Source organism: Trichormus variabilis 0441 (genome assembly GCF_009856605.1).
Taxonomy (GTDB): domain Bacteria; phylum Cyanobacteriota; class Cyanobacteriia; order Cyanobacteriales; family Nostocaceae; genus Trichormus; species Trichormus variabilis.
On sequence record NZ_CP047242.1, the window covers coordinates 1,408,085 to 1,638,770 of the forward strand.

Annotated in this window: 185 protein-coding genes, 1 tRNA gene, 1 pseudogene and 2 riboswitches (2 of these 189 cut by a window edge); of the genes and pseudogenes, 96 read left to right on the plus strand and 91 right to left on the minus strand. The window is 41.8% G+C overall.

Annotated elements, in window-relative coordinates; all coding sequences use genetic code 11:
- Positions 1–643 carry the 3' portion of a phosphate/phosphite/phosphonate ABC transporter substrate-binding protein gene (locus GSQ19_RS05555; protein WP_308800720.1) on the plus strand. Its footprint begins 89 nt before the window's first position, so only the last 643 of its 732 coding nucleotides appear in the window; its start codon lies off the left edge, out of view; the stop codon is at positions 641–643.
- A gap of 110 nt (positions 644–753) precedes the next feature.
- Here the strand turns inward: GSQ19_RS05555 and GSQ19_RS05560 are convergent, their stop codons facing one another.
- Complete coding sequence (locus tag GSQ19_RS05560; RefSeq protein ID WP_011316984.1) at positions 754–1,182, minus strand: nucleotide exchange factor GrpE; 429 nt, start codon at positions 1,180–1,182, stop codon at positions 754–756.
- A 51-nt stretch (positions 1,183–1,233) separates the two neighbouring features.
- The gene (locus tag GSQ19_RS05565) at positions 1,234–2,103 is read right to left on the minus strand and encodes a zinc metalloprotease HtpX (RefSeq protein ID WP_011316985.1); all 870 of its coding nucleotides are present in this window, start codon (positions 2,101–2,103) and stop codon (positions 1,234–1,236) included.
- Positions 2,104–2,871: 768 nt separating this feature from the next.
- Positions 2,872–2,953, plus strand: a riboswitch (Fluoride riboswitch).
- Between the two features lie 95 nt (positions 2,954–3,048).
- On the opposite strand from GSQ19_RS05565, the gene GSQ19_RS05570 reads away from it, so the two are divergent.
- The 3 genes from GSQ19_RS05570 (at position 3,049) to GSQ19_RS05580 (ending at position 8,576) form a co-directional block, all read left to right on the plus strand.
- On the plus strand, positions 3,049–4,680 hold the full coding sequence (locus tag GSQ19_RS05570) for a cation:proton antiporter (protein ID WP_011316986.1): 1,632 nt from the start codon (positions 3,049–3,051) through the stop codon (positions 4,678–4,680).
- A gap of 106 nt (positions 4,681–4,786) precedes the next feature.
- Positions 4,787–5,923 carry a glycosyltransferase family 4 protein gene (locus GSQ19_RS05575; RefSeq protein ID WP_011316987.1) on the plus strand — a complete coding sequence of 379 codons (1,137 nt, stop codon included), beginning with the start codon at positions 4,787–4,789 and terminating at the stop codon, positions 5,921–5,923.
- A gap of 73 nt (positions 5,924–5,996) precedes the next feature.
- Positions 5,997–8,576 (plus strand): GAF domain-containing protein, encoded by a 2,580-nt coding sequence (locus tag GSQ19_RS05580; RefSeq protein WP_011316988.1) that lies wholly within the window; start codon positions 5,997–5,999, stop codon positions 8,574–8,576.
- A gap of 32 nt (positions 8,577–8,608) precedes the next feature.
- On the opposite strand, the gene GSQ19_RS05585 is transcribed toward GSQ19_RS05580, so the two are convergent.
- Together GSQ19_RS05585 and GSQ19_RS05590 are read right to left on the minus strand one after the other, a co-directional pair.
- Positions 8,609–8,809, minus strand: coding sequence for a hypothetical protein (locus GSQ19_RS05585; RefSeq protein WP_158647763.1), 201 nt, complete (start codon positions 8,807–8,809; stop codon positions 8,609–8,611).
- Positions 8,781–9,050, minus strand: a complete 270-nt coding sequence (locus GSQ19_RS05590) for a DUF7219 family protein (protein ID WP_041455892.1) — start codon at positions 9,048–9,050, stop codon at positions 8,781–8,783. The genes GSQ19_RS05585 and GSQ19_RS05590 overlap by 29 nt, the downstream gene beginning before the upstream one ends.
- Before the next feature lie 866 nt (positions 9,051–9,916).
- Here GSQ19_RS05590 and purC point away from each other — a divergent pair.
- The 6 genes from purC (at position 9,917) to lpxB (ending at position 17,369) form a co-directional block, all read left to right on the plus strand.
- Entirely contained in the window at positions 9,917–10,654 is a 738-nt protein-coding gene (gene purC / locus GSQ19_RS05595; protein WP_011316990.1) for a phosphoribosylaminoimidazolesuccinocarboxamide synthase, read from the plus strand.
- A 279-nt stretch (positions 10,655–10,933) separates the two neighbouring features.
- The gene (locus tag GSQ19_RS05600; RefSeq protein WP_011316991.1) at positions 10,934–13,450 is read left to right on the plus strand and encodes a BamA/TamA family outer membrane protein; all 2,517 of its coding nucleotides are present in this window, start codon (positions 10,934–10,936) and stop codon (positions 13,448–13,450) included.
- 133 nt (positions 13,451–13,583) lie between these two features.
- Complete coding sequence (gene lpxC / locus GSQ19_RS05605; protein ID WP_011316992.1) at positions 13,584–14,426, plus strand: UDP-3-O-acyl-N-acetylglucosamine deacetylase; 843 nt, start codon at positions 13,584–13,586, stop codon at positions 14,424–14,426.
- 76 nt (positions 14,427–14,502) lie between these two features.
- Complete coding sequence (gene fabZ, locus GSQ19_RS05610) at positions 14,503–15,018, plus strand: 3-hydroxyacyl-ACP dehydratase FabZ (protein WP_011316993.1); 516 nt, start codon at positions 14,503–14,505, stop codon at positions 15,016–15,018.
- A gap of 248 nt (positions 15,019–15,266) precedes the next feature.
- Complete coding sequence (gene lpxA, locus GSQ19_RS05615; RefSeq protein WP_011316994.1) at positions 15,267–16,085, plus strand: acyl-ACP--UDP-N-acetylglucosamine O-acyltransferase; 819 nt, start codon at positions 15,267–15,269, stop codon at positions 16,083–16,085.
- Between the two features lie 129 nt (positions 16,086–16,214).
- Positions 16,215–17,369 carry a lipid-A-disaccharide synthase gene (lpxB, locus tag GSQ19_RS05620; RefSeq protein WP_011316995.1) on the plus strand — a complete coding sequence of 385 codons (1,155 nt, stop codon included), beginning with the start codon at positions 16,215–16,217 and terminating at the stop codon, positions 17,367–17,369.
- A gap of 266 nt (positions 17,370–17,635) precedes the next feature.
- On the opposite strand, the gene GSQ19_RS05630 is transcribed toward lpxB, so the two are convergent.
- Together GSQ19_RS05630 and GSQ19_RS05635 are read right to left on the minus strand one after the other, a co-directional pair.
- Positions 17,636–17,860, minus strand: a complete 225-nt coding sequence (locus tag GSQ19_RS05630; protein WP_011316996.1) for a type II toxin-antitoxin system HicB family antitoxin — start codon at positions 17,858–17,860, stop codon at positions 17,636–17,638.
- A gap of 116 nt (positions 17,861–17,976) precedes the next feature.
- On the minus strand, positions 17,977–18,561 hold the full coding sequence (locus tag GSQ19_RS05635) for a Uma2 family endonuclease (protein ID WP_011316997.1): 585 nt from the start codon (positions 18,559–18,561) through the stop codon (positions 17,977–17,979).
- A gap of 235 nt (positions 18,562–18,796) precedes the next feature.
- On the opposite strand from GSQ19_RS05635, the gene GSQ19_RS05640 reads away from it, so the two are divergent.
- On the plus strand, positions 18,797–20,092 hold the full coding sequence (locus GSQ19_RS05640) for a DNA cytosine methyltransferase (protein WP_011316998.1): 1,296 nt from the start codon (positions 18,797–18,799) through the stop codon (positions 20,090–20,092).
- A gap of 129 nt (positions 20,093–20,221) precedes the next feature.
- On the opposite strand, the gene GSQ19_RS05645 is transcribed toward GSQ19_RS05640, so the two are convergent.
- The 5 genes from GSQ19_RS05645 to GSQ19_RS05670 all read right to left on the minus strand — a co-directional run bounded on the left by GSQ19_RS05645 (position 20,222) and on the right by GSQ19_RS05670 (position 26,956).
- Positions 20,222–21,082 (minus strand): CmcJ/NvfI family oxidoreductase, encoded by an 861-nt coding sequence (locus tag GSQ19_RS05645; RefSeq protein WP_011316999.1) that lies wholly within the window; start codon positions 21,080–21,082, stop codon positions 20,222–20,224.
- Between the two features lie 39 nt (positions 21,083–21,121).
- Entirely contained in the window at positions 21,122–22,564 is a 1,443-nt protein-coding gene (locus GSQ19_RS05650) for an NAD(P)-binding domain-containing protein (RefSeq protein WP_011317000.1), read from the minus strand.
- Between the two features lie 467 nt (positions 22,565–23,031).
- Positions 23,032–24,270, minus strand: coding sequence for an acyl-CoA dehydrogenase family protein (locus GSQ19_RS05655; RefSeq protein ID WP_011317001.1), 1,239 nt, complete (start codon positions 24,268–24,270; stop codon positions 23,032–23,034).
- A gap of 72 nt (positions 24,271–24,342) precedes the next feature.
- On the minus strand, positions 24,343–25,689 hold the full coding sequence (locus GSQ19_RS05660; protein WP_011317002.1) for an LLM class flavin-dependent oxidoreductase: 1,347 nt from the start codon (positions 25,687–25,689) through the stop codon (positions 24,343–24,345).
- A gap of 178 nt (positions 25,690–25,867) precedes the next feature.
- A complete protein-coding gene (locus GSQ19_RS05670) occupies positions 25,868–26,956 on the minus strand; it encodes an LLM class flavin-dependent oxidoreductase (protein WP_011317003.1) in 1,089 nt (362 codons plus the stop codon).
- Between the two features lie 497 nt (positions 26,957–27,453).
- Between GSQ19_RS05670 and GSQ19_RS05675 the strand changes: the two genes are divergently transcribed.
- Positions 27,454–28,725, plus strand: coding sequence for an MFS transporter (locus tag GSQ19_RS05675; RefSeq protein ID WP_011317004.1), 1,272 nt, complete (start codon positions 27,454–27,456; stop codon positions 28,723–28,725).
- A 251-nt stretch (positions 28,726–28,976) separates the two neighbouring features.
- Entirely contained in the window at positions 28,977–29,981 is a 1,005-nt protein-coding gene (locus GSQ19_RS05680; protein ID WP_011317005.1) for an aldo/keto reductase, read from the plus strand.
- A 98-nt stretch (positions 29,982–30,079) separates the two neighbouring features.
- Here GSQ19_RS05680 and GSQ19_RS05685 read toward each other — a convergent pair whose 3' ends face one another.
- The 8 genes from GSQ19_RS05685 to ruvC all read right to left on the minus strand — a co-directional run bounded on the left by GSQ19_RS05685 (position 30,080) and on the right by ruvC (position 38,950).
- Positions 30,080–30,751: an HAD family hydrolase gene (locus GSQ19_RS05685; RefSeq protein WP_011317006.1), complete on the minus strand. Its 672-nt coding sequence runs from the start codon at positions 30,749–30,751 to the stop codon at positions 30,080–30,082.
- A gap of 187 nt (positions 30,752–30,938) precedes the next feature.
- Positions 30,939–31,817, minus strand: a complete 879-nt coding sequence (locus GSQ19_RS05690; protein WP_011317007.1) for a bile acid:sodium symporter family protein — start codon at positions 31,815–31,817, stop codon at positions 30,939–30,941.
- A 242-nt stretch (positions 31,818–32,059) separates the two neighbouring features.
- Positions 32,060–34,420: an arylsulfatase gene (locus tag GSQ19_RS05695; RefSeq protein WP_011317008.1), complete on the minus strand. Its 2,361-nt coding sequence runs from the start codon at positions 34,418–34,420 to the stop codon at positions 32,060–32,062.
- Positions 34,421–34,517: 97 nt separating this feature from the next.
- Complete coding sequence (locus tag GSQ19_RS05700; protein WP_011317009.1) at positions 34,518–35,513, minus strand: formylglycine-generating enzyme family protein; 996 nt, start codon at positions 35,511–35,513, stop codon at positions 34,518–34,520.
- Positions 35,514–35,931: 418 nt separating this feature from the next.
- Positions 35,932–36,579, minus strand: coding sequence for an HAD-IA family hydrolase (locus GSQ19_RS05705; protein WP_011317010.1), 648 nt, complete (start codon positions 36,577–36,579; stop codon positions 35,932–35,934).
- Between the two features lie 310 nt (positions 36,580–36,889).
- Positions 36,890–37,801, minus strand: a complete 912-nt coding sequence (locus GSQ19_RS05715; protein WP_011317011.1) for an exosortase-dependent surface protein XDP2 — start codon at positions 37,799–37,801, stop codon at positions 36,890–36,892.
- Positions 37,802–38,202: 401 nt separating this feature from the next.
- Positions 38,203–38,379 (minus strand): hypothetical protein, encoded by a 177-nt coding sequence (locus GSQ19_RS05720; protein WP_104009869.1) that lies wholly within the window; start codon positions 38,377–38,379, stop codon positions 38,203–38,205.
- A gap of 79 nt (positions 38,380–38,458) precedes the next feature.
- Positions 38,459–38,950: a crossover junction endodeoxyribonuclease RuvC gene (gene ruvC, locus GSQ19_RS05725; RefSeq protein ID WP_011317012.1), complete on the minus strand. Its 492-nt coding sequence runs from the start codon at positions 38,948–38,950 to the stop codon at positions 38,459–38,461.
- 171 nt (positions 38,951–39,121) lie between these two features.
- On the opposite strand from ruvC, the gene GSQ19_RS05730 reads away from it, so the two are divergent.
- Positions 39,122–40,492, plus strand: a complete 1,371-nt coding sequence (locus GSQ19_RS05730) for a gluconeogenesis factor YvcK family protein (protein WP_011317013.1) — start codon at positions 39,122–39,124, stop codon at positions 40,490–40,492.
- Positions 40,493–40,833: 341 nt separating this feature from the next.
- Here GSQ19_RS05730 and GSQ19_RS05735 read toward each other — a convergent pair whose 3' ends face one another.
- Entirely contained in the window at positions 40,834–41,058 is a 225-nt protein-coding gene (locus GSQ19_RS05735; protein ID WP_010996456.1) for a hypothetical protein, read from the minus strand.
- Positions 41,059–41,285: 227 nt separating this feature from the next.
- Between GSQ19_RS05735 and tsaE the strand changes: the two genes are divergently transcribed.
- Positions 41,286–41,744, plus strand: coding sequence for a tRNA (adenosine(37)-N6)-threonylcarbamoyltransferase complex ATPase subunit type 1 TsaE (gene tsaE / locus GSQ19_RS05740; protein ID WP_011317014.1), 459 nt, complete (start codon positions 41,286–41,288; stop codon positions 41,742–41,744).
- A gap of 211 nt (positions 41,745–41,955) precedes the next feature.
- Here tsaE and patS read toward each other — a convergent pair whose 3' ends face one another.
- The 3 genes from patS to GSQ19_RS05750 all read right to left on the minus strand — a co-directional run bounded on the left by patS (position 41,956) and on the right by GSQ19_RS05750 (position 45,531).
- On the minus strand, positions 41,956–42,009 hold the full coding sequence (gene patS, locus GSQ19_RS30510; RefSeq protein ID WP_395939658.1) for a heterocyst-inhibiting signaling peptide PatS: 54 nt from the start codon (positions 42,007–42,009) through the stop codon (positions 41,956–41,958).
- 923 nt (positions 42,010–42,932) lie between these two features.
- Positions 42,933–44,105 carry a patatin-like phospholipase family protein gene (locus GSQ19_RS05745; RefSeq protein WP_011317015.1) on the minus strand — a complete coding sequence of 391 codons (1,173 nt, stop codon included), beginning with the start codon at positions 44,103–44,105 and terminating at the stop codon, positions 42,933–42,935.
- A gap of 106 nt (positions 44,106–44,211) precedes the next feature.
- On the minus strand, positions 44,212–45,531 hold the full coding sequence (locus GSQ19_RS05750) for a dihydroorotase (protein ID WP_011317016.1): 1,320 nt from the start codon (positions 45,529–45,531) through the stop codon (positions 44,212–44,214).
- A 290-nt stretch (positions 45,532–45,821) separates the two neighbouring features.
- On the opposite strand from GSQ19_RS05750, the gene lepB reads away from it, so the two are divergent.
- The 9 genes from lepB (at position 45,822) to rbp (ending at position 56,739) form a co-directional block, all read left to right on the plus strand.
- Complete coding sequence (lepB, locus tag GSQ19_RS05755; protein ID WP_011317017.1) at positions 45,822–46,469, plus strand: signal peptidase I; 648 nt, start codon at positions 45,822–45,824, stop codon at positions 46,467–46,469.
- 107 nt (positions 46,470–46,576) lie between these two features.
- On the plus strand, positions 46,577–47,365 hold the full coding sequence (locus GSQ19_RS05760) for an MOSC domain-containing protein (protein WP_011317018.1): 789 nt from the start codon (positions 46,577–46,579) through the stop codon (positions 47,363–47,365).
- A 640-nt stretch (positions 47,366–48,005) separates the two neighbouring features.
- Positions 48,006–48,161 (plus strand): hypothetical protein, encoded by a 156-nt coding sequence (locus GSQ19_RS05765; protein WP_153228449.1) that lies wholly within the window; start codon positions 48,006–48,008, stop codon positions 48,159–48,161.
- Positions 48,162–48,206: 45 nt separating this feature from the next.
- Positions 48,207–50,042, plus strand: a complete 1,836-nt coding sequence (locus GSQ19_RS05770) for a GGDEF/EAL domain-containing response regulator (protein WP_011317019.1) — start codon at positions 48,207–48,209, stop codon at positions 50,040–50,042.
- Positions 50,043–50,430: 388 nt separating this feature from the next.
- Entirely contained in the window at positions 50,431–51,843 is a 1,413-nt protein-coding gene (locus GSQ19_RS05775; protein WP_011317020.1) for a hybrid sensor histidine kinase/response regulator, read from the plus strand.
- Between the two features lie 102 nt (positions 51,844–51,945).
- Positions 51,946–53,097 carry a circadian clock protein LdpA gene (gene ldpA / locus GSQ19_RS05780; RefSeq protein ID WP_011317021.1) on the plus strand — a complete coding sequence of 384 codons (1,152 nt, stop codon included), beginning with the start codon at positions 51,946–51,948 and terminating at the stop codon, positions 53,095–53,097.
- A gap of 39 nt (positions 53,098–53,136) precedes the next feature.
- The gene (locus tag GSQ19_RS05785; RefSeq protein WP_011317022.1) at positions 53,137–54,876 is read left to right on the plus strand and encodes a R3H domain-containing nucleic acid-binding protein; all 1,740 of its coding nucleotides are present in this window, start codon (positions 53,137–53,139) and stop codon (positions 54,874–54,876) included.
- A gap of 91 nt (positions 54,877–54,967) precedes the next feature.
- A complete protein-coding gene (speB, locus tag GSQ19_RS05790) occupies positions 54,968–56,008 on the plus strand; it encodes an agmatinase SpeB (protein WP_011317023.1) in 1,041 nt (346 codons plus the stop codon).
- Positions 56,009–56,427: 419 nt separating this feature from the next.
- Complete coding sequence (gene rbp, locus GSQ19_RS05795) at positions 56,428–56,739, plus strand: RNA-binding regulator (RefSeq protein WP_011317024.1); 312 nt, start codon at positions 56,428–56,430, stop codon at positions 56,737–56,739.
- 150 nt (positions 56,740–56,889) lie between these two features.
- Here rbp and GSQ19_RS05800 read toward each other — a convergent pair.
- Positions 56,890–57,777: pseudogene (locus GSQ19_RS05800) on the minus strand (IS630-like element ISAva6 family transposase); the annotation flags it as partial.
- A 160-nt stretch (positions 57,778–57,937) separates the two neighbouring features.
- Here GSQ19_RS05800 and GSQ19_RS05805 point away from each other — a divergent pair.
- Together GSQ19_RS05805 and GSQ19_RS05810 are read left to right on the plus strand one after the other, a co-directional pair.
- Positions 57,938–59,524, plus strand: coding sequence for a M48 family metallopeptidase (locus GSQ19_RS05805; RefSeq protein WP_011317025.1), 1,587 nt, complete (start codon positions 57,938–57,940; stop codon positions 59,522–59,524).
- Between the two features lie 232 nt (positions 59,525–59,756).
- Complete coding sequence (locus GSQ19_RS05810) at positions 59,757–60,536, plus strand: COP23 domain-containing protein (protein WP_011317026.1); 780 nt, start codon at positions 59,757–59,759, stop codon at positions 60,534–60,536.
- Between the two features lie 293 nt (positions 60,537–60,829).
- On the opposite strand, the gene GSQ19_RS05815 is transcribed toward GSQ19_RS05810, so the two are convergent.
- The 7 genes from GSQ19_RS05815 to GSQ19_RS05845 all read right to left on the minus strand — a co-directional run bounded on the left by GSQ19_RS05815 (position 60,830) and on the right by GSQ19_RS05845 (position 66,906).
- Positions 60,830–61,639, minus strand: coding sequence for an EndoU domain-containing protein (locus tag GSQ19_RS05815; RefSeq protein ID WP_011317027.1), 810 nt, complete (start codon positions 61,637–61,639; stop codon positions 60,830–60,832).
- A 103-nt stretch (positions 61,640–61,742) separates the two neighbouring features.
- Positions 61,743–62,738: a ketol-acid reductoisomerase gene (gene ilvC / locus GSQ19_RS05820; protein ID WP_011317028.1), complete on the minus strand. Its 996-nt coding sequence runs from the start codon at positions 62,736–62,738 to the stop codon at positions 61,743–61,745.
- Positions 62,739–62,998: 260 nt separating this feature from the next.
- Positions 62,999–63,853 carry an aldo/keto reductase gene (locus GSQ19_RS05825; protein WP_011317029.1) on the minus strand — a complete coding sequence of 285 codons (855 nt, stop codon included), beginning with the start codon at positions 63,851–63,853 and terminating at the stop codon, positions 62,999–63,001.
- A gap of 270 nt (positions 63,854–64,123) precedes the next feature.
- Positions 64,124–64,552, minus strand: a complete 429-nt coding sequence (locus tag GSQ19_RS05830; RefSeq protein ID WP_011317030.1) for a thermonuclease family protein — start codon at positions 64,550–64,552, stop codon at positions 64,124–64,126.
- A 64-nt stretch (positions 64,553–64,616) separates the two neighbouring features.
- Entirely contained in the window at positions 64,617–65,411 is a 795-nt protein-coding gene (locus tag GSQ19_RS05835) for a Tab2/Atab2 family RNA-binding protein (RefSeq protein ID WP_011317031.1), read from the minus strand.
- A 171-nt stretch (positions 65,412–65,582) separates the two neighbouring features.
- Complete coding sequence (locus tag GSQ19_RS05840; protein WP_010996475.1) at positions 65,583–65,921, minus strand: P-II family nitrogen regulator; 339 nt, start codon at positions 65,919–65,921, stop codon at positions 65,583–65,585.
- Positions 65,922–66,312: 391 nt separating this feature from the next.
- Positions 66,313–66,906 carry a hypothetical protein gene (locus tag GSQ19_RS05845; RefSeq protein WP_011317032.1) on the minus strand — a complete coding sequence of 198 codons (594 nt, stop codon included), beginning with the start codon at positions 66,904–66,906 and terminating at the stop codon, positions 66,313–66,315.
- A gap of 281 nt (positions 66,907–67,187) precedes the next feature.
- Here GSQ19_RS05845 and gloA point away from each other — a divergent pair, with 281 nt between their 5' ends.
- From gloA to GSQ19_RS05880, 7 genes are all read left to right on the plus strand, one after another.
- Entirely contained in the window at positions 67,188–67,625 is a 438-nt protein-coding gene (gene gloA, locus GSQ19_RS05850; protein WP_011317033.1) for a lactoylglutathione lyase, read from the plus strand.
- Between the two features lie 586 nt (positions 67,626–68,211).
- Positions 68,212–70,842: an ATP-dependent chaperone ClpB gene (gene clpB / locus GSQ19_RS05855; protein WP_011317034.1), complete on the plus strand. Its 2,631-nt coding sequence runs from the start codon at positions 68,212–68,214 to the stop codon at positions 70,840–70,842.
- 326 nt (positions 70,843–71,168) lie between these two features.
- The gene (gene htpG / locus GSQ19_RS05860) at positions 71,169–73,145 is read left to right on the plus strand and encodes a molecular chaperone HtpG (RefSeq protein WP_011317035.1); all 1,977 of its coding nucleotides are present in this window, start codon (positions 71,169–71,171) and stop codon (positions 73,143–73,145) included.
- Between the two features lie 278 nt (positions 73,146–73,423).
- Positions 73,424–73,660 (plus strand): 50S ribosomal protein L28, encoded by a 237-nt coding sequence (gene rpmB, locus GSQ19_RS05865; protein WP_011317036.1) that lies wholly within the window; start codon positions 73,424–73,426, stop codon positions 73,658–73,660.
- Between the two features lie 1,226 nt (positions 73,661–74,886).
- Positions 74,887–76,080, plus strand: coding sequence for a hypothetical protein (locus tag GSQ19_RS05870; RefSeq protein WP_011317037.1), 1,194 nt, complete (start codon positions 74,887–74,889; stop codon positions 76,078–76,080).
- Positions 76,081–76,546: 466 nt separating this feature from the next.
- Positions 76,547–77,230, plus strand: a complete 684-nt coding sequence (locus tag GSQ19_RS05875; protein WP_011317038.1) for a Crp/Fnr family transcriptional regulator — start codon at positions 76,547–76,549, stop codon at positions 77,228–77,230.
- 568 nt (positions 77,231–77,798) lie between these two features.
- The gene (locus tag GSQ19_RS05880) at positions 77,799–79,583 is read left to right on the plus strand and encodes a M61 family metallopeptidase (protein ID WP_011317039.1); all 1,785 of its coding nucleotides are present in this window, start codon (positions 77,799–77,801) and stop codon (positions 79,581–79,583) included.
- 494 nt (positions 79,584–80,077) lie between these two features.
- On the opposite strand, the gene apcB is transcribed toward GSQ19_RS05880, so the two are convergent.
- On the minus strand, positions 80,078–80,587 hold the full coding sequence (gene apcB, locus GSQ19_RS05885) for an allophycocyanin subunit beta (RefSeq protein ID WP_011317040.1): 510 nt from the start codon (positions 80,585–80,587) through the stop codon (positions 80,078–80,080).
- A gap of 359 nt (positions 80,588–80,946) precedes the next feature.
- Between apcB and glnA the strand changes: the two genes are divergently transcribed.
- The gene (gene glnA, locus GSQ19_RS05890) at positions 80,947–82,371 is read left to right on the plus strand and encodes a type I glutamate--ammonia ligase (protein WP_011317041.1); all 1,425 of its coding nucleotides are present in this window, start codon (positions 80,947–80,949) and stop codon (positions 82,369–82,371) included.
- A gap of 162 nt (positions 82,372–82,533) precedes the next feature.
- On the opposite strand, the gene gifA is transcribed toward glnA, so the two are convergent.
- Positions 82,534–82,737, minus strand: coding sequence for a glutamine synthetase inactivation factor IF7A (gene gifA, locus GSQ19_RS05895; protein ID WP_010996485.1), 204 nt, complete (start codon positions 82,735–82,737; stop codon positions 82,534–82,536).
- A gap of 255 nt (positions 82,738–82,992) precedes the next feature.
- Here gifA and GSQ19_RS05900 point away from each other — a divergent pair, with 255 nt between their 5' ends.
- Positions 82,993–84,048, plus strand: a complete 1,056-nt coding sequence (locus tag GSQ19_RS05900) for a class I SAM-dependent methyltransferase (RefSeq protein WP_011317042.1) — start codon at positions 82,993–82,995, stop codon at positions 84,046–84,048.
- A gap of 426 nt (positions 84,049–84,474) precedes the next feature.
- Here GSQ19_RS05900 and patX read toward each other — a convergent pair whose 3' ends face one another.
- The gene (gene patX, locus GSQ19_RS05905) at positions 84,475–84,708 is read right to left on the minus strand and encodes a heterocyst-inhibiting protein PatX (RefSeq protein ID WP_011317043.1); all 234 of its coding nucleotides are present in this window, start codon (positions 84,706–84,708) and stop codon (positions 84,475–84,477) included.
- A gap of 85 nt (positions 84,709–84,793) precedes the next feature.
- Positions 84,794–86,581 carry an FAD-dependent oxidoreductase gene (locus tag GSQ19_RS05910; RefSeq protein WP_011317044.1) on the minus strand — a complete coding sequence of 596 codons (1,788 nt, stop codon included), beginning with the start codon at positions 86,579–86,581 and terminating at the stop codon, positions 84,794–84,796.
- Between the two features lie 437 nt (positions 86,582–87,018).
- Between GSQ19_RS05910 and GSQ19_RS05915 the strand changes: the two genes are divergently transcribed.
- Positions 87,019–87,819, plus strand: coding sequence for a zinc metalloprotease (locus tag GSQ19_RS05915; RefSeq protein WP_224311994.1), 801 nt, complete (start codon positions 87,019–87,021; stop codon positions 87,817–87,819).
- A 9-nt stretch (positions 87,820–87,828) separates the two neighbouring features.
- On the opposite strand, the gene GSQ19_RS05920 is transcribed toward GSQ19_RS05915, so the two are convergent.
- Positions 87,829–89,286, minus strand: coding sequence for a serine/threonine-protein kinase (locus GSQ19_RS05920; RefSeq protein ID WP_011317046.1), 1,458 nt, complete (start codon positions 89,284–89,286; stop codon positions 87,829–87,831).
- 227 nt (positions 89,287–89,513) lie between these two features.
- Here GSQ19_RS05920 and GSQ19_RS05925 point away from each other — a divergent pair, with 227 nt between their 5' ends.
- Both GSQ19_RS05925 and GSQ19_RS05930 read left to right on the plus strand, forming a co-directional pair.
- Positions 89,514–90,572, plus strand: coding sequence for a zinc-dependent dehydrogenase (locus GSQ19_RS05925; RefSeq protein WP_041455898.1), 1,059 nt, complete (start codon positions 89,514–89,516; stop codon positions 90,570–90,572).
- Between the two features lie 69 nt (positions 90,573–90,641).
- Complete coding sequence (locus GSQ19_RS05930; RefSeq protein WP_011317048.1) at positions 90,642–92,027, plus strand: inorganic phosphate transporter; 1,386 nt, start codon at positions 90,642–90,644, stop codon at positions 92,025–92,027.
- A 200-nt stretch (positions 92,028–92,227) separates the two neighbouring features.
- Here the strand turns inward: GSQ19_RS05930 and GSQ19_RS05935 are convergent, their stop codons facing one another.
- On the minus strand, positions 92,228–92,443 hold the full coding sequence (locus GSQ19_RS05935) for a hypothetical protein (protein ID WP_011317049.1): 216 nt from the start codon (positions 92,441–92,443) through the stop codon (positions 92,228–92,230).
- A 305-nt stretch (positions 92,444–92,748) separates the two neighbouring features.
- Here GSQ19_RS05935 and sepJ point away from each other — a divergent pair, with 305 nt between their 5' ends.
- Together sepJ and hetR are read left to right on the plus strand one after the other, a co-directional pair.
- Positions 92,749–95,004, plus strand: coding sequence for a septal junction formation protein SepJ (sepJ, locus tag GSQ19_RS05940; RefSeq protein WP_011317050.1), 2,256 nt, complete (start codon positions 92,749–92,751; stop codon positions 95,002–95,004).
- Positions 95,005–95,953: 949 nt separating this feature from the next.
- Complete coding sequence (hetR, locus tag GSQ19_RS05945; RefSeq protein ID WP_010996495.1) at positions 95,954–96,853, plus strand: heterocyst differentiation master regulator HetR; 900 nt, start codon at positions 95,954–95,956, stop codon at positions 96,851–96,853.
- Positions 96,854–97,133: 280 nt separating this feature from the next.
- Here the strand turns inward: hetR and GSQ19_RS05950 are convergent, their stop codons facing one another.
- From GSQ19_RS05950 to GSQ19_RS05970, 5 genes are all read right to left on the minus strand, one after another.
- The gene (locus GSQ19_RS05950) at positions 97,134–98,357 is read right to left on the minus strand and encodes an LL-diaminopimelate aminotransferase (protein ID WP_011317051.1); all 1,224 of its coding nucleotides are present in this window, start codon (positions 98,355–98,357) and stop codon (positions 97,134–97,136) included.
- 73 nt (positions 98,358–98,430) lie between these two features.
- Positions 98,431–98,766, minus strand: coding sequence for a thioredoxin family protein (locus GSQ19_RS05955; RefSeq protein WP_011317052.1), 336 nt, complete (start codon positions 98,764–98,766; stop codon positions 98,431–98,433).
- Positions 98,767–98,942: 176 nt separating this feature from the next.
- Positions 98,943–99,719 (minus strand): PspA/IM30 family protein, encoded by a 777-nt coding sequence (locus tag GSQ19_RS05960; RefSeq protein WP_011317053.1) that lies wholly within the window; start codon positions 99,717–99,719, stop codon positions 98,943–98,945.
- A 162-nt stretch (positions 99,720–99,881) separates the two neighbouring features.
- The gene (locus GSQ19_RS05965; RefSeq protein ID WP_041456563.1) at positions 99,882–100,589 is read right to left on the minus strand and encodes a PspA/IM30 family protein; all 708 of its coding nucleotides are present in this window, start codon (positions 100,587–100,589) and stop codon (positions 99,882–99,884) included.
- A 237-nt stretch (positions 100,590–100,826) separates the two neighbouring features.
- Positions 100,827–102,146: a hypothetical protein gene (locus tag GSQ19_RS05970; protein WP_011317055.1), complete on the minus strand. Its 1,320-nt coding sequence runs from the start codon at positions 102,144–102,146 to the stop codon at positions 100,827–100,829.
- A 393-nt stretch (positions 102,147–102,539) separates the two neighbouring features.
- Between GSQ19_RS05970 and GSQ19_RS05975 the strand changes: the two genes are divergently transcribed.
- On the plus strand, positions 102,540–103,097 hold the full coding sequence (locus GSQ19_RS05975; RefSeq protein WP_011317056.1) for a DciA family protein: 558 nt from the start codon (positions 102,540–102,542) through the stop codon (positions 103,095–103,097).
- 372 nt (positions 103,098–103,469) lie between these two features.
- Positions 103,470–103,784 (plus strand): hypothetical protein, encoded by a 315-nt coding sequence (locus GSQ19_RS05980; RefSeq protein ID WP_041455900.1) that lies wholly within the window; start codon positions 103,470–103,472, stop codon positions 103,782–103,784.
- A 150-nt stretch (positions 103,785–103,934) separates the two neighbouring features.
- On the opposite strand, the gene menB is transcribed toward GSQ19_RS05980, so the two are convergent.
- On the minus strand, positions 103,935–104,768 hold the full coding sequence (gene menB, locus GSQ19_RS05985) for a 1,4-dihydroxy-2-naphthoyl-CoA synthase (protein ID WP_011317058.1): 834 nt from the start codon (positions 104,766–104,768) through the stop codon (positions 103,935–103,937).
- A 94-nt stretch (positions 104,769–104,862) separates the two neighbouring features.
- On the opposite strand from menB, the gene GSQ19_RS05990 reads away from it, so the two are divergent.
- Entirely contained in the window at positions 104,863–105,735 is an 873-nt protein-coding gene (locus tag GSQ19_RS05990; RefSeq protein ID WP_011317059.1) for an Rpn family recombination-promoting nuclease/putative transposase, read from the plus strand.
- Positions 105,736–105,749: 14 nt separating this feature from the next.
- Here GSQ19_RS05990 and GSQ19_RS05995 read toward each other — a convergent pair whose 3' ends face one another.
- Positions 105,750–107,351, minus strand: coding sequence for a peptide ligase PGM1-related protein (locus GSQ19_RS05995; RefSeq protein ID WP_041456565.1), 1,602 nt, complete (start codon positions 107,349–107,351; stop codon positions 105,750–105,752).
- A 574-nt stretch (positions 107,352–107,925) separates the two neighbouring features.
- Between GSQ19_RS05995 and GSQ19_RS06000 the strand changes: the two genes are divergently transcribed.
- The 4 genes from GSQ19_RS06000 to radC all read left to right on the plus strand — a co-directional run bounded on the left by GSQ19_RS06000 (position 107,926) and on the right by radC (position 111,462).
- Complete coding sequence (locus GSQ19_RS06000) at positions 107,926–108,864, plus strand: phosphoribulokinase (RefSeq protein ID WP_041455902.1); 939 nt, start codon at positions 107,926–107,928, stop codon at positions 108,862–108,864.
- Positions 108,865–108,944: 80 nt separating this feature from the next.
- On the plus strand, positions 108,945–109,733 hold the full coding sequence (locus tag GSQ19_RS06005; protein WP_011317061.1) for a DUF5131 family protein: 789 nt from the start codon (positions 108,945–108,947) through the stop codon (positions 109,731–109,733).
- A gap of 13 nt (positions 109,734–109,746) precedes the next feature.
- On the plus strand, positions 109,747–110,619 hold the full coding sequence (locus GSQ19_RS06010) for a three-Cys-motif partner protein TcmP (protein ID WP_011317062.1): 873 nt from the start codon (positions 109,747–109,749) through the stop codon (positions 110,617–110,619).
- A gap of 111 nt (positions 110,620–110,730) precedes the next feature.
- On the plus strand, positions 110,731–111,462 hold the full coding sequence (gene radC / locus GSQ19_RS06015) for a RadC family protein (RefSeq protein WP_011317063.1): 732 nt from the start codon (positions 110,731–110,733) through the stop codon (positions 111,460–111,462).
- 49 nt (positions 111,463–111,511) lie between these two features.
- Here the strand turns inward: radC and GSQ19_RS06020 are convergent, their stop codons facing one another.
- The 3 genes from GSQ19_RS06020 to GSQ19_RS06030 form a co-directional block, all read right to left on the minus strand.
- The gene (locus GSQ19_RS06020; RefSeq protein ID WP_011317064.1) at positions 111,512–112,552 is read right to left on the minus strand and encodes a WD40 repeat domain-containing protein; all 1,041 of its coding nucleotides are present in this window, start codon (positions 112,550–112,552) and stop codon (positions 111,512–111,514) included.
- Between the two features lie 113 nt (positions 112,553–112,665).
- Positions 112,666–112,962: a hypothetical protein gene (locus GSQ19_RS06025; RefSeq protein WP_010996509.1), complete on the minus strand. Its 297-nt coding sequence runs from the start codon at positions 112,960–112,962 to the stop codon at positions 112,666–112,668.
- Positions 112,963–113,628: 666 nt separating this feature from the next.
- Positions 113,629–113,799, minus strand: a complete 171-nt coding sequence (locus tag GSQ19_RS06030) for a chlorophyll a/b-binding protein (protein ID WP_010996510.1) — start codon at positions 113,797–113,799, stop codon at positions 113,629–113,631.
- A 308-nt stretch (positions 113,800–114,107) separates the two neighbouring features.
- Between GSQ19_RS06030 and ald the strand changes: the two genes are divergently transcribed.
- Positions 114,108–115,196, plus strand: a complete 1,089-nt coding sequence (ald, locus tag GSQ19_RS06035; RefSeq protein ID WP_011317065.1) for an alanine dehydrogenase — start codon at positions 114,108–114,110, stop codon at positions 115,194–115,196.
- A 292-nt stretch (positions 115,197–115,488) separates the two neighbouring features.
- Here the strand turns inward: ald and phnE are convergent, their stop codons facing one another.
- From phnE to GSQ19_RS06050, 3 genes are all read right to left on the minus strand, one after another.
- On the minus strand, positions 115,489–116,283 hold the full coding sequence (gene phnE / locus GSQ19_RS06040; RefSeq protein WP_011317066.1) for a phosphonate ABC transporter, permease protein PhnE: 795 nt from the start codon (positions 116,281–116,283) through the stop codon (positions 115,489–115,491).
- 143 nt (positions 116,284–116,426) lie between these two features.
- Positions 116,427–117,161: a phosphonate ABC transporter ATP-binding protein gene (locus GSQ19_RS06045; protein ID WP_011317067.1), complete on the minus strand. Its 735-nt coding sequence runs from the start codon at positions 117,159–117,161 to the stop codon at positions 116,427–116,429.
- 131 nt (positions 117,162–117,292) lie between these two features.
- Positions 117,293–118,267 (minus strand): phosphate/phosphite/phosphonate ABC transporter substrate-binding protein, encoded by a 975-nt coding sequence (locus GSQ19_RS06050; RefSeq protein WP_011317068.1) that lies wholly within the window; start codon positions 118,265–118,267, stop codon positions 117,293–117,295.
- Between the two features lie 428 nt (positions 118,268–118,695).
- Between GSQ19_RS06050 and GSQ19_RS06055 the strand changes: the two genes are divergently transcribed.
- The gene (locus GSQ19_RS06055; protein WP_011317069.1) at positions 118,696–119,103 is read left to right on the plus strand and encodes a hypothetical protein; all 408 of its coding nucleotides are present in this window, start codon (positions 118,696–118,698) and stop codon (positions 119,101–119,103) included.
- A 206-nt stretch (positions 119,104–119,309) separates the two neighbouring features.
- Here the strand turns inward: GSQ19_RS06055 and GSQ19_RS06060 are convergent, their stop codons facing one another.
- On the minus strand, positions 119,310–119,501 hold the full coding sequence (locus GSQ19_RS06060; RefSeq protein ID WP_011317070.1) for a hypothetical protein: 192 nt from the start codon (positions 119,499–119,501) through the stop codon (positions 119,310–119,312).
- A gap of 585 nt (positions 119,502–120,086) precedes the next feature.
- Between GSQ19_RS06060 and GSQ19_RS06065 the strand changes: the two genes are divergently transcribed.
- Positions 120,087–122,615 carry a mannose-1-phosphate guanyltransferase gene (locus tag GSQ19_RS06065; RefSeq protein ID WP_011317071.1) on the plus strand — a complete coding sequence of 843 codons (2,529 nt, stop codon included), beginning with the start codon at positions 120,087–120,089 and terminating at the stop codon, positions 122,613–122,615.
- Positions 122,616–122,744: 129 nt separating this feature from the next.
- On the opposite strand, the gene GSQ19_RS06070 is transcribed toward GSQ19_RS06065, so the two are convergent.
- Both GSQ19_RS06070 and GSQ19_RS06075 read right to left on the minus strand, forming a co-directional pair.
- Positions 122,745–122,817 (minus strand) — tRNA-Arg (locus GSQ19_RS06070).
- A 40-nt stretch (positions 122,818–122,857) separates the two neighbouring features.
- Entirely contained in the window at positions 122,858–124,060 is a 1,203-nt protein-coding gene (locus tag GSQ19_RS06075; protein ID WP_011317072.1) for a murein hydrolase activator EnvC family protein, read from the minus strand.
- Between the two features lie 281 nt (positions 124,061–124,341).
- Between GSQ19_RS06075 and GSQ19_RS06080 the strand changes: the two genes are divergently transcribed.
- The gene (locus GSQ19_RS06080; protein WP_011317073.1) at positions 124,342–125,754 is read left to right on the plus strand and encodes an MFS transporter; all 1,413 of its coding nucleotides are present in this window, start codon (positions 124,342–124,344) and stop codon (positions 125,752–125,754) included.
- Between the two features lie 81 nt (positions 125,755–125,835).
- Here GSQ19_RS06080 and accD read toward each other — a convergent pair whose 3' ends face one another.
- The gene (gene accD / locus GSQ19_RS06085) at positions 125,836–126,786 is read right to left on the minus strand and encodes an acetyl-CoA carboxylase, carboxyltransferase subunit beta (protein WP_011317074.1); all 951 of its coding nucleotides are present in this window, start codon (positions 126,784–126,786) and stop codon (positions 125,836–125,838) included.
- Between the two features lie 928 nt (positions 126,787–127,714).
- Between accD and GSQ19_RS06090 the strand changes: the two genes are divergently transcribed.
- Positions 127,715–128,005: a hypothetical protein gene (locus GSQ19_RS06090; protein ID WP_041456566.1), complete on the plus strand. Its 291-nt coding sequence runs from the start codon at positions 127,715–127,717 to the stop codon at positions 128,003–128,005.
- A gap of 234 nt (positions 128,006–128,239) precedes the next feature.
- Here the strand turns inward: GSQ19_RS06090 and trxA are convergent, their stop codons facing one another.
- Both trxA and infC read right to left on the minus strand, forming a co-directional pair.
- Positions 128,240–128,566 (minus strand): thioredoxin, encoded by a 327-nt coding sequence (trxA, locus tag GSQ19_RS06095; protein ID WP_011317076.1) that lies wholly within the window; start codon positions 128,564–128,566, stop codon positions 128,240–128,242.
- 425 nt (positions 128,567–128,991) lie between these two features.
- On the minus strand, positions 128,992–129,426 hold the full coding sequence (infC, locus tag GSQ19_RS06100) for a translation initiation factor IF-3 (protein ID WP_011317077.1): 435 nt from the start codon (positions 129,424–129,426) through the stop codon (positions 128,992–128,994).
- A 299-nt stretch (positions 129,427–129,725) separates the two neighbouring features.
- On the opposite strand from infC, the gene GSQ19_RS06105 reads away from it, so the two are divergent.
- Positions 129,726–129,989, plus strand: a complete 264-nt coding sequence (locus GSQ19_RS06105; protein WP_011317078.1) for a hypothetical protein — start codon at positions 129,726–129,728, stop codon at positions 129,987–129,989.
- Positions 129,990–130,052: 63 nt separating this feature from the next.
- Here GSQ19_RS06105 and GSQ19_RS06110 read toward each other — a convergent pair whose 3' ends face one another.
- On the minus strand, positions 130,053–130,466 hold the full coding sequence (locus GSQ19_RS06110; RefSeq protein WP_011317079.1) for a hypothetical protein: 414 nt from the start codon (positions 130,464–130,466) through the stop codon (positions 130,053–130,055).
- A 479-nt stretch (positions 130,467–130,945) separates the two neighbouring features.
- Here GSQ19_RS06110 and GSQ19_RS30515 point away from each other — a divergent pair, with 479 nt between their 5' ends.
- From GSQ19_RS30515 to GSQ19_RS06125, 4 genes are all read left to right on the plus strand, one after another.
- Complete coding sequence (locus GSQ19_RS30515; RefSeq protein WP_430382015.1) at positions 130,946–131,005, plus strand: hypothetical protein; 60 nt, start codon at positions 130,946–130,948, stop codon at positions 131,003–131,005.
- A gap of 135 nt (positions 131,006–131,140) precedes the next feature.
- Positions 131,141–132,160, plus strand: a complete 1,020-nt coding sequence (locus GSQ19_RS06115; RefSeq protein WP_011317080.1) for a daunorubicin resistance protein DrrA family ABC transporter ATP-binding protein — start codon at positions 131,141–131,143, stop codon at positions 132,158–132,160.
- Between the two features lie 41 nt (positions 132,161–132,201).
- Positions 132,202–133,089 (plus strand): ABC transporter permease, encoded by an 888-nt coding sequence (locus GSQ19_RS06120; RefSeq protein WP_011317081.1) that lies wholly within the window; start codon positions 132,202–132,204, stop codon positions 133,087–133,089.
- 44 nt (positions 133,090–133,133) lie between these two features.
- On the plus strand, positions 133,134–133,523 hold the full coding sequence (locus tag GSQ19_RS06125; RefSeq protein WP_011317082.1) for a hypothetical protein: 390 nt from the start codon (positions 133,134–133,136) through the stop codon (positions 133,521–133,523).
- A gap of 67 nt (positions 133,524–133,590) precedes the next feature.
- Here GSQ19_RS06125 and GSQ19_RS06130 read toward each other — a convergent pair whose 3' ends face one another.
- Positions 133,591–134,028, minus strand: coding sequence for a peroxiredoxin (locus GSQ19_RS06130; RefSeq protein WP_011317083.1), 438 nt, complete (start codon positions 134,026–134,028; stop codon positions 133,591–133,593).
- 167 nt (positions 134,029–134,195) lie between these two features.
- On the opposite strand from GSQ19_RS06130, the gene GSQ19_RS06135 reads away from it, so the two are divergent.
- The 3 genes from GSQ19_RS06135 to GSQ19_RS06145 all read left to right on the plus strand — a co-directional run bounded on the left by GSQ19_RS06135 (position 134,196) and on the right by GSQ19_RS06145 (position 136,682).
- Positions 134,196–134,600 (plus strand): Npun_F0494 family protein, encoded by a 405-nt coding sequence (locus GSQ19_RS06135; RefSeq protein WP_041456569.1) that lies wholly within the window; start codon positions 134,196–134,198, stop codon positions 134,598–134,600.
- 351 nt (positions 134,601–134,951) lie between these two features.
- Positions 134,952–136,427 (plus strand): cobyric acid synthase CobQ, encoded by a 1,476-nt coding sequence (gene cobQ / locus GSQ19_RS06140; RefSeq protein ID WP_011317085.1) that lies wholly within the window; start codon positions 134,952–134,954, stop codon positions 136,425–136,427.
- Between the two features lie 15 nt (positions 136,428–136,442).
- Complete coding sequence (locus tag GSQ19_RS06145; protein ID WP_011317086.1) at positions 136,443–136,682, plus strand: 2Fe-2S iron-sulfur cluster-binding protein; 240 nt, start codon at positions 136,443–136,445, stop codon at positions 136,680–136,682.
- Positions 136,683–136,967: 285 nt separating this feature from the next.
- Here the strand turns inward: GSQ19_RS06145 and GSQ19_RS06150 are convergent, their stop codons facing one another.
- The 5 genes from GSQ19_RS06150 to GSQ19_RS06170 all read right to left on the minus strand — a co-directional run bounded on the left by GSQ19_RS06150 (position 136,968) and on the right by GSQ19_RS06170 (position 147,769).
- Complete coding sequence (locus tag GSQ19_RS06150) at positions 136,968–141,002, minus strand: PAS domain S-box protein (RefSeq protein WP_011317087.1); 4,035 nt, start codon at positions 141,000–141,002, stop codon at positions 136,968–136,970.
- Between the two features lie 785 nt (positions 141,003–141,787).
- Positions 141,788–142,243 (minus strand): SRPBCC family protein, encoded by a 456-nt coding sequence (locus GSQ19_RS06155; RefSeq protein ID WP_011317088.1) that lies wholly within the window; start codon positions 142,241–142,243, stop codon positions 141,788–141,790.
- Between the two features lie 43 nt (positions 142,244–142,286).
- Positions 142,287–143,726: a 9,9'-di-cis-zeta-carotene desaturase gene (zds, locus tag GSQ19_RS06160; RefSeq protein ID WP_011317089.1), complete on the minus strand. Its 1,440-nt coding sequence runs from the start codon at positions 143,724–143,726 to the stop codon at positions 142,287–142,289.
- Between the two features lie 294 nt (positions 143,727–144,020).
- The gene (locus GSQ19_RS06165; RefSeq protein WP_011317090.1) at positions 144,021–144,197 is read right to left on the minus strand and encodes a ribbon-helix-helix protein, CopG family; all 177 of its coding nucleotides are present in this window, start codon (positions 144,195–144,197) and stop codon (positions 144,021–144,023) included.
- A 1,931-nt stretch (positions 144,198–146,128) separates the two neighbouring features.
- Entirely contained in the window at positions 146,129–147,769 is a 1,641-nt protein-coding gene (locus GSQ19_RS06170; protein ID WP_011317091.1) for a DUF6930 domain-containing protein, read from the minus strand.
- Positions 147,770–148,071: 302 nt separating this feature from the next.
- Here GSQ19_RS06170 and GSQ19_RS06175 point away from each other — a divergent pair, with 302 nt between their 5' ends.
- From GSQ19_RS06175 to GSQ19_RS06185, 3 genes are all read left to right on the plus strand, one after another.
- Positions 148,072–148,428 carry an iron-sulfur cluster assembly accessory protein gene (locus tag GSQ19_RS06175; RefSeq protein WP_011317092.1) on the plus strand — a complete coding sequence of 119 codons (357 nt, stop codon included), beginning with the start codon at positions 148,072–148,074 and terminating at the stop codon, positions 148,426–148,428.
- A gap of 78 nt (positions 148,429–148,506) precedes the next feature.
- On the plus strand, positions 148,507–148,929 hold the full coding sequence (locus GSQ19_RS06180; RefSeq protein ID WP_010996542.1) for a tetratricopeptide repeat protein: 423 nt from the start codon (positions 148,507–148,509) through the stop codon (positions 148,927–148,929).
- Positions 148,930–149,173: 244 nt separating this feature from the next.
- The gene (locus tag GSQ19_RS06185) at positions 149,174–149,431 is read left to right on the plus strand and encodes a hypothetical protein (RefSeq protein ID WP_011317093.1); all 258 of its coding nucleotides are present in this window, start codon (positions 149,174–149,176) and stop codon (positions 149,429–149,431) included.
- A 16-nt stretch (positions 149,432–149,447) separates the two neighbouring features.
- On the opposite strand, the gene thyD is transcribed toward GSQ19_RS06185, so the two are convergent.
- Complete coding sequence (gene thyD, locus GSQ19_RS06190) at positions 149,448–150,368, minus strand: thylakoid membrane protein ThyD (protein WP_011317094.1); 921 nt, start codon at positions 150,366–150,368, stop codon at positions 149,448–149,450.
- 149 nt (positions 150,369–150,517) lie between these two features.
- On the minus strand, positions 150,518–151,654 hold the full coding sequence (locus GSQ19_RS06195) for a cob(I)yrinic acid a,c-diamide adenosyltransferase (protein ID WP_011317095.1): 1,137 nt from the start codon (positions 151,652–151,654) through the stop codon (positions 150,518–150,520).
- Positions 151,655–152,067: 413 nt separating this feature from the next.
- Here GSQ19_RS06195 and fraC point away from each other — a divergent pair, with 413 nt between their 5' ends.
- Genes fraC through GSQ19_RS06210 form a run of 3 tightly spaced genes read left to right on the plus strand, consistent with a single transcriptional unit; the run spans position 152,068 to position 154,495 of the window.
- Positions 152,068–152,607, plus strand: coding sequence for a filament integrity protein FraC (fraC, locus tag GSQ19_RS06200; protein ID WP_011317096.1), 540 nt, complete (start codon positions 152,068–152,070; stop codon positions 152,605–152,607).
- Positions 152,608–152,655: 48 nt separating this feature from the next.
- Entirely contained in the window at positions 152,656–153,687 is a 1,032-nt protein-coding gene (gene fraD / locus GSQ19_RS06205) for a filament integrity protein FraD (protein ID WP_011317097.1), read from the plus strand.
- A 34-nt stretch (positions 153,688–153,721) separates the two neighbouring features.
- Positions 153,722–154,495, plus strand: a complete 774-nt coding sequence (locus GSQ19_RS06210) for an ABC transporter permease (RefSeq protein ID WP_011317098.1) — start codon at positions 153,722–153,724, stop codon at positions 154,493–154,495.
- Between the two features lies 1 nt (position 154,496).
- Here GSQ19_RS06210 and GSQ19_RS06215 read toward each other — a convergent pair whose 3' ends face one another.
- The 3 genes from GSQ19_RS06215 to GSQ19_RS06225 all read right to left on the minus strand — a co-directional run bounded on the left by GSQ19_RS06215 (position 154,497) and on the right by GSQ19_RS06225 (position 157,341).
- The gene (locus GSQ19_RS06215) at positions 154,497–155,156 is read right to left on the minus strand and encodes a pentapeptide repeat-containing protein (protein ID WP_011317099.1); all 660 of its coding nucleotides are present in this window, start codon (positions 155,154–155,156) and stop codon (positions 154,497–154,499) included.
- A gap of 504 nt (positions 155,157–155,660) precedes the next feature.
- A complete protein-coding gene (locus tag GSQ19_RS06220; protein WP_011317100.1) occupies positions 155,661–157,025 on the minus strand; it encodes a hypothetical protein in 1,365 nt (454 codons plus the stop codon).
- Positions 157,026–157,200: 175 nt separating this feature from the next.
- Positions 157,201–157,341 carry a hypothetical protein gene (locus GSQ19_RS06225; protein WP_158647764.1) on the minus strand — a complete coding sequence of 47 codons (141 nt, stop codon included), beginning with the start codon at positions 157,339–157,341 and terminating at the stop codon, positions 157,201–157,203.
- Between the two features lie 77 nt (positions 157,342–157,418).
- Between GSQ19_RS06225 and GSQ19_RS06230 the strand changes: the two genes are divergently transcribed.
- Positions 157,419–158,714: an acetyl ornithine aminotransferase family protein gene (locus tag GSQ19_RS06230; RefSeq protein ID WP_011317102.1), complete on the plus strand. Its 1,296-nt coding sequence runs from the start codon at positions 157,419–157,421 to the stop codon at positions 158,712–158,714.
- Positions 158,715–158,742: 28 nt separating this feature from the next.
- Here GSQ19_RS06230 and GSQ19_RS06235 read toward each other — a convergent pair whose 3' ends face one another.
- On the minus strand, positions 158,743–159,522 hold the full coding sequence (locus GSQ19_RS06235; protein ID WP_011317103.1) for a Uma2 family endonuclease: 780 nt from the start codon (positions 159,520–159,522) through the stop codon (positions 158,743–158,745).
- 186 nt (positions 159,523–159,708) lie between these two features.
- Between GSQ19_RS06235 and GSQ19_RS06240 the strand changes: the two genes are divergently transcribed.
- Positions 159,709–160,650, plus strand: coding sequence for a DUF1338 domain-containing protein (locus tag GSQ19_RS06240; RefSeq protein WP_011317104.1), 942 nt, complete (start codon positions 159,709–159,711; stop codon positions 160,648–160,650).
- Between the two features lie 244 nt (positions 160,651–160,894).
- On the opposite strand, the gene GSQ19_RS06245 is transcribed toward GSQ19_RS06240, so the two are convergent.
- Positions 160,895–162,412 carry a phenylacetate--CoA ligase family protein gene (locus GSQ19_RS06245; RefSeq protein ID WP_011317106.1) on the minus strand — a complete coding sequence of 506 codons (1,518 nt, stop codon included), beginning with the start codon at positions 162,410–162,412 and terminating at the stop codon, positions 160,895–160,897.
- Positions 162,413–162,540: 128 nt separating this feature from the next.
- On the opposite strand from GSQ19_RS06245, the gene GSQ19_RS06250 reads away from it, so the two are divergent.
- Positions 162,541–164,232, plus strand: coding sequence for a serine/threonine-protein kinase (locus GSQ19_RS06250; protein ID WP_011317107.1), 1,692 nt, complete (start codon positions 162,541–162,543; stop codon positions 164,230–164,232).
- Between the two features lie 64 nt (positions 164,233–164,296).
- Positions 164,297–166,405 carry a serine/threonine-protein kinase gene (locus GSQ19_RS06255; protein WP_011317108.1) on the plus strand — a complete coding sequence of 703 codons (2,109 nt, stop codon included), beginning with the start codon at positions 164,297–164,299 and terminating at the stop codon, positions 166,403–166,405.
- Positions 166,406–166,692: 287 nt separating this feature from the next.
- Here the strand turns inward: GSQ19_RS06255 and GSQ19_RS06260 are convergent, their stop codons facing one another.
- Positions 166,693–167,895, minus strand: a complete 1,203-nt coding sequence (locus GSQ19_RS06260; RefSeq protein ID WP_011317109.1) for a DUF4336 domain-containing protein — start codon at positions 167,893–167,895, stop codon at positions 166,693–166,695.
- 182 nt (positions 167,896–168,077) lie between these two features.
- Between GSQ19_RS06260 and GSQ19_RS06265 the strand changes: the two genes are divergently transcribed.
- Positions 168,078–168,773: a hypothetical protein gene (locus tag GSQ19_RS06265; RefSeq protein WP_011317110.1), complete on the plus strand. Its 696-nt coding sequence runs from the start codon at positions 168,078–168,080 to the stop codon at positions 168,771–168,773.
- Positions 168,774–168,811: 38 nt separating this feature from the next.
- Here the strand turns inward: GSQ19_RS06265 and GSQ19_RS06270 are convergent, their stop codons facing one another.
- The 3 genes from GSQ19_RS06270 to GSQ19_RS06280 form a co-directional block, all read right to left on the minus strand.
- On the minus strand, positions 168,812–169,573 hold the full coding sequence (locus GSQ19_RS06270) for a hypothetical protein (protein ID WP_041455908.1): 762 nt from the start codon (positions 169,571–169,573) through the stop codon (positions 168,812–168,814).
- A gap of 752 nt (positions 169,574–170,325) precedes the next feature.
- Complete coding sequence (locus tag GSQ19_RS06275; RefSeq protein WP_011317112.1) at positions 170,326–171,324, minus strand: GGDEF domain-containing protein; 999 nt, start codon at positions 171,322–171,324, stop codon at positions 170,326–170,328.
- 786 nt (positions 171,325–172,110) lie between these two features.
- Positions 172,111–172,314, minus strand: coding sequence for a heavy-metal-associated domain-containing protein (locus GSQ19_RS06280; protein ID WP_011317113.1), 204 nt, complete (start codon positions 172,312–172,314; stop codon positions 172,111–172,113).
- A 444-nt stretch (positions 172,315–172,758) separates the two neighbouring features.
- On the opposite strand from GSQ19_RS06280, the gene alaS reads away from it, so the two are divergent.
- Entirely contained in the window at positions 172,759–175,401 is a 2,643-nt protein-coding gene (gene alaS / locus GSQ19_RS06285) for an alanine--tRNA ligase (protein ID WP_011317114.1), read from the plus strand.
- A 315-nt stretch (positions 175,402–175,716) separates the two neighbouring features.
- Here the strand turns inward: alaS and GSQ19_RS06290 are convergent, their stop codons facing one another.
- The 6 genes from GSQ19_RS06290 to GSQ19_RS06315 form a co-directional block, all read right to left on the minus strand.
- Complete coding sequence (locus tag GSQ19_RS06290) at positions 175,717–176,166, minus strand: HNH endonuclease (RefSeq protein WP_011317115.1); 450 nt, start codon at positions 176,164–176,166, stop codon at positions 175,717–175,719.
- A gap of 15 nt (positions 176,167–176,181) precedes the next feature.
- Entirely contained in the window at positions 176,182–176,448 is a 267-nt protein-coding gene (locus tag GSQ19_RS06295; RefSeq protein ID WP_011317116.1) for a hypothetical protein, read from the minus strand.
- A 46-nt stretch (positions 176,449–176,494) separates the two neighbouring features.
- Positions 176,495–178,564: a tetratricopeptide repeat protein gene (locus GSQ19_RS06300; RefSeq protein WP_011317117.1), complete on the minus strand. Its 2,070-nt coding sequence runs from the start codon at positions 178,562–178,564 to the stop codon at positions 176,495–176,497.
- A gap of 104 nt (positions 178,565–178,668) precedes the next feature.
- Positions 178,669–179,100 (minus strand): hypothetical protein, encoded by a 432-nt coding sequence (locus tag GSQ19_RS06305; RefSeq protein WP_011317118.1) that lies wholly within the window; start codon positions 179,098–179,100, stop codon positions 178,669–178,671.
- Between the two features lie 143 nt (positions 179,101–179,243).
- Positions 179,244–180,086, minus strand: a complete 843-nt coding sequence (locus GSQ19_RS06310) for an IS630 family transposase (RefSeq protein WP_011317119.1) — start codon at positions 180,084–180,086, stop codon at positions 179,244–179,246.
- A 34-nt stretch (positions 180,087–180,120) separates the two neighbouring features.
- Positions 180,121–180,405 (minus strand): helix-turn-helix domain-containing protein, encoded by a 285-nt coding sequence (locus GSQ19_RS06315; RefSeq protein WP_011317120.1) that lies wholly within the window; start codon positions 180,403–180,405, stop codon positions 180,121–180,123.
- A gap of 198 nt (positions 180,406–180,603) precedes the next feature.
- Between GSQ19_RS06315 and GSQ19_RS06320 the strand changes: the two genes are divergently transcribed.
- Positions 180,604–182,259, plus strand: a complete 1,656-nt coding sequence (locus GSQ19_RS06320; protein WP_041455935.1) for an IS5-like element ISAva5 family transposase — start codon at positions 180,604–180,606, stop codon at positions 182,257–182,259.
- Positions 182,260–182,545: 286 nt separating this feature from the next.
- Here GSQ19_RS06320 and GSQ19_RS06325 read toward each other — a convergent pair whose 3' ends face one another.
- Complete coding sequence (locus GSQ19_RS06325; protein WP_224311956.1) at positions 182,546–183,412, minus strand: D-Ala-D-Ala carboxypeptidase family metallohydrolase; 867 nt, start codon at positions 183,410–183,412, stop codon at positions 182,546–182,548.
- A 461-nt stretch (positions 183,413–183,873) separates the two neighbouring features.
- Here GSQ19_RS06325 and GSQ19_RS06330 point away from each other — a divergent pair, with 461 nt between their 5' ends.
- The 4 genes from GSQ19_RS06330 to GSQ19_RS06345 all read left to right on the plus strand — a co-directional run bounded on the left by GSQ19_RS06330 (position 183,874) and on the right by GSQ19_RS06345 (position 190,202).
- Positions 183,874–184,362: a hypothetical protein gene (locus GSQ19_RS06330; protein ID WP_011317124.1), complete on the plus strand. Its 489-nt coding sequence runs from the start codon at positions 183,874–183,876 to the stop codon at positions 184,360–184,362.
- 38 nt (positions 184,363–184,400) lie between these two features.
- Positions 184,401–184,637 carry a DUF6737 family protein gene (locus GSQ19_RS06335; RefSeq protein ID WP_011317125.1) on the plus strand — a complete coding sequence of 79 codons (237 nt, stop codon included), beginning with the start codon at positions 184,401–184,403 and terminating at the stop codon, positions 184,635–184,637.
- A 224-nt stretch (positions 184,638–184,861) separates the two neighbouring features.
- The gene (locus GSQ19_RS06340) at positions 184,862–189,751 is read left to right on the plus strand and encodes a response regulator (protein WP_011317126.1); all 4,890 of its coding nucleotides are present in this window, start codon (positions 184,862–184,864) and stop codon (positions 189,749–189,751) included.
- 67 nt (positions 189,752–189,818) lie between these two features.
- On the plus strand, positions 189,819–190,202 hold the full coding sequence (locus tag GSQ19_RS06345; protein WP_041455909.1) for a response regulator: 384 nt from the start codon (positions 189,819–189,821) through the stop codon (positions 190,200–190,202).
- A 48-nt stretch (positions 190,203–190,250) separates the two neighbouring features.
- Here the strand turns inward: GSQ19_RS06345 and GSQ19_RS06350 are convergent, their stop codons facing one another.
- Positions 190,251–196,400: a translocation/assembly module TamB domain-containing protein gene (locus GSQ19_RS06350; RefSeq protein ID WP_011317128.1), complete on the minus strand. Its 6,150-nt coding sequence runs from the start codon at positions 196,398–196,400 to the stop codon at positions 190,251–190,253.
- A gap of 336 nt (positions 196,401–196,736) precedes the next feature.
- Between GSQ19_RS06350 and GSQ19_RS06355 the strand changes: the two genes are divergently transcribed.
- From GSQ19_RS06355 to GSQ19_RS06370, 4 genes are all read left to right on the plus strand, one after another.
- Positions 196,737–197,171, plus strand: coding sequence for a DUF3110 domain-containing protein (locus tag GSQ19_RS06355; RefSeq protein ID WP_011317129.1), 435 nt, complete (start codon positions 196,737–196,739; stop codon positions 197,169–197,171).
- A 91-nt stretch (positions 197,172–197,262) separates the two neighbouring features.
- Entirely contained in the window at positions 197,263–198,186 is a 924-nt protein-coding gene (gene murQ / locus GSQ19_RS06360) for an N-acetylmuramic acid 6-phosphate etherase (protein ID WP_011317130.1), read from the plus strand.
- A 419-nt stretch (positions 198,187–198,605) separates the two neighbouring features.
- Positions 198,606–200,411, plus strand: a complete 1,806-nt coding sequence (modB, locus tag GSQ19_RS06365) for a molybdate ABC transporter permease subunit (protein WP_011317131.1) — start codon at positions 198,606–198,608, stop codon at positions 200,409–200,411.
- A gap of 97 nt (positions 200,412–200,508) precedes the next feature.
- Entirely contained in the window at positions 200,509–201,702 is a 1,194-nt protein-coding gene (locus GSQ19_RS06370; RefSeq protein WP_011317132.1) for an MFS transporter, read from the plus strand.
- A 64-nt stretch (positions 201,703–201,766) separates the two neighbouring features.
- Here GSQ19_RS06370 and GSQ19_RS06375 read toward each other — a convergent pair whose 3' ends face one another.
- From GSQ19_RS06375 to GSQ19_RS06405, 7 genes are all read right to left on the minus strand, one after another.
- A complete protein-coding gene (locus tag GSQ19_RS06375) occupies positions 201,767–202,030 on the minus strand; it encodes a ParE family toxin-like protein (RefSeq protein ID WP_011317133.1) in 264 nt (87 codons plus the stop codon).
- Positions 202,027–202,257 (minus strand): hypothetical protein, encoded by a 231-nt coding sequence (locus GSQ19_RS06380; RefSeq protein ID WP_011317134.1) that lies wholly within the window; start codon positions 202,255–202,257, stop codon positions 202,027–202,029. Before GSQ19_RS06380 ends, GSQ19_RS06375 begins: the two co-directional genes overlap by 4 nt.
- A 99-nt stretch (positions 202,258–202,356) precedes the next feature.
- Positions 202,357–204,144 (minus strand): aspartate--tRNA ligase, encoded by a 1,788-nt coding sequence (gene aspS / locus GSQ19_RS06385; protein ID WP_041455911.1) that lies wholly within the window; start codon positions 204,142–204,144, stop codon positions 202,357–202,359.
- Positions 204,145–204,305: 161 nt separating this feature from the next.
- Positions 204,306–204,500: a type II toxin-antitoxin system HicB family antitoxin gene (locus GSQ19_RS06390; RefSeq protein ID WP_011317136.1), complete on the minus strand. Its 195-nt coding sequence runs from the start codon at positions 204,498–204,500 to the stop codon at positions 204,306–204,308.
- A gap of 50 nt (positions 204,501–204,550) precedes the next feature.
- The gene (locus GSQ19_RS06395; RefSeq protein ID WP_011317137.1) at positions 204,551–204,781 is read right to left on the minus strand and encodes a type II toxin-antitoxin system HicB family antitoxin; all 231 of its coding nucleotides are present in this window, start codon (positions 204,779–204,781) and stop codon (positions 204,551–204,553) included.
- Positions 204,778–205,017, minus strand: a complete 240-nt coding sequence (locus GSQ19_RS06400; RefSeq protein ID WP_011317138.1) for a type II toxin-antitoxin system HicA family toxin — start codon at positions 205,015–205,017, stop codon at positions 204,778–204,780. The genes GSQ19_RS06395 and GSQ19_RS06400 overlap by 4 nt, the downstream gene beginning before the upstream one ends.
- Before the next feature lie 519 nt (positions 205,018–205,536).
- The gene (locus GSQ19_RS06405) at positions 205,537–207,996 is read right to left on the minus strand and encodes a dynamin-like GTPase family protein (protein ID WP_011317139.1); all 2,460 of its coding nucleotides are present in this window, start codon (positions 207,994–207,996) and stop codon (positions 205,537–205,539) included.
- Positions 207,997–208,203: 207 nt separating this feature from the next.
- Between GSQ19_RS06405 and rbsK the strand changes: the two genes are divergently transcribed.
- From rbsK to GSQ19_RS06430, 5 genes are all read left to right on the plus strand, one after another.
- Positions 208,204–209,127, plus strand: coding sequence for a ribokinase (gene rbsK, locus GSQ19_RS06410; RefSeq protein WP_011317140.1), 924 nt, complete (start codon positions 208,204–208,206; stop codon positions 209,125–209,127).
- Positions 209,128–209,225: 98 nt separating this feature from the next.
- A complete protein-coding gene (locus GSQ19_RS06415) occupies positions 209,226–209,831 on the plus strand; it encodes a DUF4360 domain-containing protein (protein WP_011317141.1) in 606 nt (201 codons plus the stop codon).
- A gap of 169 nt (positions 209,832–210,000) precedes the next feature.
- Positions 210,001–211,848 (plus strand): vWA domain-containing protein, encoded by a 1,848-nt coding sequence (locus GSQ19_RS06420; protein ID WP_011317142.1) that lies wholly within the window; start codon positions 210,001–210,003, stop codon positions 211,846–211,848.
- 198 nt (positions 211,849–212,046) lie between these two features.
- A riboswitch (cobalamin riboswitch) is annotated at positions 212,047–212,222 on the plus strand.
- Between the two features lie 18 nt (positions 212,223–212,240).
- Positions 212,241–212,633 carry a DUF1636 domain-containing protein gene (locus GSQ19_RS06425; RefSeq protein WP_011317143.1) on the plus strand — a complete coding sequence of 131 codons (393 nt, stop codon included), beginning with the start codon at positions 212,241–212,243 and terminating at the stop codon, positions 212,631–212,633.
- A gap of 2 nt (positions 212,634–212,635) precedes the next feature.
- On the plus strand, positions 212,636–213,373 hold the full coding sequence (locus GSQ19_RS06430; RefSeq protein WP_011317144.1) for a cobalt-precorrin-6A reductase: 738 nt from the start codon (positions 212,636–212,638) through the stop codon (positions 213,371–213,373).
- Positions 213,374–213,410: 37 nt separating this feature from the next.
- Here the strand turns inward: GSQ19_RS06430 and GSQ19_RS06435 are convergent, their stop codons facing one another.
- A complete protein-coding gene (locus tag GSQ19_RS06435) occupies positions 213,411–214,412 on the minus strand; it encodes a cyanophycin synthetase (RefSeq protein ID WP_011317145.1) in 1,002 nt (333 codons plus the stop codon).
- Positions 214,413–215,054: 642 nt separating this feature from the next.
- Here GSQ19_RS06435 and GSQ19_RS06440 point away from each other — a divergent pair.
- Positions 215,055–215,291 (plus strand): hypothetical protein, encoded by a 237-nt coding sequence (locus GSQ19_RS06440; protein WP_011317146.1) that lies wholly within the window; start codon positions 215,055–215,057, stop codon positions 215,289–215,291.
- A 276-nt stretch (positions 215,292–215,567) separates the two neighbouring features.
- Positions 215,568–217,577 carry a glycoside hydrolase family 10-like protein gene (locus GSQ19_RS06445; protein ID WP_011317147.1) on the plus strand — a complete coding sequence of 670 codons (2,010 nt, stop codon included), beginning with the start codon at positions 215,568–215,570 and terminating at the stop codon, positions 217,575–217,577.
- A gap of 108 nt (positions 217,578–217,685) precedes the next feature.
- On the opposite strand, the gene GSQ19_RS06450 is transcribed toward GSQ19_RS06445, so the two are convergent.
- Positions 217,686–217,952 (minus strand): hypothetical protein, encoded by a 267-nt coding sequence (locus tag GSQ19_RS06450; RefSeq protein WP_011317148.1) that lies wholly within the window; start codon positions 217,950–217,952, stop codon positions 217,686–217,688.
- 680 nt (positions 217,953–218,632) lie between these two features.
- On the opposite strand from GSQ19_RS06450, the gene GSQ19_RS06455 reads away from it, so the two are divergent.
- The 8 genes from GSQ19_RS06455 to hpsE all read left to right on the plus strand — a co-directional run.
- A complete protein-coding gene (locus tag GSQ19_RS06455; RefSeq protein ID WP_011317149.1) occupies positions 218,633–219,655 on the plus strand; it encodes an IS4-like element ISAva3 family transposase in 1,023 nt (340 codons plus the stop codon).
- Positions 219,656–219,960: 305 nt separating this feature from the next.
- On the plus strand, positions 219,961–221,199 hold the full coding sequence (xseA, locus tag GSQ19_RS06460) for an exodeoxyribonuclease VII large subunit (protein ID WP_041455917.1): 1,239 nt from the start codon (positions 219,961–219,963) through the stop codon (positions 221,197–221,199).
- Positions 221,200–221,213: 14 nt separating this feature from the next.
- Entirely contained in the window at positions 221,214–221,498 is a 285-nt protein-coding gene (xseB, locus tag GSQ19_RS06465) for an exodeoxyribonuclease VII small subunit (protein ID WP_011317151.1), read from the plus strand.
- Positions 221,499–221,960: 462 nt separating this feature from the next.
- Positions 221,961–227,000 (plus strand): hormogonium polysaccharide biosynthesis protein HpsA, encoded by a 5,040-nt coding sequence (gene hpsA / locus GSQ19_RS06470; RefSeq protein ID WP_011317152.1) that lies wholly within the window; start codon positions 221,961–221,963, stop codon positions 226,998–227,000.
- Positions 227,001–227,163: 163 nt separating this feature from the next.
- Positions 227,164–227,850, plus strand: coding sequence for a hormogonium polysaccharide secretion pseudopilin HpsB (gene hpsB, locus GSQ19_RS06475; protein ID WP_011317153.1), 687 nt, complete (start codon positions 227,164–227,166; stop codon positions 227,848–227,850).
- Between the two features lie 43 nt (positions 227,851–227,893).
- On the plus strand, positions 227,894–228,874 hold the full coding sequence (hpsC, locus tag GSQ19_RS06480; protein ID WP_011317154.1) for a hormogonium polysaccharide secretion pseudopilin HpsC: 981 nt from the start codon (positions 227,894–227,896) through the stop codon (positions 228,872–228,874).
- A 98-nt stretch (positions 228,875–228,972) separates the two neighbouring features.
- Positions 228,973–229,590 carry a prepilin-type N-terminal cleavage/methylation domain-containing protein gene (locus tag GSQ19_RS06485; RefSeq protein ID WP_041456576.1) on the plus strand — a complete coding sequence of 206 codons (618 nt, stop codon included), beginning with the start codon at positions 228,973–228,975 and terminating at the stop codon, positions 229,588–229,590.
- A gap of 386 nt (positions 229,591–229,976) precedes the next feature.
- Positions 229,977–230,686: the 5' portion of a hormogonium polysaccharide biosynthesis glycosyltransferase HpsE gene (gene hpsE / locus GSQ19_RS06490; protein ID WP_011317156.1), read on the plus strand. Its footprint extends 262 nt past the window's final position; the window shows 710 of its 972 coding nt (coding positions 1–710); it begins with the start codon at positions 229,977–229,979; the stop codon falls past the right edge of the window.

A 230,686-nucleotide genomic window follows, 5' to 3' on the forward strand; every position in this document is an offset into this window, starting at 1 on the left:
GATTGAGCGCCTAGAATCTCGTGCCTGGTCATTAGTATTTGCTCCACCAGGCATAGCAGCTATAGCGATTTCCCGCTATCAATATATTCCTCTATTTCCTTTAATTGGTGTAAATAATTTGCGTTGCGTTTTCATTACCCGCGAGGACAGCAACATCCGTGATTTACAAGATTTACAGCGTAAAACAGTAGCTTTAGGACAATTAGGGTCAGCGACAGGATATTATTTACCTCTTTATAATCTATATGGTCTAACGCTGGCGGAAATTTTGTCTGCACCTACACCAAGAACTATTATGGAATGGGTAGCTGAAGGAAAAGTAGCAGCTGGTGCTGTTTCTATGGCAGAATTTAATCTTTATAGATCAAAATTCCCAGGAACTAAATTTCGCGTCCTCTACACAGATCCACACTATGTTCCACCTGGTGTTGTGTTGATGGAATCAACGATAGAAAGCAAACGCCAAGAATTCATTCGCAAAGTTATGAGTGAGTTTCCTTCAACTTCGGCTCAAGAGATTGGCTATATACCCAATGCACAAATCCCAAATTACAAATACATGATTAGTGTGGTGGAACGAGTACAACCAATTGCTTCTCAATTGCAAAGTAAGCCAGTGCAGTTATTTAATAAAACAATTTAAATTTCTGTTAGCGAGAGTTTAGCACAGTATTGACAGCATCACTGCTAAAAACCCTACCTCGTTTTAGCTGATAGCAAAATAAGGTAGGGTTTTGTGGTAATTTAATATGTCTAACCTTGATGGCGAGGGGCATTGAAGGCTTCCCAGGCGGCTTTGGCGGCATTCTGTAGACGGACACTAAAATCTACAAAATCTTTCATCATTAAGTGCCAGTTTTTTTCGGTTTCGTCCTTCAAAACAGCCCAAAAGTATTCTAAGCGATCGCTGCGATCCATAATTCTTTCCCTATCAAGATTTTCTCGTATCTTCCGAACAGCGTTTAAGTAAGTTTCGCGGGTGAAAGTTCCTGCTGATTCAGCTTCAGCTTGCGCGCGTCTTCTGAGTGCTTCAATCAGCGCTTTAGTTTCGCGCTTTACTTCGTCACTTTCGCCAGCCATTTCCGCTTCCACTATTTCATCAGTTTGAGGACTAATTTCTACCACCACGGTAGATTCAACAATTTCGACAGATTCGATAATTTCGATGTTGTCAGCATTCATAGTTGAAATATCCTTGGAGTCATGAGTTAACAGTCGATAGTTATCTACTACCTAAGCTATTGTCGGCAGTTGTTTTTCTAACTTCAGCAGTGCTTGAACTCTTGCTTCGGTGGATGGATGGCTGGAAAATAAGTTACCTAAAAACTGCCCAGAAATGGAGTTGATAATTAATAGCGGCTCAAAAGCTGGGTTAGCATTTAAAGGTATTTGTCGCGCTGCGGCTTCTAGTCTTTGTAATGCGCGGGCTAGGGCGCGGGGATTACCTGTTAATCTGGCAGAACCAGCATCAGCAGAAAATTCTCTAGTGCGGGATATAGCTAGCTGAATGATAGTAGCTGCTATAGGTGCAAGCACAACAGTTAACAAAACACCTAAAGGATTTCCGCCTCTTTCGTTATCTCGTCCACCTATTCCGCCGAACCATAAGCTATAACTCACCATTTGCGCCAAGAAAGAGATAGCACCGGCAACAGTAGCGGCTACAGCTTGTGTTAACGTGTCGCGGTTAATAATATGTGTAAGTTCGTGGGCAATGACCGCTTCTAATTCATCTTCTGGCAATATATTTAAAATACCTTCGGTGACAGCCACCGCCGCGTGTTCTGGATCTCTTCCTGTCGCAAAAGCATTAGCAGTTTGACCTGGAACAATATACACTCCTGGCATGGGAATATTAGCACGTTGTGATAATCTTTGCACCATACGATAAAGTCTTGGCGCTTGACTTTCACTCACAGGTTGGGCGCGGTAAACTGCCAAGGCAATCTTATCTGATTGATACCATGACAGCAGGTTTGTCACTGCCGCCAAGCCAATGCCAATAATCAAGCCGCTACTACCGCCAATTACCCAATAACTGATAGCAATTAGTAAGCCACTGAGGGCAGCAAGCAAAGCAAGCGTTTTAAATTGATTTCCCATATTTGCGCTCTCCTGCTAATGCTGTATTGATTTTTTTAATCTTTATCTAGACAACAAGATTACTTTAGTTGCACTTTGATTGTATCTATCTAAACAGGGATTTATCAGGTAGAAATTGCGCTCCAACATGAGTACGGTTTTCCGTCTCAAGTGGCAATAATATCGTGTTAACTATTCAATATCATTTTGGGATTACTGTATTGCTGAATACTATTTTAGAATTAATTAATAGTTATTTAAACGCATACCGCCAAGGTGGAAATTTCAGGTTAGAAGCGCAGAGATTTAGGGAATATTTTGTGTTTTAAAACGTGAAATTTTCTCTAAATGAGGGATAATTTTAGGGTATTGAGGAATTAGTTTGACTCGTTTGAGATTTAACGCCATCACCTACCCTGAGGCGTAGGTTGCAGGTGTTCATCTCCCCAACTTTTTTAAAAAAGTCGGGGAGCTATAGGACTCATACTTGATTTTTGAAATATACGTAGGGTGGGCATTGCCCACCAAAACCATGAGCCGGTGGGCAATGCCCACCCTACTTGAATTTTGCGGAAAGTTCTGTAGGCGGTGAATCCAGTGCTGTAGGAGGGTTTCCCTCCGCAGGCAACTGGTGAACCCGGAGGGGTTTCCCGCCGTAGGAACGCCACTTGCTACAAGCCGGGGAACCCGTCCAACGCAGTGGCTCAACTTTTCAAGACGAATTTTGAATTTTGAATTGGAGCGAAGCGACTGGACCGTAACAAATAATCAAAAGGTGATATCGTAAGAGTTACTAATGGCGATGGAGTTCGCCCAAACCGCTATTCTAGTCAAAAAATAAATCTAGAAGGCTGATGACTCCTACTACTCTTGCTTGCTGCGGGAGGGTAGGAGTTTGTTGTATACATTACCTAGCTTCCTTGTAGTAAGTTTTGATCTACAAACCGCAACACTGGCAGTCAAGGTATGTTATTCAGCATATTGTGGATTTTAATCATGGGCTTTTTTGCGGGACAACTTGCCCGCCGCTTAACAGCACCCCCTTTAATTGGGATGATTTTAGTTGGGATTATTCTTGGCCCTCAAGTCCGTAACCTCATCAGTCAAGATGTGCTTGGTGCTGCGGATGAATTGAGAACGGTGGCGGTGACAATTATCCTGATGAAAGCTGGACTGGGATTGGACAGGGAAAAACTGGCTCAACAGGGAAGTGTGGCATTGCGCTTGGGATTTCTACCTGCAACAACCGAAGCGATCGCCATTGCTATTGCTTCTATAATTATTTTTAAATTCGATTTTCCTACTGGTTTACTTTTAGGCTGTGTCATCGGTGCTGAGTCGCCGGCTGTAATTGTGCCAGGGATGTTGAGGCTGAAAAGTCTAGGCTTGGGAGTCACAAAAGGAATTCCCGATGCCATCTTGACTGGTAGTGCCTTATCTGATGTCTTGCTATTACTTGTCTTTAGTTTATTGTTGAATTTCTTAAGTGATGGTGGTGTTGAGCAAATCACTCTTATAGGAGGATTTACATTAAATGCAGTGTATTTACTCCCCATCCAAATACTCATGCAAATCGTCTTGGGGTTGTTCTTGGGGTATTTAGCTGCTCGGTTATTAGTTTTGCTATTAACAAAACAAAACTGGACTCAAAATGCCGTTCAAGATACCGTAATTGCCGCTAGTTTAGCTTTATTTTTAGTAATTATTGCTAATACTCTACCTTACTTCTCCGGCTATTTAGCAACAATGGCGATGGGATTTTTCTTAATTGAATTAGATGCTCCCTTAGCGAGAAGATTACGCGGCGGATTTGATAGTTTATGGGTAGTAGCGGAGATTTTTTTGTTTGTCTTGTTGGGGGCAACAATTCAACTACAAGTTTTAGAAAACATCTTGCTACCAGGAATATTAATCCTGTCCATTGGTTTATTTATTGGTCGAATGATTGGTTGGTATCTTTCAACTTTGGGGAGTAATTGGAACTGGCACGAAAGACTGTTTCTGCTACCAGGAAACTCAGCTAAAGCCACAGTGCAAGCCGCCATTGGGGCAATTCCCCTAGCCCAAGGTATTGCGGGAGGAGAGATAATTTTAGCGATCGCTGTCCTTTCAATTCTCATTACTGCACCCTTGGGCGCTTGGGCAACAACTGTCTTTGCACCCAAATTGTTAAGGAGAGGAGAAGTTGACCCTACAAAAGTGACAATAGCTACACGTACTTTATTGCTAGCAGCAGTAGATACATCAAGTTTAGCCATAGAGGTTTTAACCAAAGTTGCAGATTTAGCACGACGCAGTAACGGTGAGGCGATCGTGTTACACGTAGTCAATACCTCGAATCAGCAAGATGTTGAACAAATACAAGCACAAGCAAAACAGCTATTATCCGATATTAGATATAAATTCCTCACTATTACTGGTGCTGTTCCCGAAGAAATTCTTCGCATTGCCGAGACATATAATGCAACGGCAATTGTGATGGGAAAACGAGGGCATCAACCTTGGGAGAAAGTACTCATCGGCTCAGTCTCCCAAGCAGTCATCGAAAATAGTTCCATTCCCGTCATCTTGCTGGACACCCGGCCGAAAAAAAATTAAATCTGGCTGCACAGAATTGATTAGACTACGGAAGACAGTTTACTCTGTTGTAGATATCGAAATTCAACAGAAGTTGGGACTATCTCCCGTTACTGCATAGTTTTGTATGAGAATTGCCTTATTCACCGAAACTTTTTTGCCTAAGGTTGACGGTATTGTGACACGCTTGCGCCACACCGTTGATCATCTACAACGTCTGGGAAATGAAGTTTTAGTGATTGCCCCTGATGGGGGAGTTACTGAACACAAAGGAGCGAAAGTTTACGGCGTTAGCGGCTTTCCCTTGCCTCTGTATCCAGAGTTAAAAATGGCACTTCCTCGCCCAGCTATTGGTTACGCCTTAGAAGAGTTTCAACCAGATATTATTCATGTTGTGAATCCGGCGGTCTTAGGTTTGTCAGGAATTTTTTACAGTAAAGTCCAAAAAATTCCCTTAGTAGCTTCTTACCATACTCATCTACCCAAATATCTCCAACATTATGGTTTAGGAATGCTGGAAGGGTTGCTGTGGGAACTGCTAAAAGGAGCGCACAATCAAGCCACCTTAAATCTTTGTACTTCCACCGCGATGGTGGCAGAACTATCAGGACACGGTATCGAACGAGTGGATTTATGGCAAAGAGGAGTAGACACAGAATTATTTCACCCTGATTTAGCCAGCTTAGAGATGCGATCGCACCTCTCACAAAACCACCCAGAAAACCCCCTATTATTATATGTAGGTCGTCTTTCTGCCGAAAAAGAAATTGAGCGCATCAAACCCATCCTAGAAGCAATTCCCCAAGCGAGATTAGCCCTGGTGGGAGATGGCCCCCACCGCCAAGCATTAGAAAAACATTTCTCCGGTACAAATACTCATTTCGTCGGCTATCTCACAGGACGTGAATTAGGTGCGGCTTTCGCCAGCGCCGATGCCTTTATCTTTCCCTCTCGCACAGAAACCCTCGGTTTAGTATTACTAGAAGCAATGGCGGCTGGCTGTCCAGTAGTCGCAGCCCGTTCCGGCGGTATTCCTGATATAGTCACAGATGGGGTAAATGGTTATCTTTTCAACCCAAAAGCCGATATTCAAGATGCCATTAATGCAACCGTTCGCCTTTTAGAAAACGCTCAAGAACGTGATACCATCCGTCAAAATGCTCGTCGAGAAGCTGAAAGGTGGGGATGGGCAGCTGCTACACGTCAGCTACAAGATTATTACCAAAAAGTGTTGATTACAGAAAACTTAGCAAAAGTAAGTTGAAGAAAGCAGAGGAAAAGAAAACTATTAGCAACGGACAACGGACAACGGACAACGGACACCTGACCAATAACTAATGACTCTTCCCAATCCCGGTAGCGTTTTGGCTTCGTTAACAGAACTGACTCAAGTTAATCGTACCCACGCTTTATTGCGTCGGGTCAAAGACCTTTCTGTTAACGAATTTGTTTGCCTGCTAGACTTTATCACTGCCGAATTTCAACAGTTTCTCAGAGCAATTGAACTCATTAACAATGAAGCTCTGGAGAATATGCTGGAAAAAGTGTTAGAAGCAATTACACTGAAAATCGGTCAAATTCTGCAAGCAGAACACACAGCTATTTTTTTAGTTGATTATGATAAATGTCAACTGTGGTCAAAAGTTCCTCAAGATAATGGGCAAAAATTTTTAGAAATTCGTACTCCCATTACCGTGGGAATTCCTGGTCATGTTGCTAGCACAGGTCAATATTTAAATATCTCTGAAACTTCTACCCATCCTTTGTTTAGCCCAGAATTAGAGAAACAAATGGGCTATAAAATTAATAATATTTTATGTATGCCTGTCCTTAGCAGTAAAGATCAAATTGTCGCAGTAGTACAATTAGCAAATAAGACAGGAAATATACCCTTCAATCGAGATGATGAAGAATCTTTCCGTGATTTTGCTGCTTCTATTGGGATTATTTTAGAAACCTGTCAATCTTTTTATGTTGCAGCTCGCAATCAACGGGGAGTCACAGCACTTTTACGCGCTACTCAAACACTAGGGCAAAGTTTAGATTTAGAAGCTACTTTGCAAATAGTGATGGAACAAGCCAGAATTTTGATGCAGGCAGACCGCAGCACATTATTTCTGTATCGCAAAGAAATGGGTGAACTCTGGACTAAAGTAGCAGTAGCAGCAGATACCACACAGTTAATAGAAATTCGGATTCCCTCTAACCGTGGTATTGCTGGTTATGTAGCATCTACAGGGGATGCGCTGAATATTGCTGATGCTTATAAAGACCCCCGTTTTGATCCCACAACAGACAGAAAAACAGGTTATTTGACCAGAAATATTTTGTGTTTGCCAGTCTTTAATTCAGCCAATGAGTTGATAGGAGTAACACAGTTAATTAATAAGCAACAAGGAAGTTTTACTGCTTCTGATGAAGAGTTTATGCGGGCTTTTAATATTCAAGCCGGAGTTGCTTTAGAAAATGCTCGTTTATTTGAAAATGTATTACTAGAAAAACAATATCAAAAAGACATTTTACAAAGCTTGTCAGATGCTGTAATTTCTACAGATATGGCTGGGAGAATTGTCACAATTAATGATGCAGCCTTGGAATTACTGGGCTGTCCTTTAGCTGATGCTCATCATAAAAGTAATAAGCTGCTGTGGGAACAAAATTTAATTGGTCGCGTAGTTTGGGAAATTGTGCCAATTGAAAATTTGCAGATGCGCTTAGAAGATAGTTTAAAAAGTGGTGCTAAACATTATGTGCCAGAACAAAGTTTGACGGTGGGAATTTATCAATTACAAATGTCTGAAAGTCGGGTTTTGCATGAAACTCAAGACTACTCTATTTTGACAGTACGCGATCGCACCAACCCAGATATTTTTCTTCCCTGGAATTTACCCCAAACCCCCCAGTCGCAGTTTATCACCCCGGAAAAGTTACAAATCCTCGAACGCAGCATTAATCTCACCGTTAATCCCTTAACGAACCCAGAAGGCGGCGTTCGTGGCGGTTTGGTGGTTTTGGAAGATATTAGTCAAGAGAAGCGCCTCAAAACTACTATGTATCGCTACCTTACACCCCATGTCGCTGAACAAGTAATGGCTTTAGGGGAAGATGCTTTAATGGTCGGTGAACGCAAGGAGGTGACTGTTTTGTTTTCAGATATCCGAGGCTACACCACACTTACCGAAAATCTAGGTGCGGCTGAGGTGGTATCACTCCTGAACCAATATTTTGAAACAATGGTTGAAGCAGTTTTCAACTATGAAGGCACACTGGATAAATTTATTGGCGATGCTTTAATGGCTGTTTTTGGCGCGCCATTACCACTCACAGAGAATCATGCTTGGCAAGCCGTACAGTCAGCCTTAGATATGCGCCAACGCCTGAAGGAATTCAACCAACGACGCATCATTCAAGCACAACCACAAATCAAAATTGGTATTGGTATTAGTTCTGGAGAAGTAGTTTCAGGTAATATCGGTTCTCACAAACGCATGGATTACACTGTCATTGGTGATGGTGTAAATTTAAGTTCCCGCTTGGAAGCTGTTACCAAAGAGTATGGTTGTGATATTATCCTCAGCGAGTTTACTTACCAATTATGCAGCGATCGCATTTGGGTACGTCAGTTAGATAAAATTCGAGTCAAAGGGAAACACCAAGCTGTAAATATCTACGAATTAATTAGCGATCGCAGTACTCCCTTAGATGACAACACCCAAGAGTTCCTCTTTCACTATCATAATGGTCGGACTGCCTACTTATCCCGCGATTTTACACAGGCGATCGCTTGTTTTAACTTAGCTAAACATATTCGACCCACAGACCAAGCCGTCAATATTCACCTAGAACGCGCCTACAATTATCAACACACTCCACCACCTCCTCAATGGGACGGTGTATGGACAATTTTCACAAAGTAGGATTTAGTAAGTGTTGAGTGATAAACAGGGAGTTAATTTTGAATTTTGTAGGCTTGCCTTTCCTGCGGAATGCTACCCTGTTCTCCATGAGTACCTGTAGGGAATTTTGAATTTTGTTGGCGTACCCCTCCGGGGAAGCAAGCTACGCGGTAGCGTCTCTTAGAGAAGCCTTCCTGTAGGGTATTTTGAATTGATTCCCCTCTCTCATTGTCCAGCACGTTCAGAGTCATCATCTCCATTCTGGAATGGATTTTCGCCGATTTGTAGTTGTTTTCTGGTGCGTTTTAAGTGTTTCCACAAAGCTTTTATTTGGTCGTAAGCTTCGTCTGGCGACAACTTCCCTCCTGTCTCCAAGTTGCAAATATAACTTACTTTCTGAGCAAATTCCTGTAAATTAGCGTTGAAAACTAAATTTTCTGGCTTTACTTGCCCGTAATAACGGCCACGAGGATAGAGAAAATTGTCTTTGCTCATTATGCTTTTCCCCATTTTATTTAACTCCTTTATGTTTAACATCTAAAGATAAATCTCTAGTAGCCCTCTCCACTGTAATTCCGTAGAAATACAGTACGACGACCAATAGTTAGTTAATTTATTTCATCTTCTCCAATAAATAATATTTGCCTATTTAAAATACTTTTGAGATTTTTATGTGTTGCTGGTTACATTTTTACGAAATTCGAGCTAGTTAGCTATTTTTGCAACGAGTTTAAAACCTCGGATAATAGAAGGCTTTATTTCATTTATCTTATTTACATCTCAGTTAAGAGTATCAATGTATACTTGCAGCTAAATACAAAAATTTAATAGTTACAAAAATTATTCTTGGTGTCGGTCTAATCTTAACATTGATGTAAAAAAGTACACACTAAGCTATGCTGCCTTTAATTTGCACAGTCCATTATGAGGTCTGTCAACAGTCAACAGCCCTGATTAGTAGTTATGCAATTTAGGTGTGCGTTAGCTTACTCTCGAAAGATATCGCCAATCAAGAAGTATTGCTTCTGCTTGAGGTAAGAATTCAGTTCATCATAGTGATGTGGCAATCCCTAACTTAAGTGAGAATCGCCATATCAGGGGATAGATAGAGCAAATAGGACATCACACCCATCTAACATGAAGATTTCTCTTCATTTTGCCATATTTCTCAGGTTGAAGGTCTTAAGTTATCATCAGCTATTTTGCCCCGTTGTCAGGTGCAGCATAGATTTTCTGCCATATTCCCCACCCAAAATTGCCTCACTGACTACAGACGAATAGCTAATCGTGAATAACTAAAGATAAAATGGTGAAGCCCGAAAGGACAAAAGCTGCTCATCGCTCAAACTTTACCTCCCACCATGTCTGTTCATTCCAAGCTATACGAAGGCAAAGCTAAAATTCTCTATACTACCGACGAGCCAGAAGTCTTGCTGGCTGATTTTAAAGATGATGCCACTGCCTTCAACGCACAAAAGCGCGGCAGTATCCTTGGCAAAGGAAGAATAAACTGTAGTATTTCCAGCCAGCTTTTTCAGCAGTTGGAAGCATCTGGGATCAAGACGCATTTTATTGATAGCCCTAGCCCCAACCAAATGCGGGTAAAAGCCGTCAAAATTATACCGATAGAAGTAGTAATACGTAATATCGCTGCTGGTAGTTTATCTCAGCAAACAGGTATAGAGCTAGGTACAGTCTTAAAACAGCCCCTAGTAGAGTTTTATTATAAAAACGATCAGTTAGGAGATCCACTATTAACACGCGATCGCCTGCTGTTAATGGAACTAGCCACGGCGGAACAAGTAGAGGAAATTACTCATCTAGCATTGCAGATTAACGATTTCCTCAAAAACTTCTGGCAGAATTGCGGTATCACCCTAGTAGACTTCAAACTAGAATTCGGTTTGGACTCACAACAGCAAATACTCTTAGCTGATGAAATTAGCCCTGATACTTGCCGTTTGTGGAATACAACAGAAGCCGACCCTAATCGCCGGGTTATGGATAAAGACCGTTTCCGGCGCGACTTGGGAAATGTAGAAGATGCTTATCAGGAGGTTTTACAAAGAGTACTAACAGCAGTAGAAATTAAAAATTAGATGTATCAGAAATAATTTTTGATTATTGCAAAACAAACAAGTATATTTTGGGGCTTACGCATGAAAACGAAAAATCGAGGGTTTGGACAAGGATGTAGGAGTATAGGCAAGGGTATAAATCTTCGGAACCCTTGCACCTCCATACCCTTAAACCCTTACACCCGTTTTCAACAGACAACCTGGGTGCGTAAGTCCTGATATTTGTTATTTTACCTTTGGCATAAGCAATTGCCTGGTATTGGTGTGTGGATGTGAAGAGGAAGAAAGGAATTAAAGACGATGCGTTTATCTCCTGTATTGGTGGCGGCTGTAGCAATCACAGCACCTTTAAGTAGTTCTTTAACTGCAAATGCCCAAACTCCTACAAATTCAGAACAGACATTAGAGGCGATCGCCCCAGCGACAAATCAGCAGTCAGAACAAAATGTGAGTTTAGAATCCCCAGAGGATTTCACAACTGTCAAGGCGCTGGCAGATATGCAATCCCCATCAGGGGAATTATCGACAGATAAGTCAACTAAATCCGCAGCAACGACGAAAAAAGATGTGATTGTACCCACTGTAGAGACATTAGTGGCTACAAATCCACCCATGCAAGAGAGCAACTCCGCCAGTAAGATAGCGCCTGTAGAAATTGGCAAACCAACATCGAGCGCGGTTTTTAGGAGTCAGTATCAGACAATAAATTATGGTAATTATGGGCGATCGCTGACATCAGGTGTTAGCTCATCACCATCACCACAGAAAAAAGCCAATTTACCCTCCCCAGTTCCTAACCCCCTAGACACCGGAGCGACAACAGCCAAGCAACTTGTACAAGCCCCAGAACAACCTGCACCCCAACCAGAAGTAGCCCCCCCAAGCACCGAGGAACCAGCCCCAGCCCCAGAAACTACTCCAGGGACAGAAAATTTCAACACTCCTAACGCCACACCTGAAACCACAGAACCCCGTGTATTAGTTTCAGAAGTCCTCGTGAGACCGCAATCAGGACAACTAACTCCCGAATTAGAAGCCCAAGTTTACAACGTAATTCGCACTCAACCAGGACGGACAACCACCCGTTCCCAGTTACAAGAAGATATTAATGCCATCTTTGGCACAGGCTTTTTCTCCAACGTCCAAGCATCACCAGAAGACACACCATTAGGGGTGCGAGTCAGCTTTATCGTCCAGCCCAACCCCGTCTTAAGCAAAGTAGAAATTCAAGCCAATCCTGGTACTAACGTTCCCTCAGTACTGCCCCAGGCTACTGCTGATGAAATTTTCCGCCCCCAGTATGGCAAAATTCTCAACTTGCGGGATTTACAAGAAGGGATTAAAGAATTAACCAAACGTTATCAAGACCAAGGTTATGTTCTCGCCAATGTTGTAGGCGCGCCCCAAGTTTCCGAAAATGGAGTTGTCACCCTGCAAGTAGCTGAAGGAGTTGTTGAGAATATTAGCGTCCGCTTTCGCAACAAAGAAGGACAGGATGTCAACGAACAAGGACAACCAATTCGGGGACGGACACAGGACTATATCATCACGCGAGAAGTGGAATTGAAACCAGGACAGGTATTCAACCGCAACACCGTCCAGAAAGACCTACAACGGGTATTCGGGACAGGATTGTTTGAAGATGTCAACGTTTCCCTTGACCCCGGTACAGACCCCACCAAGGTGAATGTGGTGGTAAATGTGGTAGAACGTAGCAGTGGTTCAATTGCTGCTGGTGCTGGTATCAGTTCTTCTAGTGGGTTGTTTGGTACAGTCAGCTATCAACAGCAAAACCTTAACGGCAGAAACCAAAAACTAGGCGCAGAAGTACAACTTGGCGAACGAGAATTGTTGTTTGACCTCCGGTTCACAGACCCTTGGATTGGTGGTGATCCTTACCGTACCTCTTACACAGCGAATATTTTCCGCCGTCGTTCCATCTCCTTGATTTTCGACGGGAAGGACGAAGATATTAGAACATTTGACCCTGGTAATCCTAATGATACAAACGAGCAAGACCGTCCTCGTGTCACTCGTCTAGGTGGTGGTGTTACCTTCACCCGCCCTCTATCAGCTAATCCCTTTGAAAGAGCAGAATGGACAGCCTCAGCAGGCTTGCAGTATCAGCGAGTTAGTACCCGTGATGCTGATGGCAACTTGAGAAAAGAAGGTGCTGTATTCGACGATAATGGCAACCGTACCAGTGAACTCGTTCCCCTCAGCTTTTCTGGGACGGGAGAAGATGACTTATTATTAGTGCAACTAGGCGCACAGCGTGACCTCCGCAACAATCCCTTGCAGCCCACTAGCGGTTCTTTCTTACGTTTCGGCGTAGATCAATCAGTACCAGTAGGCTCAGGTAATATTTTCCTCACTCGGTTCCGGGGTAGCTATAGTCAATATCTCCCCGTTAAATTTACAGGTTTTAGTAAGGGGCCGGAAACTATAGCCTTTAACATCCAAGGCGGCACAGTCCTTGGTGATTTGCCCCCCTATGAAGCTTTTACCCTTGGTGGTAGTAACTCAGTACGTGGTTATGAAGAAGGTGCTTTAGGTAGCGGACGCAGCTTTGTGCAAGCATCTGTTGAGTATCGTTTTCCTGTTTTCTCTGTAGTTAGTGGCGCTTTATTTTTTGACGTTGGTAGCGACTTGGGAACCAGTACCAGAACTGCTGAAGTGCTGAATAAAAGCGGTAGCGGCTACGGTTATGGTCTTGGTGTGCGCGTGCAATCACCATTGGGGCCAATTCGTATTGACTATGGTATCAACGATGACGGTGATAGCCGCATCAATTTCGGTATTGGCGAAAGGTTTTAGGGTGGTCAATAGTCAATAGTCAATAGTCAATGGTCAAGACTTAAAGACTAGGGATTATGGACTGTGGAATTTCAGGGTGTTTACCAAAGATGAATATGAATCACAAAAATCTCTATATACTGACTGTATTCCTATGAAACAGCACACTCTAGCAGAGGCGATCGCTCACACTGGAGTAGGGCTGCATAGTGGTGTCAGTACCCATGTACGCATACTACCTGCTGATGCGGGTAGTGGTCGTTACTTCGTGCGGGTGGATTTGCCAGACTCCCCAATCATTCCCGCCCAAGTGGCGGCGGTGAGTCAAACCGTCCTCTCCACTCAGTTGGGGAAAGGTGAAGCAGGTGTCCGTACAGTCGAGCATTTATTAGCAGCCCTGGCGGGGATGGGTGTAGATAACGCCCGTATTGAAATTGATGGTTCAGAAGTCCCGCTTTTAGATGGTTCAGCCCAGGAATGGGTAAAAAGCATTGCTGAAGTTGGCTTAGTAACCCAAGCAGTTACAGATAACACAGTTTCCTGGGATATTCCAGAACCAATTTGGATTCATCAAGACGATGCTTTTGTAGCTGCTATCCCGGCATCCGAAACCCGCTTTAGCTATGGCATTGACTTTGACTTACCAGCCATTGGTAATCAATGGTACAGTTGGCCACTAACTACTGAGTCAGATACTAGCTTTGCCAAGGAAGTCGCCCCTGCTCGCACTTTTGGTTTACTGCATCAAATCGAATATTTACAAAAATCTGGGTTAATCAAAGGTGGTAGTTTGGATAATGCCCTTGTTTGCGGCCCCGATGGCTGGGTAAATCCACCATTAAGATTTGCAAATGAGCCAGTACGTCATAAAATCTTGGATCTAGTAGGAGATTTAAGTTTACTGGGATATTTTCCCCGCGCTCATTTCCTAGCGTATAAAGCCAGCCATAATTTACACATTCAACTGGCACAGCGAATTTTAGCCTTGAGTAACTAAATTTCGGCTTAGAGCTAAAATTCCTTGTTAGACGTACCTACATTCATGCCAAGATTACAAATTAACCACCTTGCCCATGTCAACCCTCTCTGAAGTGAAAGCACCCACATCTACAGAACAACCCGCCACTAATGAGGCGACGACACCACCCGAAATTAAAACGACTTTTACATCTGAAGAAATTCAGAAATTATTACCCCACCGCTACCCATTCTTGCTGGTAGACAAAATTATTGACTACACACCAGGAAAACAGGCAGTAGGTATTAAAAATGTCACTATTAACGAGCCACATTTCACTGGCCATTTCCCAGATAGACCACTGATGCCAGGGGTGCTAATAGTTGAAGCAATGGCCCAAGTAGGTGGTATTGTGATGACGCAACTACCAAACTTGGAAGGTGGTTTATTTGTATTCGCGGGTATCGATAAAGTCCGCTTCCGCCGTCAAGTCGTACCAGGAGACCAACTGGTAATGACAGTGGAACTGTTATGGATTAAACAACGTCGTTTCGGTAAAATGCAAGCCCGTGCCGAAGTTGACGGTCAACTAGCAGCTGAAGGCGAATTAATGTTTTCGCTGATCAACTAACAACTAGCTTTCGTGGTGTAGGTACAACCGTGAAGTACCTTTGCTCAATCCTGAAACAGGATATCAGTAAAAAAAAATTGCCACAAGAGCATCTTATAATTTCTTGATTTTCGCCGCTCACACACTCAACTTGCTTCGCCCGACACTTTTGGTCACTGACCATTTACATACTCAGCAACGCCAGAGGCTGAAACTTTGATAACCAAAGCAAAGCACTGGCTCCTCAAGACAGTTCTGGAGATTCACCCTTGAAGACGCTTATTCATCCAACTGCTGTAATTCATCCAAATTCGGAACTGCACCCAACAGTGCAAGTCGGTGCTTATGCTGTGATTGGAGCGCACGTCAAAGTCGGCCCGGAAACAATTATTGGCGCTCATGCTGTGATAGAAGGGCCTTGTGAGATTGGCGCGCGAAATCAGATTTTTACAGGTGCAGCTATCGGCATGGAACCCCAGGATCTCAAGTTTGTGGGAGAACCAACCTGGGTCAAAATTGGCGATAATAACTTAATTCGGGAGTATGTCACCATTAACCGTGCGACTGGGGCAGGAGAAGCCACAATTATTGGCAATAATAATTTGCTAATGGCTTACACCCATGTAGCTCATAACTGTGTGATTGAAGACTCCGTAGTTATAGCCAACTCCGTCGCTTTGGCTGGTCATGTCCACATCGAATCACGCGCTAGATTAAGCGGGGTTTTAGGTGTCCACCAATTCGTACATATTGGTAGACAAGCAATGGTAGGTGGAATGGCACGAATTGACCGTGATGTACCGCCATATATGTTGGTAGAAGGCAACCCAGGCAGAATTAGAACTCTGAATCTGGTGGGACTCAAGCGCTCTGGTATGGAAGCCAGCGACTTGCAACTGCTCAAAAAAGCCTTCCGTATCCTTTACCGTTCTAATTTGCTGTTTAAAGAAGCATTAGAAGAATTAGAAACCTTAGGTGATACAGAATACTTACAACACCTGCGCCGCTTCCTATTACTGTCGCAAATGCCAGGCAGAAGGGGCTTAATTCCCGGCAGAGGAAAATCTGGTGGGAGTGATGAATCATAGGCAGGAGGTAGGAGGCAGGGGGAGCAGGGGGGCAGGGGGCAGGGAGCATGGGAGAGAAGTTACTCAGCCATTTTTCCCTTCCCCCAGTCCCTAACCCCCAATCCCTAATCCCTAATCCCTAATATTAAAATGCGTATATTTATTAGCACTGGCGAAGTTTCTGGCGATTTGCAAGGGGCGCTGTTGATTGCTGCCTTGAAGCGTCAGGCTGTGGCTATGGGGATGGAGTTAGAGATTGTAGCCTTAGGTGGCGACAAAATGGCGGCGGCTGGGGCAACTATTTTGGGCAATACCAGTGGTATTGGTTCAATGGGGATTTTTGAGTCTCTGCCCTATGTTTTGCCTACTTTGATAGTACAGCGACGAGCGATCGCCTATTTAAAACAAAATCCCCCAGACTTAGTAGTCCTGATTGATTACATGGGGCCTAATCTCGGTGTCGGCACTTATATGCAGAACCATTTACCTAATGTGCCTGTGGTGTATTATATAGCACCACAAGAGTGGGTTTGGTCGATGAGTTTGCGGAATACATCCCGAATTGTTGGTTTTACAGATAAGTTATTAGCTATTTTCCCGGAAGAAGCTCGTTATTTTAGTAACAACGGTGCAAATGTTACCTGGGTGGGACATCCTTTACTTGATAGGATGCAGGATGTTCCTAGCAGAGAAGAGGCTCGCGCTAATTTAGGCATTACACCAGAACAAAAAGCGATCGCTCTTTTGCCAGCTTCCCGTCGGCAAGAGTTAAAATATCTACTACCGATAATTTTCCAATCTGCCCAAACTATTCAAGCTAAATTACCAGAAGCTCATTTTTGGATTCCCCTGTCGTTGGAAGTATACAGACAACCAATTGAAGCAGCCATCAAGGCTTATGGTTTACAGGCTACAGTAGTATCAGGTCAACAAAAAGAAGTATTTGCGGCGGCTGATATCGCCATTACCAAATCTGGTACGGTTAATTTAGAACTGGCATTGTTAAACGTGCCGCAAGTTGTAGTTTACCGCTTGCATCCCGTCACTGTGTGGATTGCGCGGAAAATCCTCAAAGGTTCCATTCCCTTCGCTTCCCCACCTAATTTAGTGGTGATGAAACCAATTGTCCCGGAGTTGTTACAAGAACAAGCAACCCCAGAGAATATCACTCAAGCAGCGATGGAATTATTGCTCAATTGCGAGCGTCGTCAGCAAACCTTGGCAGACTATCACGAAATGCGCCAATGTTTGGGAGAATTAGGAGTATGCGATCGCGCAGCTCAAGAAATTTTGCAGATGCTTTAGAGCGTGCTGGGTCAAGTCGCTTCTCTACAAGATGTTGCGCGTTAATGGCGCAGGCGTAACGCTCCAAATTCAAAATTCAAAAAAGGTCAATGGCTTGTATAACCTGTTTCACTATTTTTGGGTGCAATATTTTCCCTGAATGAAAAGGAATCACTACTCTCACTTCTTATCGAAAATAAATCCTGTGACTTCCTTTACCTCTAATTTGAATAAAACCTGCATCTAATAAAAGTTTTTCAGCTTCTGTTGCAGTCAAACGCGGCAGCTTAGGCAACTTTTACCTCCAAGGTTATTGTGAAGATTTCCTTGTTCTGAAGCGCCTGTTTTTCTGAATTTGACAAGGTTTCTATATAAAGTTCAACTGCTTCTTGAATATTTACCTGTACTTCTTCTAGGGAATCACCTTGAGATTGACAACCGGGAAGTTCAGGACAATAAGCATAATATCCATATTCATCTTTTTCAATAACAATGCTAACTTTATACGACATATAAAAGTTACCTTTACTAGTTCAATAACTATTATCACCTCTCATTCCCCTCTTGTTAGGAAGGGTCAATATAGTATGAATACTGGGTTTCTCAAATTTATACCAGACATAGCCTATTACGAATTGTCATAACTAGGTAGACTCAACTTAAATCCTGGCAAGACATTTTCACCCGATAATTCTGTGGGTAGATTTTGCATTTCTACGTTTTGGCTTTGACGATATATTTCTACTTGCTGCTGTTGGGGATTAATTAACCATCCTAGCCGCACCCCTGCATCTATATATTCCCGCATTTTTTGGCGCAGCTTGTCTAAATCGTCTGTTGCTGACCTTAATTCAATGACGAAATCGGGTGCAATGGGGGGAAATTTACGTCTTTGTTCTGGAGTGAGTGCTTCCCAGCGTTCCCGACGAATCCACGCTGCATCAGGAGAACGGTCTGCGCCATTGGGTAATTTAAAGATAGTGGAGGAACTGAAAGTATAACCGAGTCCCGTTTGACGATTCCAGATACCCAGGTCAATCATTAAATCTGCTTCTCGATTACCGCTTTCTCCGCCAACAGGGGGCATAATTATCAATTCCCCCGTAGGAGTGCGTTCAAATTTCAATTCACTGTTATTTTGACATAGTTCATAAAACTGTTCGTCTGTGAGGTGGACGGTGTCTAGGTTTAATGTCAAAGGACTAATAACCATAGAGATAGTTAAAATAGCGTCGCGTAATACTATGCTAATTCTTCTGGAATTACCAAAACAGTCCTGAAATCTTGACTCAAAAGTACTGAGTCACAACAGTTACGGATTAACCATGATGATTTACATATTCATCTTGTTATAGAATATACTAATTTCAATTTTCCTAAGAATACTTTAATTAATCGCTGGTTCAACAATTCTTCTTACTGTTCATCGGTCAACGTCTGCATCATCAATGAGTTCCAGCACCCAGGAATTAAAACGCAACTCTAAGCAACGACGACCCATCGCCGTAGATTTGTTTGCAGGTGCAGGGGGGATGACTCTTGGTTTTGAACAGGCTGGTTTTGATGTGTTGGCGGCGGTGGAAATTGACCCCATTCATTGTGCAGTACATGAGTATAACTTTCCTTTTTGCTCAGTTTTGTGCAAAAGTGTAGAGGAGACAACAGGAAAAGAGATACGCGATCGCTCCAAAATTAATAACCAGGACATTGATGTTATTATTTGCGGTTCGCCCTGCCAAGGTTTTTCCCTCATGGGTAAGCGAATTTTTGATGACCCCCGTAACTCCTTGGTATTTCACTTTCATCGGTTAGTACTGGAGTTACAACCGAAATTTTTTGTGATGGAAAATGTGCGGGGGATAACCCTTGGTGAACATAAACAAATCCTCCAAGCCTTGATTCATGAGTTTAAAAGCCACGGTTATCAAGTGGAAGAGAATTATCAAGTTCTCAATGCTGCTCATTATGGAGTACCGCAAGCGCGGGAAAGATTATTTCTCATTGGTGCCAGGGAAGATGTAAAGTTACCAAAATACCCCAAACCAATTACCAAACCAGCGAAATCAAATAACTCAAAAGCCAAGAATTTATCTCGTTTGCCACTTTGTCCCACTGTTTGGGAGGCCATTGGCGATTTACCGGAGGTAGAACAATACCCGGAATTGTTAACAAGAGATTGGATAATTGCCGAGTATGGCAAACCCAGTAATTACGCTGCCGTACTTCGCGGTATTAGTACTTTAGCAGATGATTATTCATGCGATCGCCTATTTGATTCTCGTCTTCTTTCTTCCAGCCTCAGAACCAAACATTCACAGACAACTATAGAACGTTTTGCCGCTACAATCCCAGGTGAAAGAGAACCAATCAGCCGATTCCATAAACTGCATCCATCTGGTGTCTGCAATACATTAAGAGCAGGAACAGATAAATATAAAGGTTCTTTCACCTCTCCGAGACCAATTCATCCATTCACACCCCGATGTATTACAGTCCGAGAAGCCGCACGCTTGCATTCTTATCCAGACTGGTTTAGATTTCATATCACCAAATGGCATGGTTTTCGCCAAGTCGGTAACTCTGTACCGCCATTACTAGCAAAAGCAGTTGCCAGCGAGATTATTCGCAGATTGAATATATCACCTGTTAAACCCAGTATTCATTACCCATTGGGGCAAGAAAAGCTACTACAATTCAATATCTCCCAAGCTGCACAGCATTATTCTAGCTTGAAAGGGGTGTAAGGGTGTCTGACAGGTGTAGGTTTTTTACACTACACCCCAAAACACGGGTTTAGGGTGTAGGGGTATAGGGGTATAAGGATTGATGAAACTATTATTCTTGTGTTAGTGCGAGAGTTATCACTCATCACTTTAATAAAAAACAAATGTCCGCAACTCTATACTCTCTCTAGGCGGTGCATCTATAGGACTGCTGGGATCTTCAAAGGCTGTGTGAGCAGCAAAGCGTGCGCGTCCGTCTTCCGCAGAGTCGAAACATTTGATAAATAGAACCTCGTCCCTTCGCATTTGCGGAAAGTAGAACCATTGGTGTTCTGGATTATAGGTGACTGCGTAGGTTTCACCAATGCGATCTCGATACACCAAGTCTCCAGCTACAAGGTCTGATGGTGCAATGCTTTGAGCATCACAAACTGCTAAGGGTGACTCTTGAATTGTGTTAGCGATGCCTCGCCAAACATTGATAATGGCAAACCGTTGTTGTAATAGCCTATCAATGTCTTCTATACCTCGTGCAGCTAACTCCAAACGCGCCCGTGTATAGCCAGATTTAGCGGTAAAGTCGTTATGTACACGCTTCGCCGGCTCTTTAATGTTGTTCTGACCTGGCTTTGATTGCGCCGCATTACGCAGGGTGTGATCAAATATCACAACTTGAGAAGCACCGGTGAGTTCCTTCAGTAGTTGCTCTGCTTCTGGATAGTAAACTTGGCGCATTTCTTCCTCGTCATAAAAGTCGCGGACGCTGGTGTTGTAAGTAGTAAATGCAAAACCCTGTTCATCTAGAGAGATTTTCTCTGATATAGAACGAGCATTATAAATTGGCAGTTTATAAGTCTGAAAAGTTCCGTTAGTGCGAGGAACTCCTGGTGGCGGTTCATAGGTGTAGTTGACGGGTTTTTCTGCCATCGGTATCAAATAGCTGAGGTTAGCCTCTAACGATGGCAAGCCGTAGGAAAGCGGTTTATCTAGAACTTGGTTATTTAAGCTCATAGGTTATACCTGTTTGAGAATTATAAAATCTACGCAGATTTAGCTGACTCCCACCTTAGCTGCCTCTTTCCATACTGCATCTGCGTACAGTGATGGCTCGAAGTCTGGTGCCACGTTATCACTAGTAATCCGGGCTTCGTGTAATGACCAGTCCGCAAAGAATAAGTCGTGGCTGATACGTGATACTATTGCTGGCACATCACGCCTGATGCTAGGTACATCGCCAATGGGCAGACCGAAACTGACGAAGCCAGCAGGATTGAAAACATGAATATCCTTTAAGTAAGGCGCACTACCAAGGACTTTTTCTTGGTATTCATGGGCGTTACCAAGATAAGGGTAAGTACTAAGTTGTTCGTTGCGCTGATCGGCTGGTGGCTCGTAGCGATCGCGCCAAAGGGCAATATGATGGGCAAAATCAGCAAGTTCTGGCCGCTTGGTCGGGTCAACAAAATAGCCAGTCCCAGCGATCGCAAAATCGAACTCAAAAACATCATCATTCACCTGAGCCACAATGCGATCGCCCTGGTTATGAGCCTCTCTCCAAGGTGCAGATAAGTGCAGATGAAAGTTAGAAAATGCAGTTACTCGTTCAATTGCATCTGGCGGTGGTGTAGAGCCAGCCTGATTAAATCGCCAAGCTTGGAACCAACGAGCCGCATCAGGTAGTTGTGCATAGTTATAGTAAGCACCAGGATAACCCCGCACACGAATCACAGGTAAAGATGCGATTTCAGACCGTCGTGCAAACAGGTGTACTTCTTTCGCACCTGATTCCAGTGCTACTCCTGCGGCATCGAAAGCTGAAGCCGCCGCACCCAGAACAGCTACAGTCTTGCCGCGTAACTCATGGAAATCAATTTCATCAGAGGTATGTGCATATAACTTGCGCGGCAGAGATGCCAGTACAGGCGGTATGTTTGGGCCACCAGTACCAGCTACACCATTGGCGAAGATAATCTTACGTGTCGTTTCTATCTGCGAAACACCACTCACTTCCAGGTGTAGACGAAAGAAACCTGCTACTGGCTCAATTCGCACCAACTTCGTCTGATACCTAACTGGAATATTCAAGAAATGCCGATACCAACTGAGATACTCAGCCCATAATACTCGTGGAATCCGGTCAATAGCTGCGTATGCCTCAACACCGTGCCGTGCCTCATACCAAGCCTGAAAAGACAGCGCGGGAACGCCTAGTTCTGGCCCTGGCAGATTTTTTGGTGTGCGTAGCTTTTTCATCCGCGCTCGCGTCAGCCATACACCTGCATGGCCTTCGTCAAGAGCCGCGTCGATAACTGTTACGCGACCAATACCAGCACGTCGTAGAGCAAATGCGAAAGTACTACCACTGCCACTACCACCTACTATCGTCACATTGTGGTCAATGTCTGGGCGATCGCTCACCCAGTTTTCGGGATCGGGGCCAAGTAAGCGCAAAGCCTCGCGTGCGGCAAAATCGAGGTCAGTCGTTGTTGTCATATCGGTCTTTCAAGATGAAACAAGATTTTACGAAGATTAGTGCTGAGAGAACCAGAATTTTTAGTCTCCTGCAAAGAGTACAGGTAGATTAAACTGCCTCTAATATGATGAAATACTCTCCAGCTACCAAACTTGCTTGTAGACTCTGACTAATTGCTATACAAGGGATGAAAAGAGATGCTGTTTAGTGAGAGATTTACCACAAAGTTATGTAGCGATCTTACTCACCAAATATAACTTACACACATTGATACAAAAAATCTGTACTGAAGAGCACAATTACATGATAGACTAACAATTAGTCAAACTAATATTAAGTGTTGCAAACAAATAATTACTGGGTCAATTAGATAAATTTTCCGGCGTTGCATAAATGCGGGATGAATTGAGGGTTAACATCACAGTGAATCAATGTGAAGCCAGATGAATTGAAAGTTCGTTCAATCATCTTGCCTGGATGGTACGCCTTAAAAAAATCCTCTCTGTGGCAAAGGCTTACCATTGATCTCGTAATCGCCAATTGCACGCGCCTTAAAGTGATTGGGGTTATGTGAGGATAAAGTACGGGCATTGCGCCAATGACGGTCAAAGTTAGAGCTTTTCTTGGTTGTCGAAGCCCCGCCAACTTCAAATAGTAAGGTGGCTGAACGTAACGCTAAATCATCAACAATTAGTTTGGCTTTAGCTGCATTCAAAGAAGTTTCTAACGCTACAGCCGTTTCTGCTTCTTCACTTTGAGCTTTAGCCGCAGAAAGGCGATCGAGTCCATCGGCTGCGGCTAAAACGATCGCTTCCGCCGCAAAGGCATGAGCAGAAATTTGTCCGACGGTTTGCTGCAAGATGGGGTCATCTGCTGCTTGCTCAGATACCGCATGGTAGAAAGTCCGAGATCGATTATGAACGAGGGTTGTGGCATCACGCAGAACGCTACGAATAATACCAGCGTTAATTGCTGTCAAGAATAATTGTGGGACGATATTGTATGGCAGATAATCTTTATCTGTATCTGTCTCAAAAATTACTTCTTCTGCCTCTACGCGCACATTAGTGAAGTTAGTCGTTCCTGTGCCTGTAAGCCTTTGCCCAAATCCATCCCAGTCATCTACAAGCTCAATTCCCTCACGGTTAGTAGGAATGAGGATAAACGCTGTAGTGCCGTCGGGTACTAGTACACGTACAAAAATCAAGTCTGCATAAAGGCTGCCGGTGCTGTAATACTTCGTCCCATTCAGACGATAGCCGTCGCCATCGGGCGTTAATTTTGTATTCACGACTTGACCGCCGCCAGCCCGTTTAACTTCCAATTCGGTAGAAGCAAGTCCAATAATTGCCCCATCGGCAACAGCTTTTAACCAGCGACGATTTCTTTCGGTGCGTTGAGAACGCAAAATTCGCTCTGTGACAGAAAAATGATTCCGCACAATGTGAGCCACGTTCGGGTCAGCATCGCCTAACTTAATCACCACCTCGAATAATTCCCGCGCCGTGCTACCACCACCACCTTCAGTGACGGGGATTCGCAATGCACCCAACCGGGAACGCCGGATTAAATCAACCACATCAAAAGGTAGGATGCGATCGCGATCGCGTTCACTAGCTCCCAGAGCAATGAAATCAAACAAAGCTTGTAGTTCAGGAGATTTAGGCGTAACCGGAGATGAAAATTTGAAGGTGGAATCTATAACTTTTTCTTCAATTTGAGTCATTGTTTTTCTCTCTATTTTTAGAACATTGGAGTATTAGGAAGAGATTTTGATGTTCAATTCAATCAAACGTATTTAGCTAGTCAATGCGGCTGTAGGTTGAAAGAAGCGGTTAGCGGGGCGAGCGAGTCCGAGATTTTCCCGCAAGGTCTTTCCCTCATACTCTTTGCGAAAGATGCCACGCCGTTGGAGTTCTGGGATTACCTCGTCTACAAAATCATTCAGCCCTTCAGGAAGAAACGGAAACATGATGTTGAATCCGTCAGAACCTTCTTCGTTCAGCCATTGTTCCATCTCATCGGCGATAGTTTGGGGCGTACCAACAAACGCTAATCCGCCATAACTGCCAATACGTTGAGCTAACTGACGGATAGTCAAGTTCTCGCGTTGCGCCAGTGCCACTACCCGCTCACGGGAACTGCGTCCGGCGTTAGTCTGGGGAATTTCTGGTAAGGGGCTATCTGGATCAAAGCCGGAAACGTCGTAGCCCAGCGCACTATTGAGGCTAGCAATGCCACTTTCATAATGTACTAGGCTGTCCAAATGTTCACGTTTGGCACGCGCCTCTGCCACAGTTTCACCCACGATGACCAACGCACCTGGAAGAATTTTGATGCTGTCTGGGTCACGTCCGATCGCTTGCGCTCGTCCCTTAATGTCTGCAAATAAAGCTTTGCCAGCCTCTAGATTACCAGCAGGTGCAAACACAACTTCGGCAGTTTCTGCTGCCAATTGCCTTCCGGCTTCGGATGCACCCGCTTGAACAATTACCGGCCAGCCCTGAATAGGTCTAGCGATGTTCAATGGCCCCCGCACAGAGAGATATTTTCCTTGATGATTCAAAACGTGCAGCTTGTCGGGGTCAAAATAAATCCCTGCTTCCACGTCCCGAATAAACGCATCGTCAGCAAAGGAATCCCAAAGACCTGTAACGACATCATAGAATTCTCTTGCTCGTCGGTAACGTTCGTCATGTTCCATTTCTTCTTCTAAGCCAAAGTTGAGTGCTGCGTCTGGATTGGCTGTGGTGACAATATTCCAGCCAGCACGACCACCACTGATATGGTCAAGAGAGGCAAAACGGCGAGCAATGTGAAAAGGTGCGTCATAAGTTGTAGAAGCAGTAGCTACTAGTCCGATGTGTTCGGTGACGCTGGCAAGGGCAGACAGCAAAGTAAAAGGCTCGAAAGAGGTGACAGTATGGCTACGTTTTAGTGCGTTAATTGGCATATTCAGCACTGCTAAGTGATCAGCCATGAAAAATGCGTCGAACTTTCCCTGCTCTAGTTTCTGGATGAATTTTTTGAGTGCTGGGAAATTGAAATTAGCATCGGGCAAAGCTCCTGGATAACGCCAAGCACCTGTATGTATACTTACCGGACGCATGAATGCACCCAATTTTAATTGCTTTGATTTACTCATTAGCTCTCCGCATATTTAATTAATGAATAGTATTTTTTGTTACTGTTAATTTTTGTAATTGAGAAGATGCAATTTAATCTCAATGTTCTTCCCAATCCCCAGTTACCATTTCAATGCACCTCTACTTCAAACGCTGCTTCATGTAAATATTTCAAAGCTTGAGTAATCTTTTGACCAGCTAATTCCACATGAAACTGACCAACATGGCGATCGCTGCACTTCCTACTGTTAACGCTCGCACTCTTGGTATAATCTCCCCAGCAAAACGCTCCATTTCTTTGACAAAAGGCTGGAATTGCAGCATGAAAGTATCAATTCCTACTTTGTTAAATTCAGCAATCCGATGAGCTACGGTGTCATAGCTTCCAACTAAGCCAGCCGCAGTTCCGCCATTGCTCCCCACACCAGGATATTTAGCCATATTTTTAAACATGACTACTTCCGAATCCACTCCTTTAAGTAGTTCTGAGCGATCGTCTTGTGCTAGTACCATTGCTCTCAGGGTTTGATATTCTGTTTCTGCTTCTGCGTCTGTTGGTCGAGCAATCACAAAAGCTGACATTGCAAAACCTAAAGGTTGAGAACGAGAGCTAGCTTTTTGATGAACCTGAGCGATGGTTTCGCGGATAACTTCAATTGGACGACCGTTGAGGAAAAATGTATGTGCTTGTTTTGCTGCTAGTTCTTGTGCTGGTTCTGACTCTCCACCCACATAGACGCGCGGATGTGGTTTGGCTATGGATGATGGGCTAAACCTTAAGTCTTTGATCTGAAAATAATTTCCCTGAAAATTAACTTCTTCTCCACTCCACAGAGCTTTGACAACACTAATCCATTCATCTGAATAGCGATAACGCTCATCATGTTTCAAAAAGTTGATTCCTGGTTTTTCCATTTCTGGCCTAAACCAAGCACTAACTAAGTTAATCGCAAAACGACCTCGACTGATTGCATCAATCCCTAAAGCCATCTTTGCTAAGACAGCTGGATGGAATAGTAGTGGTTTAACAGCTGCAATAATCTCAATAGAAGTTGTCGCTTCTGCAAGTGCAGATGCTGCTGTCCAGGTTTCTAGTTGGTCAAGTTCTTGGTTTCTGGGATTGATGATATGTTGTGCTATTAAAGTTGTGGTGAATCCGCACCTTTGGGCCAACTGAATTAAATTTTTGGCTCGTAAGTAACTAGCATCACGAGGTTCAAGAGGATGGTTCATCACGCCGCAGTTGCCGTAAACAGGTATCCAAATCCCGTAGCGTGGCTCAGTCATAGCTTCCCAGAACCCTTCTCAATAGGTGCTAAAAGTTGGTTTTGCATTTAGTTTGAGTTATACGGCAAGCCAGTAGATTTACCGTAGTATATATGAGATTTGCATATATGAGCCTAAAAAACAAGGGGGTCTTTGGATTCTGTGGCAGGGATTGGGAAGCAGAGGAAGCAAGAGAAGAATCTATATTAAACATTCAAATTCAAGATTTGAGCCTTTGACCCCTATCCTGGGATTTATATGTAGTTATCAGATAGCTTTCGGCAGGCGGGTACGCCATCCCACAACCTAAAACTAGATAACGAAACCAAGTACTAGGGGGATACAACGCCGCAATTTCCTATGTTTTTGCAGATATATTATCTGCTATGGCGATCGCATATCAATATACAAAAGTGTTAGCGCAGACAGATCGGCAATGGCTGTGGCGGTAAACTAAATGATTATTGCCTTATTATTAGCTAAGCTAACTATTCGTATACCATGATGAAATTTGCCTCATGAAAATTTGGCATAGAAAATTCGGGGAAAGCATCGGTAATATCACGTACCACCATTTACCTGCTTTACGCTGGCGTAACTTTCGCCTGTTTTTTGGCGGACAGTTACTATCAATGTCTGGGACATTTATGACCCAGCAGTTAACTATTCCTTGGTTAGTATATGATTTGACTAAATCTGCTTGGCTATTGGGAGTTGCAGGGTTTGTACAATTTTTACCTACCTTATTATTGATTCCCTTTTCGGGCATATTATCCGATCGCTGGAGTCGTCGTGACTTGTTAATGTTGGTGCAGATATTGGGAATTAGCGTTTCCTTGGCGTTAACGATTCTCACCTTTACCAATTGGATTACCTTTCCTATCCTATTGGTGCTAAGTGCGCTCAATGGTTTGCTTAAGGGATTAGATATGCCTGTGCGCCATACAATCGTCACCGAAACCGTAGACGATCGCGCTGATTGGAGTAATGCGATCGCTTTGAATTCAGTGATGTTAAGTTCCTCTCTAGTATTGGGGCCTGCTATGGGCGGAATTTTGATTGCTACGCTAGGGGTAAAATATTGTTTTCTCTACGACACCCTCAGCTATATCCCTGCAATCTTTACTCTACTAGCTATGCAGTTGCCTGTCAGACCGATGCAATCCCTGTCAGGAATTAGCAATACTTTACAGAAATTGGGGGAAGGTTTTGAATATGTCTCCAAATTCCAGCCGATTAGAGCCATTTTATTAATGCTAGCGTTACATGGTTTAGTTGGGATGTCTCATATCGCACTCATGCCAGTAGTCGCGGCTAAAATTTTAAATGGGGATGCAACTACAATGGCTCACCTTAGCACTTCAGCCCCGATTGGTTCTTTGCTCGCTTGTTTATATCTAAGTATCAGGCGAGGGATTGCAGGTTTAGAGCGTTTGATTGTAGCTGCTCAAATCTCGATTGGCATAAGTCTGATCTGCTTCTCTCTATCGCGTCAAATTGAACTATCCATCATCATACTGGTATTTATCGGCTGCTTTGCCATTCTACAGATTACGAGTAGCAATATGATTATCCAAACCTTAGTTGCTGAGGATAAGCGCGGACGGGTAATGAGTTTTTATGCCTTAGCAATGGTGGGTACAATGCCCTTCGGGAATTTGTTCGCTGGAACTTTGGCAGATAATTTTGGTGCGACTAATGCCTTGATTGTCTGTGGTAGTCTGAGTATTTCAGGTGCGCTCTGGTTCTCTTCACAATTGCCAGCTGTAAGCCGTTGGATTGCTCGATGAAAAATCGCCGATCTTTGTAACACAATGCAAGTTTCTGTGAAACAAACATCTCCCGCTACACCGTGAGGTTAGCGGGGAAGCGTAATCAAAATATCAACCATCTATAATTCTTAATATTTTAATCATTAATTACGGTAAACCGATTGGTTTATAGTATTTATGAACTGGCTTTTGCAAAGCAATGCTCATAGCTATCCAATACTCTAGGCGAATCCATATTAAGCGTCCCAACAAAAGGTAGAGCAGACAGTATGATCAAATATGTAAATCTTGGCAAAACTGGACTCAAAGTATCGCGTATTACTCTAGGTACGATGACTTATGGCTCGCGTAAATTGCGCGAATGGGTATTAGAAGAAGAAGAGAGTCGTCCATTTATCAAACTGGCTTTGGAATTGGGGATTAACTTCTTTGATACCGCCGATGTTTATTCCTTGGGTGCTAGTGAAGAAATCGTCGGGCGAGCGCTAAAAGACTTTGCCAAAAGAGATCAGGTTGTGATTGCTACTAAAGTACATGGTAAAGTCGGCGATGGCCCCAACGACCGAGGGCTATCTCGCAAACATATTTTTGATAGCATTGATGCTTCTTTGCGACGGCTACAGACCGATTATGTAGACTTGTACCAAATTCACCGTTGGGATCATGAAACACCAATTGAAGAAACCCTAGAAGCACTGCATGATATTGTCAAAGCAGGTAAAGTCCGTTATCTAGGAATTTCTAGTGTTTACGCATGGCAATTTGCCAAAGCCCTTTATACCGCAGATATCCACGGTTGGACTCGTTTTGTCTCCATTCAAAATCACTACAATCTAGTCTATCGGGAAGAAGAAAGAGAAGTGATACCCTTAGCCCTAGATCAAGGGATTGGTATTATTCCTTGGAGTCCCTTGGCACGGGGATTTTTAGCAGGAAATCGCAGTAAGTCAGACTATGGGCAAACACTACGGGCAAAAACTGACGAATTCGCTCACAATCTCTACTATCAAGATTCAGATTTTCAAGTAGTCGATCGCGTAGTAGAATTAGCCGCAACACGAGGTGTTAAACCCACACAAATCGCCCTAGCTTGGCTATTACATCAACCAGGTGTAACATCTCCCATCATTGGCGCTAGTAAGATAGAACATCTGAAAGAGGCTGTCGAGGCGGTGGATTTAGAGCTTTCTGATGAAGAGCGTAAATACCTGGAAGAACCTTACACACCCCATCCCATCTTAGGGCATCAGTACCCTTTGGGAAATCGTCCGTAGAAGGAACCCAAAATCGCTGGGTAAAAGTAAGCAGAGGATGCAGAGGAAGAAATCAAAAAAGTCTATACTTCCGTCTGCATTCTTTAGTTATTGGGTAACTAAAGAAGTTGAGATAGCTGCCGCATATCGTTAAACACTATCTTTGCTCCAGCTTCAAAAAGAGCAGTGCATCTACGCACAACGGCTTGTTGTGAAACATCGCTGTGATAAGCATAGCCAAAAACAGTCATTCCTGCTGCGGATGCTGCTTGTACACCCGGTACAGAGTCTTCAATTACAGCACAATATTCTGGATTAGTATTCATTTGCTCGGCTGCATAAAGATACACGTCGGGAAAAGGTTTGGGGCGCAAAACATCATTAGCGCTATATATTTTGCCATCAAATTTATCCAGAAGCCCCGTTAATTTCAATACCATTTGAATATGACGGTGGCTATTATTGGATGCCACACATTTTGGTAATGTAATTTGCTCCAATACTTCGCTAATGCCTGGAACTGGTTTTATTTCTTTCTCCAAAGGAGCCATTTCTCGCTCTTTACAAAGTTCCATAAAGTTTTTGGGCAATGGTTTGTTATAAGATGTCTCGATAATCTCTAAACAGGTTTTTAAGGACTTGCCAATAAATTTTTGAGTTACTTCTGCATAGGTGATAGGAAAACCAGCTTCAGTGAGCGTTTCTGCAAAAATGCGATTAATAATTGGTTCGCTATCAACCAAAACTCCATCACAATCAAAAATTACAAGCTCGAATTGATTTTGACCCATGTTTTTACCTCAAATTTAGGATTTTCTCATAAGATTGATAATTATTTATCCTTGATTTTTGAGGATAAATTCTCAAGGATTTTTCTAAAAAAACACCATTTTTGTTGATTGATCATATTAAAAATTTATTTTCAAAGTAGAATTTTATTTGCATATTCTTGATTTTTATCTAGTAAATGAGATGCGTTTACCCTGATATCTCTAACTGTTTAATGTCTCCATCTTTTGGCTGGTCTAATTCTATAAACTTTGGCCCCACAATCAGAACTGTTATCATCATTAATATACTTGTCACCATGATGATGCTCACAACGTTGGGATCGTCAAAATTACTTGAGCCTACTAATAATGCTGCGGCAAAATTTCGCTGTGCTGTTCCGACTCCTAGAACTCTTTGAGTGTCGATACCAGGCCCGCCTAAAAGATAACCAACGCTAAAGGAAAAGATAATAAATACTGCACAAATAAAGATTGCACCTGTTTTTAACAAACCAATAATATCATTGGTATGAATTATTAATCTGACTACTAATCCTAAAAATAGTCCAGTACTAGATAATTTGAATAAAATAGGCTGGATAACAGGAGCGATCGCCGCAAATTTGGCTTTAATAAATAGTCCAATTACTAACGGGCTAATCATCATCAATAACAAAGGTTTGCCAATGTCCCAAGAATTGATTTGCACACCTTGCACGACTAAAGGTAGTACTAATGGCATATAAAAAATCGTGCCAAGCATCAGCAACATCATTAATCCCACAGAAAAGGCTATATTGCCCTTAACTATTTGAGCCAGTTTAGGCAAAGCTGGCGGGCCTGATGCTAATGCCATGATGAGTAAACCATCTTTTAATGCTTCACTCAGAGGTACTATTTGTACTAGCAGATAAACAAAACTTGGCACCAATATAAAATTTGTCAGCAAGGACAATATGACAAGTCTAGGGCTGCGTAGTGGTTCCCAAATTTGTTTGATAGTGAGACCTAAACCTGCACCTAACATAGTAAACACAATGAATGTGAATAGTGCAAGTTTGTCGATTATTACTAATATTTCATTCATGATTTATAGTGGGGTTGGGCATGGGGCATGGGGCATGAAGCTTTGTTATTTCTCCTCTGCTTCCTCACTTCCATGCCCCATTCTTGATCTGACTTTTCACGGGATCTGGAAAACCCCTCTCCAAACCTCTCCCCTGCAAGGAGAGAGGCTTTGATTTCTCCCCCTTCCCTACTAGGGAAGGGGGCTGGGGGGTTAGGTCTGGCGTTAGCTTTTCCACATGACGTGAAAAGTCAGAATCTTGATTACTTCAAATCCAGGCTGACTTGTTGTAAGTTACCCGTGAAATTAAAGGGTACTTGGTAAGTGTCAACTACAGGAGTACCTGTATCTCTGCCTACATCAAAGGTTTCGTCTAGGGCTAAACGGTAAGCGATGGTTTTATCTACTCGACCTTCAGCTACCTGTTGATCGTTAATGAATAATTTGCCGATGCCACCTGCACCTACACCACCGTCATAATCAAAGTTGAACCGGATTGTAGATTTACCGGAGGGTAATTTTTCTGGTGATTGAATGGTATAGCGGGCAGTATTGGCATAGTTGTAAACATAAGTAGGCTTGTTATCCTCTAGGAAAAAACTCCAACCTGCAAAACGACCGCCTTGGGTTAAAATTACACCTTCTGCCCCTTTTTCTGGAACTTCTACATTAGCTGTAATAGTAAAGGAGCGATTTTTCAAATTTGGTGCGCTACCTTCGGGAATGCCGACTGTACCTGGATAGTAGGTGAATGTTGTGCGTCCTCTGGTGAGGCTGGGACGAATTTTAACATCAAATCTTTCCGCAATGCGATCGTCTAGGGGTAAGACGTTATGCTTCTTGGCTTCTTTTAAAAACAACTTTTGCAGTTTTTCTAGCTTCTGGGGGTTTTTCTTAGCTAGATTATTCGCCTCGCTGAAATCTTCGGCAATGTTGTACAGTTCCCACTCATCTGTATCAAAGCTACCTTTAACAGTTCGTTCCCAAGGTAAGCGACCATGACGCGCCGCAGCTACCCAACCTTCATCGTAAATGGCTCGGTTACCCAGCATCTCAAAATACTGAGTTTCCCGATGAGAAGGCGCATTAGGATTATTAAACGTATATGCGAGGCTAGTACCTTCTATTGGTCGTTGCTTCACACCATTCACTTCTTTCGGTACAGTAATTCCCGCTACTTCTAAAATTGTGGGTGTAATATCAATTACATGATGGAATTGGCTGCGAATGCCACCTTGGTCTTTAATATTTGCGCCCCAGGAGATTACTAAGGGGTTGCGAGTACCACCAAAATGAGAGGCTATTTGCTTTGTCCATTGGAAGGGAGTGTTAACTGCCCATGCCCAAGCAGCCGGAAAATGGTTGAATGTTTTGGGGCTACCTAAATCATCATAAGCAGCTAGCAGTTGTTGGAGATTTTCGGGTACAGCGTTGAAAACTTGCAGTTCGTTGACGCTACCTGTTAAACCGCCTTCGGCACTAGCACCGTTATCTCCCACCACATATATGACTAAGGTGTTATCCAGTTCACCGAGTTGGTCAACGGCATTAATTAACCTGCCGACTTCATAATCTGTATGGGCTAAAAATCCCGCAAATACTTCAGCCATGTGGGCATAGAGTTTTTGCTGTTCTGCTGAGAGGGAATCCCAAGCTGGGAGTTCTGGGGGGCGGGGAGTGAGTTGGGCATTGGCTGGAATTACACCTAGTTGCTTTTGTCGGGCAAAGGTTTCTTCGCGTAATTTATCCCAGCCTTGGTCAAATTTGCCTTGATATTTGTCAATCCACTCTTTGGGGGCGTGGTGGGGTGCGTGGGTAGCGCCGGTGGCGAGATAGGCGAAAAAGGGTTTTTCTGGAGCGATGGACTGTTGGTTGCGAATCCAGGCGATCGCATGGTCTACTAAGTCTGGTGTTAGGTGATAATCTGGCTTGTTGGGTTTATCTACACGCTTAGTGTTTTCCACTAAAGCCGGACTCCACTGATTAGTATCACCACCAAGGAAGCCGTAAAAATACTCAAATCCTAACCCTGTAGGCCAGCGATCAAAAGGCCCGACAGCACTGGTTTCAAAGTCTGGTGTATTATGCCATTTACCAAAAGCGGCTGTGTTATAACCATTTTGTCGCAGGATTTCGGCAACAGTGGCAGCACTTTTAGGCAAAACTGTTGTGTAGCCAGGATAACCTGTGGCTAATTCCTCAACTACCCCTGTATTCACTGAATGATGATTGCGTCCAGTTAATAAAGCTGCCCTGGTAGGCGAACACAGGGCAGTGGTGTGAAATTGGTTGTAGCGTAATCCTGTTTCGGCTAGGTGCGTTAAGTTGGGAGTATCCACAGGGCCGCCAAAGGTACTGGCTTGTCCAAAGCCCACATCATCTAATATGACTAGCAAGACGTTGGGGGCGTTGGCTGGGGCGGTGATGGGTTGGGGAAAGTCTGGTTGTGATTCTTTATAGGTGAGGCCAATTTTCCCCTTAAACGCTGGTAAGGGCAGGGGTAATACCTCAGATGTAGCTGCTAGGGCGGGGCCATTGACCATCAATAAGGTGATGAGCAAAGATAAAGCGATCGCCTTTGCTATTCTATAAAACAAATTCCCATTCTTGGATTTAAACTTCATTCTTCATCCTTTCTGTTTCTTTTTCAGAAATAAATTTAGAGAGAACTTGGAGCGCAGGCTTTCTTTGCTCCAAACTTCCGAGGGCTTGATACCCCTTTTAAGCAGGAGATATATTTTTCTCCTCCCCTGCTTCTCTTCTTCCCCTGCCTCCCCTGCTCTCTTGTGTTAGGTTCTTTACTAAGCGAAATCCGATATGAGTTGTTCCCGTATCCGGCGCTTGAGATTCTCGCGCTGCGGGACGGAAACGGCTGCAATAGTTAGGCGCACACAGATAAGAACCACCTTTAATTACGTGTAGGGCTTGTTCGCTGGGTTTATTGGGGTCAAAACTTTGTTCCGGGCCTGTAGGATTAACACTGTGGGTTTTGTGGTTATGTCCTGGCATAAACCAATCGGATGTTAATTCCCAGACGTTACCAGTCATGTCATAAAGTCCATAACCATTTGGTGGAAAGGAACCAACAGGGGCAATACTTGCGTAACCATCTTTTTTGGTATTGAACAAGGGAAATATTCCTTGCCAAGTGTTGGCTTTTTTCTCCGAGTATTGGTCACCCCAAGCATAAGTTGCAGCATCTAACCCACCACGGGCAGCGTATTCCCACTGAGCTTCTGTAGGTAGCGATTTTCCTGCCCATTGGGCGTAAGCTACAGCGTCTTCGTAAGCAATATGAACAACTGGATAGTTATCTTGATGTACAATTGCGCTTTCTTTGCCAAAGGGATGTCGCCAATTTGCCCCAGTCTGCCAATGCCACCAATTCAGTACTTTTGCTTCTGGCTGTACTATTGCAAACACTAAAGAACCCGGTAATCTCTGCTCATCTGGCAAGTCGGGAAACTGTTCCTTTGATAAAGGACGCTCTGCAACTGTGACGTAGCCCGTCGCTTTGACAAACTCTGCAAATTGGGAATTTGTGACCTCGTATTTATCTATACAAAAAGAACTAACTCTTACCTCTTGTGCTGAGAGTTCTTCTATATAACCGGAATTATCCGATCCCATCGTAAATGTCCCGCCGGGAATCATTACCATTTCTGGAGGACAGGGATTAGCGGTAGCAGCAAAAGCGGGAAGAATCGCCGTAGACATTGCTACTCCTATAACCAATAACAGCGCTAAAAAACTTTTCCTTAACACAGTGGTGTTGACTATTAACAAGAAGACATCAAAATGACTCAATATTGCTGATAAATATTTATCAGTCTATAAATATGCAAAAAATCAGCAATTTTTCATTTATCGAAAATTGCCATGAATTTGCACTAATTTAAAAACCTTATATTGTTTTAAATTTACATCATACTTTATACTGATAGATTTACCGTACTTAAAGCAATATTGATAACCTACCTCTTAAGCAAAAATAAGTCAAGAACTTTGTTTGCTGGCATTAATATAGCCTGTCAAATCCTAGACTATCGCAATAGAAGGATTCGTAATTCAGGCAACGGTTCTCGATATGTCCTGTCACCAAAAGTTATTAACTTATTACATATCCTGGGGTATTTTATGAGCGATCGCATTTTATCGCGTAAATATTATCAAGCCGTTTTTTAAGAAATTTCATATTAGAAAATACATTAGTTCTTTCCTCTGCTTCTTCCTCTGTTGAATATTTCAAAGCATAGATTCCGGCTGAATGTGCGGCTTGAATTCCGACATCGCTATCTTCAATTACAACACAAAATTCAGGAGGGAAGCCCATTTTATTAGCTGCGTATAAAAATAAACCTGGGTCGGGTTTCCATGAGCCTACATCATAAGAGCTAAACAAGCTATCGCCAAAATAATGCGATATATTTGTGACATTTAGAGCCGTGCGAATTTTTGCCATTGGCGCGCTTGAAGCCACGCAAATAGGATATTCCAGAGTTTCGAGCATCTCTGGAACGCCTGGGATTGGTTGCAAGTAAAATTCAAATAATTCATTCACTTTTTGACGATATATTACCTCAAAATCAACAGGTAACTTTACGCCATATCTTATTTCTATATCCGCTAAAATTAAAGCTAATTTTCTACCACGATATCGATAAATCAGACTATCGATTGATTCGTTGATAAAAAGTAGCAAATCGATAAATGCTTGGTTACAAAGTCTCTCGCTATCAACTAACGTTCCATCTAAATCAAAAATGATACAAAGATTCTTCATTTATGAACAATGACAAAAGAAATTATTCCGTTTCAAATCGTTGACGGTTAACAGTCAACCGTCAACAGCCAACTAACTTTGATAAGGGCGCGGTAGTTGATGCAATTTATGAGCAGAGTCTAATTCACTATTATTTTTTCTGCCATATCCCCAACCTACAATGCGACGATATTCACCCATAATCCCACTGTCAATTAACTCATCCTCGTTGACTGCAACATTGGTATGAGATTGGGGTGCATTGGTAGGGCAAACCTAAACGCAGACATTGCAATTAATGCAGAGTTGATGGCTGACAAGCTCGATTAAATCAGCCTCTAACTTGTGTCCGACGTTTGAAGAGGATTCCGACACTAGTAACAGCTAGTAAACTTACAAAAGTAGCAGGTTCAGGAACAGTTTCAATATTAGCTGCCACAATTTTAAAGTCTGGGCCGTTATCTCCAGGAACGTTAGAATTCGCCCTGTTATTATTAGCACTGGTTAATCTTAATGTTTTTGTGCCAGTTCCATTCAAAGTAATACCGATAGAACCGATATTGAAAGGCCCATTATTCAGGATTGGCTCAACTACTGTACTAATGTTATAGTCAGCTTTGGTATAGTTTTGTCTCAAGATTTTGTAACTAGCGATAACAGCATCGTTATCATCCAAAGCTTCTACCAATAAATCGCTATCTCCAGCAATATTTGAGCCTGCTGCTCCACCACGTTCCCAAAAGAAGAAGGTATTCACTGGATTAGCAAACGAAACTTCGATAATAGCTTTATCTGCATTTTCTCTTGTGACTAAAATACTATTTAAATTTAAGTTCCCTAAAGTACTGACAATATCTTGAGCAGTTGGATTTGGTTTTGAAGGCCCTTCTGGGACTAAGTTATCATTAGCAGTATTTGGCCCTCGTCCTGAATGGAGTACACCGAAAATATCACCATCAGGCAAAGTGTAAGTATCATTTTGAAGAATCGTGGCTTCTGTAACAACTTCAAAGTTAGAAATTTTTCTACTATTGAATTCGACTGAATCTAGCCGGATATCTCTAGTTGGGTCGTTGAGTAGTTGGCCTGTAGGATCATTAATCGCAGTGGCAGTAACATTGGTTTTAAACGAAAATGCACTGAATGTTGCGGCTTGAGCAGGTAGTGTCACCAAAAAACAACCCATTGATATAGAAGCAACACTTGTCAAGAGCTTAATTGTTTTTACCAACACAATTTTCATTCGTATTACACCTGAGTAGACATTACAAAAATTTGCATCAGTGAATCAAATAGACTATTCAGCAGAATAAATTAGGACACAAAATCAAAATCATGTGACCAAATTTCTGCGTTTATAAAAGTCTCAAATCTTTTCACAACGCTATTGATTAGTCCTTTTGTCTGGGGAAGATTTCAATAAAGAACTTATTAACTACTAAAACTCGACTAAGTTACCGTAGATAAAAGAAATATCTCATAGCTTTTTGCCTGTGTCAATCATCAGTACTTTTGATCTGGAGTTAGGCAGATTTTAAGCAGCAAATACCCTAATTTTTAATTATTGGCTTGGCTTAAGGCTACTCTACGAGAACGCTTATCGGCGAACCCGTAAGTATTGCCAAAAGCAGCGAATTATTATGGTCAAGGTAAAATAATTGTCACGACTGGACATTGAGCTTTACTAACAATGGCATCAACTCGGTGACCAAAAAAAGCCCTGTCTGTAACCATACGGTTATTGCTAAACAAAATAATTAAGTGTACCGTATGAATTTGGGCATAGGTGAGGATTTCTCTTTCTGAGTTGCCGTGGAAAATATCAGTTTTGACTACAAATGTGCCAGGTAGTTTCCGACTTTATTCTCCAGTTTCCAACTATATTCTCTTTTGAGAAAAATCACATTTGATACCAAGCTGTCAAAGCTACAGCCAAAGCATCAGCAGCATCATCAGGCTGAGGAATTTCGGCTAAATCTAACTCTCGTGCTACCGCCTCTTGCACTTCAGATTTATCAGCGTTGCCATATCCCGTTAAAGCTAGCTTAACCTGTGCTGGTGTAAATTCGACATAAGGCAAATGGTGCTGTGCTAAGGCTAACATTACTACACCTCTAGCTTGTGCCACAACAATTGTACTTGACATACGATAGAAGAACAGTTTTTCAATTGCGACTACATCAGGTTGTAAATTATCAATCACTGTGTGCAAATCATCGAACAAGGTACACAAGCGTTGCCCAATCTCGATATCTGCTGAGGTTTTGATGACTCCAAAGTCCAAGATATTGACTTTTGTACTTTGTAGTTGGGTTAAGCCTGGTGTACAAGTAATTGCCCCAAATCCTAAAATTGCCAGTCCTGGGTCTAATCCTAAAATTCGCTTTTCCATTAAATTATCTTTTACCAAGTTATGGTTTGATGGACATACTGGCAGCCTTGATGACTTGCTTTTAGTTTAAGTGGAACTAAAAAAAGGTTTCATAATTTCATACTTGGTGTTAAAACCATTTAGTGTGCATTTTCTGTTAGTTATTGTTTGTACCACGGCTCCGAATCAGGTATGTCAATCGGTTTTCTCAGACAAGCCCTCAACGCATTGCAACAGCAGTCACGCAGTCGAACTTCCCATCGGGTGAACCAGTGGTTCAAATGGTTGTCCCCTGGATTATCGATAAAACGCTGGTTGCTAATCAGTGTTGGGGGTGTATTGCTAGCGATTCTAGGGTTAGCTATTTGGGTGAAGCTGACTCCCATTTTTTGGCTGTTGGAGTTAGTTAGGGGTTTTTTGGGAGCTGTCGCTAACATTTTACCCAACTATATCAGTGGCCCTGTGGTTATTTTGGGTGGTTTGTTATTGTTGCTTTGGGGACAAACGCGCACTGTCGGCTCGATTACTCAGGTTTTAAGACCGGATGCGGAAGAAGAACTCATTGATGTACTGTTAGCCCATCGGCGCTTGTACCGGGGGCCGAAAATAGTAGTCATTGGTGGTGGTACGGGGCTATCTACTTTGCTTAGAGGATTAAAAACCTATAGTGCTAATATTACGGCTATTGTGACTGTCGCTGATGACGGTGGCTCTTCTGGGAGGTTACGTCAAGAATTCGGTGTTTTACCACCGGGAGATATTCGCAACTGTTTAGCAGCCTTAGCAGATGAAGAAAAATTATTGACTGAGTTATTTCAATATCGTTTTCGGGCCGGGGATGGCTTAACTGGTCATAGTTTTGGCAATTTGTTCTTAACCGCGATGAGTGATATCACTGGTGATTTGGAACGGGCTGTAGCTGCTAGTTCCAAAGTCTTAGCTGTGAGAGGACAAGTTTTGCCTGCTACTCTCAGCGATGTTCGCCTCTGGGCAGAATTAGCCGATGGTCGCCGCATTGAGGGCGAGTCTAGCATTCCCAAAGCTAACGGTAAAATTGTCAAGATTGGTTGCATTCCGGCTAATCCTCCGGCTTTGCCAGCAGCTATTAAGGCCATCAAAGAAGCCGACTATATTATTATTGGCCCCGGTAGCCTCTATACCAGTTTAATTCCTAACTTATTAGTATCAGACATTGCTGATGCGATCGCCCAATCCCAAGCCCCTCGGATTTATGTCTGCAATGTGATGACCCAACCGGGGGAAACTCAAGGATATACCGTTGCTGACCACATTCGCGCCATTGATGCGGCTTGTGGACAAAGACAACTGTTTGATGCTGTGCTAGTACATAAAAAATCCCCTTCAGCCCAATCACTCATCCGTTATGCTCAACAAGATTCCCATCCTGTGTTCTTAGACAGAGAAGCTGTCTCTCAACTAGGGAGAAGAATTGTCTTAGCTAACGTTTTGTATGAGGACGAAACAGGATTTGTGCGTCACAATCCCCAAAAGTTAGCCAAAGTCCTATTGAAGTGGTATGGTGGAGCGCATCATGGAAAGTGAAGAGAATCGCTCATAATGGGAGATAGTGTAACTGCCCAAGGTAGAGGATTGCACTGATGTACTTTGTCTAGAATCTAAATAATAGTGTGTTTCCGTCCTTTGCTGTCTAGACAAGTGATATTCAATCTGAAATCAATTTAAGAATTAAGTCCAGTTAACATTCCCTTTGATGAAAGTAATACCAATTTGAAAAAAGAATGCGACAAATAAACCATCTGTAGAAACGAGATTCATGAGCCAGCGCGTTGCGGGGGTTCCCTCCGTTGTAGCGACTGGCGTCGCGTCCTCACCCAAAGATGTGTTGCAATCATTAATTGAATTGGTATAAAATTCAGTTTTATTTAAGAATTAGACGGTTTATCCTGCTTGACTTTTTTGATTAATTCCATATACACATTAATCTCACTAACTTCTACATCATGCTCAACTCTGGTTACTTTCCATCTCTCTTTTTGTAGATAAACTTCCTCACCGACTCTGGGAGTGAATTGTAAATCATAGAACTTTTTTATAAAATCCTTTTGATTTTCTTCCCATAAAATGACTTTAACTGCTTCTCTACTCATTGATCAGTCCTAATTTTTGACCAGACTAAACTCAGTAATCTGATGACATACACATGGAAATTTTATATTACTAATTCAATCGAATAGCGTATTTAAAACCACATTTTCCATATATGACAGGAGGCAGGAGTTAGGACGCAGTGGGGAAAAGAAAATCATTAGCAACTAATAACTGTACAGACGCGATTAATCGCGTCTCTGACAACTGACAACTGACTATTTACCAAATGACTAAAATTTTTCTTGCAGATAAAGAGTCAACACTCAACTTAGGTATTCTCTTAGGAGAAACTTTAACTGCTGGTAGCGTGATTTTACTGGAAGGTGATTTAGGTGCTGGTAAAACTACTTTGGTACAGGGCTTGGGTAAAGGTTTAAGTATTACTGAACCCATTGTCAGTCCTACTTTCACTCTGATTAATGAGTATATAGAAGGACGTATACCCCTTTACCATCTGGATTTATACCGCTTAGAGCCACAAGAAGTATTAAGTTTAAATTTAGAAATTTATTGGGAAGGGATTGAGGTAATTCCGGGTATTGTAGCGATTGAGTGGTCGGAACGAATGCCCTACAAGCCAAGTACCTACATTAACGTACTTTTGACTTATGGCGATGAGGGCAGTCGTCAAGCCGAAATTACACCATTCAATTGCACCATCAGCGACTTAATTGCTACCAAGTGAATGATTTTATTTCCGAATTGGGTAAAAACGCTGCCTAGTACTGTTGTAATATTAGGGCTATTTGCCACTGAGTAGAAACAGTAAAAAAGTTACCCCAAATTACATTAGTTTTATCCTAAATTTACCAGCACATCAACGCCATACCCAATCAATCTCTACATGATAACGACAAAATTTTTACTGATAGTCGAGGCAGAATTTCACACTCGTTCTATCTACCACTACCGCGCTCATCACAGAAATTCACTAACATAATTGCCTTCATAATCTTAAAATCGGTGAATTACTTTTCAACAGAACATTTGGTTACTTTCTCCATCTACTGAGATTAGCTACGGTTGCATCTTCTCATCATCAGTCTTGTTGTAGATGGTTAAAAAAATCAAATCTAAGTGTCTTCAAGAACTTTATGCAGGTGATATCTAGGAATTTGGAAGATGTTTTTAATACCTGCTCTTTCGGAAAATTAGATTGATATTAAAAATGACATAAACTTGTCCTCTGGTAGATCGTATAGCTGATAAGGCTTACAGCAGACTTTTATTAAATCAGTCAATACTGGTAAAGTCTTTTTATTTTTTGCACCATTGTTATTCTTATTGACCTATTCCTTGGATTATCTCTGTAAAATTTGTTCTAAATTGTGCAAGAACAAATACTGATTTATATTCTCTTGCTAGGTTTTGCTCAGTAATGTTAGTATCCTCAGCAATCCCATGCCCAGAAGGATTAAAGAGTCAGAGATGTAAGAAATAGGTTTTTAGAACGTACAAATCAGGTGCAGATAAAATTTTTATATGTATAAAACATTGTTTTCACGAAAATTTGCCCGTTTACTTAACCCTATTTTTCTCTACAGTTATTTGGTAAAAAATCCGGATAGTTAAATGCAAAAAGCTAATGGGGAGAAGTAAAAGGCTTACTACTTTCCGTACTAGCTGCCAATCTATCCGCATACTTAAGTGTTCCCAAAACAGATTCAGGATATATACCCGTAAAGTTACTAATTATTAACTTATTAATTAAATTAATCAAACAAAAACTTTATAAAAAAAATTCTTATATTAACAATCGGTTGGCCAAGTTAAAGCTATTTCTAACGTGCTGGACGAGACGGACTACGCCAATATAACTGATCACTGAAACAATACTGACCCTAGTAGGGATAGAACTTTTTACGTAAATATGCTAATTAGCTTGAATAAAAGATGCGATCGCATCTTTTACTTGAGGCCCACAGTCATTTCTGGTATAGAAAGTACAACCTTTATCAATAAACTTGGATGTGGCATCGATGAGATATCTCAAAATATCGTCCCTAGTGTCATCCATCTCTTCCGTAATTGGAGTTTGGGTAAATCTGTTAACTCTTTGTCCTGGCTTGAGGACTTGACGAGTATCTTTGTAAGATTCCACTTTGTTAGGTTGAAATCTTTCATTTAAATCAAACTGAAGACGTAAATATCTTTGAGAATTAAATCCACCCATAATTTGCCGGCAGATTGTACTACTAACTTCCGATGTCGGCTCCATAAATATATCAATAATATGTTGCGCCCAATCTATGCCTCGCCAATTTTGCACCTGATCAAATGAATATGGTTCGCCAGTTTGACCTGTACCAATAGAAAGGATAGCAATATCATCTAAATTGATCCCATCTAAATTATGTTGTTGTTTGATTGCAGAGGAGACTGAAGATTGAGACAACCTCATTACCAAACTGAGTGCGGCTAGTGCTGGGTTATTGGCAGCGATTCCTCCATCAATGTGAGGGAATACCCAATTTCCATATTTTTCTTTATTTACAGGCTCTAATTTATATGGGGGAAAAAAGGTAGGAGCTGCGGCTGAAGCGGTACAAATTTCCCATAAGTAACAGTCATCATACCATCTATCGCCCAAGTCGGGATGGCAATTAGTAAAAAATGTTGTGTTGCGATAAAGAGTATCATAAGCGAGAATCAAAATTATCGGGCCTTCCACATCCTTAATTCTTGTGTCACCCAAAACATTTTTCAGGACATTAATTAGCCCTTGATGAGAATATTTAGGTAGTGAAAAAGCTTCAATCAATGGTTGCAGGAAACTGGGAATTTTTTTGTAGCGTTCTTTTCTTTCGATAGGAAATATTTGCTGACCTTGTTCCTGATACATTTGAACTAGCTCACTGCTATTTTTTTTCGCGGCAATTCCCGCCGTTAATATAGAACCTGTGGAAGTGCCAGCGATTAAATCAAAGTATTCGTGTAAAGACTTCCCTTGCTGCTGTTGAATTTGTCGCTCCACTTCTTGGAGGATGCGTGCTGTAATCACGCCGCGTATACCACCACCATCCAGACTCAATATTTTGAAGGACATTTTAATTCTCCTTGGTAGATTAGGGGCTGGGGATCAGGGAAGAATGATTTCTTTCACCTAAATCTGTTTTACAGTTGTAATCTACGTAATAGGAGAATATTATTTGCTACACGAAACTTAAAGCTTGACCGCGCGCTTCGGTGTTTAACTTGCCTTTGTGGTAGACAATCTGACCACCAACTATGGTTGTGTCGGCCCATCCCGTGAGGTTCCAGCCTTCAAAGGGACTCCAGCGACATTTAGTTAAGAGTTCTTCGCGGAGGACGGGGCGGTATGTATTCAAATCAACAAGTACTAAATCAGCATCGTAACCAGGAGCGATCGCTCCCTTATTGGGGATACCATAAGCTACAGCTACAGCTTTGGACATCCAGTTGGCTACTTGGGCAATGGTACATTTCCCCTCCATCGCCGCCGTCAACATCACAGCCAAGGATGTTTCTACCCCAGGCATCCCAGAAGGACTGTTGGGATAGGGTTGGGCTTTTTCTTCTAAGGTGTGGGGGGCGTGGTCTGTGGCGATAAAATCAATCACACCATCCCGCAACGCTTGCCACAAAACTTCGTTATCGTGGGGCGATCGCAAGGGCGGATTCATCTGTGCTAATGTACCAATACGCTCATAATCACCAGTATTCAAGACTAAATGTTGTGGTGTGACCTCTGCTGTTACCCAAATAGGCTTGTCTTGGCGTAGTAATTCAGCTTCGTCGGCTGTGGACATATGCAGAATATGTAACCGACGCTGATATTTTTTAGAAAGTTTTAATGCCAACTGTGTTGCTAACAGTGCCGCTTGATTATCTTGAATTTGGGAGTGAATTGCCGGGTCTTGAATCCCCGCAAATTCTTGACGGCGCTGGTTAATTCTGGCTTGGTCTTCGGCATGAACAGCAATGAGGCGTTGACCTTGAGCAAATATCGACTCCAGTACAGCATCTTGATCAACTAACAACTGACCGTGCATTGAACCCATGAAAATCTTAATGCCTGGTGTTGGGTTGGCGGCTAATAATTCTGGTGTGTTCTCCCCAGTTGCCCCAATAAAAAACCCATAATTTACCAAACACTTACTAGCAGCCCGTTGTAACTTATCATCTAACGCTTGCTGGCTAGTTGTCAGGGGGCGCGTGTTGGGCATTTCTAAAAAAGAAGTCACCCCACCTTTGGCACAGGCGCAGCTGGCTGTAAACAAATCTTCCTTATGTTCTAGCCCCGGTTCGCGGAAATGCACCTGGGGGTCTATGACTCCTGGCAACAAAGTCAAACCTTTCGCGTCAATCTCTGTAGCTGGTGTAGTGTTGACTATTTCTGTCCCTACTTCAATGATATGGCGATCGCGTATCAACACATCTCCCAGCAAAAATTCACCATTCGGTAAAAGGATGCGAGCGCCGCGAATTAGCAAACTTTGTGGAGAGGACATAAAACTAACAATTTTCAACCAGGAGCTATAGACTATAGAAAACTATGCTTTTAGGTCAATCTCAACAGCACTTTTTGTAATATTTTTTTGCAGTTATTTACAAAAAAGATTATTTTGATCTTATGAGTCAGACCACTTGCTAGGGTCAACAGTCCAGAGTCAGAAGCCATAACTAATGACCAACTACAAATAACTGATGACCACCTAATCTGCTTTCTCCCGTTAAGATTAACAAATATAGTCTCCCTCAGCGAGTTAATTACTTACACTTTTCTTACTTCAGTAATTTCATGCAAAATCAAGTGTCTGACAACAATTCTAGTAAACAACCTGATAATTCTTGGATCGCAGAGCTAGGTAGAACAGTTGTATTAAGTATTGTTCTCGCCTTGGGCATTCGTACCTTTGTGGCTGAAGCACGCTGGATTCCTTCTGGCTCGATGGAACCCACTCTCCACGGAACCCCCAACCAGTGGGAAGCCGACAAAATTATTGTTGATAAGTTGAAGTATAGATTTTCTCAACCACAGAGGGGAGACATTGTAGTTTTTTCCCCTACAGAAGAGTTACAAAGGGAGCAATACCAAGATGCCTTTATCAAACGGGTGATTGGCTTACCTGGGGAAACCGTAGAACTCAGAAACGGCAGAGTATATATCAATAAAAAACCCCTGAATGAAGGGACATATCTCGACTCCAAACAAGCCACAGTCATTGATGTCTGTACATCAGGTCAGCAACCAGCTTTCTTAACGAAACCCCAGACTATACCTGCTGACTCCTATTTAGTACTAGGAGATAATCGTAATAGTAGCTATGACAGTCGTTGTTGGGGTGTTGTCCCGCGTCAAAATATTATTGGTCGTGCAGTTCTTCGTTTTTGGCCGCTCAACAATGTGGGAGAAATCGATAAATCGCCTCTATACTCTCCAAAGTAAAAAACTATATATAAAACAAAGGCATAGTCAACAGTCCACCGTCTGGGATTTTTGTTTCACAAGCCATAAACCAATGACTGTTGACTATTTGCGCAGAAATTTTTAAGATGCCTTACCTAGCTAAAATCTTAATCTACCCAATTAAATCACTAGACGGGGTGGAAATCCAACAAGGACGAATAATCAACGGTGGTGCGCTAGAGCATGACCGTGAATTTGCTATATTTGACGAACATTCGAGAGTGGTGAATGGCAAACGAAATCCCTCTATTCATCAATTACGTTCCTATTTTCGCATCTCCCATCGAGAAATATCGCTTCAATTTCCTGGAAAAGATTCAGAATATGTCTTTCATCTAGACGAAGAAAGACAAACACTAGCAGCTATCTTGAGTGATTTTTTTGGCTTTGCCGTTACCCTAGCGCAAAACTCCCAAGGAGGATTCCCTGATGATTTACAATCACCAGGGCCAACAGTAATTAGTACCGCAACCTTGGCAGAAGTAGCTTCTTGGTTTCCTGGTGTAACTATCGATGAAATGCGCCGTCGAATGCGTGCTAATCTGGAAATTGATGGCGTTCCGGCATTTTGGGAAGATCAATTATTTAGCGAATCAGGTGAAGTTCTTTCTTTCCAAGTTGGAGACGTGCAATTTTTTGGTGTTAACCCTTGCCAGCGTTGTGTAGTTCCCACAAGAGACTCTTTTTCAGGTGTCGCTTATCCAAGTTTTCAAAAAATATTTGTTCAAAAGCGTCAAGCTACATTGCCGGAATGGTCTGCTACATCTCGTTTTAATCATTTTTATCGTTTAAGCGTAAATACAAAATTACCCAGTTCGGAAGCAGGGAAATTCATTAGTGTGGGCGAAGAAATTAAAATTATCTATAAAAATTGAGATTTTTTAAAACAAAATAAACATACTCATTCAGGATAAATCTAACTACTAAGTAGTAAATACTTGCCCCTTGCATCTTTATGTGTAAATTTTTACCAATCATTTTGTCTTCAATTGGTAAAAATAGCGACATTTTTCTAGTACAAAATTTTTTGGTTAAACAGTGTAAATATATCTGGCAACTCATTGAATAATACATATTCATGTATTGTCAGGTGCAATAGAACAAATTATGGTGTTATAACAAAGTTTAAGCCTTGATATCAGAAAGAAGCACCCCAGTAGACCGAATATGCCTAAAGATATTTTAGTATCCTTTGACATAAGTATCAGCTACTTGCTTGATGATATTTGCTATTGTAGACAGTACTAACCCTTAAGCTCAAAGTAGCTGATATATCGTACATTCCCTGGGGTTAACATTGAGAAAATTTTTTACAAATGATGTTAGTCAAACTTCAGTCCGTCAACTCCTGTTACTGCTCAATTGGCAAAAAATTTACTAAAAAGTCCCTCAGATTATTCCTCATTGTGCCTTTTGTCCTGCAAACGTATTTGGCGGTGGAAACAGTGAGGCATCTAGCGTTGCACAATGGGCAGGGAATATTAGATTATTACCACACAAGGAGAATATCGCATCTTGGTAGTAGATGATGTGGCTGACAGTCGGTTGTTGGTGAAACTCCTGTCATCTATTGCTTTTGTGTTGTATGAAGCCATACGCTTCATTCGCTCTTCTGAAACAGTTACTCCAGAAAAATCAACTTTATCATTTTCTGAAGGATTTACTAAATAACTATCAGGTTGAAAAAACTATGGCACTAACTAAAACAAATATAGAATGAATTATAAACAGTTAGACCCATATAAAAAGGATATTTTGATTATTGATGACATGGCAGACAATCTGCGCGTCTTGTCATCAATTCTTGCTAGGGAAGGATATAACGTTCGTAAAGCCTTAAACTGGCAAATGGCTTGTACAGCTTGTCAAACATTATTACCTGATTTGATTTTGCTTGATATTATGATGCCAGAGGTAGATGGTTATGAAGTTTGTCAAAGATTTAAAGCTTGGGAACTGACATCTGATATTCCAGTAATTTTTATTAGTGCTTTAGATGATGTTTTTGACAAAGTTAAGGCTTTCAAAGTTGGTGGGGTAGATTATATTACTAAACCTTTTGAATTAGAAGAAGTCTTAGTACGTGTAAAAAATCAAATAGAATTGCGAACGGCAAGAATAGAAATCTTAACGCTGAATGCTGAATTAGAACAAAGAGTGAAGCAGCGTACTTGGGAGTTAGAAAAGGCTTTGCAAAAACTCCAAATAGAAGTTAGTGCGCGTCAAAAGTTACAAGGCAAATTGCTGGATATGGCGCTCCATGACGCTCTTACTGGTTTACCAAACAGAATTTTGTTTATCAGGAGATTAGGAAAAGCTTTAAATCGCGCTAAAGAAGAATCTAATTATCAATTTGCAGTACTATTTTTAGACTGCGATCGCTTCAAAGTTGTCAATGATTCTTTAGGGCATTTAGTAGGGGATGAATTACTTATTTCTATCGCTAATAGACTCCAATCTTGTCTCACAACAGACTCTACTCTAGCAAGACTAGGTGGTGATGAATTTGGCATTTTGTTAGAGGATATAAAAGATATCCGCATGGCAATTCAAATAGCCGATTACATTCTGCAACAACTATCTATGTCTTTTAAACTGTCTAGATACGAAGTTTTTATGAATGTCAGCATTGGCATTAATTGGGGTCATCAAGGATATGATCAACCAGAATATTTGCTACGAGATGCTGATACAGCCATGTATCGTGCTAAAGATTCAGGAAGGGCTAGATATCATGTTTTTGACCCAGCAATGCACGAGGAAGTGATCAAAGCCTTAGAAAAGGAAAATGACTTACGTAGGTCAGTGGAAAAACAAGAGTTTGTTATTTATTACCAGCCAATTATTTCTCTGACTACAGGCAAAATCTCTGGATTTGAAGCACTTGTTCGTTGGCAGCATCCAACTCACGGTTTGATTGCTCCGACAGAATTTATTCCAGTAGCCGAAGAAACTGGTCTAATTAATATTATCAATATGTGGGTGTTGCAGTCAGCTTGTCAGCAACTACGCATCTGGCAATCTCATCCAATGACCCCTAAAAATCTCAGTATTAGTGTTAATTTAAGCGCGAAATTATTTTTGCAGACTAATTTCATAACACAAGTAGATCAAATTATCAAAGATACTCAAATAGATCCATCTAATTTAGAGCTAGAAATCACAGAAACCGTGATTATGGAAAATAATAATGAAATTAAAGTAATTCTCCAACAATTAAAGGAGCGTAAAATTAAACTGATAATGGATGACTTCGGCACAGGTTATTCGTCCCTGAGCTATTTACATATATTTCCTTTTAATGCCCTAAAAATCGATAAATCATTTGTTAATCGGATGTTGGATAATCAGGAAAATATGGGATTAGTACCTGCGATGATTAGCATTGCTGCATCTATGGGTATGTCGGCGATCGCAGAAGGAGTTGAAACCCAAGAACAATTGGAACAACTGAAGAGTTTAAAATGTGATTTTGCACAAGGATATCTATTTTCTCGACCCATAGCTCAGAACATGGTAATGGATTTTATCGCCTCAGCAACCAAATGGTAATTTGGTTTGCTACTTCTGATTTATATTTTCTCAATTCATATCTATATAACTTTATTTTTTAGCAATTTGATGCTATCAATCTCATCAAAATATTTGTTTAGTTTAGGAAATTTTCATCAAACGGAATTCAAAAGTCAGGAGCCAGATTCAGCATGAATTCTGTGCGAGTGGTGGATGAATATTGGTTTAAAACCGAGTGGAATTGTGAGCGAAAAAAGCTAAAACTTTTTCCTTATTCAAACTCCACCCATAAAGGGATGGAGTATTCTGAATTCTGTAGCTTGCTTCCCTGAAAGGGTATTCTGTCTTCTGACTCTTTTTTATACAAGTCCTTCCAAACAGCATTTAATATATTTATGAGGGTATAAATAATAAATTTTAATTCGTAATGAATTTAAATAATAACAATAAATATAAAGGCAATATTTTGGTAGTAGATGATACACCAGATAATCTGCGGCTGTTATCAGCGATGTTAACTGCACAAGGTTTTGAAGTCCGCAAAGCTTTGAATGGTAAAATGGCGCTAACTGCGTGTCAGATGCTTTTACCTGATGTCATTTTGCTGGATGTTAATATGCCGGAGATGGATGGTTATCAAGTTTGTCAGCAACTGAAAGACGATGAACACACATCTGACATACCAGTGATATTTATTAGCGCGCTGGATGATGTTCTAGATAAAGTAAAAGCTTTTGACGTTGGTGGTGTAGACTATATTACTAAACCCTTTCATGGTGCAGAAGTAATCTTAAGAATTGAAAATCAAATAAATTTACGGTTGTTGCAACTTCAATTACAAGAAAGAAATCTCTTATTGCAAGATGCCCTGAATAATTTAAAAGCCTCACAGGTTCAACAAATTCAAAATGAGAAAATGGTGGCACTGGGGCAATTAGTAGCAGGTATTGCCCATGAAGTTAATAACCCCATTAGTTTTATCTATGGCAACCTGCAATATGCCAATGAGTATATCCAAGATTTAGTGAAGATCATTGAAGTTTATCAACAGGAGTATCCAAATCCCACACCCAAAATTCAACAACTCATTCAAAAGACAGACTTGAATTTTGTCATGCAAGACCTGCAAAACTTAATGGGTGCTATGTACAGAGGATCTGATCGGATTCGGGAAATTGTGCTGGCGCTGCAAAACTTTTCCCGCCATGACGAAGCGGAAATGAAACTGGTAGATATTCATCAGGGAATAGACAGCACCTTGGTGATGTTACAGCATCGACTCAATGCCACGTCAAATCGTCCAGCAATTGATGTAGTTAAAGATTATAGTAACTTACCTTTGATTACTTGTTATCCAAGCGAATTAAACCAAGTATTTATGCACATCTTAAATAATGCCATAGATGCTTTGGAGGTGAGGGAGGAAACTGATTCTGGCGTAATACCAATGACTCCCAGACTGCGCTTACAAAGTAGCCAAGTCAATCCTCTGTGGGTAAGCGTTCGTCAAGGAACATCTCATCTACAGTCATTGGGAATCACCAAAATTAAGGAAGAACTCCCAAACCAAAATCCTCAAATTCGCATTAGCACAGAATTACTCGACTCACACACTGTGAGGATTGCGATCGCCGATAATGGTGTAGGTATAGATCAATCTTGGCAATCTCATCTGTTTGACCCATTTTTCACCACAAAAACCGTAGGTAAAGGTAGTGGCTTGGGATTATCTATCAGCTATCAGATTGTAGTGCAGAAACACCAAGGGCAAATCACCTGTGCTTCTGCATTAGGCGAAGGAGCAGAGTTTGTCATTACAATTCCCATTACCCCAGCCTGAGTAGAAAGGGCTGAGTCAAATAATAAACACTACAAAAAATAAATTAGGATTTTTATTCAACACCAGCTACTATTTTCATTCACATAAAAGCATAATAGAAGTGTGACTGATCTGTTAGCCCCTTTACAATCATTAAACCAAGGTCACTGGTTCAAGCTCATCTGTGGAGCTAGTTTCCAGCACCTACCTGCTGTGAGAAGTTTAACATTGGCCTACACCTTAGCTGGTGCTGACTGCATAGATGTGGCTGCTGACCCAGCCGTGATTAGAGATGCCAAAGAAGCAATACAAGTAGCTAGAAATTTGGTGAAAGCAGCTCAAGCAAGAGGATTGGATTACCAAGGTCATGCACCTTTATTGATGGTGAGCTTAAATGACGGCGAAGACCCTCATTTCCGCAAAGCCGAGTTCAATCCCCACCATTGTCCTGCTGATTGTCCCAGACCTTGCGAGAAAATCTGTCCTGCTCAGGCAATTGTATTTAATCATCAAAAAGATAATTTTTCTGGAGTTGAATCTCAGAAATGCTACGGTTGCGGCCGTTGTCTGCCAGTTTGTCCTTATGATATAATTTATACAAATTCCTATATGTCAACGCCAGAGGCGATCGCGCCAATGGTCATGTCAGCAGGAATAGATGCCGTAGAAATCCATACAAAAGTGGGACGTTTGGCAGAGTTTAAGCAATTATGGCAAGTAATTTCACCGTGGGCAGACCAACTAAAGGTATTGGCTATCAGCTGTCCCGATGGCAAGCATCTAGTTGAATATCTCCAATCAATCTATGAACTAATTTCTCCACTTCCTACCACCTTAATCTGGCAAACCGACGGTCGCCCCATGAGTGGCGATATTGGAGATGGTACTACTTTAGCAGCAGTGAAACTAGGGCAAAAAGTCCTAGCAGCTAAATTGCCAGGATATATACAGCTAGCAGGTGGCACTAACAGCTACACAGTTGCTAAGTTAAAGGCAATGGGACTACTGAAAAAAGCCAGGGAGCAGGGAGCAGACAGTAGGGGGGAAATATCTCCTCTGACCCCTCACCCCTCCGTCTCCATCGCTGGAGTTGCTTACGGTAGCTACGCCCGTGTAATGCTGTCACCGATTATTGAGCAGTTAGAAAAGAAGGAGGTGAGTAATAGCAGTGTTAAGGCCACAGTACGCCTTGAAGAAGAACCAGAATTGCTTTGGCAAGCCGTAGAGCTTGCCCGTTCCCTCGTTTCCCAGCTCAAGTCACAGCAGGAGAGCTAATTGCTCTTCGTTATCTCTCAAAACGTCACAATAGAAAGCATGACGACTACAGACGATCTCCAAAAGTTGTTAGACATTTTGCCCCAAGACCTGCGACAAGTACTAGAGAACCATCCCAAACGAGATAGTTTAGTAGAAGTGGTCTTGGATTTGGGTCGTCGCCCAGAGGCTAGATTTCCTAATCAAGCCGAGTACCTGAGCGAAACACCCGTTACTCAAGCACAGATAGATGATTGCGTTCAGCGCGTAGGAAACTTTGGTGGAGATAATCGGGCAGGAATTGAGCAAACTTTGCATCGGATCAGTGCTATCCGCAACCGCAGTGGTAAGATAATTGGTCTGACCTGTCGTGTTGGTCGAGCTGTATTCGGTACGATAGGCATGATCCGCGATTTGGTGGAAACTGGTAAATCGATTCTCATGCTAGGACGGCCTGGTGTAGGTAAAACTACAGCTTTACGAGAAATTGCCCGTGTTTTAGCAGATGAATTGCATAAACGTGTGGTTATCATTGACACCTCCAACGAAATTGCTGGGGATGGCGATGTTGCTCACCCAGCCATTGGTCGTGCTAGGCGGATGCAGGTAGCTCATCCAGAACTGCAACATCAGGTAATGATTGAGGCAGTAGAAAATCATATGCCAGAAGTCATTGTCATTGATGAAATTGGTACAGAACTGGAAGCTTTAGCAGCCCGTACCATTGCCGAAAGAGGTGTACAGTTGGTAGGTACTGCCCACGGAAACCAGATAGAAAACCTGATCAAAAACCCCACACTGTCTGACTTAGTTGGGGGTATTCAAGCTGTGACACTGGGAGACGATGAAGCGAGACGCAGGGGTAGTCAAAAAACTGTTTTAGAACGGAAAGCCCCGCCTACCTTTGAGATTGCCGTGGAAATGTTAGAACGGCAACGTTGGGTAGTACACGAAAGTGTTGCGGATACGGTGGATACGCTTCTCCGAGGCCGTCAGCCTAGTCCACAAACGAGAACAGTGGATGACCAAGGCAAAGTCGCCATCACACGACAATTATCTGTTGTTAATGGTCGTGGCGGACAGTTGGCAACTCCTGAAGAATCTTTTTCACCAGCTAGAGCATCTAATGGTTGGCGTGCATCAGGACAAATGCTAGCCATCCCATCATTACCCCTAGAGCGAGAAAGAATTTCTGGACAAAGTGAATTTGACCGCTTGCTAGATGAATCGTTTAACTACCCAGAAGCTATCGATTTCGGCAGTAGTGCTAGACAACCAGGCCCCAACGGTGAAGATTTGCCACTGCACATTTACCCTTATGGTGTGAGTAGACATCAGCTAGAACAGGTGATTAGTGTTTTAACTTTGCCTGTGGTATTGACAAAAGATATAGATAATGCTGATGCAATTCTGGCATTGCGATCGCACGTCAAAAACCACGCTAAATTAAGGCAGATGGCTAAAGCCCGTCATGTACCTATCCATGTGATTAAGTCGAGTACCATTCCTCAAATTACCCGTGGACTGCGGCGCTTACTTAACTTGGATGATCCAGAAATAGCGGATGACCGAGAACTACAATTGTTTCTGCACAACGGTAGCGACGACGAAATGGACGCTTTAGAAGAAGCAAGACTAGCCGTCGAGCAAATCGTCATTCCCAAAGGACAACCCGTGGAGTTATTACCCCGTTCTCCGCAAGTCCGCAAAATGCAGCATGAGCTAGTAGAACACTATCGGCTCAAGTCCCATAGTTTTGGGGAAGAACCAAACCGTCGTTTACGGATTTATCCAGCGTAAACTGACTGAGTTTGTCAAGTAAATCCAGCGATCGCTCTCCAGTATTTTAGGGCGATCGCTTTTAGTTGGTAAAATTAATATCCAAAAATCTATGATTAATCAACTCCAAGACTATAACCCTAGCGGCGTAGGCGAAATCAATGGCAATCTCTTAGGTTTGCCCTGCGATTACGATTCTGCAAATTTAATTGTTTTTGCAGTCCCTTGGGAAGTTACGGTTTCCTATGGCGCAGGTACAGCCAATGGGCCACAAAGAATTCTGGATGCTTCAGTGCAACTAGATTTATTTGACTTTGATCATCCTGATGGCTGGAAACAAGGAATTTTCTTAGTGGAAATTCCCCAAGAAATTATCGAGAAAAATAATTATTATCGAGATTTAGCAGCACAAATTATTGAACGGCTAGCCCAAGGTAAATTACTCACAGACACACCAGATTTAACACCTGTACTGACAGAAATTAATCAAGCTTCCCAACAGGTAAATCAATGGCTATTTACACAATGTCAAGTAGCCATGAATCAAGGTAAACAAGTAGCAGTCATCGGTGGTGATCACAGTTCACCTTTAGGTTACTTTCAAGCATTATCAGCGAAATACCCCAATTTTGGCATTCTTCACATTGATGCACACGCAGATTTACGTGACGCTTATGAAGGGTTTGAGTTTTCCCATGCGTCGATTATGTTTAATGGGTTGAAACTACCGCAAATTTCTAAACTAGTGCAAGTAGGTTTACGCGATATCAGTCATGATGAAGTGCAAATGATTGATGAATCCCACGGACGCATCGTGGCGTATTACGACCCCATGATTAAACAAAAACTCTATGGTGGGACAAACTGGATCGAATTAAGCCGCGAAATTGTCAATCACTTGCCGGAATACGTCCACATTAGCTTTGATGTGGATGGTTTAGATCCAAAACTTTGTCCGAATACGGGTACACCTGTTCCTGGTGGTTTGGAATTGGAGCAAGTTTTTTGTCTATTTCGGGAATTGGTAAATAGTGGGAGAAAAATTATTGGCTTCGATGTCTGCGAAGTTGGTGATGGTGAATGGGATGGTAATGTAGGGGCGAGAGTGGTTTATAAATTAGCAAATTTAATGGATTTATCTCACAAACAATAAGCTGTTATTTTTCCGCAGGCAATGATAGACGGTTGGTCATTGCCTAGACACCAACTTTCAATTTATATCATCTATCCTGAGTGTAATTTTGAAGATAAAAATTAGGAATACTATGACTAATATTTATTAAATTAAGTGGGAATTTATGACTGTAATATTTGTAAATAATTAAAAAATAAAATCTTGAAAGCCTTGTAAGACAATGGTTTTCGTCTTCAACCTCAAGATTATAGTTGCATAGCTTCTTTGATGACCGCCTTTACTCATGCAGAAAATTAACTTCTATGCCATCATAGACAGTGAGAATTAAATCGGTGATAGTCTTTGTTTTTAGTATTAACAGGCTTTTCCTTGTGGTATTTACAGACCTCTCTCCGAAATTTAAATCTCTACACAGCCATGATTTTGGAGAGAAAAGAATGTCAATTTATGTAGGGAACCTCTCTTACGAAGTTACGCAAGAGGATATCAGCAACGTTTTTGCAGAATATGGTTCTGTAAAACGGGTTGTGCTACCTACTGACCGCGAAACAGGTCGCCTGCGTGGTTTTGCTTTTGTGGAAATGGGTTCAGATGCAGAAGAAACAGCCGCCATCGAGGGTCTTGATGGTGCTGAGTGGATGGGTCGTGACCTGAAAGTTAATAAAGCCAAGCCCAAAGAAGACAGAGGCTCCTTTGGTGGTGGAAACCGGGGAGGATACGGCGGTGGCGGTGGTCGTTCCCGTTATTAAGAATTAAAACTAAAAATTTAGCTAAATTCTTGAGGTCAGGCAAGTTGTCTGCCTTTTTTTTCATTTAATCCTGATGGAACACCAAAAAATAAATTATGCCAAATTGACAGTTAGTAGGGTGCGTCAGTGCAGGAAAACCTAGCTATACCAAGAAATTAACACAGTTTCTAGTTCATCGAGAGTAGAAAACATCTGATTAGCAACAGCTTCACGTAGAAGCGACCAAACACACTCAGTCGGTTGGAGTTGAGGTGTATAAGCAGGCAGAGGAAACAGAATGATACCAGCTGGCAACATTAATTGTTTACTGGTATGCCAACCAGCTTGATCAACAAGCAAAACAATGATTTTGTGATGATGAGGATTGACTTCAGCGGCAAAAGCATCTAAAGCCATTTGCATGACAGCAATGTTGACTCTGGGTAAAATCAAGAAAAACTCTCGCCAGTAGCTGGATGGACAAATCCATAAGTATAAAGCCATTGGTAACGAGTGCGATGCACAGCATTGGGACGATGACCTACTGGTGTCCAAACTCGACGGACGATGGGTTTGAGCCTAATCGAGCTTCATCTTCTGCCCAAACTTCAACTGATTTGTGCGGATGGAGGAAACGTAACAATCGCACAAACTCCGTTAACTCAGTTTTAAACATCTGTCTTTGAACAAAAGTTGCCGCCTCAGTATGCAGAGGTCGTGGTTGTTGCAGACTAAATCCTAGCCTTTTGAGGTAATCCCAAGCTGTAGTGACATGGAGTGTAATTCCAAACTGTACTCGGATCAATTCCCCTACTTTTGGCGCACTCCATAACCCCCATCTTCTGGTGGTGAAGCTAACCTTTGGCGCAACCACTGTTGTTGCTCGTTTGTGAGTGCAAGTTTTTTTCCTCCTGGTTTCAGTTTCTGTTGATTGATGATTCCGTTTGCTCCTAGCTTGTTGTATCGCCGCACGATTTTTCTCACCCAGTCCCCTGAGAATCCCACAATCTCTGCTACCTTTTGCGCTGACAACTGTGGTTGTTGATTGAGCAATTTATTCATTCTGACGCACCCTACAGTTTGGGTATTTTTTGATCTGGAAGTCCCTAATAACATCTTTTTAGTAGTTAGTGTAAAGCAATGGCGATCGCTCTAGTCGGATGAGCCAAATTGCTCCTACCCTAAATAAAAGAGCCTTTTGTATTAGGTGGAACTCAGCATGAAGCGCATCAGTAAGTCTCTGCTGCTAACCTTGAATTGGATATTGTTGTCAGTTGGGACAACACTATTAATTCTTCTCACTCAACCGATAGCACCAGTACCAGCCCAGGAACCTCCCGCCCCCACTGAGCAAACGAACACACCCCCGCCGGAAAATCCCAATGATCAAAAGCTCAGAGATGCACTAAAACGCTCATCTGCGTCAGAACCCCCACTCAGTCCAGAAGAAATTGCCCGTCAACAAAAACTCATAGAAGCAGATAAACTTTATTTGGCGGGACAAATTGCCGAGGCGGAAAAAATTTACCGCGAAGTTAAAACACCATTTACTCAAACATCTGCATCCAAAGAACGAAAGCCAGCCATCCTTAACCCAATAGAACTTTCACCAGCAGGTAAAGTCTATTGGCGAGAAGCAGAGGCGGGGATAGCCAAGAAATTGCAAACCCGAACTTTAGTACCTCTGCAATTATTAGTGGAACAATACCCCGAATTTATCCCTGGACATATTCGCTACGCTGAGGTTCTCACCCAATACGATCGCCAAACAGAAGCATTAGACATTTTAGAACGGGCATCATCTCTTTATCCCAATCAACCAGAATTAACTCAAGCCAGAGTTAGCGCCTTGGCTGAATCCAAGAAATGGATGGAAGCATCTTTAGCTGCAAGGCAATTTGCTATCCTCAATCCTAACAATCCCCAAGCACCAGAATTTACCCAATTAGCCGAGAAAAATCTTCAACGCTATCAATCCTACGTTCGAGAGGAAATTAGGGGTAATTTAATTAGTAACGTCATTACAGGCGCTTTGGGTTATGCGGTTACGGGTAGTTTACTGGGGCCGTTTTCTGCCCTTGACTCCACCATTTTGCTACTACAAGGCGAAAAATCTATCGGTGAATCAGTAGCAAAACAGGCTAAAAAACAGCTGCCTTTAATCATAGACGATGATATCTTAGCCTACATCAATGATATTGGGCAGAAACTAGCGAAAGTTGCTGGTAGAAATGAATTTAAATACGAATTTTTTGTGATTCCTGAAGAAGAACTCAATGCCTTTGCCTTACCTGGAGGGAAAATTTTTATTAATGCTGGTGCGATCGCCAAAACCACTTCCGAAGCAGAATTAGCGGGATTAGTAGCACATGAATTATCTCATGTCGTCTTATCCCACGGCTTTCAATTAGTTACCCAAGGCAACCTCATCTCTAACGTTACTCAATATCTACCCTTTGGTGGCACGATTGGGCAACTTTTCGCCATGAATTACAGCCGGGATATGGAAAGACAGGCAGATATTTTGGGTACACGCTTAATTGTTGCTAGTGGCTATGCTGCTGATGGCTTGCGGAATTTAATGGTGACACTAGACAAACAAAAAAAATATGACATTCCCACTTGGTTATCTTCCCACCCAGGCGGTAATGAGCGAGTTAGTTATCTAGAAAACTTAATTTCTCGCAATAGTTATAACCGCTACGCTTATGAAGGTGTACAACGCCATGCAGAAATTAAAGTTAAAGTGAACAAACTCCTCAAACAGAAAAAAGAGGAAGAAGAAAAAAAGCACACTACGGAATGAACTAAAAGTCAAATTCTTCGTCAACTAAATTAGGAATAAAGTTGCGAGTCATAAATTTCTCGTTGGGGTAGTTTATAGTCCCTAATCTTTTACTAATACCAATTCTCTATGAAGTTGCGCCAAATAAATGATGTAGAAACTTTGCATAGTCTCTACAGTACGGAATAAAGTGCATCTTCATCAAGAAACGGTATAACGACTAATATACTGTGTTGTCACTGGAGGAGCATTCATGTTATCTAAAAGCCGGAAATTCGCTTTATTGGGTAGTTTAGGTTTATCTTTTTTCCTGGGTAATTCCGTCGCATTGGCGCAATTTGATGATGGCGTTGTTGTGCCAACTGTACCATCAGGCTCATCAACACCAACAAATGTACCCTATCCTTATCCAACAGATACATCGACAAATATACCTCCTGTCACCAATGGGGATGGCACAGTCAGATTCAGATGTGTGCCGATAAACGGACAGCAAACCGTAGTTTATCAGCCCCAAAGTCAACCAGGACAATACTTTCCTTGGGCAGCACCCAGAAATTTAGGCGGTGGTTGGGATGCAGCTAGCAGATGTCAGGCGATCGCCAATCGCCTAGAATCCTATCGCCCAGATGGCTTACAAGAACTTCAGGTTTCTGTAGAAAACAACGAAAATATCATTTGTGTGACAACCGACGCAAACCAACGCTGTCGGATTGTCCTGACCGTACCTCGTAACCAAGACCCCTACACAGTACGTAATAACGTTTTCCAAAACCTAGTGACTGCCGATAACGGACAGCAAACGACAGCTGTCAATACTTACCGAGGCAATAACGATCTTTACAACTTGGGTAGCACCCTTTTAGGTAATGGTAATAATCGGGTGAGTTCATCCAGACGCGGAATCAACTTGAAGCCCTACCTCGACACCAGAGATGGGGGAACAGCTAGAGGACTGAGAAATGGGGTGGCTATTCGTCGCCAATCTCCCAACCAAGCCCCTACACGCCTCAATCCTGATAGATTCCGCTAATTTTAGTATTTTCCTACATGGATATCTTGCACATTCTCAATAAGCAAGTGGTGGGCAATGCCCACCCTACTAAATAATCAGCCTTTTAGCCTGTAATTTTGGCAATAAGAGAGTGGTGCAAAATATGTAAGTATATGTACATTTGTCATAGAGTGAGCCAAAGGCCCACTCTATTTATTTTTGAATTTTGTAGCTTGCTTCCACGTAGTGGTACGAGAACGCTACACGAACCCGTAAGGTATTTTGAATTTTGAATTTTGAATTTTGAATTTTGAATTTTGAATTTTGAATTGTTACTGTCTACACCTTGCCCCTTGAGGAGTAGCATCAGGATAATAAGTAATAATTGCCTTGCCTTTCCTTACAAAAACTGTAGGAAAAGTCTTACCTGTTTCTTGGTCACGGACATTATAAATACAAGCCCCTTCTTTATTTCCCTGTTTTTTAAACGCTTGGGTTGCATCTACAAGCATTTCTTCGGCGTTGCTGAGATAGCCATAACCTTTAATTACATCTGTAACTGTCCGATTTCCTTGTTTAATTACCACACCTAATGTATAAATCACGCCGGGAACCACTTCTTCCCGCCTTTGATTACTTGGTAAACGTCCGCCAATACCCTGGTTTTGTAACTGTAAATATCTCCCAGAAAAATGTAAGCCACCAATATCATTGGCGTTATATATTTCACCACAAAAAATATGTTCAAAACCTTTACGCTGAAACCAAATATTAGTTAAATCTTCCAGGAATTGGGCTTTTTTCTTGCGACCTTGACGCAACTCACCACCGCTAACTTTTTGCAGCCTTTGTAAGACATTAGGATAAGCAGATAGTAATTCTTTAAATTTATTAGGACTGACTTTTGTCCCAATAGAACCACAGGTTTGCAGTACAGCTTGGTCAAAAGAATTTAATTGCGGTGGTGGTGGTGTGATATCGACTTGTTGTCCTCTGGGGAAATTTACCGGAACAGGGTTATTTTCGTTATCAAAAAAAGGTAAAAGTCCTGGCTGTGGCTGTGCTTGTACTTGAGTAAGCGGATAAGTTAATAGGAGAACAGCAAATATACTCAGCAGTTGTTGTAACTTATGGTTCGCCATAAATTGAAATTTAGTGTTTCGCTGACAATTTAACACCAAAAAATAAAGACGCAAAGCAGTTTTGTTTGCTGTTGCGTCTTTTTTAGTGATTTAAAAGAATGTTTTAAACTTTCTTCAACCAGCTAAACATTGCCCGTAAATCTTTACCAACTTCTTCAATTGGATGTTCAGCTTCTTGACGACGCATTGCAGTAAATCCGGGTTTACCCGATTGGTTTTCTAACACAAATTCCCGTGCAAATTGTCCCGATTGAATTTCGCTGAGAACCTTCCGCATTTCGGCTTTGGTTTGTTCGTTGACAATCCGAGGCCCGCGAGTGTAATCACCATATTCAGCAGTGTTAGAAATGCTGTCGCGCATTTTGGCTAAACCGCCTTCTACTACCAAGTCAACAATTAATTTAACTTCGTGTAGACATTCAAAATAAGCTAGTTCTGGTTGATAACCTGCTTCTACCAAGGTTTCAAAACCGGCTTTAATTAAAGCACTCAAACCACCGCATAATACAGCTTGTTCACCGAACAAATCGGTTTCAGTTTCTTCACGGAAAGTTGTTTCCAAAACACCGCCACGAGTGCCACCGATACCTTTAGCATAGGATAGGGCGCGATCGCGTGCTTTTCCACTAGCATCTTGATAAACAGCAAACAGCGCTGGTACACCTTGACCTTGTTCGTAAGTGCGTCGTACCAAATGCCCAGGGCCTTTGGGTGCTACCATAACTACGTCTACGTTCGCAGGTGGTACGACTTGCCCAAAGTGAATATTAAACCCGTGAGCAAAAGCTAAAGTGTTTCCTTCTTGCAGATTTGGTTCGATTTCATTTTTGTAAACTGTTTTCTGCACTTCATCGGGTAACAAAATCATGATGAAGTCAGCAACGTTAGCAGCATCCGCCACATTTTTTACGGTTAGCCCAGCTGCTTGGGCTTTTTCTGCTGACTTACTACCCGGATATAGCCCCACAATCACATTCAAACCACTATCTTTTAAATTTAAAGCGTGGGCATGACCTTGAGAACCATAGCCGATAATTGCAATGGTTTTTCCAGCCAAAAGGTCTAAATTGGCATCTTCGTCATAGTACATCCGGGCCATACAAGCATCTCCTGTCAGCAAGCATCATTTATTGGCAAGTCTTTGATTTTACCCCAAATTGTGTTACCACGGGTACAAGTAGTTTAGTCATTAGTCATTAGCTAAAGATAAAAGGTTTTACCAATTCCCTAAAAGAAAGCAACAGATAGCCTCTTAGGGACACAAAGTCTTGTAACCTCACAGATGATTGATGTTGTTTCAATGATTTTGAGAATTGGTTTTAAACTATGGACTATTGACTATGGACTATTGACTATTAACTAAATTTTCTGGACTTCTTCGTTAGTTAGTTTGACATTCACAGCGCTGACTGAATCTTCGATGCTGGAAATTTTGCTTGCGCCGGGGATGGGCAAAATTGTGGGGGATTTGGCGCGTAACCATGCCAATACTATCGAGTATACAGATACGCCTTTGGCTTTGGCTAATTGGGCGATCGCCGGAATATCCTGTAAATCTTGATGGCGACGACGACCACCAAAGGGACTCCACGGTAAAAAGGTCAGTTTTTCTTGTTCACAATATTGTAAAACACCGTCTTTCTCTGGCTGTCTTTCCCAAGGACTATATTGATTCTGCACTGAGACAATATCCACCACATCCCGTGCTTGCTTGATTTGTTCCACAGAAAAATTAGAAACTCCCACAAATCGAATCAAACCTGCTTCCACAGCTTCTTTCACAGGTACAAGGGATTCTGCAATCGTATATTCTGGGTCTGGAAAATGGTATTGCCAAACATCAATCGGTTTTTCACCACCCAACGCCTCAAAACTGACGCGGATAGTTTGACGCAGATGTTCTGGATTTCCGTTGCGTGTCCAACTTTCGTTGGGACGCATCAAGCCGCCTTTCGTCGCCACAACCACCTGGCTAGTGTCACCTGGATAACTGCTAAGTGCTTTGTGAATTAGTCTTTCATTATGGTGCTTGTCTGACTCATCCTTACAGTAAGAGTCGGCGGTGTCAATAAATGTAATTCCTAAATCTAAAGCACGGTGAATAACTTGAATTGAATCTGATTCTGGTGGTCGATTATATATCGACATTGGCATTCCACCCAAGCCAATGGCGCTGACAAATACACCTGTTTTTCCTAGCTGTGTAGTTTCCATGCTTTTCGCTTGATTTTGATAGCATCACTAACTATCTAATAGCGGGTCAGGAAGGTTTTGACAATTCATCTAGGGTAAGGTAAATCGTCTTCTGTAACCAGAATTAAGGTGATACGCGCCTAAATCAAATATTCTTGCGTCAGTGCTGTCCATAGTCAAGAGTCCAGAGTCAAAGGCTAGCTTGGACTCTTGACTGTGGACTTTTGACAACCTGAGTGCGAAATATACAATGTTAAATGCGTAACAACTTATACTTATTTATCTTGATCTCTATTTAGTAATTGCTGGATTTAACTGTTGCCATAGTCCCAGGCGTTTATTTTTAGCATTGGCTTCAGCGATGAGGTATTGTGTTTTTGTCTCTTCGCAAACTTCGAGAGATGCTTGATCAACCACAGCATTACCCTCTGCTACTAAACGCAGATTGATAGAGCGATTATCTACATAAACTTCGCCAAAAGCAATATCTTTACTATCCGGTCTGATAATTCTAATCACAACAGGGGTGCGGGATGGTAGTAATTGTTGGAGTTTCTGTTTAGCCGCTAGATGATACTTTTGTTTAGCTGTCTTGGGTATATCAATACAGGCTAGTCTGACTGTAGCCGTTTGCCCAGTATCATTTTTAACTGTGATAGTTTTGCCGTCTACTACACCTACGATGGTAGCCAGTAATAAAATTAGCTCAAGTAAAGCCATGATTTTTTGTACATCAATACTTTGATGGAGCGATTTTTCATCTATTTGGGTGAGGTAGCCAAGATTATATTGCTTGCAACAACCAAAAGCCAGTGTAAGTCATACCTGAATCATCAGGCTGTACTAATAAAAAATGTAATCCCCGACTTTGTTTTTGGCGTTGTTCATAAACTTTTGCAGCCGCCTTTACTTCTGCATCTTCAAAAGTAACTAAAATCCATCTATCCACCAAACCAGCTTCCAGTATCAAACCATCAGGCGCACCAGCAATATAATTCAAGGCTACTGGGCGGGTTTGGGCAATCCATCTAGCTAGATTTAGCGATCGCCTACCACCATAAATTACCACACCAGGAATTGCCACTGTTGATGCCAAGCCTAAATTAATGGGTTTGAGGGGTTCTGGTAAAGATAAAATGGGGATTGGGCGATCGCTAAACAAATCAACGACGTCACCCGCTTGGATGCTAGCAAAGCGCCACTCATCACCCCATAAGTTATCTGGTAACGGTGTTGGTGGTGGCTTATCTATTGCTATGGAATATTGCTTTTCTTGTAACCATTGTTTCAAAGCTGGGGTTTGGCGTTGCGGTTCGACATTAATCCCCAAATTGCGTCCAGCAGCCTCAATCAAACTCAAAGACTGGGGGCGAAAAACTTGGATAATATCTGGTAGTTTTTCACCTGCTGCTAATTGAATTTGGCTAGTCAACCAACTGGAATTAGCTTCTGACTGGGGACAAGTCGCCGTATACTCGAAACCACGATTTACATCACAAATTAATAACTCCCACAAGATTTTTCCGTCTAAATCTTGCTGAGGACTGCGATAAAAATCTGCTTGCCAAACCAGAGTCATGATCTACTCTCTTACTCAACGGCTGTAATCACGCCTGCTTTTCAGTATTACCATAAAATTCTTAACTTTATGTTTTGAGTAAAAAATTTCTGTAGAGACAGCGATTGAACGCGTCTCTACCAAGACTCAGCACGAGCAGAACGCTCTGCTAACACTAACAATAATCGCTACTTACACGGCTTCTGTATTCTTCTCTCCAGTACGAATCCGAATTACTTGTTCTACGGGTGAGATGAAGATTTTACCATCACCGATTTCGCCTGTACGAGCAGCAGCAATGATTTTGTCAACAACCATATCAACTTGGTTATCTTCAACTACAATCTCCACCTTCAGTTTTTGCAGAAACTCCACAGTATACTCAGAGCCGCGATAGCGTTCTGTCTGTCCTTTCTGCCGTCCAAAACCCCGGACTTCAGAAACAGTCATACCCACAATACCAGCATTGACTAAAGCGATTTTCACTTCGTCTAGCTTAAATGGGCGGATAATAGCTTCTACTTTTTTCATTGCATTGACTCCTAATTTCTAGTAGGTTCGTTTATATATCTAACCAGATCCAATGTCTGACACTTTCACATTCGCCTTATTTTAAAGACACTTATGAGAATTGCAACTTTTTTTAACCGTATCTGCTCTGTATGAGCGGTTTAGGAATCGGGGTTGAGTTGGGCATATCAAAATGCTATTTTCCGCAAAAACTTGCGATGTAGTCCGTGTAACTTTTACCAACGATTAAATAAAAGCAGCGATTCAAAAACTAATTTTAGATATTTAGCACAAATAAGAACAAACCAAAACGGCAGTGAGAATAACGAATATACAGCATCGTAGAAACCAAATCTTAGATAAGAATCTGATGACACAAATTTCCTCTACTTCTACCTCTTGACTCCTCGCACTAACGACTTTGGTGTTCAAATAAAGGGCGGACAATTAAATACCCAGCACCAAAAGCACTCAGCATAATTAATAGGATACAGACAGCCAACCACCAACTGTTAAGTTCTTTAGCCTTTGCTTTTGAAGCAGACAGAGGTTGGTAGACCATTTCCTGCTCTGGTATCAAAACCGTATCTGGCGTAGGAGAGATAATTTGTGTGATAGGTACAGAAAACTCAGCGCGACGGTTCTTGCTGTTTGGTGCTTCAGGAACGACTGGTTGTCGTGAACGCACCGCTTGTGGGCGTGGTTGTGCCTGTATAGATGGGTCAATAGTCGGTTTTTCTATCTCAGGATGAAAACCTGAGACTTTATAATCTACCACTTTTTGCAGATGTAAAAAAGACTGCACGACCTGACTAATTTCATGTCGCAGTATTTGATTTTCTTGCGCTAATTGTTGATTTTTTGCTGTCAGCGCATCTAACTTGTCTTGTGTTGCTTTTAATTCAGCAGCCAATTCCCGATATACGTACAGGGGTACGGAGGAGGAATAGCTTGGAGAATTTGGTTTTGGCTGATTACTGTTAACCGAACCTGTGGTTGTTCGCATCGGTTGTTTGGTATCAAAAATGAATTAATCCGAGTATCAGAGATGGTATCAAAAGATAATCGCTTCTGAAACTAGCCCAAGAATAATAGAAAAATGCTCGGAGTGCAAAGATATCTAAATTTACACCTTTGGTCAATGGGTAATAGTAGGGATGTTGTATACAACTTCTGTACATTATTTTTGCCCCCTGCTCCCTTGCCTCTGCTCCTCCCTAATCCCCAATCCCTCTGTACAATGTTGGCAGAAATCAATTTTTTACAGAAAACAACCTTAAGGTGATTATGCGTTTACTACATACAATGCTACGGGTGGGTAACCTGGAAGAGTCCTTGAAATTCTACTGTGATGTCCTGGGCATGAAGTTACTACGGAGAAAGGATTACCCAGGAGGAGAATTTACCCTAGCTTTTATTGGCTACGGTGATGAGAGCGATAACACAGTTATAGAACTAACCTACAATTGGGGAGTTGATAAGTACGAATTAGGTAATGCTTACGGTCATATTGCCCTTGGTGTAGATGATATTTATGCCACCTGTGAGTCTATTAAAAATCAGGGCGGTAAGGTGGTTAGGGAACCAGGGCCGATGAAGCATGGCTCGACTGTGATTGCTTTTGTCGAAGACCCAGATGGATACAAGATCGAACTAATCCAGTTGAGTAATCAAAGCGAGACAGTCAAACAGGATTCATCAGAACAGCTAGTGAAACAGGGTTAGAGAGTAGAGGGTGATGAGTACTCAGTGGGGAGTCAATAAAATTACCTCTTATTTTTTCCCTACTCCCTCATCTCCCCCTCTCTACCAAACTAAATATTTTTCCCAACACCATATTTCAAAGTAAGCTTGTGGCGGTGGTTTCGTTTTAAATTAGGAAATAGGTGGTGGATTGATAACTCCAATTTTGTTTGCCCGACTGCTACCGTATAAGTAGGCGGATAAGTATTGTGAGTATTGAAATTATTGTTTGGGGAGGGGAATCTAGAACTCAATCTGTGAGGAGTAACAAAAATTAAGTGTAAAGCTTTTGAGTCTAATGAGCTTTATTGAAGAATACCTCTAGATATAGCAAACATCTAACTTAATGCGCGTCTAAATTGTATAACCATTAATCAGGGCTGTTAGCTGTTAAGTGTCAACAGTCAACACCCCCCCACGATGGATTGTGCAACTTAAAAGCAGAATAGCTTAATCTAAATTCCCGCAATAGCTAATAAATTAGCCTTGAATCTCTTTGAATTGTCTTGGTCACTCAATTTATATACCCAAAATAAAAGTTTGGAATATTACATTAAAAATCGTAAAGATGCAGCCTACAGATCCTAATAAATTTACTGATAAAGCCTGGGAAGTAATTGTCAAATCTCAGGATATAGTTCGGGCATATCAACAACAACAGCTAGATGTTGAACATTTAATTCTGGCTCTGATAGAAGATCCTACTAGTTTAGCTGTGCGGATTTTGGGTCGTGCAGAAATTGACCCGATTCGCTTACAACAGCAATTAGAAGCTTTTACCCAGCGTCAACCGAAAGTAGGCAAAAGTGACCAACTTTACCTCGGTCGCAGCTTGGATGTTATGCTCGATCGCGCCGAGGAAATTCGGGAGCGAATGAAGGATGGCTACATCTCTGTAGAACATATACTTTTAGCTTTTGTGGATGATGAACGTGTTGGTAGGAAGGTCCTCAAAGGCTTTAGTGTAGACAGTGCCAAGATAGAAGCGAGTATCAAGGCTGTTCGTGGTAGCCAAAAAGTGACAGACCAAAATCCAGAATCTCGTTATGAAGCCTTACAGAAATTTGGTAGGGATTTGACAGAACAGGCAAAATCTGGAAAATTAGACCCAGTTATTGGACGAGATGACGAAATTCGCCGGGTAATTCAGGTGTTATCTCGCCGGAGCAAAAATAATCCCGTCTTGATTGGTGAACCTGGGGTTGGTAAGACAGCGATCGCCGAAGCTTTGGCACAGCGTATAGTTAATGGAGATGTCCCGGAATCTCTAAAAAACCGTCAATTAATCTCTTTAGATATCGGGAGTTTGATTGCTGGGGCAAAATATCGAGGCGAATTTGAAGACCGATTAAAAGCCGTCCTCAGGGAAGTTACGGAATCCAACGGTAATATTGTTTTATTTATTGATGAACTACATACCGTCGTAGGTACTGGTTCTAACCAACAAGGAGCAATGGATGCGGGTAACTTGCTCAAACCCATGCTGGCGCGCGGAGAACTGCGGTGTATTGGGGCGACGACCTTAGATGAGTTTCGCAAGTTCATCGAAAAAGATGCAGCCTTAGAACGGCGTTTTCAACAAGTGTACGTAGACCAACCAAGTGTAGAAAATACGATTTCTATTCTGCGGGGGTTGAAGGAACGCTACGAAGTCCACCATAATGTGAAAATCTCTGACTCTGCACTGGTAGCCGCAGCAACTTTATCAGCACGTTATATTGCTGACCGCTTTCTACCAGATAAAGCCATTGATTTAGTCGATGAAGCCGCCGCCCAATTAAAAATGGAGATTACCTCCAAACCAGCAGACTTGGAAGCCATTGACCGCCGTTTGATGCAGCTAGAAATGGAAAAGCTGTCCTTGGCGGGAGAGGAGAAAGTTGCAGCACCAACTAAGGAACGTTTAGAGCGAATTGAGCTAGAAATCACCAATTTAACCGAAAAGCAGCAAGATTTAAACAACCAATGGCAAGGTGAAAAGCAGGTATTAGAAGCTATTAGTCTGTTAAAGAAAGAAGAAGACGCTTTAAGGGTGCAGATTGAGCAAGCAGAACGCGCCTATGATTTGAATAAAGCGGCGCAGTTGAAGTATGGCAAACTGGAAGGAGTACAGCGCGATCGCGAAGCTAAAGAAGCAAAACTCTTAGAATTACAAAGCCAAGGTTCTACCCTGTTGCGTGAACAAGTCACCGAAGCCGACATCGCCGAAATCGTCGCCAAGTGGACAGGTATCCCTGTAAATCGCCTGTTGGAATCAGAACGGCAAAAACTCCTACAACTAGAAAGTCACTTACATCAACGGGTTATCGGCCAGCAAGAAGCAGTGGAAGCAGTTTCCGCCGCCATTCGCCGCGCCCGCGCTGGGATGAAAGACCCCAATCGCCCCATCGGCTCATTCTTATTCATGGGGCCGACAGGGGTAGGTAAAACCGAACTCGCCCGCGCTTTAGCCCAGTTCCTCTTCGACTCCGATGATGCTTTAGTGCGCTTAGATATGTCCGAGTACATGGAAAAACACTCAGTCTCTCGCTTAGTCGGCGCACCTCCTGGTTATGTAGGCTACGAAGAAGGTGGACAACTTTCGGAAGCAGTCCGCCGCCATCCTTATTCTGTAGTGTTATTGGATGAAGTAGAGAAAGCCCACCCCGATGTGTTTAATATTTTATTGCAAGTGCTGGATGATGGCAGAATTACTGATTCCCAAGGTAGAACAGTAGATTTTCGCAACACCGTCATTGTCATGACCAGTAACATCGGTAGCGAATATATCTTAGATGTGTCTGGTGACGATACCAAGTATGACACAATGCAGAATCGGGTCATGGATGCCTTGCGATCGCACTTCCGCCCCGAATTTCTCAACCGCGTTGATGATACAATCCTCTTCCATGCCCTCAGTCGTAGCGAAATGAGCCACATCATCCGTATTCAACTCAAACGGGTGGAAAGTCTCCTGAGAGAACAAAAAATCTCCTTTGAAATCTCCGCCGCCGCCTGTGATTTCCTAGTAGAAAAAGGCTATGACCCAGTTTACGGCGCACGCCCCCTCAAACGAGCCATCCAGCGAGAAATCGAAAACCCCCTCGCCACCAAGATATTAGAAAACACCTTTATCTCCGGTGACACCATTTACATAGACCAAGGCGAAAATGGTTTAAGTTTCACTAATAAAGCACCAGTAAAAGTTTCCATCCCCTAAAACAAAACATCCTCAAAAATTCTCCCTCTGCGCTAACCTCCCTTCTCTTCGAGAGGCTACGCCAACGGGTTCACCAGTCGTCTACGGAGGGAAACCCTCCTACAACGCTGGTTCACCGCGCCCCTCCGCGTTTCAATAACAGGTAGGGAAATCCGAATCACAGCTTGGGGGCAAACAATCCAGGTAAAAAGCTGCGATCGCTTAAACTATAGCTTGAAAATCTTCACTGGTATCACGCTCTTTTATATCCTGGGCATCTACCCATGATCGTAAAAGGCTAAGATGTCTTGACTACACAAATAGTTTCAGATACTAAAATCAAAATCATGCTAGAGCAAGGCACCATCAGTATTCATACTGAGAATATTTTCCCAATTATCAAAAAATCTCTCTACTCAGACCATCAAATTTTCCTGCGGGAACTAGTATCTAACGCTGTAGATGCCATCCAAAAGCTGAAAATGGTATCTCGTGCTGGAGAATATGCAGGAGTAGTCGAAGAACCAGAAATTCAACTCGCCATCGACAAAGATAAAAAAACCCTGTCCATCACCGATAACGGTATCGGTATGACAGCAGAGGAAGTCAAAAAATATATTAATCAGGTCGCTTTTTCCAGTGCCGAAGAGTTTATTCATAAATATGAGGGAAAATCAGACCAGCCAATCATCGGTCACTTTGGTCTGGGCTTCTACTCCTCCTTTATGGTGGCGCAGAAAGTAGAAATTGATACTCTGTCTTATCAAGAAGGCGCGCAAGCTGTTCACTGGAGTTGTGACGGTTCCCCAGCATTCACCTTAGAAGAGTCACCCCGCACCACTCGCGGTACTACCATCACTTTGACTCTGTTACCAGACGAAGAAGAATATTTAGAATCTGCGCGGGTGAAAAACCTGGTCAAGACTTATTGCGACTTCATGCCAGTACCCATCAAACTGGATGGTGAAGTATTAAACAAGCAAAAAGCGCCGTGGCGGGAGTCTGCAAATAACCTAACGAAAGAAGATTATTTAGAATTTTACCGCTATCTCTATCCTTTTCAAGAAGAACCCTTGTTGTGGGTGCATTTAAATACCGACTATCCCTTTATTATCAACGGGATTCTGTATTTTCCCAAGATGCGCCCCGATGTAGATGTTACCAAAGGACAAATCAAACTATTTTGCAATCAAGTTTTCGTCAGCGATAACTGCGAAGAGATTATTCCCCAGTTTCTCGTACCCATGCGGGGTGTAATCGATAGTACGGATATTCCCCTTAATGTATCACGTAGTGCCTTACAAGGCGATCGCACAGTCCGCAAAATCGGCGATTATATAGCCAAAAAAGTAGGCGACAGACTCAAAGAACTGTACCGCGATGACCGTGAACAATATATTAGTGCCTGGAAAGATTTAAGCACCTTTGTCAAATTTGGTGTTCTCAACGACGAGAAATTCAAAAAGCAAGTCGAAGATATCGTTATTTTCCGCACCACCTTTAAATCAGCACCACCAGCCGAAACACCAGCCGTTGAAGTACAGTCCCAAGAAGGTGATGTTTGGCAAGATGTCACCCCTACTTCCGACTCCCCCACACCAGGCTTACCATACACAACCCTGAAAGAATACTTAGAACGCAACAAAGAACGCCACGAAAATCGCGTCTTCTACAGCACCGATGAAGCAACCCAAGCCACGTATATCGAACTACACAAAAACCAAGGCTTGGAAGTGCTGTTCCTCGACTCCTTCATCGACACCCACTTTATCAACTTCCTAGAGCGGGAATATCAAGATGTCAAATTTACACGGGTAGACTCTGACTTAGATAATACCTTACTCGAACAAGACAAAACTGGAGAAATTGTTGACCCCACAACAAATAAAACCAAGAGTGAGGTAATCAAAGAGTTATTTGAGAAATCCCTGAATAAACCTAAAGTCAATATTCGCACAGAAGCGCTCAAGTCTGATGATCCTCAAGGTACACCACCGGCGATCGTTCTCTTACCAGAATTTCTGCGCCGCATGAGGGAAATGACCGCTATGATGCAGCAGCAAAATACCGAGTTTCCCGAAGACCACATTTTACTAGTGAATACAGCCCATCCCCTAATTCAAAACTTGGTAAATCTCAACCAAGGCGCAATTATTCAAGGCGACGGACAATCATCAACAAATCCCCTAGTAAACTTAATCTGCCAACACGTTTATGATTTGGCGCTGATGTCTCAAAAAGGGTTTGACGCAGACGGAATGAAATCTTTTGTGGAACGTTCCAATGAAGTACTCACCAAGCTGACACAACAAACCAAAAATTAGCAACCCATCTTGTAAGCAGTATTGCTAGGGTGTTTTAGTGTGCGTTACGGACGTTAGTCCTAGCGCACTCAACCTCTATGATGGCGTGGAATAAAGCGGCATTAGACACACTACACAAATTTATTTTGAATTGTGCGGCAATTCTTACGTGGAGGTTTCCTTCACCCACGCCTTCCAAGACGAATTTGGAATTTTGAATTGATGTAACCCCAATATTCGTCCCAGAGCTTCTAAAATAGAAAGGCTGTACTTAAATAGTAATCTGGAGATACAACATAATGTCTCGTCGATGTGATCTTACTGGTAAAAAGGCAAATAACGCTTTTGCTGTTTCCCACTCCCACCGTCGTACCAAACGCTTACAACAAGCAAATCTGCAAAGCAAGCGCGTTTGGTGGCCAAGCGGCAACCGTTGGGTCAAACTAAAGCTATCTACCAAAGCCATTAAAACCTTAGAAGTCAAAGGTTTAGAAGCAATGGCAAAAGAAGCTGGGATTAACCTCAACCATTACTAAACTTCTCATAATAGGTTGGGAATTTGCTAATTTTATTTTCTGGTTAATTTCCGTATCTTCAGAAAATACCTAATTAAAATTGCCCTTGGTGCCACATTTTCTGCCTCAAAGACCTATGTGGGTGAATCATAAACCCACATAGTCTTAAGATTATGAAGTATCAATTTAGCCTCAATGCCCTTGCTTACCAGTAAGCTAATGCGCGTCTAAATTGCATAAATACTAACAAGGGCTGTTAACTGTCAACGCTCAATGGTCAACAGCCCTTACGATGGATCTGGCAATTTAAAAGCAGAATAGCTCATCAGCATCAGTCTATATATTACCTGATAACCATTGCAAACAAAGTTTTGCTAATTTATAACCATGTAAATCAAACCTCTACAATCACCCAGAGGCTTATCAACAGATTTACAAAACGTAATTCGTGGCAACCTTAAATCTTTAACAGAGGACTGTTGGACGATACACGAAAAAGCGCTCATAGTTTTACTTACCAAGCGCTTCTCGTGTAAGTTTATACCATCTTGCTTATCATATGTAACACTTGAAATTGCAGTAAGACTTTCAGGAGAAGCATTAGAGCAATTCACTGTAACAAACGTTTAAGTTTAGAGGTATCACTCCTTGCACTAATACAGAATATCTTTTTTCGGATAAAAATAAGCGGTTGATGAGTACCAGTTTCTAAACTGACCCTAGCCAAAAATGCTTTATTGTGCATAGTGTGAAACAAACTAATCGAAATTGTTAGAAAAGCCGAGGCGAGTATTTTTTACTCAGAACTCGCCAAAAAATTTTTGTGGCATTTTGGCAACTAAGACTGTGTTGTAGCAGTTTAAATAAGATCACAAGAGGGTCACGGGATAGTAGAACTTCAGCTAAGGGATAAATGTTACCTAAAATCACCCTTAGGATGCCCACCCTATCGCCAGTTGTTGATTAGGTGCTGTAGATTAACGCTACATAGATAGAAAGTAAAATCTCAGCACTGAATCACCGCTTCACTACAACTGGCTAAAAATCCACTAGATAACATATAAGTAGCTATGTCGATTTGATACTGGCGAAAATTCAATACAATTGAGGATTTGCACTCAAGACTTACTAAGTCAAACTTTTTGAACAGTGAATGTGGCTGTAATCTACTGAACTCAGTATATTTATTTACTGCCAAGTGCCGAAGAGCAAAATAGAATATAAAGAAACACTAAGCAAGCAAACCTATGTGGTCTTCACAGGGCAAACCAGCTGACACCGGAGCCAATGGACAACAATTGCTCAACACAACTCCAACTAATTGGGAGCAGGAGTCCGAACGAGAGCAAATATTCCAGCTAATTGATAGCATCTTGCCCTTTGAGGTTTGCCTCTACCACCAGATTTTGCCTTTAAGGTGCCAAAATGACCGCTTATCACTGGGTATGGTAAATCTAGGAGATAGCGCCGCATTTGATTACGTAAATCGCATCGTTTCATATATTAACAGCACAATCGAAACTCAAGAAATCGCTGCTGAACTTCATCGCGCAATACTTTCCGCTTACCTCAGCTATAAAAATACATCCACTCCAGAGGTAAAACCAGCAGAAAAACCCGAAGCAGACGAGATTTTAGCCGAGAGCGTAAACACCATGCTTAATCTACCTAACGCCACAACCCCCTCACCGGAAGTTCAGCAGTTACATAAATCGTCTGAGTCATCAATAAATGTTTCTGTGTCTTACAACTCAGAGAAGGATTCTCAAACTAAAAATGATTCTTCACAAGTCATTGTTCAACAAGAATTGCCAATGCCTCGGCTGAGTGATGTAACTGTTTTACAAGTGCAAGCTCCAGAACTATTCAGCCCTATTGAATCACTACTCAATTTACCCTCTAGGAAGCTATTGGAGGAATTGCTGGGACGAGTTTTAGGTGGGGGGATTGGTCGCTTATATCTGGAAAGACAACCATATAAAGGGAGAATTATTTGGAGTGACAATGGAGTCTTACAGTCTGTATTGGAAAATTTACCCCTCTCTGTTTTTCAAGGCGTACTTAATGAATTAAAGCGTTTTGCAGGGTTTCCTCTTAGTACACTCGCAGAACCACAACAGATAGAGAAGGAATGCCAATACCAAAACAATAGTTTATTATTACGCATACGTGTAATGCCAGGAATAAATGGCGAAGAGGCCACACTGCAAGTACTAAGGGGGGCAGCTCTAAAATTTTATCAGCAGCAGCAATTAGATCGTCTGAGTCGAGATGCCATAGGAATTTCTCAACAACTCACCTATAAGTTGCATGAATTACATCAACGATTACTGTTGAATCCTCACCTCAAAGCCGAGCAATCAGAGGCTTTGTCTACCCTTACTCGAATAGTTGAAAACTTAGGCCAAAAAGTCACAATACTGACGGCAAATAATCAATGACTATCAGACAGAGAATCATCGTGCTGTCAGTAAAACCTCTGATTTCGATCTTTACCATAATTGTTATGTTGTAATGACCAACCAGACTATCTTTTACAGAGCTTCTGGTTAACACTTGGCTAATTAGACATTGATAATGTTTGTGGGAGTTGGTCATCAGGAATGGTAAATAGCAATTACCCTTCAGACTTTCTTATGAGACGCTCCGCCAACCAGCAGTGTCTCTTCAAGAACGTTATGAGCGCTCAGTTAACTTCAGAAATTCACGGCGGAAATCCATAGTTATTATTACTTATGACCAAAACTAAATTACTATGGCGGCTTGTTTAATATAGGTTCTGTGTTCTGAGAAATGACTTTTAAACTCCCACTAATTTCTTTCTCATCTATTGCTATATTTCGACTTTAAAACTTATAGTAGATGGCTTAATTCTCAAATAACAAGTTCATTTTTAGTAGATATTTCATGCAAACTGAGGTTTTTAGTGATATTTTCCCCTTATTGAGTACAGCCACTCCACAAACCTTAGAATGGCTACTCAATATTGCAATTGATCATGAATATCCCACTGGCAGAGCAGTTTTAATGGAAGATGCCTGGGGTAATGCCGTTTATTTCGTTGTCTCTGGATGGGTAAAAGTCCGGCGTACCTGCGGGGATGATTCTGTAGCTTTAGCAATTTTAGGAAGGGGTGATTTTTTTGGAGAAATGGCGATTTTAGATGAATCTCCCCGCTCAACAGATGTAATTGCTCTTTCACCAGTCAAGTTACTCAGTATTTCTAGAGAACGTTTTATTCAAATTTTATTTAAAGACCCACAATTGCATCATAGAATGCTGCAATTAATGGTGCGACGATTACGACAAATTAACCAACGTTTACAAATCCGTTCTTCACCACCTGCTGTGAAATTAGCCCATACCTTAGTTAGTTTGGGTGAGAGCTATGGTCAAGAATCAGAACAAGGTAGGGAAATTTTTAATATTCCTTTTAAGGACTTAGCAGAAGTTACAGAAATCGGTGTTGAAGAAACTAGCAAAATTATGGATAAATTGCACGATAAAGGGTGGATAAAAATTGACAGTGCTAATAATATTATCTATTTGATCAATTTCAAACAACTGCTGAATTTAGCTGGAAAAGTCTAATAAAAACATTGTTGTTCAAACTGTTTTTTATAGTTTGTCCTCAGCACTAAAACACCTGAGATTAGAGGACTAACGTCTTCATGTAAGCATATTAAACGAACAATACAAGCGTATTTATACTTGCAAATGTAGTTTAATGGATACTATGTTATTTTGAAATACTGATATAACTAAGGTGCAAAAAGGGTTTAGGTATTGGATCTTAGAAAAAAGTATTCCGGCTTCTGCTTACTGAATTATTATGTAAATATTAAATTTTGAGTATACGTTAACGAAGTTTAACGTAACATAATTGAATGTCATGTTTATTTGATAAATAACCTCTGAGAAATGTATTTTTAATGCTGTAGCAAGTCTGCGCTAAAAGCGTAAAGTCCAGCAATTGCAAGCTATAGAGACTTTTCTTTTAGTAGACTGAGTAATGTTGCCCGTGTCATAGCTCATAGCATTAATGCACCTCTAAATACTGAGTCTGCATTGCTTAACTATTGACTATTGACCAGTAACTATTAACTATTAACTATGTATGGATTGACTTTTGACTCAGAACTATCACTCTTAACTACAGATGACTGAAGCGACAGCACCTCGTATCGATATTGGCGTTCAGGACACCGTGCCGACGATTAATTATTTGGTGGCAATGCCCCAACCAGAGACGCATCTATTTGAGGTGAGTTTGCAAATCGTAAACTATTCATCACCAATTCTTGACTTAAGAATGCCGGTGTGGACACCAGGATCATATTTGGTGCGAGAGTACGCCAAGAATTTACAAGATTTTACTGCTTTTGCAGGAGATAAGATTTTACCTTGGCGGAAAATCAGTAAAAACCACTGGCAAATCAATAAAGGTGATGTGTCAGAAGTAACGGTGCGTTACCGCATTTTTGCAAACGAACTATCAGTGCGGACAAATCATTTAGATGCTACCCACGGTTATTTTAATGGGGCAGCACTGTTTTTTAGACTACCAGGATGGGAAAACTTACCAATTTGTGTGACTGTCATACCACCGTATCCCCAATGGCGGGTAACTACTCCTTTACCTACAATTGGTGAGCAATCTAATACTTTTTATGCTGCTGATTTTGATACCCTTGTAGATAGTCCTTTTGAGATTGGTGAACACCAGTTATATCAGTTTGAGGTGTTAGGAAAACCTCATGAATTGGCCATCTGGGGACAAGGAAATTGTCAAGTGCAGCAGCTAATTAGCGATACCCAAAAAATTATCCAAGTAGAAGCACAGATGTTTGGCGGATTGCCTTATGAGCGATACGTCTTTTTGCTGCATTTATTTGCTCAAGCCTACGGTGGTTTGGAGCATAAAAATAGCTGTTCTTTGATTTATCAGCGTTTTGGCTTTCGCTCCCAAGATAAGTATGAACGCTTCATTCAATTACTAGCGCATGAGTTCTTCCATCTATGGAATGTTAAGCGAATTCGTCCCCAAGCCTTAGAGGTATTTAACTACGACCAAGAAAATTACACACCATCTTTGTGGTTCTGCGAGGGAACTACCAGTTATTACGATCTACTAATTCCTTTACGAGCAGGCATTTATGATGCCAAGACTTATTTAAATTATTGGAGTAAGGAGATCAGTAGGTTACTTACAACACCAGGGCGGAAAGTACAAACACTTTCTGAGTCGAGTTTCGATGCTTGGATTAAACTTTATCGCCCAGATACAAATACCGGTAATTCGCAAGTCTCCTATTATTTGAAGGGGGAAATGATATCTTTGCTACTAGATTTGCTGATTAGAGCGCGGTATCGTAATCAGCGATCGCTTGATGATGTGATGCGTCAAATGTGGCAAAAATTTGGTCAAGCTGAAATCGGCTACACTCCAGAACAATTACAGGCGGTGATCGAATCAGTGGCTGGAGTCGATTTGACGGATTTCTTCGCACGCTATATTGATGGCACGGAAGAATTGCCCTTCAATCAGTACTTAGAACCTTTTGGCTTGCATTTGCTAGCAGAGAGAGAAGAAGAACCTTACTTAGGGGTGAAAGTAAACACGGAAAATGGTCGGGAGATGATTAAATTTGTTGAGGTTGGTTCGCCTGCACAAATGGCAGGAATTGACGCAGGTGATGAGTTGCTGGCTATTGCGGGTATCAAGATCACAGCCCATCAATTGAGCGATCGCCTTAAAGACTATCAAGCCAATGATACTATCCAGGTAACAGTTTTTCACCAAGATGAACTGCGTACCTATCCTGTAACGCTAGGAACACCACGTCCTACTAAGTATCAGCTACTGGCGATACAGAATCCTAACGCAACGCAGCAAGAAAACTTTGCTGCGTGGTTAGGTGCTGCCATCTCTACTGTTAGTTGATAACCACAGACCAATAACTCTTTTGTGTTCCCTGTAGTTCACAGTCAGGTGCGGAAAGAAACAACCTATACAAGTGAGGGAGATTAGTCAAGTTATGGCAGATAACTCTCCCTCATCCCCTTTCCAGATTCATTTTAAATTTCATTAATGGACATATTATTTATAACTTTTTACTAAACTTTACACAATTTAATTTACTTAAAATCTAGAGTAAATTTTTATGTTCAATTTATAACTGTTGATGGTTGACTGTTGACAGACTTGAAAGCCTTTTATTGTCAGGGTTTTATTTTAGCTACGGCTATATCTTTGTTTACCTGAATTTATACTCGAAAGATATTACGTAATACTTAAAAAAGTAAACGCACCTTGTCAATACAGCCAAAGTGCGTTGTTTGAAATCAGTTTCTTGATATTGAAAATCAACCAGACAACGAAAACTAGACAAAAAACAGATTGTAAATCATACCTCCTGCCTTTTGCCCCCTGCCTTCTTAAACATCTCGCTCGCTTAATTCACGAGTAATGTGGTCAAATGGCTCCTCAACAAAAGCAGCGTTGGCAATACCTGTACTTGCAACTTGTTCCTTGACCAAATCCTTGAGAATTTGTACACCGCGAACTGTAGGGCCAATGGGTACACCCAAAGAATTGTACGTTTCCCGCAAGCCTTGCAGCACCCGCTCATCTAAAACATTGGTATTACCAGCAACCAGCGCATAAGTAGCGTAGCGCAAGTAGTAATCCATATCCCGTAAACAAGCCGCTAGACGACGAGTTGTGTAGGCATTACCACCAGGACGAATTAACTCTGGCAGCTCTTCAAACAACTTAGAACCTGCTTGCTTGACCAGTGCAGCTGCATTGGAGTTAATTGCGGCGGCTGCTTGGACACGAGCCGTACCACTGTCAAAATAATCTTTGAGGGTATCGATCGCATTTCGGTCAAAATACCGACCAGCTACGTCATAATTCTTAATTAAGCTTGTTACTGCATCGCGCATTCCTTCTTCTCCCAATCTTTGCTATCTATGGTTTGATATTAATTTGGTTGCACTACGCACCAGTAAATTTTTGTGCTATTAAAAATAGATTCGGCACAAAAACAATCTATCTGTTACTTAAGGATTTTATGCCAAAGTTGACCCCTATGAGATTAACTTTCTCCCTTTTGTGCAGATGTCGAAAGAAAGGTTAATATTACCTGTAATCCAGACGTTCTGTAACAAAGACTACAAAACCATCTAATGTTTAGAATCTAGGATATTTCAGGTGTGTCATCAACTTTGTTCCGCTCAGTAGGGTTTAGATGCTTTGGCAGATTCTGGTTTGAATTTAAGAAATTGGCAGAGAAGGAGTAACAATGACAACCTCACAAGAAGTCTTGAAGAGAATTCAAGATGAAAAAATTGAGCTGATTGACCTCAAGTTCATCGACACTGTAGGTACTTGGCAACACCTCACCTTGTACCAAAACCAAATCGATGAAAGCTCCTTCACCGATGGCGTACCTTTTGACGGTTCCAGCATCCGGGGTTGGAAAGCAATCAACGAGTCAGACATGACAATGGTTCTCGATCCTAATACTGCTTGGATCGACCCATTCATGGAAGTACCAACCCTAAGTATTGTTTGTAGCATCAAAGAACCACGTACAGGAGAATGGTACAACCGTTGTCCACGGGTTATTGCTCAAAAAGCAGTTGATTATTTGGTTGCCACTGGCATTGGTGATACAGCATTTTTTGGCCCTGAAGCTGAATTTTTTATCTTCGATAGCGCCCGCTTTGCCCAAACCGCTAACGAAGGTTACTACTTCCTCGACTCTGTAGAGGGTGCTTGGAATTCTGGTAAAGAAGGTACAGCAGACAAACCCAACTTGGCTTACAAACCACGTTTTAAAGAGGGTTATTTCCCTGTTTCCCCCACAGATTCTTTCCAAGACATCCGCACAGAAATGCTGTTGACGATGGCGAAATTAGGCGTACCCATCGAAAAACATCACCACGAAGTTGCTACTGGTGGTCAGTGCGAACTTGGTTTCCGCTTCGGTAAGTTAATCGAAGCTGCTGACTGGCTGATGATTTACAAATATGTCATCAAGAACGTTGCCAAAAAATATGGCAAAACCGTCACCTTCATGCCAAAACCAATTTTTGGCGATAACGGTTCTGGTATGCACTGTCACCAATCTATCTGGAAGGATGGTAAACCCCTCTTTGCAGGTGACCAGTATGCTGGTTTAAGTGAAATGGGACTGTACTACATTGGTGGTCTTCTCAAGCACGCCCCAGCACTGTTGGCAATCACCAACCCCAGCACCAACTCCTACAAACGCCTAGTTCCCGGTTATGAAGCGCCAGTTAACTTGGCTTACTCCCAAGGTAACCGTTCTGCTTCCATCCGGATTCCTTTGTCTGGCACTAACCCCAAAGCCAAGCGTTTAGAGTTCCGTTGTCCAGATGCTACCTCTAACCCTTATTTGGCATTTGCTGCCATGCTGTGCGCTGGTATCGATGGTATCAAGAACAAAATTCATCCTGGTGAGCCATTAGATAAAAATATCTATGAACTTTCTCCAGAAGAATTGGCAAAGGTTCCTTCCACACCCGGTTCTTTAGAGCTAGCATTGGAAGCACTAGAAAACGACCACGCTTTCTTAACAGATACAGGCGTGTTCACCGAAGACTTTATCCAAAACTGGATTGACTACAAACTCGCTAACGAAGTTAAACAGATGCAACTGCGTCCTCATCCTTATGAGTTCTCTATCTATTACGACGTTTAATTAACACCTGTTAGCAATTTATATCTGAGAGTCAAAATATTGCCACCCATAAGGGTGGTTTTTTGTCTTCTGTAAAAATTATGTATAAGTACATTAGGGGAAGTAACTCATCGTTGAAATTACTTCCACTAATAACAACCATGACTTAAACATGAGTAAAACTTAGCTCATCGAAGCATTACTACGACCATAAATCGTGCGGGTGGTGGGATCGATCTTTCCTTGAGTTGGGTTCCAATAGTGGGACAGTTCTTCAGCAGGAAGACCGAGTTCTTGTGCGGAACGCATCAGCATGGATTGTTGACGATTCTTCACTTGCTGATATTGGCGCATCATAATTGCACGAGATTTTTCTTGAATAGACATACCACAGTCCTCCTAGTGATATTAATTGGATTTGACCCTTTACATAATTAATATAGCGAAAATTCTGTATCTTATGCTACGAAATTGAGCATCTGTTACAATTTTTAATATTATTGTAATTATTGATTGTGCTTATACCTATTTAAATGCAGCTATGACGGATTGCTTAAAGTACTTTTTCCGCAAGTAAACGAACTATTCGTTACAATTGTTTACATAAAATTTTTAAAAGTAATGGATTCCTAAGCAATCGTCATGTCTAATAATTTGACTAAGCTGACTTACCAAACTCTTCAACAGGGTAAAAATTACTTTGGCCTGGCTCACAAAACATTAAGCGCACAGTTAAAAGACATAGTTTATCCCACATTGAGGCAGACTAAACCGATACCCAGGGAGGTTATAACCAAACTGCAAGATAGATTCAATCAATTACTAGAAATAGATTGGCTGGAGGCTGAAAAAGAGGTGTATCCAGCAAGCTTGCTATTTGATAATCCTTGGGAAGATTTTTTCCGTTACTATCCTCTTGTATGGCTAGACTTACCGCAAATCTGGGAAAGAGTTCAACAAAAAAAATACCAAGATTTTTCTTCGGGTATAGAGACAGAAGGTTATCCTAGCTACTACGTACAGAATTTTCATCACCAAAGTGATGGCTATTTGAGCGATTTGTCAGCCAATTTATATGATTTACAGGTAGAAATCCTTTTTGGTGGAACAGCTGACCCCATGCGGCGGCGTATTCTGTCTCCTCTCAAGGACAGGCTAAAAGTATTTGATTCTGTATCACCAAGACAGATTCGCATTTTAGACGTAGCTTGTGGGACTGGGAGGACTTTGAAGCTGATTCGAGCGATTCTACCGCAAGCATCACTATTTGGTGTAGATTTATCGCCAGCTTATTTACGTAAGGCTAATGAATTACTCTCCCAAATTTCTGGGGAACTACCACAGCTTTTACAAGCAAATGCGGAAGAATTGCCTTACGTAGATAATTATTTTCATGCTGTGACTTCTGTTTTCCTGTTCCATGAATTACCTGCTACTGTGCGTCAAACAGTAATTGAGCAATGTTTCCGGGTGACAAAGCCAGGAGGAGTTTTTATTATCTGTGATTCTATTCAGATGAGTGATTCACCAGAAATGGCAGTGCTAATGGATAATTTCTCAGACACTTTCCATGAACCATACTATAAGCATTACAGTACTGATAACTTAGTAGAACGCCTAGAAAAAGTAGGGTTTGAAAATATTGAGGTGCAAGTCCACTTTATGAGCAAGTATTTTATTGCTCATAAACCATTTTAGAGCAATGAAGCATAGTAGCAGATTGCTATCTGGTTGATTTGCTATGTGAATAGAGTCCAAAAACTTGTCACACAATTACGGGATGGTCGAGGTTGCAGGATAAAAACCATCATAGTCAACTCTAGACCATCTCACAGGTAGGTAAAGCTGATTGAAATTGTAGATAGATGCCCTGTATTTGAATTCTTAACCTGAATGGTACTCCGTGAATCAAAGCAAAGATGACATCTTGCCTCAAGAGTAGTGATGCTGACAATTCAGGTGATGAATTACATTGGATTTGCCATCCCAGTATATAACTGCTGTACTTGTGCTAAAGAGGCTATTAAAAGTGTTGAAAAGTTTTTGTATTTGCTAATGCAAGACAAATACTCATTGTTCTACTAGACATAAAACCGCGATGGGTAAAGCCCCGACGTAGACGCGCTATACAGTAATCTGGACATGAATGGGGGATTCTATTAGACTTCTACGTCCAGTACCGCGATGTGGTTGGGGTTTTTCTGGTTGATTACGTTTGGGTTTAGATTTTAGTGAGATCATATTTTGTGAATTAGAGGAAGAAAAAGCGAAATTGTGATTAGCTATTCCCAGGTAATCAGAAACTAGGGAACCAAGTACTAGACTCGAAATTAAAACTGGAACAGCAGCACGCATCATAAAAGTCTCTTTGTAAATTCTCTTATCTATTGCTACTGAGTTTTATATAACGAGTCCGGAAAAATCTAAAAAAAAGTAGTGCTTTTTACTGAAAACCTATAAAAGTGTGCATTGTTTCAATATGTTCTACTAACAACCAATGACCGGAAGGGTTTAGACGACCCCGAACCGTCAAATGTTGCTTATCTGTCAAGGCTTGTAGCTGTTCATTAATATGCGATCGCAAAGTTACAAGCTGGTAAGTTTGTCCTAGATTAGCAGCCGGAGAAGCGATCTCGAATCTGTAATCCTGCTGATTTAAAACCTGAAAAATGCCTGTGAAGGAATCAGTTCCCCGTGTAAGTACTGGTTTGGCTTTTGAGTGATAGTACTGATACACAGAATCTGGGCAATTGCCGCTATCTGGATAAAGTTGAGGCTCTTTTAGATAATACATTTCCCATTGCAACCATTCCGGATGACCAGGTAGTAAATTAAATAAAGGTATGAGAGCTACAGGAGAGCGATTATCTTGTAACAACGCCTCTTGTAATGCTTTTACAGGTAAATCTCTTGGTTGACAGCCTAACTCTGCACACATAGCAGCCGCCATCCCCGCCGCTTGACCGATACCCAAAACTACAGGTTGTAATCTAGTCGCTCCATTCGCAATATGAGAAACAGAGATATTCTTTTCACAAACTAATAAGCCATCTGTTGTCGCTGGAACCAGACAACGATAGGGAATCGTAAAAGGTGTTCCCGTCCAACGTCCTCCCCAACGGATGGATTTAGGTTGTAGTGGCAAGTCAAACCCAGGATAGTGATGGTCATTGGCGTAGTTACCAATGGCGATGGTATCTGGAAACAAAGACGCTACCTTACCACCGGGAATTGGCAAAATGTCCTGTTCTCGAACAGTAGTTAGCCCCACCAAGCGCCGACTTTCTCGATAGTATGGGTGTAATGCAAATGCCGATGAAGCGTGAGGAAACACTTGCTCTGCCAAACCATAACGCCGACCAAGCTGAGTTTGGATGAAATGAGCAAAATTTTGGCTATGCCAATGAGATTCTTGGAAAAACTCACCCTTAGCTGCCGCCGATTCTACTAGCCTTCCTACTCCTTCGCCGTAGTCGTTACCACAAATAGGCCAGTTAATCATGAAAAGATTTCCTGGCAAACGCCCATAATTTAAGAATTGCTCTGCACCGTAGTTGTCCCAAGCACTAGCAAACAGTGCAGCATCATAATTAGGTGCAGGGGGAATTTCTGGCGCAACTGCTTCCCCAAAGTCCTGCATCACTACTACCCAAGTAGGCGATTGCACAGGATATCTTGCTGTTAGCTCATTAAAGCTACTTGGGGCGCTTGGTTCTCCCCACTCAGATTGCAATTCCCAGCCCCAACGGTAAGGGATATCTGCTAAAGCTAGTAAATCTCCTAACTCTGTACCGTCAATAGTAATCTTGGCTTGTACGGTAAAGTCTGCGAACCTGACACCAGTAATGGAATTTCCTTGCTGCAAAACTTCTAAAGGTACTTGTCCAGAAATCCAGTGCAGATTTGTTAGTTCCTGTACCCAGTCAGCAAGAATCTCGGCTCCAAAACGAGGGTCATAACTAAAAAAACTCACCCAGCTATTATCTAATCCCCCTGGTTGTCGCTGTTGTAATTCTTGTAAAAAAGCACCCCATAACCCCGTCTGAAACGCCATTAATTCATTACCATCAGGTGCAGATACCCCAGCCGCAGTTAACATTCCTCCTAGCCAAGGAAACTCACTTACCAAAATAGTTCTTGCACCTCTGCGCGCCGCTTGAATGGCAGCCGCAGTTCCTCCGGTTCCCCCACCAATGACTAAAACATCAGTTAAATAAGTTTGATTAACCATAAATAGAAATTTAAGTATTTTTAACCAGGATACATGTAAATTTATCTTGTTTTCCAAGTATTTGATGATGCACTATACCTGTATCAACTCATGAATAAATAATTTACTGATGAGCTTAAACCTCGTATTTGTACTGTGAAAAAACTATGTTTACGATGATAATATTGAATGAAATCGTCCAGCATCTTCAGTCAATTTAAATGAAATTATTATTGATTTTTTTATGGCTGTATGTCTCGATTTTTTGTCATGAAATGGGGCATTTCATCGTATCTAAAATGGTGGGTTTTCAGCCCTATTTAGTCATAATTGGCAGTGGTATGAGATTATGAAATTTTCATTTATTCAACTCTATAATTGAGTTAAGAATTATTCCAAATGGTGGCGTTACTTACACTTCTAACTTAAGGCTGGAGAAAGTAAAACATAAACTAGCTTTGATGTATTTAGCTGGGCCTGTAGTCAACGGTTGCTTTTGTTTATTTTTTAGTTTAGTTTATACCTACTATATTTCCCATCTTCAATTCCCTGGTTATTTAAGTATTGTAGGCTTTTTAGTATATGTAGAATTTTTTCTATTTGCTGAGAATCTGTTACCAATGGATGTTAATTCCTATGGCAGGGTGATATCAAATGATGGTAAAGGTTTTATTGATGCTTTAACCAAAACTGAACAGCAATTCATCCAAACAATTTTAGGCTTAGATAGATATATAAATAAGGAACATTTGTCAGGGGATTTATTTAACAATGATCTCGAAATATTACAAGTACTATATAAGGCTCATGGGGAATTTAATAAACACAATTTTTCGCAAGTAATTGATTTATTAGAACCAATTTTAGATTATCCGGATATTCTTACAAGAGACAAGCTTTATATCATTGATACCTTAGCCTCTATAATTATTAATCACGGAGAAAAACAATATCTAGATAAAGCTAATAAGTGGTCGGAGCAAGCGATGGAATTAGCGAGTGATATCAAGACTATTCAAGGAACTAGGGGAGCTATTCTTGTGGAGTTAGGTAGATATAGTGAAGGCAAAGAAATACTTTTACCTTTAACAGAAGTAGGTAACGAGGCGATTGATATAGCAGTTAGTTGTTGTTACATCGCTAAAGCGGATTATTATTTAGGTAATGATGATCAGGTCAAAGATTGGTTGAATAAGGCTGAAAAAATTGGTAATGTTCATCTAATTTTGCAGAGAGTCAAGCAGGAAATAAATTATTAAGATTGAAAATTAAAAATCCTTGAGATTCTTTAACAAAAAAACTAATACTGCACCGGAAATAATTCCACCTATCCAACCAAATAGGGTATTAACTAAAATCCACCAAACAGCTTGTTTAACATATGGCTTGAGGATAAACCATTGAATACTTCCCACTATCGGCCCAATCCACAGTAAGGAATATTCAGGATAATCGCCACACACGAGAACAGAAATACAAACGCCTAGTGTAGTTCCTAATACCCACTGCTTTTCAGATACAGGAATTTGCCGCCGCAATACCAGGGCTTGTATGAACCCGATTGTTAAACCCATTGTGGCAGCTACAGCTTGACTACTGATGATTATACCGAGTGGCTCGAAAATTTCATAAGCGATCGCCCCCACAATGCCGCCACCAACTAAACCGACGATATTAACTAGCACCCATTGCAAATAGAAACTTATGCCTACTTTTGACGATTTGGCAGTGGTGGGAGGAGGGGGGGCTATCAAATTTTTGGGGACTTCTTGACGATACTGGGCTGGGACTGCGGGTGGTGGAGAATACAAAGGAGGTTCGGCAACTGGCGGGGTATTAACATGATTTTTTACAGGTAAAGTCGGCTTAGATCCTGGTGATGGAGATGTTTGCGTTGGTGCATAAGCATTTCCCAAATTCTGCACCGCCGCTAAAGCCTCGACTGCTGACTGATAGCGTTGGCGAAAGTCGTAACGCACCATCCTATCCAATACATCCGCTAAATTTGGGCTTACCTGGACTAATTCACGCCAAATAATTTCTGCTGTTTGGATATCTTCTTGCAACTGATGAGGCATCAATCCTGTCAAAGCTTGAATACCAATCATACCCACAGCATAGACATCACTACTTAACCGAGGACTACCACGACTTTGTTCACTAGGCATATAACCGGCAGTACCAATACTCACGGTCATTTTAGTTACACCTTCACCATTCACCACCTGAGTACCGATTTGTTTTACTGCCCCAAAGTCAATTAGCACAACTTTGCCATCACTTTTACGGCGAATCAGATTAGGTGGTTTGATATCCCTGTGAATGACATTATTTTGATGAACAAAAGCTAAAGGTTGCAGGATGTTTTTTAATAGAGCAATGGTATAAGCTTCGCTCAATCGCTTTCCTGGAGTCAGTTCATCACTAAGAGGATGTCCATCGATGAACTGTTGAACCAGAAAAAACTCTTGATGTTCTTCAAAGTGTGCCAGTAGTTGGGGAATTTGGTCGTGGGTTCCTAATTTATGTAATAACTCTGCTTCCGATGCAAATAAACGCCTAGCGACTTGTAGAGTTATGGGATCATTAGCCGTCGGTTGGAGTTGCTTGACGACACAAAGGTTATTGTAAAGTTTAATGTCTTCAGCAATGTAAGTTTTACCGAAACCACCAGCACCTAAGACTTGAGTAATTTTATAGCGTCCGTCTAATAACTGACCCAACATACAGGCGATTACCTCCGGTAGTGCGTAGCCCATCGCACAGAAGATTGTCTGTATTTTAACCTCACTATTACATATGCCAAGCAATGAGTTTTACATAACTACTGGACTTGCTAGGTAGAGAAGTACCAGATTTTGTGCGTAATGTTGTGTCTGATAAATCTGAAACCTTGTAGCTGAACGTGGACGACTAATGTTAAATCTAGTAACGTTGAGCAGTGGAAACCAACGTGAAAGCACAGGTATTTCGAGGTGTAAATCAACTCTCTTATGAAGAGATCCCCCTACCGACGCTGGAACCAGATGAAGTGCTGGTACAGGTGCAAGTAGTCGGTTTGTGTCAGTCAGATATTAAAAAAATTCGTTATCCACTTTATGAACCACCACGCATATTTGGTCATGAAACAGCCGGGACTATAGCCGCAGTGGGTTCGCAAGTAAAAGGTTGGCAAGTAGGACAACGGGTAGCAGTCATGCACCACATTCCTTGTATGCGTTGTGCCTACTGTATGAATGATAATTTTTCTATGTGTGATGTTTATAAAAACATCTCCACCACCGCCGGATTTAATGCCAGTGGCGGTGGCTTTGCAGAGTATGTTAAGGTTCCGGGTCATATTGTAGAGAATGGCGGCTTAATCCCCATTCCCGACGAGATCAGTTTTGAAGAAGCGAGTTTTGTTGAACCAACCAACTGCTGTTTAAAAGCAGTTAAAAAAGCCCAGATTGCTCCAGGACAGACTGTTCTAGTAACTGGTGCAGGGCCGATTGGCTTGATGTTTGTTATGTTGGTGAAATATTTCGGAGCAAAAGCGATCGCCACCGATTTGCTACCATCAAGAATAGAAAAAGCCCTCAATGTCGGTGCAGAAGCCGCATTTGATGCCCGTGATCCCGATTTACCAGCCAAAATCCATGCCCTCACCAATGGACTAGGTGTAGATGTCACCTTGCTAGCTGTCCCCAGTGAAAAGGCTTTCTTTCAAGCCCTAGACTGTACAAGAAAAGGCGGCAAAATTTTATTTTTCGCTGAATTTCCTGATGAATTGGAAATTCCCATTAACCCAAATATTCTCTACCGTCGAGAAATCGACCTGATGGGCAGTTACAGTTCATCCTATCGCCTCCAAAATCTCTCGGCTGATATCGTTTTCAATCGCCGTATTGACGTGCAAGCATTAATTAGCGATCGCTATCCCCTAAAAGATTTATCAGCCGCAGTAGATCAAGCGATCGCCCCCACACCAGAAACTTACAAAATTCTGATTTATCCGAAAATTGGGGATTAGGGACTGGGGACTGGGTATTTTTTCCTCTGTCCCATATCTTTGCTGTCCTATTTCTTGCCCTTTACCAATATGGAAATATCACTGACGTTGCCGATAGTTGCCCTATTAGCCTTTTATGTAGCCTGGAATCTGGGAGCTAACGATGTCGCTAATGCGATGGGAACTTCTGTTGGTTCCAAAGCTATTAGTCTGAAGCAGGCGATCATCATAGCCGGGGTGTTGGAGTTTACTGGCGCTGTCTTGTTTGGACATGAAGTAACGGAAACCCTAGCAACGAAGGTTGCAAACCCTAACTTATTTGCGGACACACCCCAAGTTTTAGTGATTGGGATGATGACCGTCCTTATTTCCTGTGGTGTATGGTTGCAAATAGCCACCTCTCGTGGTTTACCTGTATCTTCTTCTCATGCGGTTGTAGGTGCGATCGCCGGATTTAGTTGGGTGGCTTTGGGAGTAAATGCCATTGATTGGTCATCCATTGGACTAATTACTATCGGTTGGATTTTCACCCCAGTGATTAGTGGAGCGATCGCCGCTTTATTCTATAGTCAAATTAAACACTGGATTTTAGAACAACCAAACCAAATATCCCAACTCAAAGAGTGGATTCCCTGGTTAAGTGCAGTTCTTCTAGGAGTATTTGGTGTAATTGTCCTCCCTTCTCTCACTCAACCCCTAACCAATTTCTTCGTCAACCAATTCGGTGTCAACATCCCCCCCCACGATATCCCACTCATCACAGGTGCATTCGCCGCAGTAGCACTAACGCTAATCAGTTGGCGACAGCTAGAGGAGGCAGGGGGCAGGGGGCAGGGGGTATGGGAAGCAGGGGGCAGGGGGCAGGGGGCAGGGGGAGAACTGACCGCAGGATTTTTGCTCAGTCCCCAATCCCCAATCCCCAGTACCCAATCCCCAATCCCCAATCCCCAATCCCCAGCCCCCAATCCCATCGAAAGTATATTCGCCCGCTTCCAAGTCCTGAGTGCTTGCTTTGTCGCGTTTGCACATGGTTCTAATGATGTGGGGAATGCGATCGCTCCTTTGGCGGCGATCGTTTATATCAATCAAACAGGTCAAGTCCCTAGTGATGGGATCACTGTTCCCTTGTGGATTTTAGTTCTGGGTGGTGTGGGGATTGTTGGTGGTTTAGCTGTTTGGGGTGAAAAAGTTATTGCCACAATCGGCGAAAACATTATTGCCTTACAACCCAGTAGTGGATTTTGTGCGGAACTAGCAACCGCCACCACTATCTTACTTGCATCCCGCATGGGTTTACCCGTCTCCACATCTCACGCCCTTGTGGGTGGCGTAGTGGGTATAGGACTAGTGCAGAGTCTCAATTCAGTTAAGTTCCAAACTCTCCAAGGTATTGCTACCGCTTGGCTAGTGACAGTACCCGTAAGTGCAGTCCTGAGTGCTGCCATCTTTAGCATTGCTCGGATTTTCTCTTTTTAATGGAAAATGTTCAGAGATATGAGTTAAATATCGGAATCCGATTTGATTATTAAAAATATCTAAGTATCTGTAGCCTACTACAACCATGATAAGGTGGGCATTGCCCACCCTACTACGTATATTTCAGAAATTAAATATTAGTCCCATATACTAAGCTTTATTTCTTAAACTTGAGATTCAGACAAAATATCGAATATCTGCTAGAAGTATTTTGGCAAAATGGCAGGCAATTTATTAAAATATTGTCTAGGGAATAACTTTAATTTTGGCAAAACGCGCAGCATAAGCCCCATATCCAAGATATAAACTGTTGTTACAGCTACATTCTGCATAAGTCTACATATAAATATTACAACTGCACCTACTTTTTGTTGCCAAGTATCCAATTGCAGAACTTGATAAATTACTGTTGCCACAAAAATAACAAGTATTTATATTTAGTGAGTTGTTTTCTTGAGACAAAATCTCACTCGGATATAAAGACTGAAATCGGGCTGATGCAATGCAGCCTATGAGATTGAAGGAAACGTGTTTTAGTAAGCTGTGAGTCACATTATATGCTTTGCCAACCTTGGGTTGGTCATGACAAAATGACGTTGATATCCGTAAGTCCTGTTAAGATTCTTGAGTTTATCTGAAAAAATACAGGAAATTAGAGTGAGCGCCACGCAAATTTACAGGCAGTAGCTGTATCGTCAAGGTGTATAGAGGTTAGAAGCTAATGGGGCGATTTGAGAAGCGACCAGACAACGACCCGCGAGTCCGAGGCGAGTTATCCAGGGCAGCAGAAACAGCTCTATGGGCTGTTGTGGAAGATTTAGAAAGTCTACAGCAGAATGTCCTCAGATCATTTCAGGAAGAAATCAAAAAACTACAGACAGAAAAAGACCGTCTAACAGATGAAGTTCAGCAGCTAATTGAAGAAAAAGAACATTTACAAGAGGTACGGCGGATTACAGAGCAGCAAGTATTAATCCGTCAATTGTCAGAAGCTTTAGCCAAGCACATCTGTTCTCAACTGCAATCATCACTAGCGAAAATAGCCAACCAAACAGAGAGCCAAATAGCTGCTCTCAAGTCAGCCCAAAGCATCGGCCCTGCTATTGAGAACAACGAGCAGGTAGAAAAAATGCTGGGTAGTCTAGACGATAACTTAACGATCGCCTTTAATTCTCTCCAACAAGAACTCAAAAACTACCAAAGTAATCTCTCCCAGCAGTTGTCTCGAATGTATAACCAGCAGCAGCAAGGAGAAACAATTGTAGAAGAGTTGATTGATCGTCTACGTGGGGAACTGACAAGAGCTATCCAAGAAACATCACCAGCAAAAGCCCAGTTATCCCCGCCAACGGTGTTGCAGCCTTCAGAACTACAACCCCCTAGCTCTCCGGCAGTAGTGAATTTATCACCACCTACGGTATTGCAATTTCCCGAACAACAATCGCCAAATCCTTCACAAACATCTACACCAGTAGAGGAAACTAGCACTACCAAGCCATCGGTTAGTATTACTCCTCCTGAGAAATCAACACCAGTACCCATAGTTCCACCACCCCAGGAAACACGCCCTGAACCACAGTCTGTGATCCCCAAAGTGTCACCAGACAGCGAGACGAAATTACAATCAACTCAGGAAAAAGCTGCTGAACCCAGTTCTGTAATTAATAGAGAATTATCTGCGAGTGCGGCTAAATCTCCACCAACTCCAGAAAAACCCCCTGAGCCAATTTCTACAAGTAAAACGAAGTTCTCACCCTCCTCAGAAAAACCCCCTGAGCCAGTTTCTACAAGTAAAACGAAGTTCTCACCCTCCTCAGAAAAACCTCCTGAGCCAGTTTCTGTACTCAGTCCAGATTCATCGGCAAGTAAAGCCTCATCTCCTCCACCTGCATCGGTAGTCAGACGGGGATCAACACCTTCCTCATCAAGATCACGTAAATCATCAAATTTGTCCCCAGTCCAGGTGGGTTTCTTGTTGGTTGTGTTGTCCACCGTGATGACAGCGTTATACAACGTAGTCCTGAAAGGGATGTTTTATAAAACTTCTCAACTCTCCGCCATGCTGGAAGTCGCGGGGTTAATCTCGCCGACGTTGGGAAATATTATGTTAATTCTGACTTTGCGATTGATGGTGGTTGTACCACTAATGATACTTTTAGCACCTATGATGTATCCGCAAGTGTGGCAGGATCTGCAAAACCTTAAGCAATCATTAGGCAATAATCAGTCTGGAAGTCGTTCTCAGCCAAAGAGAGTTGTCCAGTTAATGTTTGCTAGTGGCTGCTTTTTGTTTTTATCGCAAGTTCTGATTTATCTGGCCATTGGTCAAGTTCCCACCGGAGTGGCGATCGCCCTTTTCTTTGTCTATCCACTGATTAACGGGGTGTTATCCTGGCTCCTGTTCCGCGATCGCCCCGGTGTATTCCGTGCTAGTGCGATCGGCTCTATTTTCTGTGGTGAGGTGTTAGTTTTTGCGGGAGCAACCAGCACTGGTATAGGAACTACTCCCCTTGGTAGCATCACTGCAATTCTCGCTGGTGCAGCCTTTGCTTGTTACCTGATACTGACGCGCGTATGTGCTGCTAAAGTCCATCCAGTATCTTTGTCTTTGATTAACTTCGTCACCATGTTGGGTTTGAGTTTTATCTTCTTGATGATACCCTTACCAGAAAACTGGAGCTTAGTTGTTGACCCTTCTAAGTTACTGGAAATTGTGTTAAGTGCTTTTATTTTGGGTGCTTTAACTCTATTGAGCTATGTATTCAGCCATATTGGGATCAATAAATTGGGTGGGTTGCGGTCAGCTATTATTAGTGCAAGCGTACCTATTTTGACAGTAATTTTTGCTGGTTTGGTACTTCAAGAAACTTTAAACATTGCCCAGATATTCGGAGTTTTATTTGTAACTTTTGGGGCAATTGCTTTTGGTATTGGCAAAATACAAAATCCCAACAAACCCTCCAATGCAGAAGGTTAAACCCTCATTACAAAGGACTTATAACTAAAACAAATGTTTGGTTACTTAGGTATCAGGAAGAGAATCATTAATGACTCTGGACTTCTGACTCAGTAGTCATAACCGCTTAATGTCAACAAACCTTGATTTTTCTGCGGAAAAACCACTGGTTATTCATCAATTCTTGAAATTTTTAGCAAAAGAAAAGTTAAGAGTAGATTAATTCATGCAATTTTAATAATATGACAGATAAATATAGAATATTATGTTGTGAGGAAATAAAAGGTATTGCTAAGTTGGAATTAGCTGTCTTATTTAGCGTCTATAATTTTCCCTCCAGCCAACGACCTACACTGCCATAAGAGCAAAAAAATTTGTCAGCAGCTCGGCAGATAAGAACGCTCCATTGATTCAATGGGCGTTAGTGAGTTTGGCGTATTCGGCAGGTGACTTTTTTCAAAAAATCACTCCCTGTTATTTCTGGAAATAATCGGTCAGCATCTGGGTGAAATTATCCAGGAATAGAGTAGTCACCTCAAGGAGAGATTGTGCGATTATGGTCTCCCATAATTGGCCGTTGTGTTGCTATATCCCAAATCCGGGTGCAGCCAAAAAGTGTTAAAAGTAGCAAACTTATTGACGCTATTAAAGAGCAGATAAGTTCCGGATAACAGGGAAAGTCCTTGTAGGTTACTTATTAGAACCATAAAGTTCGCCAGTAATTGACAAATGTTATAAATGAGGAAATTCTGGCAGTTATTTTGTGATTTTTCGGTAAGATACAAGCAGTCTAGTAACAACACTGTTGCTAGTTATATGCCATAAATTACGGAGGAATGAGCATCTCGACCATGAATCTACTTTTATTTAAAACATCATAAACATTTTGGTGTCACAATCTCACCCCCCTATGGGTGTATACCAACTACTTTTTTTAGACTAATAAGCGTGCTATTCAACTATTTGTAATATGAGTAACGACATCGATCTGATCAAGCGTCTTGGCCCCAGTGCAATGGATCAGATCATGCTATATCTGGCTTTTAGCGCCATGAGGACGAGCGGGCATAGGCATGGAGCATTCTTAGATGCAGCAGCAACGGCGGCTAAGTGTGCCATTTACATGACTTATCTAGAGCAAGGACAAAACCTCCGGATGACCGGACATTTGCACCACCTAGAGCCAAAACGGGTCAAAATCATCGTAGAGGAAGTGAGACAAGCCCTAATGGAGGGCAAATTGCTCAAAACCTTAGGTTCTCAGGAACCTCGGTATTTGATTCAGTTTCCCTACGTCTGGATGGAACAGTACCCTTGGATACCTGGGCGATCGCGCATTCCCGGTACAAGCCTCACAAGTGAAGAAAAAAGACAAATTGAGCATAAGCTACCTAGCAATCTTCCCGACGCTCAGTTAGTTACTTCCTTTGAGTTTTTGGAGTTGATCGAATTTCTCCATAAGCGATCGCAAGAGGATTTGCCCCCAGAACACCGCATGGAGTTAAGCGAAGCCCTAGCAGAGCATATCAAGCGTCGTCTGCTCTACTCAGGCACGGTGACAAGAATTGATTCTCCTTGGGGAATGCCCTTCTATGCCTTGACTCGTCCCTTCTATGCCCCAGCAGACGACCAAGAACGGACTTATATTATGGTGGAAGATACTGCTAGGTATTTCCGCATGATGAAAGACTGGGCAGAAAAGCGACCAAATGCTATGCGAGCCTTAGAAGAACTAGATGTGCCACCAGAGCGCTGGGATGAAGCAATGCAGGAATTGGATGAAATTATCCGTACCTGGGCTGATAAATATCACCAAGTAGGTGGTATCCCCATGATTCTGCAAATGGTGTTTGGTAGAAAAGAAGATTAAGCACCCAGAGCAAATAAAAGTACTAGTCATGTTTCATTGAGAAACTTATGCTAGTGATGACAAATGACTCGGCAAATTAAATTAAATACTTGGCATGGCAGATGACACAGCAGCGATGGGCGGTTTTAACTGCTAAAAATTCAGGATTTAATCCCTGATGTAGCAAGAATTAAGCCAACGCGACAAGAGTCGTTTCGGGGAAGTTAAAAGCAGCCTATCGCGTGCGGATGTCCCTTGTGTCAAAATCTTAGTTTAAGTAATAAGTTTTGATGACGCTAGATTAGAGAAAATTACTAATTCGTTCAACGGCAGTTCTTAATATAGATGGTTCATGGACTAGGGCAAAGCGCACATATCCTTCACCAGATTTGCCAAAGCCAGCACCAGGAGAAGCCGCTACACCGGTTTGTTTGACTAACTGTGTACAAAATTCTATGGAATTTTGACTCCACGAGGATGGTAATTTTGCCCAGATATACATAGTGGCTTTGGGAGTGGGAACATACCAACCGATGTGGTGTAGAGCATGAATAAAAGCATCACGACGTTGGCGAAATGTTGACACAGCAGCTTCTACACCTGCTTGCGGACCAGTCAGAGCTGCGATCGCTCCATTTAAAATTCCTCGATATTGATTAAAATCAACTGCCGCTTTGATTTGGCGTAAAGCCTGAATCATCTGGGCATTACCAATGGCATAGCCAATGCGAAAGCCACCCATATTGTAGGACTTAGAAAGAGTGAAAAATTCAATAGAAACACTTTTATCTGGGTCAGCTTGGAGAATTGAAGGTACTAGGGATCGGTGATTAGGGATTGGGGATTGGGAAAGATTTTGATCCCAATTACTAGAATCCTCAAAAACCATATCCACATAGGGAAAATCATGCACCAATGCAATGTTATGTTCCTGACAAAAAGCCACGGCTTCCTTAAAGAAAGATAAAGGTGCGATCGCTGCTGTGGGATTGTGAGGATAGCTTAATACCATCATCCGCGACCGAGCCAAGACATCCGTCGGGATATCAGTAAACACAGGTAAAAAATCGTTTTCTGCCTTTAATGGCATTGGGTAAATTTGCCCACTAGCTAAGTAAACTCCCCCAGCATGGGAAGGGTAGCCGGGATCAAGTAGTAAAGCAAAATCCCCAGGATTGAGCAATGCCAAAGGTAAATGAGCAGTACCTTCCTGGGAACCAATTAAAGGCAGTACTTCTGTTTCGGGATCGACTTTGACCCCAAATTTTTGTTCATACCAGTTAGCTGCGGCTTGGCGAAAATCCCTTGTCCCATTAAAAAGCAAGTAGCCGTGGGTACTGGGATCATATAAAGATTTAGCGATCGCTTCAATCACATGAGCTTCAGCTGGCAAATCCGAAGATCCCAAAGATAAATCAATTAACTCTTTCCCTGCTGCTAACGCCAAGGCCTTAGCCTTATCCATATCAGCAAAGACATTAGATTGCAGAGGTTGTAAACGCTGTGAGAATTGCATATTAGTCATTAGTCATTAGTCAGTAGTCAATAGTCAATAGTCGATGGTCGTTACTGATGGACTATGGACTATGGACTATGGACTAATTATTATTTAAATGCGTATCTAGGAAACTGAGCAATTTATCTTTACTAATCACTCCTTCGGTAGAGTCTAATAGCTGTTCTCCTTTTACTAATCTGAGGGCTGGTACGCCTTCTACCTTGTATTTTTTGACAGTTGTGGGATTGGGATCAATTTCCAGTTTGACAACTTTCAAGCGATCGCTGTAGGTATTAGCCGCTAAATTGATCAGTGGTGACATCAACTGGCACGGCCCGCACCAAGAAGCCCAGAAATAAACTAATACAGGCTGCTCGGCTTTCAACACTTCGCTTTCAAACTCAGCATCAGTTATGGTGATTACACCCTTACTCATTGCAGTCTCCATTAGTTGGCATCGATACAAAGTTGGCACACAAATTACTGTATCTCAATCTGGGAGTTAGTTGCTAGAGAAGCGATTAATCGCGTCTGTACAGTTGTCTGACAATGATTAAAAATCCCACAACCAAGAGGCGTGGGATTAACTAAAAATTTGTTAGGCGGCAAACCTTACAACTGATCCAATTGTTTGCGTAGGGCATCCAATTCAGAGTCAACAACCTCTTTAGATTTAGGCGCAGTGGATTGCTGTTCCTGTTGTTGTGGGGGTAGTAGGTTTTGCTCAGGTGCAGGAGCTAAGGAGGCTTTCAAAGCTGCCAATTCATCATCAACATCGCTGCTAGATTCTAAACGGGCAAATTGGGTTTCTAAGTCTGCTCCAGCTAACTCTGCTGCTGATTGAGCGCGGGCTTCCTGCATCAGCACTTTTTCTTCCATGCGCTCAAAGGCAGCCATAGCACTGCTGCTATTCATACCACGTACCATCCCTTCCAGTTGCTCTTGGGCTTTGGCAGTGGTAATCCGAGCCTTGAGCATTTCTTTTTTGGTTTTGGCTTCAGAAATCTTGCTCTCTAGCTGGATTAAATTGCGCTTGAGGGTTTCAACTTGAGTACTTTGTTGATCTAGGCTAGTTTTTAGGGCTGTGCTGGTTTCGGTATAAGTCTTTTTCCGCTCTAGGGCTTGTCTGGCTAAGTTTTCATCACCTTTTTGCAATGCTAATTGGGCATTGCGTTGCCACTTATTAATTTCATTTTGGGCATCAGTATATTGTTTCTCTGTACGTTTTTGGGCAGCGATCGCTTGAGCCACCCCTTGACGTAGCTGTACCAAGTCTTCCTGCATTTCGAGGATGGCTTGCTCCAGCATCTTTTCTGGATCTTCGGCCTTATTGACTAAATCGTTGAGGTTAGCACTGACTACTCGCTTAATGCGATCAAATAATCCCATAACTTTGTTTTTCCTTTTGGAGTTTACGCGCTTGGTTGATTAGTTCGCTTTTTTACTATTTAATAGCTTCCACTTTCAATGTAATCTTTCCGGTTGGCTTCAGTCAGTCCCGACACCCGTTAATAGTTAAGATATATCCTAGAATTGGTAATTAACTAAATTTTAATAGTTTTCGCCTTGAGGTAGTTGCTGCTGAGGAGTATTTTCTCCCTCGCTTAAGGCTTGTGTTTTCATTGCTGCTAGTTGGCTATCAACATCGTTAGCCGCTTCTAGAGAATCGAATTGTTTTTGCAAGTCGTCACTACCCATTTGAGTTATGAGTTCTGATTTTGCTTCTATTTGCAAAACTTTTTCCTCCATCCGCTCAAAAGCATTCAAGCTGCTAGTGGCTGAACCTCCACTTAACATTTCCTGAAGTTTGTAGGATGCTTCTGCTGAGCGAGCGCGAGCGATATACATATCTTTTTTAGTCTTCGCCTCGGCAATTTTTAACTCTAGTGACCGCATATCTTTTTTCAGTCTATCTACTATCTCGATTTGCTCCCCTATTTGGCTTGAGAAGGTCTTAGCCGCATCTACATAAGACTGGCGCTTGGTCAAGGCTTCTCTCGCCAGAAGTTCATTACCTTGTTGTAGTGCTAGTTGAGCGCGACGATACCATTCTTCTGCGGTGGACTGGGCAGATGCGGCTTGGCGTTCAGTACGTTTTTGGGTGGCGATCGCCTGTGCTACTCCCTGTCGCAATCGCAGTAAGTTCTCCTGCATTTCCATGACAGCTTGTTCCAGAATTTTTTCTGGATCTTCTTTACTGGCCACCACGCTATTGAAGTTAGCGCTGATCACCCTTTGGATACGCTTAATCAATTCCATTTCGGCTCTCCATTCACTTTTGCCAATCAACCCCAACAAGGAAACTCCTGCATAGCCTACGGCAAAACTTGCGCCAACAAAATTCAAGATTTTGCAGAAGCGTGCAAGCACAGTTAGTAGGCAAGCTAGAAACCTCACATTTGAGTTTTGCTGGCGTTAGCACGAAAAAATGCCCCACACCTCATATCCAGTATTTTTTGTCCCCTGTTCCCTAATCCTATCGTAAATTTTTGCAACCTATGGCTGCTGTAGGCGTGCTTTAATCCCCTTAGCCTGTAGCTGTTTTAACCTTTGTTCTGCTTCTTCTTTTGTTTTGACCGTAGCCAGATAGATTAATGTGCTGTTTCTTGACAAGTAAGCATCGGGAACTACTTGGCGTGCGGCAGTCAGGGCATTAGCTCCTTGATTGTCTATCACTATATGGTACAGTCCATCTGTTGACGGTTTGATTTGGTTGCTAGCTGGGGGCAGAGTTGCTGTTCCTTGGGGTAAGGGTTGTAAGCGGGGAGTTGATGAGGCATCTAAGGCAGGTAAAGGTGGTGCCTCTGGTAAGGGGTTGGTAGTAGGAGGTATAACTGGCTGCTGGAGAGGAAGAGTGTTGGCGGGGGCGATGGGTGTTGGTTGTACTTTAGGTTGTAAGCCAACTACGTCAATAGGATTTCTCAACTCTGGAAACTCTCTAGCAGTTAAGTCGGGATACTTAGGAATGGAAGTAAGTTCTGGTTGCGATTGACTTGGGGTATTATTGGCAACTTCTGGCGGATTTTCGGTAGTAGGAGAAGGATCACCGTTAAATAATCTACTGAAATTTAGCTGGGGTAAGGTTTTGGGATTAAAAACGACGTACCCTAAGGTCAGGCTTGCTACTAATAACAGCAGCATGGAACCGATGCCTAAAGGTGATAGCAGGCTATCGCTAGAGTTGTTTGGTTGGCTAGTTTCTGACTGTTCATCTGTGAGACTCCGCAGTAGTGCTTCACTGGATTCTAAATAGTCATTGGGCTGGGCAGGAGTATCATCGGCTAAGAGTTTTTCGCTTTGACTGCCTTGAGCGATCGCCGGTACTATACTGCTAGTGTCGGTGGAGTTAGCTGGAGGTAAAGGAATTTGTGTATTGCCTTCAGGTGTAGTTTGTAGTGGATCGTTATTTGGTGTTTCTGTATTGGCGACAGTTTTAGGAGTATAAGGATTTAGAAGTGCAGGTGAGGATAGATTTTCCCCACTAGGTGTTGGGTTTTTGTCGTGAACAGGTGACTTGATAATAATTGAGGCTGTTTTCTCCTCAGGGCTTGCGGCCAGGGATAAAGGTTTTGCCTGGGATTTACTTTCTACTGTCAATGGCTGAGTATGTGCCATTGTGGCATTCTTATCGGTCAACTCTTGAGGATAATTCTGAGCATAACTATTCACACGAGATGGACTGTTTGCCCTTATCCCCATACGTGTGCGCCGATAACGAGCTAATTCTTGTTCTAACTGCACTTCCAAACTCGCTAGTGCCGCAACTAATGGTTGTTTTAGTCCAGTACTAGAATCTATCAGGGGTTTTTGACTCATTGTCTCTACACCTCATTTTGTCAGGGGGGAGTGGATAATTAACAATTCAAAATTTATCCGGAAAAGTTGAGCCAGTTACGTGGTGTTCGCGTAACATCTCTGTCAGGAAGGGCAGCCTGGTCTTCTCGATGAGATGCTAGTTTTGTACCAATGTTAAAGAAAATTGTCTATTAGTATAGATCCCAGAACTAATACCAATTTGAAAAAAGAAGGCGACGGATATAAAGCGCTAAATGCTTGTCCTGTCTTGATTCTTAATCTTGTATTTTGTACTCCTGCGGAGAACCCTTACCCCTACGGGGAAGTAAGCTACGCGTAGCGTCTTTGCATAGGAGAAGGGTATGAGTGAATTTTGAATTGGTATAAGCTCAATTCTGACTGTTATTTGGCAAGATGTCTTTTAAATCCGTTAATGATATTTTAGGTGTTCTAGAAAAGCAGGCGAAATGGCAACAACAACCATTTCAGCAAGTATGCCAGTTTTGGGCAGAAGTTGTAGGCAGCGCCATTGCCGCCCAAACTCAACCTTTATCACTACAGCGTGATGTTTTACGCGTAGCAACTTCTAGTGCCGCTTGGGCGCAAAATTTGACATTTAGTCGTCAAACGTTACTTTTAAAGTTAAATCAAAAGTTATCTACCCCTATTGTAGATTTGCGTTTTTCTACTGCTGGTTGGCAACGCCATCCACAAAAGGAAAAACCCCACTCAATAGGGTTACATAGCCAACATCCCAGTTATTTGGGTGATGTCAATGAAGACCAGGGTCAAGTAACAGCAGTTAATCAAGATGTGAATCAGGTTTTTGGTCATTGGGCCAAGACAAGGCAGAGGCGATTGCAAAATTTACCCCTTTGTCCTCAATGTCAATGCCCTACACCACCAGGCGAACTCCAGCGTTGGGGGGTTTGTGGGTTTTGTAGCGTTAAGCAGTTGCCCAAAAATATGTAATTATTTTCTGTATAAAAATGCTGTTTTTATATAAAATTGAAGCTGGTTGGCAACGTTACTTTTTTACTAGAAAACACCTGATAACCTTACTGAGACAAGAGATATTACAGCTTAATTGAAAAAATCTCCTACGTCTAAAGTTTTATCTTTACCGTTGATCCCCAATAAGTTATTGGCAATAATTTATATGTAACCACTATAAGTAACATTGAAAAATATAACATAAATCTAAAAACATAATAAAGTTTATTTTGCCGTTAAACGGGTTATAACCTAGATATAATCACGGGTTATGGGATCAATACGTATTTCTATCTAGAAGGAAAATATAGAGACGAAATCAGCCATAAACGGCACTAAAGATGAAACCAAATGAAACCCATTAATTCTTTGACATCTGCCTGTCGATATTGTCGCCATTACAAGCCAGAGGGTCGCCGAGGCGGGATGTGCCAACAGCTGGGAGCGCCTGTGCAAGCCTGTTGGAAAGCTTGCTCTTTAGCGCTACCACCTTTTGCTCCTTCTTGGGAAACCTTGGAAGATGCTTGGAGTTTACCTGATGCCACACCAGTATTAGTAGAATCTGAACCTTTGGTGTGTAATGTAGAAAATGCTGTTTTCGCCGTAACTCAGGAGAAAACTGCCTCTACTTCTGAACAAGCAAAAGCTGAGACAGTACTTATTTAACCATTCATATATTACCTGACTGTGTTTGCAGTCTGCGTAGAATTTTAGATTTGTCTTTTAAGATTTATAGTTGGGGACTGGGGATTAGGAGTTGGGGACTGGTGATTAATTAATTTTTCCAATACCCAATACCTAATCTTTAATACTCGATCACGGTAGCCAAGGAAAATCTCGAAAATTTGGTGGACGTTTTTCTAAAAAAGCTTGTTTACCTTCAGCACCTTCTTCTGTCATGTAATAAAGTAAGGTGGCATTACCAGCTAGTTCTTGTAAACCAGCTTGTCCATCACAATCAGCATTAAATGCTGCTTTGAGACAGCGAATGGCAATAGGGCTTTTTTCTAGAATTTCTCCAGCCCATTTAATTCCTTCTGCTTCTAGTTGCTCTATCGGCACAACGCAATTTACTAAACCCATTTCTAAAGCTTGTTGGGCATCATATTGACGACAGAGAAACCAAATTTCTCGTGCTTTTTTCTGTCCAACAATGCGCGCAAGATAGCTAGCGCCAAAACCACCATCAAAACTGCCCACTTTCGGGCCAGTCTGACCAAAAATAGCATTATCAGCAGCAATGGTAAGGTCACAAATCAAGTGTAGGACGTGTCCACCACCGATCGCATATCCAGCAACCAAAGCAATTACCACCTTTGGCATGGAACGAATCAGGCGTTGTAAATCCAGCACATTTAAGCGAGGAATGCCAGCATCATCCACATAGCCAGCTTGCCCTCGCACGCTTTGGTCTCCACCAGAACAGAAGGCATATTTGCCATCAGTATGGGGACCAGCACCAGTAAATAGAACTACGCCAATATTAGTATCTTCACGAGCATCACAGAACGCGTCATACAGTTCAAAAACAGTTTTGGGGCGAAAAGCATTGCGTTTGTGCGGACGGTTGATGGTAATTTTAGCCATACCATCAGCTTTGTGATAAAGGATATCTTCGTAGGTTTTGGTAGATTGCCAGTCGATTTGCATGAGAATTATAGCTGTTGTGCTTGAGAATTTTATCGCAGAGGTGGGGAGTTGCGATCGCTAATATTTAGCACCCCAAGCTTATACAATTAAGTTTATGCGACGTGACTCCATCTTTTACAAATTATTCAAGCAATTTCCCGGTTTGCTGTTTGAATTACTAGACCAACCACCCCCACAAGCTGATGGGTATCAGTTTGAATCGGTCGAGGTTAAAGAAACAGCATTTCGGATTGATGGCGTGTTCCTACCCCCCGCCAATGCAGCTTCTAAGGTTGTGTTCTTTGCTGAAGTTCAGTTTCAAAAGGATGACGACCTATATCATCGCTTTTTTAGCGAATTGTTTTTGTTTCTCTATCGCCATACCATTCGTTACGATGACTGGTTTGGGGTCATAATTTATGCCTCGCGCAGCCTGGAACCTTCAAATACAACAATTCATAGAGCATTACTAGAAAGTGGTCAAGTGCGGCGGGTATATCTTGATGAGTTAGGGGATTTGCGACAACAACCCTTAGGATTAGGCTTGATGCTGCTGACAACCATTCCGGAAACAGAAGCAGTAGAATCAGCAAGATTTTTGCTGGAGCAAGCACAACAACAAGAAGTAGACATCTTGTCTTCACGAGCGATAATAGATTTAGTGACGACAATTATGGTCTACAAATTTGCTACCTTAAGTCGAGAGGAAATTGAAGCGATGCTGGGACTAAAGTTGGAAGAAACAAGAGTTTATAAAGAAGCGAAACAAGAAGGACGAGGCGAAGGACGGGAAGAAGGACGGGAACAAGAGGCGCGATCGCTTATTCTCCGACAACTAAACAAACGAGTAGGCGCAATTCCCGATGAACAGCAACGCCAGATTGAGGTTTTATCTCTAGAACAGTTAGAGGCTTTAGCTGAGGCGTTGTTAGATTTCTCGACTATCGCCGATTTGGTAGGGTGGTTGCAAAATCAAGCTACAAGATAATTGGGAATTACAAATTAACTATATCCATCCCAGGAATTGGGGAAGGTGTAATCAGAAAACAGGGGAAACTGTTTATTATTAACGCGGGTTTCTTCGTCCAAAACTTTGACGACTTTGTTATATATATCTTCGGCTTGTTGGGGAGAATCACCAATGCTAGTTAGCCCCAATTTGCCAAACTGAGAAAGACAACCCATCAGATGAAACACCGTCCCGGTTTCCGTACAGCTATCAAAGTGCAATCTATGATGGGCGATGATATCCATTAAATCGTTGGGTAGCAATCCACGATAGCGGTCTTTTTGCAGGTTGTCTGTAGCAATGTAATACTTGGGGCGACCTTGCTGACTATAGAATAAACCAGTTGATAGTTCATAACGACCGTTAGTCAATAATTTTAAGGTCATGAAAGGATGGGTTGTCCCACCTTTGCGGAGGTTAATTTCAATTGCTTGAATATCCCATTGACCGTTACCTTGGTCAACGGTGATAAAATCTACCCCAAATCTTTCTAAAGCTCCTTTTTGAGCCAGCTTTCTACCGACTTGTAACCCTAATTGTTGTAATTGCAAGCGATAGCGCTCATCAGCCGGGAAGCGACAACCCAAATAAATTTGACCATCTGGGCCGCCAAGAATTTGGTCGTGAGTCGAGAGAATTTCTACTTCACCTGTGGGGGTGATCCGTCCTTGGACACTAGGCGATCGCTTATTTTCTCCTTCCACAAATGCTTCGACAATCGCCCCTAATTCGGTAATTCGTCCTGAAAAGTTCTGCCAATTTTCTTGCTTGGCTTGAAAACGCAGAGAAGAAAAGCGATCGCTAATTGCTGCTACCCTTTCTGCTGTCGATGCTTGTCCTGGCGCAATATTCATAATTGGTTGCAAGTCTAGCAGGGCGTTTCCTTCTCCAGAAATCCCTTCATTTAATTTGACTACCATCCGTTTTAATGAAGGTTGGCGTTCCCACAAATCACTTGCTGCTACTGCTAAATCTTGATAGCGCCAAACCAGTTCACTCCCATCAGGATGAGGTACACCGCTTTCTGTAAAGATTTGCCGACTACCGCTTTTTGTCCCCCAAATCTGCAAATCTGGTGCAGCAGCATACAATGGTACATTTAATTTAAGTGATAATTCTGCTTCTAAATCTGTCGAGTTGTAGCAAATTATAAATGATTTTTCTAACCTCAAGGCTTGCCGAATTCTTTCCATTAAGCGGGGACGTTCTAAGATTTTTCGACTTAGAGGTTGAGGAGAAGAATCATAAGTCGAAAGCAGTAGCAAGCGATTACGCGCATGAGAAAATGGGATACCCGGCAGTAGTTGCAAATAATAATCAATAATGCTGGGATGCAATGGAATTGATGTTACATAAATCAATCTTGTACGGGGATTTCGTAACCGCATCAAAGCAAAAAGTAATCTTTCTTCATAATGTTCGCAACCTTCAACTTTTTGAATTTCGCGTTGGTCAATACTTAAGGAAGGAATAACGACAATATCCGCTTCACCAGTATCAAATTGCTCGATAGTTTTCCAGCGATCGCGTAAAGTACATTGCAGACTACGAAACTGATCAACTGATTCTAATTCTGTATGATTTAGCGTTACCATAGTCCCTGCCCCCATTTGCTCCCCAATACTGCCTGATTATTCTTATATATCCCAAAGAAAGTCATATATAGCTGTTATGCAATAGTTCTTGACTGTATCTACTGCCGTCATAGTAGATATGATTGACCTTGATTGGCTATGCCTCAAAAGTAGGAAAATTTCTGATACTTAGCCAGTATTTTACATATTTAAGAATGCAGGAGTCAGTATCCAGAACCCAGGAAAATCATTAAGTCATCATCAATCTGATTTGATTAAAAGGATGAAGCTGGAATATCAAAGACTTAATTTATTTTGACTTAGGGATTATTGATGCTCAAGTATGGCAATAAGAATATCAAAATACTATCTATGCTGACTTCTAGATGTTGAATACTTGATTACAACATCAAGTCCCTAAATACTACTGGAATTTAGGTGTAATTGTGCAAGCAATTAAGAATTATCCTCTTTCTAAATGTATAGAGATGTTGCACAAATGTGTGCAATTAAATGACTTGACACAATCCCTTCTAAAATAAAAAAACATTCTCTGAAAATTTATTACTATAGTTACTTGTATCGGGGGGATATGATGAGCCGTCCAATAATTCTTGGTATTGTTGGTGATAGTGCTGCTGGTAAAACTACACTAACTAGGGGCATTGCTCAGGTACTGGGGCCAGAAAATGTTACACTCATATGCACAGATGATTACCATCGGTATGATCGCCAACAACGTGCAGAAATAGGAATTACAGCTCTCCACCCCGATTGTAACCATTTAGATATTATGCAGCAGCATCTATCGCTGCTACGCACAGGACAACCAATTCTTAAACCAGTTTATAGTCATAAAACCGGAAGTTTTGAGCCGCCCCAATATATAAAACCCAATAAATTCGTCATTATCGAGGGATTACTTGGTTATTCTACTCGCGCCGCCCGTGACTGTTACGATGTGAAAGTTTACCTCGCTCCTCCAGAGAACCTCCGTGCTAAATGGAAAGTGAAACGCGACACGCAAAAACGCGGCTACACTCCCGAACAAGTTTTAGCAGAATTAGAAAAGCGCGAACCAGATTCAGAGCAATTTATTCGCCCCCAAAGACAATGGTCTGATATTGTTGTCAGTTTCTATCCACCTCATGAGGATGGAGATGAAACCAACGGACATCTCAACGTGCGTTTAGTATTGCGTCCTACCATTCCCCACCCAGATTTTACTTCCATTATTAATTTGACTAATGGTAGTTCTGTGTCAGCTATTCGCCTGGGATTGGACAGAGATATGAGTAAACCAGTTGATGTGTTAGAAGTTGATGGTCACGCTACCTTAGAACAGGTAAATAAATTAGAGCATATTCTCTGTTCTGATATGCCTTACTTAAGTAGTGTATGCGATCGCGAAAGTAACCCAGAATTGGGCAAGATTGCGGGGACAACTGGCGAAACACTACAAAGTTACCCCCTCGCCCTGACTCAGTTAATCATCACCTACCATATGCTCAAGGCAACGCAAATTTATCAGTAAAAATCAAGATGTCTATCAAACATAGATCCTTTGTACTATGCTAGTGTTACGACTAGTCCGAAAAGACATATAGTATCTAAATGTCAAGCACTCATACTGGTATCGAATGGACTGATAAAACCTGGAACCCAACTACTGGTTGCGACAAAGTAAGTCCGGGTTGTCGTTATTGCTATGCTGAAGCACTTACTGAGCGTTTTCCTCAGAGTTTTCCTACAGGTTTTAAGCTGAACCTACATCCAGAAAGATTGGAACAACCAAAGCGATGGCGTACTCCTAGCCGTATCTTTGTTAACTCAATGAGCGATTTATTTCATGAAGATGTGCCATTTTCATTTTTACAAGAAATTTTTAGCATTATGCGTGAAACTCCTTGGCATATCTATCAAATTTTGACAAAGCGAGAGGAAAACTTAGTAGATTTAGCGCCTAAACTCGAATGGACTGAAAATATATGGATGGGTGTATCCGTGGAAAGTCAACGATATACCTACAGGATAGATGCTCTAAGAAAAGTGCCAGCAGCAGTTCGATTTCTTTCATGTGAACCTTTACTGGAATCACTGAACTTAGATTTGCAAAATATCGATTGGGTTATTGTTGGTGGTGAATCTGGGTACAACCATCGACCTGTAAAACCAGAATGGATTCGAGAGATTTTGCAACAAACAAGAGAAGCAGAAGTTGCCTTTTTTTTCAAACAGTGGGGAGGGAAACATTCAAAAGCTGGTGGCAGAATGCTAGATGACCATACCTGGGAAGAGATGCCAAAGGCTTGGAGAAAGCACATTATCAAATGGCAGAAAAAATTTCATGGGCAACCAAAATTGCATGAGTTAGAGCAGAAATATCTAATGTCCACTAAATAAGAGAGAGTTCATAATGAGTCGGCTGGGGAATGAAGGTGAGGACATCATAGGAATTTGGTCTGAGGAAAAATTAGATTTACTAGCAAAATATCTTAAGGCTTACTCCGTGATCATGAGTGAGCAAAAGAAAAGCTGGCTCAGAGCTTACTACTACATTGATGCTTTTGCTGGATCTATTAGGCCTAGAGCTAAAGAAGATGAGCAACGATATATTGATGGTTCACCTTTAAGGGCTTTACAGACAGAACCTCAATTTGATGGTTACTGGTTTATAGATATTTCACCACGAAGAGTAGAGCGAGTTGAAAAACTTCGTGAAGAGTTTCCGCACTGTGCAATTGAGATAAGTCAAGGAAACTGTAATCAGGTTTTATGTAACGAAATTATTCCTCGAATTCCTTATCAATCAAAGACACGGGCATTTGTCTTTTTAGATCCTTACGGGCTGCAAATTGATTGGGATACAGTTAGGGAATTAGCAAATACTAGAACTTGTGACATCTTTGTCAATTTCTCTGTTATGGGCGTTACTCGTTTGCTGCCTAGAGATCAATCTCCAGACCCAGAAGTAATAGAGCAATTGAACAAGGTGATGGGTAGTACCGATTGGATTAATCAGATATATCAACCACCTGTTCAACTAAGTTTATTTCCAGAACAAGAACCAGCCTTAAGTCGTGAAACTATCAAAGCTGAATGGTTGGCAAGTTTGTATACAAAGCAACTGAGTTCACTTTTTCCCCACGTTAGTAAACCAGTTCTCATGAAAAACTCAACTAATTCAGTGCTTTATGCTTTGTGTTTAGCAAGTCATAATCCGACAGCAATTAACATTACGAATGATATTTTCGCTCGGTATGAACGTTTAAAAAAATTTGGCAGCTAGTACATAACATATTAAAAATTAAAAATTTTCTCAAGCTAGGGTAATTGTGAACGTAAACAAGGGATAACTAAAGATAGTTGCATCTATAGTGACTATTGTCCCAGTTATCCTATGACTTACTGCCTGAGAATTGCCGATATACCCACAAATGAGCGTCCCCGTGAACGGTTAATGACACACGGGCCAAAAGTTTTAGCCACAGCCGAATTAATCGCAATTCTTTTAGGCACTGGTCAAGGGCCTGGCAAACTCTCAGCCGTTGGTTTAGGGCAATATCTGTTGCAGGAGTTGGGTAAAAATCAGCGTGACCCATTGGCAGTTCTGCGAGAAGTTACTCCGGCTGAGTTAATGCAAATCCCCGGAATTGGACCAGCAAAGGCCACAAGTATATTAGCGGCGGTTGAATTGGGTAAACGCACCTTTCAATTCCGTCCCTTAGATAAAACACCAATTGATAGTCCCGTGGCTGCGGTGGCGGCGCTGAGTCAAGATTTGATGTGGCAGAATCAAGAACGCTTTGCCGTATTACTATTAGATGTCAAAAATCGTTTACTGGGAACACAGGTAATTACCATTGGCACAGCTACAGAAACTTTAGCTTCTCCGCGCGAAATTTTTCGGGAAATCATCCGTCAAGGTGCAACACGTACTATCGTTGCCCATAATCACCCTTCCGGTAACGTGGAACCCAGCCCAGAAGATATAGAGTTGACGCGCCAATTATTAGCAGGAGCGCAACTTTTAGGGATTCCCTTGTTAGATCATTTGATTTTGGGCAATGGTAATCATCAAAGTTTACGGGAAGTTACCACCTTGTGGAACGACTATCCTCAAGGTGATTAAATGCAAAAATCAAATAGATGTCGTAATGATGATTTTTAAGTTTGAATTGTTACTTACGAACTGTAACTGGTGGATTACCCCAAATACTAATTCTGCCGTCAAATCCTCCACTGGCAAGAGTTTTACCATCTGGACTAAAAGCGATCGCACTTACCCAATCACTATGCCCAATCAGTGTATTTAATAACTCACCAGTCGATAAATCCCAGAGTTTAATTCCATCTCTACCAGCACTAGCCAGAGTTTTACCATCGCGGTTAATAGCGATCGCATTTACCCAATTATTATGACCTGTGAGAGTGCGGCTGAGTTTTTCGGATGGGATATGCCAAACTTTAATAGTGCGATCGCTACTGCAACTAATTAAATTTTGTCCATCTGGTGTAAAGACAATATCCGTAACTGTACCAGAATGGGCTGTAAATTCCCGAATTAATTTACCTGTACTTAAATTCCACAGTTTAATTACACCTTTTGTGTCACCGCTAGCCAGAGTTTGACCGTCAGAACTCATTGCCAGGGCATCAATTCTATTATCAAAGCGCACTAAAGTAGATAATGGGCGTTGTTGGAGCAAATCCCACACCCGAATCCCATCTAAAGCACCACTAACAAGAACCTTACCATCTGAAGATACAGCTAAGGACATGACACTAGCGGTATGTCCTACAAATGAGCGTGTAAATTGATTATTTTTAAGATTCCACAGATTAATAATATTGTCACTGCCAGAACTGGCTAAAGTTTGTCCATCAGGGGAAATCACTAAAGACTCCACCGCATTTTTTTGCGCTTTGTTGATGGTTCCTACTCTTTTACCAGTTGTTGAGTTCCACAGCCGAATAATGCCATCATTATAAGCCCCTCCACTGAAGATAGTCCGACTATCTGGGCTAAAAGTTAAAGATTTTACCCTCCCTGAATGGGCGTTGAGGCTGTGCAGGAGTCTAGGATTGGTAAATCCTGTTGTTGGTTCTGGGTTGGGTGTAACTTGCACCGTATCCGCCGCATTTACCCTTAGCCCTGACCCTAGATTCACAGGCAGAGCCACAACCCCCATAAATAGTAATATCAAGTATGGCCGTACCATGAAGTACGTCCCTCCTGTTCGCTTGCTCCTCACTGTTTTTCCTCACCTGGCTTAAATACACCTAATCAAATACTAGTCAAGTGCAGACTCAACACTTATTAACTCAGTATTCCCTAATACGGTGGTTTTTTCTTCTGCACACTCAGCATCGGCAGAGTCGGACTAGACGAGCGAGGGGGCAAGTAATGTTGTACTACAGGCTCTTCTATAACAGGAGAGCGCTGCTGACTACTACGCCACAACTTAAAAGCGAGGCTGACACCTGCTGTTCCCAAACCAACAGCAAATAATGACCAGCTATCATCTAACCCACCAATTAGCGCATCTACCACACCCATTGTGATTAACACACTAATGACTGGTTCCTTTCTGTAGGCTGACTTCAAAAAACGAGGTAATACAACGTTCATCACAGCTTGGTTTGTCCAGATAACCTTTTGTGTAAATTTACCAAGAATACCTTACCGGAGAATTACTATCCTGAATCAAAGGCATCTTTAAGTAAAGATTATAATTTTTTCAGTGGGGTTTCCGTGTAGTAATTCACTCCCTTACATGAAGACTTGGCAAGTTTTAAGATATTACTAACACTCTTCGGTGTGCCTCATAGTTATATCAGGCAAGTTGTCTGAGGTAGTTCACTATAAGTTAATAAAGTCAAAACCAGCTAGATACTCCAGCTGGCTCTAACTCTGCTAATTACTAGCTTACAACTTTAACATTGGTTTCAGTCGGGTAGGAGGTAAGGGACTTCCAACTAAAAAAATATCCAATCGCTTTGGTGAGTAGAGAGAAGCAGGGGGAGAAAGAATCTTCTCATCGTCTTTGCTATCAATATTACGCTTTGTGCAACTTTTTCTCAAACCTAACCCCCAACCCCTTCCCTGCGAGGGAAGGGGAGTAAGATTCAAAGCCTCTCTCCGCTTCGGGGAGAGGTTTGGAGAGGGGTTTCAAAAATAAGTCGCACATCGCTTAATATTGGATAATTTATTTTCTGGAAGTCCCTAAGAGATAGGGGGTAGAGAGAGGAAAAAATTCTAGCTCTCCACTCACGACTCAGAACTCCCCACTCCACATTACTTAAGTCCGAGCCAGGACAAGACACCTTGATTGGTGGCATATTCAATGACTACCATCAAAAGAAAACCAATCATTGCAGCGCGACCATTCAAGCGTTCTGCATATTCATTGAAGCCAAATTTTGGCTCTTCTAGCTTGGGTGTGACTGTTGGCTGTGTTTGGGACATTTTGAAAAACCTCTTTTCGGCAAACGGGACTTAATAACGAGTTTTGAGCTAATTGCAAGGCGAAAACGCCAAGGTTAAGTCGAAAAATCCAGTAGCTCCTATTTCGGAAGCCACGCAATGATTTTTTAACAAATTGTAATTAATCTTTATATATTGTAGAAGCACTGGGGCAATAGTCAAGGGTAAGAGTTTGCGGCTTAGATATTGGGATTGGGCAAACTAATGTTGTAGATAGATATCCACAATACGGAAGTGTCAGTCTGATACTGGCAGGCTAAATTAAACAAAAAATTTATCAGAGGCGTTAAATGGAAATCGGTGTTCCTAAAGAAACTAAAGATCAAGAATTTCGGGTGGGCTTAAGTCCTTCTAGCGTGCGGGTGTTGAAGGAAAATGGTCATAGTATCTTTGTTCAGACTCAAGCTGGTAGCGGTGCTGGGTTTACAGATGATGAATATCGCAGTGTAGGAGCGGATATTGTCCCTACAGCAGAGGCAGTTTGGAGTCGAGAGTTAGTAGTCAAAGTTAAAGAACCACTGACGAGTGAGTACAACTTTTTACAAAAAGGGCAGATATTGTTTACTTATCTGCATTTAGCGGCCGATCGCAAATTAACAGAGCATTTAATTGATTCTGGCATTTGTGCGATCGCTTACGAAACCGTAGAACAACCAGGCGCTAACAGACTACCACTACTGACCCCCATGAGCATTATTGCCGGTCGGTTAGCAGTACAATTTGGCGCACGCTATTTAGAACGCCAACAAGGTGGTAGAGGTGTACTGCTGGGTGGTGTCCCTGGAGTTAAACCAGGAAAAGTAGTGATTCTCGGCGGTGGTGTAGTTGGTACGGAAGCTGCCAGAATTGCTGTAGGTATGGGTGCAGCCGTACAAATATTAGATGTAAATGTTGAACGTTTATCTTATTTAGAAACTTTGTTTGGTTCTAGAGTTGAATTACTTTACAGCAGTTCTGCCCATATCGAAGCCGCAGTTAAAGAAGCAGATTTACTTGTTGGTGCTGTTTTGGTACTAGGACGCAGAGCGCCAATTCTAGTATCTCGTGAATTAGTTAAACAAATGCACCCAGGTTCGGTAATAGTTGATGTGGCTGTAGATCAAGGTGGTTGTGTGGAAACACTGCACGCCACATCCCACACTAACCCAATCTACATTGAAGAGGGCGTAGTGCATTATGGCGTTCCTAATATGCCAGGTGCAGTACCTTGGACAGCCACTCAAGCACTTAACAATAGTACATTACCTTACGTTGTACAGTTGGCAAATCAAGGACTCAAAGCGCTGGAAGTGAATCAAGCACTGGCCAAGGGTTTAAATGTGCAGAATCATCGCCTTGTACACCCAGCTGTACAAGAGGTTTTTCCTGATTTAACGTGAGTTCTATAAATTTGGAAGAACCCCTCTCCATAGCTTGCTTCCCGCAGGGTACCTCTCCCCGACGCGGGGAGAGGCTTTAAAACGTCAATATGTCATGGTCTTTACTCCCCTCTCCGCGTCGGAGCGAAAAGTCTGAGCGCCGGCTTCCGGCGCTCAGAACTTTTCAAGAGAGAGGGGTTGGGGGAGAGGTCAAAAAAGACTTGTTGAACTCACGTTGATTTAGGGTAATTGGTAATTGAGAATAAATTTCTTGCCATTACCCATTACCCATTCCCCATTACCAATTTACGTTTTACATCGATTCAAGGCGGCGGCGTAACTGGCTGCTGAAGCCATCTATTACAGTCACAACTACCAACAGTACTAACATCATAGTTGTGGCTTTATTGTACTCAAACCCATCAATGTAACTTTTTAATTGAAAGCCAATCCCACCTGCACCAACCACACCCAAAACAGAAGCGGCGCGGATGTTGTATTCAAACATCCATAAGGTATAGCCCAAACTTAGAGGCAACACTTGGGGTAGGATTCCATACTGAGCAATTTGGAATCGAGATGCGCCTATAACTTGCAGAGACTCTAAAGAACGAGGCTGGACTGCTTCGATCGCTTGTTGATAAAACTTTGCTAGGTAACCAACTGTGTATATACTCAAGGCTAGGGTGCCTGCGGGTGCGCCTAAGCCTGTGGCGGCAACAAAAATTAGCCCCAGAATAATTGAAGGAACGGAACGCACCGCATTTTGCAGCAGATTTGCCAACCATTGCAGCCAACTAGGTGCAACATTACTAGCGCTAGCGACGGCTATTGGCACTGAGATAATAGCACCGATGGTTGTCCCCCAAAGGGACATCTGTACGGTTTCTATCAGTGCTTTAACAGCGATATCAATAACTGTGAAGTCAGGAGGAAATAACCGTGAGATGAAATCAGCAATGTAAGGGGCGCTAGATGTCAAAAGGGCGAAATCAACTTTCAGTCCTTGCAAAGCCCAAGTGTAAATTATAAAAGCAATTAATAAGATGATGAGGGAGCTTACCCAAGAGTAGCGCCGTAGGAGTTTGGAAAGTGGTAAATAACTCATATATAGGAGGCAGGGGAGCAGGAGGCAGGGGGCAGGGGGCAGGGGGCAGGGGAGCAGGGGGCAGGGGGCAGGGGAGCAGGGGGCAGGGGGCAGGGGCAGGGGAAGCAGGGGAAGCAGGGGAGGCAAAGAAGAATGACTATTGACTATTGACTATTTACCACAAACTGTGCTTGCAGGTTATCGCAGGAACCCTCGTAAACAATGCGTCCGGCATCTAGAACGATCGCTCGTTGGGCATATCTGGCAGCCATTCCCAAATCATGCAGAACTGCGACAACTGTCATACCTTGCTGGGTGTGTAATTCCGCTAAGGTCTCCATTACTTGTTGGGTGGCGATGACATCTAATCCCGTTGTGGGTTCATCGGCTAGGAGTATTTGCGGTGATTGAATTAAAGCACGAGCGATCGCTACTCTTTGTTGTTGTCCACCACTGAGTTTGCTAGTTCTTTGGTAAGCTAACTCTCTTAAACCCAACTGTTCGAGTAATTCTAATGCCAATAGGCGATCGCGTTTGGGAAAGCCAAATAATGTCTGCCAAGTTGTTCTCGTGCCAAGTCTACCGCACAATACATTTTCAATGGCTGATAACTGGGGAATCAAACCACCGCCTTGAAACAACATTCCTACATCACGGCGAATTTGGGGAAGTATGCGGCTATTCATTGCTACGCCGTTGATGTGGACTTCTCCCTTGACTAATGGCACTAACCCAACCAGCGATCGCAATAACGTAGACTTACCAGCTCCATTGAGTCCTAGCAGTACAACAAATTCACCCTGTTTGATGTGACAACTAATCTCGTTGAGGATGGGGCGATTCAAAGAGCCAACATAAGCTGTCTCTAAGTTGTGACATTCAATTACGTAATCACTCATCCTCTGCCTTGGTCGATTTCATCAATTTACGAGTATAAAATTTAAGAGTTAAGAGTGCTTGAATTAAAAACTCAGTTACTCATAACTCTTGATGGGCTGAACGCCCTTGTTAGTGCTTACAGCACTAAATTTTATGGTTCGATGCCAACGCGTTTAAGAGCATCCCGAACTGGTGCTAAGTGACGACTGTGATCTACTCTCACTAATTCGGTGGAGTTGTACAAGTTACGTAGCAGTGAGTTATTTTGTGACTGATTTAACTTAAGTAGAGAATTAATAATTCTTTCTCTATCGGGTGCAGCAACGTCATCGTCAATGGCTATACCGTGAGCGGGTACACCAGAAATTTTATACAGTACTCGCAACTGATTTTTTTCTTCTGCTGTAATGTACGGTGGAAACATGGCGTATTCTGAGACAACAGCCACATCCGCTTGACCGCGCACTACGGCTTGTAATGCTTTGCTGTAGTTACCACCATAGGCAATTTGACCAAAGAAACCATCAAGGCGATCGCGGTCAGGGACAAACCCCTGTTTAACTAATTCACTAACTGGGAAAATAAATCCTGAACCTGAGGTGGGAGATGTAAATGCCATTTTTTTGCCACGTAGCTGTTCTAGTGTGGCTTTGGCATTATTTCTGGATTTCAATGGGCTACTGTTGCGGACGACAAAGATTGAATTATAAGTGAATCTGCCAGAATAGGTATCACGTACTTCTGCTAGATACAAACGAGCATTTGCTAATTGTTCAGCTTTCAACGCTGGACGACTGCTCAAAAAAGCCACATCAGCCCGGTTCGCTCTTAAAGCTTCCACTGCCGCAGTATCATCACCTATCTGTGCTTTGACAGGAATACCCAAATCCTTTGATAAAAAAGCTGCTACAGCATCTGCCTTAGATTGCAAATCTGTCGAATCAGAACGACTGGGAAAAATTACTGTTAAAGTCTTCAGTTTTTGGGCAAGTAAGCGCGGCGCTTGTTGATTATAAATAGAATTAGCAGTTGTCGCTTGGATACCACTAACGGTAGTAACTGCCACACCCATCAGCGCCATCAATGCCGCGCCAGCACCTAACAAGCCTTTTTGGCCTACACTCATTTGCACATCTCCATCAAGAACTATTTGCAGTATTTTTGCAAATAAATTTCAACTGTCCCGATAAAAGAATCTAGAGCTTTTAGGAACAAAAGTCAATAGTGAAATGTATAAAACTAGTTAAAGGAAGTAGCATTTTCCCGTCAAGTTGTTGACAGCATATATAAAACTTTTTCAGCGATTAGAATATTTAACTGCATGGTGATGAGACGCTATTTTGTGGGGAAGCACTCAATTAAATTTTCTGAATAGAGAATAAATATTGCTGCTTTTAGTAGATAAAATACTTACTCTGTTAGTGTAATTATGACCATAGTCATATACAAAGACTGTTGCAGTTGTCTACAATAAAACTAGGAAAACCGACGACATCTGTGACAGAGATCAGCATAAGTATGCTCTAATTGTGGATGTTTTGAGAAGGGAAAATTATGAAACTAATGCTAAAACGCACACTTGTCCCCAGTCTTATGGCTGCAAGTTTAGCAGGTATCACCTTGGTTCCTTTACAACCTGCGGCTGCTGATAACAGAGTAGTAGAAGATGCAGCTATTGGAGCCGGGGCTGGTATCTTAACTGGAGTATTCACCAGATGTGGTTCAGTGTTAGATAATGCTGCTAAGGGTGCGGCGGCTGGTGCTGCTGTTAATGGCGCAAATGGTTTGAGGAGAAACACCAGAAACCGTAGTGTGATACAAGACGTAGCTGTAGGTGGTGGTGCTGGTGTGTTAACTGGCGCGATTACTGGTGGTTGCAGAAGACCTCTGAACAACGTTATCAATGGCGCAGGCGCAGGTGCAGCAGTCAATATCTGGCGAAATAACCAGCGCAGAAGATAATTTTAAAGATAATAGGTAATAGATAATGGGTAGTAGGCGCTCTTACCAATTACCTATCACCTATTAATAAAAACCCATCCGCAAATGGATGGGTTTTGGGTTTTTCGTGATAAAAATACGATTGTTTCCGACCAAATCGCCAGTAATTACCTAACGTGGGCAGAACGCCATCGTCTAAATTTAACTTTCCTAATTGAAAATGATTTCTAACCTTTCAATGCCTTCCTAAAATTACGCCGATAAGAACTATTAGCAACAAATAAAGCTGGCCAAAGCAAAGCTAAACCAATCTTATTAGGCAAAGATTGGGTGAAATTTGTCCTCGAAAAACCATTCCAGAACTTCCACACACCACCGATATAAATCACAATTAATCCGAAAATAATTAGTTTTCCCATTACCATCAACTCCGCTAATCAACGATATAATTTGAGATCAATATTTCCGCAGTATGTAAGCGATAAATTATCCACATTAATCCCAGTATGACTCAACTTTCCATAGATGGTTGATGCAAATGTATCTGTCGTAGTATTTTTTAAAATCAGTGTTGTTTCATGATACATTTCCTCATGAGGTTATAGATTTTACCCCTATTTCTCCATCAACTCATAAGAACATCTATTGTCAGGATAGAACAATATTATGAGTAAAAGAAATCGCATCATCACAGCTAAACAAAACTAACCTGGTTTCTATATTACTTTTTCCTTCCACTTGGTTGCTTCTTCAGTTTTTGGTAGCTAGCATAAATAAACTGATTCAGTCCAGACCCCCGTATAACATAAGCACTTGTGGCAATGGCGTTTCGACCGACCGAAGGTTATTGCCAAACCAGCATAATAAGTACTTTTGCTTAGTTATGTCAGATGCTTCTTACGGGGGTGTTTCAAATATCAGTATCCATAGGAAACTAGATAAAAACACAATATACTCTCACGGGTTTAAACGCAGCTAATGCTGCAAAAAGTTAAGGAGGATTTATGCGTGCAGTGCTGATGGCAGGCGGTTCCGGAACGCGACTTCGCCCGTTAACTTGCGATCTACCAAAACCAATGGTACCGATCCTCAATCGCCCAATTGCCGAACATATCATTAATCTCCTCAAAAGACATCACATCACAGAAGTTATTGCCACCTTGCATTATCTACCTGATGTCTTGCGAGACTATTTTCAAGATGGCGGTGATTTTGGGGTGCAGATGACCTACGCTGTTGAAGAAGACCAGCCTCTGGGAACAGCAGGTTGTGTGAAAAACATCGCCGAACTTCTGGATGAAACTTTTTTAGTAATTAGCGGTGATAGCATCACAGATTTCGATTTAGGAGAAGCGATCGCTTTTCACAAACAAAAACAGTCAAAAGCTACTTTAATTTTAACAAGGGTTCCTAACCCTATAGAATTTGGTGTCGTGATCACCGATGAGGCAGGTAAAATTAAACGCTTTTTAGAAAAACCATCTACCAGCGAAATTTTTTCTGATACCGTCAATACTGGGACTTATATTCTGGAACCAGAAGTTTTAGAATATCTCCCCCTAAATACAGAATGCGACTTTTCTAAAGATTTATTTCCTCTGCTACTGGCCAAAGATGAGCCAATGTATGGTTACGTTGCCGAAGGTTACTGGTGCGATGTCGGACACTTAGATGCTTATCGGGAAGCTCAGTATGATGCGTTAGAACGTAAAGTAAAACTAGATTTTGCTTACAGGGAAAATTCCCCTGGCTTGTGGATAGGACAAAATACTTATATTGACCCCTCTGCACATATTGAAGCCCCAGTCGTGATAGGTAACAATTGCCGTATCGGTGCGAGAGTGCAAATTGAAGCCGGGACTGTGATTGGAGATAATGTCACTATTGGTGCTGATGCCAATCTCAAGCGTCCGATTGTGTGGAATGGGGCAATTATTGGGGAAGAAGCCCAGTTGAGTGCTTGTGTAATCTCTCGTGGAACCCGTGTAGACCGCCGCGCCCATGTGTTAGAAGCCTCTGTAGTTGGTTCTTTGTCCACAGTTGGGGAAGAAGCCCAGATTAGCCCCGGTGTCAGAGTTTGGCCTAGTAAAAAGATTGAATCAGGGGCAATTTTAAACATCAACTTGATTTGGGGTAACACCGCCCAACGAAACTTATTTGGGCAACGCGGGGTACAAGGATTAGCCAATATAGATATCAGCCCAGAGTTTGCAGTTAAGTTAGGGGCTGCTTATGGTTCTACTTTAAAACCTGGGGCGAAAGTAACTGTGTCCCGTGACCAACGTAATGTTTCTCGCATGGTGACGCGATCGCTCATTGCAGGTTTAATGTCTGTAGGTGTGGATATTCAAAATCTTGATGCAACAGCCATCCCCATCGCCCGGACTGTTATACCCACAATGGGAGTTGCGGGAGGGATTCATGTACGAGTACACCCCGATCGCGCCGACTATATCCTGATAGAATTCATGGATCATAAGGGAATTAATATCTCCAAAGCCCAAGAAAAGAAAATTGAAGGGGCTTACTTTAAGGAAGATATGCGCCGGGCTTTAACCCACGAAATTGGTGATGTGGCTTACCCCAGCCAAGTTATTGACCTCTACTGCACAGCTTTTGAGAAACTGTTGAATGTTTCTACCTTGCACAACAGCAGGGCAAAAGTCGTAATTGACTATGTTTATGCTGTATCTGGGGCTGTTTTACCCCAAATGCTAGATAAATTTGGTGCTGATGCAGTAGTCCTCAACGCCAGTTTAAATAAAAATGCTGTCACCACAACCGATAGAGAAGGACTACTGACTCAGTTAGGTCATGTGGTGGAAGCATTGAAGGCTAATTTTGGTGTGCAAGTCTCAGCTAACGGCGAACAGCTCATTTTAGTTGACGAATCAGGCTACCCCATTCGCGGCGAATTATTAACCGCACTGATGGTAGATATGATTTTGACTTCCAACCCTAGAGGAACGGTAGTTGTGCCGGTTCATGCTTCCAGTGCAGTGGAACAAGTCGCCCGTCGCCATGATGGTAGGATTATTCGCACCAAAGCCAACGCGACAGCCTTGATGGAAGCTTGTCAGAAAAATCCCAATGTGGTGTTAGGTGGTAGCGGCGAGACTGGCTTTATCTTTCCCCAACTGCATCCGGGGTTTGACTCCATGTTCTGCATTGCCAAGATCATCGAAATGTTAACCATACAAGAGCGATCGCTGGCTACTGTACGATCAGAATTACCCCGTGTGATTTACAGAACCCACACCATCCGTTGTCCCTGGTCGGCTAAAGGTGCATTGATGCGCTACTTGGTGGAAACTCACCCAGCCCAAAACCTCGAACTCATCGACGGTGTGAAGATTCGCCAACCTTTTGATGACAGTTGGCTGTTAGTTTTACCAGATGCTAGTGAACCGTTAGTACATTTGTATGCAAATAGCCACGAGCGCGATTGGGTAGATGAGACCGTGCGGGATTACCGTTCCCGTGTGCAGAGTTTCGTAGAGAGACAGCAGGAATATCACCCGGCGGAAGTGTGAGTAGTTAATGATATGGGCGGTAATGGGTAATAGCTAATTGGTAATTGATTTCTACCATTAGCCATTAGCCATTACCAACCACAAGGGTAAATCTATCAACTAGGACAAACAATTAGTTAACTGAAAAAACGAGCGCGGAGGGATTTGAACCCCCGACCCACAGAACCGGAATCTGTTGCTCTATCCACTGAGCCACGCGCCCTTGCACTTGCTAATTATATCATACTCCAGAAGATTTTGGGCTAAAGATAATCTCCTGGGTTGACTGGTGTGCCATTGCGACGAACTTCAAAATGCAGATGTGGCCCGGTAGATAAGCCTGTGGAACCAACAGCCGCGATCGCCTGCCCTCGTTGTACTGGTTGCCCCTCGGCAACATATAATTCACTGGCGTGTCCGTACAGTGTCGTGATCCCACCACCATGATTAATAATTACAGCCCTACCATAACCGCCATACCAGCCAGCAAAAATTACTGTTCCCGAATCGGCTGCCCTGATTGTACTGCCATAACTAGCGGCAAAATCCAACCCAGAGTGAAACCTGCGATAGCCGAGAATGGGGTGTACGCGCCAACCGAAGGGACTACTTGTAGGCGCACTGCTAGGAAAGGCAAAAAGCCCTGTTCCTTTGATGATGATGTTTGTCCGGCTATTGGTTTTGGCTTGTGCTTCTTCTCTGGCTTTGGCTTCTGCTACCTTTTGCTGAATTAACCCTTCCAGGTTTTTAGAATCTCTCTCTAGTTGATTTTGTGCGGCTTCTAAGGCCAGGCGATCGCTACTTAAGCGTTGTATTAATTCTGACTGAGATTGAGCTTGAGCTTGATAATCAGATTTTTGCGTCAATAGTTGTTCCCGAATCAAAGCAACTTCGTTTTTTTGCTCCTCTACTTTAGTTTTCTGCTGATTAATCAAGTTGGCTTGAGTGCTGAGTTTCGCCAAAATTTGCTGGTCTGCCTGATAAACTAACTTCAACTGATGACGACGACTGAAAAAATCACCGATATCTCTGCTTTGCAATAAAACAGCCCATCCTTGATTGAGAGGCGATCGCTGGAGATATCGCAATCGTGCTACTGTGGCAACTTGACGTTCTTCATAAGCACGTTCCGTCACAGCTAATTTGGCCTCTAGCTGTTGGAGGCGTTGGCTAGCCTGTTGTAATCGCAATTCACTATCTTTAATTTGACTGTTGGTGGTTTGCAAATTGTTAGCAATACCAGTCAGGCGATTTTGCGCTGCTTGTTGTAGATTAGTGAGGCGATCGCGTTCTTGTACAACATTTTGCCTTTCTTGCTGAATTTGTTGCTGCTGCTGTTTTAGGGTATCAATGGAAGCGGAATTATTAGCAAATACTGGTATTGACACCAAACATATGCACAAAACACAGCACAATACAATACATAATTTCCAAAATCTTATTTGTTGGACAATTGGCGCTTTCATGCCGTTATCTTCAGCCAAGGGATTGCAAGCATAAACAGCATTGTTCCCTAAACCTAGACAAATCTAACATTTAGTCATTATTCACTCTGTTTCTACATCCCAACAATGTATAAATTGTTTTTTACGAGATACAGGAAAAGAGCAATATACAACCAAGGTATGAATTCTTATGGTTATTACTTTAGGGTCATGTTAGTACACAAAAATGTAAGTAAAGATACGTGTGGACTCAGTAAAATACCCCTTACCTGTTTGTACCAGGGTAAATCACTCTTTTAATTATGGATTCTGTCCCAATTGAAACGGCTACTTCTCTAAATTCGGAAATTCTCCAGATTACTCCACCAGAGACAACACTCACTCTAGCTAATCAATCTAATATTCGCATTCCTAAAGAGGCAATTCGCACTAGTTTAAAAGCATCAACTGTCGATTCTGTATTTGCAGCAGTTTATTCTTTGGGTACTGGTGGGATTTTGCTGAGTAATTTCTTAGTGGAGTTGGACGCTAGTCCCATCGTATTCGGGATGTTGTCTTCAATCCCTATGCTGGTCAATTTAATTCAGCCTTTGGGAGCTTACTTATCTGAACTTACCACTAGCCGTTTTCGATATTCCATGTGTATTTTTGGCACGGCGCGGTTCTTATGGCTGATTTTATTTATCGGGGTAATTCTATTCACACGGGGAAATGTCGATTCTCAACAATTAGAAGTATTGACATTATCAATACTATTAATCACAAATTTATTGGGGGGATTAGGGAGTGCTTCTTGGTTAAGTTGGCTAGCAATGATTGTTCCTCGGCGCTTACGAGGTAGGTATTTTGGGTTACGTAATAGCGCAGCTAGCCTGACTAATTTGATTTGTGTACCCTTGGCTGGGTTGCTTGTCTCTCACTGGTATGGCGGAACTATCCAAGGCTATGGCGTAGTACTTTTGATCAGTATCTTGTTTGGGTTTTTGAGCTTGGGGTGTCAATATTTCAAAATAGATGTGAATCCGCAATTACAACATGAGGTTGTCCAATATCCTCAAAAGAATGAAGTTAGTAATACATCTGCATCCACCTTACAACTAACAATTATTCCACCACAACCTGAGTCTATTACCATTTGGAAAAACTCAAATTTCCTGATGTTTCTGGTTTATTTTGGTCTATGGATGTTAGCTGTAAATATTAGCGCCCCGTTTTTCAATCTCTATATGCTAGACACATTAAATCTAGATGTAAGTTGGGTGACAATTTACGGCAGTCTCCTAGCGGGAGCTAATTTGCTCATGCTAATTTTGTGGGGCAAGTTAGCAGATAAAATCGGGAATCGACGTATTTTAATTTATATAGGAATTTTAGTAGCGCTGACACCATTACTATGGCTGGGAATTGGTATTAACACTTTAGATATTTGGCTATGGTTGCCTTTATTACATATTTTACTAGGCGGAACTGCGGCGGCTATTGATTTATGTAATAACAATATGCAGTTAGGAATTGCACCATTAAGGAATCAGTCCATTTATTTTGCGATCGCCTCTGCTGTCGCTGGTGTCAGTGGTGCCGTAGGCACAACTATAGGTAGTTTTATCACCCAATTCACCCAATATGGAGGCTTATTGGCAGTTTTTGTTCTATCTACTGCATTGCGCCTGTTAGCGTTAATTCCCTTGTTTTTTATCCAAGAACCGGGGAAGTGATGGGGAGTGGAGACTGGGGAGACAAAGGAAGTAATTATTTCCTACTCAACAATGAACAGTCAAAACTCCCCACTCTCCCATTTATTCAGCAGCTGTGGAACTAAGACTCATCGTCTCCCACAGCACCATAGGGGGGGTTGTAGGGACGGGTTGATGTAGGGCAATTAGTTGGGATAAGGTGTTTTTTAACTGGGTACGAGGTACGATGTCATCGACAAAGCCATGCTTGAGCAAGTCTTCTGCTGTTTGAAAGTCGTCTGGCAGTTTTTCTCGGAGGGTTTGCTCAATAACTCTGCGACCAGCAAAACCAATTGTGGCTTTCGGTTCTGCCAAAATAATGTCTCCCAACATGGCGAAACTAGCCGTTACGCCGCCGGTTGTGGGATTTGTTAACACGGGAATATAAAGTAATCTCGCGTCGCGGTGGCGTTCTAAAGCGGCGGAAATTTTAGCCATCTGCATCAGAGAAAGCATTCCTTCCTGCATTCTCGCTCCCCCAGAGGTGCAGATGATGACTACTGGGTAACGTCGCTGGGTGGCTTGTTCAATCAGGCGGGTAATTTTTTCGCCGACAACGGAACCCATGCTACCGCCCATAAAGCGGAAATCCATCACAGCTAAAGCAACGGGTGAACTGTTGATTTGCCCCAACCCGGTTTTAACTGCGTCTAATAAACCAAGCTTGTCTTCCATTTCCCGGAGGCGATCGCTATAGGCTTTGCGATCGCGGAACTGCAATGGATCTGTCGCCCGCAGATTTTCATCCATCGGTCTCCAGGTGTTCTGATCTATCAATTGGCGGATGCGCTCATCACTATCTACCCGATTATGATGTCCACATTCAACACAGACCATTTGATTAGCTCTTAGGTCTTTAGTATAGGTCAACACACCACACTTAGAACACTTGTGCCATAGCCCATCGGCAATTTCGCGTTCTTGGCGTTCGGGGTTGGTTGCACCCGCTTTACGTCGGTTTGCGAACCAATCAAATAGAGACTTTAAACCGCGTGATTCTTCGTTGTTCGCCATTTTTATCTTATTCAAGTGGGATACGAGGTCGAAAATAAGTCAAGCTGTTCTGGGAAGTTAATGATCACTAGTTCTTGACTACTAACTTTTTCCCCTTTACTCTTGACTACATCGTCAAAATACGCTTATAAGCAATTGAGACATTAATTTTGCATCTTTGGTTGCCAGCTTAACGAAAATACTGATACCAATACAAGTCTCTAGTTCATCACATCTTGTAAATGTATTGGCAAAATTAAAGCTATTGGAATATCAACCCTACAATAAAACGCTTTTCCCCAACCCCAGCTTGAATTCTTGCTCCTAATCTTAAAATTTGTGTTGCTAGTTGATGAGCAATCAGCATCTATGTACATTAGTTGCGCTAGCCAACAGGTGTTTCTTGAGGACTTACGGATAGCAACGAAAAGCTCAAGCATTCCAGGAGTATGGTGGTATAGGCGGCTAGTGAGCCTCACCAAACGAGGTATAGGTGTTTAAAAACTTGATACCTTGCCAAAGCGAGGAATTTCATTGCGTAAGTCCTATTTCGTTAAGAGGGTGATACAAGTCACAAGCTGATACTATCAAAATCTCAAGTATCAATGGGGTAATGAACGTTACAGTTGTGGGGAATGGGAAGTGTAACTATGTAAGGTTTTTCATCATGTAAGGGGGGATGACTATCAAACCAACGAAATAGTCTGAGTTTGCAGCGACAAAACTACGAGGAAAGTTGTCATAATAACTGTTGTGCTAAATTTAGAAGCGATCGCGGTGGTAGTTCTGACAAATATTTCGTCTCTGCAAGTGCTATCGTTGTTATAAATTGTTCAATACCTAAAGATTTGACATGATTGGCTTTAATTTAAAGTAGCTAAAGATGTCATACTTAGTAGTATCAACAGATAAAGTTCGCCCTAATAACGCGTTTCAACGTGTATACAGTATGGAAACTACTTCAAATATAATTCCCGAATTTGAAAAACTATTTAGACAGAAGTTACAACTAAATAATTGCAAGATGAAAAAGAAAAAGCAAGAGAATAATTACGAGATTATTACTCCGGCGAAAGATATTTTTCTGATGTATTGGTGCGAATTTCCCGAAATTAAGTTAGTATACCAGCCTGTAGGAGTACGTACAAAACAAACTGTGGTTTATGAGCAAGCTATTCGCTCTCATATTAGCTTTTGTGTAAGCAGTATCCAAGAAGGCGACAAGGTTTCTGCCAACTAGACTAAGAATTGGCGATCGCCTATGGTGAGCGATCGTCAAACCAAACAAAGGCTCAAGGGATAACTCGAACTTCATAAAAAAAGACAGAATATCAATCTATTCTGTCTGTGTTAATATTTTTTTGTAAATATTAAAATTCATTAATAATTACTGCTCAGTACAACAATTATAGAACGGTTTTAATAATACCTAGTCCATACCACAGTACTTGTTTCAACACTACGCAAAAACAAGCTAAAGAAGCTTTTCTACAGCTGCACTGAATTGCTCATAAGGAGAAACTCCCACAATCTTTTCTGCTAACTCACCATCTTTAAAAATTAACACTGCTGGAATGCTGCGAAGTCCAAATTTCTTGAACAGAGGTTTATTGTTGTCTACGTCTACCTTAACTATTTTAACGCGACCTTTGTACTCATCAGCAAGTTGATCCATTAACGGACTAACAAGACGACATGGGCCACACCAAGTAGCCGTAAAGTCAACGACAACGACTTTATCTTCACTTAAAACAGCATCAAATTCATTTTCTTGAACGTAAGCAACTGTATCAGTAGGCATTAATTTTATTCCCAATATCAAACTAAAATTTTTGTAAACAGAAGAAGATAAAAGTTATGATTGGTTCTGTGTTGATACAGTTAGTTGTTCACCGCAGATACCTGCTCAAGAACTTTCTAATCAGTTCTTGATACTTACTACTAAAAATCTTGAAATAGAGACATTACAAGAAATTAAAAGATAAATTTTTCTTTTAGTTCTTGCGTAATACCAATTCTCTATGAAGTTGCGCCAAATAAATGATGTAGAGATGTTGCATGCAACGTCTCTACAGTACAAAATAAATTGCATCTTCATCAAGAAACGGTATAAGCATTTCATTAAGGCTAATTACAAGATTTTTATCCCTCAATAGATATAATCTCATAAAATGAACAATTAGCGCTCTAGCAACAAAGCATAGAGCGCTGAGAGTATTTTAAGCTTTAAGCGGGCATAATTTGAACAATGAGCGAGCGTTTATCAAGTGACTGGACTTTTCCTGCTTGACTCAGATCAGTCACAATGCGTTCTAGCATTTGTCCGGCTTGTTCTCGATATTGATTTTCTCGACCCCGTAAACGAATAGCAAATTTAACGGAATCACCTTTACTCAACCACTGAAGCGCTTGCTCAATACGTAAATTATAATCAGCCGCACCAACATTAGGGCGGAATCGGACTTCTTTGACTGTGGGTCTAGCACTTTGGCCCTGGCGTTTTTTCTTCTGATACTGTAGCTTACCGTAGTTAAGAATCTTCGCTACTGGAGTGTCTTTGCTTTGCGAAACTACAACTAGGTCAAGCTCTACACTCTGGGCTAATTGTAGAGCTTCGTAGGTATCGATTAAACCGCGATTGTTATTCTCATGGTCAATCAAGAAGACCTGGGGTGACTTGATTTGGGAATTAATCAGCTGCTTTTGGACTACGATAATCGCTTCCTCCTAATTTTCAATGCCTTGTCTTGCAAGTACTACTAAGGTAACACAGTACTATCTATATTGTTTACTATAAAATATTACTTCATCACTTTCGTTAAGACTTTTACCAAAAGGTTGATTTTTTTTAATGTAAAATGAATTATTTTTACTCTTGACTATTTATAAATATTTTATATTAATGATTTTCCTGATTTCAATTGTTAAAATGTGGTTAAGATGAAGTGAGCATTTAAGTTATGGTTACGCAGAAATTCGATAATACATTGGCTGCTATCGAGCTAAATGCAGCGAGAAAATTAAATTGGGATTATCAAGAATTCAAACAGCATTTCCGTTTTCAAATCAATCATAATGCTATTGAGATAGAGCCCCAGAAAGATTTACTCAAAGAAACTGATTTGCAAAGTTTAAAGCAAGCGTTGTTAGATTATGGTTTTCAATACAAAAAAACCATAGATGATTCTATTTTTGTTTTTGAGCAAGATGTTGAGTTAAGGTAAAGCCAAATCAATGTAATGAACTGAAGTTGGGGCGATCGCCAGAATATTTTCCCAAAAACTACTCTATTGCAAGTTATCTGGGTTTAGCTCTTGACTATTGTCTGATGAAGTATTTATGTCATTACTTAATACTTCTTTCGTAAAATATTTTAAGGTTGAAGCTAAAGCCAGTTGGGAGGCTATTTGATACGTAATTTCTGGAGACATTTCTTTTTGTTGATTCAACAATTCAACAAAGCTTTCAAAGTCACGCATTACACAATATCTGTGTAGCGCGGATTTTCTATCTATTTGATGAAATTTTTCGTCAATTTTCTCTCTAGCTTCCTTTTCAGCCTCAGAGATGGAATTAACGAATCCGTTATGGTGACATAATTCACCAGAAATCTTGTAGTAATAAGCTTTTCCGCTTAATTGTTCCTCTTCAATAGTAATTGAATGAAACTTGTACTCAGTTTTGTACTTATTAGATTCCATAAATAACAGACATCATATAGTCTGACATAAGTTGTCTCCAAAATTATGAGTGCTTAGAGATGGAAATTCCGGAGACAAGCCTGTCAATAACAAAAGGTAAAAGCCTGTTAATATTAGCAACAAAAATTGTGACCGAATCTTATCCTCACTCTCCATTTTAACACGAGATTTAACAAGTCTACATAATCTCTTTTTGGGAGTCTGATATATGAATTTTAGAAGGATCGATCATCTCATTTATAGTTTATTTTGGAAATCAATAATTTCAGAGATATTTCTATGTAGAATTTGATTTATCTGTTTTAAATAGAGAGAAAATTAGGCGGAAATTTGTAATTTACCGAGACATTCTGTAAAAATGAGAAGCACGAGGAAAGAAAAAGAGCCATAAGGACTCATTTTGTGTCAATTGACACGCTGCTTGGGTAATGTTTCCAGCAGAAACAGACCAGCAGATTCGTAGTTGATCAATTACTCAAATAGAAGAATTAGCTGAGGCGTTCTTGGATTTCTCCATCTCAAGCGATTTGGTGAACTAATTGGCGAATATCCCTCAATCTCCAGCCAACTCATAAAATAGCCAATATGTAGCCATGCGATCGCCTGACCTAACACGACTCAACTACAATATATATAGATATTGTTGAGAATTGTATAGTTAGGGTCTAGCTGTCATGGCTCCCGCCGTTTTAATTCAAAATCTACAAAAGCGTTACGGTACCGTTGAAGCCGTCAAAGATGTTTCTTTCCAGGTAGAACCAGGGGAAATCTTTGGTTTACTCGGCCCCAACGGTGCAGGTAAAACCACTACTCTACGTGCTTTGTGTACCCTCACCACTCCAGATGCAGGCAAAATCGAGGTATCTGGAATTTCTGTGTTGGATAACCCCAGAGTAGCTAGACAACGGCTAGGCTATGTTGCTCAAGAAGTCGCCTTAGATAAAGTGCTAACAGGAAAAGAATTGCTGCAATTACAAGCAGCACTTTATCACCTCCCCAATGCCGTAGCCAAACAGCGAATCGAGACAGTTTTAGATTTACTCGGTTTACAAGAGTACGCCAACAAAAAAACCGGAACCTATTCTGGTGGATTACGCAAACGCCTAGACTTGGCGGCTGGCTTACTGCACTCGCCAGATGTATTGGTGTTAGATGAACCAACGGTAGGACTTGACATTGAAAGTCGTTTCGTAGTATGGGAATTCTTGCGAAAACTCCGAGCATCGGGAACAACGGTTGTAATTACCAGCCACTATTTAGAAGAGATTGACGCGCTAGCCGATCGCGTGGCTATCATTGACCGTGGTGTAGTGATTGCCGTTGGTACACCCTCAGAATTAAAAGATAGGGTTGGAGGCGATCGCATCACCTTAAGAATCCGCGAGTTCTCTCCCACACCAGAAGCAGAACAAGCTAAATCTTTACTACAAGAATTACCTTTTGTCAAGGAAGTTATCATCAACAACGCTCAAGGCAATTCCCTGAACCTGGTAGTAACACCACAAAATGATGCTTTAATTACCATCCAGCAAGCACTCAAAAACGCCAGCCTACCAATTTTTGGTATCGCCCAATCCCGTCCCAGCCTCGATGATGTCTACCTCGCAGCTACCGGACGCACCCTGCTAGATGCCGAATTAGCAGCAGTAGCCAATCGCGATCCCAAGGCTGAGAAAAAGCAAAATATGAGATAGGTATGACTCAACTGACAACTGACAACTGACAACTAACAACCATGAGTGTAACCCCAAAATCAGATATCAATTGGCAACCAGCCACATCACCGCAAGCTAACGTTAATACTGCACCTAACTTTTTTGGTGAACTAGTGCAGGAAACCCTGGCGTTAACTCGTCGCTTGTTTATTCAATTACAACGCCGTCCCTCCACCTTATTAGCTGGGATTATTCAGCCTGTAATGTGGTTAGTGTTATTTGGCGCTTTGTTCCAAAATGCTCCTAAAGGTTTATTTGGGAGTACGACAAATTACGGGCAATTTTTAGCTGCGGGTGTCATCGTCTTTACAGCCTTTGCCGGAGCGCTGAATGCTGGTTTACCTGTAATGTTTGACCGTGAGTTCGGCTTTTTGAATCGGTTATTAGTCGCTCCCCTCGCATCCAGATTTTCTATTGTCTTTGCTTCAGCCATTTTTATTGTTAGTCAAAGTTTATTGCAAGCGGCTGTAATCGTTGGTGCGGCAGCGTTTCTGGGTGCTGGCTTACCAGATGTAGCGGGACTGGGTGCGATCGCCTTAATTGTCTTTCTACTGGCTTTAGGTGTGACAGCAATTTCCTTGGGATTGGCTTTTGCCCTACCAGGACACATTGAATTAATTGCAGTAATCTTTGTCACTAACCTACCATTACTTTTTGCAAGTACGGCTCTCGCTCCTTTATCCTTTATGCCCCAGTGGTTGCAGGTTGTTGCTACCCTCAATCCTCTCAGCTACGCCATTGAACCAATTCGTTATCTCTATCTCCACAGTCATTGGGGATTGGGTGATGTGGTCATGCAAGCACCTTGGGGTGATGTCACTTTTGGAGGAGCCTTGCTAATATTGTTTAGCTTTGCTTTTGTTGCATTGTTGAGTATTCAGCCCCAACTACGGCGGACTCTTGCTTAAAATCAAAGCAGGATGGTGTTAGAGGAATTTTAGAGTCAAAACCCATGAAAAAACTATTTTTACCAGTAACCAGACTCTTAGTAGGTTTAGCAGGAATCAGCTTTGCTTCCTTGTTAACCGCACAGCCAAGCTTGGCTCAACTCGGCACAGTAGATGCAGGTGGTAATAATTCAGACAATCAAAATAATAACCTTAACTTCGATTCAGGCAATTTCAATATGTTTGACCTCATCCATAGGGCAAACTTAGGAAATAGCTCATTTGACCCTAATAGCAAGAGTCAACAAATAGACGATGCCGCCAGGGCATTTAGAGAAAGGCAAAATAAGGCTACTACTGTTCAACCCCAGGGACAAATACTTCCCACTTTGCCTCCCAGTAGAACACCATCAGCCGATAGTCCATCTACTTTGACTGTCCCTGGTAACAATTAATCTAGGGAGTAGGGAGTAAGAGAACAAGCAAAAGTCATGACTCCTTACTCACTACTTAGTACTTAACTTACAGTCCCAAAGCAGCTAAAACATCGCTAGCATGGGTTGTTGTGTTGACACTGGCATCAACATGAACAATTTTACCGTCGGGGCCAATTACGTAAGTGACACGCTTAGCATAACCACCGCCATCAACGTCATAGGCGCTGATTAAGGTTTTATTAGTGTCAGCCAGCAAGGGAAAATTCAAATTATATTTTTGAGTAAATGCTTGATGAGAACCTTCATCATCAGCACTCACACCCAAAACAACTACATCCTTGTTTTTGTAATCAGATTGAGCATCACGGAAGCTACAAGCTTGTTTAGTGCAGCCTGGTGTGTCATCTTTGGGGTAAAAATACAAAACCACTGTCTTCCCAGCAAAATCAGATAGCGAAACGGTGTTACCGTTGGTATCTTTGACGGTAAATGCAGGTGCATCCGTACCAACCGCTAGAGGCATAATGAACCTTTCCTGTTTCAGATTTTTGATGACTTTGAAATTTTACAATAATTTACAATAATTTCATGACAATCTTAGGAAACTGGGGATTGGGTATTGGTGACTGGGAAAAATGCTTTCCCAGTCACCAATACCCAGTATTCAATCCTAATTACGAATTAAGAATTATGCCGACAATGGACTCCCCAACACCCAAAGCTTTCTCGTACCCACAAACCACCATAGAAAGAGCAAGACGATCGCTCATTTGTTCTCCCTTCAATATTGGGCTATTTGCAACTATGCGTAGTCAGAGCGTTTCCTTAGGTGCGATCGCCAACGAAGCTGGTGTTAAAAACGGTTATACCAAAAATTCATTATTAGAATTGACTTGCGATAACGAATTAGATTGGTTAATCCAAGTGGGTTTATTACGGCGAGAAGTGGACGGACAAGGCATTACAGATAGTTTCCGCCTCACTCCCCTGGGACACCAACTCATAGAACAATACCAAGGAAAAAACCTGCCTGCACCTTCATGGCGCGATCGCCTATACGATATTGTAATTCGTTGGTTTAGGCTTCCGTTTTGAAGATAGGGGTTTAGGGGTAAATCTTTCTTTTCCTCACACCCTTACACCCTTACACCCCTTGTACTAAAACAGAAACCCAAAGTTAGGATGAGACAGTTTTAGGGAACAATATATACGGAGAAACATCAACCCATTTATAAAATCTTTACCATTTTCATTTGATTGAATTGGTGAGATTGTTAATTAAGGTTTGATGAGTAAGTCATGACGCTGGTATATTCTCTAAACTTGCGGACAATACTTATTATCAATTGACTTCAGTAGCTGCCCAAATTTCTGACATTTGAGCAGTAAATTGCTATATTATCCCCCAACTATCTCACCCCTTATTTTGAATAACTAAAAGTGGCTATGAAATCAATAATGGTAGTGGGAACGACATCCCACGCTGGAAAATCACTGATAAGTACGGCTATTTGTCGCATTTTGTCACGGCGTGGTTGGCGAGTGGCACCCTTCAAGGGTCAAAATATGGCATTAAATGCCTATGTCACAGCCAATGGGGGAGAAATCGGCTACGCACAAGCAGTACAAGCCTGGGCAGCAGGGGTGGTACCGTGGGTAGAAATGAATCCGATTCTACTCAAACCCCAAGGAGATATGACTTCTCAAGTCATTATCAGAGGTAGACCTGTAGGCAGAGTCAATGCTGCTGATTATTACGAACAATATTTTGAACCAGGTTGGCGGGCAATTGAAGAATCTCTGCAACATTTAGGAACTGAATTTGATTTAGTCGTTTGCGAAGGTGCGGGTAGTCCAGCAGAAATTAACCTTAAGCACCGCGACTTAACTAATATGCGGGTAGCAAAATATTTGAATGCCCCAACTCTATTAGTAGTTGATATTGACCGTGGTGGTGCTTTTGCTCACGTAGTCGGCACACTAGAATTATTAGAACCAGAAGAACGCCAACTGATTAAAGGCGTAGTAATTAACAAATTCCGGGGACAGCGATCGCTCCTAGACCCAGGAATCAAATGGTTAGAAGAACGGACTGGTATTCCCGTGGTCGGTGTAATTCCCTACTTACAAGAAATTTTTCCCGCCGAAGATTCCCTAGACTTGTTAGAACGCAAAACACACAAAGCCCACGCGGATCTCCAAATCACAGTTGTTCGCTTACCGCGAATTGCCAACTTTACCGACTTCGATCCTCTAGAATCAGAACCCACCGTTGCGGTCAAATACATTAGCCCGAAACAAGATTTAGGACACCCAGATGCAGTGATTCTGCCAGGGACAAAAACTACAATTGCCGACTTGATATTACTGCAAAAAACCGGTATGGCAGAAGCAATCCAGAACTATGCAGCGTCCGGGGGTACAGTTTTGGGTATTTGCGGGGGTTATCAAATTCTGGGGCAAATGATCGCCGATCCAGAAGGTATCGAAGGGCAAGCTGGTAGATATCAAGGCTTGAATCTCTTACCCATTAGAACCGTAATCACCGGACAAAAGATTGCTCGTCAGCGCCAAGTTAGCTCAAATTTCCCGCAACTAGGCTTACCCGTCAACGGCTTTGAGATTCACCAAGGGCGATCGCGCGTGGAACCACAAGGCGATAGCCAAGCTTTCCAACCTCTATTCGATGACGTTAACTTAGGATTAGTAGATAGTTGTCAATCTGTTTGGGGTAGTTATCTGCACGGATTGTTTGACAATGGCCCCTGGAGACGAGCTTGGTTAAACCGTCTTCGTCAACAGCGCGGTTTAAAATCTCTACCTACAGGTGTGGCTAACTACCGCGAACAACGAGAACAGATGTTAGATAATATAGCTACTGAAGTAGAAAACCATTTAGACTTGACCCTTTTTCTGCCCTAGCGAGGCTAGTATCTCATGAATGTTCGCGTCCGATTCTTGCCAGATGATGTCACCACTAATGCTGAAGTGGGAGAAGCCCTATTAGATGTAGCAGATCGGGCGGGAGTATTCATTCCCACTGGTTGTCTTATGGGTTCATGCCATGCTTGCACTGTGGAACTTGAAGATGGCGAGGTCATTCGTGCTTGTCTTAGTGCTGTACCACCGGGGCGCGAAGAGTTAACTATTCATCTATTTAGCGACCCAACTTGGTAAGAAAACGTAGCCCTTAGTGTCTTATAGGAGTTGCTACAATCTAGCCAGAGCAAGAGTTTTGAGAGCCAGTGCGGTGTATCTCTATCGCCCTGTTTTGGCTTAAATAGAATTCTTAATCATACCAATTTGAAAAAAGAATGCGACAAATAAACCACCCGTAGAGACGCGATGAATCGCGTCTTCACCCAAGGATGTGTTGCAATCATTAATTGAATTGGTATCATTTTTGAGAAAATAGCATAATTGCAAGTATCTTGATAAGGCATTTTGTAAGTAAGCAATGTTCTACTCTTTAACCCCGATGACATCCGATAGAGTAGTCAATAAATCTGTGGTTGTGTAGGGCTTAGATATAAATCTGTTTGCACCAGCCACAATCGCTTGTTGCTCGTTGGCGGGTAAGCCACTAGAGGCAATAATCTTGACTTTGGGGTTGATGGTGCGTAGAGTGCGGATGGCGGTTAATCCGTCTATGTTGGGCATAACCATATCTAGCAAGACAACACTGATTTCTGGTTGATATTCGACATAGAGCGCGATCGCCTCAATGCCATCGTTAGCTACCAAAATTCTATAGTTATAATCCGCCAGGGCTTCTTGTGCAGTTTGTTGGATGATCGTTTCATCATCGACAACTAAAATCAACTCGCCATTACCTCTAGGCAATTTTGTTTTTGCTATGGTCTCGGTTGCTGTTCCTTTTCCTCTGAGTAAGAACACCTGAAATTCTGTGCCTTGACCTACCTGACTTGCCACTTCTACAAAACCACCGTGGTTCTTGACGATACCTAAAACCGTTGATAGTCCTAGCCCTGTACCTTTACCGACTTCTTTCGTGGTAAAAAAGGGATCAAATATGCGTTCTAAGATTTCTGGCGGAATTCCTGTGCCTGTATCTGAGATGGTGACAACAATGTAGTCTCCTACTTCCGACTCTAGGTGCATTCGGGCATAGGTAGAGTCGATTACCCGATTGGTGGCAGTGATGGTAAGCTTACCACCATTGGGCATAGCGTCACGGGCATTGACTGCCAAGTTCATGAACACCTGTTCTAATTGGGTGGGATCAGCTTGCACCATCCACAAGGTGTTTGTCGGAATATCAGTAATGATTTCAATGGATTTAGGAAATGTCTGTTGGATGACTTTGGCTAATTCTTTGAGCAAATGTCCAGGTTGCAGGAGGATGCGTTGACCTTCAGTACCACGGGCAAAGGTGAGAATTTGTTTTACTAAATCAGAGCCACGCTTGGAGCTGGTTTCTAGAGTTTTGAACAGTTCATGAGTCCTTGTATCCACATTTTTGCATCTGGAAGGCAACAGTTGGGCAATCATCACAATGGGAGCAAACACATTATTGAGGTCATGGGCAATGCCACTGGCTAGAGTGCCGATACTTTCCAGTCGTTGAACGCGGTAAAATTGTAGCTCTAGTTGTTTTTTCTCAGTGATGTTGGTGTTAACTACTAAGATTGATGGGGAATCTCCGAATTGATTGTGTACCAGTGTCCACCGACTAGCAACAATAATTTCTTGAGCATTTTTGGTGGTTTGCTCTAATTCTCCATACCAAGAACCTTGTTCGAGAGTGGTTGTTACAGCTGCTTCCAATTGAGACGAGGATTCTTTATGGAAAAGTTCATGGGCTAATTTCCCCACAGTTTCCTCTGCTGTCCAACCGTATAAGTTTTCCGCCCCTCGACTCCAGAATAATATGCGGTTTGCTAAATCACGGACAAAAATGGCATCTGTCGCAACATTAATTAAAGCTGCTTGTTGACGGATTTGCTCTTGGGCTTGTTTGCGCTCTGTTATATCTGTGGAAACACCACAAATCGCATAGGGTTCACCAGTCGCATCGCAGAGGGGAAACTTGACAGTTAAGTAAGTGTGTAGCCCATCCTCAAATTGAATTTCTTCCTCAAACTGCACAGGAGTCCTAGAAGATAGAATCTCTTGATCATTTATACTTAAGGAGCGAGCAGTTTTAGGAGAAAAGATTTTTACATTAGTTTTATTTTTGACTTGCTCTCGTGTCAGGTGGGTGATTCTTTCAAATTCGGAATTCACCAGAATATACCGTTCCTGCATATCCTTAACATAGATAACAGCCGGGCAATTATCTATAATCGCCTGTAGCCTTTGATTACTTTCTCTGACAGCTTCCTCAGCGTTTTTACGCTCAGTAATGTCCATATTCACCCCAATCATCTGGAGTGGCTCACCCGTGATGTCATCGTATAATACTTGACCTTTACATAATGACCAACCAACTGTACCATCTGGGTAAAGAAACCGGAATTCGATATCATGGGGTACTTGTTGCTCAATAGCTCGTAACGCTGATTGATGCAGCAACTCTCGGTCTTCAGGATGGACAATGAGATTTAAGAAATTTTCATAGCTGACATCAAACGTATCAGGGGCTAAACCAAATAAAGAAAACAGATGATCAGACCAGATAACTTCATTGGTTTGCAGATTCCAGTCCCAAGTACCAGTATTACCAGCCCAGAGTGCTAGTTTTAGCCGTTGCTCGCTTTTTTGCAGTTTTGCCTCAGCTTGTTTGCGTTCTGTAATGTCCTGATGCACTCCAATCATGCGGATTGGTTTCCCAACTTCATCGTAGAAGACGTTTCCTTTGCCACTTGCCCAGTGTACTGTACCATCAAGCCACACTACCCGAAACTCGACATTACAGATGGTATTTTGATCAATAGACTGCATCAGGTGTTGTTCTACAAATTCTCGGTCTTCAGGGTGGATGAAATTTACAAATGATTCAAACCTGTTGTTGAATGTCTGGGGATCGATATTAAATAAAGAACACATACTCTCAGACCAGACCACCTCATTAGTTTGCAGATTCCAGTCCCACATACCTGTGCTGCTGGCTGAGAGTGCCAGTTGTAGCCGTTGCTCACTGTTTTGCAGATTTGCTTTAGCCTGCTGGCGATCGCTCACATCCCGGATGATGGAAAGATGACGATGTGGTATGAAATTGGCAACCGCCGCAAATTCTGTTGCTCTTACTGTACCGTTGGGACGATGCAATTGAAACTCGCCCGACATTTGTTTTTGTTCACGGAAGTGTTGCCAAGCTTCGGTAAAATTAAATTCTAGTGCAGCAAAATCCCCAATTGTCGAGGCTAAAAGTTCTCCCCTAGATACACCAAATAATTCGCAAGCTGCTGCATTGACATCCACATAACGTCCCTCATCATCCGCAATCAGGATCGCATCCACAGCGTGATCAAACAAGGCTTGCAACTGCTGTTCACGCTGTTGTAGACGCGCATTAGATTGCATTAGTTCGGCTGTCCGCTCCGCCACCCGAAACTCTAATTCTTTTTGAGTTTGGCGCATTGATTCCTCAACTTGGTGGCGTTGTTTGATTTCTGCTTCTAACTGCTGGTTAGTTTGCTGGAGTTGAAATGTTTGCTCTGCAACTTTGGCTTCTAAGGCTTGGATGACGTTGACTATTTCTAAGGGATCAAGCACTTGCAGGAGATTGGTTTGTGTCACTAGTCCTTGCATTTGGCCTTGTTCACCAACCACGACTAACCGTCGCACCCCTCGCGCTTGCATCAACAGATTAACAGTCCACAAAGATTCACGGGGACTAATACTGAATACAGGGGAACTCATCACGGTTTGCGCTGGGGTTTGGGCGATATCTAGTCCCTGTAACTGGACTTTGAGAATATCTTTCTCTGTAATCATCCCCACAGGAATCAGTTTTGTCTCTTGCGGTGCGACAATGACAACACAACTGATCCGGCGATCGCTCATCATCTGAGATAATTCCAACACAGATGTAGTTGGCAGTGCATGAATAATTTCCGTTACCATCACCTCTGTCACACATCGCAGTTTCAGCAGATGCGCTGGTTGAACCACCTGACGTATTCTGTCTTGAGTAATCAAGCCTAACAATTGTCCTTGCTCATCTACCACAGGCAAATGGCGAATGTGATGCTGGCGCATAAAAGCTAGAGCGGTGAGAGCATTTTGAGCCGCAGCTAGTGTCAAGCTAATGACTGGCTGAGTCATCACCTCGGAAATTTTTTTCCTGGATATATCTACCCCTACGCCAGTGAGCCTGACTACATCCCGTAGAGTGAATATACCTACTAACTTTTTTTCCTCAACTACTAAAACACAACTACTAAAATTAGATGCAGAAACTATTGTACATCTGCTTACCGGATTCATGAGAGCAATTACATCAACGAGCAGAGTATCCGGTAATACAGTTAAAGGGTAACATTCCATTACCTGCTCTATGGTAGGTAAATCCACAGGATAAAGTGATGGCATTAGTTAAGTGTTTCCGTGAAAGCAATAAAAAAGTGATATTAAAAATCTGAACAGCACAAAATCAGCTTAAAAAGTATGAATCTTCAGTCCAGATGACAAAATTTAGCTTTTTTCTCAAATCACAGTTCTGATGTTAATTTTGGCTAATATACTGAGATATTATGTTGTAATTTTGATAACTTTTTTATGATTAAAATGTCTTAAATTGATTATATAACTATTTACAAAATACAAACTAAGCAACTCTAGGAGTTAATTTCTTCCCAAGGATTGTTATAGTATAAAAAATATCAATGTTTTGAAAGTTAATGTGGTTCGCTCCGTATTTAGCTTTTAATAAAAAAAATCTATTTTAATTAGGTATAAATTTGATTTATAGTTTTGAAAAAAAACGTCAGTATCTAGTGGTTTTACTAGTTGTAAAAAGAGCTAAAATTTTTGCCTAATCCTAGTTTAGCAAGCTGGTGTAATCGCTAATAGCTTGCAGCTGATTTTAGTAGAAAATGCCGTGATATTCCACTATCACGACATCCAAGGGTGGTCGCGGTTTTCTCCTCTAGCTAACCAATCTCATAAGGATATATTTTAATTTTTATTAGGGACTTCCAGAAAATAAATTATTCAATGGGTCAGAGCAAATATGATCATTGTATTCTTCCTCCCCTGCTTACCACAGTGATTGTATATTTTCTTAGTTGGAAGTCCCTTAGCAGGGCATTAGCGTAACTACTAACTTTCTCAGTTACTACGTAATAGAGACGCAATTGTCGCGTCTCTACACTTTTTCAACGATTAACTGATGACTGATGAAGATTCAGGGCATACTCCCTAAACCTTTCTAAATCAGCTTGAATTGTCGATTCCACAGCTTTACCCAAAAACAAATTATCCATGATTTTGCCTAGAAAGCCAGGGATAGCATAGGAAATAGTCATCTTGACGATACTATGACCGTGGCGATCGTAAAAGCGGATAGCGCCTTGATTGGGTAGACCATCAATCGATTCCCATTGAATAATTTGGTTGGTAATAACCTTGGTAATGCGGGATTTCCAGGTAAATTCCAGTCCACCAGTATTTAATTTCCAAAGTGATAGATCGGGATTTTCTGGTGGAACTTTTACAGAGTCAATCCACTTCATCCACTTAGGCATTTGTTCTAAGTCAGCCCATAACCCCCATACTAAATCTATGGGGGCTTCCACTTCTACCTGTACGCTATGTTCTAGCCAGTTAGACATTCTATTTCGGATTTGAGATTTGATTAGATTAGCAGCTCTAACTCTATTTTTTAATATTATCTAGGATGACTTTTGCCGCCCTTCGTCCTGAAATTGTCGCTCCTTCCATGCTGTCGATGTAGTCTTGCTGCGTATAACTACCTGCTAGAAAGAAGTTGGCTACGGGAGTTTTTTGGTCAGGACGGTAAACATCCATACCTGGGGCTTCTCGATAGAGAGATTGGGCTAGTTTGACTACACTGTACCAAGTCATGTTTAGCTCCCGTGATGAGGGGAACAGTTCATATACTTGTTTAAGGACGTGTTGGGCGATCGCTTCGTTACTTTCTTTGATAAATGGGTCTCCTGGTGTCAATACCAGTTGCAACAACGACCCTTGACCTTGACGATAATAATCACTAGGACTAGTCAAAGCCAAATCAGCAAAACAAGAAAAATCAGCATCTGCGGTATATAGCAAATTATCTAGCCCGGCGGCCTCTTTTAGCTGTTTGCGTTTATTTTCATCTTGCAGTTCTGTTACCCAGCCATCAAATCTCATCTGCACAGTGGCAACGGGTACTGCATCTAATTTGTAAATATTATCGAATTCTGACCATTTCCGCCATTCTTGAGGTAAAACTCGTTGTATTCCAGGGATATCGCAAGCACAAACGTAGGCATCTGCGGTAATTTCTTCTACTTCATCACCTTTGGCTACTACTATGCCAGTGACGCGGGTTTGCCCTTCTGCTTCAGCATACTTAATTTCCCGTACTTGTCGGCGAGTATAAACCTTTGTCCCCCTCGCTTCTAAATATTTCAGAATAGGTTGATGTAAATATTCATCAGGCGAACCTTCCAACATTCGCAGTACGGAGGCCTCGCTTCTAACTGCGAAGAATTGGAAGATTGTTAACATACAACGGGCGGAGATATTTTCACAGTCAATAAATCCCAAGGCATAGGCAATGGGGTTCCACATCCGTTTGATGCTACCATTGCTACCGCCGTGACTGCGAAACCAATCGGCAAAGCTAATTTTATCTAGGTTGCGGATGGTTTTCATTGCCCCTTCAAAGTCTACTAATCCACGCACAATGGGGCTTGTACCTAGAGCGATCGCATTTTGTAGTTTATCCTGTAATGAGAGTTGAGAGGTGGTAAAAAACGCCTTCAACCCGTTGAAGGGCGCACCTGTGAAGAAACGAAAATCCAAAGCACCTGTCAGTCCCCCTTTGTTGACAAAGGTGTGGGTATGTTCTTTGAGGCGTAAATGGGAAAACGCCCCCACCTTATTCATGAGTTCAAATAGTTGGTAGTAGCACCCGAAAAAAACGTGCAAACCCATTTCAACATGATTGCCATCGCCATCAATCCAACTGCCAACTTTACCACCGATAAACGGACGGGATTCAAAAATTTGGACTTCACAGCCAGCATCAGCTAAATCTATAGCGGTTGCTAGCCCAGCCAATCCCGCTCCTACGATTGCAACGCGCATTCCGTTCTTCCTTCTTCAGCTTCTTTACAAATTGTAACTGGCTTGGTGTCGGAATTTGCTAGTTATATAAATTTCAGCAGTGTATTGAAAGATAACAAAGTCATGCACCTGATGATCAATAAGCTTTTATTACTCCTTTTGATTCTGGTTATGAGAAACACTTGACTTGAAGTGTGCATATTCCAGTAAACTAACTTTCGTTAGTAAAAGCAGACTAAAAAAGCATCATAGATGTTTGTTGAGTAGTCATATAGATGTAGTCGTAAATGTGCAGCAAAAAAATTACAACACCTCCTATCGACTTGTTTCTTTGCTGTCATCTGATACAGGTAAACTTCTAATCAGTTCCCGAATCACATCAGTTGCTGGTCTACCTGTCTGTTGACAATATTTTTCCAGTTTTTCTGCTTCCTGTGCTGCTAAGTTGACAGTTATGCGTTTAACGGCCCATTTTTTATTAGTCATTATCATGCTATTTGCTGTGTATTGACATCATCAAAAACAACTTAATCAAAGATGAAGACGATAAGATTATCAGAATTTGTGTCACGAAACAAGCGATACCGTTGATGACAAAAATGTCTCTTTTGTCAAATTATTCATCGTTCTTCCTGAAAATATAAGAAATTAATTACCACTGGTGAAGGAATAATAGGGTAAACTCAACTATTCCAGGTAATAACCTTAGCAATAGGTCACTAAAGTTCGGCAATTAAATTGTAGAGGTGGGTCTGACTAATTTAATGCTCACTTTGTAGAATTCTCCAAAATTTTGAATTATCAAAACTATGTGACATTCTAGTCCAGCTAACATCACCCACAATCTTAGATAATGGCTCTGCCATCAGCAACTACGTTAGAGTACATATCATCAAGCAATCACTCTCATGATTAGCACAATTGAATTTTTACACTCGTAAAAATCATATTTTGGATGGTTTCCACGGTTTTTTACATCTGCATTACTTGTTCTTTCCTAGCCTCAGATACATATTATTGGTGTATTAGCTGAGAAAGATAACATCAGTCGGAATCATAAAATCAAACAGTCCCATCTTACATCTTGTGGTATTTTCTCTAAGATTTATGGTCAATCCGGTGAAAAGCTAAGCACTATAGGCATTGAAACAACTTATTAAAAGTCATTTGTTGCCGAAATAGTAAGATAGTAAGGATGCAATTAGTTGAATTTTGTTCCCGTAATTCTTACTGATATGATTCACATATTGTATCAATTGCTGATTATTAATTGGTTTACTTTGTGGTTGACAACAGTGCAGCTTTACAAAAACTGAAATCAGCTAGTTAATGTACTTATCTGCCGGAATATTTTTGCTTAGTACATGATGAGCGGATACATCTGTTTAGCGTACTATTTTTTAGCAAAATCATAGATAATTTAACTAATTTTGGTATTTTGGGTCATGAATTGAATTGCAGGAGCTTTCAATCAATGGCTCAAATAAAAACTAGATATTGAACTATCCTATCCCAGGATAACTAGCTTTAGTTCCCTACTGTTAGCACCCATGATAAAAATAATTAGGAACCTTTCTCTCAGCAATTAAGTGGTCGTTGTATGGCTATTATATCCATGTTTTTTATACTTGTATTCATCTTTATCAAAAGTACAATCTAGACTTTTTTCGTCTTTATAAGCAAAGTATGAAGTCAAAGGCTCTATTGCTAAACTTTTGATTAAAATTATTGACAAGTAATCAAAAACATAACAAGAGAAATATCCAGGTTAATTATTGATTCACCTCAACTAGATTATTTTCCCAAAAACCCTGATAAATTTTATGCCTGGCAATTTAGGCACAACAATTTTAATTTACCCAGATAGTTAACAGAAGTTATAAGGGTAGTCCTAGTTTATAAAATTTTAATAAAGTAAGAATATCGGCTAATAGCTTAGGAACTTCAAGGCTTTTATTGGTTGCTGTCTAGATATGCAATAGGGGATAGAGAAGAATTCCCTTCAGTGAAGAACAACAGCACGACCAAGACTGTTTTGTCGTTAGCACTTTAGTGTCGAAAAAATAACAGATGTTCGTCTAAAAGCGGGGATAAATAGCGAAATCGTCGTTTATTCGCGTTTGGTTGTGGACTTTTCACAAGCGTGGAACTTACGCACCCAGGTTGTCCGTTGAGACTGGGTGTAAGGGTTTTAAGCTTGTGGAAACCCATCTGCAAAGCGGGGATGGGATGTGAAAAGTATTTAATATATATGGTCAAGGAAGATTTTAGGAATGTCCTTCTGCGTTCCTGAAAATCGTTATTTTGAATCTAGATAAGAAAAATAAACGATATAAAACTCTTTTATTTTCTGAAAAGAATGATTTTAAGGAGTATTGCTTCTCGCCTTGTTGCTTGAGTTAAGATTGGTATTGAACCAGATTTTACTCTAATTGAAACTGGGGCATCAGCTGAAGAGTTCCTAGACCTAAATCCTTGGGTGAGAGCGATCGCGCTTCAAATAGAGCCATCATATCTCGTAATTGAGGATTGCCACGGGAAGCACCTGTCAAACCTTTGGCAATAATTAACCCACAGAAGCCTTTGGTATTTTTACAACGTTGATTCCACTTGCGACGAGCTTCTACATGAACAGGGTCATCATCTAAAAATTCGCCAAATAGAAATAATTCACCATTTTGAGTTTGCAGTAAACCCAAGTCATAGCGATCGCCATCAAAGGGATCAGCTCCCGGATTAAAGCAGATAGCTTTGAGTCCTCCGACTGCTTCAATATTTTCGATCACCGTTTTGGCTTTGGGACGAGAGGTTTGAATCAAAATTACGGGTAAACCATCACCTACTTGTTTAAATTCGCCCAGTTGATGATACTTTACTCCTTGACGTAGGTAGTCGAGCATTTCCCAGGACACTACACCCAAACTGAGAAATGAGTCTTCTGGTATTAAGTCATCACGCAGAGAGTGAGACTCGATGGAGGTTAATTCACCAAATTCTTCGTCATCTAATACTAAGTCTGCCATTTCTTCTAACTCTGCGGCGAGTTGTGGCATGGTAGAGACGGTGACAGATACTGCTTTGGTTGTTTCATCGGATGCAGGTAAGGAGATCCGATAACGATGGCTGATATTGGGGAAATCACCACCGGACAACTGACGACGATGGTCACGAATGAAGCGACAAAAACTTTCTAAAGCTAGGAAGACAACAGCTGCTTCCTCATCATATAAGACAGAGCGCAATCCTTCCAATGGATGGATGTTGCCAAAAGTTGGGCTAATTTCTGATAATGCCAAATCAGCTAAATCATCAAATTCATCTTCATCATCAGTATCATCTTCACGCTCAAAAGTGAGGAATAAGCAATCTTGTTTGAGAAAAGCCTCTTCTAAATGACCTTGAGATTCGTCATCATTTAAAACGGCTGCACGAAATCGCTTGAGGGAATCTTCGGAACGATAAAACAAAATTCCATACTCCATCCCCAGCATTCCCATGACTGAGGCGTAGAGTGTACCTACATCCCATTTATTAATTTCTATAGATATGATTTGCTGTTCTTCTAAAAATTCCCAGGGTGCGGCTTGCCAAATAGCATAGGCTTTTTCGTGTAAAGGTTTGGCATACTGTGGAGGAACATCAGGAATTTGACTGTCGATGATTTCTGCAAACCCTCGAAACAGTTCATCAATTAAGGGTAGTTCTGGCGAATAATCGATCGCAATATCCAAATCTTGGAGAACACCACGCAAATAAAATTGAATTTCCCGATCGCGCACGACAATTTTTTGGGGTCGCGCGGGTTTAGCTGGACTGTGGGGATGTTCCATTGCTCGCATTAAGGTGCGAACGATCGCTTCCGGCCCAGTATCTTCTGATATTACATCCATTCCCCGGACAATGCCTTGGGAGCCATCCACCCAGAGAATACAATCGCCCTTGGACTCTGAGTTGAAATTTGGGGTGGGCGATGATGACAACGGACGGCGATCGCCCTCCCATACAGAAGGAATTTGGGTTAATTTCTTCAACCGACGACTGGTAGAGCGATTAAAACTTGTCATAGAGTAGGTTAATCAGAAACAGGCGATGGAAAAGTACACTTTCGGGAATGGCTGGCCATGAAACAAATGTTCTTGGCTTGGTTATAGCTCAGGCTGGAACTCTAAAAATACCAAATCTTTAAACACACTGAGTCTCTCAATTCTAGAATAAAAATATTGCCCTGCTTTTGATAGAGTGTTCACAATTTAGCGATTAGCGTCATCATTGTCGCTAGAATGAATAAAAAAACTAGAAAGATGACCCAAGGGCAATCACTAGCCCGAAGCGGATATTTTACATCATTTAAGGAGTTGAAAAGCGGATGACACAAGCAACTCAGTCTCAACAAAGAGGGATACTGTTGAGCGAAGCCGCTTTGCGGCAAGTAAAGTCCCTCCAAGAAAAGCAAGGTCAAGATTTATGCTTGAGGGTAGGAGTACGCCAAGGTGGCTGCTCTGGGATGTCTTACATGATGGACTTTGAACAGGAAAGCAAGATCACTCCTCAGGACGAAGTTTTTGATTACGATGGCTTCAAAATTGTCTGCGATCGCAAAAGTATTTTATATCTTTATGGCTTAATGCTTGATTATAGCGATGCCATGATCGGTGGTGGTTTCCAATTTACCAATCCTAATGCTACTCAGACCTGCGGTTGCGGTAAGTCGTTTGGGGTGTAAGATTGTCAATTGTCAGTGGTCAGTTGTTAGTTCCGAGTAACTACTGACTAATGACTAATGACTAATGATTAATAACTAATGACTAACACTGTTGATTCCCTGTTTGATACAGGATTAGAACGTTATAAAGCTGGGGAGCCTGCTGCTGATTTGATCCCCGTGTTTAAAGAAGTATGCGATCGCGCTCCCAAAGCCAGCGCCGCTTGGATCTGTCTAGCTTGGTTATATTTGCTGGAGGATAAGCCAAACTTAGCTCTCAAGGCAGCACAAAAAGCTGTAAAAATCAATCCTCAAGACCCACAAGCTAGGGTAAATCTCGCTGTGGCTATGCTAGAAACTGGTCAAAAAGGCTTGCGGCAACATATTGACATTACACAACAATTAATGTTGGTCAATCCCGATTGGCGAGATGAGATTCAAAATAGTATTGCAGATGGTTTAAGCAGAAAACCTGATTGGCAGAGCTTGGCCAAAGTTAAAGGCTGGTTGTTTAATGAATAGTGGCTAGGGAATTGGGGATAGAGACTAGAGGTTAAGCTGTTACGCATTTAAATCGTATATTTCGCACTCAGGTGTCAAAAGTCCACAGTCCACAGTCCAAGCTAGCCTTCAATTCTGGACTCTTGACTATGGACAGCCCTGAAGCAAGAATCTTTGATCGAGGTGCGTATCTCCGATAACTGAATTTTCAGATCATTGTTTCGTCCCCAATCCCCAATCACTCATCCCCAATCCCCACTTTCTTATGAAAGAAAAATTATTAAACTGGCTAAATTTGATTTTAGTAGCAGATGTATTTCTGGTATTGTTAGGCTTTTTTTGGTTTGCGATCGCTGTCATGGGTGAAGCGATCGGCGTTAATCTAGGTCTAGATTTGTGGCACAAACTTTGGCAACCTGTATTTAACCCAGCGATCGGCATTCTGATGGGTGGTGCAATTCTGAGTGGTTTGATTAGTTGGGTATCCCGAAAATTCTTCAAAAAACCAACAACTGACTACTGACCACTGACAAAGAGCATTATTGCAAAATTTCTTGTAAGGCTGGTTGTAAATTCTGATACTGATATTTAATCCCGGCTTCTAAGGCTCGTTTGGGAAGTACTTGTTGACCTTCTAGAACAACGATCGCCCCATCTCCCAAAAGAGCTTCTAGAGCAAAAGCCGGGACAGGTAACCATGAAGGACGGTTCATTACTTGTCCCATCGTTTGGCTTAAGTCAGTCATGCGAACTGGATGGGGTGCAGTAGCATTATATACCCCTTCTAGTTGTGGGTTGGTTAAGGCTTGCACAATCAGATTCACCAAATCATCAATGTGAATCCAAGAAAACCATTGACGACCGCTACCAATTGGCCCCCCAGCATAGAGTTTAAAAGGGGTAATCATTTTTCCTAAAGCACCACCCAACCCTAGAACAATACCTAAACGTAGTATCACTAGGCGAACGCCTGATTGTTTCACTTTTTGGGCTTCTGCTTCCCAAGCTTGACAAACTTGAGCGAGAAAATCCCTACCAGAGGGGCTATTTTCATCAAAGGTAGTGGTTTCACTTGTACCGTAATAACCAATAGCCGAAGCGTTAACTAATACTGTAGGCTTGGGGTTAGCTTTCGCTATGGCTTCGACTATTTTCTGTGTGCCTAGTTGACGACTGTTAAGAATCTCTCGTTTGTGTTCTGGTGTCCAGCGTGCCTCTGCGATGGGTTCTCCTGCCAAGTTGACTACACCATCACAACCGGCAATTACATCTTGCCACGCCCCGGATGTAGTGGGTGTATAAGCAACAATTTCTACATTGGCAAATGTTTGTGCAGGAAAATGCCTGCGAGCCGATGCAGTGTTACGGGTTAAGACAATTATTTGATGACCTTCTTTGTGAAGTCTTTGTACTAGTCGAGTTCCGACAAATCCTGTTGCGCCTGTAATTGCTACTTTCATAATGCACCTCCCCAAACCCTTATTTTAAAGTTTTTTATCAAATTTTCAACTTATGTTGCTAGGATTGGGGACAAGTCAATAGTCAATAGTCAATAGTCAATAGTCAATAGCTAAAGACCTTCATTTTTGACTGTTGACTGTTGACCAACTTAAAAGTCTACGCCCCTTTTTAGTTCTACACCTTGATTGGCATAGTGTTTGTGGCAGTAAACTTCGGAGTGAATACTGGCTAGGTCAAAGTAAGCGGGTTGATTTTGGCAACGTCCAGTAATAATGATTTCAGTGTCGCGGGGTTTACGAAGTAAGGCTTGGACAATTGGCTCTACAGGAAGTAGTTCCAAGTCAACAGTGGGATTGAGTTCATCAAGGATGATGGTTTTGTAGAGTCCAGAGGCGATCGCAACTTTAGCTATTTCCCAACCCCGTTCTGCTTCTACGTAGTCTAATTCTTGTCGAGAATTGCGCCAAACAATCGCATCTCGACCGCAGCGTTGATGATCTACCACTTCCGGGTATGATTGCCGTAAAGCGGCGATCGCTGCATCTTCTGTATAACCGCTACCACCTTTGAGCCACTGCATAATTAATACCCGCGTTGACCCTGGATGGTTAATACCTCTGCCAATCGCTTGTAATGCCTTACCTAAAGCACTGGTAGATTTACCTTTACCTGCACCAGTATAAATTTCAATCCCCTTCATCAAAAGTTCTGTGGCTTTGGGGTGGTGTAAAGGTTTCATTTCTGAGTGTAAATCCGCAATGTCAAGTAATTTTTGCGGCGCACCTCTTCCCGTCGCAATAATTTCTAACTCTTGGGGTTTAGATTTTAATGTCCCCACTACCTCATCTACCGAAAGTAACCCTAAATCGAGGACTGGGTTAATTTCATCCAAGACAACAACAGAATATAAACCAGAAGCGATCGCACCTTTGGCGACATCCCAACCCCGTCCCGCTTCACTACGGTCAAAAGTTGTAATTTCTTCTGGGCCAAAAAATTCTGCTCTCCCGGTGCGTACTTGGTCTATTAAATGGGGGAATCCACGCTGTAATGCAGCGATCGCTCCATCTTCGTCGTAATCTCGTTCGGGTCCTTTTAAAAAGCGTAATAGCAGTACACGATTGGAATTGTTCGGTGCGTTTATTCCTAAGCCTATCGAGCGTAAAACTACACCCAACGCTGCTTGCGACTTACCTTTACCGACACCATCATATACATGAATTTGGCCAGTAAGCCGTTCTGAACGCACTTGTGCCGTGCGGATACCGATGCCGTTCCTTGTCATCTGTTGAAAAGCTGTAACGTGGCAGTTTCCTATCTTACCGGAGGTTAGGGCGCTACGCTCTAAATTCAAAACCTTACACTCTTACACCCTTACACCAATTCAATTAATGATGGCAACACATCATTGGGTGAAGACGCGATTCATCGCGTCTCTACAGATGGTTTATTTGTCGCATTCTTTTTTCAAATTGGTATTACGCCCCTATACCCCTACACCCAGTCTCAACAGAAAATCTGGGTACATAAGTCTTATTAAAGATAAATCGGAGTATACTGGCACACCAAGAGAGTTAATAAGGATTGGGAATTGAAGAGTGAGGATTGGAGAATTATGACTCAGTACTTAGTACTCATTACTCAGCACTCATTATTACGGCTATACTCTCTACAGTTTCCCTTTTTTGTTGAGTGTCTATGTTTGAAGATTTGACTATACCCAGGATTTGGCCGATTGGCGCAATTTTGTTTAACTTGTTGTTTTTACTGATTGCTATTCCCATAGAAGGTTACATCTACCATAAAAGACTCAAATTTGATAAGAAGACTAGTATCTTTTATGCGATCGCCGTCAATAGCTTTTCTGGTGTCATCGGCTGGGTGATATTTTTTTTCGCAGAGCCTGTATTACCAGTACCGATCAAGGCTGAGTTAATTAATTACATATTTTTTAATATTTTTAGATCAACCAATACCCAAGGTATTCTGATTTTAACTACTTTTATCATTTTCTTTTCGACTTTTTTAATGAAATTTTTTCTTTTGAGGCTTTTTGTTTTTACCTTAAGTGAAGATATAGGTAAAAAGCAAGAAGAACCCCAACCATTTTATCGGCAGAAAATCCGTTTCATCAGTAAAATTAGGCTGCAAGATACAAACTTATTAACTACAACACTTATTGCCAATTCATTAAGTTACACCGCCATAACTATTATTTTATTGATACGCAATAGGTAAGCAAAATCAAGGTTATTCGTAATACAAAAATACAAAGGTAGGTAAATTGTGAATTTATTATTCAAAGACCTTTTTGGGATATTTAAAATTTTTGAAGATGTTTATGAGCGGGTCAGAAAAATATTAGTCCCAACCACAGCTTATTCTTGGCAGACATTCATTTATTTGAGTGTATTTTCTTGGGTAATGTCCTATTTTGCTACAGGTTATATCAGAGATATAATTGCCCTTTGCGGTTGGTTGTTTTTAATTGCAGGTACAGCTTGGTACACAACGGATGATCCGTTAAGAGTTCCTGGGACTTTCATGCCAGTGGGAGCGGTGATTACAGGATTTTTAGTTAGTGTGTTTGCTTTCAGTAATCAAGAAGATGTTATTACATCTAGAACAGTTGTACTTTGGCCGACAATATCAGCATTAATCACGGCAATTCCTGAATTTATTGAAGGAAGCGACACTGACTCTAAAACTCGGATTCCTAAACCAGATGCACGGCAAAAAATCATTGTTTTAGTTGCTAGTTGTATGATGATAAGTTGCTGGCTTCAGTTTTACTTTGTTCTAGATAAATGGTTACAAGAATATCCTAGTTTATTAGCTGAAAACTTTGGGCGTAGTACTTTTGTAATTACCAGAGAAGAGCAACAAAAAATTCCTACTAATGGAGTTGTAATTTTAGATAGACTGCAACCATTAGTTGAGGAACAAATCGCTGAAAAACCTTGGTCAGAGGTTGAAAGATGGCTCCTGGAAGCAAATGTTAGAGTTGGTCAATTAGGTAGGGAAGTATTAAATAATAACTTGGCACAATATGAAGAAAAAGCACTCTGGCGTGTTGAGCCGCGTGTAGTTAATAATAAGTCAGGTTACAGGTTAGATTTACTCAGCATTTGGACAGGCCCGACGGCTAATCCTCGTGGTTATTTTCTGCGGAAATCATGCCAAATTGACCCAGTGGCAACAACACCAATTAATACTACTACTAACAGTAGAACACCGGAGGAGAAAAAAGCCGTTGCAGAAATACAATGCGATCGCTTGAATAAATTATTCTCAGGTGCAGCACCACCGCAGCAGTAAGGGATTGGGTATTGGGTATTGGGGAGGATAAATTATGATGAGAACTTTTGTAATTGCTAAGAATGTATTTCAGGAAGTGGTACGCGATCGCATCCTGTATATTATCGGTTTTTATGTCTTGCTGTTGGCTGTGGCTATCCGGGCTTTGCCTGAGTTTGCTGCATCAACTGAAGATAAAATGTTTCTAGATTTCGGTTTGGCGGCGATGAGTGTCATCAGTTTGATTATCGCTGTCTTTGTGGGTACAGGATTGATTAATAAGGAAATAGATAAAAGAACTATTTTGTTGTTAATTGCTAAACCTGTAAGCCGTGGAGAAATTATCACGGGGAAATTTTTTGGTTTATCGTCCGTACTGACTGTTTTAGTTGTCAGTATGACGGCAATTTATTTACTCTTTTTGCAATTTGGCAATATTCCCCATACAACGCCGAGTATTTTAATTGCCGTCTTGTTTTTATGTTTGCAGTTATCTTTGATAACGGCTGTAGCTATTACCTTCGGGGTTTTTACTAGCTCCTTACTGGCTATAGCTTTAACTTTTGCCGTGTATCTTATGGGAAATATTACTCAGAATATAGTAGAGTTTAGCCGCCTTAGTCGTAACCCTGCAATGGAAGGTATTAGTCAGATTTTATATCTGATATTGCCAGATTTATCTCGATTAGATTTAAAAAATGATGCTGTTTACGGTATGCAGGCACTACCTGACACGATCGCACTCATGGGTAATGCTGTCTATGGTTTTGTATATATTGCCATGTTATTGGCGATCGCTATTTCCCTTTTCTCACGTCGGGAGTTTTAAATTATTCCCAAATCACTATTTGGGGATTGCAGATTTTACCATCAGGCATAATGGTATCGTGTAACTTAGCTAAAGCTATTTTTGTTCCTTCTAGGTTGGCATTAGTTAAGTTGGCTTTGGTCAAATTTGCCCATGTCAGGTCAGTGTTAGTGAAGTTGACCCCTGTTAAGTTAGCTTCTAGTAGTGTGGCTCCAGATAACTTTGCATCTGTCAAATTAGCTCTGGATAGATTGCCCTCAATTAAAGATGTCTCTACTAATGTGCCTTGAGTTAGGTCAGCTTCACGTAAATCAGCCGCGCATAAAGAAGCACCCCAAAGATTAATATTACGACATTGCGATCGCCATAACAAAGCTCCACACAAATTCGCTTGTGTTAAATCGGCATCTGTCAAATTAGCTTCTGATAAAACAGCTTCATGCAACTTAGCCTCACGCAAATTAGCTTGCATTAAGTTTGCTTCAGTCAGGTTTGCACCCGTAAGAATACAACCAGACAAATTGGCAAAACTTAAATCTGCCCCTATTAAGTTAACACCACTTAAATCAACTGTACTTAAGTCAATTCCACTCAAATTACAGCCATTAAAATCTCGACGCGGACAAAGTTTATCTTTGATTTGACTCAGGAGTAATGCTTGTGGTTCAGCAAAATTTCTCATGTTATTCACCTGCGAGTGTCAATGAGCAAACAAGACTATTATGAAAGATACTGTATAACGAGATTACACCCTGAAAGCTAAATGAACATAGCAAAATTTTCCTAAAAAATAGAATTTATTTTGCTATTCTGCAAAATTCCTTTAGTTCAGCCATTTTAACAACATAGATAGCTGATCAAAGTCATGAAACACTGATACAGAACTGACGCAACTGGCACAATAGTAGAGTCCATCAGGTATGGAAAATCCTCTGTACAAAATTATTAGGACTGACGCACCCTAATACCCATTCTCTATGAAGTTGCGCCAAATAAATGATGTAGAGACGTTGTGTGCAACGTCTCTACAGTACAGAATAAATGGCATCTTCATCAAGAAACAGTATCAAGTTAGTTTGATTATGACACTTGCCTAAGTCCTATAATAATGACAAAGGTAATTGGTAATGAGTGACTAGATAATCAGCACTCATCACTCATAGACTATTTATGCAGATTTTAGGTTTCATTTTTTCACCAAAAAATATGCTGTGGCATATTCAGGTAACTGCCGAATATATTGCCTAAAAGAGTTTTGGCTGGGAAAAATTCCAGCTAGAAAATCAAGTTGGTATAAATTAGGTAAAAATGCTCCACCTGTATCTGCAATAACTCCCATTTGTAATTGCTTACGTCCACCTTGCGTATGCTCTAACAAAACTACTCTACCTAAGCCAATATTTAAAACATCTCCGGCAAAAGTAACTCCTGGCTTAACGGAAATTTTAGCGTCTATCTTGTGTCCGTAACCTTTAATTGCATCAACTTGCCGAAAATACCAATAACGCTTTTGTGATGTGGCTTTTAATCCACGGACATAAGACATCCCGTTATTTCTATCCACGTTAAAAAATGCTCTAGAGCCATCAGTAAAATTTACGAGAATTGTCCCTTGCATTAAAGCTTCTTCGAGTCCATTTCTGGTTAAATAAGCCAGAGGTTCAACTTTGCCAAATTCCTTACCACCCGGTTCATAAATGCCAGATAAAACATCCTGTTTTGTATATCTGGTATAAAATTTGTCGGTAATATTATTGTCTTTTAAACTATAAATTGGTGTGTTAAAAGTTGCTGTGCGTTTTCGAGAGCCTGGGTGAGTAAATACAGCATATTTTGTCAATCTCAATTGCTTTTGTACTTGATTTTCTGGGTTATATGCTGTCCATTTAATGACTCGGAAGTTGCGGTTGATAAAGTTAGGATTTTGTAACCGAGTGATGCGATTTTTGGCGATGTCTTCCTTGAGGACTTCAATCATGAAGTCCAGAGTCTTGAGGATATCTTCTGTTGTGACTTTTTGCGTACTCAGTAATCCGGGACGTAAAATATCTGGGTCGTCTGAACCGTGTTCTTGAAAGTATTGCCTTGTGTTGACAAGGACTGTTAATAAATCTGATTGATTAACATTAACTTTAGCCGTCGGTAATTGTACTGGAGACAAAATTTGATTACCATTGACGCTAAATTTATACTTTCTCCACTCATCAATAATAGGATAAGTGATAGATGTTGTGGCTACATCGGGAGTTGAGTCAGGCGTATTTTGTGGCGTTATCTGTTGGGAAGATGTTCCCACCTGATTAATTCCTGTTTTTTGCCCCAAAGAGGTATTTATTGGGGGATTATGAATAGTTGCTTGAGTTACCCTGAGTTGAGATTTATTAGCTATTACCTGTTGATTTAAGTCGAAACTTTTATCCTCTAGAGATTTTTGGTCTGGCTGTTTAGCTTGGGAGTAACTATCATATATAGTACTACTCGCTATACCCACCAGTGATAAAGCTGCAACACCTAGCAAGAGTCTCATTTTTGGGCTGAACAGGATACTCATAAATTGCCAACAAATTTCCCAATACTAATTTGATAATGCGCTTTTAAGGCATTTGACAGGGCATCAAAGCTCTCCCACTTCTAGGGAGAAAATCAGCCTAACGTCACATTATAACCTGCATACTGATGACTAAACTTTCATTCCTATTCTTGAGCCTTTGACTATAGTCTGTCTACTAGCCAATATAAACACTCAGTAATTGGGGGAAATGCAGATTGCTGAGGAATCTTTCTAGAGATTCGTGAAAAATTGTTTGTATTTTTTGACGATCGCAATCATATATTCTTGTCGGTTTGTCAATTACTAAGTTATACACATAGAGAATCACACACTACTGTTAAGAATTACACTGGGTAGTTTAATTATCCGGATACAGAAATACCTGAAAACAAAATGTTAAGTATCCCTATTAATCAACATTTGCCTCATACACCTCATTTGGTGACATCATTACCGGGGCCTAGAGCTAAAGCAATTGTAGAACGCGATCGCGCTGTTACTTCTCCTTCTTATACCCGCGACTATCCCTTGGTGGTGAATCGTGGTGAGGGCTGTATGGTGGAAGATGTGGATGGCAATGTATTTTTAGATATGACAGCAGGTATCGCCGTCACCGCCACCGGACACGCCCACCCAGAAGTAGTCAGGGCAATTCAAGAACAGTCGGCGCGTCTCATACATATGTCGGGGACGGATTTCTATTATGAGCCGATGGTGGAACTAGCGGAAAACCTAGCCAGCCAAGCCCCTTTTGTTCATGATACAAAGGTATTCTTCACCAATTCCGGTGCAGAGTCCAACGAAGGAGCCATCAAACTAGCTCGATATTACACCAAGCGATCGCTCATCATCGCTTTTTTAGGCGCATTCCACGGACGCACCTACGGGGCTATGTCTTTGACTGGTTCTAAAACTGTACAGCGTGCCAATTTTGGGCCGTTAGTACCAGGGGTGACTCACATTCCCTACGGCACTCACGCTAGCCTAGATTACTTAGAAAACAATTTATTGACTACAATCATCCCTGCCCATGAAGTAGCGGCTATTGTTGTTGAACCAATCCAGGGAGAAGGCGGTTATATTGTGCCAGAGGATGGATTTTTGCAGAGAATCCGTAATATCTGCGATCGCTATGGCATATTAATGGTAGTCGATGAAGTGCAATCAGGTATGGGGCGCACCGGCCGCTTATTTGCCATTGAGCATTGGAATGTCACACCTGATATTATTACCACCGCCAAAGGTATCGCTAGCGGGATGCCCTTGGGAGCGATTTTAGCCCGTGCTGAATTGATGACTTGGCCTCCCGGTTCCCACGCCACCACATTCGGCGGCAATCCGGTAGCTTGTGCGGCGGGTATTGTCACCCTCAAACTACTCGAAAGTGGCTTGATGGATAACGCCACCCAAATGGGTGAATTATTACAAACTGGTTTAACTCAATTGCATCAACAATTCCCCAGAATGTCCTTACCTAGAGGTAAAGGATTGATGGTGGCGGTGGATTTATTAGATGAAGACGGTAATTTTGATTCTAAGTTGCGCGATCGCATCATTCAAGAGGCCTTCTATCACGGACTGTTATTACTGGGTTGTGGTAAAGCTGCAATCCGTTTCTGTCCACCGCTAGTTATCAACCGTGAACAAATCCAAACCACTCTGGATATCCTCGCGGAAATTTTAAGATAAGTTCTACTTTTGACGGAAAACTCACATTTTATAGATTATCAGGGTCAATATTCAATTCTCGCAACTTAGCGGCTAGGCGTTCAGCACGTTGCTTTTCTTGTTCAGCACGCAGTGTTTCTTGTTCAGCACGTAGTGTTTGCTGTTCCGCGCGCAATGTTTCCTGTTGTGCCAATTCTTCAGGTGTTGGTACTAACTGTCCTTCTGCTGTGAAATAGCGTAACTGATTGTTCTGCACACCCAAGTGTAAATCTAACTGCTGACTCCATAACCAACCTTGGGGATTTGGTTCTATAGGTTGATAATGACCATCTACTAAATGAAATCCGACAAATTCTAAATTATTGGGGTCAAACCAAAAATATTCTGGTGTGCGAAAGATATCTTGATAAATTTGCTTTTTTAAATCTTTATCCGTGGCTTTTGTCGAAGGTGACAGCAATTCAACAATGATATTGGGATACTTACCGTCTTCTTGCCAGATTACCCAACTTTTGCGTGGTTTCTTGTCGCATCCTCGCACCACAAAAAAATCAGGGCCGCGAAAGTCCTCTGATTTGAGTTGACGTTGGCTATAATAAATTGTCAAATTTCCCGCCGCATAAAAGTCATTGCGGTTTTGCCACCACAATTCTAAGCACTGTAATAACAGAATAATCTGGCGTAGATGTAAATCGCTTTCCAATGGTGGTTCGTGACTTTCAATATCTCCTGGCGGAAATATTATATCTTCTATTGGTTGGTCACTTTCAATATCTCCTGGCGGAAATATTATACCTGCTACTGGTTGTAAATCTTGGGCGATTGACATGACTTAATTGGGGCTAAGGGTGATATACGAGGATGGGATGCACAGGTGTTATTACTATCATAATCTGGCTGATCTCTAGTTCTCAGTTATGATCGAATCTACTTACAGTCTTACCAATATTCTGTTTAGGTGTGATTTTTCCTGCTGAATGACTAAACTGTGCTTAAGCCTCTACAGTTAATCATCATGTCACCGAAAACCGCACTCAATCTTTTTTCATTATTGTGGCAAAACTATAGCGCCAGAGTTCCTTATGCACGTACTTATGAGCAAATGATTACTGCGGCTGGTGGAACTGTGGCTAATGACCATATTGCTTTTCGGTCGTTACGTTTATTGGTAGATAGCCCACGAGGTAAAGTAAATCTGGGTATTAACTATCTGTCTCAAATAGCTGAAGCTTTGGGTTACGAACCTGCGGGAGAATATAACTTTCCCCAAACTCATCTTTATGCCCGTCACTATCGTCATCCTCAACAAATAGAGTTTGATTTACCTAAGTTATTTATCAGCGAATTAATTGTTGATGAATTGCCAGATAATATTATCCAACTCATTACTCAAACAGTCTCTACCGTTGCTGATGAATTTACTTCGCCTCTAACTTATTTCTCACCAGCAGAAGGAAACGACGGAGTTATTGCCCAACAATTGCAAAAGTTTTTCACCCGTCCTTGGATGACTCCTCGACGTTCTGTGGTGGAAGCAGTTAATCAAGTTACTCAATATGGTGCATGGGTATTGTTACACGGCTATGCTGTTAACCACTTTACAGGCTATGTTAATCGCCATCAAACTCCAGAATATGCAGATATAGATGATACTGCCCGTGGTTTGGCTAATTTGGGTGTACCTATGAAGGCAGAAATTGAAGGCGATGTTACCTGGGGTTTGCGTCAAACAGCAACCCAAGCAGTTAAGGAAATGGTAACAGTTATAGATGATATTAGTGGTCAAGAAGTCGAAATTCCTTGGACTTACGCCTATTACGAAATAGCCCAACGTTATCCCCTACAAGTGGAACCTGGAAAAGAGAAGCTATTTGATGGTTTTCTGGGAAATAATGCCCAACAGCTATTTGAAATGACTAGACTGGTTGAGTGCGATGCCGCAAAGATAGGGAAATAATAAGGTTGAAAAGCATTGTATGCGATCGCCATTGCGCTAGGAAATGATTTATCACGCAGAGGAGGACACTTGCGTGGGCGGGTTCCCGAATTGAGCAAAGTGTCTGTCGCGCAGAGGCGCGGAGAGTTATACCAATTAGAAAAAAGAATGGGACAAATAAACCATCTGTAAAGACGCGATAAATCGCGTCTTCTTCACCCAAGGATGTGTTGCAATCATTAATTGAATTGGTATTAGGAGAGAATTATTGGCGTGTATAGCGATGTTTTACACCGATGGGGAAATATTCGTGATCGCCCATTGGTGCTAGGGCTATCTGTGGTGTTTGATATTCTGGGGGGACATAGTTGGCAAATTCACCGTTCAGGCGCAATAGTTGGGTGAGAATTGATGTGGCTATGGTTTGGCGTTTGTCTTCGCTATCTTCTACCCCTGGTGCTAGTTCTACAACTACGGATAAAAAGCGGTTTTTGTCAGCGTCTTCTTTTACTTGCAAGACGAATTTACCTGTTACCCATGCTTGAATAACTGGTTGTTCTAAACCGACGGAGATGTTTTCCGGGTAAATATTGGCTCCAAAATAAGAGACTGTAAAGTTTGAGCGTCCAAAGACGTAGACGAAGGGTAGTTGATTAATTCCTCTAGAAGGGTTGGGAGTAGTAGCAGCAAGGGTTTCTAGGGGATTAAAGCCCCAATTGGCGAGGAATTGGAGCATAGCATCATAACTGATGATTCCGCCTGTGTCTAAGATGTTGTAGCGGATGAGGGGAACACCGTTGTTACCAGAAAAGAGTAATTGACCGTCTTGGACTTGAAAAAAGCGGTTAACTGGGTCATATTGTACCAGGGTAGGTAAGCGGGATTCACCAAATAAAGCTTTGGCTGCTTCGGGATTTTGGGCTAAAAAGCGGCGAATGCAAATACTTAAGGGTGTTTCGTTCCCCAACACACCCGCATCGGCTGTACCGTAAAGTGATGCTGAGTCATAACAAGGGTTTTGGGAACCCACTCTTTCCCCAACTAAACTACGCCATTCCTCACTGAATACTTCCCCCGCCATCACCAGTTTAATTTGATAGCGTTGCCACTCCACACCACGGGCAATTCCTGTATCAATCACATCTTTGAGGAATGGTGGATATCCCAACAGCACCACTTGGTCAAAATTACCACCGAGTTCCTGCACTACCCGTAAAATATCTTCTTTATTATTACCCGGTGTAATGACGGTGATGAGGTAGCCTTTACTGGCAAGATAACGACAGCAATTAGTAGTAAACATACCACCCACCCATGTACCTAAAGTGAAACAAATCACTGCTAGGGTGCGTCTGGTGTCAGCAGCAAAGCTATCGTGAAAAATCTGCTCAAAGCGTGTAGCGATTTGCAGTTCATCAGTGAAGAAACGAGGCCAAAATGTGGGTTTACCTGTGGAGCCAGAGGAAGCAGCTATCATATCGCAACCAGACAAATTGCCGTGGCGACACAAGTCAGTCAGAGGATAACGAGAAATATAATTATCTTTAGCGATCGCAGGTAATCTGCCAAAATCCTCTAAAGTTTGAATAGCAGCAGCATCAATTCCTCTTTCTGCTAAAAAAGCCTGATACGCAGGTACATGAGCCACTACATCATGAAATAAACTTAAAACTGCTGACTCATCAGAGGTTCCGATATGTTCTTTCAGTAAAGATTCCAGGGAAGTAGAAACAAAATCTCCCCAAGCCTCAATCACGTCTTTTCTTCTAGATTCTTGATTCATAATGCACCTAGTCAATAGTTAATAGTCAATAGTCAATAGTCAACACTCCGCATCTTTAGAGAATATTCGTAAATGCGACTACAGTTGTTGTAGTAATTTAGAAAAACCCTTACCTATCCTTCAGCATCATGCAGGTTTATTGCAGTAAGCAACACGCAAATAATGGCGGTAATCGTTTTTGTACTCACTGTGGTGAGCCTTTACCGCTTGCTGTGAAGCAAGTTGTAGATAATCGCTATCGCATCATACGTCAATTAGGACAGGGTGGTTTTGGACGCACTTATTTAGCTGAAGATATTAAAAAATCTCATAAAACTTGTGTACTGAAGGAATTTGCACCCCAAGTAGAACACAAAGAGGATTTACAAAAAGCCAAGGAGTTGTTTGAGCGAGAAGCAAATGTTCTCAAGAAACTCCAGCATTCCCAGATTCCCCGTTTTCACGGTTCCCTACAAGCCAAGATTGGTACTAAAGATTTCTTCTTTTTAGTACAAGATTATGTGGAGGGTGATAATTATCTCCAACTTTTAGAACAGCGTCAAACTCAGGGGAAAACTTTTACTGAAGAAGAAGTGATTACTCTATTACGGCAAATTTTACCTGTTTTGATTTATATTCACTCTCAAAACACTGTTCACCGCGATATTTCCCCCGATAATTTGATTTTGCGCCGTTCTGATAATTTACCAGTACTCATTGACTTTGGCGGTGTGAAACAATTACCAGCGTCTCAGGGTTTCTGGTCTACCAAGTTGGCTGGTAATAATACTTTGTTAGGTAAAAAAGGTTACGCACCAGAGGAACAACTACGTCAGGGAAAAGTATTTATAAACAGCGATTTATACTCTTTGGCGGTGACGGCTCTAGTCTTACTCACAGGTAAAGAACCACAAAAATTATACGACAGCTATCAGGGTGTTTGGCGTTGGGGGAAAGAAATCAACGCCAGTATTCAACTAGAATCTGTGTTAAAAAGGATGCTTGCTTATAAGCCAGGCGATCGCTATCAAAATGCAGCACAAATCCTCACCGACTTACCCTCACCCTCATCCCTCACTAAGCCGCCAACTACCCATCTCACTAAGATTAAGACGATGGTAGTGTCTCCCGGACGCAAGGTAACAGTTCTCGCGGGTAAACTACACAACAAAACTCAAGCAGTGAGCCAAAAGTTACCTTTACCTGTTTGGCTACGTCCTTTCGCCGTTAGTTTTGGGGGAACAGCTTTAGTTGTCTTAACTGGTGCAGGTACTTGGGCATTAGTAAATTCCGTAGTTCGAGGGGTATCTTCAATCACGATTCCTTCGATTTCCTTACCCGAATTACCATCCTTACCCAACCCACTAGCCCAACCAGTCAGCGACAAAAACAAAACTAGTAGCAGTGAAGTTCTCAGCCGTCGTCAACAGCTAGAAATCCCCGAAACATTTTTTATTCAGATCACAGATAGCTTATTCTATGCTCAAAAGCCAGAATTAAAAGGACGTAGCCTCACATCAAAACCAGAAGATGCACCGCTAAGAGATCAATGGCACGCTGTCGCTGGTGAATTTTTGAATAAAATAGAACAAGCGAACCTCAGTACAGCAGCTCGGCGCAAACTGGGAAGCTATACCCAAAAAGACTATGAAAACTGGAGAAGACAAGCACGTTCTGGACAACTAGGAAATTACACAGCTAGCCAACTAAATAAAGACACAAATGAAAAATTTGATCAGTTGTTTCCTGGTCAGCAGCGTGGGAAACTGAATCAACAAACTTTTGGTCAAGTTTGGTATGCGATCGCAGCTGATCAAGTAAGTAAAGCACAATCTAAGTAGGGTAATTGATAATTGGTAACTACTGACAACTGACTATGGACTAATGACTAATGACTAATGACTAATGACTAAATTATATTGTTCAAAAGGACACGAGAATTACCCAGGGACTCGGTTCTGTCTTAAGTGTGGGGAGAAGTTGGTGGATAATTTTTTTACACAGGGAATTCAACCTGGGTTAACTTTAAGTGATCGCTATCTGATTGTACGTCAAGTTGGTCAGGGGGGATTTGGGCGCACTTATTTAGCTGAAGATATTAACCGTTTTCGTGAACTTTGTATTTTAAAAGAATTTTCACCCCAAGTTCAAACAGCCTACGTCTTACAAAAAGCTGAGGAGTTGTTTCAACGGGAAGCCAAGGTTCTCCATCAGCTACAACATCCCCAAATACCCCGCTTTCGAGAAATATTTCGTGTCAATCTAGCCGGTAAAGAATATCTATTTTTAGTTCAAGATTATGTAGAAGGGGAAACTTATAGTGGGTTATTAAATCAACGCATACAGCAAGGGTTACGGTTTACAGAAGCAGAAATCCGTCAACTGTTGCAGCAAATTCTCCCAGTTTTGGACTATATCCATTCTCTGGGTGTGATTCATCGTGATATATCCCCAGATAATCTCATTCTTCGCAGTGTTGACAAGCTACCAGTATTGATTGATTTTGGTGGTGTCAAACAAGTAGTAGCCGTTGTTGCATCTCAATATTATCAACCAGGTGTAGTTGCATCTCCTCCAGCCGCTACCCTACTAGGTAAAGTGGGATTTGCACCACCAGAACAGATGCAAACTGGAAATGTCTCTCCCCACAGTGATTTATATGCTTTGGCGGTCACGGCAGTAGTTTTACTGACTGGAAAACAACCACAGGAATTACTTGATACATATAACTTATCTTGGAATTGGCGACGAGAAATTAGCCTTAGTCCAATTTTTGGGCAAGTATTAGATAAAATGCTGGCGGCTAGACCAGGCGATCGCTATCAGTCTGCCCAGCAAATATTACACGCGCTTAACCCAGCACCAGTCAATTATCCCCCCACTCAACCCCCCATACCAACACCCCTTCCCACACCACCACCTGTTTCTACACCCGATACAATTGCCGTAGCCCCATCCCTTCCCACTCCTGACATTTCCCCCGCACCCCAAAGGAAAAACTGGTTGATACCAACCGCCGCATTCTTATTAGTCGGTACTGTTGGCTTAGTTTGGTTAGGAATGAGTAACAGCGATCGCAACTCTATCTCAGTTGACCCCACTCCCACCCCCACAGAGACACAACCCACCAACCCCCTAGATAAATACTCCCCCGCAGAACGGCAACGCAAACAAACATTGAACGATCGCCGTCAACAGTTGGGTATAGATTTTAACTTTTACATTAATGTAGTCAATCAAATTTTCTGGGACAGAAACCCTAGTGAACGGGGACGCACCCTCAGCGATGGGGCAGAAGATGAAAACTTACGGACCGAATGGGATGCAGTCGCCGCCGAATTGTTAGATAAACTCAAACCCCTGAGTAATCGGGCTAGACGACAACTAGGTACTTATACTGCCGCAGAACGCGATCGCTGGAAAGTAGAAGTCAATCAAATCAACGTTGGTAGCCGTTCTTTATATGATTTAGGTGATGCAGCCTTCTTCAGAGCATTTCCTGAACAGAAGGGTAAAAACTTTATCGAACAACCAATTGGACAAGTTTGGCAAGCCTTTGTCAGTGATAAACTGAGTGCGATCGTTGCTGGTACTGTCTTTCAAAAGATTGTCTTTGATCCAGGCGCTACAAGTAAAACAGTCAGTGGCACTCTCCAGCCTGCTGGCGGTAGAGTTTTTATTGCTGACTTAGCTCAAAACCAATCTCTAGAATTGCAGCTACAAGCCAACTCCAAAGTTTTATTATCGGTATATTCCCCCTCAGGAAAAACCATATTTTTAGAAGATTCTGAAAAACGCAGCTTATCAACTGAACTCCCAGAATCGGGATTTTATGAGTTCGTTGTCGTGTCTACTGCATCCACATCCGCAGATTATCAACTCACCCTCACAGTAGAAAATCCCACCCCGCCACCAGAACCGACACCAACCCCCAGCGAAACGACCACGCCTACACCAACTCCCAGTGAAACGCCCACAGAAACGCCCACACCTACACCAACTACAGCACCGTAATTTTACGTGAGTTTGCTAAATTCGGAATAACACCTCTCCATAGCTTGCTACTCTACGAGTTCTCCGCAGGAGTACCCGCAGGGTACCTCTCTCCGAAACCTACGGTGTACACACAAGCCTGATCAACCTTGCCTCATAACGTTTTGATCCCCCCTAACCCCCCTTAAAAAAGGGGGGAATTATAATTAAAGTCCCCCTTTTGAAGGGGGATTTAGGGGGATCGAACCACATTTTGTACCCAGCACAAAGATGTGTGTATGCCGTAGGCTATTTTGAATTTTGAATTTTTAAACTTTCTCTCTCGGTGGTGTAGCAATGCCTCGTTTCAATAAATTTGCTTCCAGTTCTTTGATGAATCGCAAATCTTCTACCAACAAAGCCTGATTGTCGCTATCAACAGAGTTATTTTCTAGGAAAGTGAAGGCTTGGCGAAATTGTTCAGGACTGGCGATAAATGGTGAGTCAAAGTGACAGGAAATAATCTGTTGAAAATTCCACTGTGCTACTGTATCAGCCCAGTTAAGAACTTTCTTTGGGGCTTGGGGCAGAATCAGCACTTGTAAAATCGGGGCGACAAAAGGTCGTCCATTGGCGGATAAGGCAGCAAAGGACTGTTGCCAATTTTCTTGCCAGCGAAAGGGGAAAAAACCGAAGTATGCTTTGGCGGAATGATCTGGTGCTTTGAGTGCATCGCGCCACATCTGCCCCAATTCAGTTAATCCCAGGGCGCTAGGGCGAAAGTAAATAGCAAATAGGGCAATACGCTGCCATCCTTGGCGACGGTTAGCTGGGTTATCTTCAATGACTTGCCCTGCGTTATCCCTGGCGTGAAATAGCAAGGGGTAAGGTTCTAATTCCAAGATAGCGGGTGGTTCTGCTGGCACAGACAGAACAGCATCGGTAACAAGTAGAGTATGCGATCGCCTATGGAAAAATGCCACCTCCACAAAAGAACCTCGTCCCAGATTAATATCCAGTACTGCATAATCAAACTCATCCGCAAAAGGCGTTTGACTAGAGTCTTCTGGTAGTACTTGAGTCCGGTTTTGGGGAAAACCCAGCCAACTCAGTGGTAAATTAAATGGGAAACTCCACTGATGGGGGGCAACAAATACCTGTGCTTGGGGAAACTTACGCGCAAAGGGGCCGACAAATATTTTATGTTCCAGACCAGAACTGGTAGGTAGAATTATGTACTTAACTTCACCATGCTGGGCAACTAACTCATTAACTAATCGGACACATTCCTTCGTTGGGGCGACTGGCGCATAAATTAGCAAGCCACCTGCATTTAGCTTGATTACAGTCATCCTAATCGGCACTACGGTGTAGAGAATGCCTTGAACTTGGTCAAATGTCCAAATGGTATCTTTAACTACTTCCCGGCAAAGTGTGCGCTTTCTACCGTAGGGATAAAGCGGTAAAGCAGGCCAGAACGGCCATGACCAATCTTGGGGATTATTGTTGTGGGAGTGTACTTGTGGATTCATCTTTTAGTCAGTGGTCAGTTGTCAGTTGTCAATAGTCAATAGTCAGTAGTCAGTAGTCAATTTTCTTCCTCCTACCTCCCCAATCCCCAATCCCTAATCCCCAGTCCCCAATCTCCAGTCTCTCTTATGGGACGTTGATCCATATAATGAAGAAAAGTTAATTTGTACTTAAAAAAGTAAACATGAGTCAAACTGCTTTAAATCTAGTTGCAATCTCTGTTTTTCTCATGACGATGTCGGCTTTATTGGGGCCGTTAATTAACTTATCGCCAGCAGTCCCCGCGATCGCTACCTTCACAATTTTAGGTATAGCAACTTTTGATAGTTTTAGCTTGCAAGGCAAAGGCGGAACTATCCTTTTAGATTGGATTGCGGGGTTTTCACCACAACACCGCGATCGCATTATTCACCACGAAGCTGGACACTTTTTAGTGGCATACCTCTTGGGCGTTCCTGTTACAGGTTACACTCTCAGTGCATGGGAAGCGTGGAGGCAAGGGCAACCTGGCCAAGGCGGTGTTACCTTTGATGATGTTGAATTAGTGTCTCAAGTAGAACAAGGTAAAATCAGTAATCAGGCATTGGAACGCTACTGCACTATTTGTATGGCAGGAATCGCTGCGGAAACTTTGGTTTTTGAGCGCGCTGAAGGTGGAACCGATGATAAAAGCAAATTAGCAACTATCTTTAAAGTCTTGGGTTTTTCTGAGTCAGTTTGTCAGCAGAAACAACGGTTTCATGTCCTCCAAGCCAAAACTTTACTACAGAATAACTGGGCGAGTTACCAAGCTTTAGTCCAAGCTATACGTCAAAAATCAACGATCGCCGATTGTCAAACAGCGATCGCTAATGCTCCTGTGGAAGCAGACAGAAGCTAGTGAGCAAATATACTTAATTGTTGGCAGTAAAATTGCAGTTACCCGTCATTGCGTATAGAGTAATTAGTTTCCTGTATATTTCCTATGTGCATTCTTTCCTGCTCAATCCCAATAGAACTTTTTAACTGTTGATAAGAACAATCCATGAAATAGCTGAACCAAGTTACAATCCCCAAGAATTTTAAACCTTCTTCAATTGTGTAATGTAAGAACATACTCTCTGGTGTAGCTATATCAACGATAGTGGAAATTGCAAAGAATGAAAGAGCTAAAAGTAAAATATTGTAATTAGTTATTTTAAAAATAGATTTAAATCGATATAAATACATACCAATTAAAATCATATAAATAATAAAAAATACTGTCTCAAAGAAATTTTGAACTCTTCTAGGATTTTCCCAAGTCTTCAAATCTACAAAGGGATGGAAATAATATTCGTGAATCTGAAATAAGTCATCAAGAAGGATAAACAGAGTCAGAAATCCGGATAATAAGAGGAAATTCGACCATTTTTTTGACCTTACGAGCTTATTTTTACTTAAAAAGCTAGCAGTAAATATAGAAATTGCTGCCGATGCACACCAGAAAAGTATGCCTAACATAGAAATCATGCCAGCATAAGGAGGTAGCTTGCCAATTTCGTTGGGATCTGCAACCAATGTATAAAAGGGAATGCCATTTAGCTTAAATATAATCTGCATTAGGAGAAGAAAAACAGTCGCAGGTAAAACTACTGTGACTATCAGCAATCGCATATTTTTAAATAATCCTAAATTCGCCATATCCCCTTGTTTTGCCATCAAAAAATTACTCCTTTTGATAGATACAAATTCAATAATGGCCGTTGACAGTTAACCGTCAACAGTCAACAAACCATGCAAGTGATTATGTAATTTAAAAGCGTCATAGCTTATGTAAAAACCGATCACACAAAGGTGTCAAAGCAGATCCAAAAACATCTGACAACTGAAAGGCGATCGCTTAATAAACTATTTTGTTAAGATTCGTTTACCTAGAGCATGAAAAATCATGGGATTACAATATTTAGGTTAACTCTAGATTAACCAATGAATAATAAAATTTTAAAATAAAACGTGGAAAATTCTACTGAATGCTTTTATTTCGTCAGTGGAGTTAATCACATGAGAAAAAATCAGGGTTTTGGGATGTAGATGCGTAAATATTCAAAACCCTGACACCGAAGTCAATTTCAGAGTCTACTAGCTGAGGAAATAAACAAATGAATTGTTAGGGCTTACATCTGTTTTAGATAAAGCTTTTAGACTCTTATATACGTGAGTTGTTACTGCTTTAACAAAAACAATTACATACTCATTTATACGCTTACTAATTTATATGGGTATTAACAAGATTAAGCAAATAACAAGCACTATTTGTTGACGTTGATATCCAACTAATTTACGGTACAGTTCACATACCATCAGCTCGTTTTGTAAGCGTAGTGGCAGTCAGAACACAGCTAAGTGTAATTCGATATGGACTAACGAAATACTATACTTAGCAATAAATTTGTTAGCAAAGAAAAACACCATCAAGAAACAGCTTTTAGGGATGACAATTTAGATAATCGATGCTCCCCGATAACTTGGTTACGTCCAGATGCTTTAGCTGCGAGTAGGCATTGATCGGCGCGATCTAACAGGCTATTTCCCTGTTCATCATCATCTGTTCCCAGACAAGCCACACCCAAGCTAATGGTGACACTAATCATGAGTTTACTATTGATACTAAACTGCTGTTCACCTACTATCCGATTGAGGCGTTCCGCCACGATCATTGCTTCTTCACCGGTGGTATGAGCCAGAATGACGACAAACTCCTCACCACCATAACGGAACGCGGTATCTTGAGAGCGTAAATTATGGCGTAGCCGAGTACATAACAACTGCAACAGGCGATCGCCAATTAAGTGTCCATACTGATCATTGACTTTCTTAAAATAATCCACATCTAGAATCACTAAACTCAAAGGAAGATTTTGATTACGAGCTTTGGTAATTTGTCTGGGTAAATCCCATTCCAAGGCGCGCCGATTGTTCAATTCTGTCAAAGAATCAGCTAAAGCGATCGCTGATAAGATATGGTTTTTCTGGAGCAAATCGCGGTACTTCTGCGCTTTACGCAAACCAACTGTTAATTGACCCAATATCAGATTGTGAGTTGCCGTTACTTCCGTCGGCAGTTGCCAAATATAAGCATCTGCACCTTGGTGAAGTGCTGTGGCAGTCATCTCAAACTCCCATTCCCAGCCGTTTTGACTTCGCTGTGCTAGTTGTTGAGGACGATCTTCCACGAGAATACAGTGTATACACGATAGCTGAGTTTGTTCTTTCAACCAGCTGCACAATTCTACACTACCCTTGAGGCTTGCCTGCACAAATATGACATCAGGTGACGCAGTTTGGATCTGCGATGCGGCCTGATGAAAATCCGTAATCACTACTAACTTATCAGTAGCTCTCTTATGGATCTGATCGGGAAGTTTTGTGAGAAAGTCATAACTTCCAAAGACCAGAATTGTCATAGTCATGGCTGTATTTTTTGCCTTTTTTCTAGCTAAGAATTACTGATATTCTGCCGATTCATGAATATATTGTCTCTGGAAACAAGAGACCTTTACATATACTGATATAGTCTTAACTCTAAATATAATATTACCTAGTAATTTTAATGTCATCTTAATACATTACTTAAGATAGATGAAAATCATATAAAGATAGACTATTGTTACTAATCTCTAGTTTTTATATTTTATTTTTTAAACAGTGAAAATACTGAAAATTTTATATTATAGCCATATAATCACTGTATTTACTCAGGTATTTAGAGCTTAAAAATATTAACCGGATCATGGTTTTTAAATTTCTTGTTTAGGATCTAGGATTTTTTTATAGTTCATTAATCAATAATTATAAATATTTTATATTTCCAGAAAATAAGTATAGATAACTACTCGAAATGACTATACTTTATGCTATCCACCGGATTTTCCTATGTGATTATACTTAATTGATAGGTCTTATTGAGGTATTTACTCAAATATATATCACTTAGCTATGTAAGTGTATCTACTCTGTAACAAAATATTTTTTGAGAATAATTTGTGAAATAGCTCTTTAAAAAAGACTATTTCCCGTAGAATTTAGCAATTATTAATAATATCCTTTGCAAGGGAACACAAAACATTAAATATTACTTTTACCTAATCCTAATATTAAGGGGGTATTTGCTATTACAATCAATAGATACAAACATGAAAGCAAACATTACCTAAATGCAGTGATATCAACTTTATATCTTGGTAAGAATATGATAATTATTGATAACCCTCTATACTATAACCAGTAGCCACAATTACTTGTTTAATAGACTCATCAGAAGCTTTAGAGTCTACAGTGACTGTTTTATCCTGAACATCTACCTTTACTAGAGCATCTGGTTCCATCACATGAATAGATTCAGTAATTTTAACTGCACAACTATCACAGGCAATATCAGGAACTTTAAGTTTTAGAGACATGACTGACCTCGGTACGTACTTTGAATTCAACTTATCTAAGTGAATTGTCAATATTCATCTGACTAAAGATATAGGATTCATACTGGATTTCTGAAATATATGTAGGGTGGGCATTGCCCATTAAAACCTTGAGAGGGTGGGCATTGCCTAAAAATAGGTAGTTGAAGAAATACATACATAGAAATACAGAAAAATTGCGGAGGTGAGCCTACCTACAAAAGCCACTGGCAGCAAAAGCAAACAAAATGCAAAAATATATAAAGCTACTTATGAAAATACACTTAGTAGACCCAAGTCCCAAGGCTGCTGACTCTTAACATAGTTGTCCTACCTTGAGGCATACTTTTTATGTATTGGGAACTGGGATAAAAGAATTAGTACTAATACCTAATCCCCAATCCCCAATCCCTAGTCCCCCATTAAACTACTTTTTCCTTTCCTCCCATGTCTTCAAACCCGCAGCACCTGAGTGGTAACGAAATTCGCACCCGATTCCTCGACTTCTATGCCCAAAGGGGACACCAAATTTTGGCTAGTGCTTCCCTTGTGCCGGAAGATCCAACCGTGCTGCTGACGATCGCGGGGATGCTACCATTTAAGCCGATATTCCTGGGGCAGCGCACACCAGAATTTAAACGGGCGACAACTTCGCAAAAGTGCATCCGTACTAACGACATCGAGAATGTGGGACGCACCAAACGGCATCAAACCTTTTTTGAAATGCTGGGTAACTTCAGCTTTGGTGACTACTTTAAAGAACAAGCGATCGCCTGGGGTTGGGAAATCTCCACAGAAGTTTTTGGCTTACCCAAAGAACGCCTAGTAGTCAGCGTTTTTGAGGAAGATGATGAAGCCTACGTAATTTGGCGCGATCAAATTGGTGTAACGGAAGCCAGAATTAAGCGCATGGGTGCAGATGATAACTTTTGGGTATCTGGCCCCACTGGCCCCTGTGGCCCTTGTTCAGAAATTTATTACGACTTCCACCCAGAACGGGGGGATGAAAATATTGATTTAGAAGATGACACCCGGTTTATCGAGTTTTATAACTTGGTATTCATGCAATACAATCGGGATGCGTCGGGTAATTTAACACCACTGCAAAACAAAAACATTGATACCGGGATGGGTTTGGAGAGAATCACCCAAATCCTGCAACAAGTACCGAATAATTACGAAACTGACTTAATTTTCCCGATTATCGAGACAGCAGCCAAAATTGCTGGCATTGACTACCACAGCAGCGATGAGACTACCAAAGTTTCCCTGAAGGTGATTGGTGATCATGTCCGTTCCGTTGTCCACATGATTGCTGATGAAATTCGCGCCTCCAATGTGGGGCGGGGTTATGTGTTGCGGCGATTAATTCGGCGGGTGGTGCGTCATGGACGATTGATTGGGATTAGCGGGGAGTTTATTAACCAAGTAGCCGAAAGAGCGATCGCTCTTTCCGAATCAGCATACCCCAATGTTCGCAAACGGGAAACCGTCATCAAAGCAGAACTAGAACGGGAAGAAGCTAATTTCCTCAAAACCCTTGATAGAGGGGAAAAACTCCTAGAGGAAATTATCCAACAGGTGAAGAAGCAAGGACAAACAATTATTAGTGGTGAAAGTGCTTTCACTCTTTACGATACCTACGGCTTCCCCCTGGAACTAACTCAAGAAATCGCCGAAGAAAACAACCTCACCGTTGATGAGGACGACTTTAATGTCGAGATGCAGAAACAAGTGGAACGCGCTAAAGCAGCCCACGAAACCATCGATTTAACTGTGCAAGGTTCCCTCGACAAATTAGCAGAACATATCCACGCTACCGAGTTCATCGGTTATAGCCAAGCAACAGCAACAGCAAAAGTAGAAGTTTTGTTAGTAGATGGTGTTGTTCAAGAAGAAGCAGAAGCAGGAACCGAAGTACAGATTGTCCTTGACAAAACGCCATTCTATGCTGAATCTGGGGGACAAATAGGCGATCGCGGTTATATCTCCGGTGATGGGATCGTTGTTCAGGTGGAAGATGTCAAAAAAGAATCTGATTTCTTCGTACATTTCGGACGCATCGAACGGGGAACCCTGCGCGTAGGTGATAGCGTCACCGCCCAAATTGACCGCGCTGGTCGTCGTCGCGCCCAAGCGAACCATACCGCCACCCATCTATTACAAGCAGCCTTAAAGACCATTGTTGATGGTGGCATATCGCAAGCCGGTTCTCTCGTCTCTTTCGACAGATTGCGCTTTGACTTCAACTCTCCCCGTGGGTTGACAGCAGAGGAAATTCAACAAGTTGAAGAACAGATTAACACCTGGATTGCTGAAGCCCACTCCGCCAAAATCGAAGTATTACCCCTAGCTGAGGCGAAAGCCAGAGGTGCGGTAGCCATGTTTGGGGAAAAATACGGTGATGAAGTCCGAGTCATAGATTTCCCCGGCGTATCGATGGAACTATGCGGTGGTACGCACGTAAGTAATACCGCAGAGATCGGCGTATTTAAGATTATTTCTGAAGCTGGTGTTGCTTCCGGAGTGCGGCGGATTGAAGCTGTGTCTGGACTAGCTGTACTGGATTACTTGAATGTGCGGGATAAAGTAGTTAAAGACTTAAGCGATCGCTTTAAAGTCAAACCCGAAGAACTACCAGAGAGAATCACCACTCTGCAAAATGAACTGAGAACCACAGAAAAGCAACTAGAAACCCTCAAGGGACAACTAGCGATCGCCAAATCCGACAGCCTACTACAAACAGCAGACACTCTTGGCGACCATAAAATCATAGTTGCCCAATTGGAAGGCGTAGACCCAGAATCCTTGAAAAGTGCAGCCGAACGCCTACTACAAAAAATCGGTAACGGCGCTGTGGTGTTGGGTTCCGTTCCCGAAGCCGACAAAGTTAGCTTAGTTGCAGCCTTCAGCCCAGAAGTCAACAAAAAAGGACTACAGGCCGGTAAATTCATTGGTGCGATCGCCAAAATTTGCGGCGGTGGCGGCGGCGGTAGACCAAACCTCGCCCAAGCCGGCGGACGCGATGCCAGTAAACTACCAACCGCCTTGGAACAAGCCCAGAGTGAGTTAAAATCGGCGTTAGGTTAGGACGTGAGAAATTAAGTTGTGGGGGTGTACTCACAAAATCGCTCCCATAACCCACGGAGAAAAACTACAGGCTTTTTTAGTTGTGAAAGACACTCAATTGTCTTGTTGCAATTTTGTACTTGAGCATCATTTCTCATGACTTAACTTGAGTTCGACGGAACCTAACCCCAACCCCTTCCCTACAAGGGAAGGCTGCTCAAAATCTATAACTGAGTACAAATAATGAAGGTTTTAAGCCTCTCCCCGACGCGGGGAGAGGTTTGGAGAGGGGTTCTTCCCAATTTATCGAACTCACGTTAACTTAATATTGAATGCTTAACTTATTTCTTCGATTGGATCTTCTGGCGGAGGATGGCGGTTAACTACTTTGTCAGCCGCACGAATATTCACAATTCTTTCTCGGTTTAAATTTAGCGCCGCTATTGTTGCTTTGCCAGTCGGTGTTAACCCATTAATTTTTAGTTTATCGGCAGACCAAATAAAATGCTCACTCCAAAGGCTTTGTCTTGGATTAAATAATGGAACTTCTAAACCAGATTCAGGATCTAAAGCTGTGGTTTTGGCTGACTTTCTACGGTTGCAATGAAAACAAGCTAAAGCCAAATTCTCTATAGTATCTTCACCGTTTTGACTTAAGGGAATAATATGATCCACCGTAAATAATACATACTGCCATTTTTCAGAGGCGTGGCAATATTCACATAATTCAGAGGCTCGTTGACGTATTTGTTGCTGAATTGCATCGGAAATTTTACGACTAGCCACATTTATATAATCTGGTTATTGGGGGTTTTGTAAAAGATTGCGAGCTATACGATTGAGAAAACTCAGGTAGTCGTCAATTTCTTCGTAGCTATCTAGTTCTTGTTCTTCTTCGGGTGTGAGTGGAGAAATTAGTTGTTTGGCTAGTAAAACTTCAATGCGGTTTTGGACAATATTAGAAGCCCTAAATATAGGTATTCCCGCTTGTAACTCAATGCTGATTACACCCTCTAAAGGTAAGTTAGCGGGTAGGTTTTGAAGCTTTGGCAGCAATGGAGTTGTCATAGTTAATTCTATGAAATGTTGTGATTGATTATAGCTTATATCTTGTTTACCGCCGGAACCAAGAGTGAAGCCAACGCCACAACCGCCGCAACCACGCCCAAAAACCACGGCGAGTAACTACAGGCGTTTGTGGTTGAGAAAGACGCTCAATTGCATCGTTGCAATTCTGCACATTGGCATCAAGTCCCATTTTTTGATAAAGTTCGCGTGCATTGCGATAAGCACCAAGCGCGTCTGATTCTCGGTTGACGTTTTCTAATGTCAAACCTAAATTAAACCAGGCTATTGCTTCCCCTCGAATATCGCCTATTTCTTTTGCTATTTCCAAAGACTGCTGGTAGAACTCAATCGCCCGTTGGTATTGCTCTAAGTAATAATGAGCAAGGCCTAAATTACTTAAAAATGAGCATTTTACATTGCGATCATTAGATATTACTAAAGACTGCTGGAAGAACTTTATTGCCCGTTGGTACTGCCCTAAAGATAAGTACACAAGACCCAAATTACCTAAAGATTTGCTTTCTGCATCACGGTCGCCAATCTTTCTAAATATTTCCCAAGACTTTTTGTAGAACTCAATTGCTGCTTGGTACTGTTTTAGACATAAGTAAATATTTCCCAAATTAGCTAAGGATTTGCCTTCTGTTGTTTTGTGATCACTTATTTCCCTAGATATTGTCAAAGACTGTTCGTAGAATTCGATTGCACTGTGATACTGCCCCTGTAATATGTAAGCATTACCCAACCCTGTTAAGGAAGCATTCTCCCAGAAGAGATCGCCTACCTGCCTAGATACTGTCAAAGACTGTTGAAAGAAAAAAATTGCCTGTGGGTAATATCCCAGAGAGTTGTAAGCATTGCCTAACGAAGTGAGAGTCGCTCGATAATTCCTGTTTTCGCTCTTGCCAGTTTTATTCCATGCTTGTACTAATTGCTCATATAAATCAACTTGGACAGTGTAATAGCCCCGCAAGCTCAAAAAATAATCGCAAAATTTTAATATATCAAATGCTGAGTCATAATTTTCTAGTTGAAACCAGTGATAAAAAACTTCTAGATATTCTTTGATATCATCTTTAGTCTGCCAAGGTTTTTGTTTAAAATTCAAAAGATAGTAATTAATAGCTCGTTGATGCGCCTCACTTTGATCACCAGCTTTATAACGCACATATTCCAACACCACAGGCTGAAACCCAAATTGCCGCTTACCATTGAGTTTTTCTACCAGCAAAGAACGCTTAACGATATTCCTTAATTCTCTCTCAATCTCTGGTGCTGAACTTCCCGGCAACATCGCTACGGCTGCTGCACTGTCAACCGCAACACGATAAACACTAATATTCAGCAATAACGCTTTTTGCAGTTCACTCAATCTATTAAAACTGGCATCCAATACCAACACCATCCCCACATTTTCCCGGCGATGCACACCTACTACTTGGGCATCTGTCAACAACTGCTGCAAATTCCCTAAGCCTAAATCTGCTAATCTGCTTAAATTCGGGTCTTGTGAATATTCTTCTTTTAATAAATCTGCTACCAATCTCAACAATAGGGGATGCCCATCTACTAACTTGACAAACTCCCCTAAATCCCCTTTAATACCCAATGCTGTTAATAGTGCTACCCCTTCATCTACTTGTAAACCCTTCAGGGATAGCCACTCAAAGCCTTTTAATTCCGGTCTTTCCCTGGTGGTAACTAACACCTTACTATTACCGCCAGATTCCACCCATGTTTGGAAAAAGTCGCCGTAAAATAAACTTCCCCACTGTCTATCAGGTTGTAATAAGCTTTCCAGGTTGTCAATAATCAGTAAAAATTGCCCAGAACGCAAGCACCTAACTAACGCCTCCACTAACTGCGTTTCTTGTTCTGGTACATAAAAGCCAAATTCTGTTAATACTTCTCTGGCTAAATCGCTAAAACTTGCACCGTTACTGACATCAGCCCAAAATCGCTTGGGGAAACCCGCAATTTCATCATAAATCTTTGTCGCCAGCGTTGATTTACCCGTGCCACCGATGCCTTCTATACCAATTAAAAAGGTATCATCATCACTTAACCATTGCTGTATTTGAGCGTATTCTGTTTTTCGTCCTTGCCAGTAAGCCAAACTTTTACCTGGATTCCCCGCTTTGAGAACCCCCGGCGATTCTGCCTTGGTACTGCTTTCTAATAAAGTTAAGATTTCCTCCTGTTGAGCAGTAATAATATTAATTACTTTGGGTTGTCGTACCTCCTCAAATCATAGGTAGGATTATTAACGTTACCGGCTGTATTTATCTGTATACTTTCACCATAAGCTTGAGCATTGAGATTAACAGAACTATCATTAGATTTTGTTGCTTGCAAAATCTGGGCTATTTCCTCAGCCAGTGTTGTATCAGCATCCAAAATTTTCTTGAGTTGCACCCGCAGACTTGCTTGTAAATCCTCATCCTCTGGCTTTTGTGCTACATCCGCCGCCGCTTCTTTGGCGGCTTCCTTAGCCTCTACTTTTGGCTGTAGCTTACCCCAAATAGCCTTGGCTTTATCCCAACCATCTGCACCAGCTTGTTGATATGCACCTTCGGCAACTTTACTACCCACATTCAGCAGAGATGGCAGATAGGGTGCAAGAAATGTAACGATTGAGGCGATATCTATCATTGTGAGAACTTATACAATACGTTTGTAACTGTTAGGTGGGATCTTAGCGTATTTACTTAGGTGTGAAAAGTAATGTAGCAGTTTGTAGTTGAGTCAAATACAGACCTAACCCCCAGCCCCTTCCCTACATGGAAGTTAAGGAATTATGTCGGTAATAAGCCAACGTAGTGGAGGAGGTCTAAAGACCCTTGACGGAACTGTTCAAGGAAATCGGCCACTCGTTGTTTGAGTGTATTCCAATCGTCGCTCAAACGATGTAAATGAATTACCTGTTGCCTTAACCAGCGCCAAAGCTTTTCAATCGGGTTGAGCCAAGGGGCATAAGTGGGCAAGTTGAGCAGGGTAATCGGTAATGGGTCGCTGGAGCGTTCTGGCATCTTCAACTGAGACCAACTGTTGGGTAATTTGGGGGAATAAGCAAAGTCCTGCGCTTGCAACTGAGCCAGTAGATTAGGGTGAAAATGCACTGGCCAGTTATCCTCCACAACATAAATTTGTTCCACCGTGGGATAATCCGCTCGAATCATGCCATAAAACTTGGACAGTACCGAGACACTGATTTGGGATCGCAACAAGTACGTTAGTTGTCCGCTCAGTGGATTGAGCGCGCCAATACCCCGATAGCATGTGTCGCTTTTGTGAGAGCGACGGGCTAAGGGTTGAGAGGAACCCACTGCTTCCCAGTCTGGCGCTAAACTCGGCTGACGATAGAACCCAAACTCATCGAGATAGACTAGGACATAGCGTTGTGGGTCATACCAAGCTCGCAATAAGGCTAACTCAATTTGACTGCACTTGTCCTCATAGAAACGATCTGGGCTATGCACATAGTCTCGCCCTCGCTTATAACTGATACCCAGACGTTCTAGCAGTTGCGATAAGCCCGCTTTGGTTGTGACTCGCAGCCACCGACAGCAATCAGCGAGCGCTTGCAAACTCCACCGACTTTGAGCATATCCCAACACTTGCGGGTCACGCCGAACCACAGATATAAGTTCCGCTTTGGCTGTAGCGCTATCCTCACACTGAGGGAAAAAAAGCGGGCTTACGTCCTCGTCCTGAGCGAATCATTAATCCTGCTATCCCTTCGCGCTGATAGCGTTTCACCCATCCATATACTGTATCGGGGTCACGAGGTTTCAGTAACCCTGTAGTGGCAACTTGCAATCCAGATTCTCCATCTGCTATTTTCAGTAACCCAGCCGCACGTTCTCGAATATACGGACGCGAATCATGATCTCGCGCAAACTCTAATTCATCTTTTTGCTCAGCCTTGAGAGCCAAGCTGATCGGTTTTCGACTCATCCTACAAAACCTGCTGATCTCTCCTCTTCTAAATTACCGAATTATTTTCTTTACTTCCATCAAGGGAAGGGAGTAATACTCAAAGCCTCTCTCCTACAAGGATACTGTTGGCGAATTATTGAAGGGTTAAGCCCCTCAAGAGTTTGGAACAGTGGAAAAAAGAGAATAAGTATATTGAGCGTAGCATCTACAAAGATTATGACCCTGCACCCGCGTGATATGTCGCAGATTCCTGAAACAACAGCGCAAGTAGCCCGGAATTCATTTCCCAAAGGGAACATATATATGAAGATGCGGGATGAAATAGGAGTGTTATATAAGGATGAGGATTTTGTCAAACTTTACCGCGCAGATTGTGGTCAAAGTGGAATATCAGCAGGACAACTGGCATTAGTGACAGTAATGCAATTTATCGAAGGTTTAACGGATAGACAAGCGGCGGATGCAGTGAGGGGTCATATTGATTGGAAATACGCACTATCGTTGGAATTAAATGACCCAGGGTTTGATTATTCAGTACTTTCAGAATTTCGTCAGCGATTAATCAAAGCAGGACGAGAGCGAGAGTTACTCAACCAAATGCTAGCTCGTTTCCAAGAACTAGGTTGGCTCAAAAATCGCGGCCGTGTCAGAACTGATTCAACTCACGTATTAGCCGCAGTACGACAGTTAAATCGTTTGGAATTAGTGGGAGAAACTTTACGTCATACCTTAAATGACTTGGCTTATTTTGCCCCTGATTGGCTCAAATCGAGAGTTGACGTTGATTGGTTTGAACGTTACTCCCTGAGATTTGAGCAATACCGCTTGCCCAAATCAAAAGCCGAACGTGAGAAATTGAGGCGAAAAATTGGTGAGGATGGTCATCATTTGCTATCCGCTTTGTATGCAGACTCAACTTGTAATTGGCTGTGGCAGATTCCATCAGTGGAAACATTACGTATAGTTTGGGTGCAACAATACTATATTCAATTGCAACAAGTCTATTGGCGAGAACAAGATAACTTACCACCAAATAGACTACAGATTGAATCTCCTTACGATGTTGATGCACGCAATTCCAGCAAGCGAGAAATCAACTGGACTGGTTATAATCTGCATCTGACAGAAATTTGTCACCCCATACTGCCAAACTTAATTATCAATGTGGAAACGTCCGTGGCCACAAGTGCGGATGTTGAGATGACACCAGTAATTCATTCTCGTTTAAACCAGAACAATCTTTTGCCACAAGAACATGTTGTCGATACTGGCTATGTCAATGCTCAAAACTTAGTCGATAGTCAATCCCATTTTCATGTTGATTTAGTAGGAAAAGTTCCCCCCGGAACTAGTTGGCAAGCAACAGCACAATCCGGCTTTGAGCAAAATTGCTTCACTATTCATTGGGATTTGATGCGTGTTGATTGCCCAATGGGTAAACAAAGTAAGTCCTGGCGTACAACTGTCGATAGCCATGACAATCCAGTAGTCAAAATACAATTTGACAAATCCGATTGTTCGCTTTGTTCAAGTCGCTCAAAATGCACTCGCTCCAAAAAACTACCGCGTCTTCTGACCCTCAAACCACAGGAACTACATCTTGCATTACATGATGCTCGCATTCGCCAAAAAACTGAATCTTTTCAACAAATTTATCACCAACGTGCTGGCGTTGAAGGCTTGATTTCCCAAGCTACTGGTCGCTACCAATTACGCCGTTGTCGCTACATTGGTCTTGCCAAAACTCTCTTGCAGCATGTCATTACTGCTGCTGCTATCAACTTCAGTCGGATGTGGGATTGGTGGCAACATGTCCCACGCAGTCAGACTCGCGTTTCTCACTTTGCTCGAATTGCTCCCACTGCCTCATAGTATTCCTGATTTTCTATTTTGTGATGATTGGTTTTGCCCTCTATCAATTCGCCAACAGTATCCTTGTAGGAGCGAGGTTTGGAGAGAGGTCAAAGTGTATTGCATACAAACGAGAAGCGCTAGATTAGTCTAATCTATTACTAGTATGAGGGCATCTAGTATGAGTGTATAAGGTGCGATATTTTTAACCCCTTCCCGTGTTGGAAAGGGGTTAGGTTTTATATATCTCACCTTTAATTAGTGCGATCGCACTTACTCAGAGGCTATCCTTTGACAATAGAATTGATTAGGGATAATCAAAAACCACACGACCGCCTGGCCGCCAGTCGCAGTGGATGAAACCTCGGTGCATACCTCTACCTAGTCCTGTACAGTCAGAAGCACGGCAAATTTGTAAGAGTTTGCCAAAATTACCATCTACAGGAGCAATATCCAAAGCGAGACCGTTAATATGCTGGGAAAAACGAGCGCCACCTATGCGACGATTCACAGCAGGTGTACGATAGGCAGAATTAATGGAAATTGGGCTGTCGTATTTATCTCGAATTTTGCCAAAGCCTCTGGCTGCTTTGATAATATTATTAATAACTGCTTTTGATTCTGGATTTCTTTCTGGGTCACATCCCTTAGTAATTTCGCCCCAAGTTAAGGGAATACCCGCCACCACTAACTCATTTTCGTATACTGTTTCTCCAGTCACTAACCTTAAAGAACGTCCAGTTTTAGTTCCTAATGTTGATGTAGGTAAAGGTGTGAGTGTGCGAGTTTGTTCTTCATTGGTTTGATGCTCTTCTGCAATCTCTAGTAATGCAGCAGCAGTAGTCGGTCCCAATAAATCAGGGGAATCGAGCCAAACACTCTCTTTAAATTCTGCAAATGCTTTTTGGGTGAGATTACCAGCAACGCCGTCAACACCACCTTTATAAAGTCCCTTCTTATTCAGTAGGGTTTGAATTTCTTTGATAATATCAGTATCAGCTTCGCTAAGCTTAAGAGTACCATTACTGGCTTGAAATTTTTCTAAGCTAGAAAATTCTACGGTAGATTCTGCCATGAATACATCTCCTTGGGTAATGAATTGAAGCATTACTGCTTCAGCGTTTCTATCTGGCTGCTTAATGTGGTGATAAAGAACTACAATTCCCTTGGTCAAATTTCCAATAAGACAAGATTACTCATTGGAAAAAGTAATACAAAGCTATGCCGACGGGTACAGCAGCGCTTAGGGCTGTAGTGGGAGTTGTCCAGCGTGTTGAATAAATAAGCCCTAGTTCCTTTATATACTAGTAGTTTTGACTAGTCATCTAGTATAACTCTGTAAAATAAAATCGCAAACAAGTAGTGGAAATGATACCAATTTTAATTATTTTGTTGATATATGAATGAACATCATAACTTAGTAGAATAAGCGCTCATCCAGGCATCTGTCATTTTATTTCTACAAATGGGTATTATCTAAGTCGGTCACATTTAGATAATATATTAGTGATAAATATTACATTACCAGCTAAACCACATAATTATTTTCTGATCTTGTATTAAAATTTATTAATAGAAATTCTCGATATCAACTCAAAAGCTGTAACTAGTACACACTTCATGAAGGAAAGCCGTATGAAAAGAATTATCTGGTATCCTCTGATGAGTGCTTTACTAATAGGAGTACATGGGCAAGGAATATCTCCAGCAAGTGCAGGGAACACTCAAAGTACTGCCAAGCAAATTCACCAGGAACCAGTTCAACCACAATTCCTAGCTAGACTTCATAAAACTAATACTGTCAATGTCAGTCAGACGACAAAAGAAATTAATGAAAAAACAGCTTATAGCTTAGTCTGGAATCTTCCGCAGGTACAACGCAAAGCTAGAACAATTCAGAGACTATCAAGAGGAGCTATCAAGGTAGATGCGATCGTTGATGGTTTACCTACCCCTGATGATCCTTACTACAAAGTTCGCGTCTATGAAGACCAGCCAGACCATAATACAACCATTTATTGGTTTCGTGTGTCTAAAACTGGTGTAATAGAGGCTTTAGATGTTATAGAAAATCAGTATATCTCTTTAGAAGCATGGACACAGCAATTGAGAAGAAGACGCTAATACTAAGTGAAAATTACAACTAGAACAAAATATAACTTATGTCTGAGCAAAAAACTCTGAATCCCTGGAATTATAAACCTTGGTGGTGTCAACCCTGGTCAATTTTACTGACTGGTTTAACCCTAATTGGTGGTAGCTGGTTACTGTTGAAAATTATCTGGGTAACTGTAATGGTTGCTATTCCTGTATTAGTTTGGATGGGATTTTTTTTGTTGATTTGGCCGCAACTAATGATTCGCAGTGGAGTTTTAGAATCTGCCGAGTTGGATTCTTAATACAACAGTATTGCCAAATCGAATTTTGGCAATTTGCTACTGAATAATTTATTCCTAAAGATTGATAAATATTTATATTGGTTAATTAAACTTAATCTTTATAAGAGTTATGAACTAAGATACTTTTAAGTACGAGAATTTTATTAATTTGGGTTTAATCCCAAAAGATTTTATTTCTAATCTATTAAGTCTATTCAATAATTAACGTTAGTAAACTTAATAATATGAAAATTTTAATTGTCGAGGATGACGAGTTAAATGCTTATGCGCTGACAGCCGTTCTCACGAATCAGAACTATGCAGTTGAAGTAGGATCTGATGGTATTACTGCTTGGGAATTAATCCAAACTTACGATTATGATTTGATTCTTTTGGATGTGATACTACCCAGATTGGATGGGATTAGTCTTTGTCGGCAAATACGGTCAAGTGGTCGGCAGATGCCAATTTTATTATTAACCGGTTGTGATAGTAGCCACGAAAAGGCGATTGGGTTAGATGCAGGTGCAGATGATTATGTAGTTAAACCGTTTGATGAAGAAGAATTAGTGGCGCGTGTACGGGCTTTGTTACGTCGGGGAGGCACAACAGCCCAGCCGATTCTAGAATGGGGTAATTTGCAGCTTGACCCCAGTAGTTGTGAAGTCAGATACAATCAAAATTTACTATCATTAACTCCCAAGGAATATGCACTTTTGGAGTTATTTCTGCGTCACAGCCGCCGAGTGTTCAGCTGTAGCATGATTTTAGAACACATATGGTCTTATGAAGACACTCCAGGAGAAGAAGCGGTACGCACCCATATAAAGGGCTTGCGGATGAAGTTGCGTAACGCGGGAGCGCCTGGTGATTTAGTAGAAACAGTCTATGGAATTGGTTATCGCCTCAAAGCACAGGAAGAGGAACAAGGAAGTAAGGACGAGGTAAAACATTCTCAGTCTACTTCAAAAGGCAAATCTCAGCAGCAAACACTGACTGCAATAGCTGGTATTTGGCAAAAGTTTTATGGGCGGGTAGATGAGCAAGTCAAGGTATTGGAACAAGCGGCGATGACCTCTGACCGACCGGAAATCGTCACCCTTACTCAAGAGACTTTAAACCCAGAATTACGCTCACAAGCAATACGAGAAGCCCACACACTAGCCGGTTCACTGGGGACTTTTGGTTTACCTGAAGGGTCGAAGTTAGCCAGGAAAATTGAGCAACTATTGAAATCTGGTAAGAAATTAACGCCGACTGAGATTCAAAGTTTGCAAAATTGGGTCAAGTTATTAAGGCAAGAGGTTGCAGCACATGAACCGCAAGCAGCATCACCCGAAACAACTTCAGCAGCTATCCTCCAGCTACAACCTCCTCAAGCAGAAGCAAAAGTCTTAGCAGTAGACGACGACCCGCAAATTCTCGCCATATTGCAAACATTACTTCATCCTTGGGGATTACAAGTAATTACCTTAGATGATCCGCGTCAATTTTGGGAAACGTTAAGAGATGTGAATCCAGACCTGTTAATTCTAGATGTGGAGATGCCTTATACCAATGGTATAGAACTATGCCAGGTGGTGAGAAATGATCCCCAATGGAGTGAATTGCCCATACTCTTCCTGACGGTTCACAAAGATGGGGAAATTGTCAATCAGGTATTTAGTGTTGGTGCTGACGACTTTGTTAGTAAACCCATCGTCGGGCCAGAGCTAGTAACGCGAATTATCAATCGGTTAGAACGGGTGAAATTGCTACATAAAGTAAGTGAGAGTAGGGGTATAGGGGAAAAAAATTCTCCCCCATCCCCTAGCTTCACAGATTGGCGCACTATTTTCAACGCTGAACCAGAATGCGTCACCATAGTGGCTACTGATGGTACTTTATTGGATATTAATCCAGCCGGTGTGGCAGCTATAGAAGCAGATAGTGCTGGTGCAGTGATTGGTAAGCGGGTGTATTCGTTGGTAGTTCCTGAATATCAACAGGTGTTTCGCCAACTCAATGAAAGCGTTTGTCAAGGAGAACAAGGAACACTAGAATTTGAAATTATCACTTGTCGTGGTAACCGTCGTTGGATGGCGACTCACGCTGTACCTGTGCGAAATGAAACAGATGGTAATTTGGTGCAGTTGTCAATTACACGGGATGTCACCCAATACAAACAAGCAGAACTGGAAATTAAACGCATTAATCGCACCTTGCAAACTTTAAGTGACTGCAATCAATTAGTAATACGTACTCAAGATGAAGGTGAGTTATTGCAGAAAGTTTGCCAAATTTTAGTGGATGTTGGTAACTATCGATTAGCTTGGGTGGCTTTTGCAGAAAATGATGCTGAAAAAAGTATTCATCCAGTGGCTCAAGCTGGTTATGAACAAGGATATCTGCAATCTCTCAATCTTACTTGGGCAGATACAATCCGGGGTCAAGGGCCGACAGGAACGGCAATTCGCACCGGAAAAACAGCCATTATTCAAAATATTTTGACTGATCCTAGATTTGAAATTTGGCGCTGTCAAGCTAGTAATCGGGGTTACGCATCGTCCATTTCTTTACCCTTAATGAATAATGGTCAAGCTTTTGGTGCCTTGAACATCTACGCTGCGGAAGCGAATGCTTTTGATAGTGATGAGGTGAAACTTTTAGAGGAACTGACAGCAGATGTGGCTTATGGCATAGTAGCATTACGCAATCGGCGCGATCGCCAAATTGCCGAAGCAGCACTACGCGAAAGTCAAGAACGTCTGGCTTTGACCCTAGAAGCAGTCAACTTAGGCATTTGGGACTGGAACATCACGACTAACCAAATTATCTGGTCTGAAGGTCACGCCCGATTATTTGGCATAGAATCAGAGAAATTTGACGGGACTTATGAAGCCTTTCAAGCTTGTATCTATCCGGAAGACAGGGGAGGCTTGGCAGAGGTAATCAATTCGGCTCGCCAGCAAAAAACTGACTACAGTCATGAATTTCGCATCATTTCGCCAGATGGTAATATTCACTGGATTGAAGGAACAGGCAAACTCTACTACAACGAAATGGGTGAAGCAGTGCGGATGTTGGGTATAGTCAGAGATATTACTTCCCGCAAGCAAATAGAAGCAACTCTGCAAAAAGTCAATAACGAACTGGAGTTGAGAGTAGCAGAACGAACTGCTGAGTTAGTCAACGTCAATCGACAATTGCAATCAGAACTCGACGAACGCCAGCGCGTAGAGGAAGCACTACGCATATCGCAAGTGCGGCTGGCACGCATTTTAGACATTGCTGATGATGCCATTATTTCTATTAACGGTAACCAACAAATCACTTTATTTAATCAAGGTGCAGAGAAAATTTTTGGCTACTCTGCCGAGGCAATTATCGGACAACGCCTAGATACACTTATACCCCAGCGTTTCACCCAGGCACATCGTCAGCACGTAGCTGATTTTGGACAGGCTCCCAACTTGGCACGGCGTATGGGAGAGCGGCGAGAGATATTTGGTCGTCGTCAAGATGGAACAGAATTCCCGGCTGAGGCTTCTATCTCCAAATTTCAACTAGATAAAGAGGTATTTTATACTGTAATTTTACGTGATATTACAGAAAGAAAACAAATTGAACGGATGAAAGATGAGTTTGTTTCTGTTGTCAGTCATGAACTCCGCACCCCCTTAACTTCTATTCATGGTTCCTTAGGAATGCTAGCTAGTGGTTTATTACCAGCCGACTCAGAACAGGGGAGACGTTTGTTGGAAATTGCCACTGATAGTACAGAACGCCTAGTACGGTTGATTAACGACATATTAGATATAGAACGTATCGAATCTGGTAGGGTGAAAATGGAGCGAGAAAGTTGCAACCTTACCGACTTGATTGAGTCCGCAGTTAGTATTATGCGGCCTTTAGCTAATAAAGCTGGAGTGAAATTATCAGTTTCCCATCCATCAATTCAATTATGGGTTGATCCAGACCGGATTGTGCAGACATTAACTAATCTGTTGAGTAATGCGATTAAATTTTCGACGGCGGAGAAAACAGTATGGTTAGTAGCACAACAATATGGCGATGAACTATTGGTGACGGTGAAAGATAACGGACGCGGTATTCCCGCCGACAAACTTGATAGTATTTTTGAGCGGTTTCAACAGGTAGATTCTTCCGATTCACGCAACCATGACGGTACTGGTTTGGGCTTAGCTATTTGCCAAAGTATTGTACAGCAGCATGGCGGACGCATCTGGGCAGAAAGTGTCTTGAGCGAAGGTAGTAATTTTTACTTTACTTTACCAATTTTACCAATATCCCCAAATTCAGAACTTCCCGACTCTCTCACCCATTACCCCTTATCCCCAGAGGGGGACTTACCTTCCCCAATTCCCAGTACCCACTCCCCCCTAGTTTTAGTTTGTGACGATGATCCACTTATCCGCACAGAACTACAGTCACTCTTAGAACAAGGAGGATATCGAGTAGTCACGGTGGCTACTGGAAAAGAAGCGATTGCCTCAGCGTCAACTCAACATCCAGATGTGATTGTACTAGATTTACTCATGCCAGGGATGAATGGTTGGGAAACAATGGCTATGTTGAAGGAAAGTACAGAAACCAAACATATCCCAATTGTGATTTGCAGTGTCTACAAACCGACTACAAATAACCAACCCAGTAGTGATTTTGTTGATTGGATAAGTAAACCAGTCCAAGAAAGCTATCTGTTACATTCTCTCAGACAAGCAATAGCCAAATCTTCCCGCCGAGTCCGCATTCTTATTGTTGAAGATGATGCAGATTTAGCTGAGTTGTTTGTTACCTTGTTTGAAAGACATGATATTGAAACCTTCTCAGCCAAAACCGGACGGGAAGCCATCCACCTCAGCCAAGAAGTAAATCCTGATTTACTCATTCTTGATTTAATTTTGCCAGAAACTGACGGATTTGCTGTTGTAGATTGGCTACAGAAGCACCAGCGCCTATGTAATATCCCTGTAGTGGTTTACTCTGCTAAAGACTTGGATGAATCAGAACGTAAACGCCTCAAGCTAGGACATACAGAATTTTTAACCAAAGGCCGTGTCACAACCAAAGAGTTTGAACAACGAGTAATTGAACTACTTCAGCGAATTACGCCGACTAATGTTAGGGATTAGGGGTTAGGGATTGGGGTGCAGGGGAAGCAGGGGGTGCAAAGAACAATAACTAATGACTAATTTAACTATGAACAACAAACGAATTTTAGTGGTCGATAACGAGCAGTATATTCAAGAAGTTGCCAAGATTTGCTTGGAAACAGTTGCAGGCTGGGAGGTTGTCACAGCCAGTTCAGGACAAGAAGGCATAAATAAAGCCGAGACTTACCAACCAGATGCAATTTTACTAGATGTGATGATGCCGGATATGGATGGTATCGCTACATTTGAGAAACTGCAAGCCAATTCCGTCACCCAAAAAATACCAGTAATCTTATTAACCGCCAAAATCCAAGCCTCTGACCGTCGCCGCTACTCCCAATTGGGGATGGTGAGTGCGATCGCTAAACCCTTCAATCCGCTAGAATTAGCTGGTCAAGTAGCCACCGCCCTTGGTTGGAATTTAGCCTGAACTACCAATATCAAGCCCAACTAATTACCAATTACCAATTACCCATTCTCAAAACCTAGTTTGAAACTCAACTACTGCACGACTATCATCTTCTAAATTAGTAGAAGCACGTATACGAAACTCATCATTGATACGGTAATTAAGACCCCACTGGAAAGGATCATTTGCCGTTAAAATTTTAATGCTAGAAATAGAGAACTTGTTAGAAATATCTACTCCCGCTTCAGCTGCCAATTCTATACTGGAACCCACTCTACTGCTATTACTATTACTAGCTTCTGGATTGTCAGAAATCACAGTGGGGAAAATTCGCAGTTCACTTAAACCAAAAGCAGTACCGATTTGATTAAAAGCAGATTGAAAGTTACCGAAAACGGCTGACCCGGCGATGTTAATTAAACCTAAGGTACTGTCACCACGTCCTTGAGTATCGACAAATCCACCACCTAAAAGGGCGACTAATTCAGTTTCACTGCGTGAGGGGCTACTTCTTAATTCCAAGGTTTCATTCAGTCTGCTGGCTGGGCCTTTAATATTGGCTTCAACTCTCACAGTTTCTAAAGCACCTAACCCGACAGAATTAATTCTGTTTAAGTCACTGTTCTGCACCACCTCTAGCACTTTAGCCAGTAGTTGAATATCTAAATCGGGATCACGGGGTTGATTAGCTCTAAAGGTAGCGGTGTGTTCGTAACCACGAGTCAAGTTAAACTGAGTTGTAAACAAATTCACGCCACCTTTTCTTAAGCGAATAGTGCCTACAGGTATGGGATCAGCTAAAGAACCATTAACTTTTAGATTTCCTGTAGCAGCGAAGCTGAGAAGAGGAGGACGGGCAATTTCTACGTCCTTACCTAACTCCAGTTCTAAATTATTGAAACTCGTGTTGGCACTGCTAGTTATGGGTGTATCTTGTTTGTTAAACTTCGTTAGTGATATAGCAGAAACATTATTTGCAGGTTGGTTAGGATCACTAGATTCTGCTAATAATATTTGACCACTATACAAATCTACCTTACCACCGATTCTAGGGTTGAGGGCAGAACCAGTAACTTGAATATTTCCGCTAGCACCGCCTTGATACAGGCCTTTGAGGTTCAATCTTAGCTGCTCAAGGTTGACAGTTAGAGGATTCTCGATAGTGACACTACTGTTGTCGAATACAGGAATTGCTCCAGATGCTTGTACTTGTCCGCGACTAAATCTGCCTTCCAGACTTTCTACTAAAATTTGGTCAAAATTAAACCGGACTCTACCTGTAACACCTCTGACTTTTCCTGGTAAAGCTTGAGCCGCAAAAGTAGCATCTTGGATAGTAGCAATACCCTCAACTATGGGCTGTTCTCTGGTTCCACTTACCTTCAAGTCTATTTGACCCTGACCTTTTTCAAAAGCTACCTGATTACTTAATAGATTTAATAGTGCCAATCCTTCATTTTCAACTTTGACATCCAAACTGATTTGATTGTTATCAGGAGCGACGGAGGCAAAAGGTAACTGATAAGGTATGCTACCTGAAATATTCACCGGTTGCGGCCCAGTAATAGCGACGGTACTACCAAAATTTAAGCGACCATTGGCGTAACTAAAACTAGCTGTGGCTGATTCCACAGGTTTTTGGTTGAGTGTACCCTCAGTGATTTGCCATTCTCCTCTGGCTTGAGGGTTGGCAATACTACCTGCTAAAGCTGCTGTTCCACTGAGATTTCCCGTCACACCGACTGGGAGATTGACGAAGTTATTGAGTAACTGAAGGGGAAAGTTATTGACGCGCAGTTGTCCAGATTGTTCGTTCCCGCCTATATTACCAGTGAAGGCTAACAGACTATTCTCGGACTCAATACGCACTGGTCGCAGCTGCAAAACCCCATCAGCAAAACTACCTTCAGCAATGATATTATCGGCACGATAAAAACGATTGGGTTCTGCTTCCTTACCCCAGACAAAGTTTTGACCATTCAAATTGAACTGTACTGCTAAACCATTAGCAGTGGCAGTGTCTACAGCTACTTCTCCGTTAAAGGTTCCTTGCAAATCTGCTAGGTTTGGTATGGGTGAAGCATTACGTTCTTCTTCTTGTTTTGCGATGATCGCATCAATTTCGTAAAAGCGCTTGATTTGGTCGAATAAAGACTGATCAGGCAAACCTTGGGCGTAGGTCTTGAGATCCGAGGCCGTACCGTAGTTGGGTTCGTCTCCATTACGCTGGAAGTCTTGTAAATCAAAGATTTGTGCTACTGTCAGCACATCTTGGATGTTACCTTGAGTAACGTTCAGCTTGCCTTGGATGCGGGGGCCTTTGGGGGTTAGCCCAAAATTACCAGCTAAGGCGTAACGACTGTTTCCTTTGATAAATTGGCTACTGGTGAGGGTGGCTGTACCATCACTGTAGCGGAATTGGGTTGTGAAGCGATCGCCTTTAATTCTGCCAACTTCGGGATTAGCGATCGCCAAATTGACGTTAGTCGCAAATGTACGCTGGTTAAACTGCACATCCCCTGTCACTGTCCCGGCTACTCTACCAGCACCTAAACGCAGACTTGGCGGTGGTGACAAGTTGAATAGAGTTAAGGGGAAGTTGGCAACTTTCACAGCCCAATCATTGCCTTTAATTTGACCTGAGGCTAAAGCTTGTTGCCATTGTACTAGGAAGGATTGGGGGCGATTATTACTATCTAAACTCAGGGCAAGGCGATCGCTATTCCCAGCTAAATTTAAGTTTAATCCTTGTCCCGATTGAATCCTACCTGTTAATAAAGGTTCAAAAGCAATATTTTGGACTACTAAATCTTTTAAGCTGAGTTGCCCGTTAACATTGGGCAAAGGCAATTTACCTGTAACTTTACCGTTAAAATCTGCCCTACCTGTCACAGCTACTTGATTCGGTAAGGTGACTGGTAACTGTTGTAGATCGAAGTCCTGGGCTTGGACGTTGAGATTGAGGGCGGTAATTTCTGGTATGCCTGGTTTGGTGGCGTTGGCTAAGATATCACCATTGATATTTAAACCGGGGGCTGTAGCTTGTTGAATTGTTAACCTTTCACCATTCCAGGCGATCGCCGCATTCAAGGGACGCTCAACACCGGGGAGGCCTTGAGTTAATTGTACCTGACCCGCAGCACTGACATCAGCTAACCGCGTCGAACCCAAGTTACCTGCTAGTTGCAATTGACCTGCAAATTGACCCCGCAACTGTTGATTAAACCGATTTAACTGCACCCCAGTCGCCGCCACTACAGTCTGATAACGACCTTTAGCCAGTTGGATATTCGCCGCATTAATCGTACCCCCTCCCGCTACTTGTAGTTGTGCTTGACCACTGGCTTGAATAGATTGGGGACTCAAAGATGCAGCAGAACCAGCAACATTAAATTGCCCATTCAAATTACCTTGCAACTGGGGCGGTACAGCAGCCAAACGTTGTACAGGTACGTTATTGGCTTGGACTTGCGCCTGATAGTTACCATTTGTCACTCGGATGTTAGAGGCTGTGATGGTGCCATTGCCAACATTTAACTGTGCTTGACCACTGGCTTGGATAGATTGGGGAGTAAAAGGTGCAACAGAACCAGCCAGATTTAATTGCCCGTTCAAATTACCTTGCAACTGAGGCGGTACGGCGGCTAAACGTTGTACAGGGACGTTATTAGCTTGGACTTGCGCTTGATATCTACCGTTAGCTAATTGAATGTTAGAGGCGGTAATCGTACCATTGCCGACATTTAAACGCCCTTGACCACTGGCTTGAATAGATTGGGGATTGAAGGGTGCAACGGAACCAGCAACATTAAATTGTCCAGTTAAATTACCTTGAAACTTTGGTGGTACGGCGGCTAAACGTTGTACAGGGACATTATTGGCTTGGACTTGTGCCTGATATATACCGTTAGCTAATTGAATGTTGGAGGAGGTAATCGTACCATTGCCAACATTTAACCGTGCTTGACCACTGGCTTGGATAGATTGGGGACTGAAGGACTCAGCAGAACCAGTAACAGCAAATTTCCCGGTCAGATTACCTTGAAACTGGGGTGGTAAGGTTGCCAGGCGTTGCACAGGGACGTTACTGGCTTGGACTTGCGCCTGATATACACCGTTAGCTAATTGAATATTCCCGGCCGTAACTGTTCCTCTACCTACACTAAGGCGGGCATCACCTGTAGCTTGTAAGGTTTTGAGGCTGAAGTTTTCTCTGTTACCGGCTACTTGGAATGTCCCAGCCAAAGGATTAGCTAAAGCTGGCGGCGCATTTTTCAGGATGCGTGCTAGGCGGACATTATTCGCCACCAACTTGGCGGCAAAGGCTTGATCTTGCAGTTGAATGTTAGATACTGCAACTGTCCCGCCACCAATTTGCACCCCTGCCCCTTCTGTACGAATGCTGGCAATTTGAAAGGGTGTAGCAGTACCAGCCAGAATTAAACGACCGTTAAATTGCGCCCCTGCTAAGGAGACATTTTCTAGTTGATTCTGGTTGACAAATGGTGCTAAATTCACCCCATTAGCTTGAGCTACAGCCTGCCAACGTTCATTAGCAAAATTGCCATAACCCCGCACCGTTCCACCCGCAACCTTCACAGCCACATTGCGAAAGTTAATATTACGATTAGCACCGATAATCACTTCCCCAGTGGCGGGATAGGCTGCCTGCGGTGCGGCAAAGTTTACTAAAGTTCTGACATTGGTGGGCGTACCTGTGACTTGAGCCGTAGCCGATACAGTACCAATTTGAAACGGAGTATTGGCATTGTATAGTTTGGCGATCGCATCTCCGGCTACATTTCTGGCAGTGAAATTCAGATTCAGTTGGGCATTTTCCCCAACTAAGATTCTGCCACCACCAGTAATTGCTCCGCCTGTTGTGGTCTTGCCTTGAACATCTGCCAAACTAACTAAGTTGTTGTTGGGCGAAAACTCAAACTTACTACTAATACTTTGAAAATTAACTTTATCGATGCGGGCAGTATTAATAGTCCTAACTGTACCTGAGAGAATAGGCTGATTTGCGGCTCCTACCACCTGCAAATCGGCTTGTAATTGTCCAGCTACGGGTACAGGGAATTTTAATTTGAGTGTGTTTTGGGCATTGGCTACACTGACTGAGTTAACGCGCCCTGCTAGCTTATAGCCTGCTTTGGTGTCGATTGTTCCCGCCGCCACTAGAGGTATGCTGCCATAGTTAGCTACAACATTTTCTAATTTTACTTCTGTCCCTTGGAAGTAGGCATTAGCTTGGGTATTTGTCAAGACTTGCGGTGCGCGAGGAATTTGGACTGTTACCTTTTGCAAATCAGCACTGCCATATAGTAAAGGGGTTTGTCCTGGTAATAATTCGACTCGCAAATCACCATTAACTTTACCGGCTTCTAAACCAACTGGTAACTTTACCAAGCGACTAACATCCGCCGCCAGTAATTCTTGCCCTCGCACTTGAATATTAGCCGCAGTTGTCTTAGGACGTACTTCGCCCTCCATCTCCACACTGCCCCCGCTATCGGATATACCTTTAGCGGAGAACTTAATTAGCTGGTTGTTTTCCAGTATTTGAGCCGTTCCATTGAGTTGCGAAAATTCTAATGGAGGCAAGGTGCAGGCTTTCCCCTCTGGGCAGGGGATAGGGGGGTATAAAGAAGACGAGGGGGTTGTAGTTTTAGCTTCACCCACTGCCAAATTTCTCACCTGTGGTAGCAGCGACAACTTACCATTACGGAAATTGATATGATCTAAATCCGTTTTAATAGCTCCTGCTGCACCTGGTGGCGCTATGGTCGTAGTGATCCAGCGTCCTTGGTTATCCTGTTCGATGTAAACATCAGGATTGACTAAGGTCACATTTAGTTTTAACTGGCGATTAAAAACTAACAGCAGTGGATTAAAACCCACTTCCACTGCATCCATTGTTAACTTATCTGGGTCTGTAGGCGTAGCAGGAATGGACGAAGCCGCAAACTGTACTCCAGTTAACGAAAAATTAGTGACTTTTCCCAGTTGTACGGGACGGTTAAGAGTTGTAGTCAGACTTTCTTGCGCTAACGGTGTTAATTCCTTCTGTACGAAAGTCCATAAACGCCAAACACCTCCCATCAAACCCACAATTAAAAGTCCACCTACTGCCATACCGCCACGACTCAAAATCAGCAACCATAGACTCCTAAGTGAGGTTTGTGGGCTTTGATTTTGCTTGGGAGGATTATTCATGGTATGAGTTTACTTTTATTTGCTGGAGGTGGTTGACGCACTGCAAGCATTATTTGGCATTTGCGTTTATATGCCAATACCAGGATACAAATCAATTGGGACTTTTGACATTCGGATCAACTCGGTGAGTGAAATTGACTAGGGGCTGTTGACTGGTGACTAAGAATTTTTGCTCTTTGCTACCCTACCTCTTCATCTCCCATATCCTGAATGCGGGAAAATAAACCATTAATATTGTCAGTCAAATCTGAATTAAAGTGAAAATATTGCTGTGACTTTCCCAGGTACACGGTCTAGAACTTTAATTAATCAATAGACCTCGGAACATAAGGATAGATGATTACGCCAATGCGGGTTTTTGTTTTGATTTTTAACGCTAATACGGAAAATGAGGGGATTCATACCGTTCGTGTGGGCGATCGCAATAAAATTCTCATGTTTGAATCCCAAGATGATGCTGTCCGTTTTGCCCTCATGTTGGAAGCGCAGGATTTCCCCACTCCCACAGTAGAGGGAATTGATGCGGAGGATGTTAAGGAATTTTGCGCCAGTGCTAATTATGATTGGGAATTAATCCCAGAAAATAGCGACCTCGTAATTCCCCCAGATATTAACGTGGAAGAAACTGACTGGCAACCTGATGGTCAGTATGATGACGAGGATACTGAGGACGAAATTTTTGAGTCCGACCTAGTACCACCGGCTCAAGATTCGGAGTTTTCTGAGACTGAGTTGGAAAATATTCGTCGCAAATTGGAAGGATTGTTGTAACTTAGTCGTTTAGTCATTAGAGACGTTTCATGCAACGTCTGTAGATGAAGATTCTTGACTAAATTACATAATGGCAGGGGAAATCACATACATGGCAAATTTGCAGGAACGTGGGCATTTATTGACCGAACAAGTCAATCCTCTGAGTCAGAACTTAGATCAACTCAGTTCTCTGGAATTGGTGGAGTTGTTTAATAGTGAAGACCGCAAGACTATTGAGGCGGTGGCGGCGGCTAAAGTCCAGATTGCGACAGCAATTGAACAGACAGCCGATCGCCTGCGTCAAGGAGGACGCTTGTTTTATGTTGGTGCTGGAACCAGTGGTAGGTTGGGTGTGTTAGATGCGGCTGAGTGTCCACCAACTTTTTGTACCCCGCCAGAATTGGTACAGGGAATTATTGCTGGTGGTGCTGGTGCATTGGTACGCAGTTCGGAAGATTTAGAAGACCGGGCAGAAGATGGAGACGCAGCGATCGCTCAACGTCATATTACCCAGTTAGATGTTGTTGTTGGTATTACGGCTGGCGGGACAACGCCTTTTGTCCAAGGTGCGATTAACTCTGCTCGTCAACGGGGAGCCTTGACAATTTTCATCGCTTGTGTTCCTGCTGAACAAGTGAGTTTTACAGCTGATATTGATATCCGCTTGTTAACAGGGCCAGAAATATTGGCTGGTTCCACACGTCTCAAAGCCGGTACAGTTACTAAATTAACGCTAAATATCCTCTCGACTGGGGTGATGGTCAAGCTGGGCAAAGTTTACGGTAATCGCATGGTGGATGTAGCAGTCACAAATCAGAAGTTACGCGATCGCGCTTTGCGAATTTTGGAAGACCTCACCGGGTTAAGTCGGGAAGCGGCTGGTTTTTTATTAGAACGTAGTGGTAAATGGGTAAAACTGGCGCTGGTGATGCACTGGACTGGTTTGGATAAAGACGCAGGCGATCGGCTCTTATCAGCACATCAAGGAAATCTGAGGGAAGCTGTTGCTAGTTATAAAAATCAAGGTAATTAGTTAGTGGTTAGTTGTCAGTGGTCAGTTGTCATTAGTCAATAGTCCATAGTCAAAAATCTTGCAATGTTGACTATTGACCATTGACTTTTAAGTATATTCGCTAATTTGTTGTCATCTACCAACCTTTTGCGTAAAAAGTTGGTAGATTATTATTTGAAGCCAAAATGAGGAATCTTAATTAACGTGAGTTCGATAAATTCGGAAGAACCCCTCTCCAAACCTCTCCCCGACGCGGAGAGAGGCTTAAAACTCTGATTCTTTGATACTCAGTTATAGATTTTCAGCCCCTTCCCTTGTAGGGAAGGGGTTGGGGTTAGGTTCCGTCGAACTCACGTTTAATTACTACAAGATTTGTTGCTAATTCATAAAACTCTGAGCGCAAAGTAATTACAAATTACGAACTCTACACATATATCACCATGCCACTGGATTTGTCGCCGCTTTGGATATCACTCAAAACGTCCTTACTTGCCACATTTATCACCTTCTTTTTAGGAATTGCTGCTGCTTATTGGATGTTGAGTTATCGCGGTAAAGGCAAATCTTTGATTGAAGGTATCTTTGTCGCTCCCTTGATTTTACCCCCTACGGTTGTCGGCTTTCTGCTACTGCTGTTTTTCGGGAAAAACGGCCCTATGGGGAAACTGATGGGGCTTTTTGACTTCAGTATAGTTTTTACATGGTATGGGGCGGCGATCGCCGCGACCATTGTCTCTTTTCCTCTCATGTATAAAACCTCACTGGGAGCTTTTGCCCAGATTGACGGTAATTTACTGCGGGTAGCGAGAACCTTGGGGGCTAGTGAATCTACTATCTTTTGGCGTATCAGTTTACCTTTGGCATTCCCTGGGATTGTAGCCGCGACAATGTTATCTTTTGCCCGTGCTTTGGGTGAATTTGGTGCAACGTTAATGTTGGCTGGGAATATCCCCGGACAAACGCAAACAATCCCAATGGCGATTTACTTCGCAGTGGAAGCCGGGGCGACCAATGAGGCTTGGTTTTGGGCAATTATGATTATGGTGATTTCCCTATCGGGGATTCTTGCTGTTAATTTATGGCAAGAGGTGAGGGAGAAGAAGGGACGAGGGGGACAAGTAAAACAGACAAAAGGACAAGGGAGTGAGGTAGTTTTGTTGTCTGCGCCTGCTTCTCAAGTGGAACTGTTGGTAGATATAGAAAAACATCTGCCGAGTTTTCATCTAAAAGTTGCTTTCACCACAGATGAACAACCTTTGGGATTGTTGGGGGGTTCGGGTGCAGGTAAGAGTATGATTCTGCGGTGTATTGCGGGGATTGAAACACCAACCAGGGGACGGATAGTTTTGAATGGTAGGGTATTATTTGATTCCGAACAGGGGATTAATTTGCCTAGCCGCGATCGCCGCATTGGTTTTTTAGTCCAAAATTACGCCCTGTTTCCCCACATGACAGTGGCGCAAAATATTGCTTTCGGCTTACCCAAAAAACTATCAGACAACAGTATGCGGGTGCAGGTAGAAGAACAACTCATCGCCATGCAGTTACAAGGATTAGGCGATCGCTATCCCCACCAACTTTCGGGAGGACAACAACAACGGGTAGCCTTAGCTAGGGCTTTAGCCAGTCAACCAGAAGCTTTGCTGTTAGATGAACCATTTTCAGCTCTTGATACCCACCTGCGGAGTCAATTAGAACAGCAAATGATGGAAACCCTCACAGACTACCAAGGTGTATCTTTATTTGTCACCCATAACATGGAAGAAGCTTACCGAATTTGCCCCAATCTCTTGGTATTGGAGGACGGTAGCCCGGTACATTATGGTTCTAAATATGATATTTTTGAGCATCCGGCTACTGTGAGTGTGGCTCAAATCACTGGCTGCAAGAACTTCTCCAGCGCTATTGTCGAATCAGGGCAACAAATAGAAGCAATAGACTGGGGTTGTCATCTCAAAGTTATGGAACCAATTCCCCAAGAATTATCTCACATTGGCATCCGCGCCCATCAAATCACCTTTACCAATGACCCCAACCAAGAAAACACCTTCCCCTGCTGGTTAGTACGAACAAATGAAACCCCCCATCGCATCACATTATTTTTAAAACTCCATTCCCCAGCCAGCAGCCCACAAGATTATCATCTCCAAGCAGAAGTTTTCAAAGAAAAATGGCTGACTATCAAAGAAAAACCATTTCCTTGGTATGTGCATTTAGATCCACTGCGCTTAATTCTCATGAATTAAATTTCCAAGCATAAACAATCTAATTTTGCGGTTCATCAACAACTGTTTTTTGTAATTCAGTGTTTCAATATGAAAGCCGTAAATTACAAAGAATGGTATGCCACAGAAATCAGCCGCGTTAAGGTTTGTCATATTATTGGGTTTCGTGAGCCTCTGCGCCGATGCGACCTATGAAGGGGCGCGCAGTATCACAGGGGCTTATTTACAGGTTTTAGGTGCTAGCGGCACTGTGGTAGGCTTGGTAGCTGGTTTTGGTGAGTTAATTGGCTATGGCTTGCGGTTAGTGATTGGTTATCTCAGCGACCAGTCACGGAAATATTGGGGAATTACAACCTTAGGTTACATCCTCAACACTGCCGTTGTACCATTGTTAGCCTTGACCGGAAGATGGGAAGCAGCCGCAGGTTTGATGATGGCTGAACGTACTGGTAAAGCCGTGCGTACTCCCCCACGAGATGCGCTGCTTTCCCACGGCGCGAGTCAAATTGGCAGAGGCTTTGGCTTTGGTTTACATGAAGCAATGGATCAGACTGGTGCAGTCATGGGGCCTTTGGCTGTGGCTGCAATGGTCTATTTCCAGGGTGAGTATCGTCACGCCTTTACAATTTTGATTGTACCTGCGGTCTTGGGATTGGTGGTGTTGTTAGTATTACAATTTCTCTATCCCAATCCCAGTGATTTTGAAGAGGAAACAGAGGAACAGAAACAACAAGAAGGATTACCCCGCATATTTTGGATTTATCTAGGTGCAGTAGCTGTTATTGCCGCCGGATATGCAGATTTTCCCCTAATTGCCTTCCATTTTCAAAAATCAGGCATTGCTACAGGAGAGACAATACCTCTGTTTTATGCCTTAGCGATGGGTGTAGATGCGATCGCCGCTTTAATATTTGGCTACGTATTTGACCGACTAGGCATTTCTATCTTAATCATCGCGGCTTTTATCTCATGTTTATTTGCCCCACTGGTATTTTTAGGCGATACCAATCTGGCACTCTTAGGCATAGCATTTTGGGGTATTGGTATGGGAGCGCAAGAATCCATTTTAAAAGCGGCGATCGCCGGTATGGTTCCCAAACATAAACGCGCCACCGCCTACGGCATTTTCAGCACTGGTTACGGTCTATCCTGGTTCTTAGGCAGCGCTCTCATGGGGATTCTATACGACCATTCCATCACTACATTGATCGTCTTCTCTTCTGCAACCCAGCTTTTAGCCATTCCCTTCTTCACCTGGGTAAAACTAAAAGCCGATGATTCCCCTAAGACAATCACAAATCAAGCGTCTTGAGGATTGGGGACTGGGGATTGAGTTAAAAATCCCTACACCCTTACACCCCTATTCCCACTTGAGATCAAGAGTAAAATTGCTCATAGTCATCATGACTACCAATCCAAAACCATGTCACAGTGTTACCATCTAACACACCAAGCGCGCGATAATTTCGATTCACTCTGACAGACCAAATTCCTTCCTCAGTGTTAATACATTTGAAATGCAAAGACGGATGAAATGGATTTTCTGCCCAAAGTCGATAAGCTTTCCGCGCACTCAGCCTAACTTCATCATTTAACCGTCGATACGCAGCCCAAAACGATCGCAACGTGGCTGATTTCATAGTTGGTCATAGTCCATCGGGGCGGCTTCTCCCTGAGCGATTTCTTCTCTAGCACGACGAGCCGCAGCAATCAGGTTAGCTTGTGTCTTCTGAAACGATTGCTCCCATCGTGCTTCATCTTGTAAATCGCTAATATACTCTCGAAGATGTTCTGCAACTTGCACCTGAATCTCTACAGGTAGAGACTCCATCATTTTGATAACTGTTGTAATTGCGGTGGATGACATTGCATAACTCCAATTTTCAAACTCTTACCCTCCGCGTACCTCTGCATTGAAAATAAGATACCGGAATTCTCAAAAATCCAGGTATCTTATTTCTCATCCCTAAGACTTCGGTTTATAAGTCGAAGCAACGTGTAATTCCTTCAACTGCTTGACATCTACACCAGAAGGTGCGTCTGTTAACAAACAACGTGCTTGCTGTGTTTTCGGAAAAGCAATAACATCTCGAATCGATTCTTCCCCAGCAAACAACATCACCAATCGGTCTAAACCGTAGGCAATGCCACCGTGTGGCGGTGTACCATATTCAAACGCTTCCAACAGGAAACCAAATTTATTTTGGGCTTCTTCGGGAGATAAACCGATGGTTTCAAATACCTGTTCTTGGACTTCCCGTTGATAAATCCGCCGACTACCGCCACCAACTTCAAAACCGTTGAATACTAAATCATAGGCTTGAGCGCGGGCTGTTTTTAAGTCGTGTAAATCATCAGGATGGGGTGCGGTAAATGGGTGGTGTAGTGCTTCTAGGCGTTTCTCGTCTGCATTCCACTCAAACATGGGGAAATCGACAACCCAAAGCAAGTTAATTTTATCTGGATCAATTAAACCAAACTCTTTGGCGATCGCTTGCCGCAATCTATCCAAGGTTTTATTTACGGTAGCCGCATCACCAGCACCAAACAGTAACAGATGTCCTGGTTTTGCACCTGTGCGCTGCAAGATTTCCTGTTTCTGCTCTTCTGAGAGGTTATCTTTAATTGCGCCTATGGTGTCAATTTCCCCATCTTCCCGCACCCGGATGTAAGCCAAACCTTTTGCACCGGCTTCGCTGGCTTCTCTGAATAAATCCCCACCCGGTTTAATCCGCACGTTAGAGATTTGCTCGTTACCGTTGGGAATTGGCAGAATTTTGACGATACCACCATTGGCGACAGCATCCCGAAAGACTTTGAAACCAGAGTCTTTCATGACATCGGAAACATTAACCAGTTGTAAATCGTAGCGGGTATCTGGTTTATCACAACCGTAACGTTCCATTGCTTCGGCGTAGGTGAGACGGGGGAACGGAAGCGGTAACTCAACACCCTTAACGGTTTTGAAGATATAACTAACTAACTTTTCGTTGAGTTGGATAATTTCTTCCTCAGACATGAAACTCATTTCCATGTCCAATTGGGTAAATTCTGGCTGTCTGTCGGCGCGTAAGTCCTCATCGCGGAAGCATCGCGCAATTTGATAGTATCTATCCATGCCCGATACCATGAGGATCTGTTTAAATAGCTGTGGTGATTGGGGTAACGCAAACCATTCCCCTGGATTGACGCGGCTAGGTAGCACGTAATCCCGCGCGCCTTCGGGGGTGGAACGGGTGAGAATAGGAGTTTCCACTTCGATGAAACCTTCTACGTCTTCCAAATAACGACGCATCGCTTTCACCACTTGATGACGTAGTTGTATGTTACGCGCCATGCGATCGCGCCGCAAGTCTAAGTAACGATATTTCAGCCGCAAGTCTTCCCTAACTGTCTCAGTGTCGGCGGTGGAAACTTGGAATGGTAACTGTTTCCGCACCCCATTGAGTAGTTCAATCTTATCGGCGTAGATTTCCACTTCCCCAGTCGGGATGCGGCTATTCAGTGATTCTTCTGGACGTTGTGTTACCCTGCCAGTAATTTCCACAACATATTCGTTACGTAGAGAGTTAGCCAGTTCGTAGGAATCTGGGGTGCGTTGAGGATCGCTGACTACTTGGACAATGCCAGAGCGATCGCGTAAATCCAAGAATATCACGCCCCCATGATCGCGGCGACGGTCTACCCATCCATATAAGGTAACAGTTTCTCCAATATCCTTTTGTCGGAGTTCGCCGCAATAGTGAGTTCGCATAGTTGTTAATTTGTTCTTCCGGGCTAGATTTGCTAGTGAATGCCAAAGCCTTCCCATTATCTAGCATCAATCGTATCTAATTGAAGAACAGTTGGCATAATCTCATTACGCGACATTCTATAACCTTAAGACACCCTGAGAATATTTTTACTAGAAACCCTCTACATACCCGCAAACTCTAATACTTCGGCTTGTTCTTGTTCAACTTCTAAACAAAGTTCGATAGCTTCTTTAATACGCTCCATTAGTTCGCCTAAAGATTTAGCTTGGGTGTGACATCCCGCCAGACTAGGTACAGACGCGGCAAAATAGCTATCAGAGTCCCGTTCTATAACCACGTTAAATTCTCTTGTCATCTGGCAATTATCGTTTAGTAGGGTAATCTAACGTTAAATGATGCCCAAATCTAAGCTACTTTTAATGGCTTTTCCGGTAAAGCAATAGGTTCAGGTAAAGCTTTGCCCTGTTCTTGATACCATTCAATCAATGATTCAATTACTTCTTGACCGTGTTTAGCAGCTTCTTCGTAAGTTTTGCCGTGGGTGTGATATTGTTGCCAGGGAAATTCTGGGAGGTGGACTAAATAGCTGTTATCTTCATCTGACCATTGAATGACCATACTGTAGCGATAATTCATGCTTCATCCTCGTCATTTTTGCTAGATTGCTTTTGCAGTTCTTCTAATCTATTCAAAACTTTCTTTATTTGTTTTTCCAGGTATTTTGGTGCATCGTCTCCATCCTTACCTGCAATGGTAACGGGTTCATCAAGTATAAGTGGATGAGTCCAGAATGTATGACTACCTTTTGCAGGACGGTAATTAAAACCTGCTTTCTGTAATATCGCTTTTAACTCTCGAATTTTCTGAGGCATTAATCCTTACTTTCAAGTATTCGGGTCAAACGGAAGTAGTTAAATTAACGTTTGGTAAAAATTATAGAGCTATTAAACGGTTTGATGCGATCGCCCCTACCCTGGCTTTGCCACATCATCCCTTTCAAAAGCTGATCATATAGTCGGTGGCAATCAAGTATCAACAACGCTCATACAAATTCTCTATCAAGTTGCAACCAATAAATGATGTAGAGACGTTGTATCTAACCTCTCTACAGTCCAGAATAAAGCACATCTTCATTAAGAAACGGTATCAAGATGAATTGTGTAATACCAATTTGAAAAAAGAATGCGACAAATAAACCATTTGTAGAGACGCGATTCATGAGCCAGCGCGTTGCGGGGGTTCCCCCCGTTGTAGCGACTGGCGTCGCGTCTTCTTAACCCAAGGATGTATTGCAATCATTAATTGAATTGGTATAAGTTAAAAGTAAAATATTTTACAATACCCATCATTAAAAAAAGTCCGCAAAGGCGGACTTTAAAATCACCTAATTCCTAAACCTGCGTCACTCCATCCAATAACCCGTCAGAGACAACCACACCATTATTAGCTGCAATCTGATCAACAACTGTTAACTCGCCCAGATTAATTAAAGGTAATAAATAATCATATAATTGCATCGCTTGTAAACAATTGTTAATATTAGCGATTGCCGTATTATACACATCTACTTTTCCTTCAACGACACCGAGTAAACGGTTATTATTATTAATCTTTTGCTCTGCTTCTTGTTGCAGTGTTGATTCTAAATAAAGTCTCGCTTGTGGGTATTGTTGTAAAATTCCATCCCCTTGCTGTTTCGCCATTGGCAACAATTGAGTTTTGAGGATTTGGTTAATAGTTTGACGGAAGGTTTTACGAATGGTATGAGAAACCTTTGGCTCAAAATCTAACTTTAATAATTGCCTAATTGCTGGCTCTGCTTCTACCATACTTTCGCTATCATAACTTTGGGAAGTTTGCAGCAATGTTTGACGGAATTGATATATAGAAAAAGTATTTTCATCATAAAAACTGGGACTTTCTCTAACAAAGCGATCGCATTCTACACTAGCTGCATCTACTAAAGATTGAGTCACACGTTTTTCTAAAGCTTTGAGTTCTTGTTCAATCCCTGCATCGTTACCCAGCAAACGATATAACTGGCGATAGTATTCTGATTTACGAATCTTCTCCATCAACCTTTGGAAAAGATTCGTCACTAATTCCTGAGATGAATCTACTAAGATATCTTCTAATTGGTTCGCCAAATAATAGAACGCCTCTACTAAAATTGCTAGTAATGGCGCAGTAGCATTACGCGGATGACTCAGAGTCGCACGACGATAAGCATCAGCTACAGAAAATGTATCCAACAATTCATCTAAACGACGAATCATCCGGGATTGCAATTGGCGAAAATCCGTCTCAAATCTGTCACAAGCATGATTAATTACATGATTAACTTCTTCTGTGATGTGTAGGCTGTAATCTTTACCAACTTGTTGCAATTGCTGATTGAGATATTGTAATTCCTGCGCCTTCATCATCTCAATTTCACGGGGCTGACTATCTAAGTCACGATGTACAGTCTGATAATGTTTTTTCAGATTAATACAAATATCTTCTAAATCATCAGCAAGATTTTTAAAAAGCTGGGGACGCTTTTCTTCAGTTAGATAACGCGTGACGGCTGTGCGAAATTCTTCAATCCCACTATCTTGAATTAACTGATTAATTAAAGGTGTTCCCTGTTCACTTAAAATCCGCACATAGTTTTGATTCGGTGTTTCAAAACCATTGAGAGAAATGCGAAAATTACTAGAAGCTAACTTACCAGAACTGACACAATAGTTATTAAAGGCGTAAACAAACTGCGGTGTTTCCTCGTTACCATTTACATATTTGGCACTTTCTCCAAAGATAGAATCTAGACCAAATCTATCTTGAGTACTTGTCTGTTTAATCTGACTTCCATAAAAACCAAGTAACCCACTGGTTTTATAAACCCGGCTTGTATCTCGGAATTGTGTGTTGATTAAATCATCCAAGCGTTGCCTTAGTTGGGTATTATACCAAGTTTCGTCGATGCGGTTGAAGACATAAAACACGCGATCGCGTATTCCTCCATTTTGCCGCATCTTTTCTAACAGTTCTGTTTCCTCTTTCGTCATATCACCAGCAGAAGCAGGTTTCAGCACACACACCACCGCCGAAGTATCAGGATGTTGTATCTTGGCGTAGGTTAGTTGTGCATCCTTTTCCACTGGTGCATCAATCCCTGGTGTGTCAATAATTACGTTGCCATCTTGCAAAAGCGGATGGTTGCAAAAGTATTCAATCTGTTTTAATACGGCGCTATTACTACCACGACGCGCATATCCAGCCGCTTCTTTCAGGTTGGAAAAATTAAAATGTTCCATCGAATATGTAGCATTATTTACTGTATGAATATGTTGCCGATTCGCCTCATATCCCTGTAGTAAAAATATTAATGCTTTCGCTTGTTTGGCACGTTCTGATTTACTCTCACCACCTTCTTGCTGAATAATCGCTTCACACCCTTGATGTAATAAGCTAACCACTTCAGCTTGATTAATATTAACTGCTGTCGTAAATCCCAACTGTTGACACAGAGAGTTTGCTTGTTCCCGAATTTCTACCTCACTTAAAAAAGTTAAAACTACCCGTTCTTTATCTAATTCTGCATACTCAATTTTGCACTCTGTACCTGTAGCGTGTCCTTCTGCACTGTATAACAATTCCCGTTCTAATAGTGCATTAATCAGCATAGATTTACCTGCACTAAATGCACCAGCAAACACAATTTCAAACTGGGGGGAAATCGCCTTACCTAGAGAAGTTTGTACAGATGTGATATCTTGCGATCGCAAAGATAATTCCTCCTGTAAAAGCTGCAATATAGACTCAACTTGATCTTTTAGATTATGACACTGCGAAGGCATACTCGACATAAAAGCACCTATAAGCTTCTATGTAAAAACCTAACAAAAACTTTATACTAAAAGTTCAGTATTAATACATACTAAATTTAATTGAGAATTGGTATGGCTAATAATACTTTGGGAATGAGTAATTGGTAAAAGTAGAAATAAAACATCATCACTTATTAGTTATGACCCAGAGCGTAAGATTTATGATGATCAATAAAAATCATTCTTATGAGCATTATCGTCTTCGGTAGCATCAATATAGATTTAGTTGCCACAGCACCCAAGTTACCAATTGCAGGAGAAACCTTACTGGGAGAAGACTTTTTCAAGGTTCCTGGGGGTAAAGGTGCAAACCAAGCTGTAGCAGTAGCCAAACTGGGAGTTCCTACCCAAATGGTGGGACGTGTTGGCGCACATGGTTTTGGTGCAGAACTGATGGAAAATCTGCAAGATGCTGGCGTACAAACTGACAATATTTTTGTAGATGAAACTGCCAGTTCTGGAGTGGCGATGATTACCGTCGCTCATGATGGTGAAAATCAAATAGTTGTCATTCCTGGTGCTAATGGGAGAGTCAATCAAGCCGATGTAGAACGATTATCATACATATTACCCACAGCCACAGCCCTGCTATTACAATTAGAAATTCCTATAACCGCCGTTATCGCAGCTGCCCAAGCCGCCAGAAGTAACAATATCACAGTAATTTTAGATCCCGCACCTGCACCATCAGATTTACCAGCAGAACTTTACCCTTTGATTGATATCATTACCCCAAATGAAGTGGAAGCGGGACAAATCGTAGGTTTTCCCGTAGATGGAGAAGAAGCAGCGCGAAAGGCAGCCGGGGTGTTATTGCAAAGAGGCGTGAAAAGTGCGATCGTTAAACTGGGCGCTAAAGGTGTTGTTTGTGCCACAGACAAAGAGACCTTTTTTGTCCCAGCCTTCTTTGTGGATACAGTTGATACTGTAGCGGCTGGTGATGCCTTTAATGGTGGTTTGGCAACAGCACTTTATTCTGGGCTTTCCTTACATCAGGCAGTTATTTGGGGTGCGGCGGCTGGTGCTTTAGCTGCAACAAAATTAGGCGCACAAACTTCCTTGCCTGACAAGTTGACATTTGAGGCTTTCCTCAAGGAAAGGGGTTTGTGACTTTTGTGAAGTTTCTTATACTTAGAGTTTCCGAAATTCTTCGGATTACACTTGAATTTAAAAACTATTCAAGATACTCCATACAGGAGAGTAGATTTATGACTAATCCAAACTTCACAAAAACATCTATCAACTCCGTAAAAGCTTTTCTGGCTGCCTCCACAATGATCATGGCTTCTGTCGGCCCTGCCCTTGCTAACAACAAAGTTGAAATTTTAGGCGCAGAATATGGTGGTAACGGTTGCCCTGATGGGTCTGCTAGTGTGAATGTTAGCCCTGATGGTCAAGAGTTAAGTATTCTATTTGATAACTTTATCGCTCTGGGCAATAAAGCAGCAGAACGTCGCAAAAGCTGTAATATGAGCATTCCGATTAAAGTACCCCAAGGCTTTCAAATTTCCCTTTATGATGCTGATTATCGGGGCTATGTTGCTCCTAGTACAACTGGGAGACTAAGAGCAGAGTACTTTTTTGCAGGTCAGCGCGGGCCAGTTTTCTCCAGAACATTTAGAGGCGAAACCGACTACAACGTCCGAGATAAATTAGTTACTGTGGGTAATGTCTGGTCACGTTGTGGTGACAGTGTAAATATGCGTGTGAATGCTGCAATGACTGCTAGTGGCCAAGGGATGGCGACTGTTGACTCTTTTGACCTGGCTCACCGTGGCTTGGTTTATCACGTTAAATATCGCCAGTGCCGTTAGGTTTTTTCAAAGCTAGGAGTTAAGAAACTTTTAGCTTTGCCAAAATGTCAGGCTGGGTTTTTTCTACCCTAAATCATGAAGACATCCTGGGTACACTAATCGCAACACTTAGTGTTTAAACATCATCAGGGTTGCGGCTGATGACAAATAACTCACAGGGGAAAATGAAATGGTAAAAACAAGTTATGAATTCGACCAACCTATTTTACCCGCCGGATTTTCATTAAAGGCTAATATCCTACTACGTTTTCGTGCGGAAATACCCGAATCTCCCCGGCGCAACCTTAACCTTTCCCTTGTAATTGACCGCTCAGGTTCTATGGCAGGTGCAGCTTTACATCATGCCCTCAAGGCGGCTGAATCTGTGGTAGATCAACTTGAGCCAAAGGATATTCTCTCAGTGGTCGTTTACGATGATGCGGTAGATACGGTTGTTTCACCCCAACCTGTAACTGACAAACCTGCGCTCAAAAAGTCCATACGTCAGGTGAGGGCAGGTGGTATTACTAACTTATCGGGAGGATGGCTCAAGGGGTGCGAATATGTCAAGCATCAACTCGATCCGCAAAAAATAAATCGTGTGCTACTGCTGACTGATGGTCATGCCAATATGGGTATTCAAGACCCAAAGATACTCACAGCCACATCAGCCCAAAAAGCTGAAGAAGGGATTACTACAACTACTTTGGGGTTTGCTCAAGGTTTCAATGAGGATCTACTAATTGGGATGGCGAGAGCTGCTAATGGCAACTTCTACTTCATTCAAAGCATTGATGAAGCAGCAGAAGTTTTTAGCATTGAACTAGATAGTCTTAGAGCTGTAGTAGGTCAAAACTTGAAAGTAACACTAGAGTTAGCTGATGGTATCACTCTGGTTGATACTTTAAGTCTTGCTAAAGTTAGCCAAAATGAAGCTGGTCAACCTGTAATTACCTTGGGGGAGCTTTACGAGGGAGAAGATAAGCTTCTGGGTTTGAGTTTGATGATATCCTCTGCTCAAGTAGGTAATTTACCAGTGATGAAGCTGCATTACAGTGCTGATGTAGTGCAGAATGACGTTATTCAAAGGGTTTCCGGAACAACAGATGTCATCGCCAAAGTTGGCACAGTTGAGGAATCAGCGTTAGCCTCTTCCAGTCATATTATCCTCGACCTCAGCCGCCTGACGATCGCCAAAGCTAAAGAAACAGCCCTCGAATTAGCAGAACATGGTCAGCATCAAGCAGCTGAAAAAACCCTCCGTGATTTGGTGCAGTATCTCCGAGACCAAGGCTTAAATGAGAATTTTGAAATTGCAGAAGAGATTGATCAGCTGGAGTATTTCGCAGGTCGAATTGCACAACAAGCTCTAGGTAACGCCGGGCGGAAAGAACTACGTGATCAAAGTTATCAAACAATGACGCGCAATCGCGGTGATCTGGTGGGGCGCGGTGTCACTGCTGGCGATGAAGTACACGCAATGCCGGTTGTCAATGAAATCGGTACTGGGGTGGAACTTGCTTGCGTCCGTGAAGGCGGTAAACTACGGATTAAAGTTATATCTGATGGTTACGACCAAACTAAAAATGTTCAATTTCCCCGTTCCATTCGTGCTGAAGGAGCGCGGTACATTGTTGAAGGGCTAGAATTGTCAAGTAATGGCTCTTTCTACCGTGTAGTCGGCAAAGTCAGTCGTTTTGCCAAACCTGGTGAAACAGACATTTTTGTTGCTCCTAGACAATCGAGATCAACTAACACAAGTAAAGCCTCCAAAGCTCCAGCTACTGCGGCCGATCTTCCCACCACTGACACCATAGATCATGGTGTTCTCATTCAATGCGTCAAAGATGGTAGCAAGTTACGCGCTAGGGTAGTCTCCGACGGATATGAACCGGATTGGAATATGCGTTTTCCCCGTTCCATTCGTGAGGAAGGAATGCTTTATGTGGTTGAGGAAGTGAAGACAGCACCTGATGGCAAGTCTTATATTGCTTCTGGCGAGATTAAGCGATTTTTACAACCGAATATTACTAACTAAATGAAGCTAAGGGTTTCCAACATAGGGCTAAATTAACTGTAGGGTGCGTCAGCTCTAATAATTTCGTACACATTAGAGGATTTTCTACATCTGACGCACCCTACTATTGTGCCAGTTGCGTAAGTCCTGATTTATTTTGAATTGATTCATACTCCTACACCCTGAGTTTTTCGTTTTCATGGGTAAGTCCTAGATGTTACGATTAAGTAAATATTCGGTTCTGGTGGGGAGCAGTCACCAGAGGTAACGGGGAAAGTATACCTGCACTCTTTCGTAGGTGAACGGTGTAAGTCCGGCGCTGTCCCGCAACTGTGAAGGAAAGAAAACTCTTGTAACTTTCCCAGCCAGAACGCCCGCCGAAATTGACGATTCTCAACATCTGCGAGGTACGGATGACTACTGATAATTCCTTGAGTGTGGCAGAACACACACTCTTTGTCTGCAAAACCTGCGCTAGTGTCTGGCAAGATGGTAAACGCGTAGGTGAAAGCGGCGGTCAAAAACTTTTAAATCAACTCCAACAGCTAGCACAAGAGTGGGAGTTACGGGATAAATTCCCGATCCGAGAAGTGGAATGTATGAGTGCTTGCAACCGTTCTTGTGTTGTAGCTTTTACAGGTAAAGGCAAATTAACTTATTTATTTGGTGATCTAGCTGTAGATGATCATGCCTCTGCGGTATTGGAATGTGCTAGTAAATACTACGATAAAGCAGATGGTTTACTGCCTTGGTCAGAACGTCCCGAACCTTTGAAAAAAGGCATTCTCGCCAGGATTCCCACCTGAAGATGCGCCTTTTAATTCTGGGTGGAACTGGAGATGCAGCCGAACTAAGTGCTAAAGTTGCAACTATTCCAGGTATTGAGGCGATCGCATCTTTAGCCGGTCGCACCCGTGAACCTTCTCTCCCATCTGGTAATGTCCGTGTTGGGGGTTTTGGTGGTGCGGCTGGATTGGCTGACTATCTGCGTCAGATGCAGGTTGATGTATTAATTGACGCTACCCACCCTTTTGCTGCACAAATTTCTGAGAATGCGGCGCTGGCGGCTGATGAGGTGGAGATACCACGTTTGATGTTAATCCGTCCTCCCTGGGTGAAAGTAGCAGGCGATCGCTGGATAGAAGTTGATACTACAAGCGCCGCCGCCGCTATTTTAAAAAATCAAGCCAAAAGAGTATTTTTAACTGTTGGGAGACAAGAACTCTCCGCTTTCGCTCATCTACATGATATTTGGTTTCTCATGCGGATGATCGATCCTCCGGCTGCTGATGCTTTAGTTCCGCCTGGGGTGATATTGTGCGATCGCGGCCCCTTTACCCTACCCCAAGAAAGAGACATTCTCATTCAACATAATATTGATACTTTAGTTAGTAAAAATAGTGGGGGTGATGCCACTTACGCCAAGATTATTGCAGCAAGAGAACTAGGCGTACAGGTTGTCATGGTCAATCGTCCAGTCGTACCAGCCTGTGAACAAGTAACAGACGCTGATGCGGCGGTAGCTTGGCTGCTAGAAAAGTTGTAATGATTCAGTTTTGGCATATGCCGTTCATCACGGCTACTTAATTTTCGCTGTTGTACTCCGTTTCCAATGCTTTCAAAACTTTGAGATATAAATCTTCCACTCTCTTAGTTTGAATATCTCCAATGGAAGCATAATGTGTTAAGCCAGGAGAACCATTAACTTCAATAATCACATAATCCACCATAGGTCTGGTAATATCTTGAGTAATTATATCCAAACCCATTAATCGCAATCCCATATCTTTTGTGACGTTTAAAGCCAATTTCTGAAAGTCGGGATGAATATTTTCCGTAACATCCACTGCTTCACCGCCACTAGATAAATTAGCATTATCTAAAAGATATACAACCTTACCATTGGGAATCACACTGTTTAAATTGAGACTTTGCTTCTGCAACTTGCGTTTAATCCGAAAGTCATCAACATCAATAATTTTTTTTCCCAAATTTTGGATGAAACCATCTTGCTTACGTTGTATTAATTCTGTAACATTTGATTTTCCATCTCCAATTACTGATAGTGGTAGCCTTTGATATGCCGCTATTATTTCGTCATCTATCACCACAATTCTGTAATCTTTACCTAGATAAAATCTCTCAATAATCAATCCTGCATTAGCTCGCAATATTTTTTTGGCTACTTGATAATACTCCGTTTTGTTATGAATTTTTGTAACTAATTTTCCTTGGCTTAAATTAATGGGTTTAATAATTACTGGAAATCCAATAAGTTTAGCATATTCAAATCCAGCATCAATATCTCGTTCGTTACCTATTTTTTTACATAATTTCTGATTAAAAAATGTTTGCCCTTCAGTCACATGATAGCCAAAATGTTTGAGGAAAAATTTTGAATAACCCTTATCTTTGGCTATTTCTGCGGAACCAAAACCGTTAATATTTAATTTCGTGGTACTAAAAAATGATTTTTTTCCATTTTTAAATGTAATATGCCCCACTAATTCATATTCTGGATCTACCACAACAACCGCACCTATTTGAGGTGCTATCTTCTGAATTATTGACGTGACTAATGGCATTTTTTAGTCCAAAAGTATAATTTAATGCAGGAATTTTAACTAACATCTCAATCTTGGTCAAGATAAAAACTATTAAAATTCCTCACCCACAAGGGGATGGAGTTTCCTGCCGCTTTTATGAATACTAAATTCAACTGTTTGACCATTTATTTTGCAAGTTTATGTGAATGTTAAGAAATTAACTCAAACAATCTCAGCGAGATTGAATGATTATTCTATACTTATATACTTTATTACATAAAGGTAGAACATATACTAAATATTTAGAATTTTTCGTAATTTTTAATACAAAATATTTTCAATAAATACTAGTACTAAGTTTATCTGAAGAAATTATACCAATAACTACAGTAGTGGCAATTTACTAAATTTAATTTTAAGCCTAAGTTTTCTTTCTATCCTTAGCGATCGCTGCTAAAAGACTGGAGTGAAGAATCTGTAGTCAAGTCAGTCTATTGCTGATTTACAAATAGAAGGCGACTACAATTCATAACTTAGAGTTAGGTCTAAAATATAGCACTCAGTGTTGACAATTTTTAAATAATCGAATAACAAGGTGGCAGATCATAAAAAAAGAGTTAGTAAATCTCTGCTCAGATATTTACTAACACCTTACTGAAACTTTATACGGTTAAGACAATCATGCCACAAAACACTGAATACACAACAACAAACTCTGAAACTCAGCCAATCGCCTATAAACAACGTCTAAATTCTTGGGCTATTGCGCGGTTACTTCCTGATACACAACGTGAGATTGTGGCTCGCTTTCGCAGTCGTTCTGATGCAGATGGTTACATACAGCATCTACGCCAAGTAATACCGAATGCTTCCTTTATGATTGTTTTTGACTGTCAACGTGAAGAAGCAGCTATTTAAAGTTTGACTATGTTTTTAGCTCAGGGTGTAGGGGTGTAAGGCTTCCCCACCCCTGCCCTCTGCCTTGAAAGGGGTGTAGGGGTGTAAGGGTGTAGTGAAAACATATCTTTCACGTTTGACTGTGCAACTTGCTTCATCGGGACTGCTTTTTTATGCAACTTCAACTCAATATTAAGAGAATTTTGGTGAGATTATAGCGATCGCTTCCTGTAACGCTCTCATATTGCTAGATTTGCCAAGGATATCTACAATCAAGCAAACTAGCAGCAAATAACAATGGTATCTACTACTACACGTTTCTCCGATATTCCTAACCATTGGGCGCGTCCGTTCATCGAAGCTTTGGCAGCAAGACGGATTTTAAATGGCTATCCTGATGGAACTTTTCGCCCTAATAATTCAGTTACCCGTGCTGAGTTCGCCGCTATAGTTGCAGCCGTATTTAATATATCTGTAAAACGTCCGTACATTAATTTTACTGACGTACCGACAAGTAATTGGGCAGCAAATGCCATCAAAAAAGCTTACGAAACCGGATTCTTGAGTGGTTTCCCCGATAAAACCTTTCGCCCTGGTAATCAAATCTCTAGGGGGGATATCTTAGTATCTCTAGTCAATGGATTGGAAATAGCCACGAAGATTAAACCGGATTTACTAGAAAAATTACCGGAAATTTATCAAGATGCGGGTAATATACCAGCTTATGGCAGAAATCAAATTGCGATCGCCACTAGTGCAGGTTTAGTCTCCAGTTTTCCCAATATCAAATCACTTAACTTCACTACTGCGGCTACTCGTGGTGATGTGGCCGCAATTATTTATCAAGCTTTAGTTTATCTTGGTCAGGCAGAAAAGATCGCCTCTGTTTACTTGGTGATACCCCCAAAACCCACATTACCCACCGTACGGGTAAGCCATAACAGAGAGTTCCGGGGGGCTTGGATAACCACAGTATGGAATAGTGACTGGCCTTCCAAAGCTGGACTTTCTGTAGCTCAACAGCAGGCTGAATTAGTGGCAATTCTTACCCGTCTCCAAGAGTTGAATTTCAACGCCGTAATTTTGCAAGTGCGACCAGAAGGAGATGCTTTATATGCGTCTGAGTTAGAACCTTGGAGTGCTTGGCTGACAGGGACTCCAGGCAAAGCTCCAGAACCATTTTACGATCCATTGCAGTTTGCGATCGCCGAAGCCCATAAACGCAACCTAGAAGTTCATGCTTGGTTCAACCCCTACCGCGCCAAAACCAGCACCAAAAGCGCGCCTAACGTTCGTCCCCACATCTCCGTAACCAATCCAGAAGTAGTCTATCAATGGGGTAATCAACTGTGGATGGACCCAGGGATAAAAATTGTCCAAGATAGGGCTTACAACGTCATCATTGATGTTGTTCGCCGTTATGACATAGATGCAGTCCACCTCGATGATTACTTCTATCCCTATCCCATTCAAGGCCAGGCTTTCCCCGATGATAAAACCTATGCTGCCTATAAATCAGTAGGTGGACAACTGAACTTAAACGACTGGCGACGGCAAAACGTTGATCAAATGGTGTTGCGTCTGTCTCAAGGCATCAAAGCGACAAAATCTTACGTTAAATTTGGTATCAGCCCCTTTGGCATTTATCGCCCCGGACAACCACCAGGAATCACAGGCTTAGATGCCTATAGTGTACTATATGCTGATGCCAAGAAATGGTTAGAGCAAGGCTGGGTGGATTATCTAGCACCGCAACTATATTGGCGTACTGACCAAACCAGCCAGAGTTATCCCGTATTGCTGAAATGGTGGACAGAAATTAATTCTAAGCGGCGACACATTTACGCAGGTAACAATATTGGACAACTTGACGGCAAAGCTTGGAAAAATGAAGAGATAGAAAAACAAGTCAAAATCAGCCGCAATCAAGCCGGAGAATTATCTCTGGGCAATATCTTTTTTAGCGTCAGTTCTATTATTGAAAATCGCCAGGATATCTCAGCAACTTTCCAAAATTCACTTTATACTACACCTGCCATAGCACCTGCTATGCCTTGGCAGACTGCAACTACACCACCTGCACCAAAAGAACTGCAAGTCAACAACCGCAGACTCAGTTGGCAACCAGGAGATAATCAACCCGTCCGTTCTTGGACACTTTATCGTCAAACTGGCAGTAATTGGATACTACAGCGAGTCTTGTCTGCTGGGACAACCTTCGCCACAGTCCAACCAGGAACCTATGCTGTCTGTGCAGTAGACCGATTAGCAAATGAGAGCCAGGGTGTAATCATTAACGTTAGTTGAGAGTGGGGAGTGCTGAGAGGGGAGTTGAGCAACGTATTGAGTGGAGAGTGGTAAATTGATTATTCTCCCTCATCCCTCTCATATCTCCCAATCCCCAATCCCTCTTAACTAATTACAAAAATCATCTACTCTAATATCTCGCCAAATATCAGAAACCTGCCAGCCTGAGTTTCCAGCAGACTGAATTACAGGATTATCTCTCAAAGGAATGTAGTTAGGTTCTCTAATATCTATATATAGTTCTTTTTGTTCTTCAATAACTGGTTCTGCTATATCTATAGGATCTAGTGGCAGATTTTGATCTTCTGTTTCCTCCATCATTTTGATTTTTTTCAGAACTAATTTCTCGGATTTTTTTATTAGTCGTATATCCATTGGTTTTTTATGCCTTATACAGTGAGAGAAAAAGGATAATCTAAAGACTGATTTTTAGACACACTAGTACAGTTCTTCAAGAATCTTGAGAGAGATCCGTAAAAAGGTTTTATGGTGTCTAATGTTTGAAAAAATACTCAGGAAAACTAGGATACACTAAATCCAGGTAAAATAAAACTTATGGGATAAAAATTTTATAGAACTTAAGGGAAGCTAATAACAGAGAATTATGGACGGCTAAATGTTTAGCGCGAGTCGCCAGAAGCAGACAAATGATTTGCTTTACCCTTATTTCTCATCTCTTTAAAGATTTATCATTTTTATATAAAAATATTCATAAAACAAGCATAAATTCATTCCAGGAAAAATAAAAACGTGATGTATACATACTAATTATCATTGTTTTTAGTTACAAGGCGACAATTATTCTATCTCAATTCTTGATGCAATTAGCTAAGTGATGCCAATTAAGTTTGGCAGTGCTGATTTGCCCGAAGAATAGACAGGATTACAGATATTTTATTGAGTGTCAATGAAATTTCTCACCCACAAGGGGAAGAGTAATCTGGTAATGGTGAATAGATAATTGGACAGAAGTGTTGAATATTAAGAAAAAGATGAGAAAAATAGCCCAAGATATGTTAATTTTGGGCTAGGTATTACAATATTTTGATTTCACAGTGATTATAAATTCATTTCCCAAAATTGTCAAAGATATCCTGAAAGGATTGCCAAAAAATGATTATCCAGTATTGAACAGTCGTCTGTTTTTTGAGTTCTGGCTATCTTACGTCTTGGATAATAGCTTAACAAGTATGCGAGGTTTATTTGCCAGGCTAAATAATACAGGATTTGAGTTAGATATTTCTACTTTTTCTAAAGCAAATTTGCATCGAAGCCAAAAACCCTTTCAAGAAATTTACCAAAAACTAAATAAATTAGTCCAAAATAAAGCTGAGAATAAACTCCATAATAAATATGCAATATGCCCGATTGATTCCACAGTTATTACATTAACTAGTAAGTTATTATGGGTGCTGGGTCATCATCAGGTAAAACTTTTTAGTTCTCTAAATTTAGCTACTGGAAGCCCAGAGGATAACTTGATCAACTTTGGACATGACCATGATTATAAGTTTGGTTCAAAAATGATAGCTAATTTACCAACAAATGCTGTTGGGGTAATGGATAGGGGCTTTGCCGGATTAAAGTTTATTCAAGAACTAGTACAAGAAAACAAATATTTTGTTCTGCGGATAAAAAACAACTGGAAACTAGAATTTGAAGAGTCAAGCGGATTAATTAAAGTTGGTGCATCTGATGATGCCCAAGCCTATAGAGTAATTAATTTTTGTGATTTAGAAACAAAAACTGAATTTCGGTTAGTAACTAATTTACCAGCAGATGGAGAGGCTACTGTTAGTGATGATGATATTAGGGATATTTATCTATTACGTTGGGGAGTTGAATTGTTGTGGAAATTTTTAAAGATGCACTTAAAACTTGACAAATTAATTACTAAAAATGTTAATGGTATCACCATACAAATCTACGTTAGCTTGATAGCATATCTGATTTTACAGCTTGTATCTATTCCCGAACAATGGGGACATACACTATTAGATAAATTCCGCTATTTACAATCCTGTATGTGTCAGAAAATCAGTTATGTTCATTGGTTTGAAGAGATGATGTTATGTTGAATATTTTGGGCTTAATAGAGTTAATGTAACTAACTATGTAAAGTTTTGTATCAGCTTTCAACATTTTTGATAATTGGACTATTACCCATTACCTATTAACTATTACCTGCATCGGCGCTTTGAGCAACCTCGACCACCCACGTTCGCGTAACGTCCCGCTTTCTAGGGAATAAAGTTTCTCGCCGCTTTTATAAAGCAGAGTTTACTTATAGGAAGTGAGAAAGCGCAGCTAGAGCTACAGGATTTTACAGCACCTACCAATGCTACGATTTGGATATACTTGTACTAATATATTCAAATTTTTGATGGCTGACGATTTCGCCGCTTCCGTAATTCTAGATACAGCACTTTCTGTATCTGGATTAACTGATTATCTCCGCTTGCTGCTAGAAGATGATGAGCAACTACGGCAAGTGTGGGTAGTTGGGGAAGTTTCTAGTGCTAATCATCACCGCAGTGGGTTATTTTTTACACTTCAAGATCCCGATGGTACAGCAGCAATTAAGTGCGTGGTTTGGAATAGCCAAGTACCAAAGCTCGCTCAATTACCCATAGCGGGTGAACAATTAATTGTTTTAGGCAGTATTCGTTTATATCCACAAAGGGGAGAGTATCAATTATCAGTCTGGCAAGCCATACCTGCTGGAGTTGGTTTACAAGCACTACGTTATCAGCAACTCAAAAATCGCTTGTTGGCTGAGGGGTTATTCGACCCCCAAAGAAAGCGATCGCTTCCTATTCATCCCCAAACCATCGCCGTTGTCACTTCACCGACGGCGGCGGCTTGGGGTGATATTCAAAAAACCCTTAAACATAGATATCCCGGATTACACGTTTTATTTTCTCCTGCCACAGTCCAAGGTGAACAAGCTCCAGAATCTATTGTGAAGGCGATCGCACGAGTAGAAAAAGACGGTCGTGCTGAGGTGCTAATCTTATCGCGCGGGGGTGGTGCCGTAGAAGAATTAGCTTGCTTTAATGATGAGCGGGTAGTCCGTGCTGTGGCTGAGTGTTCCATACCCGTAGTGACTGGGATTGGTCATCAACGAGACGAATCTTTAGTAGATTTAGCGGCTGATGTTTGTGTGCATACACCGACGGCAGCAGCAGAGAAGGTTGTACCATCACTGGCAGAGTTATACAATCAACATTGTCAGCGTGTTATCGCTTTACATCAAGTTTTGCTCCATACTCAAACCTCTGCGGAAAACCAACTACAAACATTACGGAACCGTTTGCAGAATCTCAGATTAGATAGACACTTGCAACAAGAAGCGCAAAAATTAAATTGGCAACGTCAGCGATTGTGGCAATTAACAATGGGGCGATCGCAGCAAGCCAAACAACACCTAGAACTTTTGCGACAAAAGTTAAGCAGCCTCGACCCCAAAGCCGTATTACAGCGTGGTTATGCAGTAGTGAAACAAGAAAACGGTGCGATCGCTCGTTCTGCTGATGAATTAGCTGTAGGAAATGAGTTATTCATTCAACTGGCGCAAGGTGAAGTTAAGGCCAAAGTGATAGAAGTAAAACAACGGCAATAAAGGCAGAGAGATTAATGGTTAAACGTAAAAACTCTGACAATTCAGGTACTGTGGCACAGGGTAATTATGAAGCCAAGGTTGCAGAAATAGAAGCCATCATCTCACGGATTGAATCAGGAGAATTGGAACTAGAAACCGTTTTTGAGCAGTTTGCCAACGCCGTTCAATACCTGCGTCAATGCGACACTTTTTTACAGCAACGACAGCAACAAATAGATTTATTAATTGAAACTTTGAATGAGCAAGACGGTGATCAGATACCCAGGGTCTCCAATGATGGTATTGAGCCAAAGAAATGATGTAGAGACGTTGCATGCAACGTCTCTACAGTACACAATAAAGTGCATCTTCATCAAGAAACGGTATTACAATCAATTACTTTATACTTCAGACATACAAAAACCGCTACAACTGACATCTTTTATTCGATTGCTGGGTACTATAAGTTTACCTAACTAGCCATATCTTCATAAAGTGACCCACCAATGAACTATATTTGTGTAAATGAAATGTAAACCAATGATGCTTTTATCCTTATTTACTTAGAAAATTAAGATTTTGAAAAAATTCAGTATTTACCGAAAAATCTCAAAACTTAAAGAATGATATAAAGTAAAAAATCCAATCATTGGGAGTTAGCAAAACAGGGTTTTGCCAAATATATATAAATTTAATTATGCCTCTAGATAAAATCTGTGGGCATAATTGTCGATTGCAAAAAAAGAGAAGTTTGTAGCCAATAACTTGACAGGAAAGCAGCCATGACTATAAAACGCCAGCTAGTCAAGACAATCAAAAAAACAGCGAAATTATTTAGAAAAAATTATTTATCGACTTTCAAAAGGCAAATTAATAGACTGCTACGAACTTTTTTTGTGAATCGCAAAAGACGAGGCGCAGTCAATGCTGGCTTTGTGTTGCCAACTGTGGCAATGGTAGCACTCGTAGTTGTTCTACTAACTACAGCAATTTTATTCAGGTCTTTTGAGCGAGCAAAAAATGCTAGTAATGTCAGAGTTAATGAAGTTGTTTTGAATGCGGCTACACCAGCTTTAGATCGTGCTAGGGCAAAAATGGATGCCTTATTTGAAGATCCAACTCTACCAAGAGGAACTCCCACGGATAATGCTTTATATGATGCTTTAAAAAGAACAAGATATACACTTGGTGATGAAACTCGCTTAAAGTTAGGCTTTGATATAGACAACAATAGTAGTATTTCTCAGCCAACTAGTAGTACAGCCTTAGAAGACGACGAAACCATGAGAACGGCTTGGAAATATGCCGTTGATACCGATAATAATGGTTTGAAAGATACTATTACTCTTTATGGTATCTTTTTCCGTTCACCTAGTAGAAACTCTACCACGGGCTTATTTAATCGTGAAAGAAATCCCCTAGAAGCCAGAACTCCGCCAATGGATAATAGTTCAACAAATCAGGCGTGTACTGGTGCAACGGGTTTTGCTAGTTTAGTTGGTAATTCTAGTTGGTTTAGATTAAACAGTGGTAATTTGGGTAAAAGCTTCTTTGTTTATGTTGTTAATGTGCCAATTACTGACATTGGCAGTCTTAGTACATCAGAATATGAAACTTACAAGGGAAATAAGGGTGTTGTTGCGCTAGAACTTCAACAAGACCGTAACCGTGTTCCTCTACCAAATAACGCAGTTTGGTTTGAAAATGACCTGGAAGTAATAGTTGGTAGTACAACACTCTTATTAAATGGTAGAGTTCACACCAATGGTAATTTGTTGGTAGGTGTACAAAATAACGGTGGTAACATAACTCTCCGCCAAGTTAGTAGTAAAACATCATGTTTTTATAACCAAGAAAATGGACAGATTAGTGTAGGTGGTAATGTTGGGAATGGTAGCCTTTCTCAGGTGAATACTGGTACGAGTGTTACTGTTGACCTATATAGAGGTTATGGAGAAGATGTAACAACGAAACCCATTAACGATACCAATAAATCTACGAATCAATCAGGTGGGGCTAATATCGGGTTTAACGATACAGCTTATAATCAACGTATTGCAGCAATGAAAGATACTGCAATCAGCTTATGTACAACCTGTTATGCAACAACAACAACAACAGGCAGTGCGCTTAAAACAGCAGTAGATGCAAGTGGCTACCCTAGTGAAGTAAAAAATAATGTTAGGTCTAAGGTAGACGATAGTGATGATGGAGACACGGCGAAGAAAACCCTCTCTCAAGAAATAGAAATTTATTTGCGAAACAGAACGCGACGGGTGCCATTTGCCGAAGTAGCAGATGGGGGAAATGCAACAACTGGATACACTGCAATTACCGCTAGTTTGGACCCACAAGCAAGTTGGAGACAACCATTAAATAGTAGTAACCAGTTTATTGGTACACCTACTGGAGTTACTGTTACTGTAACTACATCTCAGTTAGAAGCCACACATCCTAATTTACAAAGAAGAGAGGGTGTTCAAACAGAATTAGGCGATCGCGTTGTTGCTGGTAACAACCTACCTGCTTTGTGGTTACAAGGTAGTCAATATGTTGGCTCAGACGCGCAACAAATGATTACTAACAGTAGTGGTACTGCTATCAACTGGACTAGAAGTGGTTCAGAAGCACCGCAAAGATGGCGTAATACTCAGATACAAGCTTTGTCAGATTTAGGTATATCAGACCGTAATGGTTTCTGGGAAGAAAATGCGGCAAAAAACCCCATAAATGACCTAGATAGCGTAGGTGGAGTTCGGATTATTACAGGCGCGGGAATTTATGTTGATGCTCCAATTGGGACTACTGTAGACACAACTAATGGTCCATTTTATCCCCGTGGTGTTAATTCATTTTTACCAGATCCAACCCCGTCTTCAACCCTTGTTTCCGGATCTGTTGGTGCTAATGATATCTTTGTTTGGCCTGACACTATGCCGATGTCAAGTGCTAATTCATCAGAAACTCGCAAAGGTGATCTACTAATGCGAGCTACGGCTGTTTATCACTACAAAGTATATTATGGGACTGGCCAAGAACCAATAGCTTGTGTAAGTAGTTACTATGATCCAAGTAATAATACTACAAGTCTGAATAAACCTGGCTTAACTGTTCCGCCTGATCCATTAGATCCTCTTGCTCCGCCCTCAACTGTAGATTTACCTTGGGGGGCAGGAACTGGTGGCAGATCCAATAACGGCATTGTCTATACTTTCCCTGGTAGAAGCACCTTTACAACGAACAAAACTCTTCTAGAGAGACAAGCCAGGTTAAGGTTCCCCAATGGCCGTTTTGTAAATCAAGCATTAAAAGAAGCCTTAGGAAAAATAGGGACTGCTACTACAGTACCTAGTACTGGGTTACAGTTATCTGATTACTCAGCCATTGATACAGCACTTTGTGCTATTTCCATCCTCAATAATGAATCTGGTTTTGTGACCAGTAACACTAACTTACCCAAGCACGGTGCAATCAAAGAAGCTGCTTTTCTTGATGCAAGGGAAGTGAAGCAGATTAGTCCACCAAGTACACCAAGCACATACAACCTAGATTTAGAACAACGTCAACCCTTAGAAATTCGAGTTACAGACATCGACTTAGATATCGCTAATAACGGCATAACACGGAATGCAATTACAGCTAACGAGTTTTTATTGCCTTATAGCGGTATTGTTTACGCAAGTAGAGAGGATGCTTTGCGTGATGCAAGTGATTCAACAGCTAATAGTCAGTTACTCAGCCCAACTGATTTTAACCTTGACTATACTCGTCGCCCTAATGGTATCCGTTTAATTAACGGGGGAACGTTAGCCAGAACTAGTACTAATGTTTACAATGCTAAAGAAAAAGGCTTGATCCTGGCAACTGATTTACCTGTATATGTGAAGGGTGCATTCAATTTGCATCGCACAAATACTACTAGTACAACACAAATAGAAGAATTTACTGAAACAGAGCCAACCACTGGTACATACGATAGCGATGATTTCTACGACCGTAGTACTCGCAATCTAAGCTTTGCTTGCCGTAAAGATAGACCTGGTTGCACGTTAGCATCTGGTGATACTACTGGTGATTTTTGGCGATCGGCAACAATCATTGCTGACTCTATGACCTTACTATCCGATAGTTTTAAAGACGGTTTTCGTAGTGAGGGTGACTATGACCTAAACTACAATGCAGGTGTTGTACTTGAGAATAATTTCAACCCAGCTACTATCAGTACAATAGTTTCTCCTGCTACTCAGTCTGTATTATCTACATTAGATACTAGAAGACAAAATCGCCTGAAAAATGGTTTTTGGGACAATAACTTTGCTACAAGTACGAGATGGTGGACTGCAACTGGAGCTAACCCAAGCCCAAACTTAAACACTACTACAGGTGTAGGCTCTTACACGGTAAATGGCGTGACTCCAATTCAACGCCGAGTTAATCACCCAATGTACATAATGGAAATCTGCCGCAAGGATTTGATTTCTGATTGTAACCAGCCTAATGATTGGGTAGTTGGATTTGATATTAATGGTGATGGTGTTTTAAGTAACACTGAACGAGACTATACAGTCAATGGTAGTACTGTCAGGCTGGCTGAAAGAAATATACAAGTTCATCAGTTAGGTCAAGCTATACTCGCATCAGCTAACGCTGCTAGTATCACTTCAACCTGGTGGGGTACAGCATTCTTGTCTACTTTTCCAACAACCTGGTTAGAGGTATCCCCCAATCCTTCTGGTTGTACTAATATCAGTACCAATACAAGATGCAACAGAAACATTAGACAAAGACTAGGGGCTGGTGATACAGGAGGATTAGCTCTACAAACATCAGATCAACGCTATCCTCGACGCGTAGCCTTTGCACGCTATAAAGGCGTAACAGGCCGTCTTGAGAACGAGCTTGTTAGTACCAACACTGTTGCGCCTTTTCTTTACAAACCAATCGGGATAGGTTGCCCCTTGGATATTACTGGTACTGGATATACTGCCAATGGGTGTAGTTATGGTGGTACAGTCGAGGGTACTAACTACGGTCAGCCAGGAAACCAGTCTCTTTACTTCCGATCAACTAACAGCACCACTAATCCAGGAGACTTAACACCCGCACAAATTTCATACAACAATAACAGACCACTGTTCTATTTTCCACCTACTGCTGCTGATGGTCAGCCACTTTTAGTACCAGTGTTGCAGATTCATGATACAGGCAACAGCACAAGCGTTAGAACAGAAACGACGGAGCAAAATAGTTTTAGGGATAACTGGATACAACAAGCAGCAGCTACTACTTTTAATGCAACGTTTGTATTAGGAAATAGCCCTAGCCGGCCAGCAGAACTTTCCGCAGGTCTGCAAAACCTTGTAAGGTTTTTAGAAAACTGGAATGGTGTTTCAGCGAAAATTAGTGGTAGTTTTATTCAACTCAAACGCAGTTCCTTCTCCAGTGGACCATTTTCAGCTATTTTCCGTTCTAGAGAAACAACTGCCTCAACCGATACTGACAATCTAAGCCTTTTTGACTATCGATTAGATACTTACCCAACCCCTAATAGTAGCGGTCTATTACCTGTTTACTCACCACCAGATAGAAATTGGGGTTTTGATGTGGCGCTATTGTCAGAGCAACCAGACTTGTTTGCACAAAGATTTACAGCACCGCCATTAGGTCGCCCGAATGAGTTCTTTAGAGAAATTGGTCGGGATGATCCTTGGGTGAAAATCCTACTCTGCGCCGGTGAACCAGGAACTGGAACAACTTATACAAGCGCTGTTCCTAGCCAATATCGCCCAAATGATTGTAAAGCCATACCAGATGATGCCTAAAGTTTGACACTTGTAGGGTAGGCAAGATGCCCACCCTACAAATTTTTTGTAGTAAGGACTTTAGTCCTGATTTTGAGGACTGAAGTCCTCACCACGAAATTAAACTAAATCATTTCGCAAGCATACAACAGCAAAAACTAGTTGAAGTATTTGATAAATAGCCATGATAGGGAAACAAGTTAAGAAACACAGGATAAACACAGCAGCATCTTACTTGCAATCTAGTGAGCAGGGTTTCACGATTATTGAATCTTTGGTGGCAATACTTGTAGTGGGTATTTTATTAGTGGCGATCGCTCCAGTACTTTCCCTATCAGTCGCAACCCGTGTACAATCTCGACGAGTAGAATTAGCGTCTCAAGCCGCTAGATCATATATTGATGCAGTTAGAACTAAGCTTGTTGCAGCCCCATCAGGCCCAACGACAGCTACCACACTATCAGCATTTGCTGCGCCTACAGCAACGGGAACTTTGACTTGTACTGCTAATTTCCCCTGTACAGCTCCTACTCCCCCTACAGGATCATCCTTATACTGTGTAGACCTAGATAACGATGGTAGCTGTACAAACACTAGTGTATCAGACATGATTGTTCACGCTTTTCGTCCTAATAACAATGACTCCACGAAAGGCTACGCTTTAGGAATTAGAGTTTATGGGGCAAATGCTTTTAGAACTAGCGCTACTCTGCTCAAAAATACTTCGACAACTAGACTAACACAAAGGACATACACACCGGGTGGTGGTCAACGTACAGCACCGCTATTAGAAATGACAGCAGATATCAGTGACACTGTACCTAAATATAGTGACTTGTGCGCCCGTATTACAGGTGGTTGCACTAATTAAATGTTGATTATCAAATATCTGTCAAGAAAAGGGAAGCTGCAATATGATAAGTCCATTAAAATTTCTCCTAAGTCTGCAATTAAAACACCTCAAAAATAGTCAAATAAATAAAGGATTTACCTTAATTGAGCTGCTAGTAGCCATTATTTTGGCTGTATTAGTCATAACACCTTTAATGGGGTTTATGATTAGTGTGTTAAACAGCGATCGCCAAGAACAAGCAAAAGCCACTACTGAACAAGAAATTCAAGCAGCATTAGATTACATGGCACGCGATTTACAGCAAGCTGTATATATATATGATGCTGATGGAATAACCAGAGATCGGAATACTACTACTGTTGCTAGTTCAGGAATTAGAGACCAAATACCGCCTGTTAAATCTGCGCCTAATTGTAGCCCTACTGGTGCTAGTAATACCAATGTTTGTACTCCTATACTAGTTTTTTGGAAACGGGAATTTGTCGCCAACAGTGTTGGTGTTGGTTCTGCAACTGACACTGTAAGAGATGATGGTTTTGCTTATTCGTTAGTGGCTTACTATTTAATCACCAATCCCAATGCTGCTAACCCTACATGGTCACCTTCCGCGCGGATTGGCAGATTTGAACTTCGCGGTTCAGTCAATGCTGCTTACTCCAACGCTACAGCAAATACAGGCTTTAATCCACCACCACTATCAGACACTTTTACTGGTTCTACACTCAAGGAAAAAATGAACCAATGGCAGACCGCACTCGGTGCATCAGGTAGTTATACTCAACGTGTAGAAACTTTAGTTGATTTCATTAGTACGACTAGCCCGGCAATTACTTGCCCTGCGCCAAAACTTGTAGGAAGCCCAACAAGTGGATTTTCAGCTTGTGTCGATTCCGCAGAAGTAGTGGCACAAGTTTATTTAAGAGGTAATGCTTTTGTTCGCCTGAACAATAACAATAATATTGCCTTTAACAATAATGTTGCTACTTATTTCCCCAATGGCAGCATTCGCGCCCAAGGTAGGGGATTTCTCTTTACTAAATAACTTTTATAACTCCTTTAGTTAATGAATCAAAGGATAGTATGTACAGTGTAGCTTTATTAACGTTACAAAAATTCAATTGCAATCTTCTATTAGTAAGATTGCGACAGCGAAACCTGATAGGAAAGCACCTTTATATACTTGAATCTAGGAAACTAGATGCAGGTTTTAGTTTGGTAGAAATGATCGCAGTTGTACTAATGATAGGTATATTAGCAGCGATCGCCCTACCCAGTTGGTCTGCTTATGTCAACCGCCAAAGAGTTACTAAAGCTAATGAGGTTGTTTTGTCCGCAATACAAGACGCACAAAGGCAAGCTAAACAAAAAAAACTGAGCTACAGTGTCAGCTTCAAAACAGACAATAATATCCCGCAGCTTGCAGTTTATTCAGGTACAACACCAACTAACTGGCGTAATTTAGGTGAAGATTTAGACATTAAAACGGGGACAATGAGACTTGGCACAAACCTCAGTAACGTAAACACTGCTAGCGCCTCTGTTACCTATGCTGCAAATTTTAATACTAGCGCCCCACAAACAATTACTTTCGACTACATGGGGACTTTAGCAAATGCAAACTTTGGTACGCCGCCTACGGGTTCAGATGAAGCACCTGGAATCAAAGTTGTTGTAGCCAATAACAACATCAAGCGCTGCGTCATCTTAAAAACTCTCTTAGGTGCAACACTTACTGATAAAGATGATAAATGCAATTAAACAGATATTGATGTAGCAATATTTTTTTTAAAACTCCATATAAATACTGTACGATAAACTGCTCCTTCAACGCAAAATTGAAATACAGGGTGCAGGTTTTAAGTTTTAGGAATTCCAGGCTGCATATTTTATGGACTATATGAATACCTAGAATGTGTAGCCCACAATATTTTCATTTCAATTCGACAATCAACTTACTCAAAATATAACTTGCAAGAGATGCCAAGAAGTCACAAAAATGTTTTTTATGACTTATATTTACCATCTTTAAATTAAATACTTGCTCGTCATCAGTTATAGCCTAGCTTCAAATAAATTCGATCAAATATTTGACATCTTCCAGTCACCTCCAAACGACAAACAAATCCAAATAAAACTTGTGAAAAATGAGTAAAAACATTGATTTTACCGTAGCCATCCCCACTTACAATGGTGCAAATCGCTTACCTGAACTGTTAGAGAGGTTGCGAAATCAAATTAACACCGAGAATATTTCTTGGGAAATTATTGTTGTCGATAATAACAGCACCGATAACACAGCCCAAGTTGTACAACAGTACCAAGAAAACTGGCAATATCCCTATCCTTTGAAATATTATTTTGAAGCTAAACAAGGTGCAGCCTACGCCAGAAAAAAAGGTGTTGAAGTTTCTTCAGGACAACTAATAGGTTTTTTAGATGATGATAACTATCCCACACCTACATGGGTAGCAGCAGCTTTTGCTTTTGCTCAACAGCACCCCAAGGCAGGGGCTTATGGTAGCCAAATCCACCCAGATTGGGAAGTTGAACCACCAGAAGGCTTTAAGTCCATAACTCCCTTTTTAGCAATTACAGAACGTGGAAATAAACCTCTATTTTATGACCCTAGAAAAAAACTCCTCCCACCTTCTGCTGGATTAGTTGTCCGTCGGGAAGCATGGTTAGAAAGTGTACCAGACCAGCCTATTTTAACTGGTAGAGTAACTGGTAATATGCTCACTGGTGAAGATTTAGAAATGCTGTGTTATTTCCAGAAATCTGGATGGGAAGTTTGGTATAGTCCGGAAATGGAAATTTATCATAAAATCCCAGAATCTAGGTTAAAGAAAGAGTA

What these genes read in the sequence shown, in the direction of transcription:
- hetR (WP_010996495.1), top strand. Translation starts at nt 95,954, where the DNA reads ATGAGTAACGACATCGATCTGATCAAGCGTCTTGGCCCCAGTGCAATG.
- GSQ19_RS05840 (WP_010996475.1), bottom strand. Translation starts at nt 65,921, where the DNA reads ATGAAAAAAGTAGAAGCTATTATCCGCCCATTTAAGCTAGACGAAGTG.
- GSQ19_RS05675 (WP_011317004.1), top strand. Translation starts at nt 27,454, where the DNA reads ATGAAAATTTGGCATAGAAAATTCGGGGAAAGCATCGGTAATATCACG.
- GSQ19_RS06185 (WP_011317093.1), top strand. Translation starts at nt 149,174, where the DNA reads ATGAAAGAAAAATTATTAAACTGGCTAAATTTGATTTTAGTAGCAGAT.
- clpB (WP_011317034.1), top strand. Translation starts at nt 68,212, where the DNA reads ATGCAGCCTACAGATCCTAATAAATTTACTGATAAAGCCTGGGAAGTA.
- ruvC (WP_011317012.1), bottom strand. Translation starts at nt 38,950, where the DNA reads ATGGAAAAGCGAATTTTAGGATTAGACCCAGGACTGGCAATTTTAGGA.
- GSQ19_RS05805 (WP_011317025.1), top strand. Translation starts at nt 57,938, where the DNA reads ATGAAGCGCATCAGTAAGTCTCTGCTGCTAACCTTGAATTGGATATTG.
- fabZ (WP_011316993.1), top strand. Translation starts at nt 14,503, where the DNA reads ATGTCAACCCTCTCTGAAGTGAAAGCACCCACATCTACAGAACAACCC.
- GSQ19_RS06235 (WP_011317103.1), bottom strand. Translation starts at nt 159,522, where the DNA reads ATGTCAATCGCCCAAGATTTACAACCAGTAGCAGGTATAATATTTCCG.
- hpsB (WP_011317153.1), top strand. Translation starts at nt 227,164, where the DNA reads ATGATAGGGAAACAAGTTAAGAAACACAGGATAAACACAGCAGCATCT.
- GSQ19_RS05695 (WP_011317008.1), bottom strand. Translation starts at nt 34,420, where the DNA reads ATGAAGTTTAAATCCAAGAATGGGAATTTGTTTTATAGAATAGCAAAG.
- GSQ19_RS06445 (WP_011317147.1), top strand. Translation starts at nt 215,568, where the DNA reads ATGGTATCTACTACTACACGTTTCTCCGATATTCCTAACCATTGGGCG.
- xseB (WP_011317151.1), top strand. Translation starts at nt 221,214, where the DNA reads ATGGTTAAACGTAAAAACTCTGACAATTCAGGTACTGTGGCACAGGGT.
- GSQ19_RS05715 (WP_011317011.1), bottom strand. Translation starts at nt 37,801, where the DNA reads ATGAAAATTGTGTTGGTAAAAACAATTAAGCTCTTGACAAGTGTTGCT.
- GSQ19_RS06020 (WP_011317064.1), bottom strand. Translation starts at nt 112,552, where the DNA reads ATGGTACGGCCATACTTGATATTACTATTTATGGGGGTTGTGGCTCTG.
- GSQ19_RS05825 (WP_011317029.1), bottom strand. Translation starts at nt 63,853, where the DNA reads ATGGAAACTACACAGCTAGGAAAAACAGGTGTATTTGTCAGCGCCATT.
- GSQ19_RS05590 (WP_041455892.1), bottom strand. Translation starts at nt 9,050, where the DNA reads ATGAGCAAAGACAATTTTCTCTATCCTCGTGGCCGTTATTACGGGCAA.
- radC (WP_011317063.1), top strand. Translation starts at nt 110,731, where the DNA reads ATGACTTACTGCCTGAGAATTGCCGATATACCCACAAATGAGCGTCCC.
- GSQ19_RS05730 (WP_011317013.1), top strand. Translation starts at nt 39,122, where the DNA reads ATGTCAATCGGTTTTCTCAGACAAGCCCTCAACGCATTGCAACAGCAG.
- zds (WP_011317089.1), bottom strand. Translation starts at nt 143,726, where the DNA reads ATGCGCGTTGCAATCGTAGGAGCGGGATTGGCTGGGCTAGCAACCGCT.
- GSQ19_RS06180 (WP_010996542.1), top strand. Translation starts at nt 148,507, where the DNA reads ATGACTAACACTGTTGATTCCCTGTTTGATACAGGATTAGAACGTTAT.
- GSQ19_RS06055 (WP_011317069.1), top strand. Translation starts at nt 118,696, where the DNA reads ATGAAACTAATGCTAAAACGCACACTTGTCCCCAGTCTTATGGCTGCA.
- GSQ19_RS05630 (WP_011316996.1), bottom strand. Translation starts at nt 17,860, where the DNA reads ATGTCGTATAAAGTTAGCATTGTTATTGAAAAAGATGAATATGGATAT.
- GSQ19_RS06170 (WP_011317091.1), bottom strand. Translation starts at nt 147,769, where the DNA reads ATGACAAGTTTTAATCGCTCTACCAGTCGTCGGTTGAAGAAATTAACC.
- GSQ19_RS06230 (WP_011317102.1), top strand. Translation starts at nt 157,419, where the DNA reads ATGTTAAGTATCCCTATTAATCAACATTTGCCTCATACACCTCATTTG.
- GSQ19_RS06030 (WP_010996510.1), bottom strand. Translation starts at nt 113,799, where the DNA reads ATGTCCCAAACACAGCCAACAGTCACACCCAAGCTAGAAGAGCCAAAA.
- GSQ19_RS06010 (WP_011317062.1), top strand. Translation starts at nt 109,747, where the DNA reads ATGAGTCGGCTGGGGAATGAAGGTGAGGACATCATAGGAATTTGGTCT.
- GSQ19_RS06380 (WP_011317134.1), bottom strand. Translation starts at nt 202,257, where the DNA reads ATGTCATCCACCGCAATTACAACAGTTATCAAAATGATGGAGTCTCTA.
- GSQ19_RS06080 (WP_011317073.1), top strand. Translation starts at nt 124,342, where the DNA reads ATGGATTCTGTCCCAATTGAAACGGCTACTTCTCTAAATTCGGAAATT.
- GSQ19_RS06115 (WP_011317080.1), top strand. Translation starts at nt 131,141, where the DNA reads ATGGCTCCCGCCGTTTTAATTCAAAATCTACAAAAGCGTTACGGTACC.
- GSQ19_RS06000 (WP_041455902.1), top strand. Translation starts at nt 107,926, where the DNA reads ATGAGCCGTCCAATAATTCTTGGTATTGTTGGTGATAGTGCTGCTGGT.
- rbp (WP_011317024.1), top strand. Translation starts at nt 56,428, where the DNA reads ATGTCAATTTATGTAGGGAACCTCTCTTACGAAGTTACGCAAGAGGAT.
- speB (WP_011317023.1), top strand. Translation starts at nt 54,968, where the DNA reads ATGATTAATCAACTCCAAGACTATAACCCTAGCGGCGTAGGCGAAATC.
- GSQ19_RS06025 (WP_010996509.1), bottom strand. Translation starts at nt 112,962, where the DNA reads ATGAACGTTGTATTACCTCGTTTTTTGAAGTCAGCCTACAGAAAGGAA.
- GSQ19_RS06260 (WP_011317109.1), bottom strand. Translation starts at nt 167,895, where the DNA reads ATGAATCCACAAGTACACTCCCACAACAATAATCCCCAAGATTGGTCA.
- rpmB (WP_011317036.1), top strand. Translation starts at nt 73,424, where the DNA reads ATGTCTCGTCGATGTGATCTTACTGGTAAAAAGGCAAATAACGCTTTT.
- GSQ19_RS06045 (WP_011317067.1), bottom strand. Translation starts at nt 117,161, where the DNA reads ATGAGTGATTACGTAATTGAATGTCACAACTTAGAGACAGCTTATGTT.
- GSQ19_RS06330 (WP_011317124.1), top strand. Translation starts at nt 183,874, where the DNA reads ATGAAAAGAATTATCTGGTATCCTCTGATGAGTGCTTTACTAATAGGA.
- GSQ19_RS05580 (WP_011316988.1), top strand. Translation starts at nt 5,997, where the DNA reads ATGACTCTTCCCAATCCCGGTAGCGTTTTGGCTTCGTTAACAGAACTG.
- ald (WP_011317065.1), top strand. Translation starts at nt 114,108, where the DNA reads ATGGAAATCGGTGTTCCTAAAGAAACTAAAGATCAAGAATTTCGGGTG.
- GSQ19_RS06215 (WP_011317099.1), bottom strand. Translation starts at nt 155,156, where the DNA reads ATGAGAAATTTTGCTGAACCACAAGCATTACTCCTGAGTCAAATCAAA.
- GSQ19_RS05950 (WP_011317051.1), bottom strand. Translation starts at nt 98,357, where the DNA reads ATGACTAATATGCAATTCTCACAGCGTTTACAACCTCTGCAATCTAAT.
- GSQ19_RS05965 (WP_041456563.1), bottom strand. Translation starts at nt 100,589, where the DNA reads ATGGAATTGATTAAGCGTATCCAAAGGGTGATCAGCGCTAACTTCAAT.
- GSQ19_RS06315 (WP_011317120.1), bottom strand. Translation starts at nt 180,405, where the DNA reads ATGAGTCGAAAACCGATCAGCTTGGCTCTCAAGGCTGAGCAAAAAGAT.
- GSQ19_RS06220 (WP_011317100.1), bottom strand. Translation starts at nt 157,025, where the DNA reads ATGAGTATCCTGTTCAGCCCAAAAATGAGACTCTTGCTAGGTGTTGCA.
- GSQ19_RS05810 (WP_011317026.1), top strand. Translation starts at nt 59,757, where the DNA reads ATGTTATCTAAAAGCCGGAAATTCGCTTTATTGGGTAGTTTAGGTTTA.
- GSQ19_RS05975 (WP_011317056.1), top strand. Translation starts at nt 102,540, where the DNA reads ATGTCTTTTAAATCCGTTAATGATATTTTAGGTGTTCTAGAAAAGCAG.
- GSQ19_RS06175 (WP_011317092.1), top strand. Translation starts at nt 148,072, where the DNA reads ATGACACAAGCAACTCAGTCTCAACAAAGAGGGATACTGTTGAGCGAA.
- GSQ19_RS06280 (WP_011317113.1), bottom strand. Translation starts at nt 172,314, where the DNA reads ATGTCTCTAAAACTTAAAGTTCCTGATATTGCCTGTGATAGTTGTGCA.
- lepB (WP_011317017.1), top strand. Translation starts at nt 45,822, where the DNA reads ATGCAAAATCAAGTGTCTGACAACAATTCTAGTAAACAACCTGATAAT.
- GSQ19_RS05815 (WP_011317027.1), bottom strand. Translation starts at nt 61,639, where the DNA reads ATGGCGAACCATAAGTTACAACAACTGCTGAGTATATTTGCTGTTCTC.
- murQ (WP_011317130.1), top strand. Translation starts at nt 197,263, where the DNA reads ATGGCAAATTTGCAGGAACGTGGGCATTTATTGACCGAACAAGTCAAT.
- GSQ19_RS06335 (WP_011317125.1), top strand. Translation starts at nt 184,401, where the DNA reads ATGTCTGAGCAAAAAACTCTGAATCCCTGGAATTATAAACCTTGGTGG.
- GSQ19_RS06340 (WP_011317126.1), top strand. Translation starts at nt 184,862, where the DNA reads ATGAAAATTTTAATTGTCGAGGATGACGAGTTAAATGCTTATGCGCTG.
- GSQ19_RS05785 (WP_011317022.1), top strand. Translation starts at nt 53,137, where the DNA reads ATGACGACTACAGACGATCTCCAAAAGTTGTTAGACATTTTGCCCCAA.
- GSQ19_RS05585 (WP_158647763.1), bottom strand. Translation starts at nt 8,809, where the DNA reads ATGATGACTCTGAACGTGCTGGACAATGAGAGAGGGGAATCAATTCAA.
- GSQ19_RS06155 (WP_011317088.1), bottom strand. Translation starts at nt 142,243, where the DNA reads ATGTCTAACTGGCTAGAACATAGCGTACAGGTAGAAGTGGAAGCCCCC.
- GSQ19_RS06250 (WP_011317107.1), top strand. Translation starts at nt 162,541, where the DNA reads ATGCAGGTTTATTGCAGTAAGCAACACGCAAATAATGGCGGTAATCGT.
- GSQ19_RS05990 (WP_011317059.1), top strand. Translation starts at nt 104,863, where the DNA reads ATGCGACGTGACTCCATCTTTTACAAATTATTCAAGCAATTTCCCGGT.
- GSQ19_RS06295 (WP_011317116.1), bottom strand. Translation starts at nt 176,448, where the DNA reads ATGACAACTCCATTGCTGCCAAAGCTTCAAAACCTACCCGCTAACTTA.
- GSQ19_RS06305 (WP_011317118.1), bottom strand. Translation starts at nt 179,100, where the DNA reads ATGATAGATATCGCCTCAATCGTTACATTTCTTGCACCCTATCTGCCA.
- GSQ19_RS05690 (WP_011317007.1), bottom strand. Translation starts at nt 31,817, where the DNA reads ATGAATGAAATATTAGTAATAATCGACAAACTTGCACTATTCACATTC.
- GSQ19_RS06195 (WP_011317095.1), bottom strand. Translation starts at nt 151,654, where the DNA reads ATGACAAGGAACGGCATCGGTATCCGCACGGCACAAGTGCGTTCAGAA.
- patX (WP_011317043.1), bottom strand. Translation starts at nt 84,708, where the DNA reads ATGATGCGTGCTGCTGTTCCAGTTTTAATTTCGAGTCTAGTACTTGGT.
- GSQ19_RS06370 (WP_011317132.1), top strand. Translation starts at nt 200,509, where the DNA reads ATGCCACAGAAATCAGCCGCGTTAAGGTTTGTCATATTATTGGGTTTC.
- GSQ19_RS05635 (WP_011316997.1), bottom strand. Translation starts at nt 18,561, where the DNA reads ATGGTTATTAGTCCTTTGACATTAAACCTAGACACCGTCCACCTCACA.
- GSQ19_RS05960 (WP_011317053.1), bottom strand. Translation starts at nt 99,719, where the DNA reads ATGGGATTATTTGATCGCATTAAGCGAGTAGTCAGTGCTAACCTCAAC.
- GSQ19_RS06050 (WP_011317068.1), bottom strand. Translation starts at nt 118,267, where the DNA reads ATGAGTGTAGGCCAAAAAGGCTTGTTAGGTGCTGGCGCGGCATTGATG.
- GSQ19_RS05775 (WP_011317020.1), top strand. Translation starts at nt 50,431, where the DNA reads ATGAATTTAAATAATAACAATAAATATAAAGGCAATATTTTGGTAGTA.
- GSQ19_RS06005 (WP_011317061.1), top strand. Translation starts at nt 108,945, where the DNA reads ATGTCAAGCACTCATACTGGTATCGAATGGACTGATAAAACCTGGAAC.
- GSQ19_RS06145 (WP_011317086.1), top strand. Translation starts at nt 136,443, where the DNA reads ATGAATGTTCGCGTCCGATTCTTGCCAGATGATGTCACCACTAATGCT.
- GSQ19_RS05830 (WP_011317030.1), bottom strand. Translation starts at nt 64,552, where the DNA reads ATGGCTTTACTTGAGCTAATTTTATTACTGGCTACCATCGTAGGTGTA.
- GSQ19_RS06415 (WP_011317141.1), top strand. Translation starts at nt 209,226, where the DNA reads ATGACTAATCCAAACTTCACAAAAACATCTATCAACTCCGTAAAAGCT.
- GSQ19_RS06395 (WP_011317137.1), bottom strand. Translation starts at nt 204,781, where the DNA reads ATGAATTATCGCTACAGTATGGTCATTCAATGGTCAGATGAAGATAAC.
- GSQ19_RS06420 (WP_011317142.1), top strand. Translation starts at nt 210,001, where the DNA reads ATGGTAAAAACAAGTTATGAATTCGACCAACCTATTTTACCCGCCGGA.
- GSQ19_RS05565 (WP_011316985.1), bottom strand. Translation starts at nt 2,103, where the DNA reads ATGGGAAATCAATTTAAAACGCTTGCTTTGCTTGCTGCCCTCAGTGGC.
- modB (WP_011317131.1), top strand. Translation starts at nt 198,606, where the DNA reads ATGCCACTGGATTTGTCGCCGCTTTGGATATCACTCAAAACGTCCTTA.
- GSQ19_RS05570 (WP_011316986.1), top strand. Translation starts at nt 3,049, where the DNA reads ATGTTATTCAGCATATTGTGGATTTTAATCATGGGCTTTTTTGCGGGA.
- GSQ19_RS06320 (WP_041455935.1), top strand. Translation starts at nt 180,604, where the DNA reads ATGACCCTGCACCCGCGTGATATGTCGCAGATTCCTGAAACAACAGCG.
- hpsC (WP_011317154.1), top strand. Translation starts at nt 227,894, where the DNA reads ATGATAAGTCCATTAAAATTTCTCCTAAGTCTGCAATTAAAACACCTC.
- GSQ19_RS05920 (WP_011317046.1), bottom strand. Translation starts at nt 89,286, where the DNA reads ATGTTGGGTCAGTTATTAGACGGACGCTATAAAATTACTCAAGTCTTA.
- GSQ19_RS05770 (WP_011317019.1), top strand. Translation starts at nt 48,207, where the DNA reads ATGAATTATAAACAGTTAGACCCATATAAAAAGGATATTTTGATTATT.
- glnA (WP_011317041.1), top strand. Translation starts at nt 80,947, where the DNA reads ATGACAACCTCACAAGAAGTCTTGAAGAGAATTCAAGATGAAAAAATT.
- GSQ19_RS05870 (WP_011317037.1), top strand. Translation starts at nt 74,887, where the DNA reads ATGTGGTCTTCACAGGGCAAACCAGCTGACACCGGAGCCAATGGACAA.
- gloA (WP_011317033.1), top strand. Translation starts at nt 67,188, where the DNA reads ATGCGTTTACTACATACAATGCTACGGGTGGGTAACCTGGAAGAGTCC.
- cobQ (WP_011317085.1), top strand. Translation starts at nt 134,952, where the DNA reads ATGAAATCAATAATGGTAGTGGGAACGACATCCCACGCTGGAAAATCA.
- GSQ19_RS06165 (WP_011317090.1), bottom strand. Translation starts at nt 144,197, where the DNA reads ATGATAATGACTAATAAAAAATGGGCCGTTAAACGCATAACTGTCAAC.
- GSQ19_RS06255 (WP_011317108.1), top strand. Translation starts at nt 164,297, where the DNA reads ATGACTAAATTATATTGTTCAAAAGGACACGAGAATTACCCAGGGACT.
- GSQ19_RS06430 (WP_011317144.1), top strand. Translation starts at nt 212,636, where the DNA reads ATGCGCCTTTTAATTCTGGGTGGAACTGGAGATGCAGCCGAACTAAGT.
- accD (WP_011317074.1), bottom strand. Translation starts at nt 126,786, where the DNA reads ATGGCGAACAACGAAGAATCACGCGGTTTAAAGTCTCTATTTGATTGG.
- GSQ19_RS06425 (WP_011317143.1), top strand. Translation starts at nt 212,241, where the DNA reads ATGACTACTGATAATTCCTTGAGTGTGGCAGAACACACACTCTTTGTC.
- GSQ19_RS06435 (WP_011317145.1), bottom strand. Translation starts at nt 214,412, where the DNA reads ATGCCATTAGTCACGTCAATAATTCAGAAGATAGCACCTCAAATAGGT.
- GSQ19_RS06135 (WP_041456569.1), top strand. Translation starts at nt 134,196, where the DNA reads ATGCCGACAATGGACTCCCCAACACCCAAAGCTTTCTCGTACCCACAA.
- GSQ19_RS06405 (WP_011317139.1), bottom strand. Translation starts at nt 207,996, where the DNA reads ATGTCGAGTATGCCTTCGCAGTGTCATAATCTAAAAGATCAAGTTGAG.
- GSQ19_RS05650 (WP_011317000.1), bottom strand. Translation starts at nt 22,564, where the DNA reads ATGACAACAACGACTGACCTCGATTTTGCCGCACGCGAGGCTTTGCGC.
- GSQ19_RS05575 (WP_011316987.1), top strand. Translation starts at nt 4,787, where the DNA reads ATGAGAATTGCCTTATTCACCGAAACTTTTTTGCCTAAGGTTGACGGT.
- GSQ19_RS06275 (WP_011317112.1), bottom strand. Translation starts at nt 171,324, where the DNA reads ATGACTATGACAATTCTGGTCTTTGGAAGTTATGACTTTCTCACAAAA.
- GSQ19_RS05900 (WP_011317042.1), top strand. Translation starts at nt 82,993, where the DNA reads ATGTCTAATAATTTGACTAAGCTGACTTACCAAACTCTTCAACAGGGT.
- GSQ19_RS05735 (WP_010996456.1), bottom strand. Translation starts at nt 41,058, where the DNA reads ATGAGTAGAGAAGCAGTTAAAGTCATTTTATGGGAAGAAAATCAAAAG.
- GSQ19_RS06110 (WP_011317079.1), bottom strand. Translation starts at nt 130,466, where the DNA reads ATGGAATCTAATAAGTACAAAACTGAGTACAAGTTTCATTCAATTACT.
- GSQ19_RS05930 (WP_011317048.1), top strand. Translation starts at nt 90,642, where the DNA reads ATGGAAATATCACTGACGTTGCCGATAGTTGCCCTATTAGCCTTTTAT.
- apcB (WP_011317040.1), bottom strand. Translation starts at nt 80,587, where the DNA reads ATGCGCGATGCAGTAACAAGCTTAATTAAGAATTATGACGTAGCTGGT.
- GSQ19_RS06245 (WP_011317106.1), bottom strand. Translation starts at nt 162,412, where the DNA reads ATGAATCAAGAATCTAGAAGAAAAGACGTGATTGAGGCTTGGGGAGAT.
- GSQ19_RS06150 (WP_011317087.1), bottom strand. Translation starts at nt 141,002, where the DNA reads ATGCCATCACTTTATCCTGTGGATTTACCTACCATAGAGCAGGTAATG.
- GSQ19_RS06350 (WP_011317128.1), bottom strand. Translation starts at nt 196,400, where the DNA reads ATGAATAATCCTCCCAAGCAAAATCAAAGCCCACAAACCTCACTTAGG.
- alaS (WP_011317114.1), top strand. Translation starts at nt 172,759, where the DNA reads ATGTCTTCAAACCCGCAGCACCTGAGTGGTAACGAAATTCGCACCCGA.
- GSQ19_RS06130 (WP_011317083.1), bottom strand. Translation starts at nt 134,028, where the DNA reads ATGCCTCTAGCGGTTGGTACGGATGCACCTGCATTTACCGTCAAAGAT.
- GSQ19_RS05845 (WP_011317032.1), bottom strand. Translation starts at nt 66,906, where the DNA reads ATGCGAACAACCACAGGTTCGGTTAACAGTAATCAGCCAAAACCAAAT.
- GSQ19_RS06060 (WP_011317070.1), bottom strand. Translation starts at nt 119,501, where the DNA reads ATGGGAAAACTAATTATTTTCGGATTAATTGTGATTTATATCGGTGGT.
- lpxB (WP_011316995.1), top strand. Translation starts at nt 16,215, where the DNA reads ATGCGTATATTTATTAGCACTGGCGAAGTTTCTGGCGATTTGCAAGGG.
- GSQ19_RS05995 (WP_041456565.1), bottom strand. Translation starts at nt 107,351, where the DNA reads ATGGTAACGCTAAATCATACAGAATTAGAATCAGTTGATCAGTTTCGT.
- purC (WP_011316990.1), top strand. Translation starts at nt 9,917, where the DNA reads ATGTCTGTTCATTCCAAGCTATACGAAGGCAAAGCTAAAATTCTCTAT.
- GSQ19_RS06075 (WP_011317072.1), bottom strand. Translation starts at nt 124,060, where the DNA reads ATGAAAGCGCCAATTGTCCAACAAATAAGATTTTGGAAATTATGTATT.
- menB (WP_011317058.1), bottom strand. Translation starts at nt 104,768, where the DNA reads ATGCAAATCGACTGGCAATCTACCAAAACCTACGAAGATATCCTTTAT.
- GSQ19_RS06375 (WP_011317133.1), bottom strand. Translation starts at nt 202,030, where the DNA reads ATGAAATCAGCCACGTTGCGATCGTTTTGGGCTGCGTATCGACGGTTA.
- GSQ19_RS06390 (WP_011317136.1), bottom strand. Translation starts at nt 204,500, where the DNA reads ATGACAAGAGAATTTAACGTGGTTATAGAACGGGACTCTGATAGCTAT.
- GSQ19_RS06240 (WP_011317104.1), top strand. Translation starts at nt 159,709, where the DNA reads ATGTCACCGAAAACCGCACTCAATCTTTTTTCATTATTGTGGCAAAAC.
- aspS (WP_041455911.1), bottom strand. Translation starts at nt 204,144, where the DNA reads ATGCGAACTCACTATTGCGGCGAACTCCGACAAAAGGATATTGGAGAA.
- htpG (WP_011317035.1), top strand. Translation starts at nt 71,169, where the DNA reads ATGCTAGAGCAAGGCACCATCAGTATTCATACTGAGAATATTTTCCCA.
- GSQ19_RS06065 (WP_011317071.1), top strand. Translation starts at nt 120,087, where the DNA reads ATGCGTGCAGTGCTGATGGCAGGCGGTTCCGGAACGCGACTTCGCCCG.
- GSQ19_RS06265 (WP_011317110.1), top strand. Translation starts at nt 168,078, where the DNA reads ATGAGTCAAACTGCTTTAAATCTAGTTGCAATCTCTGTTTTTCTCATG.
- GSQ19_RS06090 (WP_041456566.1), top strand. Translation starts at nt 127,715, where the DNA reads ATGGAAACTACTTCAAATATAATTCCCGAATTTGAAAAACTATTTAGA.
- GSQ19_RS05700 (WP_011317009.1), bottom strand. Translation starts at nt 35,513, where the DNA reads ATGTCTACGGCGATTCTTCCCGCTTTTGCTGCTACCGCTAATCCCTGT.
- rbsK (WP_011317140.1), top strand. Translation starts at nt 208,204, where the DNA reads ATGAGCATTATCGTCTTCGGTAGCATCAATATAGATTTAGTTGCCACA.
- gifA (WP_010996485.1), bottom strand. Translation starts at nt 82,737, where the DNA reads ATGTCTATTCAAGAAAAATCTCGTGCAATTATGATGCGCCAATATCAG.
- GSQ19_RS05750 (WP_011317016.1), bottom strand. Translation starts at nt 45,531, where the DNA reads ATGTCCTCTCCACAAAGTTTGCTAATTCGCGGCGCTCGCATCCTTTTA.
- GSQ19_RS06345 (WP_041455909.1), top strand. Translation starts at nt 189,819, where the DNA reads ATGAACAACAAACGAATTTTAGTGGTCGATAACGAGCAGTATATTCAA.
- ilvC (WP_011317028.1), bottom strand. Translation starts at nt 62,738, where the DNA reads ATGGCCCGGATGTACTATGACGAAGATGCCAATTTAGACCTTTTGGCT.
- GSQ19_RS05645 (WP_011316999.1), bottom strand. Translation starts at nt 21,082, where the DNA reads ATGAGCTTAAATAACCAAGTTCTAGATAAACCGCTTTCCTACGGCTTG.
- tsaE (WP_011317014.1), top strand. Translation starts at nt 41,286, where the DNA reads ATGACTAAAATTTTTCTTGCAGATAAAGAGTCAACACTCAACTTAGGT.
- GSQ19_RS06120 (WP_011317081.1), top strand. Translation starts at nt 132,202, where the DNA reads ATGAGTGTAACCCCAAAATCAGATATCAATTGGCAACCAGCCACATCA.
- GSQ19_RS05980 (WP_041455900.1), top strand. Translation starts at nt 103,470, where the DNA reads ATGAAACCCATTAATTCTTTGACATCTGCCTGTCGATATTGTCGCCAT.
- thyD (WP_011317094.1), bottom strand. Translation starts at nt 150,368, where the DNA reads ATGAAAGTAGCAATTACAGGCGCAACAGGATTTGTCGGAACTCGACTA.
- GSQ19_RS05660 (WP_011317002.1), bottom strand. Translation starts at nt 25,689, where the DNA reads ATGAGTAAATCAAAGCAATTAAAATTGGGTGCATTCATGCGTCCGGTA.
- GSQ19_RS05875 (WP_011317038.1), top strand. Translation starts at nt 76,547, where the DNA reads ATGCAAACTGAGGTTTTTAGTGATATTTTCCCCTTATTGAGTACAGCC.
- GSQ19_RS05705 (WP_011317010.1), bottom strand. Translation starts at nt 36,579, where the DNA reads ATGAAGAATCTTTGTATCATTTTTGATTTAGATGGAACGTTAGTTGAT.
- lpxC (WP_011316992.1), top strand. Translation starts at nt 13,584, where the DNA reads ATGAAACAGCACACTCTAGCAGAGGCGATCGCTCACACTGGAGTAGGG.
- GSQ19_RS06450 (WP_011317148.1), bottom strand. Translation starts at nt 217,952, where the DNA reads ATGGATATACGACTAATAAAAAAATCCGAGAAATTAGTTCTGAAAAAA.
- GSQ19_RS05655 (WP_011317001.1), bottom strand. Translation starts at nt 24,270, where the DNA reads ATGACTCAAATTGAAGAAAAAGTTATAGATTCCACCTTCAAATTTTCA.
- GSQ19_RS06400 (WP_011317138.1), bottom strand. Translation starts at nt 205,017, where the DNA reads ATGCCTCAGAAAATTCGAGAGTTAAAAGCGATATTACAGAAAGCAGGT.
- GSQ19_RS05680 (WP_011317005.1), top strand. Translation starts at nt 28,977, where the DNA reads ATGATCAAATATGTAAATCTTGGCAAAACTGGACTCAAAGTATCGCGT.
- GSQ19_RS06270 (WP_041455908.1), bottom strand. Translation starts at nt 169,573, where the DNA reads ATGGCAAAACAAGGGGATATGGCGAATTTAGGATTATTTAAAAATATG.
- GSQ19_RS05760 (WP_011317018.1), top strand. Translation starts at nt 46,577, where the DNA reads ATGCCTTACCTAGCTAAAATCTTAATCTACCCAATTAAATCACTAGAC.
- trxA (WP_011317076.1), bottom strand. Translation starts at nt 128,566, where the DNA reads ATGCCTACTGATACAGTTGCTTACGTTCAAGAAAATGAATTTGATGCT.
- GSQ19_RS05835 (WP_011317031.1), bottom strand. Translation starts at nt 65,411, where the DNA reads ATGACTCTGGTTTGGCAAGCAGATTTTTATCGCAGTCCTCAGCAAGAT.
- GSQ19_RS05745 (WP_011317015.1), bottom strand. Translation starts at nt 44,105, where the DNA reads ATGTCCTTCAAAATATTGAGTCTGGATGGTGGTGGTATACGCGGCGTG.
- sepJ (WP_011317050.1), top strand. Translation starts at nt 92,749, where the DNA reads ATGGGGCGATTTGAGAAGCGACCAGACAACGACCCGCGAGTCCGAGGC.
- GSQ19_RS05880 (WP_011317039.1), top strand. Translation starts at nt 77,799, where the DNA reads ATGACTGAAGCGACAGCACCTCGTATCGATATTGGCGTTCAGGACACC.
- GSQ19_RS06355 (WP_011317129.1), top strand. Translation starts at nt 196,737, where the DNA reads ATGATTACGCCAATGCGGGTTTTTGTTTTGATTTTTAACGCTAATACG.
- GSQ19_RS05910 (WP_011317044.1), bottom strand. Translation starts at nt 86,581, where the DNA reads ATGGTTAATCAAACTTATTTAACTGATGTTTTAGTCATTGGTGGGGGA.
- GSQ19_RS05640 (WP_011316998.1), top strand. Translation starts at nt 18,797, where the DNA reads ATGAGTTCCAGCACCCAGGAATTAAAACGCAACTCTAAGCAACGACGA.
- xseA (WP_041455917.1), top strand. Translation starts at nt 219,961, where the DNA reads ATGGCTGACGATTTCGCCGCTTCCGTAATTCTAGATACAGCACTTTCT.
- GSQ19_RS06105 (WP_011317078.1), top strand. Translation starts at nt 129,726, where the DNA reads ATGGTTACGCAGAAATTCGATAATACATTGGCTGCTATCGAGCTAAAT.
- GSQ19_RS05970 (WP_011317055.1), bottom strand. Translation starts at nt 102,146, where the DNA reads ATGAGTCAAAAACCCCTGATAGATTCTAGTACTGGACTAAAACAACCA.
- GSQ19_RS05685 (WP_011317006.1), bottom strand. Translation starts at nt 30,751, where the DNA reads ATGGGTCAAAATCAATTCGAGCTTGTAATTTTTGATTGTGATGGAGTT.
- GSQ19_RS05670 (WP_011317003.1), bottom strand. Translation starts at nt 26,956, where the DNA reads ATGACTGAGCCACGCTACGGGATTTGGATACCTGTTTACGGCAACTGC.
- GSQ19_RS05600 (WP_011316991.1), top strand. Translation starts at nt 10,934, where the DNA reads ATGCGTTTATCTCCTGTATTGGTGGCGGCTGTAGCAATCACAGCACCT.
- GSQ19_RS06125 (WP_011317082.1), top strand. Translation starts at nt 133,134, where the DNA reads ATGAAAAAACTATTTTTACCAGTAACCAGACTCTTAGTAGGTTTAGCA.
- hpsA (WP_011317152.1), top strand. Translation starts at nt 221,961, where the DNA reads ATGACTATAAAACGCCAGCTAGTCAAGACAATCAAAAAAACAGCGAAA.
- GSQ19_RS05560 (WP_011316984.1), bottom strand. Translation starts at nt 1,182, where the DNA reads ATGAATGCTGACAACATCGAAATTATCGAATCTGTCGAAATTGTTGAA.
- GSQ19_RS06440 (WP_011317146.1), top strand. Translation starts at nt 215,055, where the DNA reads ATGCCACAAAACACTGAATACACAACAACAAACTCTGAAACTCAGCCA.
- fraC (WP_011317096.1), top strand. Translation starts at nt 152,068, where the DNA reads ATGTTTGAAGATTTGACTATACCCAGGATTTGGCCGATTGGCGCAATT.
- GSQ19_RS06210 (WP_011317098.1), top strand. Translation starts at nt 153,722, where the DNA reads ATGATGAGAACTTTTGTAATTGCTAAGAATGTATTTCAGGAAGTGGTA.
- phnE (WP_011317066.1), bottom strand. Translation starts at nt 116,283, where the DNA reads ATGAGTTATTTACCACTTTCCAAACTCCTACGGCGCTACTCTTGGGTA.
- GSQ19_RS05955 (WP_011317052.1), bottom strand. Translation starts at nt 98,766, where the DNA reads ATGAGTAAGGGTGTAATCACCATAACTGATGCTGAGTTTGAAAGCGAA.